The organism is Pseudomonas sp. Irchel 3A5, assembly GCF_900187575.1.
Classification (GTDB): domain Bacteria; phylum Pseudomonadota; class Gammaproteobacteria; order Pseudomonadales; family Pseudomonadaceae; genus Aquipseudomonas; species Aquipseudomonas folii.
Genome location: NZ_FYDU01000005.1, coordinates 171,424 through 402,109, shown reverse-complemented (window position 1 = coordinate 402,109; position 230,686 = coordinate 171,424). Strand labels below are relative to the sequence as shown.

Here is a 230,686-nt window from a genome sequence, read left to right as displayed (position 1 = left end):
CATCTGGCTGATGATCGAACCCACTTCCCTATCCTGTCGTCCACGGTTCAGGCCATCTTCCAGCAGCGCTGCGATAATCGGTTGGCGCTCGATCAGGCTCATCTGGCAGCCAAGGCTCGCCAGAACGAACGCATCTTTGCCCAAGCCTGCCGTCGCATCCAGCACCGAAGGTCGCACGCCGGGCTGAATGCCCACCGCTTTGGCGATCATCTGTCCGCTGCCGCCACCAAACAGCCGCCGATGGGCCACCGCCCCCTCGACGAAATCCACCCGCACCGGGCCTGGCGCATCATCACTCAACTGCTGCAATTGCAGGCCATCGTCAGTCACTTGCAGGGCAAAATCCGCGTCAACGTCCTCCAAAGGCAAGTCCAGACGTTGCGCCCACTGCGCAACCTGCTCCTGACTCTGGATACCAGGGGGGCTACCAAGGGCTTCGACCCGGATGCGACTGCCCGCTTGTTGCTCACTCATTGTGTCCACACGCTCAAAAAGTGTTAATGATCGGCAAAACCTGCCGATAAAGAAGTATCAGGCATTCTGCCAGACCTACGACGTGTAACGATCGATATGTCAGACATTCAGCAATCATCCATAGGTTATCTAACGCACGCAGGTGATTTTACCCTGCGCAACAGTCAGGCTCTGGGCGGTGTTACCCAGATCTGGTCGGATGCGTTTGCCCGTGTGATGGCTGAACAACTACGCGATACACCGGCTGAACCCATTGATCCAGCCAGCGTTGCCACTGATGTTGCCACGGGTGAGCCAGTTGCCGGTGCCCGCACATTGGGCAAGATCGTTGAGCAGCGCGCCTGCCCGGTTGAAGATGTACCACGCCTTCCTGCCGAGCCGCTGTTTCTGCCGATCGCTGAATTCGAACTGGATCTGCTGCCTGCGCCGAACGAACCATTCAGCATTGGCGAGATGATCGCGCAGCAGCGCGATCTGGAGTTCGACAGCGAGTGGGTTCGTCCAAACGTACTTAATCCTTACGATGACAGCTTGATTCCAGGCCCGGGCCCTCAGCCTCGTCCGCTGCACTTGCCAATCGCGGAATTCGAATGGGACCTGGCCGACAAGCCTGCCCTGCCACTGGATGACGACACCATGGTCGCCCAGCAACGCGCCCTGAATTACGACATGGGCTGGGCACGCCCGATCATCCTGCAAAACCTGCGCATGGCAGCTTGATTCCCATCAATTCGAGGCGATCCCTGGTGGAGCTGCCGGAAGCTGCGAATCGATTCCCATGACACACCGCCTTCGCAGCCTTCGGCAGCTCCTACAAAAAATATCTACCTCAGCGACACACCCGCCAGGCGCCCATATCCAGATGAAAATGGTTTTGATGGGCCGCGTTGTAATCCGGCCCTAATACCGTGTTGAAATTCTTGCAGGCTCCGTCGCGGACCTTACGCAAGAACCGGCCCTTGTCGCCTTCGTTTTTCCAGTCCCGCAACAGGTTGATCCGCTGCCCATCGGCGAGACGGAAACCGGCGATGTCCAAGGCATTTGCAGTCGCATGCTGACTCAGCCGCCCACTGCTTCTGCCATAGACGTTGCGACAGGCGAAACTGCCCAAATGGTCGATACGCGTCACACGCTGACCAAACACCGCCTGGGCCGCGGGTTGCAAGGTGTGAACCTCAAACAGCGCGTAGGCCACCGCCAATGGACAACTGGCGAGGAAGCTGCTGCTTAGCGCCACCTCACCGCCCTGTACTCGCAGCACGCCGTTAAGCGGGCAATCAGCGGACGCGGGGCTGTCGGCTTGACGACTGAAACGCAGGCGGGATGAGCCCAGTACCTGATCGCACAACTGCGGATCACTCTTGACGCGCGACAGCTTCCAGGAGGTCAGGAAGTTGGGTTCAGCCTGAATGTCCAATGGCGCCCAGGGATTCCATTGCGCTGGCACCTCGATCCAGCCGCGCCATACCGCAGCGACGGCGCCAGCGCAGAACAGCAGGAACACCAGAAACAGCGTCGAGCCTCGCACCCTCAGTCCTTGAACAACGCATTGAGTTGAGCAAACGGCAGCGCCTGCTCGGCGTAGGAAAAGGTCCCCTGAGTACGGATTTCCTCCGCGGCGCGATACAAACCGCCGAACGCCGCGCGTACAAGGGATGAGCCGACGCTGATGCGCTTGACCCCGCACTCGCTGAGTTCAGCGACAGTCAGCGTGACACCGCCCAGCCCCATCAACACGTTGACTGGCTTGGGCGCAACGGCACGGACCACCGCGATAACTTCTTCGCGTGTACGCAAGCCGGGCGCGTACAGCACGTCAGCTCCGGCATCGGCGTAGGCCTTCAGCCTGTTCAACGTGTCAGCAAAATCCATCCGGTCGTTGAGCAGGTTTTCCGCACGGGCAGTCAGCATGAACGGGAACGGCAAACTGCGAACAGCCAGTGCCGCCGCCCTGACCCGCGCTACCGACAACTCGAAATCGTAAATGGGCTGATCGGTCTTGCCCGTGGCGTCTTCGATAGAGCCACCCACAATGCCGGTCCGCGCCGCTGCCAACAGGTTGGCTGCGCAGTCTTCAGGGCTATCAGCGAAGCCGTTTTCAAGGTCGGCAGCGACCGGCAAGTCCGTTGCAGCAACGATTGCCCGTAGGTTTTCCAGTGATTCGGCGAAGCTCAGCGCACCTTCGGCATCAGCCCGACCCAAGGTGAAAGCCAGACCCGCGCTGGTGGTCGCCAACGCTTCGAAGCCCATGGACGCCAACAGTTTGGCCGAACCTGCGTCCCACGGATTGGGGATCACAAAAGCATGATCACGCTCGTGCAGTGCCTTGAAAGTTTGTGCGCGAAGAAGCTGTTGCGAATCCATTGCTGACTCCTGAGATCATTAATACGGCTATTGAAGCCATAGTTATCGACCTCAGAGCAAGCCCAGTTGCTGCACCGGTGGTGCGCGATCCAGTTCCACCAACGGCGGCAAACCTGGCAAGCGCTCCATCAACTGGTTATGAAATCGTCGGGCCAGAAGCGGCGCTTCGAGATTATCCGGGGTGTGCAGGAATACATAAGGCGTGCGCCCTTCTTCAATCCAGGCGGCAACTTTAGCGACCCACTGGACCAGGAACGGATCGTTGGCCTCCAGCACAGGATGACCGATGAAGCGCACCTGCGGAAATTGAGTCAGCGCCGCCGGACGGGCTGGAACCTTAGGTTTCTTCGATTGCGCATGGAGCACCGCAGGATCGCTGGACACACAACTGAACAAGGCACGGGAATCCAGACAGATGCGCTCAACGCCACGTTCCAGCAGCAGGCGGTTAAGCATGCGCTCTTCGTCACCCTTTTCGAAAAACGCCATGTTGCGCACTTCAACGGCCAACGGGCACTTCAACTCATCAATAAAAGTGACAAGCTCGGCGAGCCGCTGCGGCGTGAAACTGGCGGACAGCTGAAGCCAGAAAGGTGCAACGCGTTTGCCCAAGGGTGCCAGCAACTGGATGAACGTTTCCGCCGCCTGCAATTGGAGCCGCAGATCACCACCATGGCTGATTTCACCTGGAAACTTGGCCGTAAAGCGAAAATCATCGGGCAGCACTTCAGCCCAGCGCTGCACGGTGGACGGCGCAGGTCGAGCGTAAAAAGTGGTGTTGCCTTCAACAGCATTGAAGACCTGTGAATACAGACCTAGAAATTCATTGCTACGAGCGTCTTCGGGATAAAGTGATTCGCGCCAGGCGTTTTCACTCCATGACGGACATCCCAGAAAATAAGGCAGGCGGGAATCGTTCAAACGTGGAGATCAAGCCCTGACACTTCCAGATCCCAGTCAACGAAGCTGGCGGTTGTCAGATAGCTGGCCAGTGCGGTTGCAACGCGAGTGCTCATGGAACGCGGGAAGATGATGTCTTGCGGACGTGCAGGAACGTTGGCAGTCGAATTGGCCTGTGCATTACCACCGGAGCGAGCGCTTTGCGCTGGCTGCTGGGCAACTTCGGCGTCGTTTTCGACTTCTTCGAAGGTGCCATCAACAATCGCAGGCTGACTACGCGGCTTGCGTTTGATGGGGTATGAACGTTGTGAAGGGCCGTCTATGCGCATTAGTGCGTACTCTGCATCTTATAGTGGCAATCTAACTTCACGGGCAGACTGTTGCAATTACCCGAACGATAACTAGACCACACAAATTGAAAAAGTTTCGCAACAAGCGGGAAGTTGAGGATTTTAGGCGATGAAAGGTAGGTTTACCGGCGAGATATCACCGTAGGAGCTGCCGAAGGCTGCGAATGAATTCTCATGGCATACCCCCTTCGCAGCCTTCGGCAGCTCCTACAGGAAATGCATTTAAATCGGCACTCCGCTATCGGGCTTTGGGCGTAGCCACTTTATCCCGCAGGTAAACCGGCTGCGCCTCATCTGCAACGATGGCCTCACCGCGCTGCCAGGCGAAGGTCGCCAGGGTCAGTAAATCCTGAGCGTGGGGCAGCATACTGGCGTCGTGACCTATAACGCTGACCGGCAGACGCTCGGCATAGTCCCAGCCCGTGCCCGAACCAAACCATTCACCACTCGCATCAACGGGCAAAGCAACCTGCTCTGGCGGGAGTACGGCTTCGGCGCCAAGCAGACGCATCTCCCCCGCCACCTCGCGATAGCAACCCCAGTAAACCTCATCCATGCGCGCGTCGATGGCCGACGCAACTTGATGGGCACCGTGCTCGCGCATGGCTCGCTGGGCCAGTACTGCCAGATTGGAAACGGGGAGCACCGGACGCTCCAGACCAAAAGCCAACCCCTGCACCACGCCAATGGCGATGCGCACGCCCGTAAACGCGCCCGGACCACGGCCAAAAGCGATGGCATCCAGCGCTGAAAGGCCGATGCCCGCCTCCGCCATGATCGCTTTGATCATGGGCAGCAAACGCTGGGCGTGCAGGCGCGGGATCACCTCGTAGTGGCTCAGCACCTTGCCGTCGTGCAGCAAAGCGACCGAGCAGGCTTCAGTGGCGGTGTCCAGGGCCAGCAAGGTGGTCATCAGGGTTATCCATCGAGATCAAAAAAGGGGCGCATTATAAACGACAAAACGGCCCGCAAGCGGACCGTTTATTGACTCAACCAGCGCTGTCAGTTCAGGGCTTCAAGCACTTTTCTGGTGATATCTTCAACAGAACCGACGCCTGCAATATGGCTGCACTTAGGCTTGCCGTTTTTCGCTTCGAGTTTGCTGTAGAACTCAACCAGCGGCTTGGTCTGTTCGTGATACACCGCCAGGCGAAGGCGAACGGTTTCTTCAACGTCATCCTTGCGCTGCTTCAGTGGCTCACCGGTCACATCATCAATGCCTTCAACCTTGGGCGGATTGAAAATGGTGTGATAGATGCGGCCAGAGCCTTCGTGTACACGGCGACCGGACATGCGCTTGACGATTTCTTCGTCATCTACAGCGATTTCCAGCACGTGGTCGATTTCCAGGCCCGCCGCCAGCAGCGCTTCTGCCTGCGGAATGGTGCGGGGAAAACCGTCGAACAGCACGCCGCCGGCGCAATCAGGCTCGGACAGACGATCCTTGATCAGACCGATGATCAGGTCATCGGAAACCAGACCGCCGTTGTCCATGACGCTCTTGGCTTTAAGGCCCAGTTCAGTGCCAGCCTTGACGGCAGCGCGCAGCATATCGCCTGTGGAAATTTGCGGGATGCCGAATTTTTCGGTGATGAATTTTGCCTGAGTACCTTTACCGGCCCCGGGAGCTCCCAGCAGAATCACGCGCATCGATGTGCTCCTCAAATTTTTTATATGTAAACGTCGGATTCGCCACGCCCAGCCTATGTAAAACGTAAAACGCGGTACTGCTCGCGTACATCGTAGGTGCCCGCGATGCAGTCGTTTTCACACAGTCTGTACAGGACCAATCTCAAATAAGGTTCAAGCCGAAGAATGGCCAAAGGCTGATCAAGATACACAGCCGACACAAGTGGCACAAGCCGCCAAAAGTCGCAGTATCCACCACCCGGTCAGAGGTAGCAGAGTGCGGGATTGGTTCAGGTGGCTTGAGGCAATCAAAAGCACGCAAGTCATTGATGCCAATGGCGCACTGGGAATTGGCAGTGCGCCATTAACGGACCCGCTGATTAACCGGTGTTACGCAATCCGGCGGCAATACCCGCTACAGACACCAGCAGCGCCTGTTCCAGAGGACTGTCCAGACTTGCCTCGCGGTTGCGTGAACGGGCAAGCAACTCTGCCTGAAGCAGGTGCAGCGGATCCAGATACGTGTTGCGCAGGCTGATGAATTCAAGCGTTGCAGGGCTATGAGCCAGCAGTTGGGATTGCCCGGTCAGCCCCAGCACCACGGCGCAAGCCTGCGACAATAGGTCGCGTAAATGCGTACCCAAATGTTGCAGTCTCGGCTCCACCAGACGCTGATCGTAGAGATGGGCAATATCGTGGTCAGCTTTGGCCAGAACCATTTCCAGCATGTCGATCCGGGTGCGGAAGAATGGCCAGTGCTCACGCATCTGCCCCAGCAGCTCCCCTTCGCCGCGTTCGAGCGCCTTGTTGAGCGCCGCCTCCCAGCCAAGCCAGGCGGGTAACATCAGCCGCGTCTGGGTCCAGGCGAAAATCCATGGAATGGCCCGCAGACTCTCGACGCCGCCTTCCCTACGCTTGGCCGGACGACTGCCCAGCGGCAAACGACCCAGTTCCTGCTCCGGCGTGGCCTGACGGAAATACTCGACGAACTCCGGATGCTCGCGCACCACGGCACGGTAGGCACTGACGCCGTCCGCCGCCAGGTTGTCCATCATTTCTCGCCATGCGGGTTGCGGCGGTGGTGGCGGTTGCAAGGTGGCTTCCAGCACGGCGGCCAGATATAGATTGAGGTTCTGCTCGGCGATGTCTGGCAGGCCGAACTTGAAGCGGATCATTTCACCCTGTTCGGTGGTGCGGAAACGCCCGGCTACCGAACCCGGCGGCTGCGACAGAATCGCCGCGTGCGCTGGGCCACCGCCACGTCCGACGGTGCCACCGCGGCCGTGAAAGAGCAGCAATTCGACTTGCTGAGCACGGCAGATATCCACCAGTTTTTCCTGTGCCCGATATTGCGCCCAGGCCGAGGCCGTGGTGCCCGCATCCTTGGCGGAATCGGAATAGCCAATCATCACTTCCTGCGGGCCGTGCAGGCGTGAACGGTAGCCCGGCAGGTTCAACAATTGTTCTATGGCTGGCCCGGCGTTATCCAGATCCGCGAGGGTTTCGAACAGCGGCACGACGCGCATTGGGCGCTGCAACCCCGCCTCTTTGAGCAGCAACTGCACCGCCAGCACGTCCGAAGCGGCACCGGCCATGGAGATCACGTAAGACCCCAACGAGGCCGCAGGCGCTGAAGCGACTTCACGGCATGTCGCCAGCACCTCGGCGGTGTCAGCGCCCGGTTTGAAATGCGCAGGCAGCAACGGACGTCGACTGTTCAATTCCCGCAGCAGGAAATCAACACGGGCCTGCTCGTCCCAATCCTCATAGCGGCCAAGCCCGAGGTAGTCGGTGATTTCGGTCATGGCCGATTCATGCCGGGTGGAGTCCTGACGCACATCCAGCCGCACCAGAAACAGGCCAAACGTCACCGCACGACGCAGACAATCAAGCAGCGGACCATCGGCGATCACACCCATGCCGCACTCATGAAGCGACTGGAAGCACAGCATCAGCGGTTCAAGCAGCTCACGATTATCGTGCAGCACGTTATCCGGAGCGGGTTGCGTCACAGCCAGTGACGCCTGAGCCCAGTTGCGGGTTGCGCGCAAACGCTCGCGCAGTTGCTTCAGGACAGCACGATAGGGTTCAGCGCTGTCACCCGCGCTGGCGCGTAACGCATCACTGGCTTGCTGCATGGACAACTCGGCCGCCAGTTGATCGACGTCACGCACATACAAGTCCGCCGCCATCCAGCGGGCCAGCAACAGGACCTCCCGCGTCACCGCCGCCGTGACGTTGGGGTTACCGTCACGATCGCCGCCCATCCACGAAGCGAACCGAATCGGCGCCGCCTCCAGCGGCAGATGAAAACCGGTGGCAGCGTGCAACGCGTGATCGGCCTTGCGCAGGTAATTGGGCACCGCATGCCATAGCGAATGCTCGATAACGGCGAAGCCCCATTTCGCTTCATCCACCGGGGTCGGTCGGGTACGGCGAATCTCTTCGGTGTGCCAGGCTTCGGCGATCAGACGCTGCAGACGCTCGGTGATCTGCTCGCGCTCGGCGCTGCTCAGATCCCGATGGTCGAGGGCCGCGAGTTGTGCGGCGATGGCGTCGTATTTTTGAATCAGGGTGCGGCGTGCCACTTCAGTGGGGTGCGCAGTGAGGACCAGTTCGATTTCCAGCTTGCTCAACTGCCGGGCCAGGGCCTCAGGTTTCTGTCCTGCACGTTTGAGGCGGTCGAGCAGCTCAGGCAACACGCGAGATTCAAAAGGTTGCGGCTGGGAATCGTCACGCCGCCGGATCAGTTCGTATTGCTCGGCGATGTTGGCCAGGTTGAGAAACTGATTGAAGGCCCGCGCCACCGGCAGCAATTCATCTTCGGCCAGGCCATCAACACTGGACGTCAGTTGCTCGGCCCCCTCCGCCGAACCACGCCGACCCGCTTTGGCGCCCTTGCGAATACGTTCGATCTTGTCGAGAAACTCACTCCCGCGCTGCTCGCGAATGGTATTGCCCAACAGCTCACCCAGCAGGTGCACATCCTCGCGTAAACGCGCGTCGATATCAGCCATCGTTCCTCTCCCCCTGATTTTTGTATGGGTGCCATCAACCTCAAAGCTGCAAAGACTGAACAGGCGTGCAGAAATCTGATCTATCCCTTTTCTACCATCAGTGCAGCAAAATCAACAGCCACGCCAACACCCGGTGAATAAACCTTTTGAAATAACCGGACTAATCTCATCGGTGAGCCATGGCTGAGCACTAAACGAATCAGCACTCAAGCAGACCTGCCATCGGTGGGCAAACCAAGAGGTCCCTATGAAAATCCGTGAACTTGCCAACCATTGGGAAGAGAACGCCAAAGGACGACTGACCAGGACTCAGTATGCGATTCACCTGGACATGGAGTCCGCTGCGCGCCTGAACGCACTGACCGAGATGTACCCCAAGCATCATCCTGAAGAGTTACTGGGCGAGTTGATCGGTGCCGCGCTGGAAGAACTCGAAGCGAGCTTCCCTTACGTGCAGGGTCAGCATGTCGTGACCACTGACGAAGAAGGCGACCCGGTGTACGAAGATGTTGGCCCTACCCCGCGTTTCCTGGCGCTTTCGCGTCGGTATCTGCAGGAGCTGTCCGAAAAGCAGGACGTCGAATAACACTGCCAACACGCAATACGTATCCCGGTACAACGTGCCAATGAAGTGCCGGGATCGTTTTTTCACAGCATTCGTTCCGTAGTTTGCGCAAAGAAAATCCGGTCGAAAAAACCTGAACTATTCAAAAAGTTCATGTGTCCGAGCCCATAGCCATTACAGAAAAGCCTACGGATAGCCAACGGCGCAGCCAGACGCTACCTCGCACGCTTCAGGCCAACGACTGTCATGGAACACTCAAGATTTTCAGGAGTTAAATAATGGAGTCGAACACGATGAACACGCTTACTGCCAATACCAAATTCAAAGGCCTGCGCGGCCTGAAACTGACTGCTCTGGCACTGGGTGCCAGCTTCGTACTCGCAGGTTGTGCAGGTAATCCTCCGACCGAGCAGTACGCTGTGAGCCAATCGGCCGTTAACAGCGCCGTCAGCGCCGGTGGTACCGAGTTCTCCGCAGTAGAAATGAAATCGGCGCAAGACAAGCTCAAGAAAGCCGAACTCGCCATGCAAGAGCAGAAATACGACGAAGCACGCCGCCTGGCTGAACAAGCTGAATGGGACGCTCGCGTAGCCGAACGTAAATCCCAGGCTGCCAAGGCAGAAAGAGCTGTGCAGGACGCCCGTCAAGGCGTGAACGAACTACGTGAAGAAGGTCTGCGTCAGGTGCAACCGGCACCGGCCCAGTAACCAACGTTGCAGCCAACGTTTTTCATGCATTTCGAATTCGATTGAAAGGACGAAACTATTATGCGCAAACAAGTGATGATCCCTGCCCTGCTGGCCATGAGTGTTGCACTGGCCGCTTGCTCGACGCCGCCTAACCAGAATCTGGAACAGGCTCGCACCAATTTCTCGGCACTGCAGACCAATCCGCAGGCGACCAAAGTGGCTGCCCTTGAAACCAAGGACGCCAGCGACTGGCTGGACAAGGCTGACGCAGCCTATCGCAACAGCGAAGACGAGAAGAAAGTCGACCAACTTTCTTATCTGACCAACCAGCGCGTTGAGGTTGCCAAGCAGACTATTGCTCTGCGCACCGCTGAAGAGGAACTGAAAGGTGCCTCCGCGCAGCGCGCTCAAGCCCGTCTGGATGCCCGTGATGCACAGATCAAGGCACTGCAAAGCAGCCTGAACGCCAAGCAAACCGAGCGCGGTACTCTGGTAACTTTCGGTGACGTGCTGTTTGACTTGAACAAGGCCGAGCTGAAATCCAGCGGTCTGGTTAATGTCAACCAACTGGCAACTTACCTGCGTGATAACCCGGATCGCAAAGTGATCGTTGAAGGTTATACCGACAGCTCGGGTTCCGACGCTTACAACCTGTCCCTGTCCGAGCGCCGCGCTAACTCCGTGCGTATGGCACTGGTGAAAATGGGCGTTGATCCAGCCCGTGTCGTTTCCCAGGGTTATGGCAAGGAATACCCGGTTGCTGATAACACCAGCGCTTCGGGCCGCGCCCAGAACCGCCGTGTGGAAGTGACCGTTTCCAACGACAACCAGCCGGTAGCGCCGCGTTCGTCGATGAAGTAAATCGCTGACGCTGCAAGCCAAAAGCCCGGCCTGTGAAAACAGGCCGGGCTTTTTTGTTGTTTACATCATCCGGATCGGAGTGCGATTCCCTGTGGGAGCGGTGCTTGCCCGCGATAAGGCTAGACGCGATCTAAAGTGAACCGCATTCAGCCTTATCGCGGGCAAGCACCGCTCCCACAAGGGTCGCATTTCAACCCGGCAAATCATCTAGCCCTTGGGCAATCAACGCTGAAGTTCCTGCGGCGTCTCCTGCCCTGCGCAGCGCACGGCCTGCTTCCTGTTATTGATCAGGACACCTGACAGTCCCTTCTGCGACGTATCGAACAACACCAGCACGCCATCAATGCACTGCGCGACTTCGGCGGCGGGTGTGGCGGCGATTTTGTAGTCTTCGCCCGGCACGGTTTTGAGCATCGTGAACTCGTTCAGCAACAGCGCATCTTCAGGCTTGGCGAAGTGCAGATAGCCGTAATACCAAAGCGTACCCACCGTAACGAAGATCGTGCAGATACCCGTGATGATCAGGGGAATGGCGTTGCGCTCTTCGCTCATTTGCGGCTCTCAGGTGTTTCTTTTTCCGCTGGCTCCGGATAATTCGGCACTTCGCCCAGACGACGCAGACCATTGAAGTGCTGGGGATCTTCCAGATAGCGGATCATCACCTGTCGCCAGGTCGGGTCAGAGAACGTCTGCACATGCCCGCCACGGGTCAGTTGCAACACCCGTGGCAGCGGCGCGGCCTGATAGAGGCTGATGCCGTTGTCGAGCGGCACCAGAGTGTCGTCCATACTCTGGAATATCAACATCGGCGTCCCCTTCAATTTCGGCAGGCCATTGATGGCGCTGTCTGCGTCGGGGATCAGCCATGAAAGCGGCGTTTTAAATGGCCAGGTCAGCCATGAAGTCCCCAGCGTATAACGAGCTACTTTACGGTAGCTGGCGGGCGCACCATCGAGAATCAGCGCCTTGAGCCGCGAACGTTGCTGCGGATGCTCAGACAGGTAATGCACCCCCAACGCCCCGCCAATGCTTTGGCCGAGCACGACCAGCGGTTTGCCCTGCACTTCAGGGGCTTTGTTCAACCAGTCGAATGCCGCATCCACGTCCTGATAAATCGCAGGCAGGCTGGGCGCCCCCTGGGACAACCCATAGCCGCGATAGTCCAGGATCAAGACCTGATAACCCTGTTCCGGCAACCACCAGCTACCCCCCAGATGCCAAGCCAGATTGCCGCCATTGCCATGCAAGTGCAGAACCGTGCCTTTGACCTCGACGCCTTCTTTGGCAGGCAACCACCACGCATGCAACTGTGTGCCATCGGCAGCGGTAAGGGTGACGTCACGGTATTGCAGATGGGCCTTTTCCGGGGTGAACGGCAGACCGGGTTCCGGATAGAACAACATTGAGCTGCAGCCGTTCAGGGACAAGAGCAGCGTGAGGGTAATCAGGAATTTCAAGCGGGATTCCTTTTGTTTTCTTGATGCGGCTCTTATCGACAAAACAATTTGAATGGAAATGCACGTCCTGTAGGAGCTGCCGAAGGCTGCGATTGGATTCTAATGACACACCGCCTTCGCAGCCTTCGGCAGCTCCTACAAGAGATCTGAGGCGCTACAGAATATTGGAATAATCCGCTTCGATCCGGTCCAGGCTGAGGTGGTTCAGGAAGTTCGAGAAGCACATCCACGCCGACAGCGCGTTCATGTCACGGAACTGCTCGGGCAGGTACTTGGGCGGCACGACCAGACCTTCATCCACCAGTTGACGCAAGGTACGCATGTCCTCAAGGGTGGTTTTGCCACAGAACAGCAGCGGCACTTGTTCCAGCTTGCCCTTGCGCACGGCGAGCTGAATATAGTTGTAAACCATGATGAAACCTTTGAGGTAGGACAAGTCCTTGGTGAACGGCAAGCCATTGGGCACCGATCCGCGGAATACCCGGCTGGCATTGCCGTAGCTTTCAGACATGCCAAAACCTTGCTCACGGTAGAACTCGAACACCTGGAGGAAATCTGCGCCCTCTTCAGCCATGTGAATGGCACGCGTGCGGTTGGTCAACTTGCGCAATCGACTCGGGTAGGAGGCGAACGCAATGACCTCCATGAGGATCGCAAGGCCTTCCTGCGTCACCGTCGACGACGGCGGCCCTTTTGACAGGAAGGTACAAATCGGCTGATTCTGGCCATTCAGCGTGGTACCCACATGCACCAACCCTTCATGTACTTCCAGCGCACGGACATCGCGCTCGTTGAACATCGCGTCGGAGCGAATCTTGATGTAATCGGCGCCTGCCGCGGCATCGGCGACAATGCCGTCGGATTCGAAGACGCGAATGGTCTCCTCGGCCTCACCAAAAACCTTGTTCAGACGACTTTGCAGCAGAGACACCGCGTCTTTGGCCGTCAGGATTTTCGGCTCATCCTTGAGGTCACCGCGCCCGGCAATGTTATTGAGGTAGTCAGAAAGCATCAGCCCCAGATCAGCCAGGGTTGGATCACCGGCATGAAAAGCGTCGGACGCCGCGCCGTACAACTCCTGGGAGATCAGCCCGAAATCCGCAGTGCCTCGGGCTTCCAGCATGCGCACTACCATGCGGTATTCCTTGCACATGCGGCGCATGATCTGGCCAACCGGGTTGAACTGGCCCAACTGACGGGTAATGTCGCGCTCGATATTCTGGAACTCGAGCTTCAGTTCAGAAGAATCAAAACCCAAGGGCCGATTTTCATAGTAGGCGCGATCCACGGCGGGTAGCGCCTTGCCTTTTGCCGCAAGAAAATCCTTGCGCACCGTGTCGTCCCATTTCACCGCATCCAGAACCCGAATCGGCGTCTGGGCTGCGACGATACGATCCGACAACGTTCGAATAGTCTGCTGGTACTCGTCCACCCCATGCTCCTTGGTTACTGCGCCTTGGTTGGCCCTTGGTTGGTTGGGCGTGTGCCCTGCTCAGGCAGCCGCTGGTAACGCGCTACCTCGAGGAAAACATCAGAATTGGCCGGATCGTTCAGGTAACCGAACACTTGATCCAGAGGGCTCGTGATCAACAGCCCATCGTCTTTCCCTATTGGCATTTTTTCACCGCTGAGCGCCTTTTGCTCCACCCATTGATTGAAGCGATCCATATCCAGGTTGTAGACCACCAACTCGCCGGTTTGCGCCAGTTCAAAGCCTGCCATCACGAAATGGCCGCCATATTTTTCCGGCAACCCGGCACACAGATACCAGCGACTGCCATGCCGGGACACGGTAAAGGCGTATCCATCGCGGTGCTTGCGATCCCCCTTGCGATAGCTGACCGCCTTGTACTCGTTGCTGCCGGTCCGGCTGATTTCCAGCTCCAGCGGCTCGCCCCAGGCATTCTTGCTGCTCCAGTTACCCAGCAGTTGCGCCGGGGCTGCTTCGCGCGCAGGAATCGAATCCTTGAACGTCACAAGGCAGCCGCTCAACAGCAGGAACGACAAGGCGACAAGCAGACGCCAGGCTTTCATTAGCTACTCCCGAGAGGGGTTTTTCACTCGTCGAGGGGCTTTGTCGTGCCTAATACCAGATGCATCTGACGGGTGAGGATACCGAGGTTTTCTTTGTCCGCGTCGGGCTGCGGGCCATGTAGCAGACCTTGATACTCCATCCGACACATGACCCCCGTCAACACTTGTGCGTCCTGAAGCGGCTGAACCGAGCCCATCACCTCCAGAAGCCGGCAGGCACCATGCAGCAGAATGTCCCGATGCGCATCCACCAGACGGGCCAGTCGCGGGTTGATCAACGCCTCACAATGGAACGCATGTTCGGCAATCAGATAATCGCGGCGGGTCGACAGTTGGCGACGAATATATTCCATGGCCATGATCGCGATTTCATCGGCCAGACGTGAACGACCAACCGCGGTGCCGTCAGTACGATCCACCATTTCGCGCAAGGTGACTTCGGTACTTTCCCAGAGCTTGGCCATATAAGCGGCACTGCGCTCGACGTACTGGGAAAAAGCATCGGTGAGCAGGTCATCGATGTCCTTGAAGTAGTACGTGGTAGCCGAAAGGGGTACACCCGCCTCCGCAGCCACTGCACGGTGACGTACCGCACGCACGCCGTCACGGACCACGATGCGCATGGCGGCGTCGAGAATGTCCTGCCTGCGCTGTTCACTGCCCTGTCGACTTGCCTTGCGACCTTGATACTCGACACTTTGCACCACGGCGCTGGCAGCACCAGCAGCTCCATTTTGAGCAATCGAACGGGTCACGGTAGAAATTTCCTTTTTTTTACTTAACGACCATTTTTTAGGAGCTGCCGCAGGCTGCGAAGCGTTCATCCTGACACACCGCGATCGCAGCCTTCGGCAGCTCCTACAGGTCCAGTTAGCACTGTGTCGGGGACAAGAGCGATCTCCTACAGAAGATCTCAATTACATGTGGCCAAGATGCCATTTCCGCTGCCAATGTAAACCAACATGTCTGAACTGAAGCTTTCACGACCAGAATCGTCACGCAAAAAAAAGCCGCCCATCACAGGCGGCTCTTTTTTCACGTCACTTACGCTTGTGGGCGCATGTGCGGGAAGAGGATCACGTCGCGGATCGACGGGGCATTGGTCAGCAGCATGACCAGACGGTCGATGCCAATGCCTTCACCGGCAGTCGGCGGCATGCCGTATTCCAGCGCACGCACGAAGTCAGCGTCGTAGTGCATGGCTTCGTCATCGCCTGCGTCCTTGTCGGCCACCTGGGCCTGGAAGCGCTCGGCCTGATCTTCCGCGTCGTTCAACTCGGAGTAAGCGTTGGCAATTTCACGGCCACCGATGAACAGCTCGAAACGGTCAGTAACGTTCGGGTTTTCATCGTTGCGACGCGCCAGCGGAGACACTTCAAACGGGTACTGGGTGATGAAGTGCGGCTGCTCCAGTTTGTGCTCGACCAGCTCTTCGAAAATCATCACCTGCAGTTTGCCCAGACCTTCGAAGCCCAGCACCTTGGCGCCCGCCTTCTTGGCGATGGCGCGCGCCTTGTCGATGTCTTGCAGGTCAGCAGCGGTCAGATCCGGGTTGTACTTGAGGATCGAATCGAACACCGAGAGGCGCACGAACGGCTCACCGAAGTGGAACACCTTGTCGCCATACGGCACGTCGGTAGTGCCCAGAACCAGCTCCGCCAGTTCACGGAACAACTCTTCGGTCAGGTCCATGTTGTCTTCGTAGTCCGCGTACGCCTGATAGAACTCAAGCATGGTGAACTCTGGGTTGTGACGGGTCGAGACGCCTTCGTTACGGAAGTTGCGGTTGATCTCGAACACTTTCTCAAAGCCGCCAACCACCAGACGCTTCAAGTAAAGCTCAGGTGCGATACGCAGGAACATTTCCATGTCCAGCGCATTGTGGTGAGTCTCAAAAGGCTTGGCTGCTGCGCCGCCAGGGATGGTCTGCAGCATCGGCGTTTCGACTTCCAGGAAGTCGCGCTTCATCAGGAAGCTGCGGATGTGAGCGATGACTTGAGAACGCACACGGAAGGTATCACGCACTTCTTCATTGACGATGAGGTCAACGTAGCGCTGACGATAGCGCTGCTCGGTGTCGGTCAGGCCATGGTGCTTGTCCGGCAGCGGACGCAGGGATTTGGTCAGCAGACGCACGCTGGTCATTTCGACGTACAGGTCGCCCTTGCCCGAACGCGCCAGGGTGCCTTCGGCTGCGATGATGTCGCCCAGGTCCCAGGTTTTCACCGCGGCCAGGGTTTCTTCCGACAGAGTCTTGCGGTTGACGTAGACCTGGATGCGACCGGTCATGTCCTGAATCACCATGAACGAGCCACGGTTGAGCATGATGCGACCGGCAACCTTGACCGGGATCGCCGCTTCAGCCAGCTCTTCCTTGGTCTTGTCCACGTACTGTTTCTGCAGGTCATTGCAGTAGCTGTCGCGGCGGAAGTCGTTGGGGAAGGCCTGCCCCTTGGCGCGCTCGGCAGCAAGCTTTTCCTTGCGCAGGGCGATCAGGGTGTTTTCTTCCTGTTGCAGGGCTTGCGGGTCGAGTTGTTGGTCGCTCATGTCTTTAAATATTCCATCACAGGTTCGTTGCCCCCGCATTTGCACGGGGGTCTTGAAGATCAAGGCTGACGGGTTACAGCCCTTGTTTCAGGCTCGCGATCAGGTATTCATCGATGTCGCCATCCAGCACCTTGTCGCAGTCGCTGCGCTCGATGTTGGTCCGCAGATCCTTGATCCGCGAGGCGTCCAGCACGTAGGAACGGATCTGGTGACCCCAGCCGATATCGGACTTGGTATCTTCCAGCGCCTGGGAAGCAGCGTTGCGTTTCTGCACTTCCTGCTCATACAAGCGCGCCCGCAACATTTTCATCGCGGTGTCTTTGTTCGCGTGCTGGGAACGTTCGTTCTGGCAGCTCACCACCGTGTTGGTCGGTACGTGAGTAATCCGTACGGCCGAGTCAGTGGTGTTTACGTGCTGACCACCGGCACCGGACGAACGATAGGTATCGATACGCAGGTCCGACGGATTGATGTCGATTTCGATGTTGTCGTCGATTTCCGGAGAAACGAAGACGGCCGAGAACGAGGTGTGACGACGATTGCCGGAGTCGAACGGGCTCTTGCGCACCAGACGGTGAACGCCGATTTCGGTACGCAGCCAGCCAAAGGCGTATTCGCCCTTGATGTGCACGGTAGCGCCTTTGATACCGGCGACTTCACCCGCGGACAGCTCCATGATAGTCGCGTCGAAACCGCGTTTGTCAGCCCAGCGCAGGTACATGCGCAGCAGGATGTTGGCCCAGTCCTGTGCTTCAGTACCGCCGGAACCGGCCTGGATATCCAGGTAGGCGTTGTTAGGGTCCATCTCGCCGCTGAACATGCGACGGAATTCGAGCTTCTCCAGCGACGCACGCAGGCGCTCGACTTCGGCAGCCACGTCATCGACGGCAGCCTGGTCTTCTTCTTCGGCGGACATCAGCAACAGGTCTTTGGCATCAGCCAGACCGGAGGACATTTCATCCAGGGTTTCTACGATCTGGGCCAGCAGAGAACGCTCGCGGCCTAGTTCCTGGGCATAGCTGGGGTTGTTCCAGACATTTGGATCTTCGAGCTCACGGTTAACTTCGGTCAGACGATCATGTTTGTGATCGTAGTCAAAGATACCCCCGAATCGTTTCGGAGCGCTCGGACAGGTCCTTGATGCTGTTTAGGATCGGGTTGATTTCCATGGTGGGCAGCACTCGCAGGCGAAATTTTCAAAGCCGACGAGTATACCCGAGAGAACGAGATGAAGGCAGCCCGTTGGGCAATACTGTGGTGACCTTATCGTGGCGTAGGTATCTACTACACATCTTTTCCATGCAGGTTTTACATGCAGGATTTTTGTGTACATATCAATAACCGCGTTAATGGCTTCTATTGGTTGCGCTTTTACAGCGCCTCACTTTTGAAAGGAGCCCAAAAGTAAGCAAAAGGCTCTTGCCCCACCACTCGGCACCTCGCTAGTGCTCGGTGTACCCGCCCGCAGATCCTGAACCGTGGGCCGCCGCAATGGGCCATCCATGGCCCGGTGCGGCTAACCCGGCGTCCTGCCGGGTTGCCCACGGTTCAGAATCTGCGTTCGGCCAGCGTGGTTTAACGGGGCGCCCAAGATCAAAATCAAAAGCACGGCGGCCTGACAGCCGACCTGATGCGTGAACTTTCCGGGTTTCTGTAGGAGCTGCCGAAGGCTGCGAAGCGGTGTGTCAGATGATGTATTCGTTAGCTGTGCTGACGTCTCGCGAACAAGTTCGCTCCTACCGGTCCGGGGTGAAATCGCTGCGTTTGATCTGCTTTTGATTTTGATCTTAAGCGCCCCGTTAAACCACGCCGGCCGGAATTCGACATTGCTGTGTGGGGCAAACCGGCAGGGATGCCGGGTTAGCCGCCTCAGGCCATGGATGGCCGGTGGCGGCGGCCCCACGCAGCAATGTCGGATTACGGGTATGCCGAGCGACAGCGAGGCACCAAGTGGTGGGGCAAGAGCGTTTTGGTTACTTTTGCGCTTCTCAAAAGTGACGCGCTGTAAAAGCGCAACCAATATCAGCCATTACCGCGGTAACGGATATGTACACAGATACAGAATTTATCTAGATACCTATGCTCGCCCGCGAGGCAGTCACCACAATTCCCCCCCTACGCCACCGAAACCTGATTACGCCCATTATGCTTGGCCGCATAAAGCCCCTTGTCCGCCTCCTGAATCAACTGACGGCTGTTGCTGCCAGGCTGTGGGACGATGGTCGATACGCCAATACTGACGGTCAACGAAGCACCCGGTGTCGGCGCGATGTGCGGGATGTTCATGCCGGCGACGGTCATGCGCAATTTCTCGGCCAGCAGACGTGCACCACCCGGCGACGTGTTGGGCAGGACCAACGCGAACTCTTCCCCACCATAGCGCGCAGGCAGGTCCGAAGGGCGAGCTGAACTGGCGCGAATGGCCTTGGCCACCTGACGCAGCGCTTCGTCGCCTTCCAGATGGCCGAAGTTGTCGTTGTACGCCTTGAAGAAATCCACATCGATCATCATCAACGACAATTGGGTCTGATCGCGTGTCGCACGACGCCACTCAAGCTCCAGGTACTCATCGAAATGGCGTCGGTTGGACAAGCCCGTCAAACCGTCAGAGTTCATCAGGCGTTGCAGCACGAGGTTAGTATCGAGCAACTGCTGCTGACTCACGCGCAAGGCGCGGTAAGCTTCGTCACGTTGCAACAGGGTCATGTAAGAGCGTGAGTGGTAACGAATGCGCGCTACCAACTCGATCGTGTCCGGGAGTTTGACCAGATAATCATTGGCACCGGCAGAGAACGCCGCGCTCTTGATCATCGGGTCTTCCTTGGTCGAGAGCACGATGATCGGAATATCTTTGGTCAGCGGATTATTGCGGTACTCGCGCACCAGCGTCAGGCCGTCCAGGCCCGGCATGACCAGATCCTGCAGGATGACCGTAGGCTTTATCTGAATCGCCTGAGCAATGGCCTGATGCGGATCGGCGCAAAAATGGAAGTCGATACGCTCTTCGTTGGCCAACCCACGCCTGACCGCTTCGCCGATCATGGCCTGATCATCGACCAGGAGCACCATGGCCGAGTTTTCGTCATCTGGCTGGAGGGAGTCCAGCAGAAAATCATTCATTCAAGAACTCCTGTCCAACGCCTGATGGTGAATTCGCCTGAACACTCATTGGGCGAACACCTCTTTCAAACGCATCGAAATAGTCTCCAGCGGTTTGATCTCAACCGCCGCATCAATGGCCGCAGCCGCTTTGGGCATGCCGTACACCGCACAGGACTGTTGATCCTGAGCGATGGTCAAATAACCTTGCTGGCGCATGAGTTTGAGGCCTTGAGCCCCATCGCGTCCCATGCCCGTCAGCAAAACACCTACTGCATCTCCGGTCCAGTAACGCGCCACGCTTTCGAAAAAAACGTCGATCGATGGCCGATAGATTTCATTGACCGGCTCTGCCGTATAAGCCAGCGTGCCGTTCTTGAGTAAACGAATGTGGTGATTGGTGCCCGCCAGCAACACCGTGCCAGGACGCGGCGGTTCGCCTTCCTGAGCCAGCCGCACCGGCAGCCCTGAGGAACTGCTGAGCCATTCAGCCATTCCAGCCGCGAAGACCTGATCCACGTGCTGCACCAGCACGATGGCTGCCGGAAAATTTACCGGCAAGCCTTTCAGCAATATCTCCAGCGCTGCAGGCCCGCCTGCCGACGAACCGATGGCCACCAATTGCTGACGCTGACTACTGGCACGTAGCGGTGCCGAGACAACCGGTTCAGAGCGCTGCTCGGGGCGCATCAACCAGCCAATATTGAGGATCTTGCGCAACAGAGGCGCGGCGGCATCCCTGGGATTGCCTGCGCCGATGGCGGGCGTGTCCACGACATCCAGTGCACCATGCCCCATGGCCTCAAACACCCGGTGCATATTCTGCTGGCGGTCTACGGTGACGATCACGATGGCGCACGGCGTTGCAGCCATGATCTGCCGCGTGGCTTCAACGCCATCCATGACCGGCATGATCAGGTCCATCAGAATGACGTCCGGAACCAGTTCGGCGCATTTGCGCACCGCTTCCGCTCCATTGCCCGCCACCCACACCACTTCGTGCAAAGGCTCCAGAGCCACCGCCCGACGCAAGGCCTCGACTGCCATGGGCATGTCATTGACGATCGCGATCTTCATGCCTGAGCATCCCCAATCAATTCAGCAACGGCATCGAGTAACGCGTCGTCATGGAAACTGGCCTTGGCAAGATAGTAATCGGCCCCGGCATCCAGACCACGACGGCGATCTTCTTCGCGGTCTTTATAGGAAACGACCATTACTGGCAGGGATTGCAATCGAGTATCCCGGCGTACCAGCGTGACCAATTCGATACCGTCCATGCGGGGCATGTCGATATCTGTAATGAGCAAATCGAAATCTTCTGCGCGCAATGCATTCCAGCCATCCATACCGTCCACGGCAACGGCCACTTCGTAGCCGCGATTGACCAGTAACTTGCGCTGCAACTCACGTACCGTCAACGAATCGTCGACCACCAGCACACGTTTGCGCGATACAGCGTCAATCTGCCGGTTGCGCCGGTCGATGCGCTCCAGACGTCCGGTGTTGAGCAACTTCTCCACTGAGCGCAGCATATCCTCGACGTCGATGATCAGCACCGCCGAGCCATCGTCAAGCAAGGCACCCGCGGCGATGTCCTGGACCTTGCCCAACCGAGGATCAAGGGGCAACACAACGAGCGTGCGCTCGCCAATGAATCGCTCGACGGCAACGCCGTAAACCGCATCACGCTCGCGGATCACCACCACTTTGAGCACACCTTCGGTATTCTGGCTTGCTGGCCGATTCAGCAGCTGGCTGGCGGCGACCAGACCGACGTGCCGCTCTTCATGCCAGAAATGCTGACGCCCTTCGAGCTGGACAATATCGTCGCTGTGCACATCGCTCATGCGTTCAATGTGCGCCAACGGGAATGCATAGGCTTCGCCGCCGACCTCCACCACCAGACTGCGTACCACCGACAGGGTCAACGGCACTTCCATCACAAACCGGGTGCCTTTGTTTGCCTGTTGATCGGCAAAGACCACGCCGCGCAGTTGACGAACCATGTCATGGACAGCATCGAGGCCGACGCCACGTCCGGAAATCTCGGTGACTTTGTCTTTCAAGCTGAAACCGGGCAGAAACAGGAACGTCAGCAGTTCTTCTTCGCTCAATTGCGACGCTGTTTCAGCAGGCGACAATTGGCGTTTGATGATGTTGCTGCGTAGCCGCTCAAGATCAACGCCGCCGCCGTCATCGCTGAGCTCGACCTGCAACTGGCCCGCTTGATGGGACGCCTTGAGGCGGATCAGCCCTTCCGCTGGTTTACCTGCAGCCAGGCGCGTTTCAGGGAGCTCGATGCCGTGGTCCACGGCGTTGCGCAACAGATGGGTCAGCGGCGCTTCGAGCTTCTCCAGCACATCGCGGTCTACCTGGGTTTTTTCCCCTTCGATTTCCAGCCGGACCTGCTTGCCCAGCTCGCGCCCGAGATCACGCACCATGCGCGCCTGACCGGCGAGAACATCGGCAAACGGTCGCATCCGGCAAGCCAGCGCGGTGTCATAGAGCTCCTGCGCTCGCTGCCCCGCCACCCAGCCAAACTCGTCCAGTTCTGCGGTCTGGTTGACCAGCATTTGTTGAGCTTCGGCAAGCAGGCGACGCGCTTCGTCCAGGGCTTTTTGCGCATCCGGGCCAAGACCGGCTTCACCAAAACTGGCCTCAAGATCGTCCAGCGCGCGGCTGCTGCCGGTCTGGATACGCTTGAGCCGTTGCATATTGGCCAGGTAAGGCTTGATGCGTTGCGTCTCGACCAGCGACTTGCTGGACAGATCCAGCAAGCTGTTCAGTCGCTCGGCTGTCACCCGCAGCACGCGCTCGCCACCCTCGGATGCCCGACGGTTACGCCGCATGGCGGGCGCAGCAGGTTCAGCCGGGCCTTCGTCAACAGACGACATGGGCGCTGACACTGGCGGAGCAGTAACAACGGACGCCGGACTTTCGTCAGGAAGATTGAGTGCGAGCAGCGGATCAAGACCGGACGGCGCTGATTGCGTCAGCGCCATTGCGCTCGCCAACAAGGCATCGTCAGCGGACGGGGTTGATAATGTCGTACTACGCACCATACCGCTGCCCTGAGCCATCAGGGTATTCATGCGCTCCACATAGGCGTCGATATCGGCCTGCGCGACATTGCTCACGCCAGGCGTCGCGATGCGCATCAACAGGTCAGTGCCCTGCAGCAAGGCGTCGATATGTTCGGGCTGCAGGTACAGACGACCTTCCTGAGCGCTGACCAGGCAATCTTCCATCACATGGGCAACGCTGACACCGAAATGAACACCAACGATACGCGCCGCGCCTTTGAGGGAGTGGGCGGCACGCATGCAGGCTTCCAGGTGATCAGCCTGGGTCGGGTCTCGCTCAAGGGCCAGCAGACCGCCGCTCAGCACTTGGGTCTGGGCTTCAGCCTCAAGGGTGAACAGCTCGAACAGCGAGGCATCGCGCATTTCATCTGGCGTCATGAAAGGCTCCGGTTGATCGCCGACAACAGTTGTTCTTCATCGAGCAGGCGCAGGCTGTAATCTTTCCACTGCAAGACGCCTCGGGTAAAACGGGCGTTCGCGTGAGTCCCGGAAGTCGAAGCCGAGTCCAGCAGGTGTTCTTCGATGGCATGGATACCGTGGACCTCATCTACCGGCACCACCACCGGACCGCCTTCAGCGGCAACGATAAGCATGCGCGGCATGATCCGGCTCGATTGCGCGGGCACAACTGTAGTATCCAGACCCAACAACTCCACAAGCGAAAGACAGGCAACCAGTGCACCCCGCACATTGGCCACGCCGAGCAGTGCCCGGGAGCGCTGATGCGGCAGCGAATGAATAGCTTGCAGTGGTGCAATTTCCGCCAGGCAGCGAGTGGGGAAACCCAGCCACTCTTCCCCCAGACGGAAAACCAGAATCGAGCGCGTTTTGGTCCTGACCTGAAAATCGGCCCCTTGCACATGATCGTGATCGCCTCGGGTCAGCGCATAGCGATCCAGCAAGCTGGTGGCTGCGGCAGCGTAGACCGGGCAGTTACGGCAATGGATATGTTCGACCAGCAATGGGCACGAGCGATCGCCATGAATGCCGATGCGATTCCAGCAGTCATCAATGGCCTGGGCATCTTCGTGGATGAAGCTCGAATAGCTGTAGATTCTGTTCATCGCGGGCTACCTTGCTTGTTCACACTGCGGGCCGCACGCTCATTGAGTCTGCGTGCACCGGCGCTATCGCCCTGGGCCGCCAGCAATGCAGCAAGTTGCGCCAATGCCTCTGGGTGTTGCGGCTGCAAATAAAGCGCCTTGCGATAAAAGCCCTGAGCCTGGACATTCCCGCCTTCGACCTCACTGAGCAACCCCAGCCAGTAAAACACCTGTGCCACGGGCTCATGGCTTTTCAGAAAACGCTCGCAGGCAGCGCGTGCTTCAGCGCTTTTGCCTTCGTTGGCGAGGCTGGCGATGGTGCCGAGCAATGTCGCAATGTCGTCCTTGCCCGTTGCCGTCATGCCGCTCCCCATTGCAACGGACGGTGATCTTTGCGTAGACGCAAGCGACACGGTGGTCGGTCGCGGCGGAGTGCGCGAAACGCTTCGCGGGTTGAAACCCGGCGGGATAATTGAACTGCGCGACGAGGGTTCAGCGAACAGCGATACGGGCTCTTCCGGCGCGGTGTAATGACTGAACGCAAAAGTCTGGGGAATACCAATCGAGCGCATGCCCATGCGCGTCAACAAGCTGCCTTCGGCAGGGCCGATAAACAGAATGCCGTCATCGCGGGTCAAGCGTTTGAGCACCTCGAACACATGCTTCTGCGTGGGCTGATCAAAATAGATCAGCAAATTACGGCAGAACACAAAGTCGTAGGCCGTCTGGTTTGTCAGGGCCGGATCAAGCAAGTTGCCCGCGCGAAAAGTGATCCGTTCACGCACCCGGTCCTGCAGCTCAAAACCGTCTTCGGTCGCGTTGAAATAACGATCGCGATAGGAAATGTCATCGCCGCGAAACGAGTTTTTACCGTACACCCCACGCTGTGCGCGTTGAATCGATATCGGGCTGATATCCATTGCATCAATTGTGAACTGCGCTGCCAGCGCACCGGCATCCAGCAAGGCCATGGCGATGGAATAAGGTTCTTCACCTGTTGAGCACGGCAGGCTGAGGATACGAATTGGCCGCACGCCGTTCAGCCCGGCAATACGCGCTTTAGCGAGCTGTCCTAACGAAACGAAGGATTCCGGATAGCGAAAAAACCAGGTCTCGGGAACGATGACAGCCTCGATCAACGCCTGCTGCTCATCCGCCGACGACTGCAGAAGCTGCCAGTAAGCGTCACTGTCGATGACCTTGGTGGCCAGGTAGCGCTGACGAACCGCACGCTCGACGATCGCCTCTCCCACGGAAGCAACATCAAGGCCGATGCGGTCCTTGAGAAAACCGAAGAAGCGCGCCTCTTGACTCATAGCGCCTCCTCAATCATTTCAGATGCCGGGGGCTGCGCCGGATAGAGCAGCTCACGGACCTGATCACTGAGCAGGTCCTGAACGCGGATCCACTGCACAAGCCCTGACGCGTCTTCGCGTACCGGCCCCAGATAGGAGGCATCGGGATTGTCCAGGCCGTACTCCTTGAACTCGTCTGGCGCACAGCGCAGCATGTCGGTGGCTTGCTCGATAATCAGCCCGAGCAGGCGCTTCGGCTGCCCGGCATCAGCCTGATAATGCACCAACACCAGGCGCGTGCTGGTTCGCGACTTGGCGATCTGGCCGAAAGCCAACGCCGCAAGGTCAATCACGGGGATCATATCGCCGCGATGGGCCAACACCCCCGCAACCCACTGCGGCGCCTGGGCAATGACCTTGAGCGGCAGGCGCGGCAGCACTTCGGCGATTTGCAGCGCCTCCAGTGCATAGCGCTCATCGCCGATACGAAACAGCAGGAACAGCTTGTTTTTCGGCACCACCGAGGAGCTGCCGCGACTGACCGGTTGATCGCTCATGGTCAGTACTCAGACTTTGAAACGCGAAACGCCGCTGCGCAGACCGACCGCCACCTGACTCAACTCATCAATGGCAAAACTGGCCTGACGCAAGGACTCCACCGTCTGGCTACTGGCATCGCCCAATTGCACAAGCGCCTGATTGATCTGCTCGGCACCGGTGGCCTGGGCCTGCATGCCTTCGTTGACCATCAACACTCGAGGTGCCAACGCCTGCACCTGATGAATAATCTGCGTCAACTGTTCGCCCACCTGAGTGACTTCGAACATACCGCGGCGGACTTCCTCGGAGAACTTGTCCATGCCCATCACGCCGGCAGACACCGCCGACTGGATCTCACGGACCATCTGCTCAATGTCGTAAGTCGCCACGGCCGTCTGGTCAGCCAGACGACGCACTTCTGTCGCGACGACGGCAAAACCACGGCCGTACTCACCGGCCTTCTCCGCTTCAATAGCGGCGTTGAGCGACAGCAGGTTGGTCTGGTCAGCGACCTTGACGATGGTCACGACCACCTGATTGATGTTGCCAGCCTTCTCATTGAGGATCGCCAGTTTGGCGTTGACCAGATCCGCCGCGCCCATCACCTGGTGCATGGTGTCTTCCATACGTGCCAGGCCCTGCTGACCGGAACCGGCAAGGATCGAAGCCTGATCAGCAGCACTGGTCACTTCGGTCATGGTGCGAACCAGATCCCGGGAAGTGGCAGCAATTTCCCGGGACGTCGCGCCAATTTCAGTAGTAGTCGCGGCGGTTTCGGTAGCCGTGGCCTGCTGCTGCCGGGAAGTGGCAGCAATCTCGGTGACGGATGTCGTGACCTGTACCGAGGAGCGCTGAGCCTGGGAAACGAGGCCAGTCAGCTCGGTCATCATGTCATTGAAACCGGTTTCCACTGCGCCGAATTCGTCTTTGCGATCCAGATTGAGCCGTTTGCTCAAGTCGCCGGTGCGCATGGTTTCCAGGATGCTGACGATGCGCTGCATCGGCGACATGATCGAACGCATCAGCAACAGTCCGCATGATGTCGCAGCGATAATCGCGATGAGCAGAGAAAGCCCCATGCTGATTTTTGCGCCGGTAACAGCGACGACAATTCGGTCCGTCGCGTCATCAGCTACTTTTTTGTTGATGACGATGATGTCGTTAAGTTGCTTACGACCCAGCGTCCAGACTGGTCTGGTCTGATCGTAAAACTCGGTCTTGGCTTTTATATAGTCGCCGCGCTGGAAACTGGTATGCACGTCATTGAGCAGGCGCGTGTAAGTCTCACGCTGCCGCTCGAAGTCAGTGAAATTCGCGCGGTCGTTATCGTCAAAGATGGTTTGCTTATAGTTGTCGACCTGCTGTTGAAGGCGCGCCTCGAAATCCTTGAACTGGTCTTTTTCCGGGCCGGTCAACTCACGCCCCTCCCCTTCACCGATCAGCTCAAGAGTCCGAATGTAACTTTCACCCCAAGCGCTGCGCAGCAGGGTGCTGTAGTACACGCCTGGAAGTGCATCGAGGCGAACTTCTTCTTCACTGGACTGAATGGATAGCAGGCGGGAAAACGACACGATAACCATCATGAGCATGATGGCGATAATTACGGCGAAACTCGCCAAGATCCGTTGGCGTAAGGTCCAGTTCTTCACGGTCATCCCTCAAGAGTTCAACACCGGACTTCACGCCGGGTTCAAGAAGCGGACCGATGAGCGGCCCAACGCGGCCTGAGTATAGCCCAGGCTCTGACGAACTAAGGGGGTTGTTTCAGAGATAAATTAGGGTTATTCCCACGAAATCCAGAGAATTTTCTTACAGGCCTTGGGTATTCGGATGAGTGCAGGGGTTAGATGTGGTGTTGCAGATGGGTGGTTGGGCCAGCTTTACGCAGGAACTGTGGGAGATTCTATGTCTCCTCACAAACCCGAAGATTGATCGCAACCCCGTAGGACCGGCTTCAGCCGCGAGGGCAATAGTCCTGGGGATGGATTTTTAGCGGATGTACTGACGTCCTCCCGGCTAAAGCCGGTCCTACGAGAGCGCGCAGGAACTGTGGGAGCGAGGCTTGCCCGCGATACATGAGACGCGGCTGAAAGGCATACCGCGTTGTCATTTGCTGCGAGCAAGCACAACCGACTGCTTTTAAACCTGCGCCTGACGCACCTGTATTTCCAGCTCAGCCTTCAATGCAGGTGCCAGCTTCAGTTGACGGGCCAGTTCGTCCAGATACACACGCTCCATGAACTGTTCTTCGTCCACCATCATCACACTGGCAATATACATTTCTGCCGCCATCTCCGGCGTTTTCGCGGCACGCGCGACTTCGACCGGGTCCAGAGGCTTGTGCAGTTCGGCGTGCAGCCATTGCTGCAACTCCTGATCACCGGTCAGTTTGGTAAATTCACCTTCGATCAGCTCACGTTCACGCTCATCGACATGACCATCGGATTTGGCTGCGGCGACCAATGCGCGAAGGATTGCCTGACTGTGCTCCTCGACTTGCTCCGGTGGCAGACGGTCAATGGTCTGTGGCTCGCCCTGCCCGGCCAGGCCCTGCTTGGCCTGCCAGTTGCCATACGCCTTGTACGCAATAACACCCAGGGCGGCCAGGCCACCATAAGTCAGCACTTTGCCGCCAATTTTGCGCCCGCCCTTGCTGCCCAGCAGAAAACCCATGGCGCCGGAAGCCAGGGCACCACCGCCCGCACCTGACAACAGGCTGCTCAAACCACCGCCACCAGCACCGCCCAACAAACCACCCAGGCCGCCCGCAGCAGAGGATTTCTTGCCGCCTTGCTGATGCCCGGCACCACCGGCCTTGTTCTGCAACATCTCCTGGCCGGATTTAAGAAGTTGGTCGAGTAAGCCACGCGTGTTCATGGAAAGCCTCCACAGACTTTTTCATTCGATTGGGTACACGGCAGAGTAAAACGAAGTGTGTCATGGCTGGAGAGTCGGAGTGCTTCCGGATGTTGCAACGAAGACGTGGGACCGGCTTTAGCCGGGAAAGCGGTATGTCCACCAATACAAATGTACCGGCGGTACTGGCCCTTTCCCGGCTAAAGGCGGTCCCACGCCATCATGCTTGCGGGCAAGCACCGACGCCCATCACACACTAATCCCGCAAATCAGACTCATGGATCGGCTGATCACGATGGGTAGCACGCTGATACTGCGCAGGCCAGGTTGCCTTGCGGCCGCCGAGGTCATCATCGGCATGCAACGGCCAGTAAGGATCACGCAGCAGTTCACGGGCGAGAAGGATGATATCGGCCTGCCCGGTGCGCAGGATGTGCTCGGCCTGAGCCGGTTCGGTGATCATGCCCACGGTGCCCGTCGGCATCTCCGACTCCTTGCGAACCCGTTCGGCGAAGCGCGTCTGATAACCCGGACCCACAGGGATTTCAGCATTGGCTGAAGTGCCGCCCGACGACACGTCGATAAGGTCAACACCCAGCTCTTTCAAGCGGCGCGCCAGTTCAACGGTTTCATCCGGGTTCCAGCCATCTTCCACCCAGTCAGTGGCGGACACTCGCACAAACAAAGGCAACTCTTCAGGCCAGACCGCACGTACAGCTTGAGTCACTTCAAGCGTCAGGCGAATACGATTTTCAAATGAACCGCCGTATTTGTCCTGACGCTGATTGCTCAGCGGCGACAGGAACTGGTGCAACAGATAACCGTGGGCGGCATGGACTTCCACGACCTTGAACCCGGCCGTGAGCGCCCGCTTTGCAGAGGCCACGAAGGCTTGAATGACGTCCTGAATCTGCGCCTCGCTCAATTGCACCGGCGCCGTGTGCTTGGGATCGAAGGCAATCGGCGATGGCCCCCAAGGAGTCCAGCCGCCTTCTTCGGCTTTGATGCTGCCCGACTTGCCCAGCCACGGCCGCCAAGTGCTGGCCTTGCGTCCGGCGTGGGCGAGCTGAATCCCTGCAACCACGCCTTGAGCGTTGATGAAGCGGGTGATTCGCTGCAAGCCTTCGATCTGCTCATCGTTCCACAGGCCAAGGTCTTCAGGCGTGATTCTGCCGTCTTTGGTGACCGCAACAGCCTCGGTAAAGACAAGGCCAGCACCGCCCACTGCGCGGCTGCCAAGGTGGACCAGATGCCAGTCGTTCGTCAGGCCATCGACCGCTGAGTACTGACACATCGGGGATACCGCAATGCGGTTGCGCAAGGTTAGCTGGCGTAAGGTGTAGGGTTCTAACAACAAGCTCATGGGAACCTCTCAGGCTGTAATAGGCAGCAAGGCACGCGATAAAAAACGTGCCTGAAGCCTAGTCGACAATCCAATAGCTTTGAGGGTTCCTGCTGTGTGCGCTAGCGCGGCGCGATGTGCGCCACCATCAGTTGCACGGTTTCATTGCCACGAAACTCGTTGAGATCCAGTTTATAGGCCAGTTCGACCCAACGAATGTTCGGGTTTGGCCAGACATCACGGTCAATACCGAATGCGATGGCATCCAGCTTCACGCTGCCGCACTCACTCTTGAGCACCATCTTCAGATGACGCTCGCCCACCACCCGTTGCTCTACCAACTGGAAAACACCGTGAAACAACGGCTCGGGAAAGTGCTGCCCCCACGGACCTGCGTTGCGCAGTGCGCGCGCCAGCTCCAGGTGAAACTCTTCAACCGCCAACGCGCCGTCGGACAACAGACGGCCGGTCAGGTCCTCTTCATTCAACTGGCGCCGCACTTCTACATCGAAAGCTTCGGCAAACGCCGGGAAGTTCTCCTCCGGCAATGACAACCCCGCCGCCATGGCATGGCCGCCAAACTTGCTGATCAGCTCGGGATGCTGTGCAGCTACAGCGTCCAGTGCGTCACGAATGTGGAAACCGGGTACCGAGCGAGCCGAGCCCTTGAGCATGCCCTCGCCAGCGCTGGCGAACGCGATGGTCGGGCGGTGATAACGCTCTTTCATGCGCGACGCGAGGATGCCGATCACCCCCTGATGCCAGTCCGGTTCGAACAGACAAAGGCCGAACGGCATCGACTCCAGCGGCAAGTCCTTGAGCTGGGCCAGCGCCTCACGCTGCATGCCCTGCTCAATGGATTTGCGGTCCTGATTGAGCTCATCCAGTTGCACGGCCATTTCACGGGCCAGGGTTTCGTCCTCACAGAGCAGGCACTCGATCCCCAGACTCATGTCATCCAGACGCCCCGCCGCGTTCAAGCGCGGGCCAAGGATGAAACCCAGATCGGTGGAAGTGATGCGCTTATGATCACGACGTGCGACTTCAAGAATCGCTTTGAGGCCTGGACGCGCACGTCCTGCGCGAATACGCAGCAAGCCCTGGTGCACCAGAATGCGATTGTTGGTATCCAGCGGCACCACGTCGGCGACGCTGCCCAAGGCGACCAGATCCAGTAATTCGCCCAGGTTCGGTTGCGCACGCTGGTTAGCCTCGAACCAGCCGCTGTCTCGCAGCCGCGCACGCAACGCCATCAGCACATAGAAAATAACCCCGACGCCCGCCAGAGCCTTGCTGGGAAACGTGCAGCCGGGCTGATTGGGATTGACGATGGCGTCGGCGGCAGGCAGTTCATGACCCGGCAAGTGGTGATCGGTGACCAGCACCTGCAAACCAGCGGCCTTGGCTGCGGCAACACCTTCAACGCTGGAGATGCCGTTATCGACAGTCATCAGCAATTGCGGCTCGCGCTCCAGCGCAACGGCGACAATTTCCGGGGTCAGGCCGTAACCGTACTCGAAGCGATTGGGCACAAGATAATCGACATGTGCGGCACCCAGCAGCCTCAGCCCCAGCACGCCCACGGTGCTTGCTGTAGCGCCGTCAGCATCGAAATCGCCGACGATGAGGATCCGCTGGCGTTCGTTCAGGGCCGTGACCAACAGATCTACCGCCGCATCGATGCCCTTGAGTTGCTGATAGGGAATCAGCCGAGCCAGGCTCTTGTCGAGTTCGGCCTCTGACAGCACGCCCCGAGCGGCATACAGTCGCGTCAGCAGCGGCGGCAGATCACCGAGAAAAGGCAGGGTTTGCGGCAGGAGACGAGGTTCGATGCGCATGCGTTTTTTTTGATTCCGACCAGGTTTGGAATAACTGACTGACTTGAAATGCTTTTCTTTAGGAGCTCACGAGCACCGCGAGGCAGCGATGGCGTCCTGTCTGATATACCGCTATCGCGGCCTTGCGGCGCTCGTGTGCTCCTACAGGAAACGTCGAGACCGGAACGACCTCAGCCGCGCTCGCCGGTAAGCCATTGCAACTGGACTTCGTGCTGACCACGATCGTCCGTGACGAAAACAGTCCCTTCGCTGATCATCACGTCCCACTTGATGACCCGCGGCATGTCCTTGGCCAGTACTTCGAGTACTTCTTGCGGAACAGCGGCAACGTTGACGTTTTTCAGGTTCTTGATGGCCGGAATGACCTTCCCTTCCCAGACGCGCAGACTGCCATAGGCCAGCAGGCTGGTACGTTCGGTGCGGCGCGAACACCAGGTCAGGCGATCCGCGTCAGGCTGGCCAACTTCGATCCAGTGCAGGACACGATCATCAAGACTTTTTTCCCACAGGGCAGGCTCGTCCACGTCCGAGAGGCCACGGCCAAACGACAGCTGCTCGTTGTACCAGAAGGCATAAGCCAACAGGCGAACAGTCATGCGCTCCTCGGTTTCCGAAGGATGGCGGGCAATGGTCTGTTTGACGGTTTCGTAAACCCCACGATCAAGATCGGTAAGGTTGAGTTCGAATTTGTAGGTCGTGGACGGCTGGGCCATGTACGGGCTTCTAGATACGGGGAAAGGCGGCAAGTCTACCCGATGCAGGCTCATTGAACGACCCGACCTGTCGATCGGCCAAGATGTTTGCCCTGGTTGATGATCTGGGGGGCGTGTTTCACAGGGCCAAATACCTTAAGGGATGTCAGGCAAAGCCCGATACTCCTGGCGACGGGTTATGAGTGATACTGCACGGCACGCCCGACTTAGAGCGTCTATCCTCCTGCGTGTCATCTGACACCCATACTCCAGCCATTTCCCGGGGACGACATCCGCGATGCCTGATCGCAACTCGCATCCCGCCAGACCGGCCCTGGTCAGCTGCCTCGCCCTATTGGGTCTCATGGTTCTGCCGGGCATCAGCCATGCCAAGGACACACTGATATGGCTGCTACGGGACTTGCCCCCCTCGACGATTTTTTCCGGCCCTGCTGAAGGGAAAGGCGCTGTCGACAAGCTGATGCCATTACTCATCGCCCGGATGCCTGAATATGATCATCTGCCGATGCGAGTCAATCGAGCTCGCGGGATGCAAATGCTCAAGGACGGCGTGTTCGCGTGCGACCCCACCTTGCTCTGGACGCAGGAGCGGGCCAAAAGCATCGTATTTTCGATTCCGACCTTTGCGACATTCAGCAACGGTCTGATCGTGCGCCAACAGGACATGACCCAATTCACCCCTTATGTGGATAGCGGTGTGATTGATCTGGAGGCTGCGCTGAAAAACAAGACCGTCAAGATAGGCGTCGTTGCGGAGCGCAGCTACGGGCTGGTGATTGATCAGATTCTGAGCAAGGTTGCGGACGACGAATTAAGCATGCATTACGGTGGCGATGCGGTGGGCAGCCTGTTGCAGATGGAGCGCCTGGGACGCCTGCAAGGTCTGATCAGCTATTGGCCGGAAGCCCTGTATCAAGCACGTCAGCAAGGAATACCTGAACAGGACCTGGTGTTCTTGCCTGTAAAGGGCGTTCCCAAATACCAGTTCACGCATATTGGCTGCTCGAACACCGCCCAGGGGCGGCAAGCCATGGAAATCATCAATCGCGAGATGCGGGTGCTACGTGAGACGAAGCTGGTGGGGTTCTATGCGCAGTGGCTGCCGTCCCCCAAACGTGAGGAATATCTGGAAGACGCCAAAGCGTTCTTTGCCAGACCGGGCATGTAAAAACATAATTCAGCGCGCTTGAAAAAAGAAACCCCGAGCAGCGGGGAGACTACTCGGGGTAAACCGTGGTCCATTCGGGACCAGTACGAACAGGTTGAGCCACCGGAGCACAGTGTGCTGAACCTGCCGTAATTAGTCAGAGCGCCAATGGACCGTAAGGTTCCAGATCACTTCAAACAAAGCCGGGCGCCGGGATGAACGGACGAGCCAGGGCTGCGTTGCGCATTGCCGCAATCACACAAGGCTCGATACGCCCTTCGGCAACCATCAAATCACGACGCAAGCCATCCACTACATCCGTCAGCTGGCGTTTGTCACACAAATGCGCTGCAGTGAATGTACGTTCGATTACCACTGCACCGGCTGCATCCTTGATAGACACCAGGCGCTCACCCAGCGGTCCAACAGGCCCAAGTTCGGCCTGGTAAGGTGCCAGCGCTTCACTTAGCAGTAAGCTGATATTTTCCATCCGGATCACCACTCAACAATTTGAATGCAAAGGTGCTTATCAATGACCATCGGCATCGCTGGAAAGTTTCGATGGTTTAACGATGTCGCCGCTCGAGCATGCCTGCCGAACATGACAGAGAAAAAACCATCGGCCGGTTCTGAGCGCCACGTCGATTGAATACGCATCATGCCGCCTCGTCACCAACGTCGATCATGTCGAGAAGCGACCGGGCGGAACCTAGAGCGACTTCCACCGAGCTGGAAGGCGTCTGCCCTTTGTGCAGGGCATGCTCCAGCTCCAACTCCAGCAAGCCGACAATCACTTCCAGATTTCTGCGCATCTTATGGCCTACATCTGTCATGAAGAGGTTTTTCGCATCATTGACTGCGTTTGCTCGCTCCTTGGCTTCACACAGTTGCGTTTCCAGTTGCTTACGCTCGCTGATATCGATCCAGCCACCCAGCAACCCCTGAACCTCGCCGTCGGCGCGATAGAAAGGCACCGTCCAGTGCAAGGCATCAATCTGCTTGTCTCCCAAACGCATACTGCGGTCAGCGAAAATGGGCTGGCGCGTTTCCAGCAGCTTGATGTAATCCCCGTGCAACTGCTCAGCGGTCTCTTTAGGTATCAGCTCCACATCAATCAAGCGTCGACCATTCATCTGTTCGAAGCTGATCCCCAGACTCTCTTCATAGCTTCGATTACAGGAGATCAACCGCCCTTTCAGGTCCCTGACGTATACAGGATTGGGTATTCCATCAAACAGCGCATGCTTGAAGATCAATTGGTCGTTAAGTGCCTCCTCGGCTTTGAGACGCTGATGGATCTGAACCTTGAGACGGCTACTCCAGATCAGCGAAACCAGCCCCAGCGATAGCGCAACGCTGAGCGCCCAATACACCCAGCCGGGAATCCGACTCAACAGGCCGGGCTGCTGCGCAACAGACGACATCCACTTCGTGCGGATGGCGCGCATCTCACCGACCGGAAACTCTTCCAGCGCTTTATTGAGGATACTGAGCAGTTCGGGCTGAGACTTGATGACCGACATCCGGTCAGGGGACCACCATCCCTCCACACTTCGGCCGACTTTCAGCACGCCGCGCGGATCCAGATAAGCGCCTGCCTCGTTCTGAATCGTCGCCACAGCATCCCCGGAAGCGACGAGTTTGCGGGCTTCTTCATAGTTGGCCGTCAGGATCAAATTTATACGTGGATGTTCGCGCCTTATGATGCGTTCCAGAGCATGGCTGGCAGGCAACGCCAGGGTGCGCCCGGCCAGTTCTCGCAGTGAATGCAGAGAAGCCTCCCCTGCGCGCAACACAAATACCCAGCTGTTACCGCCAAATGAATAACTGAAATCGAGCAGCTCCCGACGCTCTGTAGTCTCTGCAAGCGTCGTATTCATCTGGGCCTGACCGCTACGCAGAAGGTTGAAAGCCTGCTCAATGCTGGAGGCTTCTTCATGCATGAACCGCAGACCGGTGATGCGTGATATTCGATTCAATATATCGACATTAAGCCCGACCCAATGCCCGTCCTTGTCACGGTAGATATAGGGCGGATGCTGCTCAGAAGCGACCGTGACCACCGGGTGTCTGCCGATCCAGCTTTTTTCGCTACGGCTTAGCGCAATGCGCTGGCTACTGGCGTCAGTGCCCAAACCGAGCGTCCAGCGTCCCAGCACTTCACGAGTAGTCGCAGACCCAAGACTGGCCAGCGCAGTATCGATCAGGGACAGTAATTGCCCCTGGTCCGAGCGCACAGCAAATGAAAAGCTGTCCTGAGGCAGCAAACTGTCGAACTGAACCTGTAATCCAAGATAGGGACGCAATGCTATGTAGGAGCGGACAATAACGTCATTACCAATGAAGGCGTCCGCCTCTCCGTGGCTGACAGCCTCCATGGCACTAAAGAGGCTGGGGGCAATGATGATTTCACTCTCAGGGTAGGCGGCTCGCAGAGCCAGAAGGTCCATGTAGCCCTCAAGGACCACAACCTTGTTACCCTTGAGCGCCTCCTCCAGACCCCGCCCTCTGCCGCGAGCGACGACGACCGAACGATCATTCATATAGCCCATCGATAACCGTAGATCGCCGAAACCGCGCTCAAAATCATTGGCAGTGGCAATGATATCGATGGTGCCTTCCCGCAGTGCTTTGATTGCGCCCTCGGGTCTGGGGAAGCCGCGCACCTGCATTCGGACATTCAACTTGCTGCCGATCAGACTCAAATAATCAGCACTGATGCCCTGATACCGGTTGCGATCGCTGGTGATGTCGACCGGCTCATAGTCGACGGTAGCAACCCCGACTCGTAGCGCGGGTCGATCATCGAGCCATTCACGATCCGAGGCAGATAACACCAGTGGATCCAGAGCGATAAATGGGGCGACAAGGCTGAACGACAGGCTCCGCTCAGCATGGCTGGGCTGAACGAACAACACAGCCAGGAATAGTGACAGCACACGTAGTGTGCTTTTGATGGGAGCGAGGTTCTTGCTTTCGAAGGCGCCCCCTTTGCTTGCAATTTTCACAGCGACTAACTCATCCGTAAGTGTCTAAAACTCCCAAAGTGTGGCATGCAGAAATGGTAAGGCCCGCTGGGGGGCGGGCCTTAAGTTGTTACACGGATATACCGTTAGAGCGGTTTACCCCGGTTTCCATGCTGACTAACGAAGGCCTGTATGGCTTTCAGGTCATTAGGCAGAACCGTGCAGCGTTCGTCCCGCTCGAACAAATCAGACAAATGTGTAGGTAGCTCTAGCGCTTTTCCTACACCAGCTTTCTCCACTGCTTCCGGAAATTTGACCGGATGGGCCGTGCCAAGGATCACCATCGGCGTATCCAGGCTGCGACGACAGGCCCTGGCGGCCTTCACACCGATCGCCGTGTGCGGGTCGAGAACCTCGCCAGTCTTCGCAAAAACATCCGCAATGGTCTCGCAGGTTTCTGCATCGCTGACGGCCAGCGAATCAAACAGCTTGCGGGTTTCGGTCCAGCGCTCTTCTTCGACGCTGAAACCACCGCCTTGCTTGAAGCTGTCCATCAGACCGGCGAGCGTGGCACCGTTGCGGCCATGCATATCGAACAGCAGACGCTCGAAGTTCGACGACACCATGATGTCCATGGATGGCGACAGGGTCGCGTGCAAGGTCTCTTTTACATACTGATTGCCGCTCATGAAGCGGTGCAGAATGTCGTTGCGGTTGGTGGCGACGATCAATTGATTGATCGGCAGCCCCATGTTGCGTGCAAGGTAACCCGCGAAAATATCGCCGAAGTTGCCGGTAGGCACCGAGAACGACACCGAACGCGCCGGGCCACCCAACTGCAGCGAAGCGTGGAAGTAGTAGACGATCTGAGCCATGATCCGCGCCCAGTTGATCGAGTTGACCGCGACCAGACGCGTGCCCTTGAGAAAGCCCTGATCAGCAAAGCTGTTCTTGACCATTTCCTGGCAGTCGTCGAAGTTGCCTTCCACGGCGATGTTATGGATGTTGTCGCCAAAGATGGTCGTCATCTGGCGGCGCTGAACGTCCGATACCCGGTTGTGCGGGTGCAGGATGAAGATGTCGACGTTATCGCACTTGCGGCAGCCTTCAATGGCCGCAGAGCCGGTATCACCAGATGTTGCACCGATGATCACAACACGCTCGCCACGCTTGGCCAGCACGTAATCCAGCAGACGACCCAGCAATTGCAGTGCGAAGTCTTTGAACGCCAGCGTCGGGCCGTGGAACAGCTCCAGCACCCACTCGTTGCCATTCAACTGACGCAATGGCGCCACTGAACTGTGGGCAAACACGCCGTAGGTTTCCTCAAGGATTTTTTTGAAATCCGCATCCGGAATGCTGCCGGTCACGAACGGACGCATCACCCTGAAGGCCAGTTCGTGATAAGGCAGGCCCGCCCAGGAAGCGATTTCTTCCTGGGTAAAGCGCGGCAGGTTTTCCGGTACGTAAAGGCCGCCGTCACTGGCCAGACCAGTCAGCAGCACGTCTTCGAAATTCAGGGCCGGCGCCTGGCCGCGGGTACTGATGTAGCGCATAAAATTCAAACCTTCGGTTTGAGCTTCAAGTTTCAAGCTGCAAGCTGCAAGTCAAAAGCAGTCCGCTTTCACTTGCAGCTTGTCGCTTATAGCTTGCCGCTCTCAATTAATTGAGATGTTCAACGCGGATCCGGACGACTGGACCAACCACGTCCTGCACCGCTTCCAGGGCCTCGATGGCGTCATTCATGCGCTGCTCCACCACACGATGGGTCAACAGAATCATCGGCACCAGGCCGTCATGTTCTTCGACTTCCTTCTGCATGATCGACTCAATGTTAATCCCGCGCTCCGACAGAATGCTCGCCACCTGGGCCAGTACGCCCGGATGATCCTTGGCCTGGATGCGCAGGTAATACGCGCTTTCGCAGGCTTCGATCGGCAGAATCGGGTGAGCAGACAACGAGTCAGGCTGGAACGCCAGATGCGGTACGCGGTTCTCCGGGTCGGAGGTCATCGCACGCACCACATCCACCAGATCGGCAACCACTGAAGAAGCAGTAGGCTCCATGCCAGCGCCAGCGCCATAGAACAGCGTCGAACCGGCAGCGTCGCCATTGACCATCACCGCGTTCATCACGCCATTGACGTTGGCAATCAGTCGGTCAGCAGGAATCAGAGTCGGGTGTACGCGCAACTCGATACCGGCAGGCGTGCTGCGCGCTACGCCAAGGTGCTTGATGCGATAACCCAGCGCTTCGGCGTAATTCACGTCTGCAGTGGTCAGTCTGGTGATGCCTTCGGTGTAGGCCTTGTCAAACTGCAACGGGATACCAAAGGCAATGGACGCCAGAATGGTCAGCTTGTGTGCAGCATCAATACCTTCGACATCGAACGTCGGATCGGCTTCGGCATACCCCAGCGCCTGGGCTTCCGCCAGAACGTCTGGGAAGGTGCGGCCTTTCTCGCGCATTTCGGTCAGGATGAAGTTACCGGTGCCATTAATGATCCCGGCAACCCAGTTGATGCGGTTGGCCGACAGACCTTCACGAATTGCCTTGATGACCGGGATACCGCCGGCGACCGCAGCTTCAAACGCTACGATCACGCCCTTCTCACGCGCCTTGGCGAAAATTTCGTTACCGTGCACGGCAATCAGCGCTTTGTTGGCAGTGACTACGTGCTTGCCGTTTTCAATGGCCTTGAGAACCAGGTCGCGGGCTACGGTATAGCCGCCGATCAGTTCAATGACGATATCGATTTCAGGGTTGGTTGCCACCGCGAAGACGTCGCTGGTGGTCGGTGTACCGGTAATCTGGCAGTTGGGGTTTGGCGAACGCAGGGCAATTTGTGCCACTTCGATTCCACGACCCGCGCGGCGGGCAATTTCCTCGGCGTTACGCTTAAGTACGTTGAAGGTACCGCCACCGACGGTACCCAGCCCACAGATGCCTACTTTGACCGGATTCACTATGAACTCCCCGTAAAAACGGCCGGCTTGGAACCGACCGTGGAAAACAGCCATGCATCACACACAGCTCTCTATTACTCAACGGTCATGGGACGCGCTGACTTATTTGGCGCCGAGCGCCAGCTTGGCCACTTGTGCAGCGGGTTGGTAACCCGGAATCAACTGGCCGTCAGCCAAAACGATGGCCGGTGTGCCGTTCACACCGATCGATTGGCCCATTTCAAATTGTTTGGTCACAGGGTTGGCGCATTTAGGCGCCTCGATGTTCTTGCCATCGACCATGCGGTCCATGGCAGCCTTGCGATCCTTGGAGCACCAGACAGCCTGCAGTTGTTCGTCGCCCGGCGAGCCCAGCCCTTGACGCGGGAAAGCAACGTAACGGACTTCGATACCCATCTTGTTCAACTGCGGCACTTCAGCGTGAAGTTTGTGGCAGTACGGGCAGGTGGTGTCGGTGAACACAGTGATGTGCGATTTGGTTTCACCAATGGCCGGATACACCACCATTTCGGCGGTCGGAATACCATTGATGGTCTTGGCGATCGCCAAACGCTCGGTCTTCTCGGTCAGGTTGACCGGCTTGCCATCCTGAATCTGGAACAGATAGCCCTGCATCACGAACTGGCCGTCCGCACTGGCATACAGTACACGGCCGCCCTTGAGCTTGACTTCGTACAGACCACTCAACGGGCTGGCCCCGATGCTTTCTACCGGCAGCTCGAGTTTGAGCGACTCCAGGGTCTTGCGAATGGCTTGGTCGGCGGGCGCATCCGCCTGGGCGAACAGGCTGAAGGTACTGGCCAACGCAACGGCTGCGGCGGCGATAATCGTGGTCACGCGCATGAAAACTCCTCGGGCGGTGGGCAGACTGGCTTGGGCAAAAAAAGCGCCCGTCAGCTTCAATCTGCGAAACCGGCAAAGACTATCACATTAGGGCCGTAAACCTTAGCCGGAACGATGCAAGACTTGCCCCTAAACCTGCAGTGACTGCGCTCAGCCGCGAGGGTGGTGTTTGGCATGCATGTCCTGCAATCTGGCGCGGGCGACATGGGTATAGATTTGTGTCGTGGACAAGTCACTGTGCCCCAACAGCATCTGCACCACTCGCAGGTCAGCGCCATGATTGAGTAAGTGGGTTGCGAAAGCGTGCCGCAATGTATGAGGCGACAGTGACTTGCTGATACCCGCAACCATGGCCTGATGCTTGATCCGGTGCCAGAAGGTCTGACGAGTCATTTGCTCGCCCCGCTGACTGGGAAACAACACATCACTGGGACGCCCCGCCAGCAGCTCATCACGAGCGCCGCGCATGTATCGCTCAATCCAGACAATGGCTTCTTCACCCATGGGCACCAGACGCTCTTTGCTGCCTTTGCCCATGACTCGCAACACACCTTGACGCAGGTTGACCTGCTCCAGGGTCAGACTGATCAGTTCGGTTACTCGCAAGCCACAGGCATAAAGTACTTCCAGCATGGCTTTATCCCGCTGTCCGATAGCTTCGCTCAGATCAGGCGCAGCCAGTAATGCGTCAACGTCCGCTTCCGACAATGATTTGGGCAGCGGTCTGCCAAGCTGGGGCATGTCCACTTGCAACGTGGGATCGATCTGGATCAGTTTTTCGCGCAGCAGATAGCGGTAAAAGCCACGTGCGCCGGAGAGAAATCGGGCTGTAGAGCGTGGCTTATAGGCCTTGTCCACTCGCCAGGCCAAGTGATCAAGAATCGCCGAGCGTCCGACATTGATCAGTTGCAGGCCTTGTTCCTGCAACCAGCCGTTGAACAGGGCAAGGTCACTGCGATAGGCATCGCGCGTGTTATCCGAAAGCCCTTTCTCCAGCCAGAGAGCATCGAGAAATCGGTCGATCAGAGGGTCATCGATGGCAGGCATAGTTATTCGCGCTTGAGCAGTGCTACATGAGGTACTGACTGAGGACAATAAAACCCCAGACACAAAAAAGCAGCCCGTAGGCTGCTTTTTTTGCATCAGAAAACTGTACTCAGGACAGTTTTTCCTTGATGCGCGCTGCTTTACCGGACAGGTCACGCAGGTAGTACAGTTTGGCTTTGCGAACGTCACCGCGACGTTTCACAGCCAGGCTGTCGATTTGCGGGCTGTAGGTCTGGAAAGTACGCTCAACGCCAACACCGTTGGAGATTTTACGAACAGTGAAAGCACTGTTCACGCCACGGTTACGCTTGGCAATTACTACGCCTTCGAACGCCTGCAGGCGAGCGCGGTCGCCTTCCTTCACTTTCACCTGAACGACAACAGTGTCGCCCGGGGCAAAGGTAGGGATCTCTTTGGTCATCTGCTCTGCTTCGAGTGCAAGGATGATTTTGTTAGTCATGCTGTGCTCCTAAGGTAAATCGTCCGATCTACCATCGATACGTTAACTATCGTCCCGTTCGCGGATGTATTCCGCGAGCAGCTTCTTCTCTTCTCCAGAAAGCGAGCGGCTTTCCAGAAGATCGGCGCGTCGTTCATAGGTCCGCCCAAGGGACTGCTGTAAACGCCAACGCCGGATATGCGCGTGATTGCCACTTAGCAACACGTCGGGAACACGCTGATCCGCATACACCTCCGGTCGGGTGTAATGCGGGCAATCCAGCAGACCATCAGTGAAGGAATCTTCCTCCGCAGAGTCCGCATGCCCTAAAGCTCCAGGCAGCAGCCGCGTAACCGCATCGATAAGCACCATTGCCGGCAGCTCGCCACCAGACAGTACATAGTCACCAATCGACCACTCTTCATCGACATAAGCATCAATAAAACGCTCGTCAATGCCTTCATAACGACCGGCGATGAGGATAATCGCTTCCTCCTGCGCCAGTTCGCGTACCGCAGACTGATTCAGTTGGCGGCCTTGTGGCGACAGGTAAATCACCTTCGCCGCATCCCCTGCTGCTTGCCTGGCCTGAACCAGAGCATCTTCCAGAGGCTTGATCTTCATCACCATGCCCGGACCACCGCCAAATGGGCGATCGTCAACAGTGTGATGTCGATCCGTGGTGTAGTCCCGCGGATTCCAACAAGTCAGCTGTAACAGCCCTTGTTTCACCGCACGGCTGGTAATGCCGTAATCGCTGATGGCGGAAAACATCTCGGGAAACAGACTGATCACTTCTATGCGCAGGCTAGCCATTGCTTAGAAGTCCGAATCCCATTCCACCTTCATCTCGCCAGCTTCCAGGTCAACCACCAACACGCATTGCTCTGTATAGGGCAACAAACGTTCGCGATCATCCAGGCTGCCAGCGCAGGGCTTGACCACCATTACATCATTCGAGCCCGTCTCCAGCAGATGATCGATCTTCCCGAGCAATTGCCCTTGATGGTCGATAACCTTGAGACCCTCCAGCTGGTACCAGTAGTACTCGCCGTCGGTCAGATCAGGGAACAGGTTGCGCGGCACACAGATTTCAAAACCGGCCAGAAGACGAGCTTCTTCACGGTCATCGAGACCTTTGAGCTTTGCGACCAGGAACTTGTTTTGCAAGCGTCCGCTGACCAGCTCTACCTGTTTAACGCTGCCTTCGCGCCGAAGCGTCCAGGTTTTGTAATCCAACAGGTTTCCAATCGGATCAGTAAAGGAAAAGACCTTCACTTCGCCGCGAACGCCATGTACCGAATAAATCTTGCCAATGACGATCAAGTCGTCGGCAGTCGTTGGCGCCGCGTTCATATTGCTCAGGCCGCGACCTTGGTCTTGGCGTGTTCTTTCAGCAACTGGGCAACGCGCTCGGATGTTTGTGCACCCACGCTCAGCCAGTAGTTAACGCGCTCTTCGTTCACGGACAAACGAACTTCCTGACCACGGGCAACCGGGTTGAAGAAGCCAATTTGTTCCTTGTGCGAACCGTCGCGCGCATTGCGGCTATCGGTAACAGTCAGGTGGTAAAACGGGCGCTTTTTGGAGCCGCCCAGGGCAAGACGAATGGTTAGCATTGAACATCGTTCCTGTAGTCGGTGCTGCAAATCTAAGATGCACAGCGGGCATAGGTGCCCGAAAGGCCGCATATTCTAAGGAATATCCGGACTTTTGCAAATGTCTTTTTCTGGCACCTGCTGTTGTGCCATCCAGATTTGCCAAGGAGCCGTCGCTTCCGACGGCTGGTGTAGACCCGCAAAGCGGGGATTTACGTAGGGGCAAGCCCCCCATGTGGGATGCGCGCAGAGGTTCCTGCGCGCGATACATCACATTTTTGGCATGCCGCCGCCGGGCAACATTCCGCCCATGCCGCGCATCATTTTGGCCATTCCGCCTTTGGCGGAGAATTTCTTCATCATCTTTTGCATCTGCTTGTGCTGCTTGATCAGACGCCCGATATCCTGCACCTGCGTACCCGAACCCATCGCGATCCGGCGCTTGCGCGAACCGCTGATCAGCTCAGGATCGCGACGCTCAGCAGGGGTCATCGAGTTGATGATGGCTTCCATCTGCTTGAACTGTTTCTCTGCCACGCCCTGGGCATTGCCCATTTGCGACAGGTTGACGCCACCGATGCTCGGCAGCTTGTCCATGAGCCCGCCAAGGCCGCCCATGTTTTTCATCTGTTGCAGCTGATCGCGGAAGTCTTCGAGGTCGAAGCCTTTACCCTTCTTCAGCTTTTTGGCCAGTTTGTCGGCCTTGTCCTTGTCGAGGGTCTGTTCGGCCTGCTCGATCAGGCTGAGCACGTCACCCATGCCGAGGATTCGCGAGGCAATACGATCCGGGTGGAACGGCTCAAGGGCGTCGCTCTTCTCGCCCATACCGATGAACTTGATCGGTTTGCCGGTGATAGCGCGTACGGACAACGCCGCACCGCCTCGGGCATCACCGTCAACCTTGGTCAGGATCACGCCAGTCAGCGGTAGCGCATCACCGAACGCCTTGGCAGTGTTGGCAGCATCCTGACCTGTCATGGCGTCCACGACAAACAGCGTCTCGGCAGGTTTGACCGCCGCGTGCAGCGCCTGGATCTCACCCATCATTTCCGCGTCGATGTGCAAACGACCCGCGGTGTCGAGAATGACGACGTCGATGAACTTGAGCTTCGCTTCCTTTATTGCCGCTTCAGCGATGTCTACCGGCTTCTGGCTGATGTCGGAAGGGAAGAAGGTAACGCCGATGTCGCCCGCGAGGGTTTCAAGCTGCTTGATGGCCGCCGGACGATATACGTCAGCCGACACAACCATGACGGTCTTCTTCTTGCGCTCTTTAAGAAACTTGGCCAGCTTGCCAGCCGTGGTGGTTTTACCAGCACCCTGCAGACCCGCCATCAGAATCACGGCAGGCGGCGTGACATTAAGGGTCAGCTCTTCATTGGCCGCCCCCATCATGTCTTCCAGCTCGGCCTGAACGATCTTCACAAAGGCCTGGCCCGGCGTCAGGCTGCGCGACACTTCGGTGCCGACAGCGCGCTCCTTGACCTTGTTGACGAAGTCTTTGACGACCGGCAAGGCAACGTCGGCTTCGAGCAAAGCCATACGCACTTCGCGCAAGGTGTCTTTGATGTTGTCCTCGGTCAGCTTGGCCTTGCCAGTTACGTGGCGCAGCGTCTGCGAGAGACGGTCTGTCAGATTTTCAAACATGCGCGATCCTTTCAGGCTCTTGGCGAACCCCGGTTGATGCGGCCCGGCCCGTTATAAAATGGCGCTCGGCGAGCCTGCGGCTTGAGCAGGTCGCGGATTATAGCGAAGACTCTGCGGCACGGACACCATGAGTCTGCATCTGTGGTCTTTCGTGAAATGACGGTTGTATGCCAAACTCAGCGCCTTTAGAGGCCCGTCCATCAGGATTTATGTTCCCTTTGCCACCCAGCCTGCTACCCAGCCTCGCCGCCGCCTGCCTTTATGCCGCTGCGACAATCTATCAAGGCATCCGCCTCAGCCAGGCGAAACGCGCCGACAAACGGCTGCTTTGCCTGCTCGGTACGTTGGCCGTTGTTGCCCACGCCTTCGGACTTTTCTCCCAGTTGATCCGCCCTGTCGGGCTTGGCCTGGACTTTTTCAGCGCCGCCAGCCTGATTGCCGCCGCGGTAATCGCCCTGACGCTGCTCGCGACCGTGCGCATCCCGGTTGAAAACCTGCTCGTCCTTTTATTCCCACTGGGGATGGTGACTGTGCTGCTCGCGCAATTCGCGCCAGCCGGCACCGTGCAACCCATCGTTGAAGAACCGGGCATTCTCAGCCACATCCTGCTGTCGATCCTGGCTTACGGCATGTTCACCATCGCAGTGGTCCAGGCTTTGCTGCTGCTGGTGCAGGATCATCAGCTCAAGCACAAGCACCCTTCCGGGCTGATCAAGAATTTCCCGCCACTGCAAACCATGGAAAGCCTGCTCTTTGGTTTTCTCTGGGCCGGATGGTCGCTGCTTACGCTGTCTCTGATTTCGGGCTGGTTGTTCGTCGAGAACCTGTTCGCACAGCATCTGGTGCACAAAACCCTGCTGGCCTGCCTGGCCTGGGTGGTGTTCAGCGTATTGCTGTGGGGTCGTAACCGTCTCGGCTGGCGTGGACACAAGGCTATCCGCTGGACCTTGGGCGGCTTCTGCCTGCTGATGCTGGCCTATTTCGGCAGCAAGCTGGTCCGCGAATTCATTCTGCACATCTGACGGTTCGCTGATTATGGATAATTTGCCAATCGCGCCGATGCTCGGTGTCGTAGCCCTGTTGATTCTCTGGGCAGCCCTGTTCACAGCTATTGAAACCGCCCACCATCACCTCAAAGTGCTGCGCAGCGGCGACCGCCAGCCCACGTCGAGCTGGCCCGAGCTGAAATTCCAGCTGGGCAGCCTGATCCTCGCCAACACCTTGATCAAAGTATTGATCACCGTCATCGTCACCTTGCTGTCGGTGAACTACTGGTATTACAACGGCCCGACACTGGCCTGGATAATCGTCACCAGCGTCACGCTGATCTTCGCCGAACTGATTCCCCGCAGGCTGGCAGCCCGTCATCCGGAAGCAATCGTGCACATGGCCAACAGCCTGTTGCGCATTCCGATGATCATCCTCTGGCCACTGGCCTGGCTGTTCAACTGCATGGCCAGAACCCTGCTCCGCCCTTTTGGCACACGTAGCAAGCAGGCAATTGCGGCCGATAAAGATGACGAACGCCAGCACGGCAATCATGACGGCGTTCACGAACACCATCCCGGACGCTCACCCGTACTGTCAGGCATCCATGCGCTGGACAGCATCACGGTCAATGACATTCTGGTGCCGCGCAGCGAAGTGGATGGCGTAAATCTCGACGACAGCATCGAACAGATCGTCGAGCGCCTGATCATTTCGCGTCACACCCGGCTGCCGGTCTATCACAATGACATCAATCAGGTTCAGGGCGTGCTCAATACCCGGCAGATCAGCCATCTGCTGCCCAAGGGCGAATTGACCAAAGAACAGATCGTCGCCGCCTGCTATGAGCCGTACTTCGTTCCGGAGAGCACTCCGCTTCAGCTGCAACTGCTGAACTTCCACAAGCAACAGCGCCGCATGGGCGTCGTGGTCGATGAGTACGGCGAAGTGCTGGGGATCGTCAGCCTCGAAGACATTCTGGAAGAAATCGTCGGCGAATTCGAAAACGAGCAGACCCTGAACAATCCGCACATTCATCCCCAGACTGACGGTCGTCTGTTGGTGGATGGTGCCGCGTCGATTCGCGATCTGAACAAGAGCCTGGGTTGGCATCTACCGTCCGATGGCCCCAAGACGCTCAATGGCCTGGTGACTGAAGCTCTGGAAACCATTCCCGAAAGCGCTGTCTGCCTGAAGATCGGGCCCTATCGCCTGGAAATTCTCGAAACTGAAGACAACCGCGTGACACAGGTCATGATGTGGCTGAAACCGGCTACTCGCTGACTCCGCAGAGACCACTCGCTGGAAGTCCCCTCTACAGGCCTCTTGTTATACGAGCGGCGCGATTCCTATAATCGAGCCGCTTACCCAGCCCGCCGATCCGTGTGCTACCCGCACCCCACCTGATCGGCCAGTCATCCAGCCTGAACGCCTCTCGCCTCCTATCCGGGCTAACCTGATCAGCGCTGTACCCACAATAATTAATGTATGCCGTTGAACATCGACATTGTTGATGATCTTCAACAGGCACTCTGACTGTCAGGAAGACCCGCATGACCACGACTTCTGCCGCCCACGAAAATGAGAGCGCACCGGTTCGCCCGGCCAACTCTGCCACACGCGTCGCAACTGCCAGTTTCATTGGCACTGCTATCGAGTTCTACGATTTCTACGTGTACGCCACCGCCGCTGCTTTGGTGATCGGCCCGGTGTTCTTCCCTCAAACGTCCGGCACCGCACAAATGCTGTCGGCATTTCTGACCTTCGGTATCGCCTTCCTTGCCCGCCCGCTTGGCTCCGCGCTGTTTGGCCATTTCGGTGATCGCATCGGACGCAAGTCGACGCTGGTCGCTTCGTTGCTGCTGATGGGCGTGTGCACCACGTTGATCGGCGTGCTGCCGGGCTACGCGACCATAGGTGCCTGGGCACCGATTCTGTTGTGCGTATTGCGTTTCGGCCAGGGATTGGGACTGGGTGGTGAATGGGGCGGCGCAGCCTTGCTCGCCACGGAGAACGCCCCAAAAGGCAAACGCGCCTGGTTCGGCATGTTCCCGCAACTGGGCCCGTCGATTGGTTTCCTCGCCGCGAACGGGCTGTTCCTGACACTGGCCATGACGCTGGATGACGAACAGTTTCGCTCATGGGGCTGGAGAATCCCGTTCCTGCTGAGCGCGGCACTGGTGATGGTTGGGCTCTATGTGCGACTGAAGCTGGAAGAAACCCCGGTCTTCACCAACGCCATCGCCCGCCACGAGCGGGTGAAGATGCCGATAGTGGAGCTGTTCAGCCAATACTGGGCGCCGGTATTGCTGGGTGCCGCATCGATGGTGGTCTGTTATGCGCTGTTCTACATCTCAACGGTGTTTTCCCTGAGCTACGGCGTATCGACTCTCGGCTATAGCCGCGAGACCTTCCTCGCCCTGCTGTGCTTCGCCGTGTTGTTCATGGCAGCAGCGACCCCGCTGGCGGCATGGGCCAGCGACCGTTATGGACGTCGTCCGGTGCTGATCATCGGCGGCGTACTGGCGATCCTTTCCGGCTTCACCATGGAGCCGCTGCTCACCCACGGCACAACATGGGCAGTGGCGCTGTTTCTGTGTATCGAGCTGTTCCTGATGGGCGTGACCTTCGCCCCGATGGGCGCGATGCTACCCGAACTGTTTCCGACCCGGGTTCGATACACCGGAGCGTCAGCGGCCTACAACCTGGGAGGCATCGTCGGTGCATCAGTCGCGCCGTTCTTCGCTCAGAAACTGGTGGCGATGGGCGGACTGAGCTGGGTCGGAGGGTATGTGTCGGCAGCAGCGTTGATCAGCGTAATTGCCGTGCTGTGCCTGAAAGAAACGCGTGAGGCGGATCTGGATAAAATCGTTTAGCTCAGAGAAGTGCCCTATAAATGCAACTACCTGATTTTTAATTCTTTTCTGTAGGAGCTCACGAGCACCGCGAGGCAGCGATGGCGTCCTGTCTGATACAACGTTATCGCGGCCTCGCGGTGCTCGTGCACTCCTACAGGTATATGTTTGCTTCGCGATAGTGCGGTGTCAGTGACACCGCACTATTCCCTGCAGGACAGCGTTACAACTGGACTTTCACAGCACGTGAAGAACGGGTCGCCTTGGCGCGCGCCGCTTCGATGGACTCGTCGCGAGCCAGGGCAACGCCCATACGGCGCTGGCCATTGACTTCAGGCTTGCCGAACAGACGCAGTGCAGTATCCGGCTCGCTCAACGCCTCACCGAGGTTGGCGAAAGTGGTATTCGTGGACTGGCCTTCCACGAGAATCACCGCCGAAGCCGATGGTCCGAACTGGCGAATCTGCGGGATTGGCAGGCCCAGAATGGCGCGAGCGTGCAAGGCAAACTGCGACAGATCCTGAGAGATCAGGGTCACCAGACCCGTATCATGCGGGCGCGGCGAGACTTCGCTGAACCAGACCTGATCACCTTTGACGAACAGCTCAACACCAAACAGACCGCGGCCACCCAAGGCTTCGGTTACAGCCTTGGCGACGCGCTCGGATTCAGCCAGCGCAATCGGGCTCATGGCCTGTGGCTGCCAGGATTCCTGATAGTCGCCCTTCTCCTGACGATGGCCCACTGGCGCGCAAAAAGTAGTACCGCCAGCGTGGCGCACGGTCAGCAGAGTGATTTCGTATTCAAAGTCGATGAAGCCTTCGATGATCACGCGACCTTTACCGGCACGACCGCCTTCCTGGGCGTAGTCCCAGGCTTTCTGCACGTCATCGGCAGTACGCAGCAAGCTCTGGCCTTTGCCCGACGAACTCATCACCGGCTTGACCACGCAAGGGAAGCCCAGGTCCTGCACAGCCTTGCTGTAATCCTCGAAGGTGTCGGCGAAGTGATACGGCGAAGTCGGCAGGTCCAGCTCTTCAGCGGCCAGACGACGGATACCTTCGCGGTTCATGGTCAATTGCGTGGCACGGGCAGTCGGGATCACCGTGAAGCCTTCGGCCTCCAGCTCAACCAGTGTTGCCGTAGCAATAGCCTCGATCTCCGGCACGATGTAGTGCGGCTTCTCGGCCTCGATCACCGCACGCAGCGCGGCACCGTCGAGCATGTTGATCACATGGCTGCGGTGGGCAACCTGCATGGCAGGCGCGTTGGCATAACGATCAACAGCGATCACTTCAACGCCCAGGCGCTGCAGTTCGATTACGACTTCCTTGCCCAGCTCGCCGCAACCGCAGAGCAATACGCGGGTCGCGACAGGCGACAGTGGAGTTCCGATTTGAGTCATCTCAGGTCCTCGTGGAGCAGATATCGAGGGCAGCCCGCGTCAGGTGCGAGCGACCGCTGTGGAGAAAGGCGCGCAATTTACCACGAAGGCCCGTAATTCTCAGCCCGCACAAGCATTCTTGCGCGCACGCCAGGCCATGATCAGCCAGACGGCCGTGACACCAGCGAACTTGGACACCAACGCCGTGATAATCACGGGCGGGGTCAGAGCATCGATCAGGCCGAAAAAGATAAAGGTATCCACCGGGATGCTCAGCGCCGAACTGAGCCACAGACGATCACGCAGTGGGCGCTTGGTAATGGTGAACACCAGCCAGTCGATGCATTCGGATACCGCAAACGCCGTGGCACTGGCCAGCGCGATAGTCGGGTCGGAAGTGACATACGACAGCACCAGAGCCGCCAGCATTGCCAGGATCGCACCGTGCCCGAAGCGGGTTTGCACCATGTCCCGCAACACAAACACCAGCCCACCCCAGGCAGACCAGATGATATCCAGGTGCGGTGCAGCGGAAAAAGCGAAATTGATCAGCACGACACTGCTGATGTAGGCGATCAGGAAGAGCATGAGGTGAGGCTTATGTGGCGGGGAAGATGAGTAATGGTATCAGCCGATGCACGCGCTGGCTGATTTGAAATGAGATTCAACCTGTGGGAGCACTGACGTGGGACCGGCTTCAGCCGGGAAGGGGCCGTGACAGACGCCGAATTTTATAGGTGCAGACATACCGCTTTCCCGGCTAAAGCCGGTCCCACGTCGTCAATCAACTTGGGGGCGACCATAGAATCTCCCAAGGGAAGAGCGAGATTCCGCGATTACATTTTCCACACAAGCCCGCTCGCCTCGGCTCGCTCATGACACAGCCGGAGCACAGCGCGGCGCTGGTCGTTGTCCATGGCGTGCCAGTCGGTGATTTCCTTCACGGTGCGCTGGCAACCCAGGCACACATCATCGTCATCCAGGGCGCAGATGCTGACGCATGGGGATGCAACGCGGCGTTCGGCTTCCATCAATCTTCCTGCGGGTTCAAGTCGCGAGCGTAGCGCTGGGCGTTGTGGACGTAATGGGAGGCGCTGGCTTCGAGCATTTTCTTCTGCACATCAGTGAGTTCACGCACTACTTTACCCGGCGAACCCATGACCAGCGAGCCATCGGGGATATTCTTGCCTTCGCCGATCAGTGAATTAGCGCCAATGATGCAGTATTTGCCGATCTTCGCGCCGTTAAGGATGACAGCATTGATGCCAATCAGGCTGTAATCGTCGACGCTGCAACCATGCAGCATCGCGTTGTGGCCGATGGTCACGCCTTTGCCGATTTCCAGCGGCGAGCCCATATCAGTGTGCATGACCGTGCCGTCCTGCACATTACTGTTCTCGCCGATATGGATCAGCTCGTTATCACCGCGCAGCACGGCGTTGAACCAGACATTGGCCCCCGCCTCCAGCCTGACCTTGCCGATCAGCACAGCATTGGGCGCCACCCAGCTTTGTGGATGGGTTTCGACGCGAAAATCACCCAGACGATATTTCATGAATTTGTACCCTCAAGGCTCTGCGGCCCGTTTGATCAGCGCTTAGATCACGGAGTGTTCTGGCGGGTGATGCAGGCTGATCTTGCTGTCATAAAGCACGTTGATCAGCTCGACGATCATGATTGCCGTCAGCCCCCAGATTTTGAACTCGCCATAACGATAGCTGGGCACGTACCAACTTTGACCTTGATAGTCGATGCGGTGGGTATGCTCACGGGTGTCCTGACGAAAGAACTCCAGCGGCACACTGAACACGGCGGCGATTTCGGCATCGTTGGGGCGGTACTCGACGAAGTCCGGAATCAACCCCACATAAGGCGTGACCTTGATACCGTGCTTGGAGATCAACGGACTGAGCGGCCCGATCACTTCAACCAGCCCCGGCGGCAGACCGATCTCTTCCTCGGCTTCGCGCAGCGCGGTGAAGATCAGGTCAGTGTCTTCCGGGTCACGTCGCCCTCCAGGAAAGGCCACTTCACCACCGTGAGTCGACAGCCCGCTGGCACGCAGCGTCAGAATCAGTTCCGGCTCGTCACTGCGGGTAATCGGCAGCAACACCGCAGCTTCGGGGAAAAGTCGATCCGTCTCAAAGGTGCTCGGCGTATGACTGCTTACGCGGCGAAGTAGCTCATCCAGCATGGGAAATCTCGATCTGTTGCCTACCCGGCATCATGCACCAAAGTGGCGAACTGCCCAAGCCCTCGCAGGACAATGTGGACAAGACTAAAGCGCAGCTTGCCGATCACCCTTGGCACACGCCAAGATAGCGACTGAATTCAGCAATTGAACCTGTCCATGAAATTCTGCAGCCAATGCGGCAAACCGGTCATACAGCGCATTCCCGAAGGCGATAGTCGCCTGCGCTTTGTCTGCGAACACTGTCAGACCATTCACTATCAGAACCCCAATATTGTTGCGGGCTGTCTGGCCGTGTGGGATGGCAAGGTCTTGCTCTGCCGTCGCGCCATCGAGCCGCGCCTGGGTTTCTGGACCTTGCCAGCCGGGTTCATGGAAAACGGTGAGACCATGGAGCAGGCGGCTCGCCGGGAAACCTACGAGGAAGCCTGTGCGACACCGGGCGAGCTGAACCTGTACATGCTGGTGGATGTGGCGCACATCAATCAGGTCCACGTGTTCTTCCGGGGAGAACTGGCCACACCGGAATTCGCCGCGGGAACTGAAAGCCTGGAAGTCGGCCTGTTCGATGAAGCGGACATACCGTGGTCGGACCTGGCTTTCATGACCGTCCGGCGTGCCCTAGAATGTTTCTTCGCTGATCGTCGTGAGCAGGCTTACCCTGTGCGTAACGAAGCCCTGCCGCCATCGCGGCCTATTCAAGACACTTAATCAGGCCAGCCCATTACAGGCGCCGCTTCAGGGATACCGTTTCGATGCGTTGGTTGCTCGCTGCTTTGTGCTTGTCTTTCATGCCGTTGTCTCAGGCCTCGTTCACCCAGACCATTGTCCCCAAAGGCAGCGAGCAAAAGATCGTCGGCGAAAAGGTGATCAACGTTGAGAACATTGCCGACAAGAAAATCGACAAGGTGCTGGTGCTCAAGTCAGCGCGGCAACTGCAACTGATCAGTGGCGGCGAACCTCTCAAGACGTATCGTATTTCCCTGGGCAAGCAACCCAAGGGCACAAAACTCAAGGAAGGCGACCAGCGCACGCCGGAAGGGTTCTACTGGCTGGACTGGCGCAAGACCAGCACCAATTACAACCTGTCGATGCACATCTCTTACCCGAACGCGGCGGACACCGAACGCTCGAAACGCGAAGGGGTAAAACCCGGCAGTATGATCATGATTCATGGCACGCCAGTGGATGAGGAATATCCGGAGTGGTACTTCCACACGCTGGACTGGACCAACGGCTGCATCGCGCTGAAGAACAACGACATGCGGGAAGTGTGGGGTCTGGTGAAGGACGGCACGATGATTGAGATCAGGCCGTAAAGAGAACACCGACACCTGTAGGAGCTGCCGAAGGCTGCGATGCGATTTATCTGATACACCGCCATCGCAGCCTTCGGCAGCTCCTACAAGGGATTACAGATCCTCTAGCCGCCAAACCTCATAGGCCGGCGTTTCATAGGGGTGGCTCTGCTTGAGAGCCGCCACTACTTGCTGAATCAACTCATCCGCAACGACAAGCTCGACTTTCCATTCCTGTACCTGCTCGACCACGCCGCCCTGCCCGATAAATGGCTGGCTACCCTCCAGCGGGCGGAACTGGCCTTGGCCGAGCACCTGCCATGAGCACTGATCGTAAGCCCCGATTCGCCCTGCACCAGCGGCGAATACGGCACTTTTGACCTGTTCCACATGACTCGGCGGTACAAAGAACGCGAGCTTGTACATTGTTTCTTAGTTCACCCAGGCACGGGCGTTGCGGAACATGCGCATCCACGCACCGTCTTCGTTCCAGTCTTCCGGACGCCACGAGTTTTGCACGGCACGGAATACACGCTCAGGGTGCGGCATCATGATGGTGACGCGACCGTCGCGAGTGGTGAGGCCACCGATGCCGCGCGGCGAACCGTTCGGGTTGGCCGGGTAGGCTTCGGTGATCTTGCCGTGGGTGTCGACGTAGCGCAGCGCAACAGTACCGGAAACATCGGCAGCGACCAGTGCTTCATCGCTGGCGAACTCGGCGTGACCCTCACCGTGAGCAATGGCGATCGGCATACGCGAACCGGCCATGCCCTGCAGGAAGATCGACGGCGACTCCTGAATCTGCACCATGGCTACCCGCGCTTCGAACTGCTCGGAGCGGTTGCGCACGAAGTGTGGCCACAACTCGCTGCCCGGAATCAGCTCATGCAGGTTGGACAACATCTGACAACCGTTGCACACGCCGAGGGTGAAGCTGTCCTGACGCTCGAAGAAGCCCTGGAACGCATCACGCGCACGGCTGTTGAACAGTGCCGACTTGGCCCAGCCTTCGCCAGCACCCAGTACGTCGCCGTAAGAGAAGCCGCCGCAAGCAACCATGCCTTTGAAGTCGTTCAGATCGACACGGCCCGCCAGGATATCGCTCATGTGTACGTCAATCGCGTTGAAACCGGCGCGGTCGAAGGCAGCTGCCATTTCGACCTGACCGTTGACGCCCTGCTCACGCAGCACAGCCACTTGCGGACGCACGCCAGTCTTGATGTAAGGCGCAGCAATGTCTTCGTTGACGTCAAAGCCCAGCTTGACGGTCAGGCCTGGATTATCCTCTTCAAGCAGCGCGTCGAACTCTTGATCGGCACACTCGGCGTTATCACGCAGGCGCTGGATCTGGTAACTGGTTTCAGCCCATTGACGCTGCAGCAGACGACGCTGGCCGCCGAACACTGGCTCGCCATTGAAGCTGATGGACACTTCGTCGTTGTTGACCGGCTGACCGATTACCGCGACGCAGTCTTCCAGACCGGCCGCGCTGAACTGAGCCAGTACGTCTGGCGTGGCGTCTTGACGGACCTGGATGACGGCACCCAGCTCTTCGTTGAACAGGATGGCTGCCAATTCAGCCGGCGTCTCAGCCAGACCATCCATGTGCAGATCCAGACCGCAGTGACCCGCGAACGCCATTTCCAGCGTGGTGACCAACAGGCCGCCATCGGAACGGTCGTGGTAAGCCAACAGGTGGCCGTCGGCGTTGAGGCCTTGAATGACGGCGAAGAACGCCTTGAGGTCTTCGGAGTCATCGACATCCGGCGCTACGCGACCGAGCTTGCCGTAAACCTGAGCCAGGATCGAAGCACCCATGCGGTTCTGGCCACGACCCAGGTCGATCAGGATCAGGTCGGTAACGCCCTTGTCCATGCGCAGTTCCGGGGTCATGGTCTTGCGGATGTCGGTCACCGGTGCAAAACCGGTCACGATCAGCGACAGCGGCGACGTCACGCTCTTCTCGACGCCCTCATCGCTCCAGCGGGTTTTCATGGACATCGAGTCCTTGCCCACCGGGATGGTGATACCCAGCGCCGGACACAGCTCCATGCCGACCGCTTTTACGGTGTCGTACAGACGAGCATCTTCGCCGGGATGACCGGCAGCGGACATCCAGTTGGCAGACATCTTGATGTCGGAAAGCTTTTCGATGCGCGAAGCAGCGATGTTGGTCAGCGTCTCGCCGATAGCCATACGGCCCGACGCAGGAGCGTCCAGCAGTGCCAGCGGAGTACGCTCGCCCATCGCCATCGCTTCACCGGTATTGACGTCGAAGCTGGTCGCGGTCACGGCGACGTCAGCGACTGGCACCTGCCATGGGCCTACCATCTGATCGCGAGCGACCAGACCGGTAATGCTGCGGTCACCAATAGTGATCAGGAAGCTTTTGCTGGAAACAGCCGGGTGGTGCAGAACGCGCTGTACGCTTTCTTCGATATCCAGCACGCTTGGGTCGAAATCATCGCCCAGCTCGTTTTCGCGGTCAGCACTGCGGTGCATGCGCGGGGCCTTGCCCAGCAGTACTTCCAGCGGCATATCAACCGGATTGTTGCCAAAGTGGCTGTCGGTCACGGTCAGTTGTGGTTCGGCAGTCGCCTCACCCACAACTGCGAACGGGCAGCGCTCACGTTCGCAGATCGCCTTGAAGCGCTCGAAGTCTTCGGCGCCAACCGCCAGGACATAACGCTCCTGGGATTCGTTGCTCCAGATTTCCAGCGGGGCCATGCCCGGCTCGTCGTTCGGTACGTTACGCAATTCGAAGCGACCACCGCGGCCGCCGTCATTGACCAGTTCCGGGAAAGCGTTGGACAAACCGCCCGCGCCGACGTCATGGATGAAGCTGATCGGGTTCTTGTCACCCAGCTGCCAGCAACGGTCGATGACTTCCTGGCAACGACGCTCCATTTCAGGGTTTTCACGCTGAACCGAAGCAAAATCCAGATCCGCAGAGCTGGTACCGGTGGCCATGGAAGATGCAGCACCGCCGCCCAGACCGATCAACATTGCCGGGCCGCCGAGCACGATCAGCTTGGAGCCAACGGTGATTTCGCCTTTCTGCACGTGTTCGGCACGGATGTTACCCATACCGCCAGCCAGCATGATTGGCTTGTGGTAACCCCGAACTTCATCGCCATGCGGCGTGCTGATGGACTGTTCGAAGGTACGGAAATAACCGGTCAGGGCCGGACGACCGAATTCGTTGTTGAACGCGGCGCCGCCCAATGGACCTTCAAGCATGATGTCCAGCGCGGTCACGATACGCTCAGGCTTGCCGTAGTTCACTTCCCACGGTTGTTCGAAGCCTGGAATCTGCAGATTGGAAACGGTGAAACCGGTCAGGCCAGCTTTAGGCTTGGCACCACGACCCGTTGCGCCTTCGTCGCGAATCTCGCCGCCGGAACCAGTCGATGCGCCCGGGAACGGGGCAATCGCAGTCGGGTGGTTGTGGGTCTCGACCTTCATCAGAATGTGCACAGGCTCCTGCACCGCGCCGTACTGGCGGGTTTCAGGGTCCGGGAAGAAACGACCCGCCACGCTGCCGACGATCACCGAAGCGTTGTCCTTATAAGCAGACAGGACGCCTTCGCTGTGCATCTGGTAGGTGTTCTTGATCATGCCGAACAGGCTTTTTTCCTGGCTTTCGCCGTCGATATCCCAACTGGCGTTGAAGATCTTGTGACGGCAGTGCTCGGAGTTCGCCTGGGCAAACATCATCAGCTCGATGTCATGAGGGTTGCGCCCCAGACCGTTGAAGCTGGTGACCAGATAATCGATTTCATCTTCAGCCAGCGCCAGGCCGAGCTCGACGTTGGCTTTTTCCAGCGCGGCACGACCGCCGCCCAGCACATCAATCGCCGTCAGCGGCTTGGGCTCGGCGTGAGTGAACAGGCCTTCGGCTTCCTGTACGGAACCCAGCACCATCTGCGTCATGCGGTCATGCAGGCAACCGGCGATGATCTGGGCTTCAGCTTCGCTGAACTGGCCTTCTACATAGAAGGTAATACCGCGTTCGATACGCTGGACCTTCGCAAGGCCGCAGTTACGGGCAATATCGCTGGCCTTGCTGGACCACGGCGAAATAGTGCCGAAACGTGGCATCACCAGGAACAACCGGCCGCTCGGCTCTTGAACCGGCACGCTCGGGCCGTATTTCAAGATGCGAACGAGAACGTCCTGTTCCTCGCCAGTCAGATCGCCAGTGACTTCGGCAAAGTGGGCAAATTCGGCATACAAGCCACTGACAGCTGAAACTTTCTGTTTCAGTTGTTCCAGTAATTTGCTGTGGCGAAAGGCAGAAAGGGCAGGAGCACCGCGCAGGATCAACATCTTCGGGACAGCCTCGGGAAGGGGGTGTGCTTTGAGGCCGTGCATTCTAGCCTAAAGCGACTGTTTGAGCACCCAAAACGGCCAGATTGACGGTGTCCGCATATCGGCGGGCCAAGTCGCGGGTCATGTTGCTGTTAACGTAGCCCTCAGGTTGCTCATAAGAAAGGCTGTGCTCTAGCAGACCCGAGCTTCGCTGTCGAGATATGGCGACGGGTGCGCTTTGCGTATACTGCTCCGATGTTTTCCCAATCAGACTTCCGCCCTCGTTGTGCCAGATGGCTCATCGCAACCGGACTCTTCCTGATGCTCGGCGCCTGTGTGGATAAACCCAACACACTGGAGCGAGTAAAGGAGGACGGCGTGCTGCGCGTGGTCACTCGCAACAGCCCCGCGACCTACTTCCAGGATCGCAACGGGGAGACGGGTTTCGAGTATGAATTGGTCAAGCGTTTCGCCGAAGATCTCGGCGTAGATCTGAAGATCGAAACCGCCGACAACCTCGATGAGTTGTTCGATCAGATCCAGAAACCGGGCGGCCCGGTGCTGGCAGCCGCTGGATTGATCGATACCGAGCAGCGTAAAAAACAGGCGCGCTTTTCTCATTCCTACCTTGATGTCACCCCGCAGGTTATTTATCGCAACGGCCAGTCGCGTCCTACTGACCCTTCAGATCTGGTGGGTAAACGCATTACTGTCCTTAAAGGCAGCAGCCACGCTGAACAGATGGCCGCACTGAAAGCGCAAAATCCTGCGATTGAGTACGAAGAATCCGACGCCGTCGAGGTAGTTGACCTGCTGCGAATGGTCGATGACGGCCAAACTGACATCACGCTGGTGGATTCCAACGAACTGGCGATGAATCAGGTTTATTTTCCCAACGTCCGCGTCGCGTTCGATCTGGGCGAAGGCAAAGGACAGCGCTGGGCCGTCGCACTCGGTGAAGACAACAGCCTGCTCAACGAAATCAACGCCTACCTCGACAAGGTCAACAAGAACGGCACCTTGCAGCGTTTGAAAGACCGCTATTACGGGCACGTTGACGTCCTGGGCTATGTGGGCGCTTATACCTTCGCCCAGCATTTGCAGGAGCGTCTGCCTAAATACGAGAAGCACTTCCAGGCGTCTGCGAAGAAAGAACAAGTGGACTGGCGTCTGCTGGCAGCCATCGGCTATCAGGAATCACTGTGGCAGCCCGGCGTTACCTCCAAGACCGGCGTGCGCGGCCTGATGATGCTGACCCAGAACACCGCCCAGGCCATGGGGGTCTCCAACCGACTGGATGCCAGACAGAGTATTCAGGGTGGTGCAAAGTATTTTGCCTACGTGAAGGATCAGCTGGACGACACGATTGCGGAGCCGGATCGTACGTGGTTCGCTCTCGCCTCCTACAACATTGGTAGCGGACATTTGGAAGATGCGCGGAAACTGGCAGAAAACGAGGGCCTGAATCCAAATAAATGGCTCGACGTTAAAAAAATGTTGCCCCGTCTTTCGCAGAAAAAGTGGTACAGCAAGACCCGATACGGTTATGCCCGAGGCGGAGAACCCGTGCATTTCGTGGCCAACATCCGCCGTTACTACGACATCCTGACCTGGGCCACTCAGCCCCAGCTGGAAGGCAGCCAGGTGGCAGAAAGCAACCTGCATGTACCGGGCGTGAACAAGACCAAGCCTGCAGAAGAAAATCCTCCGCTTTAACAAACTCCTCGTTTACCCCTCTACAACAATCTCGAAATGAAACACGGCTCCCGCAGGAATCACTGATGACGTGGGACCGGCTTCAGCCGGGAAGAGGGCGTGACAGACGCTGAAACTTCATCGGCAGAAATACCGCCTTCCCTGCTAAAGCCGGTCCCACGTCGTCAAGCAGCTTGCAGGCCAGCATAGAATCTCCCACAGGGGATCTAATTCAAATCAACCTGCTTAGCGTTAGCCCTTCGCCCTTCTCATCCTGAAAAACTCGCTCAACATCGTGCCGCACTCTTCACCCAACACCCCCCCCTCAAACAACACGCGATGATTGAGAAAGCCCTGAGTGAAAAACTGTCCCTGACTCTGGACAATGCCAGCCTTGGGCTCAAGTGCGCCATAGACCACGCGGGCGATACGCGAATGCACGATCAGCCCGGCGCACATGCTGCAAGGCTCCAGGGTCACATACAGCGTGCTGCCCGGCAGCCGATAATTGCTGACCGCCTGCGCCGCTGCCCGTATGGCAACCATCTCGGCGTGAGCGCTGGGATCACTGCCGCTGATAGGGCAATTGAAGCCGCGGCCAATGATCTCGCCGTCTTGCACCAGCACCGCGCCCACCGGCACCTCGCCCAGCGCAGCGCCTTGAGCCGCCAATGCCAACGCTTCGCGCATGAAGTCCTGATCGCGACTGCGATCAATGATTTGCGGCTGCCGCATCAAGAAACCTCTATTGCTGCCATAAGTCCGGTTTCCATGTGATCGATCACATGGCAGTGGAACATCCACACCCCGGGATTATCCGCTACCAGTGCCACCCGTGCGCGCTCGTTTCTGCCCAGCAGGAAGGTGTCGGTGAAATAGGGAATGATCTTTCTGCGGTCTGAGGCAAGGACCTTGAAGCTCATTCCGTGCAGATGAATCGGGTGTTGATATTGGGTCATGTTCTTGAGTTCGAAGATGTAGCTCTTGCCCAGCACCAATTTGGCAATCGGGCGATCGGCACAGGTTTTGTCGGTGATGTCCCAGGCTTCGCCATTGATCTGCCACAGACTCGGCGGCTTGCCATTGTCGACATTGACTGACACCGAACCCACCCACTCAAAGTTGAAATTGAGCTTCTCGGCGTTTTCCAGATCCGGCTCGGCGATCGGATTGGCAGGCAGTTCAGGCGGCCATTCGCCTGGCGCATCGTCATTGGCAACCGAACGAAAAGTCCCCAGCCGCACCGGGCCATTTCGAAATGACAGCTCCTCACCCACAGGTGGCGCTTTGATCGCCAGACACAGGCGCATTCCCGGCCCCAACCAATAATCCTTGCCCAAGGGTCGAGGCTTGATCGGATTGCCGTCCAGCGCATAAATCTGCGCCTCGGCGCCCGGCAGATTCAGGCGATAGGTCACGGTGTTATCGAGGTTCAGAATGCGCACGCGAGTGATCTGCCCGGCTGGCAATTCAATCACGCCCTGGGGAATGCCATTGATCGTAGAAAGCCGCCCCGCCGTACCCTCGCGTGCAGCCTCACGAATCACGCTGAATTCGGTAAACGCCCCTACCTCATCCACATGCCAGCTTTTCAGGCTGACCGTGCGTTCATGCTTGAAACCCGTAGGCTCGCGCTCCTCGATGATCAGCGGACCGACCAGCCCACGCCCCAGCTCTTCGCTGCTGCTGACATGGGGGTGATACCAATAGCTGCCTGCGTCGGGCACCAGAAATTTGTAATCGAAATACTCGCCCGGCTTGACCGGCAGTTGCGACACGTAGGGCACGCCATCCATCTCAAGCGGAAGGCGGATGCCGTGCCAGTGAATCGTGGTTTCAACCGGCAGGTGATTGATGAAGCGCAAACGCAGCCACTCGCCCTGCCGCACTCGCAGCTCGGTCCCCGGCGCAGATCCGCCAAAGGCCCATGCCGGAGTCTGGTGCCCCGCGACCAGTTCAACATCCAGCGGTGCGGCGATCAGCTCGAAATCATGCCCCTCACCCGGCCCACGCCGTCCCAGCCAATAACGCGAAGCCCCTCCCGCCCCAAGCCCAACCACGGCAAGACCGACAAGGCCACCGAGTATTTGTCGACGGGTAAAAGACATAAACGTGAATACCTCAGAAAACCAGACACGGGGTCGCAGTCGAGAGTCGATGCGAGGGGCGAATACGATACACCTGCATCTGGCAAAACTTAAGCGCAGTGGTGTCGCACAACGAAGATTGGACCTCAGGATCAGGTTCCACAGCCTGATTTGAATGGATGAGTTGATCTTTTCATAAATGAACCGTACTGTACGGTTTAGAGAAAACACCACCCATCGAGGTCTATGCCCATGCGTCTCAAACTCGCCCTAGCCACACTTGCAGCGCTGTCGCTTCCTATGGGATCGGCAATGGCCGACTCGTTCTGGCGCAATGTACTTACGTCCGGGGCCACCACTGGCTCCAGCTACCTGACTTCCAAGGACAACAAGCAAATCGTCGCCACCCAGGACGACGCCAGTAGCTTTATCGCCAGTGGCGGCAGTATTCGGGGACCGCATCTGGAGTCGGCGATCGCCGACGTGCGGGCTGCAAATCCTGATCTGAAGGCTTCTGACATGGAGTTGGCAACGGCGATTCTCTACCGTAACTTGCCTACTGACCGCTGATACTTGCTCACTATCTGCAGATAATGCCGGGGGAATATATCTCCCGGTGTTTTCGTATGTCTGGATAAATAAAAAACTAGCCGCGCCATTCTCATATCAAACAAACTTATCCATTAAAAAGAACTGCATTATCTGTAGGAGCGCGCTTGCCCGCGATAGCGTCAGCGCAGCCGACATATTTATCGACTGACACACTGAATCGCGGGCAAGCGCGCTCCTACAGATAAAAAGCACTTCAATCATATAGTTGATATTGTTTGGTGAGAGCGCGACTCTATTTTTCAGCCAACGTATCAACCAGACTGTCGGCCCCTCTTTCAATACCCGATTTCGCGGCAGAAAAGCGGCCATACGTCGAACTGATGTCATACACCTTCGGATATTGTCGGGAGACATAGGACTCAAGGAGGCGCATTGTTGATGCGTTGTAGATCTCGACCACGTAACTGACTGACCCGGTAAACGTGCCCTTGCGATCCCGTGCAGCCTGAACGAGATTATAAGAACCCATGCCGATGTCGAACCTCGAAAAGGTTGCCAGCACCGGCGTCGTCGTTTCCACTCCGGTCAAGGTCAGCCGAATCCGCAGCGTATTGGGTACAGGCGTGGACACGAACCGAAAGCGCTTGCCCAGCGCCTCGGAAAACTCGATGGTCATGTAATTGGCCAACTCACGCTTATCCTCCGACGTCACCCCGGAAAACTGCTCATCTGCGCCTGAATAAAGTGTCACCGGCTCCAGCATGACGTTCTTGTACCGACTCCAGTCCACATGAGATTTATAGGCATACGGAACGCGATCAGACTCATCCGTCTTGTTGGGTCGCATCTCTCGAGCCGACTCTATGCCTGCGTACGGAAAAGGCTCTTGAGATGCGCACCCGGCCAACGCCAGTGCCAACAGTAAAAACACACCCGCTCTGGGTTCTTTATCTGCGCACATATCTATTTCTCCGAAGGTAAACACCGTAAAGCGTTCAATGGCTAATGCTCGATTTACATATCGCAGACGCAAGGAGTCAGCAGATAAATTTCTCTGCAGACAACCAATAAGACCTACGTCGTCCAAGACTTCTCAATAAATGGTTGTGATCACGCCGCGCTAATAACACCAGGAAGCAATGCCAACCTTCGGCTTAATCAAAAGTAACCTTGATCAAGTCAGTGTGTATGAGCCAGCTCACTCAGCCTATAAAGACCTACGCCAATACCTCGCTCGGTACTGAAATCACAACCCTACCCGTCACGTCGCTCAAAACCGTACTAGCCTGTATACTTTTAGCCGCTTACCCGATCACCGTCAACATTAAAATGTACACAAGTGTACTCTTATGGAGAAACAATGAAGGTTCGCACCGAGAGTCGACGTACCGCCATCGTAGAAACGGCTGCCAGCGTATTCCTTGAACTGGGGTATGAAGGTGCATCAATGAAGGAGGTTTCGACCCGACTTGGAGGTTCCAAAGCCACTCTTTACGGCTACTTCGCATCCAAGGAGGCTCTCTTTGTCGCTGTCGTCCAAATGTACGCCACCTCACATCTGTACAACGCGGTGGCGGATCTGACCGCAAAATCGGAAACCAGCATTTCGCTCGAAGAAAAGCTTCTGGAATTCGGGCGTCAGATGCTGATGATCGTCACAAACGACTCAACCGCCATCAAGGTTTACCGGATGGTGCTCGCAGAATCGGGTCGCTCGGACATCGGCAAGCTGTTTTACGAATCAGGTCCCAGCCAGGGCATCGACGCGCTTGCTACGCTTATGTCTGTCGCTATCGAGAGCGGTGAATTGAGACCAGGTAATCCAAGGGTCAGGGCCAAACAGTTTCTTTCGCTGATTACTGCCGAGCCCGAAGAGCGTCTTTTCCAACAGAACCCCGCGCCCATGACCCACGATGAAATAGAAGAGATGGTGACAGCGGCCGTAGACATGTTCCTCAACGGCGCCGCACCTCACTAACCTGGCGGCGAGCACTAATAGCCCGAACCGACAGGACTACTCGAACGGTTCTTCACCTTCCAGTTTTGTGCGATGCATCATGCGCGAGCAGCCCGGGTCATAGGCCTCTGCGCGATGCATGGTGCCGGTGTTGTCCCAGATCACCAGATCCCCCACCTGCCATTCATGGCTATAACTGAAAGGCTCCGCGGTCGCCCACTCCCGAAGGCCAACCAGAACTTGCGCGCTTTGCGCAACACCAAGCCCGGTAACGTGCAATGCAGTGCAGCCGAGAATCAACGACTTGCGCCCTGAACGATGCTTCCATACCAGCGGTAATTCTTTTTCACCTATGGCCTGCATCGCCTGCAGCTTTTGCAGACTGGGTTCCGGCTCGTAATAGAGCAATGACGCCCAAGGCGCGTGAATGACCCGCATTTCCTCATAACGTTGCTTGTCAGCTTCGGACAAGGCTTCGTAAGCAGCGTAGGTATTACAGAAACCCGTGTTGCCACCCCAGGTCGCAGTCACTTTGCAGGACAGCAACGAAGCCAGAATCGGCGACTCGTTCCGTGTGCCGTCGATGTGCCAATACAGCGACCCTTTGAGAAACTCTGCACCCGCCGGGTTTTCCTTCGCATCCAGCGTGATCTTGGTGATGCCTTGACCGTCGCTGACCTCTGGAGCGAAAACCCCAAGCGTTTGTGTAAACGCTATCTGCTCGGCATCAGTGAAGTGAAGCTGCGGAAAAACCAGGACGCCGCGCTCGGCCAATAGATCGCGAATTTCACCGGCCAGTCCGCCAGACAGCAAATCATCCTTGCCATTGAGGACACGACTGCCGATTAACGGTTTGATCGGCGCGTGAGCCAGAGAAGCGCTTCTATTGGGTGCCATGATTGCTTCCTCTCTATAAGTGAACACAAATGTACGCTTATGGAAATGGCAACTCAATAGGTTTGTTCGAAGGAGACGGGGAAAGTCGTTGGTTTCAGATGAAAATGTCGCGGTCTCAAAAATGCAGAAAGCCCGCGAGGATGCGGGCTTTCTGATGCGGCGTTGAACTGCTCAGCCATGCATTCGTCGTGTGTTCAGACTTTCAATCTGACGCCATCCTCTTGGCTTGGCGGTGCCAGGTGCGTCGTACCGTCCAGGGAGCGCCTGGACCTCGAACATTATGAGACGTCAAAATCTAAAAGCTTAAGATCAAAAGCTTTATTTTTGATAATTTTCTTGTTGGATTTCAGTTTTTCTTTCATGCCATCTTTTAATATCGACGGATCACAGGCGACCGCGCAATGAATAAATGCAGCAGGATAGGAATAGTCTCTCGGCGAATATAAGACATCGTCAATAGTACGTTCTTTCGGAAATACACAGCCGACAACTAAAGGGATATAGTACTCCTCCAGCCTGTTACGGATATGCTTACATACGTCACTCGCCTGCTCAGGGCGAGGAACAGCTATATCGCCGTAAATGCTGGGACTAAATTTTTTATCTTGTCTTCCCGAGGTAATAAACGAAAAGCAAGCCTCGCTACCCAAGTTACTTTTATAAGGCATCTCTATTTTGGACAAGCGTTCAAAAATGGGGCCGCCGAACACCCACCCAAGCAGGGTAAATGAGTGTCCCTTCATTAAATACTGAAAATGCAGCTCGGCAACCAATTTCTTCTCAAAGCGAAATTTAAGGCCTCTTTTAACTGCCTTAACTACCAAGTCCTCGCACTCAATAAGTTTGAGTTCCTTTTGCAATTCGGCTTCAAAAAAAATACGATTTTCCTTGCCCATGAATCACTCCTGCATCAAGCAAATTTTTTAAAATCGTTTGCCAACGAACGTCTTGACCTAAACCTGCACGACAGATCGTTCCATTTCCAGATCATAATACGAAATCCTAGCTTGGTGCAGCCCCCAATGATTTGGCGATCTCAGGCCTCGCTCAACGGGTTCAACATGAGCGTCTACATGGAGTCCAAGCCCGGTGCTTCGCTAAGGATAATATCTCAAGCCCCTTCGAATAAATCGTATGCTTTTTCCTGAAGAGCTATTCCGATATCTTCATATCTCTTAATGTCATCCTCGCAATAAAACCCTTCGGCAACACTGAATCCAGCATATATATCTACAAAAGCAAGCGCCAGGTTCTTGGGAACCGTGTCCTGTTCTCTGTAATACCTGATTAAAAAATCAATCGCCAAGAACAGCTCATTAACTTCCTCTTCAGTGACACGGTCTCTGGTACGGATCTTAACCGGGATGGAGTGTTCTCCGAGCAACTTTGCGCAAACCAATTCAACGGCGATCTTGGCGTCCATCTGTCACACCTCCTCTAAAAATTCTGGTGACGCCCCTACGCACTGCAGAATCAACCTGTAAAATTCACTAAAACCAGAAGCAATGAAAAACAGGTTTCCGCAATCCTCTACCTCAGCGATATCAAAATGGTTGTTCGTGTTGGAATCATGCAGATGAGTGCGATCCCAGTAGTAAATACCGGCACGAACGCCCTCGCCCTCGTCGACCATCACGTAAGGATTCCCTCCGCCATCCTCTCCAATAACCACCGCGTTTTTTAGAAAACCAACCTCGCAGACGAACTCGTTATTGAACTGTATGAGATCATTACATTCATCGAGCGGCAGCAAGCCAAAAAACCTGTCAAAACTTATCGCCCCCTCATCAACAGCGGTTAAAGGTATCTGCGCGTAATCAGGCGCTGACAGATAAAAGCCGTTCATTTTCATTAAAAAATCCTTGTAATCGGCTGGCAAGGATCTATTAAGTTCTGACTCTATAAAATCCAGGTCGTTTTGCTGCAGGCCTCTTTTATAAACTACAGGCATACCTATATCCACCCTGACATATGGGATTCACTCCGCCCCATCAAAAAACTGCTCAAGATAACTGTTAACCAGCTCGTACCCGGCGACACCTAAAACATTGAAGTCCTTGTATCTGGAATGTTCTAGCATCTCTAGAAACTCATCATCGAAATATAATGCATCCGCATTTCTGAAATATTTCAATTTTGTTTTGTCGGCATTAAGCGGAATATTTCCGACGATTCTCCACTTTCCTTTTTTCAGATTTTCAACTGAGGTGAATATAATATTTTCCATGCCCCTGGAATTCTTGAAGCAAAGAAACTCTTTGTCCAGTAGATCAACCTTGCTGTCATCAGCAGTAACACCCAAAACACCAAAAGAGAACACTCTTTTGAAACGGTCCCGGAACGCGCATACTATTTGACAAACAGCAAACCCTCCAGAGCTGACGGGGATCAGAAATACATCGCCTGATTTATATTTCACCACCACGGTTCTCCGTTTATAGTAACTGATTCTGTAAAATACAGAGCCTAAGGTAACTTTGCTCTTGTTTTTGTTTTCTGCGGCATCCAGGCAAGTAAAGCCCCTGATTCTCCACAAGATTTATTCACTTCCAGCAGAGCGCTCTCAGGCACTGTCCAGCGTATCTTTCCGGAAACACTCATCAACGTACCTCGCTCCGGATTCATAGCGATCCAGTCAGATAAAGGAATACCATCTACCCTTATCGACATATGATGTTTATTTAAATAATTTACCGGATAAACCATCCGAAGCTTTGTTTTCTCATAAGTGCGTTCACCTTCATACAATCCCGGCGTATCGTGAGAAAAAGCCACTGGACTCTCAAAAGGAAATAACGTCCTCATGTTGTCGCCGCGAGCGTACCACACGGCATCCGACACCTTCTCTACGTTATAAATAATCGCGTATGTGAAATTCACCTGCTGTGCTATCTCATCGACAAAGCAGGTGAATTTATCTTGAGCAGCTTCAAAGCACTCTTCGGATTGCACATCTATACAGAAAAAGTTACCGAAATTTTCGGTTGTGTAACCGAAGGAGCTGAACCAAGGGTCACTATGCCCAGTTTCACTGTATATTCTGAAATCGGTTGCTTCCCCGGCAGTCAGCGCCGTTCTGAGCTCATCAGGTTCCACCTCTACGAGGTCTAGACTCTCTGCATCTGCTGTTCTTTGTGGGGCGATTCTTTTATGAAATGCCGCGGCCGTGACAGAATAGTTCAGCTTTTCAAAAAACCGCAGGGCCATTTCAAACACTGCAACCGGGCTGACATCATCCACCCCGTAAATAGCCAATCCTATACTCATCTATGTGCCTACAGGTTAATGTGATCGTCCAAAAAATGCTCTTCAGCATACTTCATGATTTAGAAATCATCCCATGGCGCGTACTGATAGTGCTCGTCTATCACTTTAAAGCTCAAGCCTGAAATGCTTTTTCTGACGCATTCATTACGAAAATCAGTCGAGCATACTATCTCGGCTATTTCATTAAAGTAGAAAAGGTGTGATTCCACATCACCTGACACTTCCAATTTGTCTATACGTTCGTAAACAGGATCGCTTGATTTGCTACCGTTAATCTTGGGGTTTCGATCAAGCGTGAAAACCGATTTTTCCAGATTCATTGCACTTATTCTTTCAGACGGAACAAAGAAAAAGTACGCTTCACCGCAAGCCGTTCCTTGAACATCAATATCAACAGGGCGACTTATATAAGAACAGGCAAACTGGTCGCAAACTCCCAAAAAGCGTTTAGATGCCAAAAAATGATCCGGCAACCAGTCTGCAGTTATTTTTTGGGTATCAGCCATTACGCGATAGCTCGTGCTGAGGGTACTCTCTAAGGGATTCTCACTTGGGAAGTGAAATGCTGGAAGGTCAGGAACCCATTTACTATCAAAAAAATAGGGGGCACCCTCACCGTCGGGTTCATAGCTGACTATGTATAAATCTCTCATGTCAACATCCTCATAGCAACGGCCCCATCACGCCAGCTCAAAATAGAATTCCAGGAAATCGTTAAAATTTTCCCATTGAGGCTTGACCCGCCCCTCTCTGAAGTCCAAAAGCTCATTTCCCAAAGAAACACGAAGTACCTCTCCAGTGCTCCTATTATAAAAATAGCCACTTTCACCTTCGAAGCTATCCAGTGGTATATACGCTTGTGGGAGCCCTAACGTTTCATGCGTGATCTTCAACGCAAGATCAAAGTCAGTATTTTTGGAAAACCAGCATACCTGATATATTTCCTTTCCACCCTGTATGAACGTCGGACCGTCTTCAACATGCAGATAGAACTGAGCAAAGTCTGATGACGGATCAACACTCAGCTTTTCCAGCTCTACCTTATAATCTGCGCTGGCATCGTCATACCACCAACCTTGACTCTTGAAAAAGCTTATCAACTTGCCAGATATCATTCTCTTTACCTAAGGCTGCCCGAAAGCTTGAGACTCCCAAATCCTTTATTAGTTTCTATTTGAACACGCTTTTCATGGGAGACTCATCACCATCGTCGAATACAGCCCCATTAACAGGGTGGATCGAATTTCGTGTAGAAGAATACCTACCATGGGCGTCAGGCTCTGGAGAACCGATCTATAAACTGTAAACCACGAACCTTGTTAAGCTCGCACAATTCCCGTACCCGGGCAGACACCAACACCGTCGTAAAGCTTTCCTCGGATCTGAAAACATCCACGACCAAGTCAACATCATCTCTCAGCACAATCTCAGTGTACGTTTGAGGGCCATCTGGCAGATAGCTTAAAAGTGGCCGGCTTTTAGATTTTTCCTTATCGAATACGCTATGCGTTGAAGTAACATTGAAAACTTTATAACCTTCATATTTTTTGCCCGCTATAAACACGTTTGCGTCAAGAAACTGAACGCCCGAGACTTTTTCCTTCAATAGTAGTTGATGAAATCTGGGGCTAATGAAATCAGGTCCATCACTAAAGAAAAAATCATATTTAAGAAGTCTATCAATACTGACCTTTGAGGTTAACGCAAACTCAATCACCAACTCCTCTGCTATCTCATTCCCGGTTTTCAAGGAGATCGAATCCTGACCTGTCAAAATCTTGCTTTTGAACCAATAACTTTCAGGGTACGCGTCAGATATTTTCAGAATGGAAATCTTAGCCATACACGCCACCCTCCAAAAAATAGAATAACACCAAATATAAACGACATCCAAAGCTTGACCAAACTAGAAAACAGCATCAAAAATCTCAGCCATTCCTTATGTTAACCTTTCAACCAAAGCGTTTAAGATAATCACCAAACCAAAACTCTACCGCCTCCTCATTAACCCCATACATGCCTTTCCAAAAATCTACAGGGTAGCTCCAATCTGTTGAGTGAGACTTCCTCGGTGCAAGCCCCAGATATGTCCATTTGTGAATCAAACCTTTATGGTCTGGGCTTTCCAAAACTCCAATATGACCTAACAAATCCAGCAACCCTCTGGAGAGTTCCTTATTCAACATCGACCCAGGTATATTCCTGATTTTTTTCTCCAGTGTCACAGGCTTTTCCTCAGGGTCCGACTGCCTGATAACCGTTAACATTTTTTGTAAGAACTCAATGGATTCAACTTTTTCTGAGGGAGCTTTGTTATGCTCTCTTAACGAAAAATACAACTGCTCAGGGTTTCCGTTAATAGTCGCCCCTAAACTGTGTCGACCCAGATTCCAAAGAGTAAAGTTTCTTGTTTTTTCCTTGATTGAACCGCAGATTTTACACTGAAAATGTTCAGTAGCCTGGAAGGTATGCATTGGAAAGTTAAACGCAACAGCGTAGGCCGAGATCGCAACTCTTTTTTCTGGCTGGCCTTTCTCAAGCCCCACGAGAAAAGACTCGACGACGCTTTCTTTCGTTGCTTTTTGCTTTTCCTGGAAAAGTCTTTCTATCAATTCGTCATGCTCGATTTCTTCTGCTGGAAAAATCATATTATTTTCAAGCAAGACGTCCATTGAATCAGGATACCTAAACGTTCCTGAAGAGGAGCTGCGATAGTAGTCCTTTACAGCTTTCTCCAACTTTTTATTCATGACATTCCCTAGAAAATTGTAGAGCCGATAGTGGTGTGCCTTTAAATAGTTGGCAATGATCTTCACTCACGCCTTTTCTCCAATGCAGGCTCTGTCCGTAAAGTATTATCGCAAGCGCCGCGCAGCACAAGCCAATGAGACCATCGCCGCAAAAGGTGTTACAAGCTTGTCGAATTTGCCAATCCCAAAAAGCCATAAGCCCGCAACTATGCGGGCTTATGGGCATTTTCTGCTAGACCTGCGTCCAGGTCAGTCAGGCGGCAAGGTCAAGAATGATCACCTCTTCTCAAGGCCCCGTACGCACACCGTTCTCCTGTGCTTCCTTTACAAGCCGCTCACGGTCTTCAGGAAGCAGCATCCGCGCTTCAACCAGCGAGTCTGCTGCTTTACTCACCGCAGACACATAAGCCTCCTTATTGGGGTAGCGTTCCTCCAGGGAAAGGCGAGGATCTCCGGCCGCGATTCGCTCTTCCTTCGTCGCCGCAAACGGGAGGAAGCTGCCTTGGAAGTTACAAAAGCCACCATCAAAGAACTCGGGCCGGAAGGTGTTCCAGCCCGTGTAAGTACCGATGGGAACCCCCAGATACACATCTCGAACGCCGCCCACATCAATCCCGTCTGAATCTACTTGAGGCACCAGGATGCCGTAACTACCAACACCCGATTGCGGCGGCTCGCTGGTGAGAATGCCAGAGCTATCTTCTGGACGATAATCCGAACCAAAATCAAGCACCTGCAGGCTGTTGACAGCACTGGTATAGCGGAGCGCGGGGCGCGAAACGCCACCATAATTAGTCGCGGGGATGAGCGGGAAACTAACTCTGTCCGCCGGCACGAGGGTGCCGCTTGCCACAGAAGGTTTTATCGAAGCGGGTGGCGTTGTCTCATCATGAACCCAACCAACGAGGTTGATGAACGCTGCGCGCATCGTCCAGATGTGTGGATTTGGATTTGATTGAAGCTGGCAAAGTCCAAAGGGTGGGTTAGCCGGGAGTGGCAAAGACGGCGGTGCATGCTGCGTACTTGCCATGATAAAAGTGCGGACGTTTTCCGGCTCATGGGCATCGCGCAAGCCGAGTGGATCGGTAAGACCGAGCGACTGGCGCCCCTCCCAAAGTTCAAGGGCCGTTGCCATGTGGAATATGCGAGGGCAAGTATTGTTATCGCTGCAGCGATCCAGCAAACCCTGCGAGCGCCCGGTGATTGGATCGGTTTCCCGCCCATAGGTAAACGGAAAATCGTAAGCAGGATAGTCATGATCGACCTGCTGGCCCCAGGCCCGACCTGGCTGAGCAAACCGGATGTTGAGCGGCATCAGACCGCCGCCAATATGCGGCATCGCACCATCATAGACCTGATGACCGTCCTCGCTGCGGTTGAAGCCCAGCGCGATCATGCTGCGGATGAATCGCCCGGCTTGTGATGAGCCCGTGATAATCGACTTGACCTTTTGCCCGTGCACCACAGGGTTGGGCACACCGGTATCGTCATGCTCAGCCTGCTGAAAAAACGCACCGACATCCCGTGCGATAGCAAAACCAATACCCATTACCGCAGGTTCCTTGGCCCGGTAAATCAACTCGTAAAGCTTGCCGGGCTGAAAACCAGCGGATAGGCATATCCGGGTTTCGTTCGGCGTTTTGCAATCGCCAAAACTCCAGTCACTCGCTGGAATCTCCTGCCTGGGCGCATTTGCCCGCGACCGCACCGTCAACGTGGGGCGAAAGCCATTCGCGAGCACTTTGCTGTTGTCGGTTTCAACAGTTTTGTAGCTTGTATGAGGAGGCGTGGAGGTAAACCAACCTGCGGACAGGTTAAGGCTGACGGTCGGTGAGAGCGTGGTCAATTCACTGCGCACCACACCTGTTACGGGCGACCCATCAGCATTTATGGCCGTCGGCAATTGCACCATCATGCGGTTGTCACCTGGGGCAACGTCGCCCTGCCAGGCAAACGAGATCACCGTCGTACCCAGCCGTTGTAGAAAACCGTCCCCAGCGACCTCGATGTTGTTGACCGCTGCCGGGTTACCCCGCATATCAGCATTGAACAATAACATCGCCCGCTTGGAGCCTCGATTTGGCACATCAAACAGAAGAGTGTTATTCGATTTAGCCACGTCAGCGGGACGCAGGATTGCAACGTCAGTCGTGTATTCAACCATTCCACGACTGTTGCGTGGTGCAAGTTCGATGTCTTGAATAATCTTGTTTCCGGAAGCGCCTGGGTCTAACTCACCGTAAGCGCGGGCAAAGACGCGCTCGTAAGGCCCGATATTCCCGAAGCTTTCGCCTCCGAAAGCGGGTTCGGTCCGCAGGATCTCCAATTTTGTAATACGGGCTTGGGCGGGTGCCGCAACGATCATCATGGCGCTTGCGAAGGCTGCTGCATGAAATAGGCGATTCATCTGTACCCCCAAATTCTTATTTTTCTATATCAACGTGGCAGTCATGGATCCATGCCCTTCCCTGCTAAGTCGACATGGTATCGACCGTCGAAAGTAGCGATTAGCACAGTCAATGTAGACACCATGAAATATAACATTCCAATCATGACTGATGCTTGCTCGCCTACCATCAGACACGCCTTTCAACTGGCAAGCCTCATGACTACCTCTCAACGTTCGACCAACCTAAACACAGGTCGGGCTGGTAATTCGTGCTGAAAATTCAGCTAGTATTCTGACCTAAATTTTATGCAGTGATTAAATTTTTTGAATACAACATTATGTCATACTTCATAGTAACTGCTTTTTCCATAAACATGAGACTAGAGTTATGGCATACGGATTAATAACTGACTTCATTTATGATTTGGGAGAAGGTGTCGGAGAGTTCCTGACAGATGATGAGAAGGCGCAGTTTACGCCTTTGGGCCTAGACCAAATAGTTAAGAGCTACATCGATGAACGCAACCTGCTTAATGTATTTTTCCTAAAAGCACAAATAAAGAAATATATTAAAAATCACACAACCCCGGAAGGTCTGGAATATGTAGACCCTCCGTTCGGGCAAGAAACATCTTTCATTGAAGATTATTTCGAGGGGGATCTGTATGTGTTCCTAACGAATGTTTTAAACTTGCTTAATAAAGAATACAAAGTTCGCGCACAAAACTTTTTGTCAACATTTATAAGGCAGAATTGAAAGAGTATTGCACAGTGGCATTCAGTGCTTAACCACATTTGCAGAATTAATACTCTCGACACCATGCTGGCATCACTAGTGCCGAACATGGTATCGGGGCACTTCACTGCTGATTCCTACCATGCGCACCATGAAAAACGCCATTGATGAAACATTAAAATCACTATCCAATCTTATTTTTCACAAAAATTAGATAGTTACTAAAAAACTTACTCACACTCTATTATCAATAGGCCCGCTCAGATCATTAATTTATTACTACCCGTGCGTATGCAACGCCAATCTCATCATCCGTGAGTACTTTCATTCTGGCCTTCCGTGCTTGATGATATCCAGCTACCGACAGAGCGCTGCTACCAACACAATACGGCTCTTTCAATAGCGACAGTAAGCCATTATCGCGAGCAAAAAAAACCGGCAAAAGCCGGTTTTTTCATGCAGCGCTGTAGGGGTCACTCCCACTCAATCGTCGCCGGTGGCTTGCTCGACACATCGTAGGTCACACGAGAAATGCCTTCGATCTCGTTGATGATCCGGCCGCTGACGGTTTCCAGCAGCTCGTAAGGCAGGTGCGCCCAGCGTGCAGTCATGAAGTCGATGGTTTCTACAGCGCGCAGTGCTACTACCCACGCGTAACGACGGCCATCGCCTACAACGCCAACCGATTTGACTGGCTGGAACACCACGAACGCTTGGCTGACTTTGTGGTACCAGTCGGCTTTGCGCAGTTCTTCGATGAAGATGTGGTCAGCGCGACGCAGCAGGTCGGCGTATTCCTTTTTCACTTCACCGAGGATCCGCACGCCGAGGCCTGGGCCTGGGAATGGGTGGCGGTAAACCATGTCGTACGGCAGACCCAGTTCGAGGCCGAGGCGACGCACTTCGTCCTTGAACAGTTCACGCAGTGGCTCGACCAGTTTGAGGTTCATTTCTTCCGGCAGGCCGCCCACGTTGTGGTGCGACTTGATCACGTGAGCCTTGCCGCTCTTGGCGCCAGCCGACTCGATCACGTCCGGGTAGATGGTGCCCTGAGCGAGGTACTTGATGTTGTCCAGCTTGCAGGATTCAGCATCGAACACGTCGATGAAGGTACGGCCGATGATCTTGCGCTTCTTCTCCGGGTCGCTTTCGCCCGCCAGATTGTTCAGGAACTGATCTTCAGCGTTGGCGCGGATGACTTTGACGCCCATGTTCTCGGCGAACATGGCCATGACCTGCTCGCCTTCGTGCAAGCGCAGCAAGCCGTTGTCGACGAATACGCAGGTCAACTGGTCGCCGATCGCCTTGTGCAGCAAGGCAGCCACAACAGAGGAGTCAACGCCGCCGGACAGGCCCAGCAATACGTTGTCAGTACCGACCTGAGCGCGAACCTGAGCGATAGCGTCTTCAGCGATCTTCGAAGGGGTCCACAGTGCTTCACAGCCGCAGATGTCGAGGATGAAGCGCGACAGGATGCGACCGCCCTGCTTGGTGTGGGTCACTTCCGGGTGAAACTGCACGCCGTAATAACCGCGAGCGTCGTCAGCCATACCGGCAATCGGGCAGCTTGGAGTGCTGGCCAGGATGTGGAAGTCTTCCGGCAGTTTGGTGACTTTGTCACCGTGGCTCATCCACACGTCGAGGCCGAACAAGCCGTCGGCATCGATATGGTCTTCGATGCCATCGAGCAGACGGCTTTTGCCGACTACGTCAACGCGAGCGTAGCCGAACTCGCGCAGCTCAGAACCTTCTACCTTGCCGCCCAACTGCTCGGCCATGGTCTGCATGCCGTAGCAGATACCGAAAACCGGCACACCCAGGTCAAATACCGCCTGCGGGCAGCGCGGGCTGTCGGCTTCGTGTACGGACTCGGGGCCGCCGGCGAGGATCACGCCTTTTGGAGCGAACTCACGAATGGCTTCGTCGTCCATGTCGAACGGGTGCAGTTCGCAGTAAACACCGATTTCACGTACGCGACGCGCGATCAACTGGGTGTACTGGGAACCGAAGTCGAGGATCAGGATACGGTGGGCGTGAATGTCGAGGGACATGGAAAAGGCTCTGAAGAGCAGCTGCGAGCTTCAAGCCGCAAGCTGCAAGCTAATCGGGATGTATGCGATGGCTGTGTCACCACAGCCATCGCTTGCAGCTAGAAGCTTGGAGCTTATAGCTGGTCGGCTTTAGCCGACCCTATAGTTCGGTGCTTCCTTGGTGATCTGCACGTCATGGACGTGGGATTCAGCCATACCGGCACCGGTGATACGCACGAATTCAGGCTTGGTGCGCATCTCTTCGATGTCAGCGCTGCCGGTGTAACCCATGGAAGAACGCAGGCCGCCCATCAACTGATGGATGATTGCAGCCAGCGAGCCCTTGTAGGCAACACGGCCTTCAATACCTTCCGGCACCAGCTTCTCGGCACCTTCGGAGGAATCCTGAAAGTAACGGTCGGACGAGCCCTGAGCCTGAGACATGGCACCCAGCGAACCCATACCGCGGTAAGCCTTGTAGGAGCGACCCTGGAACAGTTCGATCTCGCCTGGCGCTTCTTCAGTACCGGCAAACATGGAGCCCATCATCACGCAGGAAGCACCGGCCACGATGGCCTTGGACAGGTCACCGGAGAAGCGGATACCGCCGTCGGCGATCAGTGGAACGCCAGTGCCCTCAAGGGCCGCGCAGACGTTGGCGATTGCGCTGATCTGCGGCACGCCAACACCAGCAACGATACGGGTGGTGCAGATCGAGCCTGGGCCGATACCGACTTTAACGGCGTCAGCGCCAGCGGCAACAAGTGCCTTGGCTGCAGCGCCAGTGGCGATGTTACCGCCGATGACCTGCACTTCCGGGAAGTTCTCTTTGACCCAGCGAACGCGATCAATCACGCCTTTGGAGTGACCGTGAGCGGTGTCGACAACCACTACGTCAACGCCCGCTGCAACCAGTGCAGTCACACGCTCACCAGTGTCTTTGCCGGTACCGACAGCCGCGCCAACGCGCAGACGACCCTGGTCGTCCTTGCTGGCCAGCGGATATGCCTTGGCCTTTTCGATGTCCTTGACGGTCATCATGCCCTTGAGCGCGAAATTGGCGTCGACGATCAGGACTTTTTCCAGACGGTGCTTGTGCAGCAGTTCGCGCACTTCGTTCTTGTCAGCGCCTTCGCGAACAGTGACCAGACGCTCTTTAGGCGTCATCACTTCGCGAACAGGAACGTCCAGACGATTTTCAAAGCGTACGTCGCGGGATGTCACGATGCCGACCAGGTCGCCATTGTGCAGAACTGGTACACCGGAGATGTTGTGCAGACGGGTCAGTTCGAACAGGTCACGAACCGTGGCGTCAGCCTCGATGGTGATCGGGTCTTTCACGACACCGGCTTCGAACTTCTTGACCTTGCGGACTTCGGCAGCTTGCTGCTCGATGGTCATGTTCTTGTGGATAACACCGATACCGCCTTCCTGAGCCATGGCAATTGCCAGACGGGCTTCAGTCACGGTATCCATGGCAGCGGAGACCAGCGGAATGTTCAATTCGATGCCACGGGTCAAACGGGTTTTCAGACTGACTTCGTTAGGAAGTACCTCGGAATAACCGGGCACAAGGAGAATGTCGTCGAAAGTAAGTGCTTCTTGGCTGATACGCAGCATCGCGGGGGCTCCCGAGCGGGAAATTGGAAGCGCGCCATTATACCCAGACACCCCCTTCGGCTCAATGTAAACCTTAGGCAATTATCACAGAGGGTTATAGACGCACTTTGACGAAAGAAACCGGACGATCCAGACGTTCGGCGAAGTCATCCAGAAAGCTCTTCTTGAAGGGAGCGTCGAGCCAGTCATTAAAGATGAAGCCCAGGTTAGAAAAGCCGCACGGCTGCAGAAACAGAAAGCCGTTGATGTCGTCTTCGTGGCGGCATTCCGGGCAGATGAAGTTATCGGTGTGGCCTGGCATCCAGTCCTCAAGGCTGTCGAACAGCGCTTCACCGATTTCCTTACGGCACTCCGGGCAACCGGCTTCTTCGGCGAAATCCTTGAGCGGGGTATAAATGCAGCGTTTGGTGACGATTTCCAGACCATTGACCGGCTGACCGAATGGCAACGCGTCGGGGTTTTCGACGACTGCACGGGCGCCGGGCGCAATGGCGTAGGCCATTTTGTTGTAGGTGCGCCCGCACGTGCTCAGCTCCGGCTCGACCACGTTGAGCTTGACCAGCCAGCGCAGAATCAGACGCGCCCGAGCTTCACGACCGGGAAAACCGGAAATCTGCGGGACAATAATGCTTTGGCTGTTCATGGTGATCTTTGGCTGATGTGTTAGGGGGTTGGCAGCTTAATGCCCCGGCGGCTCAGGTCAAGTCGGTGTCAGTGATCAAGTAGCACAGGACAGCGTGACATCGAGATGGCGGTGTATCAGGTAGGCCGCCATCGCTGCCTCGCGGTGCTCGTGCGCTCCTACAGAACGGGGGAGCGCACGAGCTCCGCTAGGCCGCGATGGCGTCAGTTCAGGCAGAGATGTATTTCCCGTCGTGCGCTTGCTGTGCATTGCCTTTATCATGCCCACCATGATCAAAGACCCCTTCGCAAGACTCGGCCTCGACCGGGAAGTCCTTACTGTCAGCCAGCTCAACGGCCGTGCCCGGGTGTTGCTGGAGGACGTGTTCAGCAATATCTGGGTCGAGGGCGAAATCTCCAACCTGTCGCGCCCGGCATCCGGTCATGTGTACTTCACCTTGAAGGACTCGGGGGCTCAGGTCCGTTGCGCACTGTTCCGGCAAAGCGCAGCGCGGGTTCGTCAGGCATTGAAGGATGGCTTGCAGGTCAAGGTACGCGGCAAGGTATCGCTGTTTGAAGGTCGCGGCGACTATCAATTGATCCTCGACACTGTAGAACCTGCGGGTGACGGCGCGCTGCGGCTTGCTTTCGATGCACTGAAAGAAAAGCTCAGTGCCGAAGGCTTGTTCAGCGCCGAGCGCAAAGTCGCCCTGCCCCTTCACCCGCAGCGCATCGGGATTATCAGCTCGCCGACCGGCGCCGTGATCCGCGACATCATCAGCGTCTTCCGGCGTCGTGCGCCTCAGGTGGAACTCACGCTGATCCCGACCGCAGTTCAAGGTCGCGAAGCCATTAACCAGATTGTTCGTGCTTTAAAGCTGGCAGATGCACGCGGTTTCGATGCGTTGATCCTGGCACGCGGTGGCGGCTCGCTGGAGGACCTCTGGTGCTTCAACGAAGAAGCAGTGGCTCGCGCCATCGACGCCTGCGTTACGCCTATCGTCAGTGCCGTCGGCCATGAAACCGATGTGTCCATCAGCGACTTTGTGGCGGACGTGCGCGCACCGACGCCCTCCGCCGCCGCTGAGCTGCTGGCCCCCGACTCCAGCGACCTGCATCGCCGGGTGGACAACCTGCATCGTCGACTGGTCAGCCGCATAAAAGACAAGCTCATGCGTGAGCGCTTGCGCCTGGAAGGTGTCTCCCGTCGCTTACGACATCCAGGCGAACGCCTGCGTCAGCAAGCGCAACGTCTGGATGATCTGGACATGCGCATGCGCCGGGCCTTCGAGCAGCAAACGCATAAGCGGCAAGTCAGGCTCGCTCATCTGGAAAGCCGTCTCGCCGCACAGCATCCCGGCCGAACCCTGGCGTTTCTGCGCCAGCGTCTGGACGTGCTGGCTGAGCGTCTGCCGAAAGCCATGCGCGATACGCTGAAAACCCGCCGTCTGCAATTACAAACCCAGGTACAAACCCTGCAAGTGGTCAGCCCGCTGGCGACGCTGGGTCGGGGTTACAGCATTTTGCTCGACGAGCGCGGTCATGCGATTCGCAACGCAGCACAAACACGCACCGGCCAACGCCTGACCGCCCGACTTGGCGAAGGCGAACTGCAAGTGCGGGTCGAAGACAATCACCTGACGCCTGTCACCCTTTCTCTTCTGGATTGATTATTGATGCTGCGTTTTCTTGCCCCCGTGTTCGCTCTTTGCCTGTGCCTGCCCGCCCAGGCTGACAGTTACATCACCCGCCTGCTGAACAAGCCGGTGCCCGGAGGTGTGGCAGTGGTTGATCTGGGTGATGCCGCTCAGGCACCAACCGCCACGTATGACGGCAAACCGGTCCTGGTGGTCAAGGAACAGGGCGTTCGCTGGCTGGCGATTGTCGGCGTGCCTCTGACGGTTAAACCAGGCGCGCAGAAGTTGATAGCAAAAGATGCCAGCGGCAATCGCACCCTGAACTTTGTCGTCGGCAACAAGAAGTACCCGGAGCAACGCATCACCTTGAAAAATCAGCGTCAGGTCAATCCTAACCCGGATGACCTGAAACGCATCGATGGCGAACTGGCCGAGCAGCTGAAGGCCTATCGCAGCTTCAGCCCCGGCACGCCGAGCAACCTGGCGCTGGACAAGCCCGTAGCCGGTCCGCTCTCCAGTAAGTTCGGCGTGCGCCGGTTCTTCAACGGCGAAGAGCGCAACCCTCATTCAGGGCTGGACTTCGCGGTCCCGGCGGGAACACCGATCAAGGCGCCAGCGGCAGGCAAGGTGATCCTGACCGGGAATTACTTTTTCAACGGCAATACGGTATTTGTCGACCACGGTCAGGGCTTCATCAGCATGTTCTGCCACATGTCGAAGATCGACGTGAAAGTCGGCGATGCCGTGCCTCGCGGTGGTGTGGTGGGTCGCGTTGGCTCAACCGGACGAGCCACAGGTCCGCACATGCACTGGAACGTCAGCCTGAACGATGCCCGGGTTGATCCAGCGATATTCATTGGCGCGTTTCAGCCGTAAGAATTTTCTGTAGGAGCTGCCGCAGGCTGCGAAGCGATTTTGTCTGTCACATCGTTTCGCAGCCTGCGGCAGCTCCTACAAGGAAACGAACTTGCGCAATAAATAATTTATTCACTAAAGATTCAAGCCATTAATAACCACTAAAAACCGATTCCAGAGAACTTCTCTCAATTTTTTTCAACTGCTTGCCAACTTTCACCCTAATGGGTACGGTTGGCCTTATGAAAACCTCTCAAACCCTCATTTTGTTGCGGCAACATCGCTGTCTCAGCCTGGTCAGTGCACGACTGCCACGCTAGATCGATGTGCCTCACCCCGCCTTTCGCTTTATCGGTTGGCCGCCTTCTCCCGGCCCATACAAAATAAGTACCCCAAAGGATTCGCTCCAATGCCAATGCTCAAAGATCCCTCGAAGAAGTACCGTGCTTTCCCGACCATTGATTTGCCTGACCGCACCTGGCCTTCCAAGACCATCACTGCGGCGCCGATCTGGTGCAGCTCGGACCTTCGTGACGGCAACCAATCCCTGATCGAGCCTATGGATGCGGTGAAAAAGCTGCGTTTCTGGAAGACTCTGGTCAACGTCGGCGTCAAGGAAATCGAAGCGTCGTTCCCGGCAGCTTCGCAGACCGACTTTGACTTCGTACGTACGCTGATCGAAGACGGCCATATCCCGGACGACACCACTATTCAAGTGCTGACCCAGGGCCGTGAAGACCTGATTGCCCGCACCTTCGAATCACTGCGCGGCGCGAAGAAGGCCATCGTTCACCTGTATAACGCCACCAGCCCGTCGTTCCGCCGTATTGTCTTCAATCAGGACAAGGCAGGCGTGAAGGAAATCGCAGTCAGCGCGGCCAAGCTGTTTGTGAAATACGCAGCAGAACAGCCTGAAACCCAGTGGACCTTCGAATACTCTCCGGAGACCTTCAGCGCCACTGAGCTGGACTTCGCCAAGGAAGTCTGTGACGCGGTCATCGAAGTCTGGAATGCGACGCCTGAGAACAAGGTCATCCTCAATCTGCCTGCCACGGTTGAAGTTGCCACCCCGAACATCTACGCCGACCAGATCGAATGGTTCTGCCGCAACATCAATCGTCGTGACAGCGTGATCATCAGCCTGCACACCCACAACGACCGTGGAACTGGCATTGCCGCTACCGAGCTGGGTCTGATGGCGGGCGCAGATCGTGTTGAAGGCTGCCTGTTCGGTAACGGCGAACGTACCGGTAACGTGGATCTGGTGACCGTGGCTCTGAACATGTACACCCAGGGTCTGGACCCGCAACTGGACTTCTCCGATATCGACGGCGTGCGTAAAGTAGTTGAGGAGTGCAATCAGATTCCGGTTCACCCGCGTGCACCGTACGTAGGCGATCTGGTGCACACCGCATTCTCCGGCTCGCACCAAGATGCAATCCGCAAAGGCTTTGCCCAGCAGAAAGACGATGCGCTGTGGGAAGTGCCTTACTTGCCAATCGACCCGGCTGATATCGGCCGCAGCTATGAGGCGGTAATCCGCGTCAACAGCCAGTCCGGCAAAGGTGGCATCACCTACTTGCTGGAACAGGAATACGGCATCTCCCTGCCCCGTCGCATGCAGATCGAATTCAGCCAGGTGGTTCAGGGCGAAACCGATCGTCTGGGCCTGGAAATGAGCGCCCAGCAGATCTACGCGTTGTTCAAGCGTGAATACCTGCAGGCCAACAAGCCTTACGCGCTGATCAGCCACCGCCTGCAGGAAGAGAACAACACCAGTGCAGTGGACGCCGAAGTCAGCGTCAACGACGAAACCCAGCGCTGGAAAGGCAAAGGCAACGGCGCACTGGAAGCGCTGGTATCAAGCCTGCCGATTGGCGTGGAAATCATGGACTACAACGAGCACGCCATCGGCGCAGGCACCACGGCCAAAGCCGCTGCCTACATCGAGCTGCGTGTGAACGGTGATCGTGCGGTCCACGGTGTGGGTGTCGATGAGAACATCACCACCGCAAGCTTCAAGGCACTGTTCAGCGCACTGAACCGTTCGTTGAGTCAGGCAGAAGCGAAGGCTGCTTGATTCGCTACACCTCTTGGCGGTGACCCGTCGCCAAGAGGCAAATGCTGCTACTGATTGAGATACATCTCTGTAGGACTGGCTTCAGCCGGGAGAACTCCAGCACAGTCGATGCAAGTTCGTTGTCAGAAATAATGCCCTCTCGGCTAAAGCCGGTCCTACAAGGCCCACGCCTGCTTCCCGACGCAACAAAAAAGGCCCTGAAGTGAAAGCTTCAGGGCCTTTTTGTTTAAGCGCAAGTATCAGGCGGTCGTTTTAATATTGCCTTTCATCAATTCGAGCAGCGAAGCCTGCAAGGTTGCCAATTGCGCCGAGGTACCTGAAATCTGCTGCTGGATCGCCATGATTCGGGAAGCCTTTTCGGTCTCGGAACCTTTACTGTTCTGAGCCGCAGCCAGTTGCTGCTGTTCACGCAATAGCTGCTTCTGAACCTCTTTTATCTGCTTCTGCAAATTCGCGATGGCCTCATCGGCCGGGCTCGATGGCGCTGCGGCAGCTGCTTTGGTGTCGTCAGTCTGGTAGACATTGCCGCGCAGGTCGACGTTGATTTTGCCCGAGGCCTCATCGGCAGACTGGGTTTCACTGGCCTTGGCGTCTGCATTGCTTTTGATGGTAGCAGTCAGCGTGGCGGGGTAGAGCCCCAACGAACTGGTATTGATTGTGGTCATGGTCGACTCCTGAGCGGTTATGCGCGTTATCGGCCGCCCAAGGCAGAACTCTAGCTACTACGAGAAATTTTGTGACGCGCAGCACAAATCACCCGGAAGCAGCGAAGCCTCAAGGCGTTTTAACTCGTGTGAAAAACCACTCGATAAAAGCGGTGCCGCAATCATCAGGCCGTGGTGTCGATACCACCAGAAGTGTTCAGTTGCACCAAAGCAGCTTCTTGCGAAGCAAGTGTCGCGTTGGTGCTGGAAATCTGTGCCTGAATCGCCATGGCCTTCTGAGCTTTTTCCTCAGGGGTACCATTACTGTTTTGCGCAGCGGCCAATTGCTGTTGTTGCTCTTTCAAAAGCTTCTCGGTTTTCTCGATCTGCTCTTGCAGCTTCTTGATACTTTCCTGGGCGCTGTCGGAAGTCGAACTTCCCGCCGCACCTCCTCCCCCAGCTGCACCACTAGCAGCGACTTTGGAGCTATCTGTGCCGGCTTCATCGCCCGTCGCAGCCGTGGCGTCTGAACTGGTCGCAGCAGTCGCCGCGTCGTCTTTCTTGATAGTGACGCTGAAGGAACTTGCGTAGGTGTTGAGGGACGATGTGTTGATGGTGGTCATGTCGGTCTCCAGATAGAAACATTGAGTCATCTCTGTCTGTTATATCGACATGCTCCACCTGTGCTGAACGAATTTAGTGTATCTCGAATGTATCGGCATCGAGATGAGCCGGAAACTTTTTCCGGTAAGCCGCCAGGTCCGCGGCATTCAGCGTGACCTCGAAAACGCCATCGGCCTCCCCGGCGTTGAACAGGCTTTCACCCTGAAAATCGAGCACCTGACTGTCACCGGTATAAGCAAAGCCTTTACCGTCGGTCCCGGTCCGATTCACGGCGGCTACGTAACACAGGTTCTCGATTGCCCGTGCAGGCAGCAGACGGTTCCAGTGCATGCGTCGGGCACCCGGCCAGTTCGCGGTGTAAAGCAACAAATCGGTGTGCTGGGCATCCCGGCTCCAGACGGGAAAACGCAGGTCGTAGCAGATCAGCGGACGCACACGCCATCCCTTGAGCTCAAACTGCACCTGACGCTCGCCTGGGCTGTAATGCTCATGCTCACCCGCCATACGAAACAGATGACGCTTGTCGTAGTGCAGCAACTCACCATCCGGTCGCGCCCACAACAGCCGATTGCGATGACTGCCATCATCTGCTTTGACGATAACGCTACCGGTGATGACCGCATCCAGCAGCCTGGCCTGCTCCAGCATCCATCTGGATGTCGGACCGGCTTCCGGCTCGGCCAGGGCTTCAGAGTCCATGGAGAACCCCGTGGTGAACATTTCCGGCAGGATCACCAGATCAGCGCCCTTGACCGGCGCCAGGAGCATGGCGAAGTGCTCAAGGTTGGCCTTGCGGTCATGCCAGACCAAAGAGGTCTGCACCAGCGCTACGTTCAGGTTCGGCAGTTCACTCAGATCGCGCATAGTTTTTCCGCTGCCTGACGCAGCGTCTCCTCACGTTTGGCGAAGCACAACCGGATCAAGCGCTGACCTTCGGGTGGGTTTTGGTAAAAGACCGAAACGGGAATACTCGCTACACCATGTTCGCGGGTCATCCACAGCGACATCTCGACATCGTTGAGGTCGGGGCGGATTTGCGCGTAGTTCACAAGCTGAAAGTAGGTGCCGCCGACACGATCAAACGTAAAGCGTGAACCCTGCAATTGATCGCAAAAGAAATCACGTTTGGCCTGATAAAAAGCAGGCAACTCTTCAACGTGTTCGGGCTGCTCAGCCATGAAGTCAGCCAATGCCCATTGCAACGGCGTGACACCGCAGAAACTGACGTACTGATGGACCTTGCGCAACTCGGCACTTAGTGCGGGCGGCGCCACTACGTAGCCGGTTTTCCAGCCTGTAACGTGGTAAGTCTTGCCGAATGAACTGACTACAAAGGAGCGTTGATACAGCTCTTCATGGCTCAGGATGCTGACGTGCTGAACGCCATCGAATACCAGATGCTCATAGACCTCGTCGCTGACAAGGTAGATATCCCGGTTGGCGATCAGTGCAGCCAGTTGATCCAGTTCAGAGCGACTGATTAGTGCACCGCTCGGGTTATGCGGGCTGTTGATGATGATCATCCGGGTGCGTGGGCTCAGCGCATCGCCAAGCTTTTGCCAGTCGATGGAGAAATCATTCAAATCGAGTTGCACATGCACGCAGCGCCCACCCGCCAGCTCGACCGAGGGTTCGTAACTGTCGTAGCAAGGATCGAATACGATCACTTCGTCGCCGGACCGAATGACTGCCTGAATTGCACAGAAAATGGCCTGAGTAGCGCCCGGAGTAATGGTGATTTCGGTGTCGGCATTAACCTGACGGCCATAGCAGCGAGAGATCTTTGCCGCGACCTGTTGGCGCAGCGCAGGCAAGCCGGTCATGGGTGCATATTGGTTATGACCTTCAGCGACATGGCGAGTCAATGCATCGCGCAGCGCTTGGGGACCATCGAAATCGGGGAAACCCTGGGACAGGTTGATCGCGCCCGTCTCAGCAGCGAGCTGGGACATGACGGTAAAAATAGTGGTGCCAACATTGGGCAACTTGCTGTCAATCATGGGGCCTTGTTCCTGCTGTACGCCCGGCTCCACGGTGGCACGGGTCAGGCAGGATAGCCCATAGCGCGCGCATAAAAAAAGGCGCGATTAGCGCCTTTTATTGAGAAAGCTTTTTACCGAATGGCGGATAGCCAACTGATGAAGATCCTGTTGGAGCGAGGCTTGCCCGCGAAGAACGATGACGCCGCCGAATCTGACACACCGCAGCGTCTGGTTCGCGGGCAAGCCCGGCTCCAACAGAGTTAGATCAGCGCTTGTCTCTGCGCTTCTTGTCGGCTTTCTTGTGGTGCGACATCATTCGACGCTTCTTGTTGACCTGGCGGTCTGTCAGCGTGTTCTTGTTGCCTTCGTACGGGTTCTCGCCGCCTTTGAACTCGATACGGATCGGCGTACCGACCAGTTTCAGCACGCGGCGGTAGGTATTTTCCAGATACCGGACGTAAGACTTCGGTACTTTCTCGACCTGGTTACCGTGGATCACGATCAACGGCGGGTTAGCACCACCCAAGTGGGCGTAACGCAGCTTGATACGACGGCTGCCCACCATTGGTGGCGCATGCTCGCTGACCGCATCTTCGAGAATCTGCGTCAGGCGGCTGGTTGGCCAACGGGTCACTGCAGACTTGAAGGAGTTCTGCACCGATTGGTACAGGTTGCCCACGCCAGTGCCGTGCAGTGCCGAAATGAAGTGAATGTCAGCGAAGTCGACGAAGAACAACCGGCGCTCAAGCTCGGTCTTCACATAGTCACGCTCGCTCGGGACCATGCCGTCCCATTTGTTCAGCGCGATAACCAGTGCGCGACCTGCTTCCAGGGCGAAGCCCAGCAGGTTCAAGTCGTGGTCGACCACGCCTTCGCGAGCGTCCATGACAAAGATCACCACGTTGGCGTCCTTGATGGCTTGCAGGGTTTTCACCACCGAGAACTTTTCAACTTCCTCGTGGATCTTGCCGCGTTTACGCACACCGGCCGTATCGATCAGCGTGTACTTCTCGTCGTTACGCTCGAACGGGATATAGATACTGTCGCGGGTGGTGCCCGGCTCGTCATAAACGATAACCCGATCTTCACCCAGCATGCGGTTGACCAGTGTCGACTTGCCGACGTTAGGGCGACCAATGATGGCGATCTTGATACCGTCTTTTTCGCTAGGACCAGGGATGCGCTTGGCTTCCTGGCCTTCCGCAACCACCTCGGCTTCGCCTTCCTCATCCTCTTCCCCTTCGTCTTTCGGGAACTGGCTGAGGGCGATTTCCAGCATCTGGCTGATGCCACGACCGTGCGCACCGGCGACCGGAATGGCATCACCCATCCCCAGTGGCGCGAATTCGGCGCGGGCCATTTCCGGGTCGATGTTGTCGACCTTGTTGGCTACCACGTAGGAGCGCTTGCCACGTTTGCGCAAGTGCTCGCCGATCATCTGGTCAGCGGCAGTAAAGCCAGCCTTAGCATCAACGAGGAACAGAACGACGTCAGCTTCTTCGATGGCCAGCAGCGACTGCTCGGCCATCTTTTCGTCCATACCGTGTTCATCACCGGAGATACCGCCGGTGTCGATCAGAATGTAGGAGCGCCCCTGCCACTTGGCCTCACCGTATTGGCGATCACGGGTCAGACCGGACAGATCGCCGACGATGGCGTCGCGAGTCCTGGTCAGGCGGTTGAACAAGGTGGACTTGCCGACGTTCGGTCGACCCACCAGGGCGATTACGGGAACCATGCGGCTCTCCACTTCGTTATTTCAGAAAATACAAAAGCCGCTGCAGGGCAGCGGCCGGAGTTCGGGGCAGCACCGCAAGGCGCTGCAAACCCCGCCGAAGCGGGGTCGCTAGAGGCTCAAGCCTCAAGTCATTACTTGATCGTCAGGGCTTCCAGCTTGCCGCTGTTGCCGTAGACGTAAATCATGTCTCCCACTACCAACGGACGCGCACGCAGGCCGTCGCTGTCAATGCGCTCGCGGCCCACGAAACGACCATCCACCTGGCTCAACAGGTGCAGATAGCCTTCCATGTCGCCAACGGCTACATAGCTAGAAAACACTTCTGGCGAGCCCAGTTGACGACGGGCCAGTGCTTCGTTGCTCCACAGTGCGGAGGACGAACGCTCGTCGATACCTTCGACAGTACCGGAAGCCAGGCTGGCGTAAACGCTACCGAAGCCTTGCGCTACACCCGAGTAGCTCGAGGCGTCGCGCTGCCAGATGACACGGCCGCTTTCCAGCTCCAGACCGGCAACCCGACCCTGATAGGTAGCGACATACAACGTACCACCGGACAACAGCAGGCCGCCGTCGATATCAACGACGCGATCCAGCTCGGAGCGACCTTGCGGGACAGCGACACGCTGCTCCCAGACCGGCACACCGTTGGTGGTGTCCAGTGCAACCACTTTACCGGTCGACAGACCCGCCACCGCAAGGTGGTTGGTTACGATCGGCGCGCCAGTACCGCGCAGAGTCAGTACCGCTGGCGTGCTTTCGTAAATCCAGCGCTGGTTACCAGTAGCGGCATCAAAGCCAACTACGCGGTCATCCTGAGTCTGAACCACGACCACATCACCATTGGTTGCAGGCGGGGCCAGCACTTCACTGGTCACGCGAGCGCGCCACTTCTCTTCACCGGTGCTGGAATCCAGCACAACGATTTCGCCCTTCAGGGTACCGACCATCAGCATGCCATAACCAACGCCGACAGCGCCGGAAACAGGCAACTCAAGGTCCTTTTCCCAAATGACATTACCGTTCATGCGGTCCATCGAGACGATGTAACCTTCTACATCGCTGGCGAAGATACGGTCGCCATCGATAGCCGGAACCAACATGTTGTAGGTCTCGCCCTGCCCCTCACCAATGGAGCGGCTCCACTGCTTCTGCAGCACGACTTCTTCTTTGAAGTCGGTCAGTTCGGCCGGTGGCAATTCCTTTTTGCTGTTGCTGCTGCAACCCGCGGCCAAAATGGCCAGGGCCAGCAATGCTGCATGTTTCCAACGGATCACGTCACGCATCCCCTTTGGCCAGGTCGTCGAGCTTCATTTGTAAGCCACCTACGGCCGCTTCTTCAGACAGCGCGGATTTGGCTTTTTGGTATGCAGCATGGGCCTCGTCGGTGCGGCCCAGCTGTACCAGCAGGTCACCCTTGAGTTCTTCACGGCTGGCCAGGAATGCCTTTTCAGCATCGCCATCGAGCAGTTTCAGCGCGTCGTCAGCCTTGTTCTGTGCAGCCAGTACGCGAGCCAGACGCTGACGAGCGATTTCGCCCAGCGTATCGCTGGCCGGCTTGTCAGTCACCAGTTTCAACTCGGCTACTGCGTCATCGAGCTTGCCATTGTCGACGGCCACCTTGGCCACGAACAGGCTGCCGTACTGAGCATAGGCAGAACCGCCGAACTCGCTCTTGAGCTTGTTGGCGATATCAGCAACACGGGCCGTGTCGGCCTGGCCATTTGGCGTCAGGGCTGTTTCCAGCAATTGCTGGTAGAGCGCCGAAGCACCTTGTGACTGATTGCTTTCGTATCTGGTCCAGGCCTGCCAGCCAAGCACCACTACCAACGCCAGCAAACCACCCGTTACCAGGGGTTTACCATTGCGCTGCCACCAGTCCTTCATTGCCGCCAGTTCATCATCTTCAGTACCTGACACCCCAATACTCCTATTCGCTAAATCGGCTGTAAATCAGCTTCAACCCTGCACAACGCAGGAGGCCAGGTGCTCGGACAGAGCATCCCAGGCAATATTTTGTTGTTCACCCTGACCACGCAGGGGTTTGACACCGATGATCTGCTGCGCCAGCTCCTCTTCCCCAAGGATCAACGCAAACAATGCACCACTCTTGTCGGCTTTCTTGAACTGGCTTTTGAAACTGCCAGCTCCGGCATTCACCTGCAAGCGCAGGTTTGGCAACTCGTCACGGACACGCTCGGTCAGTGCCAGTGCAGCCAGTTCGGCAGCTTCGCCGAAGGCACACAGATACACGTCAACCTGACGGGAAATTTCTTCTGGAACCTGCTCGAGTGTTTCAAGCAACAAAACCAGACGCTCGATACCCATGGCAAATCCAACGCCACTGGTAGGCTTGCCGCCCATTTGCTCGACCAGACCGTCGTAACGGCCACCCGCGCAGACTGTACCTTGAGCGCCCAGTTGATCGGTCACCCACTCGAAAACGGTTTTGCTGTAGTAATCCAGGCCACGAACCAGCTTGGGATTGATCACATACGGAATGCCCGCAGCATCCAGACGCGCCTTCAGACCTTCGAAGTGAGTGCGAGACTCGTCGTCCAGATAGTCCGCCAGCTTCGGCGCATCAACCAGCAGCGCCTGAGTGTCTGCGTTCTTGGTATCCAGTACCCGCAGCGGGTTGGTTTTCAGGCGACGCTGGCTGTCTTCGTCCAGCTCGCTGAGGCGTGCCGAAAGGAACTCCACCAGCGCATCGCGATAGCGCGCACGCGCTTCACTGGTGCCCAGGCTGTTGAGTTCGAGCTTGACCGCGTCGCGAATGCCCAGCAGGCCCCACAGACGCCAGGTCAGCACGATCAGTTCTGCGTCGATGTCCGGACCGTCGAGATTGAAGACCTCGACGCCGATCTGGTGAAACTGACGATAACGGCCTTTCTGCGGGCGCTCATGGCGGAACATCGGGCCGATGTACCACAATTTCTGAACCTGACCGCCACCGGTAATGCCGTGTTCAAGCACTGCGCGCACGCAGGCTGCAGTGCCTTCAGGACGCAGGGTCAGGGAGTCACCGTTGCGATCAGCAAAGGTATACATCTCTTTTTCGACGATATCGGTTACTTCACCGATGGAACGCTTGAACAGATCGGTGAATTCCACGATAGGCATGCGAATCTGCCGGTAACCGTAGTTATCCAGCAAACGCGAGACAGTGCCTTCGAAATGACGCCACAGTGGGGTCTGATCGGGCAGGATGTCGTTCATGCCACGAATGGCTTGCAGAGACTTACTCACAAAAAATCCTTAGCAATTCTGGTTAGCCGCGCGCGATAAGGGCTGCGTCAGCTTCGACCTTTTCGGCCGCTTTCTGGCGAATCAAGCGTTCCAGCTCATCCACCAGATTGTCATTGGTCAGCTTCTGGGCTGGCTTGCCATCGATGTAAATCAGATTTGGCGTGCCACCGGTCAGGCCTACATGCGCCTCTTTGGCTTCACCCGGTCCGTTAACCACGCAACCGATGACCGCAACATCCAGCGGCACCAGCAAATCCTCAAGCCGCCCTTCCAGTTCATTCATGGTCTTGACCACATCGAAGTTCTGCCGCGAGCAACTCGGGCAGGCAATGAAGTTGATCCCACGAGAACGAAGGCGCAGCGATTTAAGGATGTCGTAGCCGACTTTAACCTCTTCAACCGGATCAGCCGCCAGCGAGATGCGGATAGTATCCCCAATTCCTTCGGCGAGCAGCATACCTAGGCCAACGGCCGATTTCACTGTGCCTGAACGCAATCCGCCTGCTTCGGTAATACCCAGGTGGAGCGGCTGGACAATTTCCCTGGCCAGCAAGCGGTAGGCTTCGACGGCCATGAACACATCGGAAGCTTTCACACTGACCTTGAAGTCCTTGAAGTTCAGGCGTTCCAGATGTTCAACGTGGCGCAGCGCTGACTCTACAAGCGCCGCTGGCGTCGGCTCGCCGTATTTCTTTTGCAGGTCTTTTTCCAGCGAACCAGCGTTAACGCCGATACGGATAGGAATACCGCGATCACGGGCAGCATCAACCACAGCCCTTACCCGATCTTCACGGCCGATGTTGCCCGGGTTGATACGCAGGCAATCGACGCCCAGCTCAGCAACGCGCAAGGCAATCCGGTAATCAAAGTGAATGTCGGCAACCAGCGGCACTTTCACCAACTGTTTGATACGGCCAAAAGCTTCTGCCGCGTCCATGTCCGGGACGGAAACCCGAACGATATCCACACCGGCAGCTTCAAGCCGGTTGATTTGCGCAACGGTAGCCGCGACATCATTGGTATCGCTGTTGGTCATGCTCTGTACCGCGATGGGAGCATCGCCCCCTACCGGAACCGAGCCCACCCAGATTTTTCTGGATTCGCGACGCTTGATCGGAGATTCACCGTGCATGAGTTATTGCCCCAGTTTCAGGCGAGCGGTAGCGCCGCTGGTGAACGGAGCTACATCGACAGGCATGCCGTTGTAGCTGACCTGAGCACCGGCTGCAGCACCCAGACGGACGTTGAGCGGCGGCTTGCCACTCACATCCAGGCTATCGCCTTTGTGTTTGATGCCCATGTACAAAACTTTACCGGTGCTGTCAGTAACCTGCGTCCAGCAATCGGCAGTAAACGAGATGCTCACCTGACCCGCACCGGCAACAGCTGCCTCAGGTGCAGCGGCGGGTGCAGATTGCGCAGGCGCAACAGCGGGAGCTGACGGGGCAGTTGCAGGCGCACTGCTCGTCGGCGCAGTCGCCGTTGGGCTGGCAGGTGGTGTGGTCGACGACGGAGCAGTCGCTGTCTGAGCGGGCACCTGTGTAGCCGGGGTGGCTGGATTTGCAGGATTTGCTGGATTCAACGCAAGCGGCGCCGAGTCTGAGGTTTGCGCTTCGGCAACCGCCTGATCTTCAGGCTCGTCCAGCGGATGAATCTGGGTGGTGCCATCGGCGCTCTCGACTTCAACGTGCTCAAGGCTCAGCCCTGAATCCTTGCCACGCAAGGACGTCTGATCCTGCCACCAGAAGAAACCGCCGCCGACCAGAACAACCAGCAACAGCAGACTGACGATTCGCAGAATATTGTGCGACAGGCGTACCGGCTCTTCGATACGACCCAACGCATGCACCGAGCTGCCTGCGCTGTCTGTGCCGGTGTACTGGTCAAATTGTGTCACCAGTGCAGTCTGGTCAAGATCCAGGACTTTGGCGTAAGCACGAACATAGCCGCGGGCGAAAGTATGACCCGGCAGCTTGTCAAAGTGGCCAGCCTCGAGGTTACTCAACGAAGTGACGGTGAGATTGAGCCTCTGGGCGACGTCTGGCAGCGACCAGTTTTTACTCTCGCGAGCCTGACGCAAGGTTTCGCCAGGATTGACGCGAGTGGCTGCTACGACTTCGGGTTGCACCGCTTTCATCATTGCTCCGACAGGTATTGCTGATATTCCGGCGTGCCGGGATAGAGTCTTTTGAGTTGCAGGCCAAAACTGGCTGCCTTGTTGCGATCATCGTAGATTTTTGCCAATCGCGTACCGAGCAATAGACTACGTGCATTTTGCTCGCTGAGCTGGCTAAAACGGTCGTAATAATCACGCGAGGGCACATAATGCCTGTCTTCGTAAGACAACTCAGCCATTTCCAGCAATGCGCGTGGCAACATACGGTCCATGCGCAGGGCTTTGGTGAAATGCGCCGTCGCCGCTTCGCGATCACCGAGCATCACCGCAGTCATGCCAAGATTCTCGAAAACCCGCGAGCGCTCAGGATAAAGGTTATCGGCGGCGGCCTGTTCAAAACGCTCATAAGCTTCCTTGTAGCGTTTTTGCTCGTAAAGAAAGCTGCCGTAGTTATTGAGGATGCGCGCGTCTCCTCGACGAGAAGACAGGGCCTTTTGAAAGTGCTGGTCGGCCAGCTCCGGTTCCATCTCGACCTGGAACACCAACGCGAGTGCTGCGTTGGCATCAGCGTCGGAACCGTCCAGCTCAAGCGCCTTCTTCAGCGGAACCTTGGCACGTTCGGTCTGCCCCTGCTGCAAATAGCCAATCCCCAACTGCACATAGGCCTCGCGTGCGGCGTCACGACCTTTGCTGGTGCTCATCGGATCGACATTGCCCGACGTCACACACCCAGCCAGCGCGATCATAAAGCAGAGCAGCAGGGCGGCACGCACGGACATTAAGGTTCTCTCGGCCAGGTTCGCGATCAGGTTCGAGTCGCGGCGCTTTGAGCCACACTCGCCTCGCTACTCAATTCGCGTACAGCAATGTAACGCTCGCTGCGGCGAGTACGGTCCATGACCTGCCCCACCAGTTGACCACAGGCTGCATCGATATCTTCCCCACGGGTGGTACGCACCGTGACGTTATATCCAGCCTGATGGAGTTGGTCCTGGAAGCGACGAATCGCGTTGTTGCTCGGACGCTCGTAACCAGAATGCGGGAACGGGTTGAACGGAATCAGGTTGATCTTGCAAGGCGTATCCTTGAGCAGCTCGATCATTTCAATAGCATGTTCGACCTGATCATTGACGTCCTTGAGTAACGTGTACTCAATAGTCAATACGCGCTTCTCACCCAGAGTCGCCATGTAGCGACGGCAGGACTCAAGCAACATTTTCAGCGGGTATTTCTTGTTGATCGGTACCAGTTGATTGCGCAGCGCATCGTTTGGCGCGTGCAGCGACAACGCCAGCGAGACATCAATGTGCTCAGCCAGCACGTCGATCATCGGTACCACGCCGGAGGTGGACAAAGTCACCCGACGTTTGGAAATGCCATACCCCAGGTCATCCATCATCAGATGCATGGCGGCAATGACATTATCGAAGTTCAGCAGCGGCTCACCCATGCCCATCATCACCACGTTGGTGATGGCACGGTCGACGGTAGCCGGGACGCTGCCAAAGGATTTGTTGGCAATCCACACCTGACCGATCACTTCGGCGGCGGTGAGGTTGCTGTTGAAGCCTTGTTTGCCGGTAGAGCAGAAACTGCAATCCAGCGCACAGCCCGCCTGGGACGAAACACACAATGTGCCGCGCTTGCCCTGGGGGATATAAACGGTCTCGACGCAGCTGCCGGACGCCACACGCACCACCCACTTACGGGTGCCATCGGTGGAGATGTCCTCGCTGACGACTTCAGGACCACGAACTTCAGCACAAGCCTTGAGCTTTTCACGCAAGGCTTTGCTGACGTTTGTCATGGCGTCGAAATCATCGACGCCAAAGTGGTGAATCCACTTCATGACCTGACCGGCACGGAAGCGCTTCTCCCCGATGGAATCGAAGAATTTTTCCATTTCCAGCTGGGTCAGACCCAACAGGTTTGTTTTGCCAGTCGTTGCAATCATGAATTCACCCTTCACTCGTTAGTCCAGGACTTAGCGAGCGGTTACCTCTGTAGCTGCGAAGAAGTACGAGATTTCGCGAGCAGCGGCTGCTTCGGAATCGGAGCCGTGAACAGCGTTGGCGTCGATGGAATCAGCGAAGTCAGCACGGATAGTGCCGGCAGCAGCTTCTTTAGGGTTGGTAGCGCCCATCAGCTCGCGGTTCAGAGCGATGGCGTTTTCGCCTTCCAGAACCTGAACAACAACAGGACCGGAGATCATGAACGCAACCAGGTCGCCGAAGAAGCCACGAGCGCTGTGCTCAGCGTAGAAACCTTCAGCTTCAGCCTTGGACAGTTGCTTCAGTTTCGAAGCAACGACGCGCAGACCGGCTTTTTCAAAACGAGTGGTGATCTCGCCGATAACGTTTTTAGCAACGGCGTCAGGCTTGATGATGGAGAAAGTACGTTGAACAGCCATGGTGTAACTCCAGAAACGATGATTAAAGCGAAAAATTAAACCCGCGAATTATACGCGGGTTTGAGGTTATTGCCTAACGTGCAAATTGGATCAGCCGATTTCGTCGGCCCAAAGCGTCTGAACCGCTTCGAGCACTTTCTCGCCGACGCGGCCAGAGGTGTCGTCGAAATCCGGCAACTGCTTGATCATCAGTTGCAGCCTGGTGAACCCCACCGAGTAAGGATCGACGCCGGGATGAGTCTCGGCCAGTTCCTCAGCGATTCGTTGTACGTCATTCCAACCGTAACTCATGACAGCTTCTCGATCAGTGCGGCGCTTCGGCCGCATGGTTAAGCGAATACTTCGGAATTTCAACGGTCAGGTCTTCATTTCCGACGACCGCCTGACAGGACAGACGAGACTGAGGTTCCAGCCCCCAGGCCTTGTCCAGCATGTCTTCTTCTAGCTCATCCGCTTCATTCAACGAGGCAAAACCCTCGCGAATGACGCAGTGGCATGTGGTGCAGGCACAAACACCACCACACGCACTTTCAATCTCGATGTGATGCTCGTGAGCAATTTCGAGAATAGACGTGCCGGGCTCGACCTCAACAACCAGCCCATCCGGACACAGCACGGCATGGGGCAGAAAAATCAGCTGCGGCATCAGTTATTCCTCAATGTCATTCAGATTGCGCCCCGCCAGAGCGGCTTTTACCGTCATATTCATGCGGCGGGCTGCAAATGCATCGGTCACCTGCGAGAGAAGCTTGGTCTGCTGCTCGATGGCAGGGCCATCGGTGCCTTGCATCAATTCACGTAATTCCTGCAACTGCAGGTCGATCACCATGCGTTCTTCAGCATCCAGCAAGCGCTCGCCATCAACTTCCAGTGCGGCCTCGACAGCCTCGACGAGGCGCTGGGCATCAACCTGCTGCTCGCGCAATACGCGGGCGACCTTGTCATCGCTGGCGTAAGCAAAGGAATCCTTGAGCATCCGGGCAATTTCGCCATCGGTCAGCCCATAGGACGGCTTGACCTGAATGCTCGACTCAACACCAGAGCCCAGCTCGCGGGCCGAGACACTGAGCAGACCGTCGGCATCGACCTGGAACGTCACACGAATCTTGGCCGCACCCGCCACCATGGCCGGAATGCCGCGCAACTCGAAACGAGCCAGGGAGCGGCAGTCACTGATCAACTCACGCTCGCCTTGCAGCACATGAATCATCATTGCCGACTGGCCGTCTTTGTAGGTGGTGAACTCTTGGGCACGCGCGACCGGGATCGTGGTGTTACGTGGAATCACCTTCTCCATCAGGCCGCCCATGGTTTCCAGTCCCAACGAGAGTGGAATCACGTCGAGCAGCAGCAACTCGCCACCGTCACGCTTATTGCCAGCCAGGGTATCCGCCTGGATCGCCGCACCAATGGCGACCACTTGATCCGGGTCGATATCCGTCAATGGCTGGCGACCGAACAGTTCAGCCACAGCGCCCCGCACCCGCGGGACACGCGTAGAACCGCCAACCATGACCACCGCTTCCACTTCGTCCAGCTCAATACCGGCATCACGCACGGCACGACGGCAAGACTTGAGGCTGCGCACAACCATTGGCTCGATGAGGGTTTCGAAAGCTTGCCGCGTCAGCGTGCCATTCCAGTCGCCATACTCGACGTCGACTGAAGCTTCGCTGGTCAGCGCTTCTTTAGCCTTGCAAGCCGTCTGCAACAGGCTGCGCTGAGCAGACGGGTCGATGTCGGCAGACAAGCCTGCCTCACTGACAATCCAGCCCGCAACCGCATGATCGAAGTCATCGCCGCCCAGCGCGGTGTCGCCGCCGGTTGCCAGGACTTCGAACACGCCGCCAGTGAGACGCAGAATAGAGATGTCGAACGTACCGCCGCCCAGATCATAAATCGCGACAACGCCCTGAGCGCTTTGATCCAGGCCATAAGCCACGGCCGCAGCGGTCGGCTCATTGAGAAGGCGGAGCACGTTAAGACCTGCCAACTTGGCGGCATCTTTGGTGGCCTGACGCTGAGCGTCATCGAAATAAGCCGGAACAGTGATCACCGCCCCGACCAAGTCACCACCCAACGCCTGCTCGGCACGCTGACGCAGTACCTTGAGGATATCGGCAGAGACTTCTACCGGGCTTTTCGGCCCCTGAACCGTCTCGATGAACGGCATGTGCGACTCACCGCCAACAAAGCGGTAAGGCAACTGCTCGCCCAATTGCTTGACGTCGGACAGACCACGACCCATCAAGCGCTTGACCGACAGCACGGTGTTGAACGGATCGGTCGAAGCGGCAGCTTTGGCAGCCTGCCCCACTTCAACGCGATCGGCGTGGTAGCGCACGGCAGACGGCAGAATGACTTGCCCTTCTGCGTCGGCCAGCGGTTCGGAAAGGCCACTGCGCAGTGCAGCGACCAGCGAATTGGTAGTCCCCAGGTCAATACCCACCGCCAGACGACGCTGATGAGGTTGGGGACTTTGACCGGGTTCGGCGATCTGCAGTAGAGCCATGCTTTATCAGAATTTCACAGGCGTGCGGCCAGAAGCAGCACGGAGTTAATCGTCGAGGCGCTCTTCAAGCTGGCGCACTTCGTAGGAGAGCTTGTCGAGGAACTGCATGCGCCGCATCAGGCGTTCGGCCTGTTCGCGTTGCGCAGCATCATCCCAACAGGCAGCGAAGCTTTCGTTCAGTTCGTCCTGAGCAGTCTTGAGGCGACGCTTGAAAACCGCGACACCGGCCAGATCGGCCTCATCCTGCAGATCCTCAAGCTCTTCGCGCCATTGCATCTGTTGCAGGAGAAAGTCGGGGTCATGCACGGTGACTTCAAGCGGCACTTCGCCGCGCATCGCTAACAGATAACGCGCCCGTTTCGGAGCACTCTTGAGTGTCTGATAGGCGTCGTTAAGACTGGCGGAGCGCTCAAGCGCCAACCGTTGCTCACGCTCTGAGGCGTCCGCAAAACGGTCGGGATGAACCCCACGAGCAAGCTCACGGTAGCGCGTCGCCAACTGATCGAGGTCGAGGCGAAAGCTCGGCTGAAGCTCGAATAGAGCGAAATGACAAGGAGTACCCACAATAAGCCTCAGACGTTGAAGCTTTCGCCGCAGCCACATTCACCGCGCGAGTTGGGATTGTTGAACTTGAAGCCTTCGTTCAACCCTTCCTTGACGAAATCAAGCTCGGTGCCATCGAGGTAGACCAGGCTTTTCGGGTCAATGATCACCTTGACGCCGTGTAGTTCGAACACGCTGTCTTCGCTTTGCGCCTCATCGACGAACTCAAGCACATAGGCGAGACCTGAACAGCCTGTGGTGCGCACACCCAGACGAACGCCATCACCTTTGCCACGCCCGTCAAGGGAGCGTCGTACGTGATTTGCGGCAGCTTCTGTCATGCTGATAGCCATCGGAACTCCTTATTACTTCACACCAGCTTCTTTAGAAAACGCTGCTATTACAGCAGGCCTTTCTTCTGCTTGTAATCGCGAACAGCCGCCTTGATAGCGTCTTCAGCGAGTACCGAACAGTGAATTTTCACCGGAGGCAAAGCCAGTTCTTCGGCCAGCTGAGTGTTCTTGATGGTCTCTGCTTCATCCAGAGTCTTGCCCTTCATCCACTCGGTAGCCAGAGAGCTGGAGGCGATAGCCGAACCGCAACCATAAGTCTTGAACTTGGCATCTTCGATGACGCCCTGCTCGTTGACCTTGATTTGCAGACGCATGACGTCGCCGCAAGCAGGAGCGCCGACCATGCCGGTGCCAACATCTGGATCTTCCGCGTTCATCTTGCCGACGTTGCGCGGATTTTCGTAGTGGTCAATGACCTTTTCGCTGTAAGCCATGATGCTATTCCTCTATCAGGGAGCCGCTCTGCAAGCCACGTAACAACGGGTGGAACATGGCCTGTCTGTAAGGCGGCTTTTAATTAGTGCGCCGCCCACTCGATCTTGGAAATGTCGACGCCGTCTTTGTACATGTCCCATAGCGGCGAAAGTGCACGCAGCTTGGTGACCGCTTCGCAGACTTTCTGCGCGGCGTAGTCCATTTCTTCTTCGGTACTGAAACGACCAAAGGTGAAGCGTATCGAGCTATGCGCCAGTTCGTCATTACGACCAAGGGCGCGTAGCACATAGGACGGCTCAAGCGACGCAGAAGTACAGGCGGAACCGGAAGAAACGGCCAGATCCTTGAGCGCCATGATCAGCGACTCGCCTTCGACATAGTTGAAGCTCAGATTCAGGTTGTGCGGCACACGAGCAGTCATGCTGCCGTTGACGTACAACTCTTCGAGATGCTCGACCTGCTTGTAGAAGCGATCACTCAGGGCTTTGACTCGCACGTTTTCTGCGGCCATTTCTTCCTTGGCGATACGGAATGCTTCACCCATGCCGACGATCTGATGCGTCGCCAGAGTACCGGAACGCATGCCACGTTCGTGACCACCGCCGTGCATGGCCGCTTCAAGGCGAACACGCGGCTTGCGGCTGACGTACAGCGCGCCGATACCTTTAGGGCCGTAGGTCTTGTGGGCAGAGAACGACATCAGGTCAACCTTGAGGCTGGCCAGATCGATCTCGACCTTACCGGTGGACTGCGCAGCATCGACATGGAACAGCACGCCACGGGAGCGGGTCAGCTCGCCAATCGCAGCGATGTCGTTGATGGTGCCGATCTCGTTGTTCACGTGCATGATCGAAACCAGAATGGTGTCGTCACGCAGAGCGGCTTCAACCATCGAAGGCGTGATCAGACCATCTTCACCCGGCTCGATGTAGGTGACTTCAAAACCTTCACGCTCAAGCTGACGCGTGGTGTCGAGCACAGCCTTGTGCTCGATCTTGTTGGTGATGATGTGCTTGCCCTTGCTGGCGTAGAAATGCGCGACGCCCTTGATGGCAAGGTTATCGGACTCGGTAGCACCAGAGGTCCAGACAATTTCGCGCGGATCGGCGTTGACCAGATCAGCGACCTGGCGGCGGGCGTTCTCGACCGACTCTTCAGCTTTCCAGCCGAAGACGTGGGAGCGCGATGCCGGGTTACCGAAGTTTCCGTCAGCGGTCAGGCACTCAATCATTTTCTGAGCGACACGCGGATCGACCGGGGTCGTCGCGGAGTAATCAAGGTAAATCGGCAACTTCATTGAATCTCTCCTATCAGGCAGGCGCACCGCTGATTCATCTACGCTCATTCAACGGCGGACGTTTCAATCTTATCCAGGTACTGGGTCTTGGCGCTGGTACGGCGCATATCCTGGCGCTGGGCAACTTCTTGTACCTCACGGCGAGTGACAAGGTCGGCCAGACTGATACCGCTTAGAAATTCGTGAATCTGCTCACTGAGGTCACACCACAAATGGTGAGTCAGGCAGGTATCGCCGGCGTGGCAATCACCCAAACCCTGGCAACGCGTGGCATCGACAGATTCGTTGACCGCATCGACCACCTGGGCAACCTTGATGCCATGCATGTCACGGGACAACTGGTAACCACCACCGGGACCACGCACGCTGGAGACCAGATTGCCACGGCGCAATTTGGCGAACAGTTGCTCAAGGTAGGACAGGGAAATGCCCTGACGCTCGGAAATGTCGGCCAGAGACACTGGCCCGTTCTGCGCATGTAACGCCAGATCAAGCATGGCAGTTACAGCGTATCGGCCTTTAGTAGTCAGTCGCATGGCGTATACCGCAGAGGTTCGGAATGAGAGCGAGTATGCTATTCCCGAGTATTTAAGTCAACTATAAGACCTAGCAAAACAGTCGGGATTGAGCGCAAAACCGCGGCCGCATCATAGCAAACACCGGGGCGCATGGCACGCCCCGGGTGTAGCGCCATCAGCCGACCTTGCTCTCGCTCTTGTCCTTCACGCAATCAAACACTTCGTCACGCAGCTCGGGCAGCTCCTTGGCGCAGTAATCGCTGCCAAGCCCTTTAAGGGCCTCGCACATCCCTTCCAGGCGACCGTCTACCGCCTGCAAGTGATCCAGCAATTGACCAATCGCACGCGCGACCGGATCCGGCATGTCTTCACTGACGCCGTAAGCATCAAAACCCAGCTTCTCGGCGATGGCCTTGCGCTTGGCTTCCACGTCATCACTGGACTTGATAATGATCCGCCCCGGAATCCCCACCGCCGTGGCACCTGCGGGAACAGCCTTGGTGACGACCGCGTTGGAACCGATCTTGGCGCCAGCACCAACAGTGAATGGCCCAAGAACCTTGGCACCCGCGCCCACCACAACACCATCTTCCAGGGTCGGGTGGCGCTTGCCGGCATTCCAGCTGGTGCCCCCAAGGGTTACGCCCTGATAGAGCGTCACGTCATTGCCGATTTCAGCCGTCTCACCGATCACAATCCCCATGCCGTGATCGATAAAGAAACGACGCCCGACCTTGGCGCCCGGATGGATTTCGATCCCGGTCATCCAGCGACCGAAATTCGAAACCACCCGCGCAGGCCACTTCCAGCCATTGGTCCACAGAATGTGCGCCAACCGATGCAGCCAGATGGCGTGCATACCGGGGTAGCAGGTCAGCACCTCAAACGAGTTACGGGCAGCAGGATCGCGATGAAACACGCTTTGAATATCTTCACGCAGACGCTCGAACATCATTGTTCCTTTCGTTTGTACGGTTCACCACGTGCAGCCTTCTGGGTTTCGGTAAGGATGCCGCGCAAAATACTGATCTCGGAGCGATTCACCTCGCTACGGCCATACAGGCGACGCAGCCGGGCCATCAAGTGGCGAGGTTTTTCCGGATCGAGAAAGCCGATAGCCACCAGAGTTGCTTCAAGATGGCCATAGAAGCCTTCCATCTCGTCCATGGTCGCCAGGTCAGCGCTGCGTACCGAGGTCACCTCAACTTTTTCGACCTTGGTAGGCTGGCCCTGGGTAGCCAGCCACGACATGCGCACCTCATAACTGAGGACCTGAACCGCCGCGGCGAGATTCAGAGAGCTGAACTCTGGATCGGACGGGATATGTACGTGGTAATGACATCGCTGCAACTCCTCGTTGGTCAGGCCGGCGTATTCACGACCGAACACCAACGCCACTTCCGCACCCTGCCCTGCCTGCTCGGCCGCCATCACGCCCGACTCACGCGGATCGAGCAGCGGCCACGGAATGCGACGGTCGCGAGCGCTGGTGCCCATGACCAGATTGCATCCCACTAAAGCGTCTTCAAGGGTCGCGACGACCTGGGCTTTCTCAAGGATATCGCCAGCACCCGAAGCGCGGGCATCAGCCTCGTGGTGAGGGAAAAACTGCGGATCAACGAGCACCAGGCGCGAAAGCCCCATGTTTTTCATGGCACGAGCAGCCCCACCGATATTACCGGGGTGACTGGTACCGACCAGGACAACACGAATGTTTTGCAGCAAGGCGAGTGCTCACAGATAAGTAGAGGGGGTGAAATCTTACAGAACCGCCGGGATGAACGCTATGAACGGTTGCGGCTGGCTAGAGACACCCACAAGTCGCGTAATCTCGTGGGACCTGCTTTAGCCGGGAAGGCGACATTTCTGCAGATAAATATCCAACGCCTTTCCCGACCTCTTCCCGGCTAAAGCCGGTCCCACGACATCACTCATTCCTTTGTTAGTCGACCCGCGTTCGAATGAATCAGGCGCAGCGGTATGGTAGAGAGATCGCGTTATTGTTCATCGCGAGCAAGCTCGGCTCCCACAGGCTCCACGGTCGTAGGACTGGCTTCGGCCGGGAGGGGGGGGGGGGTATATCTGGGGGGGTATATCTGGCGAAGAAAATTTAGCGACCATTCCGACGCGCTCCCGGCTAAAGCCGGTCCTACAAGATCAAACGCGGGATTGCAGACAAACATGGAATCGCCCACAAGTCGCGTAATCTCGTGGGACCGGCTTTAGCCGGGAAGGCGACATTTCTGCAGATGAAGATCCAGCGCCTGTCCCAGCCTCTTCGAGGTTGGAGCCGATCCTGCGACATCGGCATCCAGTTAACCACTGGAAAAGTTCCGCCACAGCCAATACAATGTTCGGCTTTCTTTAACGACCTAGGTGAAACGTCCATGCAGCCCATGCTGAATATCGCGCTGCGCGCCGCCCGCAGCGCCAGCGAATTGATCTTCCGCTCCATCGAGCGCCTGGATACCATCAAGGTCGATGAAAAAGGTGCGAAGGATTACGTCAGCGAAATTGACCGCGCTGCCGAGCAACTGATCATCACCGCCCTGCGCAAGGCCTACCCGACTCACGGCATCCTCGGCGAAGAAACCGGCATGCATGAGGGCAGCGGCGAAGGCGCTGACTACCTGTGGATCATCGACCCACTGGACGGCACGACCAACTTCGTTCGCGGCATCCCGCACTTCGCCGTCAGCATTGCCTGCAAACATAAAGGCCGTCTGGCTCACGCAGTGGTTCTGGACCCGGTTCGCCAGGAAGAATTCACTGCCAGCGCTGGTAACGGCGCGCAACTCAACGGTCGCCGCATGCGCGTCAGCCCGCGCACCAGTCTTGACGGCGCCCTGCTCGGCACCGGCTTCCCGTTCCGCGACGACCAGATGGACAACCTGGAAAACTACCTGGGTATGTTCCGCAGCCTGGTAGGCCAGACCGCAGGCATCCGTCGCGCAGGCGCTGCCAGCCTGGACCTGGCTTATGTAGCAGCGGGTCGCTTCGACGCCTTCTGGGAATCGGGCCTGTCCGAGTGGGACATGGCTGCAGGCGCGCTGCTGATCCAGGAAGCAGGCGGTCTGGTCAGCGACTTCACAGGCGGTCACGACTTCCTGGAAAAAGGCCACATTGTTGCCGGTAACACCAAGTGCTTCAAAGCTGTTCTGACCTCCATCGCACCGCACCTGCCGGCCACGATGAAGCGTTAAGATTCAGCCCCCCTAAAAAAACCGGCCAAGCGCCGGTTTTTTTTGTGCCTGCCACCTTCCGCCACACAGAAAAAGAAAAAGCACCCGAAGGCGCTTTTTCTGATCAACGCAGGCTCAAGCTTATTGCTGGTTTTGACCCAGAATCAGCTGGCCTTCCTTGTTGACTGGAATCTGACCGCCCGGATCACGATCCATGCGCACCTGACCCACCTTGTCATTCAGCTTGTACTTCACGTCATAACCCACGACCTTGTCGCTGATGTCATTAACCGTGTTGCAGCGAGTTTCGGTGGTGGTGTAAGTGTCGCGGTTCTGCATACCTTCCTGAACCTTGTTACCGGCATATCCGCCGCCGACAGCGCCTGCTACGGTGGCGATCTTCTTGCCATTGCCGCCGCCTACCTGGTTACCCAGCAAGCCACCTGCAACGGCGCCGATCACGCTACCAACGATCTGGTGCTCATCCTTGACCGGAGCACGCTTGGTTACGGTTACATCTTTGCAAACTTCACGCGGCGTTTTTATTTGCTGTTTAACCGGCTCGACTGCCAGTACATCCGCATATTCCGGGCCGCTTTTAACGAGGCTGTAGGTGGCAACAGCACCGCCAGCCGTAACAACGGCAGCGCCCAGCACAGCACCAACAAGCAACGATTTGTTCACGTGAACCTCCTGACCATCTCAAACGTAGTTTCCTACGCAGTACTTGGGTCGTTACCGTTCCAGCGTGAGCTTCGGCAATCCACGAACCCAAGCCTTGGAGCATAAAAAAGGGCATGAGTTCAATACTCATGCCCTTTTGGCATCACACCCGGATAGAGCTGCGATCAGGGTAGATCGTCAGCCTTATCGACGACCACAGGAGGAATAAGGTCCTCGGTGGTCAGGTTCAGCCAGATCAGCACCACGTTCGCGATGTAGATGGAGGAGTAAGTACCCGCCACAACACCCACGAACAGCGCGATGGAGAAACCTTCGAGGTTGTCACCGCCAAATACCCACAGCGCAGCAATGGCCAGCAAGGTCGAAACCGACGTTGCGACAGTACGCAGCAGCGTCTGAGTGGTAGAGATGTTGATGTTCTCGATCAACGACGCCTTGCGCAGCAAACGGAAGTTTTCCCGCACACGGTCGAATACGACGATGGTGTCGTTCAGCGAGTAACCGATGATCGCCAGCACGGCCGCCAACACTGTCAGGTCGAAAGTGATCTGGAAGAACGACAGGATACCCATGGTCACGACAACGTCGTGGATCAGGGAGATGATTGCGCCCACCGCGAACTTCCACTGGAAGCGGAACGCCAGGTAGATCAAAACACCGCCCAGAGCCAGCAACATGCCCAGACCGCCCTGGTCGCGCAGCTCTTCACCCACTTGCGGGCCCACGAACTCGACACGCTTCACGGTAGCCGGGTTGTCGCCGCCTGCTTTACGCAGCGCATCGGCAACCTGAGAACCCAACTGCGGATCTTCACCGGGCATACGCACCAGCAGATCGGTAGTGGCGCCGAAGCTCTGCACCACCGCATCGTGATAACCAGAGCTGACCAGCTCTTCACGAACCTTGCCCAGATCGGCAGGACGCTCGTAAGTCAGCTCGATCAGCGTACCGCCGGTAAAGTCCAGACCATAGTTGAGGCCCTTATGGAACCAGCTGAACAACGCCAGAGCAGTAAGGAGCATCGTAACGGCGAACGCAATATTGCGAACGCCCATGAAGTTAATGGTACGTAACATGGCAGCCCCTTAAATCCACAACTTCTTGAAGTCACGCCCGCCATAGATCAGGTTGACCATTGCGCGGGTCACCATGATGGCCGTGAACATCGAGGTAAAGATCCCGAGCGACATGGTCACCGCAAAACCCTTCACCGGGCCCGTGCCCATTGCGAAGAGAATGCCGCCGACCAGCAACGTCGTCAGGTTGGCGTCGAGGATCGCGGTATAGGCGCGGTCGAAACCTTCATGAATCGCACGCTGGACGGTCATGCCATTGGCGATTTCCTCGCGTATCCGCGAGAAGATCAGCACGTTGGCATCCACCGCCATACCCATCGTCAAGACGATACCGGCAATACCCGGCAGGGTCAGCGTTGCACTCAGCAGTGACATCAACGCCAGCAGCATGACCATGTTCAGCGCCAGAGCGACTGTCGCGATCAAGCCGAAGAAGCGATAGATCGCCATGATGAACAGCGACACGAACAGCATGCCCCACAGGGAAGCATCGATACCTTTGGTGATGTTGTCAGCACCCAGGCTCGGGCCAATGGTGCGCTCTTCAGCGAAGTACATCGGCGCAGCCAGACCACCGGCACGCAGCAACAGCGCCAGTTCGGAAGACTCACCCTGACCGTTCAGACCGGTAATCCGGAACTGAGCACCCAGCGGCGACTGAATGGTCGCCAGGCTGATGATTTTCTTCTCTTCCTTGAAGGTCTGAACAGGCACGTCTTTCTCGACGCCGTCGACCATCTGCTTGGTGTAAGTAGTGGTTGGCTTCTGCTCGATGAAGATCACCGCCATGCTGCGGCCCACATTGCTGCGGGTTGCACGGCTCATCAAATCGCCACCGTGACCGTCCAGCGTGATGTTCACCTGTGGACGACCATGCTCGTCGAAGCTGGCCTTGGCGTCAGTCACCTGATCACCGGTGATGATCAGACCACGTTCAACCGGAGCAGCCGGACGACCGCCTTCGCGGAACTCGAACATTTCGGTAGTGGCTTTGGAGTCATCCGGACCTGCGCCCAGACGAAATTCCAGGTTGGCTGTCTTGCCCAGAATACGCTTGGCTTCAGCGGTATCCTGTACGCCCGGCAACTCGACCACGATGCGGTTGGCACCCTGACGCTGAACCAGAGGCTCGGCAACACCCAGCTCGTTGACCCGGTTACGCACCGTGGTCAGGTTCTGCTTGATGGAGTAGTCGCGGATCTCGTTGATCTTCGCCGGCGTCATCGCCAGACGCAGAACAGCGATCCCGTTCAGCTCAGCCGGCGTGATTTCGAAATCGGTGAAATTCTTGCGAACCAGTACGCGGGCTTCTTCACGGGCAGCGTCATCGCTGAAACCCAGTTGAATAGCGCCACCCACTTGCGGCAGGCTGCGATAACGCACTTTTTCCTTGCGCAGCAGGCTTTTGACTTCGCCTTCATAAACTTTCAGACGCGCATCCAGCGCCTTGTCCATGTCAACTTCCAACAGGAAGTGCACACCACCGGACAAGTCCAGACCCATCTTCATCGGGGTTGCGCCTAAATTGCGCAACCATGTCGGCGTAGTCCGGGCCAGGTTAAGTGCGACGACATAGTCATCACCCAACACCTTGCGCACAACATCCTTGGCCGGCAGTTGGTCTTCCTGTTTGGTCAGACGCAACAAACCGCCTTTGCCATTCTCGGCCAGGGAAGAGGCCTTGACCGCGATTCCGGAATCAACAAGCGCTTTGCTCGCACGCTCCAGATCAGCCTGACCCACCTGCAACGCAGTGCTTGCGCCGCTGATCTGGATCGCTGGATCGTCAGGGTAGAGATTGGGTGCGGAATAAATAAAACCGATCACCAGCACCGCCAGGATCAGTACGTATTTCCACAGAGGGTATTTGTTCAGCATCACGCCGCCCGCTTATAACGCGGGGCGCCTTGCGCGCCCCGTCGATTGGTAAAAGTCTGAATCTTAAATCGCTTTCAGGGTGCCCTTTGGCAGCGTGGCAGCAATAGCGCCCTTCTGCATTTTCAGCTCAACAGTGTCGGAAACTTCGATAACCACGTAGCCGTCACTCACTTTAGTGATCTTGCCAGCGATACCGCCGGTAGTAACCACTTCGTCGCCCTTCTGCAAGTTGCTCAGCAGATTCTTCTGCTCTTTGGCGCGCTTGGCCTGTGGACGCCAGATCATCAGATAGAAGATGACCAGAAAGCCGACCAGGAAAATCCATTCAAAACCGCCACCCATAGGGCCGGCAGCAGGTGCAGCAGCATCCGCGAAAGCGGGAGAGATGAAAAAGCTCATTTAGCACTCCAGTTGCATAATTAAGTAGAAAGCAGAAAAACTTGTTTTGACTCAGTCCATCGGCGGCGTTGGAATCCCGCGCTTGGCATAGAAGGCATCGACAAAGGCGGCCAATGTACCTTGTTGAATAGCCTCGCGCAAACCAGCCATAAGGCGCTGGTAATGCCGCAAATTGTGGATCGTATTAAGCATGCTTCCCAGCATTTCGCCGCACTTGTCCAGGTGGTGCAGATAAGCGCGCGAGAAGTTCTGACAGGTGTAGCAATCGCAGGTCGGATCCAGCGGCGAATCATCATGACGATGGAACGCGTTACGGATCTTCAATACACCTGTATCAATGAACAAATGACCGTTGCGGGCATTGCGGGTCGGCATCACGCAATCGAACATGTCGATTCCGCGGCGCACACCCTCAACCAGATCTTCAGGCTTGCCTACCCCCATAAGGTAACGAGGTTTTTCAGGGGGCATCAGGCCTGGCAGGTAATCCAGCACCTTGATCATTTCGTGCTTGGGTTCGCCCACCGACAGACCGCCGATGGCCAGGCCATCAAAGCCGATCTGATCCAGACCTTCCAGCGAGCGTTTGCGCAGGCTTTCATGCATGCCGCCCTGAACGATACCGAACAGCGCGGCCGTGCTTTCACCGTGCGCAACTTTCGAACGCTTGGCCCAGCGCAGCGAGAGTTCCATAGAGACGCGAGCGACATCTTCGTCAGCCGGGTAAGGCGTGCATTCGTCGAAGATCATCACGATGTCCGAGCCCAGATCACGCTGAACCTGCATCGACTCTTCCGGGCCCATGAACACCTTCGCGCCATCAACAGGCGAGGCGAAGGTCACGCCCTCCTCCTTGATCTTGCGCATCGCGCCCAGGCTGAACACCTGAAAACCACCGGAGTCGGTCAGAATCGGGCCTTTCCACTGCATGAAATCGTGCAGGTCGCCGTGGGCCTTGATGACCTCAGTGCCCGGACGCAGCCACAAGTGGAACGTGTTGCCCAGAATGATCTGCGCACCGGTGGCCTCGATATCACGCGGCAGCATGCCCTTGACCGTACCGTAAGTGCCCACCGGCATGAACGCCGGGGTTTCCACCACGCCCCGCGGGAAGGTCAATCGACCACGACGCGCCTTGCCGTCAGTGGCCAACAACTCGAAAGACATACGACTGGTGCGGCTCATGCGTGATCCTCTGGGCCCGATGCCTTGGGAGCGGTCGGCGCGGGATTGCGGGTGATGAACATCGCATCACCGTAACTAAAGAAGCGGTAACCGTTCTCCACCGCCGCCGCGTAGGCAGCCATGGTCTCGGGATAACCGGCGAATGCCGAAACCAGCATCAACAGCGTGGACTCCGGCAAATGAAAGTTGGTCACCAGGGCGTCGACCACATGGAAGGGACGCCCCGGAAAAATAAAGATATCGGTGTCGCCACTGAACGGCTTCAACACACCGTCACGCGCGGCGCTTTCCAGCGAACGCACGCTGGTCGTACCGACCGCAATCACCCGACCGCCGCGCTCACGACAGGCCGCCACCGCATCCACCACATCCTGGCCGACTTCCAGCCATTCGCTGTGCATGTGGTGGTCTTCAAGCTTCTCGACCCGCACCGGCTGGAACGTGCCCGCGCCGACGTGCAGGGTGACAAACGCCATCTCCACGCCTTTGGCCTTCATGGCATCCAGCAGCGGCTGATCGAAATGCAGACCCGCGGTCGGTGCAGCCACCGCACCGGCACGCTGGGCATAGACCGTCTGATATCGCTCGCGGTCGGCGCTGTCATCGGGTCTGTCTATATAAGGAGGCAACGGCATATGCCCGACGCGTTCCAACAACGGCAAGACCGGCTCGTTAAAGCGCAACTCGAACAACGTGTCGTGACGCACCACCATCTCGGCTTCGCCACCGCCATCGATAACAATCATCGACCCCGGCTTGGGCGACTTGCTCGACCGCACGTGGGCCAGCACGCTGTGCGTGTCCAGCACCCGCTCCACCAGAATTTCCAGCTTGCCGCCGGACGCCTTCTGGCCGAACAAGCGCGCCGGGATCACTCGGGTGTTGTTAAACACCATCAAGTCACCGGGGCGTACATGCTCCAGCAAATCGGAAAAATGCTCGTGCCCCAGCGCGCCCGTCACCCCGTCCAGGGTCAACAGACGACTGCTGCGGCGCTCGGCCAAAGGGTGGCGAGCGATCAGGGAATCAGGGAGTTCGAAAGTAAAGTCAGCAACGCGCATGATCGAGTTCGTCTAGCAGGGCCGCGAAGTTTAGCGGAAAGAGACAAAATTGACCATGAAAGGTGATTGACCAACGGTAATACCGTCTGTAGACTTCGCCGCCATTGAGCCCTGATGGCGGAATTGGTAGACGCGGCGGATTCAAAATCCGTTTTCGAAAGAAGTGGGAGTTCGATTCTCCCTCGGGGCACCACGACACACTTCAAGCTGCTGCTCAAGGCAGTTTGAATACAAAGAAACCGGCCATTGCGCCGGTTTTTTTGTGCCTGATTATCGACCAGCCTGTTAACCGACCTTATCTCTTCCCCACTCCCCCTCCCTCCGCATACACAGCAACAATTCAGACTGCAGCACTGCGATTTACAGTTATCCGTGGGCTCACATCGGTCCGGGGCGACTTCACTACTGAGGTGTCTGCCCCCCCCCCCTAACATATGAATCCCACCAGCGAGGAGAATCCGGCAGAAGTCGGGGGCCCCTGAGAACCTCAGCTCCACGCGAGGTCGGAAACCCGCCGGATTTCGCTAGTGCCTGGACTCCAAGTTAGCTGACTGGTTTACCGAGTTGACCAAGCCAATCGTTCACTATCCTGAACGAAACCCTTGACCGTTACAGATACGGTAAGGATGGCCTTTTCGCTTCAAGATCCTTTCAAATTCAACGTTGAAATTTCAGTAAGCTGGCGGGCCTCCCACTAATACGATCCGGCGGGTTTCCGACCCCGTGTTATGCAAGATCGCCCAGGGTCCCCGGCGGTTTTTCCAGTAGGGTGAAGAACCGGGGAGTCAGCGCAACTCAATCATTCCTCCTTTTGCTGGGATCATTACCAACCGACAGTGGACAGCAAGATTTCAAAACAGTAGCGTCGCGCCACCACCCTCCCCATGTAAAGGAATACGTCATGCTTGTATCTGTCGTTCGCTTTGCTGCATTTGCCAGTCTGCTATCAACGCTTGTCGGGTGCTCCGCCGTAGGCGTTGTGGCCAGTTCAGATCCGCATCAAAAGCTAGCCGATGCCGATGCTTTGGTCGATCAGAATAGACCGTTACCTGCAGAGCGGCTCATTGTCGAAACGTTGACGATCTGCCAAACCACGGCGGATCAACTCTGCTTTGCCGATGCGTACCGTGTTTATGGCTTGTTTTTCATGTCGCCGACATTGGGTGGCCAATGGGCAACTCATTACAGTACCAACGGCTTTCTTGATCGGACGGCGATCTATAGTGCTCGGTACGAAAAGGCCAACGAGTACTTCGAAAAGTCGCGGGCGATTTACGCGCAGGCAGGCAAGCTCGATGTCGTGACCAATATCAATCTTAACCGTGGTTTCGCTTATGAGCTGGCGGCGAACAAGCGGTCCGCTTGCAGTGCCTACAACGACAGCCTGGCGGCCAGTCACGAAAATCTCCGGTTACGGCCGGGAGCCGTTATTCGAGTACCAGAAAAATACGGCACGTTTGAAAATTACATTGCCTTGCAGAAGAAACGCGTGGGATGCGATAGCCAAGGATGAGCCGCGCTGAGCTCGTCAGAGAACGATCTTCAGATCCCCCTCAAGCGCGAGGAGCTGCGGATGAAGCAGCTCCAGCGACAGCCCCTGCCTGAGATTGGTTAACCAATCCCGCAGCACACGCCCAATAGTTTCTAGATTCGCCCGTCAGCTCTAATAGTCATCAATATCTGTTGCATGGTCTCGACATCGCCTCGATTTTAGCGACAGTGGATTAGGGACGGCTTATGGCCTGATCCAGTATTGTGCGACCATAGGCGCAAGCAAGCTGTATCCCTAAACAAGTAATCTGGCTGTACGCCACGAATTATATGGGAGATTCAAGTCCCCCTCGGGGGACCACGACACACTTCAAGCTGCTGCTCAATGCAGCTTGGATACAAAGAAACCGGCCATTGTGCCGTTTTTTTGTGGGTGGAATTCGGGATCTTCCGATGATAAAAAGCGGTGACCTGCCAAGGACGCCCTCATTCTTAAACACTGAAAACGCCCAGCAGATTTAGCACGTAACAAGCCCCTCAAACAGCATCCGTCCAAGGCCAGCGGGCACCCTGAGCCCCAAAAGCACCGGTTTGGCGATAGCCACGAAAACTGAGCGCCGCAGGGTGTGTACACACATGACTGTCACGTACACTACACACGAAAAAATTTTCCGACGCATACCTGAAGTGCGCAAGAAGTGTAAGTGAGAATTCGTTGATCGCATTTCCAACCCACACTCATGGATGGGCCAATCGTTTGCCTACCGCATCATCAATCGGCGCGGGTTACCCCTCATGTCACCGTTAGTGTGCGTCGTGACGTTCCAGGTCGTGGCTGGAATGATAGGCTTGGTGGTCGTAGTCCCGAATCCAACGCTTTCACGAGCCTCCAGGAATATCGACCATCCCTCCCAGGCGTGGCGAATCTTCTTTCGGATCATGGCTGTCTGTATGTGCTACATGTTCTCGTCGCTGGCGACAATTATCGTACTGACCAATGTATTGGAGAATTACGATCTACATGGCCTGTCAGAAATCAAACGCGCGATGGTAGTAGCGGCTCAGCCCATACCCTTGCTCATCGTGTTTTATTGGTTGCTTGCCAAGGGCGTGCGCAAGGTGGAGCAGGACAGGCTGAAAGCTGGCCATTAATCTGGTTCGCTGCATTCGCGTTTTAGCATTGGCACGCAGGGTCGCCGGAGCCGATCAGAAACTCATTGAGGCTCGGTACTCTTCACCTTCGATTACAACTGAACCCATGAATAAGACCGACCGCCAAACCCTTGTAGTCAGCGTTAAAAAGTATCTCACGATCGTCTTTATGCTCTGTTTTGTAGGCGCTTGCATCTACACATACCTGTACAAACCGGAATTTCCTTCTGAGATAGTCCTGAAGCAAGACTTCATTCCAGGACAGCGGATCTATATCGTTCAGGATGCCAGGGATTCAGATGAGCCTAAAAGTCTGCGTTTCTACGTCAACAACGGCGGCAGCAGGAATGATGAGGCGATGAAGGTGCGCCTCGGTAAGACCCCGCCCTTCCTGGTCTCGGACACTGACTTGAAAGACGTGATAATCCAACGTGTCCCCAACGGCCTGCACATCAAACTCAAAGGCGCAGTCTCGAATTACCAGAGCGACCTTTACCTGGAAGACGGCGACACTTACACCACCTACCGCGTAAGCCTTGAGCAAGTTGAAACGAGACCGCCCTTGCCGAGCGGTCGGTGAGCTTGTTTCAGCAAGGTCGGCCACCACGAAATTGGAATGAACAACACCTCCAGGGTCGCAAAGCGATAAAAGCCAACGCTCATCAAGGCAGCGGTTTCAGGCTATTAACTACCCGATCCCAAAATCTCAACGCTTCTTCATCGGATTTAAAATCGCTGCCTTTCTCGTGCGTACCGAGTTCAAGCGCAATATAAGGCCGTGTGTTGGACTCTACTGTGCCTTTGTACTCTAGCTGGAAAGCATAAAACTGTTTGCCATCTACGCGGGCGCTAACCGCAACTTCCTCAGCCTGAATTCCGTTTACCAGGCGAGGCCTTTTCCTGAGGGTCTTGATACTGCCGGAATTAGCAAGCTCTCCTATCGACACGTCGTACTGACGTTTTTCAAATCGCTCTATCAAGCTGTCTTCCTGAGTAAAAATTGCCTTTGTGAGAAAGCTGATATAGGTACCTGGATGTCCCGCAATTTGCGCGCCCATGTAAACAGACTCCAAGAACTTTTCGCTACCAAGCGTCGTGTAGCCCGCCTCTATTGCAAAACCACCCTGCGGAGGAGCCTGGTGTGGCGGTCGGGAGTAAATGGAATTACTTAACAGGCGCATTTTCTCGATGCCACCCTCCAGGCCCTGTTCAGATATGTTTGCTGCCATCATGTGGTAAAGCGTATTTTTGGCAGTGAGCAGGTATACGTTAAAGGTATAAAACTTGTTAAGTCGCGAAACGAGCAATACGCTTCCATTGTCAAGAGGGACCGTTTTCTCGTAAACACTGAAAGTGCCGACCGCTATGCCTTTTTTCAAGTCTTCTACTTTCTGGTCCACAGCTTGATTTATACGGGAGTCTCCCTCGTTGCTGACCCACTCTATTTTTTCGTCAAAGTTTTTATAGTCTGCGGCGACTTCCGATCCGCGCGGCAGTGCGATTTCAAATCTGCCAAAGTAGTGAGTATTCAAGAGGCTTTCGCTTTTGCTGTCTTCATAGGAGCTAGCCAGCACGCTGGTTGCATTAAAGCCTGCTGACACGAGCATGCATAATAAGAATCTGGTCACTGCGTGCAATGTTTCACCCTCATGTCACTTTCTGATATTGGCGGATGGCTTGGCGGTATCGGTGGGAGTCTACCCTTTCGACGGCCAGACAAGCTTGTAAATCCCTCCATGAGTAGCCATGCAAGTTTGATCGGTTTCCATCACACAGAGACTCGCGCTTGCTTTCGCGAACCCGATGAACCCAAGCGCGAGAGCACGAGACAGTTCCTCCAGCAGTTCGAAACCGATCAACGCAGCCCTCACCCGGCATTAATGCCCCATCAGCGTATCAACCCCATCCGGCTTGTCGTGCACACCGAAGCGATCCACTAGCGTGGCCGTCGCCCGATTCATGCCGATGACATCGACCACGGCGCCAGTCTTGCGCAGTTTCAGCACCACCTTGTCCAGAGCGGCCACTGCTGTGATGTCCCAGAAATGCGCGTCACGCAAGTCGATGGTCAATGTTTCCAGTGTTTCCTTGAGATCGAAGGCGTTGGTGAAGCGATCTGCAGAGCCGAAGAACACTTGCCCGGTCACGTAGTACGTACGGTGACTATGTTGCGGATCACGCCGTGAAGTGACGTCCAGAAAGTAGGCAATCTTGTTGGCAAAGAACATTGCCGCCAGGAGCGTCCCGGCAATGACACCGTAAGCCAGGTTGTGAGTCGCGACGACCGCTACGACGGTAACGACCATGACGATGTTGGTCGAAAGTGGATATTGTTTGAGGTTGCGGATGGACGCCCAACTGAAGGTGCTGATCGACACCATGATCATCACGGCAACCAGTGCAGCCATGGGAATACGGGCCAGCCAATCACCCAGAAACAGCATCATGATCAGCAGTAACACGCCAGCGCTGAGTGTCGACAAACGAGTCCGGCCGCCCGACTTCACGTTGATCATGGACTGTCCAATCATCGCGCAGCCTGCCATGCCGCCGATAAGTCCCGTCGCGACGTTGGCAATGCCCTGCCCTTTGCACTCGCGGTTCTTGTCGCTGGTGGTGTCCGTCAGGTCATCGACGATTGTCGCCGTCATCATGGATTCCAGCAGTCCGACAACGGCCAGTGCGGCTGAGTAAGGCAGGATGATCAGCAACGTATCGAAGTTCAGCGGCACCTCAGGCCACATGAAGATGGGCAGACTGTCGGGCAGAGCCCCCATATCTCCCACGGTGCGAACGTTAAGACCGAGATAGACCGCAATAGCCGTCAACACGATGATGCAGACCAGTGGCGAGGGCAACAGCCGCCCCACCAAGGGTACGCGCGGGAAAAGATAGATGATCGCCAGACCACCAGCGGTCATCGCGTACACCGGCCAGGTGACGTCGGTCAGTTCAGGCAACTGAGCCATGAATATCAGGATGGCCAGCGCGTTGACGAACCCGGTGACCACGGAGCGCGATACGAAGCGCATCAGCTCTCCCAGCTTTAGAAAACCCGCGAGGATCTGGATCAACCCGCACAGCAACGTGGCGGCCAGCAAGTATTGAAGACCGTGATCCTTGACCAGATTCACCATGAGCAAAGCCATGGCGCCTGTTGCAGCAGAAATCATGGCGGGACGACCGCCCACGAAGGCGATCACGGTACAGATACAGAACGATGCGTACAGACCCACTTTGGGGTCGACGCCGGAAATGATGGAAAAAGCGATGGCCTCAGGAATGAGCGCCAACGCAACGACGAGACCCGCGAGCACATCTGCCCGCACGTTACATAGCCAGTCGGCTTTGATTTTTTCAAACATAGATTTACCCATGGCAAACGCAGCACTACGCAAAGCGCGGACGGCGCTGTGCAAGGCAGGTGCGTCTGTTTCAGTAGAGTTGTGGTGTTGCCACGGCCAATAAAGACGCGCAGCAGAAGGCAACCGCAGCTAGAAGGCGGTCAGGGTATTGCGAGGGGGGCGAAGCGCTAAGGCGGCGTAGGCAGCCAGTTCGAACGGAGCACTGTATTTTCCATTGGTGGTCGGATTGCGACGTCGGAATGATAGCGAATCAAGGAAGGGGTTTTCAATTTGAGGGCTGGTCCATCCGACGGACGCGAGGTAGCTGTGTGGATTTCGACATACGACTGAACGGTAAACAGTCTCCAAACGCAAAGGTGCAAGGAAGACGCAGCGCCAAATGGGATCACACCTCCAATCAAGCCGCTGACACCTACGATACAGTCACTCGCAGAACAAACTAACGGCGAGCATCAAGGCATCTCTACATAATGCCCGAGGTAAAACGTCGATTAAGTTAACATTCACTTTGCACCTCATGCACGGAAAGACGGGTAAAAGACATTGCTCCGCTAAGGTTTGAGCTTGTACATCCCTACGCCTTACTGATTTCGAGCGCCTCATTCAGGACTTTATTGCAGGCCAAATAGGTAACGGCAAACACACGTAAACATCCGATTGAATACTCATACACCACACGAACAACTCGACTGAGTTGCTTGCATTTTAAATTATATATTTCTGAAGAAAACTTGATTTGCCACATGGAATTTTCACATCGTGCGGCGCATAGTGCCAATACGCCATATTCCTGCCCAGACTATACCCCCCTAGAATAAATAAAAGGAGCATCACCATGTTAAATTCCTTGTCGGTAAGGACAAAATTAGTATCAAGTTTCGGCTTATTGGTATTGATTCTATTTCTGGTCTCTGCGTTATCAGTCATTAGCTTAAATGAATCTAACCTGCGCTTCTCGAGCTACGTAGACGGCCTGAGCAAGCGTATGGGCGTCGTGAATAACTTGCTGCTTGCTGCGCAGCAACGTGCTATTTCAGCACGCAATCTTGTCCTGGTCACCTCTGCAACTGAGCGCCAGTCTGAGGCCGACACCATAAACACCGAGCATCAGAAAGTTAAAAGCCTTTTGTCAGACCTGGTAGCAGGTGTAAAAGCACTGCCTCCCACCGCTGGGGGTGATGAAGCGCGGCGTTCGGTTGCCGAAATTGAAAGTATTGAGGAAGTCTACGGTCCTGTCGCTTTGGAGATTACGCGGCTGGCCATGAGTGGCGATAACAGTGCAGCCATTATTATGATGAATGGCGAATGCTTGCCACTCCTGAAAAAGCTGGTAGCGAGCGTCAATCGATACAAGCAGCTTAACTCAGAGGCTGCACAAGTTAGTGTCAGTAGTTCGCAGTCAGACTATCAAAACAGTCGCAACTTACTGATAATTTTCTGCGCAATAGCAATTGCCATAGGGGTGGCGCTGACTATTTTAATAGTTCGTGGATTATCACGTGCTCTGGGTGCAGAACCCACTGTCCTGTCTACAATTGCTCAGCGTGTTGCCAGCGGCGACCTACGGCCGATTCTAGAAGCGAAAATGTCAGCGGACGGCAGTGTACTGTCCTCCTTGAGTGAAATGCAGTCACGCTTGAGCTTGCTCATTGGTCAGGTTAATAGCTCATCGACAGTGATCTCTACGGCGGCGGTGGATCTTTCAGCCGCGACAGAGCAGACGCGCATCGGCGTAGAAAACCAGAGAATTGAAATCGACCAGGTCGCTACCGCGATCCACGAAATGGTGGCAACCACGCTTGAAGTTGCGCGCAACTCCGAAGAAGCAGCCCATGCGGCACTCAGCGCTAACCTTCAAGCGCAGACCGGCGGCACCATGGCAAAAGATGCAATCACCCAAATAAAACGCCTGGCGGCTGAGGTGTCAAAATCTGCCTCCGCCATGGCACAACTCAAGAAAGAGAGTTTGAATATAGGTAGCATGTTGCAAGTCATCACGTCAGTCGCTGATCAAACCAACTTGTTGGCGCTAAACGCCGCTATCGAAGCTGCCAGAGCGGGCGATGCGGGTCGAGGATTTGCGGTGGTAGCAGATGAGGTGAGGACGCTTGCCAAACGGACTCAGGGCGCAACGCTGGAGATTGGGACGTTGACTGCCAATCTGCAAAAAATAGCTGAAGAAGCGGCCGACATGATGGAAGTCTGTCACGGCCTGACAGATGAAACCGTCATACAGGTTTCAAACACCGGAAGTTCGGTTGAAACCATCGTGGAGATGATTGCCAACATCCAGCAAATGGTAAGGCAAATCGCAACGGCGGGTGAAGAACAAAGTTGTGTAGCCGAGGAAATCAACCGCAGTGTTGCTTCGGTGCGTAGTATTGCGGACAGCTCGGCCTTGTCTTGCGAGAGAACAGCCAGCTCAAGTAATGACTTGGCAACCCTGGGGGACGTCCTGCAGCAGCAGATAGGCCATTTTAAGGTTTAACGAATTTATCCTGGCCGTCAGAACACTTTCGCTACCCACAACAGGCAACGGCTAGCGACTCCAGTCTCCAACCCTCTCAGTCGAAAGATCATGGACGAATCAATTACTGCCGCCAGGGGCGCGATCCCTTGTGGGCGATTTGTTGGCCTGCAAGCTGAATTACGACGTGGGACCGGCTTTAGCCGGGAAGGCGATATTCCTGACAATACAAACATGTCGGCTTTACCGGCCTCTTCCCGGCTAAAGCCGGTCCCACGACACCGCTCCCACATGGATACTGGGACCTTGGCCGGGCGAGGCTTCAACCGGGCTGACGCAGCGCTGCAAAGATGCGTGGGACGTTCCGCTGCATGCACTTTCAGACCTGATGATCGCGACCTTTCTTAATCAGCGTGTGGCTGTGCCAGAGGTGCTTAAGGAGGCGCGACGTCGTCAGGAATGCCAAGAGCCTGATGACACTGAGTACTATGATGGGCAGCGTCTTGAAGCAATGACGCATGCAGAAAAGCTCATCATTTAAGACTCAAATTTTACCGACATACGCCCTACTGGCTTTGAGCAGCTCCATAGCCCCAGTGCTCGTTGGCCGATAACGCTCAACATTAGCTGTTTTCGCTGCAAAAAACCTTATCGTCTGCTCCGCTATACACCCATCTGATCCGTATTTTTCTTCCCCATCTGAATCTGTATTGCAAACACCCTCGCCCCGATAATAAAGCTACCCGGCAGCCGAAAGCTCTTAGCTGATCGGTTCGTTCTCAACGTGATTCCGGACGTGCTGCATCACCCATCATCGGGAGGCCTTATGGGCAAGCTAACGATCTACATGGCGATTTTTTTATTGGTAGCAATCGGCGTGGGTGTGCTGGGTACTATTCCTCCGGGTTGAGGAAGCCTGGTGTCGGCGTGATGAAGAGGACGTGGGGTTGATACGGGCGATCATTTCTGATGACAACGCTTAGTGATTGCCACGGCCCACTCCCGGCTAAAGCCGGTCCTACGGGATTGCGGGCAATCAGGGAAAGCATTTTAGCTCAAGCGTCGTGGTGATCCTGGACAACAAACCAAGCCCGGTTTAACCCAGGCTTAGCTGATCAATCAACCCGAAACCTGATTCGCAAACTGCCCCACTGCGTTCACAACCTGCTGGGCCCCATCCTGAATTTCGATGATGACTTTGCCCGCCTGACCTGACAGTTCCAGGCCTTGTTCAGCCTGTTTTTTGCCGTGCTCGATGACGCCTACTGCTTGCTCGGCGAGTGCCTGGTTTTTCTGCACAACGTCGACGATTTCGGCGGTGGCTTTGCTGGTGCGGGAGGCGAGTTGGCGGACTTCGTCGGCGACGACGGCGAAGCCTCGACCTTGCTCACCGGCGCGGGCGGCTTCGATGGCGGCGTTGAGGGCCAACAGATTGGTCTGATCGGCAATGCTGCTGATCGCGGTGATGATCGAGCCGATGATTTGCGATTGCTTGTCGAGTGCGCCGATGCCATCTACCGCCAGCTCCATTTGAGAAGCCAGGGCGCGCATGACCTCGACGGTTTCCTTGACCACGACGCTGCCTTTACGCGCAGTTTCGTCGGTGTGCTTCGAAATCGTGAAGGCAATTCTTGCAGCTTCGGAGACAGCCTCCTCTCGCTCGACTTGCTCGGTGATGACAGTGGCGAATTTCACAACTTTGTAGAGACGACGGTGAGCATCTGTGATCGGGTTGTAGGACGCCTCCAGCCAGACGGAATGGCCGCGGCTGTCAATACGTTTGAAGCGATCGACCACAAACTCGCCACGGCGCAGTTTGTCCCAGAACACCTGGTACTGCGGGGAGCTGGCTTCCTGCGCTTCGCAGAAAATACTGTGGTGCTTGCCGACCACTTGCGACAGCGAGTAGCCCATGGAATCCAGAAAGCGCTGGTTGGCGGCGAGCACGTTACCGTCCAGATCGAACTCAATCACGGCGGTGGAGCGCTGCAACGCTTCGATCAGGTTTTCATGCTCGCGGGAGGCCTCAATCGTGCGCGTCAGGTCACTGGCGTACACAGAGAATTGCGTGACCTTGCCACTGCTGTTGATCACCGGCTGAACAATCACCCGCAACCAGGCTTCCCTCTGGTCACCACGGAAAATCTGCAGCGCCCCAGCCCAATGCTTGCCTTGCTGAATCGCTTTGCTCATGCGCGAAAAGTGGTCAGTGCTCTGAGCGTATTTGGGCACCATTTCCAGCAGCGAGCGGCCGACCAACTCGCTGCTGGTGTAGCCCATTTCCTGTTCGAATTTGCGGTTGACCGACTCGATCTTGCCGCGCTCATCAAGGTTGATGGACAGCATTTCAATTTCAAGACTGTCGCGTACCTGCTCCATGGACGAAAGCTTTTCGCTTATCGTTAACAACTCCTGCTTCAATCGTTTGTTGAAAATCATAAAGCAGTAACTCCGCACACGTTTTTTATCAGAGGCAGGCAAGCAGCAATCGATATTGATTACGCGTAAATGTCTACGTTTGATAACGGCTGACAGCGCGAAGACTTGAGGCTCTAGAACGAGGTTTCCAGCAAAATAAACTCGTTTGCCGATAGCTGGCTGTATAAGTCTGAATTAACTATAAAAAAAGAAAACTGGATCCAGTGTGGCTGTTTTTTTGTGGGCTGAACGGGGCTAATCACGGCTTTTGAATACGGGTTTCATCAAGCGTCTGGACGTATGTCGGGTTACTGACGAGTCATGTCCAGCGCTTTGCGCCACCATGGCTTTTCCCATGCTTGAGGTGCGGGCAGCACGTCCGGCATGTCGCGCAGTTTGATCCACTGTTCGTTTTCCCATTGCAGCAGACACAGACTTTTGCCGGGCCACTGCATCATGCTGAGGCTGGGTTGTTGGGTGTGTGGAGCCTCACGCAGGAGGGGCATGACTTCGTGGGTCAGCCAGCGGCGCAAGGCACGGTTTTCCGGCACATAGTGGTGAACCAGCATGGCGTAGGCACCGGATTCGCTGATCAGTATCTGTTTGCTCCATTGAGCGCTGGCCAGCAGCCAGGCATTACGGTACTGGTCCGGGTCGAGTTTGTAAGTGGAACGTTGGTCCAGTGCTTTGCCCATGAGGCGTGCGAGATCCTGCAGACAGAACCAGCCCTGCCCTTCGAGCATCAGCGCGCGAAGCATGCGCTGATGGCGGACGAACAGCAGCGGTTCGAAACAATCGGTTGAGCGAGTTGGCTGGGGTTGAAGCGCTTGCATCCGTTGAACTCCGTTCGGTCATGGCTTGCCATCCTTTACCCGCTGAACGGAGTAAAGGTGGCAGTTGTGCGAGGGTTAGCGAACCGGCCTCAACAAAACATAAACGCACCGGCAGACCCGAAGGTCTCCGACGCACAACCGCCATAACGTATGTTTCAAGCGTAGATGAACACCTGAAAAATTCCGCAGGAGATATGTTTTATTGAGATTCGGATCGCTAAATCCGGTCGCTTGTTTTGAGCAACGGAGCGGAGACTAGCTACATGCTTTTCACCTCGCAAGTGCTTATAAGGTAAGGTTTTAAAAGAAAAATATAGCAATAAGACAGTACCTCAAATGGCGTAAGAAGTTTCCGCAATAGAACCAATCAATATGTAGGCGTTAGCGTAGGCTTCGATAAATGGCCTAAATGCAAAATCTATCGTCGCCACCAAGGTTCCTGCGCCCGTTCATCGCCGTGGGACCGGCTTTAGCCGGGAATAGGCCAGTACAGTCGACACATTTTCATCGTCAGCAACGCAGCCTTCCCGGCTAAAGCCGGTCCCACGTCGACTGGGTTCAGTCTGTGCCTTGTAAGTACTTACAGCATGGCTAATAGCTACTCAACAAAGACCAACCATCCAAAACAGTGCATTTATACGACGATACACACTCAGTCGAGTCTATCAACTTGCAAGTTCTAAAATTTTAATACCGCTGGTCAACTTTCTGGAACGGTACTTCTTTTCAATTGCTCTCTTTCCTGTGGCCACAAAGATGACCACACAGCCGTTTTGGCCAAGATAAAGTTGAGGAATCATTCCATGTTTTTACATAACCGACGTTTGCAATACACCGTGCGCGTGGCAAGACCAAACCCAGGCTTGGCGAATCTTTTGCTGGAGCAATTTGGCGGGGCTCAGGGTGAATTGGCCGCAGCAGCGCGCTACTTCACTCAAGCCCTGGCTGAAGAAGATCCAGGCCGTAAAGACTTGTTGATGGACATCGCCACCGAAGAGCTGAGCCACCTGGAAATCATTGGCTCGATTATCTGCATGCTTAACCGTGGCGGCAAAGGTCAATTGGCTGAAGGCGTACAAGAAGAAGGCGAGCTTTATCGGGCTATCAATGGCGCCGGTAACGATTCGCACATCACCAGCCTGTTGTATGGCGGCGGTGCTCCACTGACCAACTCGGCCGGCGTGCCATGGACTGCCGCTTATGTCGACACCATCGGCGAACCGACGGCAGACTTCCGTTCCAACATCGCTGCGGAAGCACGGGCCAAGATTGTCTATGAGCGCCTGATGAATGTGACTGACGATCCAGGTGTCAAAGAAGCCCTGGGCTTCCTGATGACCCGGGAAATTGCTCACCAGAAATCGTTCGAAAAAGCGCTGCACTCCATCCAGCCAAACTTCCCGCAAGGCAAGTTGCCTGGCATGCCTGAGTTCACCAATGTGTACTTCAACTTGTCCACTGGCGGGCCTGATGTGCGCGGTCCATGGAATGAGGGTGAAGATTGGGAATACGTTGAATCGCCAGAGCCTGCGGTTGATGGTGGCGACGGTAGCGCATCGGTCGTGTTGTCAGATGAAGATGAAGACGTGCTGCTGAATATGAAAACCCGAACCATGTCCGATCCGGAGTCCAACCCGATAACTGCAGCGGATCTGGGCTCAGGTTTTGTACAAGGCAAAGACGCTTGATCGTTTGAACAAACGCTGACGCAAACCCCGAACTGAAAAGGAGGTAACCATGGCTTTAACTGGACATTCGCACCGACAGGATCTGGAGTCACTTGAGGCTGCACCCGCCGTATTTGACTCAACGCTAAAACGTTTTGATCAGCAGGCAGTAATTCTCAAACGTGGCTTTCAGGTGAACCAGACCTTGAAGAGTCTGCGAACTCTTGGGCAACTGACCCGAGAACTTCAGTCGCATTCAACCAGTAGTTATGCGGCAATCAGCTATCGGTCAGATAAATAGCCAGAGTAGCTACCCAGAGTAACTACCCCCAGAGTAACAACCAGTGAAACACCGCGAAAAAAAGAGCAGGCCCCTCACCAGGGCTTGCTCTTGTTTTTTCTGCCTCCCGAAAAGGGCATTACGCGGTATAACGATGCGGCCGATGATTCACCGCGATGATCAGGTTGAGCACGATGGCACCGGCGATGGATGCCAGCAGTATCGGCAGGCTGACAAGGTACAGCGAGCCCAGCACCACGAGTACGTCCACTACCATCTGCAACTTGCCCGCGCGCAGACCGATGCGGTCTTGCAGGTACAGCGCAAGAATATTGATACCGCCCAAGCTCGCCTTGTGCCGGAACAGAACGATGAACCCCAGGCCCATCATGATATTGCCGAACAGCGCCGCGTAGATCGGCTGCAATTGGTCGATGTGGATGAACCGCGCGTGCAGCTCGGAGAAGATCGACACCAGCGCTACCGAGCAGAAGGTCTTGATGGTGAAAGCCCAGCCCATGCGGCGGATGGCCAGATAATAAAACGGCAGGTTGATCAGGAAAAAGGCCACCCCGAATGACAAGTGGGTCGCGTAGCTGATCAGAAAGGCGATCCCGGCACTGCTACCAGTCACACCGCCGACCTGACGCAGCATCATCACCCCAAAGGACACCATCAACGTGCCAATGACGATCGCAAATATGTCTTCGAAAACGGAATGCTTGACGGTTTGAGTGGCGGCGATTTGGGTCATGACGAACTCTTTGAAGATGTGCGGATGAATGATTGGCAGGCTGAGCAGCGCCAGCCAAAGCGCGCACAGATTACCCAATAAAGGATCGATGTGCGCGTTAAATAGATGAATATGCGTATATCACGCACGCATAATCAGAGAATGCACTGTTTATGCGCCAGATTGCACTGAGCTGGTGCGTCGTGAACCGCAAGACAGGAACCACCGCGTCAAATCCTCTCGGCAACAAGTTACCTCCTACCCGACACCGCGCCGCACGGTAGGAGCGAACTTGTTCGCGAGAGGCGTCAGAGCAAGACCAACACGGCATCGCGCCACACGGTAGGAGCGAACTTGTTCGCGAGAGGCGTCTGAGCAGGACCAACACGGCACCGCGCCGCACGGTAGGAGCGAACTTGTTCGCGAGAGGCGTCTGAGCAGGACCAACACGGCATCGCGCCACACGGTAGGAGCGAACTTGTTCGCGAGAGGCGTCTGAGCAGGACCAACACGGCATCGCGCCACACGGTAGAAGCGAACTTGTTCGCGAGAGACGTCTGAGCAGGACCACCGCGGCAAACTCTCGGCAACAAGTTACCTCCTACCCGGCATCGCGAACGATGGCATCGCTGAACATTGTCAGGCAGGATTACGGCCGCCTCATTACTTAAATTTTCGAGTTCTGCCCGTCATGAATAATAAGAAACTTTACCTCTCCACTACCCTGTTGCTCGGTTTCTCCAGTCTCGCCCTGGCACAGGAATCAGGCTCGCATCTGGACAAGGTTTTGCAGTCAGGTGAGCTGGCTGTCTGCACCACGGGGGATTACAAGCCCTATACCTTCCTGCGCGAGGATGGCGAATATGAAGGGATCGACATTGAAATGGCCCGTTCGCTGGCGCAAAGCCTTGGGGTGAAGGTGCAGTGGGTGCCGACGACCTGGAAAACTCTGATGCCGGACATGCTGGCCGGTAAATGCGACGTGACCATGGGTGGCGTTTCGGTGACTCTGGAACGCCAGAAGAAGGCGTTCTTCAGCAACACGCTGGACGTTGACGGCAAGATCCCGTTGACCCGCTGTGAGGATCAGGCGCTGTATCAAACCATCGAGCAGATCAACAAGCCCTCCGTGCGCCTGATCGAGCCAGCCGGTGGCACCAATGAAGCGTTTGTGCGCGCCCATCTGCCTGCGGCGCAACTGGCGTTTCACGACAACAAGACGATTTTCCAGCAGCTGCTGGATAAGAAAGCCGACGTGATGATCACCGATTCTTCCGAGGCGCTGTATCAACAGAAACGCATGCCGGGGCTCTGTGCGATCAACCCGACGCGCTACATGCAATACGGCGAGAAGGCCTATCTGCTGCCACGGGACGACACCACCTGGAAGGCTTATGTCGATCAATGGCTGCACCTGAGCAAGGCAACCGGGACGTATCAGACCGTGGTCAGTCATTGGCTGGCGGTGCCGGGGCAGTAATTCCCGCGCTTTTTTGTAGGAGCTCACGAGCACCGCGAGGCAGCGATGGCGGTGTATCAGGTAAACCGCTATCGCTGCCTCGCGGTGCTCGTGAGCTCCTACAGGGTCTTGGCTTGTAAGCTTTAGCATGAACTGGCTCCGTTCTTGCTTCGTCCGCAGCATCACTCCAACCCTCGAGCTTCTCCTCCTATGAAAAACATGAAACACAGCGCTACCGCCGCCCTGCTTTTCGGGCTGTCGGGTTTTGCCCAGGCACAGGAACTGCCGTCGCATCTGGACAAGGTGTTGCAAGAGGGACAACTGGCGGTATGCACCACCGGTTATTACAAACCGTATTCTTTCCTGCGCGAAGACGGCGAGTACGAGGGCATTGATATCGAGCTGGCCCGCTCACTGGCGCAAAGCCTTGGGGTGAAGGTGCAATGGGTGCCGAGCACCTGGAAGACGCTGGTGCCAGACATGGTCGCCGAGAAGTGCGACATCGCCGTGGGTGGGATTTCCGTGACACTGGAGCGCCAGAAGAAGGTGTTCTTCAGCAGCACGCTGGACGTCGACGGCAAGATTCCACTGGCCCGGTGCGAGGATGTAGCGCTGTATCAAACCATCGAGCAGATCAACAAGCCTTCCGTGCGCGTGATCGAACCAGCCGGTGGCACCAACGAGGCCTTCGCCCGTGCCTTCTTGCCCAATGCGCAGTTGGCGTTCCATGACAACAAAACCATCTTCCAGGAGCTGCTGGATAAAAAAGCTGATGTGATGATTACCGAAGCGTCAGAAGCGCTCTACCAACAGAAACGCCTGCCGGGTTTGTGTGCGATCAACCCGACCCAGTCTCTGCAATACGGTGAGAAAGCCTATCTGCTGCCTCGCGGCGACATGGCCTGGAAAAGTTATGTCGATCAGTGGCTGCATCTGAGCAAGGCCAATGGCGCGTATCAGAAGGCAGTGGGTAACTGGCTGGCAGTGCCGGGGCAGTAAAACCCGAAAAACCGGTAGGAGCGAACTTGTTCGCGAGAGGCTTGACGCGGTATATCAGACACGCTGCCTCGCCTACAAGTTGGCTCCTACCGGTTTGGTGTCTATTGCAGGACACCGTTATGTCAAAGACACTACGACGTGCTTCTGACCTGTCGGGCCTGCCAGATGAAAACCAACAAAACCATCACTCGTGCGTTCTGTGTCGAGCTTCAGGAGGAGTTGTCGATCAGCTCTGCGCGACGGGAATACTTTTCTCAGGAAGAACCTCGGCAGCGCTTTGAGTTTCTCTGTTCGACCGAGCCCTGCCGCAGACTCGGGGCGAAGATTACCGGCGTACGTTACGACGTGAAGCCGCAGGACAATCCGACATTTGTGTCCGCTCACTTTCGCGCCAATCCGCACTCCGATCATCATCCCGATTGCGAGTGGATCGATGAGCAGGTTGAAGAAAACCAGTCGCCCGCTGATAACGAAGAAACCGAACCGCAGACGCGCATCCGCAAGGCCAAACGCAAGCTGGATGACTATATCGATGTCTTTGATCCCGCCATAAAGACGCCGGGCGCAGCAAAAACCAGAGAAGCCAAACCTGCTGCTGTTGCCGTGGAGGTAGCAGACGAGCCCACACCCGTTAAGGCTCCAGCAGCGAAGCCTCCTCGCGACAGTGAAACCCGCACCAACAACCTCGAACGTCTCGTCGACAGCTATCGCCAGGCTAAAGCGCAATTATCCGCCGATGACTTCAAGCTGCTGACCCTGAAGGTGCCTGGCCAGGGCGAACTGACGCTGCGCTCCTACTTTCGGCATATCAAGTACGCGAAGTTGGGCGATAACGGTCGGGTGCTGTACGGCGGCGGTCTGGTAGAGCGCTACGGACTGGGGTTCAAGTTCAAGTTCTTCGACCGGCTTGAGGGCAAACTGGTGACGCTGTATGTGTCGCCTGCGCAGATGAAAGCTTACCGCTCCAGCCGATACATCAGCGAACTGCTGAGCCATGCCGAAGAGGTGAAGTTCTTTACGGTGTATGCGCTGGGTGAAGTGAGCGAGAGCCCATCGGGCAAGAGCATCGGTTTGAGTGTGGAAGACTTGCGGCACCTGGTGATTGTATTGGGGCCGGCGAAGGAGACAGATTCCACGACGTAACGGAGATCTGTAGGAGCTGCCGAAGGCTGCGAAAGCGGTCTGTCTGACACAGCCTCGTTCGCAGCCTTCGGCAGCTCCTACAGGTTTACATCAAACCTTGACGATCCAGCCTGCTGGCGCTTCAACGTCGCCGGACTGTACGCCGGTCAGCTCAGCGTAGAGCTTGCGGGTCACAGGGCCGACTTCGGTTTCGCTGTAGAACACGTGCAGCTTGTCCTTGTAGGAAATCCCGCCGATTGGCGTGATCACCGCAGCGGTGCCACAGGCGCCGGCTTCTTTGAAGTCGGCGATCTTGTCGATGAACACGTCACCTTCAACCACTTTCAGGCCCAGACGGCTCTGCGCCAGTTCGATCAGCGACAGACGGGTGATGCCCGGCAGCACGGAAGGCGACTTGGGCGTCACGAACACATCGTCGTGAGTGATCGCGAAAAAGTTGGCCGAGCCGACTTCTTCAATCTTGGTGTGGGTTTGCGGATCCAGATAAATGGCATCAGCGAAGCTCAGTTTCTTGGCTTCCGAACCTGGCATCAGGCTGGCGGCGTAGTTACCGCCGACCTTGGCTGCGCCTGTGCCTTGTGGCGCTGCGCGGTCGTAGCCGGAAATGACGAAGTTGTTCGGCTTCAGGCCACCTTTGAAGTAGGCGCCGACCGGAATGCAGAAGATCGAGAAAATAAACTCGGGCGCAGTACGCACGCCGATGTTGTCACCCACGCCAATGACGAAGGGACGCAGGTACAGCGCGCCGCCAGAACCGTAAGGCGGGATGAAACGTTCGTTGGCGGCGACGACTTTTTTGCAGGCCTCGATGAATACGTCAGTCGGCACTTGCGGCATCAACAGGCGACCACAGCTGCGCTGCATGCGCAGGGCGTTCTGGTCAGGGCGGAACAGGTTGATCGAGCCGTCCTTGCAACGATAAGCCTTGAGGCCTTCGAAACACTGCTGGCCGTAGTGCAGCGCGGTGGAGCCTTCGCTGATGTGCAGCACGTTGTCTTCGGTCAGCGTGCCTTCGTCCCATGCGCCATCGCGCCAGTGAGAGAGGTAGCGCATATCAGTTTTGATGTAGTCGAAACCCAGAGTGTCCCAATTGATGCTGTCGTGACTCATAACGCCCTCTTTCATTTAGCGGCTGCCTGGACGAATCAGGCCATGACCTTATTCTGCCAGATCATCCGCGGCTTGCGGCCTGAAATACGCATAAACCTTGATACACCTTCAATCAGATGAAGTCTCTCCAGCGGCGTCAGGCGCCAGGCAATCGGTAAACAGCTTGTGCAGCGGCAGATCGCGCTGGCTGCGGCGCATCATCAACACCACTTCGCGATGAAACGTCAGATCACCCAGGCTGATGACTCGCACTCTGGCGTCGCGCTCCAGCCAGAGTCCGGCCTGAGGTATCAGGGAAATACCCAGGCCGCTTTCGACGAACTTGACGATGGCGTCCAGCTCGTCCAGTTCCAGCGCGACATGCACCTCGATCTGCTGCTCACGCAAAAACCGGGTGACCTGACGTCCACCGAACGAAGCGCGGTCATAGCGCACATGCGGCTGCCCGGCCAACAGTTTGAGTGGATCGGACTCATCGACATCCAGCGGCACAATCAACACAAAGGGTTCGGTCTCCAATACCTGCACATGCAGCTCTTTGGGTAATTCGAAAGGCGGTTTGATCAGGATGGCCACGTCCAGCTCACCCGCGTCCAGTTGACTCAGCAGGTTGAGCGACACGCCGGGCACCAGTTTGGCTTCGACGGCCGGTGCGCGACGTCTCAGCCTTAACAACGCCTGGGGCATGAACCCGGTTTGTGCGCTGGCAATCGCACCGATCTTCATCTCGCCGCGGTACTCGTCCGGGTTCACCGGCGTCGACATGCGGTTGAACAGCTCGAACATTTCCTGCGCCAGGGGCAGTGCGCGAACACCGGCGGCATTGAGAATCGCCTGACGCCCGGTGCGGTCAAACAAACGCACGCCCAGTGCCTGTTCGAGATTCTTGATCTGCGAGCTGACGGCTGACTGCGTCAACCCGATATGCATGCCCGCGGCGGCGAAGGTGCCATAGCGGGCAACGGCAATAAAGGTCTTCAGTTCACGCAGCATTGGCCGTCCGATTGATCGATTTTATTTGAGCTGAGCAGTCAATATATCCGCTTTGTATAAATTTATTCTTATCTAAAATAAATCATCTTCTCAAACCTTTGCTTCATAAAAAAAGGATGACCACCGTGAGCCTCGCCCCTTTCCATCTCGCTATTCCCGTCCACGACCTGGCCGCCGCCCGCCATTTCTACACTCATATTTTCGGCTTCACCGAAGGCCGCTCCAGCGATCATTGGGTCGATTACGATTTCTATGGTCATCAACTGGTGATTCACGAGCACCCGAAAACTGCCTCGCAAGAATCGGCAGGCACTAACGTCGTGGACGGCCACGACGTGCCCGTACCGCATTTTGGCGTGGTGTTGAGCTGGGAAGACTGGGAGATCCTGGCCGAGCGCCTGCGTTCGCAGAGCATCAAGTTTGTGATCGAACCTTACGTGCGCTTCAAAGGCGAAGTCGGTGAGCAAGCCACCATGTTCTTCTTCGACCCGTGCGGCAACGCGCTGGAGTTCAAGGCCTTCAAGGACATCGGTCAGTTGTTCGCCAAGTAACCGGATTGATGACGCTGGCTGTCGGTCGCACGCGTACCAGCAGCCTCGTCATACCTCAAGTTGTTATTTTGACGCGTGATAAACACCTCATCGAACAGGACGCGATTGAGGCCATTAATTTGACATCAAGTGGCGCTGGGTTAGGCTGAGCCTGTGTAAGACAAACAGGACTCCTTCGCCTTCTTTGATGAGCAGATCGCCATGGATACAGGCATCAACGCAGCAACCTGCTCTATCGCAAAAACCCATGATCGCCGCCTGATGTTGTTGCTGTTTTGTCTCCCGGTCACGCTGCTAGTGCTGGCCGTACTGGTCATCAACGGCGGCACGTTGATGTATACCCTGGACGATCCGTATATCCATATCGATCTGGCCAGGCGCATCTTCAGCGGTCATTACGGCATCAACCCCGGCGAATACTCCGCTCCGTCGTCGAGCATCCTCTGGCCATTTCTACTGGCGCCGTTTACCCCTCTCGGCGGCTTGATGCTGTGGGTGCCGCTGCTCCTGAACATTGGCTTCTCTTTTCTGACCTGCTCGCTTTTCAACCGACTGCTGCCGGACGCAAGCTTCGCCCATCGGTTTTTCATTCTGGGCGGCTGGTTTCTCGCGACCAACTTCTACGGGTTGATTTTCAACGGCATGGAACACTGCCTGCAGATTTATCTGGTGGCGTTGATTGCAGTGGGCGTGCTGCAAAAAGAGTTTTATGGCGAACAGGTCACGAGCAATGGCGTCTATCTGGCCATCCTGCTATTGCCATTGGTGCGTTACGAAGGGCTGGCGGTATCTCTTCCGGTGTTGCTCTATTTGCTGTGCAAGGGTGAGCGTCTGAGGCCGCTGGTCTGGGGGGTGGCACTGGTGAGCGCCGTGGCGCTGTTCTCTCTGTTTCTGGCGCGCTTGGGCGTTGGCTACCTGCCCTCCTCGGTCATCGCCAAATCGGACACGACCGGGCTGTCGTCCATCGTCATGAATGCCATTGGCCAGTTTGAAAAGTATGGCTGGATCATTCTCGCAATGCTGGTCATGTGTGCCTTCATGCCGAACCGCAAACTGCTGGTCATGCTGCTGATTACAGTAACCGCGCTGCACACGCTGTTTGGCAAGAATGGCTGGTTCGGACGCTATGAAATCTATTGGCTGACATTCCTCGGGGTGTTTTTCCTGCACCTGTGCCTGACCCATCTCAAGGCGCGCACTACTGCGATCATCTTCGGCTTGCTGCCACTGGCGTTCGCGCAACTGGTGTACACCACTCTGAGCACACCGCTGGCGTCAGCAGCGGTCTATAACCAGCAATATCCAATGTCACAGATCGCCCAGCGGCTCAACGCGCCCGTTGCCGTCAACGACCTTGGGCTGGTGGCGCTGAACTCCAGGCAATACGTGCTGGACCTTTGGGGCCTTGGCAACCTTGAAGCGCTGAAGCTGCGCAAATCCGAAAGCGGTCCGCAATGGATCAAGGATTTGATGGATCGCAAGAACGTCCACTATGCATTCGTTTACGAAGAGTGGTTCCCCGAGCGCCCGGACAACTGGATCAAGGTCGGCGAACTGCAGATGCACATCCCCAAGATCGCTACTGCGTTCAACCACGTTGCGTTTTACGCGACCGACGAGCCATCGGCGCGAACGCTCAGGGAGGTGATGCAGGCTTATGCGCTGGAGCAGCCAACGGGGAAGTATGAGTTTTGGTTTGAGAATTGAGTGAGAGGTGAAACGCCAGAAATAAAAAACCCCGCTGCTCAAACGAGCAACGGGGTTTTCTGTTTTCAGACTAACTGTGGATCAGAAGGCGTAAGTCACCAGCAGATCTTTGGTTACCTGAAAGTCCACCGACATCATGAAGCTCAAAGCGCTGATGGTGAAGATGGAGAACACGAACAGCTTGCGGGCCCAGACAGTGTCATCGACTGCCTTGTAGCCTTTCCAGGCCATATACAGCCAGTACATGCCCATGCCCGCTGCAACCGCCAGATAGTTGAGTCCGGCGTAACCGCCGAAGGTCAACATCAAGGTGGTCACCAGGAACGCCAGGATGTAGAGCAGGATATGCCGCTTGGCGACCTTGATACCGCGCTCAACCGGTAGAACCGGAATCTTCGCAGCCAGGTAGTCATTGAAACGGAAAATCGCGATGGCATAGGAATGCGGCATCTGCCAGAGGCTGAACATCACCAGCAGGGTCAATGCCGCAAAGTCGAAGCTGTTGCTCACTGCGCAGTAACCGATTACCGGAGGCATGGCCCCCGACAAGCTACCGATCAGTGTGCCGTGTACCGACTTGCGTTTGAAATACAGGCTGTAGAAGCCGACGTAAATCACGAAGCCGATCACTGCGAGCATCGCTGCGAGCGGGTTGGTCTTGGTGTACAGCAAACCAACCCCGCCGACACCGAGAATCGTCGCGTAGAGCAAGGCCAGTCTCAGAGAGACCAGGCCTTGTACCAGCACACGGTTCTTGGTGCGCTCCATCTTCTGGTCAATGTCACGATCGATGCAGTTGTTGAATACACAACCGGATGCCACGACCAATGAGGTGCCTATGACTGCGGCCAGGAACATGCCGAAGTCAATTTGCCCTTTGGAGGCCAGAAAAAAGCCACCTGCCACCGAAAGCACGTTACCGAAAATGATCCCCGGCTTGGTGATTTGGATAAAGTGCTTAAGGGACATCAGGGTTACCTCATTTAGCCATCATGACGGTGTGGATGCTGAACATGATCCACAACGAGAGGCCGACCAGCAGCACGATGACCATCGTAGTGAACGCGAAGGCGAACACGTTATTGCGCTGAGCAACCGAACGATCAAGGTGCAGGAAGTAACGCAGGTGAACCAGAACCTGCACCACAGCAAACAACAGGATCGTTATCAGCGTCGCTGACTTGGACATGACCGGGTACATCACAATGCCGAACGGAATCGCGGTGAGGATCACGGACAGAACGAAGCCAATCACATAGTCCTTCACACCATGGCTATGGTCGTCAGCAGAGGTATGCGCGTGTGCGTTAGCCATTTACAAAGTCCCCATCAGATAAACAACGGTGAAGACGCAAATCCACACCACGTCCAGGAAGTGCCAGAACAGACTCAGGCAGCTCAGACGGGTAGCGTTGGTCGACGTCAGGCCACGAGTCTTGACCTGATACATCATGATGCCCATCCAGATCAGGCCGCTGGTCACGTGCAGACCGTGCAGGCCTACCAGTGCGAAGAAGCCAGACAGGAAGCCGCTGCGGCTAGGGCCGTAGCCTTCGACGATCAGGTGATGGAATTCGTAGATTTCCATCGCGATGAAGCCAGCACCGAACAGGAAGGTCAGGGCCAACCAGCCCAGGACCTGACTCTGCTTGCCCTTGTGAACGGCCAGCATCGCGAAGCCGTAGGTAATACTACTGAACAACAGGAACGCGGTTTCGACGGCCACGAATGGCAGTTCGAAAATGTCGTGTCCCGAAGGACCGCCTGCAACGTTGTTTACCAACACCGCGTAGATCGCGAAGAAGGATGCGAACAACACGCAGTCGGTCATCAGGTAGAGCCAGAAACCGTAGACGGTCATTGGCCCCGCATCGTGGTGATCATGCCCATGGTCGTCGTGACCGTGGGCGTCTCCTGGATTCAATACTAAGTTCGACATGTTTAAACCTGTTCCAGTGTGGATTTGCCAGGCGTGTATGCACCCTGAGCCACGAGGACCTTGTGCTGCTCACCTTCGATACGCGCCACTTCTTCAGCGGGCACCATATAGCCTTGATCGTCACGTGCAGCGTGGATGACGAACGACACGACGGTCGCCGCCAGGCTGGCGATAGCCAACCACCAGATGTGCCAGATCATGGCAAAACCGAACACTGTCAACAGCAGACCCATTACCAGGCCAGTCGCAGTGTTGTTCGGCATGTGAATCGCCGAATAGTGAGCAGGTACTTTGTAAGCCGTGCCGTCACGCTTGGCCGCGGTGAATGCATCCAGCTCGTCGGCTTTAGGCAGTTCAGCGAAGTTGTAGAACGGTGGCGGCGAAGACGTCGACCATTCCAGCGTGTGGCCATTCCATGGGTCGCCAGTCAGATCAAGATTCTCTGGCTTGTTGCGGTCACGGATACTTACGAAGATCTGGATCAGCTGGCATGCGATACCAACGGCAATCAGCATTGCACCGAACCAGGCGATGTCCAGGTACAGGTTCCAGGCCGGGTTATCAGTAGCGTTCAGACGACGAGTCATACCCAGGAAGCCCAGGAAGTACAGCGGCATGAACGCGACGAAGAAACCGACGAACCAGAAGTAGAACGCAGCCTTGCCCCACTTCTCGTTCAGCTTGAAGCCGAACGCTTTAGGGAACCAGAACGCGAAGCCAGCGATGTAACCGAATACCGCACCGCCGATGATGACGTTGTGGAAGTGAGCGATTACGAACAGGCTGTTGTGCAGCACGAAGTCAGCACCCGGGATCGCCAACAGAACGCCGGTCATACCGCCGATCGAGAAGGTGATCATGAAGCCCAGGGTCCAGAGCACTGGCGCGGTGAAGCGCAGACGGCCCTGGTAAATGGTGAACAGCCAGTTGAACAGCTTCACACCCGTCGGCAGCGCAATCAGCATCGTTGCCAGACCGAAGAAGGCGTTGACGCTGGCGCCAGAACCCATGGTGAAGAAGTGGTGCAGCCAGACCATGAAGCCGAGGACGGTGATACCGCCGCTGGCGTAGATCATGGACTTGTGGCCGAACAGGCGCTTGCCGGTAAAGGTAGAGATGACTTCGGAGAACACACCGAAGGCAGGCAATACCAGAATGTACACTTCAGGGTGACCCCAGGCCCAGAACAGGTTCACGTACATCATTGGGTTACCACCCAACTCGTTCGTGAAAATGTGGAAGTCCAGGTAACGGTCCAGAGTCAGGGCGGCCAGTGTGGCGGTCAGGATCGGGAACGAAGCAACGATCAGGATGTTAGCGAAGGTGCAGGTCCAGGTGAAGATCGGCATCTCCATCAACTTCATGCCAGGCGCGCGCATTTTCAGCACGGTGACAAGGAAGTTGACCCCCGTTAACGTCGTCCCGAGTCCCGATAGCTGTAGCGCCCAGATGTAGTAGTCGACCCCCACTCCAGGACTGTAAGCAAGCCCGGACAATGGCGGGTAAGCAACCCAACCGGTTTTGGCGAACTCGCCGACACCCAGGGAGATGTTGACCAACAGTACGCCGGACACCAGGAGCCAGAAGCTCAGGGAGTTCAGGAACGGGAAGGCAACGTCACGGGCACCGATCTGCAACGGCACGACGATGTTCATCAGGCCGGTGAAGAATGGCATCGCCATGAAGATGATCATGATCACACCGTGAGCGGTGAAGATCTGGTCATAGTGCTCAGGCGGCAGATAGCCTTCGGCACCATTCTGGGCCAAAGCCAGCTGGGTACGCATCATCACGGCGTCGGCGAAACCGCGCAACAGCATGACCATGGCAACGATGATGTACATGACACCGATTTTCTTGTGGTCGACTGACGTCAGCCATTCACTCCACAAGTAGGTCCACTTCTTGAAGTAGCTGATCGCCGCGACCAACGCAATGCCACCCAGCGCGATCATCGCGAGGGTGATCATGACAATTGGCTCGTGATACGGGATCGCGTCCAGACTTAATTTACCAAACATCGTTTACTCCTCTGCCCCAGCAGCTGAATGCTTACCCTTACCCATGTCCATCACTTTCTCACCCACATTGGCGTCCGACTCGCGAGCAGTACCTTCCTGCTCGTGAGGGTTCACCTTGCCTGGTTTCATACCTTCATATTTATCGATGATGGCATTGAACAGGTTCGGAGTGACCGAGGAGAAGAGTTCGACCGGGTTACGCTCGCTCGGCTTGAGCAATGCAGCGTATTCAGACGTCTCAAGCTTTTTAGGTGAACTCTTGACTTCGGCGACCCAGGCGTCGAAATCAGCCTTGGACGTTGCAATTGCCTTGAACTTCATGCCGGTAAAACCTGCGCCGCTGTAGTTGGCGGAGATACCGTCGTATTCGTGATTTTCGTTAGAGATCAAGTGTAGCTTGGTCAGCATGCCAGCCATGGCATAAACCTGGCCGCCCAGACCCGGAATGAAGAACGAGTTCATCACCGAATCAGAGGTAATCTTGAAATTGACCGGAGTATTGGCTGGGAAAACGATCTTGTTGACCGTTGCGATGCCTTGTTCCGGGTAGATGAACACCCACTTCCAGTCCAGCGAAACCACCTCGATGGTAATCGGCGGCACATCGGACTCGATTGGACGATACGGGTCCAATGCGTGGGTAGACTTGTAAGTGATGTAGCCCAGAAACACCAACAGGACCAGCGGAATGCCCCAGACTGCGGCCTCGATCTTGGTGGAGTGCGACCATTCAGGCGTGTAAGTGGCACCCTTGTTGGTGGCACGATATTTCCAGGCGAAGATGATTGTCAGGAAAATGACAGGAATCACCACGATCAACATCAACAGCGTTGCGGTGATAATCAGGTTGCGCTGGTCGAGCCCTATTTGCCCTTTAGGATCGAGCAGAGGCACGCCCTCGCAACCACTGAGCAAAAGCATGCTGAAAAGGGCCAAGAAGCCAAAAAACCTGGGGTACCTTTTTTTACTCATCTCACGACCTCTAAAAGCAAAAGCAGCTTGCGGGTGCAATTGGTTTTCGACCGCCAACACCGAAACCTGCCTGTGTTGGCATATTTTTTGGATTGAACAAAGCCTGTCACGACGCTTGCATAGCGTAACGACAAATCCATATTTATCTTTAATTTCTTGTTTGAATGCGTGGCATCACGCCCGGAATACGGGCCAACTCCCTTTGGTGCGGGCATTCATGGTACTTCAGAGTCCGACTGGCACTACGGCACAGCCTGCGCAAAAGGCGCTTTTTGACCTCGAAAATGCTCAGCGCCAGGTAAGCCAACGCGGCAAGTGCGGGGATTGTAGATATCTAGAAATTTAATGACTATGTTTTTTTTAGCAACAGTTTGTATCAGGATCTGTAAAAGTCGGCAAACAGCTCACGAATTTTTCACAAAAAATGCCCCTTTCCGAAGGGGCATTTTTTCCTTACAGGCCCTGTAGCCCGCGGTATTTCCGACGGTTACGAATGATGCCGATCGGCACCAGTACGACGGTCAAAACGAACGCCACCAGAGCCCACTGCGCGAGGGACAATCCGAGGACTGGCGGATAAGGGGTCGTGCAGAACCCGCCGACCTGGAATCCGATCGGGAACATCGAGGCCAGTGGCAGGCCGTCGACAATCGGTTGCAGGACGTCGATGCCACAACTCTCGGTAGGATGCGAAAGGATGTAGACATGGCGGCCCGCCGCAATAATCCCGCCTATTGCGCTCAGCACTACCAGCGTTTCCATTGCCGTGATGCTACGGCGGCCCGGCATGGCCGCGCCGATGAAGGCGAAGATGGCGATGAACAGGAGCGCATAGCGTTGCAGGATGCACAGCGGGCAAGGCGCCTCGCCCAATACGATCTGCATGTACAGCGCCCCGCCGATCAGCGCCAGGCAGATAACACCCAGCAGAACCAGAAAGCGCTTCTCGCGTTTTAGGTACAACATGTTGTCGCTCATTCACTTACCTTTCGAAAGGGTGTCCATTAGGACCGTTCGATCAATGCCGCAGGACTTGAAACCAGCACCCAAAGGGCAGACACCGGATTGTAAAGGCACAACGCCCTGATCGCTCGCGATAATCGTGGTCCCTGCAGGACAACTCAAGCCTGTACCCGCCATATGGGCATATTTGGCCGCCCGATGGTGTTGGCTGCACCCGTTCAGTGCATGAGTAACTGCATTGCGCAGGACGAACCATATCCTTCTATATATAGAAGGATGCGGCTATTTGTCGCAGCAGGTAGCATCGGGCCATCCCTGCAGGAGCTACCGTAGGCTGCGATAGCGGTGTGTCAGGCAGTACGCTATCCCAGCCTTCGGCAGCTCCTACAGAAAACGGATCTCCATTCAAGGACCAAATCGGGAGAAACCGCATCCTTCTATATATAGAAAGATGCGGCTATTTGTCGCAGCAGGTAGCATCGAGCCATCCCCGTAGGAGCTGCCGAAGGCTGCGATAGCGGTGTGTCAGGCAGTACGCTATCGCAGCCTTCGGCAGCTCCTACAGAAACAAACGGAGCACATTTTGCCTATCGGTCGCAGCCATGCTTGAGGAAACGCATTCCACGGGAGCCCCTCTTCTATATATAGAAGAGCGCGACTATTTGTCGCACCTCATTCCAAGGCAGAAGCCGGACCAAAAAATTCGAAGCGGCTTTGCTTCTCCGGCACGCCGGCGATTTTGAGCTGGCGCTTGATGACTCTCATAAAAGCCTTGGGCCCGAGGAAGTACGCATCCACATCTCGCGCCTTGGGTAACCATTGCTCAAGGCGCGACTGATCAAGCAGGCCAAGGGCGTCTCCCGCCGGGCTGACCCCGTCGTCTTCGGCATAGCAGTAGAAACGTTTGAGCTGCGGATGCCGCGCCGCCAGTCCGTCAACCCAGTCACGGAAGGCATGCACACTGCCGTTGCGGGCGCAGTGAATGAAATGCACCGGGCGTGATGTGGCGAGTGCAGCTTCGAGCATCGCCAGGGTTGGCGTGATACCCACTCCGCCGCTGATCAAGACCAGCGGCTTGTCACTGGCCGTAAGGGTAAACTCACCCGATGGCGGGAACAGTTGCAGGCTGTCGCCCACTTGCAGCTGATCGTGGAGATAGTTGGAAACCTTGCCGTGAGGCTCGCGTTTGACGCTGATCCGATATTGGCCATCACTCGCCACCGCTGACAGCGAATAGTTACGGCGCACCTCCTCGTCGGCAATCTTCAACTGCAGACCGATGTACTGTCCCGGCGCGAAGTCCAGCAACTGACCACCGTCTGCGGGCCGAAGATAGAACGAAGTGATTTCCGAGCTTTCAGTCACCTTGGCTGTCAGCGTGAATTCACGCGTGCCGCGCCAGCCGCCAGTGGCCTGCGCCTTTTCTTCATAGATCGCGTGCTCGGCACCTATCAGCACATCCGCGAGTTGTTGATAAGCACAGCCCCAGGCCTGCAGCACTTCTGCAGTAGCGACTTCATCACCCAACACTTCTCGGATAGCGCTCAGCAAGCAACGACCGACAATCGGGTAGTGCTCCGGCAGGATTTGCAGGGCGACGTGTTTGTTGATTATTTTCGTCAGCAAGTCACCCAACTGGTCCAGCTCATCAATGTGCCGGGCGTACATCAGCAAACCATTGGCCAGTGCTCTGGGTTGATCGCCACTGGCCTGGTGCGCCGGATTGAACAACGGCCTTACTTGCGGGTACTCATCGAGCATTTTTTTGTAGAAGTGAGTCGTTAACGTCTCGCCCCCGCTTTCCAGCAGTGGCACGGTGGCTTTAACGATGGCACGATCCGGGGCGCTTAACATGAGGTACTCCAGCCACACAGGCTTTGAAAAATGTACTCATGCATCATCAGAAACCATGCCAGAATTTACAGCCTTTAAAATCAATCAGTTAGCGATAAATAGTCAAATAGACACCGTGAATAAAGCAGTCATTTTGACTGCACGGAGTCTTAATGACTCATTGCTGCGGATTTCATCCAGCCTCCTGTCGACAGGTTGGCTGGATCAGAGAAACTCCGGACTTCGCACAAAAAAAACCTAAAGCGTGCCTGTGCCGGGTCGATAACCTCTCCAGAGAAGGCTGTTTGCTGCTTACTGCGGCAAAACAATTATTGCCAGAAGGTTCATATGTCCACCAAGAACGTCCGAGCAGATTCACTTTCGCTGCTGCTGTTCACGTTACGCAGCGGCAAGTTGATGGCGATCAACCTGCTGAAAGTCAGCGAAATCATCCCCTGCCCTGCCCTGACACGACTTCCCGAATCGCACCCGCACGTCAAAGGCGTTGCCACGCTGCGAGGTGCCTCGTTGTCCGTGATCGACCTGAGCCGGGCCATTGGTGAAAAGCCATTGGTCGACCCGGATGGCGGTTGCCTGATCGTTACCGACGTCAGCCGTTCGAAGCAGGGCCTGCATGTTCAGGCCGTCAGCAAAATCGTGCATTGCCTGACGACTGATATCCGCCCGCCGCCATTCGGTGCCAACGGCAGATCGTTCATCACCGGTGTCACTCAAGTTGACGGTACGCTGGTGCAGGTACTGGATATCGAAAAAGTCATCCACGGTATTGCCCCGGCGCAGATCGTTGCACAGCCGGATGAGCTGACCATGGAGGAAGCTGAACTGCTGGCTGCCACGCGGATTCTGGTGGTCGATGACAGCCAGGTGGCATTGCAGCAATCGTTGCTCACGCTGCGCAATCTGGGTATCGATTGCCACACGGCCCGCAGCGCCAAGGAGGCTATTGACGTTTTGCTTGAGCTGCAGGGTTCGCCAGCGCAGATCAACGTGCTGGTCTCGGACATCGAAATGTCCGAGATGGACGGCTATGCCTTGACCCGGACACTGCGTGAAACGCCTGACTATCAAGACCTGTATATCCTGCTACACACGTCGCTCGACAGCGCCATGAACAGTGAAAAAGCCAGGCTTGCAGGGGCCAATGCGGTGTTGACCAAGTTTTCCTCACCAGAGTTGACCCGCTGCCTGATCGTCGCTGCACGCGCGGTCAAGGCTCAAGGCGCATGAGTGTGATGGACCGCCTCGGCGGTTCTGACCGGCATTGCTGGCTGATGCGTCGCGATCTTGTAAATCTCGCCGCGACAAACGCATGGCCCGCTCATATCCACGTCACGCCGTTCACCCTCGAAGACGCGCCGCAAGCTCACGCCCTGTTGTTGCAAGGGCATGCGGATGATATCCGGATGCCTGAGTATCACGACTGGGTGAACGACTGGCGAACTGATCCTGAATACGATCCGACGTTGTGCTTTGCCCTTCGGGATGAGCTGGGCATGGTCGGGTTGATCCAGGGATGGACCAGCGCTTTCATCAAGGATTTGGTGATACACCCCCGCGCCAGAAATCAGGGCCTGGCGCTGCAGTTGCTCAACCATGTCTTCAACATTTTTCGGCAGCGAGGCGAAGCCTGGGTGGACCTCAAGGTCATGGAGAATAATCTGGCCGCCCGCTGCCTGTATGAGAAGGCGGGCATGCGTTACGTCCAGCGGCTGGAAACCGATCAGGTCTGATCTGGCATACTCCATCATCAATCGATGTTCATGGAGAACGACAATGAGAGCGTCCACCTTCCTGCTGATAGCCTCGGCAACACTCGCCAGCCAGGCCAACGCTTCCAGCCCTGATGCCTGGAAAGCACTGGACAAGGCGGTTACCGACAGCTGCATGAAAGCCAGCCAGCTCAAAGAAGTGCGTGCTGTCGGCAAAGCCGGGTTTGACGACAATGTCGGTTACGAAGCGCTCATGCTCAGAGGCCGTTACCCACAGCCGCATATGAAAAATCAGCCCGGAGCCGAGCTGTGCCTCTACAACCGGCAGAGTAAGAAAGCCACGGTCACTGAGTGGACCGAGTTGCCAGCCACTGTGAAACAGTAAGCGTTGCGTTTGCTGGCTCACAACTTGCTTTGAACACCGTCTCAGTCGCACCGGCAGCTTGGCCTCTGTCGCGTTCGACGTCTGTCATGACGGACTTTTATCGCAATGAATACCCGATTTTCCTGCGTCGGATGCGGCCGCTGCTGCAACGACCATCACGTGCCTCTCACCCTCGGGGAAGCCCTGCAATGGGCGGCTGACGGCGGATCGCTGATCATCCTCACCGAGGCATTTCTGAGCGATGGCTACGGGTTGCCGGAGGGTCAATTGGCGCACGCCACACGCCGCTCGACGCTGGTACAGAGCGGTGTGACCCAGGCGCAGGTTGCGATCACTTTCGCGGCCTACAACGTCGGACCTTGCCGGAATCTTGACGCAGACAAGCTCTGTCGTATCTATGATCGCCGACCGTTGGTATGTCGGATCTATCCGATGGAAATCAATCCTCACATTCCGTTGCGCCCTGGAGCCAAGGACTGTCCGCCTGAATCCTGGGAACAAGGACCGGATCTGATCGTCGGCGGCCAACTGGTGGATACCGAACTCAGCCGCCTGATCGAGCAGTCTCGTCAGGCTGACCGGGAAGATATCGGCGCCAAAGAGGCGATCTGCCAGCGCTTGGGGATTCGTGCCACAGCGTTGAAGGGCAATGGCTTCGTTGCGTACTTGCCGGATATGGATGCCTTTGCCACTGCCGTCATGGACCTGGCAGACGGTATTGATGCTGCGCCGGTAAACGACGGCTGGACCTTTCACGTAGCGGGCGAAGCCGTGGTCGACACACTCAGCGTGGCCGGGGCCAAGCTGACGACAGGCGAGCCTGCGGGCTATATGTTCATACCGTTGCAGGCGGGTTGATTGCCCAGGCGATGAACACCGATGAGGGATTGAATGCTTCCGTGGAACCGGCTTTAGCCGGGAAGGCGGCATGTCTGACGATGAAAATGCAGTGCTTTTACTGGCCTCTTCCCGGCTAAAGCCGGTCCCACGACATCGCGCCAATATTGAGATCACACCAGTGGGAGCCTGTGGGCTATATGTTCATACCGTTGCAGGCGGGTTGATTATCCGGACAGATGAATACTGGCGAGGGATTGAATGCTTCCGTGGGACCGGCTTTAGCCGGAAAGGCGGCATATCTGACGATGAAAATGCAGTGCTTGTACTGGCCTCTTCCCGGCTAAAGCCGGTCCCACGACATCGCTCCAATATTGAGATCACACCTGTGGAAGCCTGCGGGCTATATGTTCATACCGTTGCAGGCGGGTTGATTGCCCAGGCGGATGAACACTGGTGAGGGATTGAATGCTTCCGTGGAACCGGCTTCAGCCGGGAAGGCGGCATGTCTGACGATGAAAATGCAGTGCTTGTAATGGCCTCTTCCCGGCTAAAGCCGGTCCCACGACATCGCGCCAATATTGAGATCACACCTGTGGGAGCCTGCGGGCTATATCCTCACACCGTTGCAAGCGGGTTGATTGCCCAGGCGATGAACACTGGTGAGGGATTGAATGCTTCCGTGGGACCGGCTTTAGCCGGGAAGGCGGCATGTCTGACGATGAAAATGCAGTGCTTGTACTGGCCTCTTCCCGGCTAAAGCCGGTCCCACGACATCGCGCCAATATTGAGATCACACCTGTGGGAGCCTGTGGGCTATATGTTCATACCGTTGCAGGCGGGTTGATTATCCGGACAGATGAATACTGGCGAGGGATTGAATGCTTCCGTGGGACCGGCTTTAGCCGGGAAGGCGGCATGTCTGACGATGAAAATGCAGTGCTTGTACTGGCCTCTTCCCGGCTAAAGCCGGTCCCACGACAGCGCGCCAATATTGAGATCACACCTGCGGGCTATATGTTCATACCGTTGCAGGCGGGTTGATTATCCGGACAGATGAATACTGGTGAGGGATTGAATGCTTTCGTGGAACCGGCTTTAGCCGGGAAGGCGGCATGTCTGACGATGAAAATGCAGTGCTTTTACTGGCCTCTTCCCGGCTAAAGCCGGTCCCACGACATCGCGCCAATATTGAGATCACACCTGTGGGAGATTTTGTGTTTGCCCACAAGTGAACTGCACCCCACAAGGGATGCATTTCACCTGAGTGATTTAACGCTTGCCCATCGACTTGCGAGTGCCGTGAGGAGCGGCGCCGGGGATTTTGTTGTGCCCGTGCTTGTTCGACTTCTGATACCAAGGCTCGTCTTTTTTCGACTGCGCGAAGTCAGCGGGTTTGAAAGGGAAGCTGAACGCAGGGATCGGTGCTTTTTTATCCGCAGCCGAATCCTCGGCGACGACGGTTTCAGGAGCCGGTGTTGAGTCAGTAGAAGTCATGAAAAGCTCCAGAAATTGGCAATCAGTCGTCGAAAGGTCGCGCAGCATACCTGAATCGTTTGCCCGCTGCCTGCACTGCCCCAAACCTCTCATCGGCTGAGACTACTTGTAGAACAGGTCGATCATCACTTCGGCCTCGAATGGCCCGGTTTTAGGGGTGTTCGTCTGCCATACCAGCTCGGCATTGAAGTCGACACTGGCCGCTTGGGTATCGTTGAGCAAATCGACCAGATGAAAGGGTTCGTTGTAGCTCAACACCGAGTCATCACGGGCGTTCAAAATGCGGATACCGACACTGTCGTTCGCGGCCGGGATCAGGTAGCTCCCTGATAAGCTGCCACTGACCGGTTTGAAGCGCGCGCCCAGGCTGAACGGCGAATCACAAGTGCGGCGAGCGACAAGCGAAAACGCTCGGCGCTCAATGACGTTGCCCACCGCCACCTGCTGAATGCCGATATTTCCAAAATCCATGGCTTCAGGCACGACCTGTAACTGCGCATCACACGCCACGAAGCGCAGCCCACTCAGATTATTGATGCGGTAACTGAGACTGTGATCCGGCAAAGGATCAAGCCCCTTGCCGCTGTCGAGCTGGAACACCCGGTAATCAAGCAAATCACTGGCAATGCCGGAGTGTGGGGTCGGCCCGAACTTCTGAATAAACACGGAAAACGCAAGATTGAATCGGGCGTCGGGGCAAGCAACGATGTCCCCTGCCCCTTGGGGACAAGCAGGCAGGTATTGACCGGTACTGATTCGCCCGCTGTTTTGGGAATGATCGACTCCCGTCAAGGTGAGACCGGCGCGGATGCCCTGGCCAATTTTCAGGTTGTCCGGGTTGAGGTAAAGGAAAATTTCTTCCTGAACTGAGAGCTCGCCGTCCTTGATGCATTCGACCTGAAGATCCATCCGTTCAGAACGCCAGACTATATCTCCGTCGGGCGCGCTGGCCGGAATCGCCACGCTGCTGTCGAGATCGGCACGAACCACCGTTTCCCCTGCGCCCTGGGTTTTGCAGATCATGGCGAAACCGGTGGCTGGGGTCAGTAACAGAGCCAGCAGAAGCAAGACTCTGCAGGAGCTGCCCAGTCGCCAAAGCGCCCCGCTGTCGCTCCGCGAACTCGGCTTCATGTGAGAGGCAGCGCTGCGTCCCTGACACAGCGCTGTCGCGAGGCAGGCGCGGGATCTGTAGGCGCGCACGAGCACCGCGAGGCCGCGATGGCGGTGTATCAGACAGGACGCCATCGCGGCCTCGCGTTGCTCGTGCGCTCCTACAGAAACGTATTCCAAATCAGATAGTCGTAATTTTGTTTGATGAGAGCGCACTTCTAAAGGCAAGGCGCTTGAGCTCAGAAAATTGCGCGAAGTCTGGAAACAGGTATTCATCATTCAGCAGTCCTTTTGCCGGTGTTCAGTGTTATCAAAGCCGTCGCTCTTGCCCGCCGCGCAATAAACATCCGCGCCGCCATAATCGTTCAGCGCCTTGAACGACAGGCTCCGAATCCCGCTTGCCGCAGGAACAGACATTTCATGGCTGGCACCTGGCGCCAGCAGCAGGTAATCGCTGGCAGCCACCCCGCCCAGCCGCACATCCTGTAAAGCGGCATGGTAAGCAGTCGGATTACTCACCCGTAACGAGGTGGAAGCCAGGGTCCAGCGCAGACGGTAGGCGGTTGCGGCAGGATCTTCGGTAAGCCCGGCAGGACGATAGAACAGGTTGATGCGCTGGCGGATGGCAATGCTCAACGCGTTAGTGAATTCAGCGCGCCGCGGTATTTCCAGCACATACAGGTGCAGCAAGGACTCCTCGTTGAGGGGCATGCCCTGGCCCTGATACAAAACCCTGAGCGTCTGCTTGCCGCGAGCTTCCAGATGCGCCAATTGCGGGCTAAGCACGAATGGAAGCTCGGCAGTGGCGTCTTCAAGATGGCCGTCGATACTGGCCGGATCACTCAACCAGGCCTGAATCAACACTTCACGATCACTGCGATTGGCGACTTCGAGACTCGCTTCGGGGAAGCGGCCATCAAAGACCAGACGAGTCCCGCTCAGCGACACGGCAGCCTGCAGATTAAAACTCCACAACAAGGCGGCGAGGCCCAGATAGATGAGCTTTGTCATTGGCAGATCACCCGAATGCGTTCGTAGGCACGCAGCGGATCCCGGGCTGGCAGGGCGAACGGTGCACGACAGCTTTGAGTGGCCCAACTGACCCGCAACTCGCCGCGGTCCTGCTCGCTAAGGACTAGCGCCCGACTTGTCGGGTCAACCACCGCCAGGGCCTTGCCGTTGAGGTCTTCGACACTCGCACCCAAGGGGATTTTGCTGCCGTCGGCCTGAACCAGCTCAAACTGTACGCGGCGCCCGGTTGAAGCCTTGAAGCGCACCACCGGCATCGCGCCACGACGCGGCACAATCTGGTTGACCGCGTTATCCAGCTCAACGTCCGCGCCGAGTTGACGCGTATCCAGGCTGACCCAGTTGCTTCGATAGGGCTGCGCGTACGGCAGCACGGCGTATCCATTGGCAGCGGTTTCGACATTACTGAAACTGGTCAGTCTGGCACCGCCGACCTTCGGCACCTCTACCAGCGCAAAGGTTTCCCCCAGTGACTGCCCAAGGTTTATGCCGCCGCCATGAACCAGCACGGAGCCAGAAGCCCCCAGGCTCAAAGCATCGTAATCACGGCCCTGGCTGTAGCCTGCCTCGAAGCGGCCATAGGGCTGAGTAGTATTGAGTTTTCCTGAGCCAAAACTTCCGGAACTGCTGTCGTGCCCGGCCTGCACCGAATAGAACGCATGACGCTGATCGAGCACCTGGCCACTGAGGCCGGCCTGAGCGTTGTATTCGCCCGCGCTGTCTCGTACGCCGTTGAAGGACAAGCGCGACGAACTGGAGTTTTCACCCAGTGGCAAAGTCAGGCTGACTGCAAGCCGGTTGTCATTTTCAGCCTGTCCGTCACGACCAAATTGGCGATTGTTTTCCAGCGACAGGCTGTAGCTGAGCGACCGCCAGGCAGCGTTATATGCCAGGTAAAACTGTCGAGTCTTGCTGCCAAGGCTCCAGTAACGCTGTTCTGAGGCGGTCAGACTGAGGCTGCCGAAATGCTCCGGCAAGGTCTGCGTAACGGTCAGCTCCATGCGGTCTTTGGGACGGCCAATCATTGCCCGACGGAACCGCGTGCGTGCCGATTCCACATGTTCATTGAGAGACAGATAACGTTCGGTCGAATACCGGTAACCCGCCACTGCGAAGGTAGTGTCGGTGGCATTCAGGGTATTGGCGTATCGCAGGCGAACACTCTGCCCGGTTTGACTCTGATCACGGGCTTCACTGATAGAGTGGGTCATGTCGGCGGACAGTGCGCCGTACCCGGTATTGAGGCCGGCGCCGACATTGGTTGCCTGATAATCCTCAGCCCATTGCAAACCGCCAAAGCTCGTGATGCGTTCGGACGCACCGTATATCAGGCCGAGACTGGTAAACGCCGGAGTCGCTGTGTCATCACTGCCGCTGTCGACCTGCCCTGCCGCAACGCTGTAACGAAATGCACCCTCGGGCACCATGATCGGCAGCGAAGCATAGGCTTGAGTGAAAGAACGCCGACGACCGTCAGCTTCAATGATGGTGACTTGCAGATCACCATTGGAACCGCTCGGGTAGATGTCGCTGATTTCGAACGGCCCCGGTGAAACGTTCCCGCTGTAGAGCAAAAAGCCATTTTGACGAACCTCCACCGACGCGTTGGTTTCGGCGGTGCCGCGAATCACTGGCGCATAATTACGCTCGCTGTCAGGCAACATGGCGTCGTCGGAACTCACTCCCACCCCCAGAAAACGCACACTGTCGAAGATTTGTGAATCGGTGAATGTCTCGCCGACGGTCAGTTGACTGCGCAGTGTGCTCAGATCCCGTTGCAGATAAGTCCGGTTACTACTGAAGCGATAAGACTGATCGTCGCCATAAACCAATGAGGACTCGTTCCTTAGCCGCCATGCGCCCAGGTTGAGGCCATTGCGCAGCCCCAGGTAATACTGGTCGGTCTGCTCCCGCTGATTACTGCGTCGAACAGCATTGAATGAGTAACTGGCAAAGCCGACGGACTCGCCTCCATCCCACAACTCCGGTGGTACATAACCCCTGGCGCTGCGTTGCATGACCGCTTGTGGCACGCTGATATTGAGGCGCAACGTGTTGGGTTGATACTCAACGCGGGCGAACTCGACATGTGCGGGCAAATCAAAACATTCCTGTGCACTTTGCGCTGTCGACTCAACGGACAAGCGATCGAGATCAAGCCCGAAAGCCTGAAGCATCTCCAGCGTCAGACAGGGTTCGATACGGCCAGATGACGGGTTGCTGGCAAAAACGATATCGCGCCGACCGCTCAGTGCGCGGTTGACGTAAATGTCCACCCGATACGTACCCGGCAACAGCGTATTGGCCTGCAGGAATTCAGTGAGTTCTGGAGGCTGATCGCTGCCCTGAATGAATGCGGTGTTGAACTTTACCGGGGCAACCGGCGTACTTTCGAGCGCCCAGCCTTGTGCTGTAAATACATGCATGACGACCAGAACCATACCGGCGGTTACCGACTTGAGTTGGAACCCTTTTGCCAACCGCAGGATGGATCCCGGAGTTGATTCCCCAATGTTTTTGTAAAGCCATTCCATTAGCTGTTTCCACTCGATCTGGAAGTTCTGAGCCATGCCCGAATCCCTTTCAGGCAGACACACCACTACTGAGCCATTGCGCGTGACGCGGCTTGAAATTGGGTAAGTAACGAAGTGACGAAAAACTACCTCACCGCTATTGAGGTTCCACCTTGACGGCCTGTGTAATCTCGCCTGCTTTCAGTGCGGCGCGGTATGCAACCTGACCACCAAAATCATTGATGCTAATGAAGTTCAACGTTGCTCCATCGCCTGTCGCACTCAACGGCAGTTGAAGTTGCTGCCTGGGGGCTATCATCTGGCTGTCCTGGCTCAGCAACTTGTTGCCAGCACGCTGTGCGGTAATCATGACCATTGAAACGTGAAACGGCCCCGGATTCTCAACGTGCAATGTATTATCTGCCGCCAGCTTCCAGCGCAGCTGCTCTGGCGCTTTGGCGACATCACCCACCAGCCCTTTGGGTCGGAAGAACAGTTTCATGCGTTGCCGAATGGCGATCTGCAATGTGTTTTGCGCGGCCACCTGAGGAACTTCCTGAACGTTGAGCCAGAGGACTGACTCGCGATCCTGCGGCATGTCCGTGCCCGCATAAATAATCCGCACCAGTTGCCTGCTATCACTGGCCAGGCGTGCGATCGCAGGGGTTATCACAAACGGTAGATTATTCGGGTCGGTATATTCGGCGTTTGGCTCCAGCCAACTTTGCACGAGGATTTCCTTAGCCCCGGCGTTATGTACGCCGAAACTGACCTCCTTGTCTGAAGCGGAATAAATGATACGCGTGGTGTTTATTACAATGCTGGCCTGCGCCTGGGTGCATACCAGCAATAACCACAAAGCCGTTTTAGCCAACAGGGCCATACGACGGTAAAGAAACAGAAACATGCTGGCGCTCGCCTTTTTACTCGGTATGAAATCCCACAGTGTCTTGACTAGACACGGTTCGCAGGGCCGGGCTCAAACCGCGCGCGGCTTAAGCCGGCCCTGCGAACGTCCATACCCTTCAATGTTCGATGGAGTATGTAACCCGAGATGGAGCGAGCAGTGCTCGCTCCCTACGGCGTATTACTCGTAATCCAGCGTAAATGGCAGGTCGCCCATGGCGGTACCAGGCCGGGTTTCGGTGCCATTGAGCATGTAAACCCCGGCCAGGTTGAGCTCAGCAGTGGCGCCACCAGCGCTGTCCTTGATCAGTGGTTTGTCTATGGTTCCAGTTCCGGACAGATCCATGAGCTGATTCGAAGCGTTAAGCACACCGATGGCAACACCACCCGCCGAGCCGGTTACGCGAAGCAACTTGCTGTCATTGTCATCTGTGCCGTGGCCCATCCCGGCCTTAAAGCGCATCTTCACCAGATTGTATTGTTCGGCACCCGCTGTGCAGTTGACCAAGAGCTGAATAGGCGTCGCGGTCTCCAGTTTGTTTTGGCCAGAGGTGCCAATTTCAGAGAACGAAACGTTGCCCAGATCAACCGCAATATCCCCAGGCTGGGTACCAGGACCGGTGCCTGCGCCTGGCGCAACGCTGCAGGAAATATTGGTCAGAGTGCCGGAAAACTTCAGCACGCCATTGTTAGCAGCATTGGCCGTGTTAGTCAGACCCAAAGCAAAGGCGCCACTAATGGCGAGCGCGAGAGTGATATTTTTCATATTAACGACATTCCTTGTGTTATTTCGTGTATGCCCTGAATCGGACGCCACGCACTATAAGGTTCGATCTCTGGTATCGATGTCGGCTTTATTACTTTAATCAGATGGATTAAGCCTCAGAACTTGCAGGAACTTTCCGTAGGAATAACCGCAACTCTTTTGCAGCCCGCATAAACCATGGCGTTGCGATAATACCCGATAAAAAAGGTCAGGCAATAGTTCACATAAAGTTGACGGTAGTACTACAACCCTCAACTTTATTTGAAACCAGGCTTGTCACTCACTCGATTGAGTAACAGGTTAGCGGATGGACTCTGGCAAAGGAGCCAAGCGTTCGTGCTGTAAACATATGAGCTGAGCTCACGAGCACGGTAATCGCAACCTCGCGGTGCTCGTGCGCGCTCATCAAACAACAAAATACTGTTTGAAACGCATTTTCTGTAAACGCTGCCGAAGACCGCGAAGCATTTCTCCTGGTGTACCGCGATCGCAGCCTTCGGCAGCTCCTGCAGGTTCTGCTTTTGACGCGAAGCAGCGCCATGCGGTGGCCACCCAGACAGAGCCTATTGATAAGTCAGGGTCAGAACCCCGGCACCCGATGGGTTGCTCTTAGATAATGATACTGGCAGCGCCTGATACTGCGTCGAGAACGGGATCACCGATGCGGTGCAGGCGTTTTGCGCCGTATCAACCACGATTGACATGTGTCCCGAAACGTTGACCCGTTGAGTGTTGACCCCTCCTGCCGAGCTCGTCGATAGCACTGCGCAGCTGGCATTGGTGATATACCCGCTGAAACTCAGCCGCCCGTCAGCGGCCGACGCGGCAAACGCAGTCAGGCATAAAGAACCCACAATCAGAAGGGAGGCCACCTTGCGCGCCTCATGAATGACTTCGAACCAACGGTTCTTGCTTGAGACGCTGCGTTTCATGGGCTTGCTCCGACTTAGTACGTTTTGATCAACGCAAAAAAAACCAAAGGGAACAAGCAGGAGGATTTTCCGCGAATTCCTTTCTATACATATCGTCTCGGGCCCGGGTTTCTTGATAACGTTCGTGGGCGCTGCGCCTTTCTTGCTGACAATTCTGACAGGTGGCCGTCACCCTGCTGACCGGGTTGACCGGCTATAAGAGAAGCGCCATCCACCATGACCTTCCTTCTTCCGACTTTCCGGCGTCTCTCGAATGCGTAAACAGACCAGAACCGTCCTTGCCGTTGCTGTCATCGTGGGCTTGATCGGTGTATCCAGCTGGACCCTGACTCGTCCGGCGGCGGCTAAAGTCAGCGCACCGACGGCAGTGCCGGTCAAAGTCGTCAAAGTGACCGAGGAGGATGTGCCCCGTTTCGTAACGGGTATTGGTTCAGTGCTGTCTTTGCACAGCGTGATCATTCGCCCGCAAGTGGATGGCATCCTCACCAAAGTGCTGGTCAAGGAAGGGCAAACGGTCAAAACCGGAGATTTGCTGGCGACGATTGACGACCGGGCCATTCGCGCCTCGCTGGAGCAAGCCAGGGCGCAACTGGCGCAAAGCAAAGCACAGCTGGACATGGCTCAGGTCGATCTGAAGCGCTACCGGCTGCTCAGTGAAGACAATGGCATCTCGAAACAGACCTTTGATCAGCAGCAAGCCACGGTTCATCAGCTCAAAGCCACTGCCATGGGCAACGAGGCTGCGATCAACGCCGCTCAAGTGCAGCTGTCGTACACCCAGATCCGCTCGCCGGTGACCGGCAGGGTCGGGATTCGCAATGTCGATGAAGGCAACTTCCTGCGCGTCAGCGATGCTCAGGGCTTGTTTTCGGTCACCCAGATTGATCCCGTCTCGGTGGAGTTCTCACTGCCGCAACAAATGCTGCCGACGCTGCAAGGCCTGATCGCCTCAAATACGCCTGCGGGTGTAAAAGCGTTCCTCGGCGATGGCGACAACGGCACGCTGCTGGGCGACGGCAAGCTGACCCTGATCGATAACCAGGTCTCGGCCACTACCGGAACCATTCGCGCCAAAGCCGAATTCAATAATCCGAAACAGCTGTTGTGGCCAGGGCAACTGGTCACGGTAAAAATCCAGACCACCATCGACCGCGATGCCTTGCGAGTGCCGCCGCAGGTGGTGCAACGCGGCATCGATCAGCACTTCGCATTCCGGGTCAATGGCGACAAGGTCGAGGTGGTTCCGGTGCAGGTGCTGTATCAGGACAGCAGCCTGATGCTGATCTCCGGTCCCAAGGCTGGCGACGTGCTGGTCAGTGACGGTCAGTCACGACTCAAGGCAGGATCGAAAATCGAAGTGCTGCGTAACACGACAGAGACTAGCCAGACGGCAGAGCTGGACGGCACACGATGAAGGGCCGCGGATCGATTTCAGCCTGGTGCGTAGACCATCCGGTCGCCACGTTATTACTGACGTTTGCCATGGTTCTGCTGGGGGCGATTGCGTTCCCGCGCCTGCCTGTCGCGCCACTGCCTGAGGCCGAGTTCCCGACGATTCAGGTCACCGCGCAATTACCCGGCGCCAGCCCGGAAACCATGGCCTCATCAGTCGCGACGCCGCTGGAGGTGCAATTCAGTGCCATCCCTGGCATGACGCAAATGACCTCCAGCAGCGCCTTGGGCTCCACCAACCTGACCCTGCAATTTACCCTCAACAAAAGCATCGACACCGCCGCTCAGGAAGTTCAGGCCGCGATCAATACCGCGGCAGGCCGCCTTCCAGCCGATATGCCCAACCTGCCGACCTGGCGCAAGGTCAACCCGGCGGACAGCCCGGTGCTGATTCTCAGCGTCAGCTCCAATCTGATGCCGCCTACCGAACTGAGCGACGTGACGGAGTCGTTGTTGGCGCGGCAACTGAGCCAGATTGACGGCGTCGGACAGGTGTTCATCACCGGCCAGCAGCGACCCGCGATTCGCGTGCAAGCAGCACCGGAGAAGCTTGCCGCACTGGGCCTGACCCTTGCCGATATCCGTGTCGCGGTGCAACAGACCAGTCTCAACCTCGCCAAAGGCGCGTTGTACGGCAAGGACAGCGTGTCCACCATCGCCTCCAACGATCAGCTGTTTCGGCCCCAGGATTACGCACAACTGATCGTTTCCTACAAGGACGGCGCCCCTGTTCATCTGAAGGACGTGGCGCGGGTCATCAACGGTTCGGAAAACGCGTACGTGCAGGCCTGGTCGGGTGATCAGCAAGGCGTCAACGTGACGATCTTCCGCCAGCCCGGTGCCAATATCGTGGAAACTGTGGACCGCATTCAGCGCGAGATGCCTCGTCTGCTGGAAATGCTTCCGGCCTCGGTCGACGTCTCGGTGCTCAATGACCGGACGCGAACCATTCGTGCCTCGCTTCACGAGGTGGAAATGACGTTGGTGATCGCGATCCTGCTGGTGGTTGCGGTCATGGCGCTTTTCCTGCGCCAGCTGTCGGCCACGCTGATTGTCAGCGCTGTGCTGGGCGTCTCGCTGGTCGCCAGCTTCGCGATGATGTACGTGTTTGGTTTCAGCCTGAACAACCTGACGCTGGTGGCCATTGTGGTGGCAGTCGGGTTCGTGGTGGACGACGCCATTGTCGTGGTGGAGAACATCCATCGACACCTTGAAGCCGGTGACGGCATGCGCGAAGCGGCGATCAAGGGTTCCGGGGAAATCGGCTTCACAGTGGTGTCTATCAGCTTCTCCCTGGTGGCGGCGTTTATTCCGTTGCTGTTCATGGGCGGCGTGGTCGGGCGGCTGTTCAAGGAGTTTGCACTCACCGCCACCGCCACCATTCTGATTTCGGTGGTCGTTTCACTGACGCTGGCACCCACGCTGGCGGCGCTGTTCATGCGCGCGCCGAAACATGATCCGCATGCAAAGCCTGGTTTCAGCGAACGCCTGCTGGCACTTTATGAGCGAGGATTGAACAAGGCCCTGGCCCATCAACGGATCATGCTCGGGGTTTTCGGACTGACATTTGTGCTGGCAGGCGTTGGCTACGTCCTGATCCCGAAAGGGTTTTTCCCTGTGCAGGACACGGCGTTCGCCCTTGGCACCAGCGAGGCTGCGGCCGATATCTCCTACCCCGACATGGTGGAAAAACACCTGCAACTGGCAAAAATCGTTGGTGCCGATCCGGCAGTCCAGGCGTTCTCCCATTCGGTGGGCGTCAGCGGCAGCAACCAGACCATCGCCAACGGGCGATTCTGGATATCGCTCAAACCCCGGGGTGAGCGCGACGTTTCGGTGAGTGAGTTCATTGACCGGATACGTCCGAAGCTGGCGAAGATTCCCGGCATCGTTCTGTACCTGCGCGCCGGACAAGACATCAACCTGAGCCCCGGTCCGAGTCGCAGTCAGTATCAATATGTACTCAAGAGCAACGACGGTCCGCTGCTCAATACCTGGACCCAGCGCCTGACGGAAAAACTGCGCACCAACCCGGCATTCCGTGACTTGTCGAACGACTTGCAGCTGGGCGGTAGCGTCACTCATATCAATATTGACCGCAGTGCTGCAGCGCGCTTCGGGCTGACCACCAATGATGTCGATCAGGCGCTGTACGACGCGTTCGGCCAGCGGCAGATCAGCGAATTCCAGACCGAAATCAACCAGTACAAAGTGATTCTGGAGCTGGACGCCAAACAGCGCGGCAAGGCCGAAAGCCTGGCGTATTTCTATCTGCGCTCGCCACTGACCAACGAAATGGTCCCCCTGTCGGCGCTGGCTAAAGTGGGCGCGCCAACCATGGGGCCATTGTCCATCGCCCATGACGGCATGTTTCCCGCCGCCAACCTGTCGTTCAATCTGTCGCCAGGCGTAGCATTGGGCGATGCGGTGCGCATGCTCGATCAGGCCAAAAACGAAATCGGCATGCCGGCGTCGATCATCGGTAACTTCCAGGGCGCAGCCCAGGCTTTTCAGAGTTCGCTGGCCAACCAGCCTTGGCTGATTCTTGCGGCGCTGGTGGCGGTGTACATCATTTTGGGTGTGCTTTATGAAAGCTTTGTCCACCCGCTGACGATCATTTCCACCCTGCCCTCGGCAGGTATCGGAGCGCTGTTACTGCTGTGGTTGATGGGGAAGGACTTTTCGATCATGGCCCTGATTGGTGTGGTCCTGCTGATCGGTATCGTCAAGAAGAACGGTATTTTGCTGGTGGACTTCGCCCTGGAGGCGCAACGTGATCGCGGCATGAGCCCACTGGACGCGATTCACGAAGCCTGCCTGACGCGTTTCCGTCCCATCATCATGACGACCCTGGCGGCATTGCTTGGCGCCCTGCCCTTGATGCTCGGTTATGGTGTCGGCGCCGAACTGCGCCAACCGCTGGGGATCGCGGTGGTCGGCGGGTTGCTGGTCAGCCAGATGCTGACGCTGTTTACGACGCCGGTGATCTATTTGCAGCTGGAGCGGGTGTTTCATAAGCCAAAAGGATCTCAACCTGTGGGAGCGGCCGGGGTGGCGCTCCACCTTGCCCGCGATAAGAACACCGCGATCTAAAGTGAACCGCGTCCAGCCTTATCGCGGGCAAGCACCGCTCCCACAGGAATGTATTCCAGCTCAAAAACTGTGTATTTTTTTTGCACCAAGAGACCCTGCCCCATGCGTGTCCTGATCATCGAAGACGAAGAGAAGACCGCCGATTACCTGCGTCGCGGTCTGACCGAGCAAGGCTTTACCGTGGACCTCGCCCGCGACGGTATCGAGGGCCTGCACCTGGCGCTGGAAAGCGATTACGACGTGATCATTCTCGACGTGATGCTTCCCGGTCTGGATGGTTTTGGCGTGTTGCGCGCCTTGCGGGCCCGCAAACAGACGCCCGTGATCATGCTCACCGCCCGTGAGCAAGTGGATGACCGTATCCGAGGCTTGCGTGAAGGCGCCGATGACTACCTGGGCAAGCCGTTCTCGTTCCTTGAGCTGGTCGCTCGCCTGCAAGCGCTAACGCGACGCAGCAGCGGTCACGAGCCCATGCAAATCAGCATTGCCGATCTGTGGATTGACCTGATCAGCCGTAAGGCAACCCGCGCCGGGCTGCGTCTGGACCTGACGGCCAAGGAGTTCTCGCTGCTCAGCGTGCTGGCGCGCCGCCAAGGGGAAATTCTCTCCAAGACGTCCATCGCCGAGATGGTCTGGGACATCAATTTCGACAGCGACGCCAACGTCGTCGAAGTCGCGATCAAACGACTACGCGCCAAACTCGACGGCCCCTTCGAACAGAAATTACTGCACACCATTCGCGGCATGGGCTACGTGCTTGAAAGTCGCGTCGGAGCGCCGCAGTGAAGACTGACTCCATCGCCCTGCGCCTGAGCGGTTTGTTCGCGCTGGTGGCGTTGCTGGTTTTTACCCTGATCGGCTGGGCGTTATATCTGCAGGTTGATAAAAGCATGGCGCTGCTGCCGGAAGCGGAGGCAGAGGCGCGCTACAGCGTGCTGGAATCCGCGGTCAATCGCCACAGCGATGTCGAACACTGGGGCCGTATCAAAAGCAAACTCAAGCTGCTCAGCGAAGAAGACAAGCGTCTGCGGTTCTGGGTGGTCAGCGACAATCCGGTCTATGAGTTCGGCAACCCGGATGCCCACATTCGTCGTTTCGCCAATGGCCCCCTGGGCATGCGTGACCTGCAGATTGCAGGGCATGAATATCCGTTCAAAGTGTTGGTCAGCCAGTTCGAGGCCAAGGAACAACGCCCGCCGCTACGTTTCCTGATTGCCGTCGATACCGAAACATTCCTGCAAACCCAGCACTCGCTGATGATCGCCCTGATCGGCTTCGCGGCGCTCGGCATCCTGCTGGCGTCAGTGCTGGGCTATTGGGTCGCGCGTATCGGGCTGCGGCCGTTGACCAGTCTTTCCCTGGAGGCGCAAAAACTCACACCTCCCAGACTCTCCGGACGCCTGCAGATGACGCCGCTGCCACCGGAACTGAACCAGTTTGTGACCTCGTTCAACTCGACACTCGAGCGAGTCGAGCAGGCCTATGCGCGGCTCGAATCCTTCAATGCGGATGTCGCCCATGAACTGCGCTCGCCCCTGACCAACCTCATAGGCCAGACTCAGGTTGCCTTGACCCGAGGGCGTTCGGCGGAACACTACTTCGAGGTGCTGCAATCGAATCTGGAAGAACTGGAACGACTGCGCTCGATCATCAACGACATGCTCTTCCTCGCCAGTGCCGATCAGGGCAGCAAGGTAACGGAGCTGACTTGCGCCTCTCTGGCTCAGGAAGTGGCGACCACGCTGGATTATCTGGACTTCATTCTTGAGGATGCGCAGGTACAGGTCGAAGTCCACGGTGATGCCCGTGTGCCCATGGAAAAGGCGCACTTGCGTCGGGCCCTGATCAACTTGCTGCACAATGCCGTGCAACACACTGAGGCTGGGCGAACGATTCGCGTGGACATTGCCGAGCAGACCGATCACGTCAGTGTGAGCGTCGCCAACCCCGGCACGCAGATCGCCAGCGAACACCTGCCCAAGCTGTTCGAACGCTTTTACCGGGTGGACGCCTCCCGCGCCAACAGCGGCGCCAACCATGGCCTGGGGCTGGCCATTGTCAAAGCCATTGCGCTGATGCATGGCGGCAACGTGTTCGTGCATAGCCGCGAGGGTATCAATACCTTCGGGATCAATTTGCCGTTGTGATGCATCACGGTTGGTTGCGGACCTCAAGACGTGGGACCGACTTCAGCCGGGAAGAGGCCAGTACAACTGGCAAATGTGCGTTGGCAGGAATGCAGCTTTCCCGGCTGAAGCCGGTCCCACGTCGGACATTAGCTTGCTGGCCACTATCGAACCTCCAACAAGAAGCCCGCCCTTACATGCATGACAATACCGCGTCACTGAGACAGTAAGATGGCTCAGCAAATAAAGCGCATTCACAAGCACAATAAATCACTTCTGTTTCAACGCGTCCCACATGGGTTATAAATAACGGGTCGCTATTGACTTCAAATGCATAAAAATTCTTTAACTCTTTAAAAACAAAGCGTTGGGGAAGCGTTAATCATTTACCGAGTTTATCCCGCGCAATGATTGTTCAACACGCCATGCAGGCACCGTATAAAAAATGGACTCGACCAGAAATTTTCCTGGTATGCGGCAGTGTGCTGGCAATCGCCGCCATTGCGATCATTGTTATCTCGTTATTGATCCGCGAACGAAAGGATGCCAATCAAGCGGCATCGCGGGCGTCTTCCAATATCGTGAGTCTGATTGATGCCGATGTATTGCGTAATGCGGAGCTCTACGACACCTCGTTGCAAGGCATGATCAGCGCGTGGCAGATGCCCGAACTGCACAATATTGCGCCGAATCTGCGTCATCTGGTTCTGTTTGATCGCTCCACCGCGGCACGCTACAAAGGCGACCTGCTGTTACTGGACAAGAACGGTCGTATTCTTGCCGACTCCACATCACTGCAGCCCCGCCCTTTCAATCTCGCCGATCGCGCGCACTTTCAGGAGCACATGCGTAACCCATCACTTGAGATGAAAGTCGGTGCGCCTTTCAAGTCGCGCGGAGGTTTCAAGGACTGGTGCATCACCTTCAGTCGGCGAATATCCGGCGAGGATGGCTCGTTTCAAGGCATCGCCAGTGCGGCCATGCGTCTGGTGTATTTCAAGCAGTTGTTTCGCACGCTGGACATTGGTCCGGACAGCAATGTCACGCTACTCAATACCGACGGCGCCCTGCTCGCTCGCCATCCGGAAATTCCCGGCAGGGACCTCATCGCCACCAGCTTTGCCAGCAGCCCGAACTTCAAACGGATTATTGAGGAAGGTAATGGCAGTTTTTCCGGGACGTCATCCATCGACGGCAAAGAGCGCCTGTATACGTTTTCCCATGTCGGCGATTTGCCGTTGATTGTCGTGGTAGGCCAGTCTGTAAAAGAGGTCTACGCCCTCTGGCACCGCAATGTGCTGCTGGTCGGCATCGCTACCACCGTATTGTGTTTAGGTATTTTGTGGCTGAGCCTGCTGCTGCGCCGTGAATTAGGCCTGCGGCATCAGGCTGAAGCCGAACTCAGAACCCGTGCGTCCACCGATGCGCTGACCGGGCTGGCCAATCGACGTCGGCTCGATGAAGTAATTAAAAGCGAATGGATGCGCAGCATCCGTTCAGGCAAACCCGTTTCACTGCTGGTGATTGATGTGGATCACTTCAAAGCCTTCAACGATCGTCACGGCCATCATGGCGGGGATGAGGCGTTACGCAATGTGGCAACGACCATCGCCAGCAACATCAGAAGGCCGGGTGATTTTGTAGCCCGGTACGGCGGCGAAGAGTTTGTTGTGGTGCTGGGGGAAACCGATATGGACGGTGCCAGGGCCATCGCAGAGATCATCAGGCAAGCCGTGCAGGATATTGCACCCTATGCGGGGGATAACCAGCCAATTACCGTCAGCATTGGTATCGCCTGTACAGAGGCGAATGCTGGCGCCCCTGTTGATACGCTGTTCAGCACTGCCGACAAGGCGCTGTATGTTGCCAAGAGCAACGGGCGTAATCGGGTTGAGCCGGCTTAGTTTCGAGGGGGATGTTTAGCCAGAAGGCAGGGCTCAGCCAGTTAATTAGCCTGCGTTAACATTGGCCGCTTCGCGAATAAATTCGCTCCCACAGGTGCGCGTCTGGCCACACCTATCGCTGAATTAAAGCCATAAAAAAACGCCAGGCTGGCTGGCGTTTTTTCAGACAATCAAGTCTTAGTGTGCAGCTTTCTCGGCACGAGCAGCATTACGCAGGTCACGGACTTTATCGTGGTTAGCTTGTACGCCAACCAGTTGCTTGTCGATCAACGAGGTAACAGAAGCTGGCAGGTTCTTCTCAACCGCTTTCTGACGGGCTTCTTTGTAAGCCTTCAGCGCTACGTCTTCGCCGCGCTCTACTTCTTCCAGGATTGCTTTGTCGTCTTTACCGGTCAGTACCGACTTCAGGTCAACCCATGCACGGTGCAGGGTGCCGCTAACGCTGGAAGAAGTTTCTGGATCGCCGCCCAGTGAACGTACTTCAGCCTGCAGCTCAGCGACCGAAGTTTTGATTTCTGCAGAACGGCTCAGGAAGTAAGCCTTGATTGCAGGGTTTTTGATATCTTCTGCGCTGGTCTGAAAACCCTTTTCGCCATCTTTGCTGGTTTCGATCAGGTCGTTCAGAAGGGAGATCGATTCTTTATTGATGTCAGTCATTTTCAAGTTCCTTATGGGCAGGTTTATACAAAATGATTTGCATGCTTAGGTAATTGCAGGGGGCATGCCAGCTTTTTGAATAAACCTAATCCTTTAAAATCAATGACTTATATTAAACACCATACAGACGAGTCGTGATTTCTGCATGAACTGTCCTTTGGCCTGCATGCAGAATGCACGTATCGTCAGGGTGTTTTGAAATCAGGTAACGCGAAGCTCATGGATCCGGAAAAACTTTTGCTGCTGGTCACCCGCGAGATGCCTTTTGGCAAATACAAAGGCCGCCTGCTTGCGGACTTGCCGGGCCAATATTTGAACTGGTTTGCAAGGGAAGGCTTCCCCAAGGGAGAGCTGGGCAGCCTGTTGGCGTTGATGCAGGAGATTGACCACAACGGCCTGTCGGAGCTGCTTGATCCGCTGCGTACGCGACCGCGGAAGAAGTACAGCGACCGCTAATCGCAACAGATTCTGGAGCTTGTATGCAAGTTGACCCTGTAGGAGCTCACCGAGGTTACGAGGCCAGCGATAGCGGTTTGTCTGGTACACCGTCATCGCTGGCCTCGTAACCTCGGTGAGTTCCTACAGGATTGGGTTCACAGTGCCTCGTAAAAAAGTGTCATTCAGTCAGAGAGAGGATGCAATGCTCCAGCAACAGGCAAGGGATGAACAGTTCTGGCAGGCCATCGCCGGGCGTTACGACGTCGAGCCAGGGCCGATCAATCTGGAGAACGGCTACTTCGGGCGCATGACGCGTGAAGTCATGGAAGACTATCGTCGTAATATCGATTACGTGAACCGTAGCAACTCGGTGTATGTGCGCCGTCAATTCGATACCCACGACAGCGCCATGATCCACGGCCAACTGGCGCAACTGCTGCAGGTCAGCGCGCAAGAAATTGCCATCACCCGCTGCGCGTCGGAATCGTTACAGTCGCTGATCCGCAATTACAACCAGTTGCAACCTGGCGATCAGGTACTGATCTGTGATCTGGATTACATCAGCGTGCAGTCCGCCATGCGCTGGCTGGCCAAAAGTCGTGGTGTCGAAGTCATCGAGATTTCCCACGTCCATCCCGCGACCTACGAAGACCTGTTGAACAGCTATCAGCAAGCTTTCGAGCAGTATCCCCGGCTCAAGCTGATGGCGCTGACGCATGTCACCCACCGCACAGGGCTGGTGATGCCGGTCCAGGCCATTGCCGGTCTGGCGAAAGAGCACGGCGTGGATGTCATCCTTGACGGTGCCCACGCCCTGGGCCAACTGGACTTCAAACTCGACGAGCTGGGCGTGGCATTCGCTGGCTACAACCTGCAGAAATGGATTGGCGCGCCGTTGAGCTTGGGTTTTATCTACGTGGCACGGGACAGGATTTCTGCTATCGACCCGGACATGGGCGACACACGCTATGCCAGCGACGACATTCTGTCGCTGGTGCCCTACGGAACACCGAATATTCCGGCCTGGATGACCTTGCCCAAGGTGTTCGAAGAACATGCGGCGATGGGTGGCTCAGCCAGCAAAGGCGCACGTCTGAATTACATGCGCGACCTGTGGGTCAAGCCTTCAAGAGCGCTGGAGCATATCGAGATTCTGACTCCAGACGATCCGCGGCTGTATTGCGGGATCACCGCGCTGCGCTTCACCCGTCATATGGATCAGCAGAAGATGGTTGAGCGCTTGCTGGAGGACTACAACCTGTTCACCGTCGCCCGGGAAGGCGCAGCGTGTGGGCCGTGTATCCGGATTACGCCGGGGTTCAGTACCTCGGCAGCGGATATGGGGGTGTTGGTGGAGGCGTTGCAGCAGTTGGGTTGATGGGATTTCAAACTGTGAAACTCTATGTGGGAGCAGAGCTTGCTCGCGATAAGGCTGGACGCGGTTCACGTTAGATCGCGTCCAGCCTTATCGCGAGCAAGCTCTGCTCCCACAAGAATCAACAGCGGATTAATCAGTCGAACAACGCCATTGCCTGTGCGGTGGCTTCCTGGATGCGGCCCCAGTCGCCATTCTTGACCCAGGCGTTGTCGATCATCCACGTACCGCCGACGCACATGACGTTAGGCTGCGCCATGTAGCTCTTGAGGTTGTCGGCGTTGACGCCGCCAGTTGGGCAGAAACGCACTTCATTGAAGGGACCGCCAAGGGCTTTGATCGCTGCAACACCGCCGCTGATTTCAGCCGGGAACAGCTTGAAGCGGCGATAGCCCATCGCATAACCAATCATGATCTCCGACGCACTGCTGATGCCGGGCAACAGCGGCAGCGGGCTGTCGAGTGCGGCTTGCAGCAAGTCCTGCGTGCTGCCTGGCGTGACAATGAACTGCGAACCGGCTGCTTCGGCGTCGGCCAGCATGTGCCGGTCGAGAATAGTGCCAGCGCCAACGCAAAGCTCAGGGCGCTGCTCACGAAGAATCCGGATTGCGCTCAGGCCAAAGGCCGAGCGCAAGGTGACTTCCAGCGCCGTCATGCCTCCGGCGGCCAAGGCGTCTGCCAGCGGCAGGACGTCCTCGTCACGCAGGATGGTGATGACCGGCAAGATTTTCGCCTTGGCGCAGAGTTCGTCAATCTGCTTGATCTTGTTCGCCATGCTGTTCAGCGGCTGAGTGGTATCGACGGTGTTCATGGCGGCGGATCCTTTTGTTATGGGCACCAGTAAATCTCAAGTGAAGAGTCAAGGAAGGCTCGAATTGGCATTTCAGCGAGATCATCGCCTGCCAATGCGGCCCGCAGGGTGTCGAGTTTGGCCTGACCGGAAACCGACAGAATCGGCAGGCGCGCCGAAGCCAGCAGTTGACGGGTCATGGTCAAGCGTTGATGGGGAACAGCAGGCGCCAGCATTGGCAGGCAGCGGCGTGTACTGTCCAACTGCAACGCTTCGTTCAGGTTCGGGCTGTTCGGGAACAGCGAGGCGGTGTGTCCGTCATCACCCATGCCCAGAATCAGCACATCGATCGGCGGCAGCTCAGCCAGCGCCTGATCAGCCGCTACGGCGGCTTCTTCGAGGCTCGGCGCGACGGTGTACAAACCGAAGAAACGCGCTTTGGCCGCCGGACCTTGCAACAGGAAACGCTGCAGCAGGCCGGCATTGCTGTCGGCGTGCTCAACGGGCACCCAGCGTTCATCAGCCAGGCTGATGACCACTTTCGACCAGTCCAGCGGCTGTTGCGCCAAGCTCTGGAAGAACGCCACCGGGCTACGCCCACCGGAGACAACCAGCGTCGCCACGCCCTTGGCGTTGATTGCAGCGTTGAGCTGTTCAGCTACGTTGGCAGCCAGTGTCTCGGCCAACTGCTGCGGACTGTCAAAATCCCGAGCCACAAGGCCTTGCGGGAATTCAAGTTCACATATCGCCATACCACGATCTCCCATCACGAGTAATCAGGGCAATGGAGCTCATGGGCCCCCACGATCCGGCGGCATAAGGCTTGGGCGCATCGCCCGCCTTTTTCCAACCGGCGATCAACTGATCGCACCACTGCCAGGCGTACTCAATTTCATCTTTGCGAACAAACAGGTTCTGATTGCCGCGCATGACTTCCAGCAGCAAACGCTCATAGGCATCAGGGACGCGTGCGCTGCGGTAAGTGTCGGAAAAATTCAGTTGCAACGGGCCGCTGCGCAGCTGCATGCCCTTGTCCAGGCCTTGATCCTTAGTCATGACCTGCAAGGAAATGCCTTCGTCCGGCTGCAGGCGAATGATCAGACGGTTGCTGATCTGCATGCGTTGCTCGGGGGCGAAGATGTAGTGCGGCGGCTCTTTGAAATGGATCACGATCTGCGACAGCTTCTGCGGCATACGTTTGCCGGTACGCAGATAGAACGGTGTACCTGACCAGCGCCAGTTACGAATATCGGCACGCAGGGCGACGAAGGTTTCGGTGTCGCTCTGGGTGTTGGAGTTCTCTTCTTCCAGATAACCCGGCACGGCTTTGCCTTCGCTGTAACCCGCGGTGTATTGACCACGAACCACCTGAGTGGCGAGGCGCTCCGGCGTGAACGGTGCGAGAGCCTTGAGCACCTTGACCTTCTCGTCACGAATACTGTCGGCGGACAGATCACTCGGCGGGTCCATGGCGATCAGACACAGCAGTTGCAGCAAGTGGTTCTGGATCATGTCGCGCAGTTGCCCGGCCTGATCGAAGTAACCCCAACGGCCTTCGATACCGACCTTTTCCGCAACAGTAATTTCCACATGGGAAATGTGATTCTGGTTCCACTGGGTTTCAAACAGGCTGTTGGCAAATCGCAGGGCAATCAGGTTCTGAACGGTGTCTTTGCCCAGATAGTGGTCGATGCGGTAGACGCGGCTTTCCGGCAGGAACTGCGCCACGGCGTCGTTGACCCGACGCGAGGAAGCAAGGTCATGACCGATGGGCTTTTCCAGCACGGCGCGGGTGCGGTCGGTCAGGTTGACCGACGCCAGGTTTTCACAAATCGCGCCATACACCGAAGCAGGTGTCGCGAAGTAAGCGATCAGGGTTTCGGCATCGCCCACCCGCTCGGCCAGCGCGACGTAATCCTCGGCCTTGAGAAAGTCGACGTGCAGGTAACTCAGGCGCGCCTGAAAACGCTCAACGTGTTCTGTTTCAAGTTGTGCTTCGGGAACGAAGCGGCGCAACGATTCTTCGATGTGTGCCAAATGCTGCTGTTCGTCGCCAGCCTCACGCGCCAATGCGAGAATTCGCGTGTCGGCATGCAGCAATCCAGCGCGGTCGAGCTGATAAAGCGCCGGGAACAGCTTGCGCACTGCCAGGTCGCCCAAGGCGCCAAACAAGGCAAAAGTGCACGGTTCAACCGTAATCGAGAGCATAATGTTGGTTCTTTTATCAAGTTAAGCTACAAATACCTTTTTTAAAGGCGTTACTCAAGGCCATATGTAGTAATAACCACAACATTCCATCTAGAAGCATATTCCAGTGGTGATCAACACAGGCCCTGAGTACGATAGGCCACCTTTGCTACAGGCTAAAGGGCCTATGTGCCTGCCCTCAAAAAAACCTGAGCAAATCTGCCTGATTAGGACTTTGAATGGACCACTCAAGAAATCTTCTGGAGCAGATCCAGAGCCGCCTCGAAGAGCTCAACAAAGCTGAGCGCAAGGTAGCTGAAGCGATTCTTCTTAACCCACAACAAGCAACTCGGTTCAGTATCGCGGCATTGGCCCAGGCTGCAAAAGTCAGCGAGCCGACCGTCAATCGCTTCTGCCGCTCCTTTGCTGTCAGCGGTTATCCAGAACTCAAATTACAGTTGGCGCAAAGTCTGGCCAGTGGCGCGGCGTACGTCAGTCGTGCAGTTGAAGCCGACGATGATCCCGAGGCCTATACCAAAAAAATTTTCGGCAGCGCGATTGCCTCGCTGGACAGCGCCGTTCAGCAACTGGACCCGGCGCTGATCAGCAAGTCTGTGGACATGTTGATTCAGGCGCGGCAGATCCACTTCTTCGGGCTGGGTGCTTCGGCCCCTGTGGCGCTGGACGCCCAGCACAAGTTCTTCCGTTTCAATCTGGCGGTGACCGCCCATGCCGACGTGCTCATGCAGCGCATGATTGCCTCGGTGGCACACACCGGTGAGTTGTTCGTGATCATTTCCTACACAGGCCGTACGCGGGAGCTGGTGGAAGTGGCGCGCATCGCACGGGCCAATGGCGCGTCGGTGCTGGGTCTGACCGCAGCCGGCTCACCCCTGGCACAGGCCAGTACGGTGAGCCTGAATATCCCGCTGCCGGAGGACACCGATATCTATATGCCGATGACCTCGCGGATCATCCAGCTCACCGTGCTCGATGTGCTGGCTACAGGCATGACCCTACGCCGCGGCGTGGACTTCCAGCCGCATCTGCGCAAGATCAAGGAAAGTTTGAATGACAGCCGGTATCCGGTTGAGGATCAGGGGTAGCGCTTAAAGCTTTCTGTAGGAGCTGCCGAAGGCTGCGATCGCGGCGTATCAGGATAAATGCTTCGCAGCCTTCGGCAGCTCCTACAGAAAATGAGTTCAACTTAGCCATCAATGCAGCAAACACGCCTGCAAACTCAACTCCACCTGCTCACCCGGTGCCAGGCTCAGGCTTTCATCGTTACCTGACGCCGCTTCAACGCAGACAAAGCCGGATGCTTCATCGCCAGCCACGCCAAGCAGCGGCCTGTTACCCGGATGCCAGACGACGGTTCGGGCGTTGTCGCAACTGTTGATGCCCAAACGACGCTGCCAGGTTTGATCTTCCAGTTGCAGCGAGCCGGTGTGTTCGAACACCCGCTGACAGCCGCCAGCGACGCGTAGCTCGCCTTCCTGCCGACAGGCCCGCCGATTCAGTTGATCATAGCCCTGAGCGCCTTCCAGCCCTTGCAACGCAATGTCTTCTACATCACTGATGCGCCAGTAAGCATGCAAAGCGTGGCCAAACTGGCAAGGCTCGCTGTCCTCGTGACAGGTGCTGAGTCGCAACTCCATGCCCTGCCCCAGTTCGGCATATAAGTCAGCCTGCCAGTCACACAATTGCAATCGCCAGTGCAGGCTGACGCCGGACTCGCTTTCGTGGCTCTCGATCAGCTTCCAATCCAGCAATCGACCCCAGCCATGCGCAGGCCAGCCAGGTTCATTCGGGTGCCGCCCATGCCAGGGCCAACACACCGGCACTCCGCCGCGGATCGCGCCCACTTGCGGCCAGCGAGATGCGCACCAGAGCCAGGGCTTCTGCCCCGTGGGCTGGAAATGCAGCAGTTGCGCCCCCTGACGACTGAAAGCGGCCTGGCACAAAGGATGATTGATCAGCAGCACATCGCGGTGCTGATGACGCTCCCATTCAAAAGTCGGCCGGGCGCGTCGGGATGTGAAGAAACGCTGTAGGGGGTGTTCGGACGTTTGTGGGTGTTTGGTGGTCATTGCTTTTTGAATCACCTGCATGTGTAGGAGCTGCCGAAGGCTGCGATGCGGTAGATCTGACACACCGCGATCGCAGCCTTCGGCAGCTCCTACAGAAAATGGCGTTCCATCACTCAAAAAAAACGGGCAGCCAGGCTGCCCGTAAAGCACACACGACCCTTGAGCTTTTAGAACTTGGTCTGCAACTTAATACCTGCGACCAGCGCATCATCAACCTGATCAACACCACCTGGGTGCTTGATGTACTGCAGGTTAGGACGGACAGTCAGCCAGTCGGTTACGTGTACACCGTAGTAAATCTCGGAGTTGTACTCGCTCTTCTGGATAGGCAGGTAAGCCGGGTTGTCGTAATCATCAACACCGTTGACGGCGTTGATCTGACGGGCACGATCGGAGACGTTATCGTTGACGTGGATACGCGAAACACCAATACCGATGTCATCCTTCGGACGCGCATCGAACGGCCCTTTGAAGACCATGCCGACTTGCAGGAAGTTGTCGACGAAGTTGGTGTCCTTGTCATGCACGGTAGCGTTGGCAAACAGAGTCAGGCCGCGGGACGGATCGCCACTGAAGGTACTGACCTGTTGTTGCGCCACGACCCACCAGCCAGTCTTTTCGTTACGCGACTTGAACGCCGCGCCGGTCAGACCCTGAGGCTGGCCATTGACGTCCTCATAGCGGTCGTCGGCGCTCGGGCTGCTGAAGTAGTAACCCAGACGGTATTCGCCAGGCAGCGAATTGACGGTCGGTGACCACACCACTTCGACCGGGACCAGCGTACCCTTGGAACCACTGCCGCTCAGCTTGAAGCCATTACCGGTTTCCAGATAAGACGGGTTCTGCTCGTAAACGCCGATCTGCGCGTATACCTCAGGTGTGATGTTGTATTTCACACGCAGAGCCCATTGGCTGACCGGCCAGTTGTACCAGGTGTCCACGTAGTTCGCCGCCTGGGTGCCGCAGAACGTCAGGTTCTGGAAGTCGCAAGGGAAGCTGCCGAAGTCCTCACCCTCCCCCATGCGACCAGCCTTGATGTCGAGTTTGCCGTCGAAGAATTTCTGCTTGACCCACATCTGCGTCAGACGCCAGGTCTGGCCCCGACCCCAGACTTCCTGAGAGGAACTCAGGGTGCCGACACGTGGATCGCCGAGACGGTCATTGGAAATGTTCTTGCCGCTACGTTCGGTGATTGCCAGTTTGAACTCGGCATCGTTCCAGCCGAACGCTTTTTGCAGGTCAATGTTGACGCCCAGTGCGAACTGATCGCTGTAGCGCGCGGTTTTGTCAGTGTTGTAGCCGCCGTGAACGTTGGACCCCATCTCACCAACATATTCGAGCGAGAAATCGTAGCCCTTGTCATACAGTTCCTTGCGCAAGCCACCCCAGTCTCCGGTCATATGCCCGTTGGGGTTGTAGGGCTCGATGGCGTAAGCCGCGCTGGAAAAAATCAGCGCACTCAATACAGACAAACCACCGACTAGCTGGAACTGATTAAGCGATTTATTACGTAGCTTCTTCATCCCTTGGATCCTCATTTTATTTTTATTAGCTTTTACGGCATTGACAACGACTACTTCGTGTGTGCCGGCAGGACGCTCTTATGGCAGTGAGCGTCCGGCTGGCAGTGCCCGGTCAGTTACGGTTGATCTGGGTGACATTCGCTGCACGCTCGACAGGCGGCTGGCTGGCAAGCACCCCAAGGCGCTCGCCAGTGGCGGCATCAAAAAGCAGCACTTTGGCGGGGTCGAATTGCAGCGTGAGGCTTTCGCCTACCTGCGGCGCGACATCCGGCGCCAGGCGGCAGCAGACTTTGCTCTGATTGAGTGTGACGAATACCAGGGTGTCCGGCCCGGTGGGCTCAGTGACCTGAACCTCAGCGCGGATGGTCGGCAAACCATTGGCTTCCGACGGCGCGAGCACGATCTGTTCAGGGCGCAGACCAAGGATCACTTCGCGATCTTCCAGACCGGCATCGGTCATGCCCAACGGCAACTCGCAGCGCGCCTGACCGCTATCAAGCAACGCGAGCAGACGTCCTTCCTTGCGCTGCAAACGCAGAGGAATGAAGTTCATCGGCGGCGAACCGATGAAGCTCGCCACGAACAGATTGGCCGGATCGTTGTAGATCTGCTTGGGCGTGCCGAACTGTTGAATGATGCCGTCCTTCATGACCGCCACTTTGTCGCCCAGGGTCATCGCTTCGATCTGATCGTGGGTCACGTAAACAGTGGTGGTTTTCAGACGTTGGTGCATCAGCTTCATTTCGGTACGCATCTCGACCCGCAGCTTGGCGTCGAGGTTGGACAGAGGCTCATCGAACAGGTAAATCTTCGGCCGCCGCGCCAGCGCTCGTCCCATCGCCACACGCTGTTGCTGCCCGCCGGACAACTGCCCCGGCTTGCGATTGAGCAGGTGCTCGATCTGCAACAGCTTGGCAACGCGATTGACTTCTTCGTCAATGGCCGCCGCGCTCATCTTGCGGATCTTGAGACCGAACTCGATGTTCTCCCGCACGCTCATGGTCGGGTACAGCGCGTAGGACTGAAAGACCATGGCGATGTCGCGGTCCTTGGGGCTCATGCCGCTGACATCGGCGTCGTCGATCAGGATCGAACCGGCGCTGATGTTTTCCAGCCCCGCGATGCAGTTCATCAGGGTCGATTTACCACAGCCGGACGGACCGACCAGAATCAGGAATTCGCCGTCCTTGATCTGCAGTTCGATGTTCTTCAGCGTGTCCGGAAGGCCCGCGCCGTAGGTCTTGTTTACGTTACGTAATTCGAGCGTTGCCATGTTTACCCCTTGACTGCGCCGGCCGTTAGCCCGCGCACGAAATACTTGCCGGCGACGATGTAGACCAGCAGAGTCGGCAGCCCGGCGATCATCGCGGCCGCCATATCAACGTTGTATTCCTTGGCACCGGTACTGGTGTTCACGAGGTTGTTCAGCGCCACGGTGATGGGCTGCGACTCACCACTGGAGAACACCACACCGAAGAGGAAGTCGTTCCAGATCTGAGTGAATTGCCAGATCAGGCAAACCATGATGATCGGCGTCGACATCGGCAAAATGATCTTGCCAAAAATCGTAAAGAAGCCCGCGCCATCCAGCCGTGCAGCCTTGACCAGCGCGTCAGGGATGCTCACGTAATAGTTACGGAAGAACAGCGTGGTGAAAGCCAAACCGTAAACTACGTGCACGAACACCAGACCGGTGGTGGTGCTGGCCAGCCCCATCTTGCCCAGCGTGAAAGACGCTGGCAGCAATACCGTTTGAAACGGCAGGAAGCAGCCAAACAGCAACAGGCCGAAGAACAGTTGCGAGCCGCGAAAGCGCCACATCGACAACACGTAACCGTTAAGAGCACCGATGGCCGTGGAAATCAGAACGGCAGGCACGGTGATCTTGATCGAGTTCCAGAAGTAGCCGTCCAGCGTTCCCCAGGCTTTGACCCAGCCAATGCCGGTGACCACGGAGGGCCAGCTCAGCAGGTTGCCGGTGCCAATGTCTTCAGGTGTTTTGAAGCTGGTGAGGAGCATGACCACCAGCGGTACGAGATACAGGAAACAAGCGAGGATCAATACCGCGTAAATAGCGATACGACCGAAGCTGAGGGCCGGTTTGCCGACATGACTAGTCATTGCGCTTGGTCCTCAGCTCGGAATACAGGTAAGGCACCAGAATCGCCAGGATCGCGCCGAGCATCAGAATCGCACTGGCCGAACCCATGCCCATCTGGCCACGGCTGAAGGTGAAGGAGTACATGAACATGGCAGGCAGATCCGAGGAGTAACCCGGTCCCCCAGCTGTCATCGCCGCCACCAGGTCGAAACTCTTGATTGCGATGTGGGCGAGGATCATTACCGAACTGAAGAACACTGGACGCAGGCTTGGCAGCACCACTTTCCAGTAGATTTTCGGCATGCTCGCGCCGTCGATTTGTGCCGCACGGATGATCGACTGATCAACACCACGCAGCCCCGCAAGAAACATCGCCATGATGAACCCCGACGACTGCCAGACAGCGGCGATCACCAGGCAGTAAACCACGCGATCCGGATCTACCAGCCAGTCCAGGCGGAAACCTTCCCAGCCCCAGTCCCGGAGCATTTTGTCCAGCCCCATGCCAGGGTTGAGCAACCACTTCCAGGCGGTGCCGGTAACGATCATCGACAGCGCCATCGGGTACAGATAAATCGTGCGGATAAAGCCTTCGCGACGGATACGCTGGTCGAGGAACACGGCCAGCAACACGCCAATCGCCAGACTGATCGCGATGAACATGCCACCGAAGACCATCAGGTTCTTGCTGGCCACCCACCAGCGATCGCTCTCGTACAGGCGCACGTATTGCGACAGCCCGGCCCACTTGTAGCTGGGCAGAAAAGTCGAGGTGGTGAACGACAGGACGAACGTCCAGAGGATGTAACCGTAAAAACCGACCAGCACGATGAACATGCTCGGCGCCAGCACCAACTTGGGCAGCCAGCGTTGCAGCGCATCAAGCGGCGAGGCTTTGCTGAGGGCAGCGACAGAGCTCATCGAATCACTCACATTGAACAGATCATTTCCAGTCCGCAGACGTGCCTGACACCGGAATACGATGTCATCAGCACGAACCGCGGCCGGGGTTGGTTAGCGACCAGACAAACGAATTACTTGGCTGACTTGACCGCCGTACCAAGTTTCTTCGCAGCGTCTGCCGGGTCAGCTTTCGGGTCGTTGATGTAATTGGTGATGACATCAAAGAATGCGCCCTGGACTGCCAGCGTAGTCGCCATGTTGTGCGCCATGCTTGGTTGCAAACCGCCGGTTTTGGCATCAGCCAGGAAATCCTTGGCAGCGGTTTGCGCGCAGGAGTCGAAGCCGTACTTGCCCATGTCGCTGAGCATGTCGTTACGAACCGGGATCGAGCCCTTATTGATGCTGAAGACTTTCTGGAAGTTTTCACCCAACACGACTTTGGCGATGTCCTGCTGACCAGCCGCCGTACCGGCGTCTTTCTGCTTGAATACGGCCAGTGAGTCGATGTTGTAGGTGAAGGCTTTTTCGGTACCAGGGAACGCTACGCACTCGTAGTCTTTGCCAGCGACTTTCTTGGCGGCGGTCCATTCGCTCTTGGCCCAGTCACCCATGATCTGCATGCCGGCTTTGCCATTGATGACTTTGCCTGCTTCCAGGTTCCAGTCCTGACCTTTGCCGTCGACATCCATGTAAGTCGCGACTTTCTTCAGCTCGGTCAGGGCCTTGACCATTTCCGGGCCAGTCAGCGCGCCGTTGTCCAGATCTACCAGTGCTTTCTTGTAGCCGTCTGCGCCCATCACCGACAGCACGACCGCTTCAAATACGGTGCTGTCCTGCCATGGTTGACCACCGTGGGCCAGCGGGATGAAGCCGGCTTTTTTCAGCTTGTCGCCCGCTGCGTAGAATTCTTCGAGGGTTGTAGGGTTTTTCTCAATACCGGCTTTCTTGAAGACTTCCGGGTTGATCCACAGCCAGTTGACGCGGTGAATGTTGACCGGCACGGCCACATAATCGCCGTCGTACTTGACGGTGTCGGAGACTTTCTTGTCCAGCAGGCTGTCCCACTTCTCTTCTTTGGCGACGTCCTTGAGAACGTCGGTGTCCAGCAAGCCAGTGGACGCCCACTCCTGAATATCAGGACCTTTGATCTGCGCTACACCGGGCGGGTTACCTGCTACGGCACGGCTCTTGAGCACCGTCATCGCCGTAGCGCCACCACCACCGGCGACTGCGCCGTCCTTCCATGTGAAGCCGTCTTTCTCGACCTGAGCCTTGAGCACATCCACAGCTGCTTTTTCACCACCGGAAGTCCACCAGTGGACGACTTCCACGGTGCCTTTCGAATCGGCGGCAAGAGCACTCAGAGGGAACAACGAGGCAACAGAGATGACAGCTGCGAGGCGGGAGATTGAATTCATCGATTTAACCTTTCTTGTTGTTATGCATGAGCAAGTCTGTGCTTGCGCTGCATGGAGTCTAACCAAGGGTTTTGAAAGAACAGTAACGAAGGGACGCGCATTGGTCACAGGATGGTTACATTGGCGGAGTGCGGTCTACGCGATGGTGTCGTGGGACCGGCTTTAGCCGGGAAGAGGTCAGTACAGTCGCTACATCTTCATCGCCTGGAATGCCGCCTTCCCGGCTAAAGCCGGTCCCACGTCTTGAAATGATCAATCCGTTCTAGGCAAATACAACGTCACCCGCAGTCCGCCGCCGCGCAGGTTCTGCAGGCTGACCTCACCGCCATGGCTGTGTGCGATGTTACGGGCGATGCCCAGGCCGAGGCCATAACCTTGCTGTTGATTGCCCGCGAGCCGGAAGTGCGGTTCGAACACTCGCTCAAGGCGCTGCTCCGGTACGCCCGGCCCTTCATCGTCCACGTGCAGGACGAAGGCCTGGAGGTTGTCCTCGATCTTGAGGTGAGCTTTGGTGCCGTATTTGAGAGCGTTGTCGATCAGATTGCCGATGCAGCGCTTGAGGGCCAGCGGTTTGCCAGGATAAGGCCCCAGCGCCTTGCCCTCCTGCGTGGCGTTGCCATTGCCATGAGGCGCCAGGTAAGGCTCAACCAGGCAATCGAGCACATGGTTAAGGTCAACAGCCTCGATGTTCTCGTGAATGTCAGTGTCCTTCACGCATTGCAGCGCGCCTTTGACCAACAGCTCCAGCTCATCGAGGTCGCGGGTGAATTTGGCTTGCAGGGCTTCGTCCTCAAGCAACTCGACGCGCAGTCGCAAGCGAGTGATCGGTGTGCGCAGGTCATGGGAGATCGCGCTGAACAATTGACCACGCTCGGTCAGGTAACGGCTGATGCGAGTACGCATGGCGCTGAACGCCCTGCTGACCTCCACTACCTCACTGGCACCGCCTTCGACATCCGGCTCGACATCCGCCCCCAGCGACATGTCGCGCGCAGCCCGTGCCAGACGTTTGAGCGGCCGACTCTGCCAATGCACCAGCAACCCAATGAACAACAGCAGAAAACCGCTGGTAAGCAGGATGAACCAGACCTGTTGCAGCGGCAGGTCCTGTTCTTCAAGAGTGGTGTAAGGCTCAGGCAGCAGCGACGCGATGTACAACCACTCCCCTGCCGCCAGCTCGATTTGCGTCACCAGCACGGGCGGGTTAACAGGTTCCAGGGTGAGTGCGTAATGCGCCCAGGAGCGCGGCAGTTCATCCAGAGTCAGACCGCTATTGAAAATGCGCAAGTCTTCAGGCCGTACGAACCACACTGCAATGGCCGGATCATTGCCCAGATGCTGACGCAGCACGTCGTCGACGGCGGTCAGCACCGCCTGTTTACGCGGCGTGGCATCCAGCACTTTCATGTCCAGCGGACGATCATTGAGGGACACCACAAAGCGCGTGCCGCCCATACTGCGCAGCTGGTCAAGCACCAACGGGCGATAGGCCAACGGCAAGGACCGGAAGTAACTCACGCTGGCCGCCATGGAGTGAGCAAGACTGCGCGCACTGGTGACCAGACCTTCCATTTGCGTAGCACGCAGTTGCGACAGCCAGATCACACTCGATAGCGCCTGAGCCAGCAACACTGCCAGCAAGGTCAACAGCAACATGCGCCCAAGCAACGAGCGTGGCAGCGGCAAACAGCGCCGTGGTGCATCGTTGATCAGCACTCAGTAACCACTGCTGGCTTGGCAGATCACATTGGCAGCCAACAGATAACCACTGCCACGCACGGTCCGGATCAAGCGCGGCGACTTGCCGGTATCACGTAGACGCTGGCGAAGACGGCTGACCGCCATATCGACGATACGCTCCAGGGGCATCAGTTCTCGGCCACGGGTGGCGTTGCCGATGGTGTCACGGTCGAGAATCTGTTGCGGGTTATCGAGGAACAGCTTGAGCAGCGCAAAGTCAGCGCCGGACAGGATGACCTCCTCACCGTCACTGTGGAACAGCCGGTGGCTGACCATGTCCAGCCGCCACTCATCAAAGGTCAGCACGTCACCGCCCACGCGCTCTTGTCCGAACTGCGCACGCCGCAACAGGGCTTTGATACGCGCAACCAGCTCTCGCGGGCTGAAAGGTTTGCCGAGGTAGTCATCCGCTCCCAGCTCCAGACCGATCACACGGTCTGCTTCATCGGAGCTGGCGGTGAGCATGATGATGGGCACATGGGGATGGCGAACATGTTGGCGCACCCAACGGCAGAGGCTGAAGCCGTCTTCGTCGGGCAGCATCACGTCGAGGATCAGCAGGTCGCCGGGTTCGTCATTGAACGCCTGACGAAAGCCCGCACCATCGCCGACGGCACGCACCTGAAAGCCGGAGCGGCTCAGGTAGGTTTGCAGCAACTCACGAATCTCCTGGTCGTCATCGACCAGCAGGATCGATTTACTGACTGAGCTCACTGGGATCGTCCTTGTTGCTATGGATCGTTATTGTTAGGGGTGGAACTGAAATCTTACTCACATCCTGAATTGTGGGAGCGGTGCTTGCCCGCGATGAGGGCGCCATGATCTTGAATCGCGCGGACCTTATCGCGGGCAAGCACCGCTCCCACACGGGATTGCATTCCAAATTTTAGAAATCTGGTGCCCGATTGAATTTCAAAACTACAGCTCTACCGCGCGCTCTTCACCAAACGCCTGCTGCAACGCCACACCGGCCCCCATCAAACCTGGATACTCGGCCGTCACCAGCCAGACCGGGATGCCTTTGAAGTAATCGCTCATCACCCCCTTCTCGGCAAAAGCGCGCTTGAAACCGCTGTTCATGAAGAATTCGGTAAAACGCGGCACCACGCCGCCAACGATGTACACGCCACCACGACCGCCGACGGTGAGCACATTGTTACCTGCCACGCGCCCGAGGAACACACAGAATTGCTCCAGCACGGCGGCGGCAACAGGATCGCCCGCGACGGCTGCCGAGGTAATGGCTGCCGGAGATTTGAGCACCGGTTCGATATCGTCCAGCGCGCAGCTGACCTGGTAGAGCAGCAACAGCCCGGCACCACTGAGTACGGTTTCAGCGCTGACGTGTTCATGCTCCGCCATCAGGCGCATCCACAGCATGGCTTCGCGCGCATTGCCGATGGGCAGATCGATATGCCCCCCCTCGCCCGGCAAGGCCATCCAGTGATTGACGCCGACACTGAGCAAGGTGCCAACGCCGAGCCCGGTTCCTGGTCCCACCACCACACGCGGGCGATCCGGCTCGCCGATACCGTGACAGACCGTCAGGTATTCATCGTCAGCCAGGCGCGTCATACCCAGCGCCATGGCACTGAAGTCGTTGATCAACAGCAGATCATCAATTTTCAGATTCGCGGAGAACGCCGATTTGCTGAGCTTCCAATGGCTGTTGGTAAACTCGAATTCGTCGCCATCCACAGGCCCGGCAACCGCCAGACAGACTGAACCTACGTCGCCTCTTTGCAGCTCCAGATCCTGAAGATAGACCTCAACGGCCTTCTCCGGGCTGGCATAGTCGATGGTCGGGAATACCCGGATCGAATGCAGCTTGTCGTCTTCCCAAATGGCAAAACGTGCATTGGTACCGCCAATATCACCGACCAGGGCCAACTTCACTTAAGCGTCTCCAGACTCGAGGTAAAGGCGCTGGCGCCCTGCTCAGCGGAGCTGAAGGCCATGCGCATGAAACCGAACAGTTCGCGACCGCAGCCGACCGCATTGTCCAGATGGCCCACAGCGGGTTCTCTGGCGGCCAATTCTGCCGGTTCGATCAGAACTTGCAAGGTCCCTTTTACGCCATCCACACGGATAATGTCGCCATCCTGCACGAGGGCCAAAGGGCCACCACTGTAGGCTTCAGGGCAGACGTGAATGGCTGCCGGGATCTTGCCCGATGCGCCTGACATGCGTCCGTCGGTGACCAGCGCAACCTTGAAACCCCGGTCCTGCAGGACACCCAGAAATGGTGTCATTTTGTGTAGCTCAGGCATGCCGTTGGAGCGCGGCCCCTGAAAGCGCATGACAGCCACGAAATCACATTCCAGCTCGCCAGCCTTGAACGCATCCGCCAGGTCCTGCTGATCGTGAAAGACTTTTGCCGGGGCCTGAACAATTTGATGCTCCGGGGCGACGGCCGAAACCTTCATCACACCGCGTCCCAGATTGCCTTCCATCACCCGCAGGCCACCTTCAGGTGAGAACGCTTTGGCGACCGGACGCAGGATGTTTTCATCGAGGCTTTCGATCGGGCCTTCGCGCCATACCAGCTTGCCGTCTTCCAGGAATGGCTCCTGCGTATAGCGGCTCAGACCACGGCCCAGCACGGTGTTGACGTCCTCATGGAGCAGACCGGCTTCCAGCAACTCGCGAATCAGGAACGACATGCCGCCAGCAGCCTGGAAGTGGTTGATATCGGCTTTGCCGTTTGGATAGACATGAGTCAGGGTCGGCACGACTTCAGACAAGTCAGCCATGTCCTGCCAGGTCAGTTGAATACCCGCGGCTTGAGCGATGGCTGGCATGTGCAAGGTATGGTTGGTGGAGCCGCCCGTGGCGTGCAGCGCGACAATCGAATTGACCAGCGAACGCTCGTCGACGATTTCGCCGATGGGCATGAAGTTGCCGCTCTGCATGGTCATGCGCGTCACTTGCTGTGCGGCCTCGACCGTCAGGGCATCACGCAGCGGAGTGTACGGATTGACGAATGACGAGCCGGGCAAATGCAGGCCCATGACTTCCATCAGCAATTGGTTGGTGTTGGCGGTGCCGTAGAAAGTGCAGGTGCCTGGGCCGTGGTAAGACTTCATCTCGGAGTCCAGCAACTCTTCACGGGTGGCCTTGCCTTCGGCATAACGCTGGCGGACATCGGCTTTTTCCTTGTTGGAAATACCGGAAACCATCGGCCCGCCCGGAATAAAAATCATCGGCAGATGGCCGAAGCGCAGCGCCCCCATCATCAGGCCCGGCACGATCTTGTCGCAGACGCCCAGCATCAATGCGGCGTCGAACATGTTGTGAGAAAGCGCTACGGCAGTAGACATGGCGATGACTTCACGGCTCGCGATGCCAATCTCCATGCCTGGCTCGCCCTGGGTTACACCGTCGCACATGGCCGGTACACCACCGGCAAACTGACCGACCGAACCAATGTCACGTAAAGCCTGTTTGATCTGGTTGGGGAAGTGCTCGTAAGGCTGATGCGCCGAGAGCATGTCATTGTAGGAGGACACGATGGCAACGTTAGCCGCGTTCATCATGCGCAAAGTGTTTTTGTCTTCAGGACCACAGGCTGCGACGCCATGAGCGAAGTTGGCGCACTGCAGCTTGCCGCGCATCGGGCCGTCGCTGGCGGCGCCTCGAATCAGTTGCAGATAGCGCTGCCGGGTTTCGCGACTACGGGCTATCAGCCGCTCGGTTACTTCAAGGATGCGGGGATGCATGTGCTGAACTCCAGGCTAACGTATGTGGTCACCCGTTTCAGACCTTGCAGATTTCGAGGCACAGGCCTTATCTGTAAAAGCTTGATCTCGATCAACTGTTTTGGCCTTACAGGCTTCTCGTTGTAGATAAAACAAAATATTGCCACTAAAAAGGCTTGTTTTCTATTTCTATGCGAATAATCTTGTAATTCCAACAACAAATTCAGAAAGGACGGCTGTATGACTCTTCGTATCGCAATCAATGGTTTTGGCCGCATCGGCCGCAACGTCCTACGCGCACTGTATACCCAAGGCTACCGCCAAGACCTGCAGGTCGTCGCCATCAATGATTTGGGCGACAGTGAGATGAACGCTCACCTGCTCCGTTTCGACACCGTTCACGGGCCTTTTTCCGGCACGGTCGAGTGTGACAGCGAGAGCCTGACGGTCAATGGTGACCGTATTGCGGTCAGCGCCATTCGCAACCCTGCCGAGTTGCCGTGGAAAGCACAGGACATCGACGTGGTGTTCGAATGCACCGGTCTGTTCACCAGCCGCGACAAAGCCGCTGCGCACCTGACTGCCGGTGCTCGCAAGGTGATTATCTCGGCCCCGGCTCAAGGTGCCGACGCGACCATCGTCTATGGCGTTAACCACGACACGCTGCGTAAATCGCATCAAATCATTTCCAGCGCATCCTGCACGACTAACTGCCTGGCTCCGGTCGCACAAGTGCTGCACCGTGAACTGGGTATCGAAAGCGGCTTGATGACCACTATTCATGCCTACACCAACGATCAGAATCTGATCGATGTCTATCACACCGACCCGTACCGTGCGCGCTCGGCCACTCAGTCGATGATCCCGAGCAAGACCGGCGCGGCCGAAGCGGTAGGCCTGGTACTGCCGGAACTGGCGGGCAAACTGACGGGCATGGCAGTTCGCGTTCCGGTGATCAATGTGTCGCTGGTGGACCTGACCGTACAACTGACTCGCGACACCACGGCTGCGGACGTCAATGCGCTGATGAAAGAAGCCAGCCAGCATTCGAAGGTTTTGGGATACAACACGTTGCCGCTGGTTTCTCACGATTTCAATCACAATCCGCTGTCGTCGATTTTCGATGCCAATCACACCAAGGTCAGCGGCAAACTGCTAAAAGTTCTAGCGTGGTACGACAACGAATGGGCGTTCTCCAACCGCATGCTGGATAACTGCCTGGCGCTGCATAACGCGGAGTAAAACTGGCGGAGTGCTTGCACCTTGTAGGAGCTGCCGAAGGCTGCGATAGCTTTTTTCCTGAGACACCGCTATCGCAGCCTTCGGCAGCTCCTACAGATTTATCCGAGATATCGCCTCCCTACAGACAACAACAGCGACACCCCCTTGACCGAACAATCGGATGAGAAGCATTATCATCCGCTGCTTTTCTCGGTCGAGTACTCCCCCGGTGAGTCAATCGCGTTTAAACGAAGTATTCGTCTCTCACAGACCTATTCTGCTGCGCACCCTGCAGCGGATTGTCAGCAATCACAGCACCGCAGAAGACCTGCTTCAGGAAACCTATCTGCGTGTGACCGGCGCATTGAGCAATCGCGCCATCGAGCATCTGGAACCGTTCATTTTTCAGACCGCCCGCAACCTGGCACTGGACCACTTGCGCACCCGGCGCGTGCGGGAACGCTTGCTGGCCGAGGACGCAACGACGGCCGACATGGAAAACGTCAGTGCGTCGACGACGTCGCTGGAAGACGCCATCCACGCCAGACGGATGGTCGAAGTGCTCAGCAAAAGCATCGCGACCCTGACACCCCGCCAACAGCAGATTTTCAGCCTCAGCCGCATCCGGGGTCTCAGTTACGTGGAAATTGCCGAGCAACTCGGCGTGTCCGCGAGCACCGTGCAGAAGGAGCTGAAATTGATCATGGCGATCTGTGTGGCTGTTGCAACAAGGCTTGACCACCCTTGAACGTTGCAGCAGTCTGCGGCAAATACGGCTTCGGCCGACACGAACAAGAACGACCGAGGACTTCCCGTGAAGGACCCTGAATTCCATCGCGCACGCGCCATCGCTGAAGAAGTGTTGAGCGACAGTGTGATGGATCAAGCTTTGACCTGGCTGATCGAGCTTGATGACAGTGACGAGCAACAGCAAGCCCGCTTTCGGGATTGGCTGGCGGCCGCCCCTGTCCATCGAGAGGCATTTGCCAAGGTTCAGGCAATCTGGCACTCACAACCGGTTGCTCTGACGGCAGTCGAGTTGAACGCCAGCCAGCCATCACGCTGGCGCCGTCTGCGTTCCCGATGGATACCTGTGGCGACTGCCGCCATGCTGCTGATCGGCGTATTCAGCTTCAGTAATCTGGGCCTTCGCATGCAGGCTGATCACTTGACGGTGGTCGGTGAACGTCAGCGCCTGCAGCTTGATGACGGCTCCAAAGTGTTGCTCAACACCAACTCAGCATTTTCCAGTGAGGTAACTGACAAGAGCCGGGTCGCCAAACTGTTGCAAGGCGAAGCCTTCTTCGAAGTACCGGTCAGCCAGGGTCAGCCACTGGAGGTACAGGCGGGCGCGGTGAGCATGCGCACCAATGACAGCGCCTTTGCCGTGCGCTACCTGGATGGCATTGCGCAAATTCAGGTGCAACGCGGGGCTCTTGACGTCCGAGCACCGCAGGGCGACGACGCTGTGAAGCTCGCAGGAGGTGACAGCATTCGGGTGGGCCCTGAAGGTTTCAGCCATCGCCAGAAGCTTGATCCGGGAAAGGATCTAGCCTGGATTCAAGGCCGTCTGGTGTTCGACAACTGCCCGATGGGTGAAGTCCTCGCCGAATTGCGACGCTATTACCCCGGCTGGATCGTCAACACCAACAGCAAACTGGATAGCGTTGCGGTAACCGGAAATTACCGCCTGGACAATCCAATGGATGTGGTCCGATCGCTGGCACATATCACCTCTTCCCAGCTGCATGAACTGCCTGCACTGGTCATTCTCAACTGAGCCGATTTATTTTTACTCGATAGTCATCCGTCGCGCGTCTCGTCTTAGCCAATGCAACTGATTCGTATTAACGACAGTTACAAAAAACTAAAAAGACTGCACAACGGAGCCCTATCGACAATGCGTAATCCCGTCACGCCCCATGCCTCCCGCACCGCCGGGCTGCACAAATCCGCCCTCTCGCTGTTGACCCTGGCGGTTCTGTCCGCCGCTGGCTGGTCCGGCGTTTTGCACGCAGCCAGCGCCAGCGACGCCGAGGGAACAGCGGCATCGACCCGGACTGCCGGTCTTTACGCATTCGACATATCCCAGCAACCACTGGCTTCTGCGCTTAACGAGTTCAGCCGCATCACTGGCTGGCAGGTCGGGGTTTCTTCTGACCTGGCCAACAACGTCACCTCCCCCGGCGCACGCGGTTCGCTTTCACCCGCCAATGCGCTGGAAAGCTTGTTGGCCGGTTCACACCTGAGCTATCGCGTGATGGGAAACAACACGGTCGTGCTGGAAAAACGCAGCGACGGAGTTGTTGCTCTGGGCCAGATCACGGTCAGCGCGACGCGTCAGGCCCAGGATATTGCGTCGGTTCCCAGCTCGGTTTCGGTCCATGAGCGAGGGGAACTGGATCGACAGAATGTGAACACCATTCGCGACCTTGTACGTTATGAACCGGGGGTTTCCGTCGGCGGTGCCGGTCAGCGTTCGGGCACGACCGGCTATAACATCCGCGGCATCGACGGCAACCGGATCCTGACTCAGGTCGACGGTGTCGAAGTGCCTGACAACTATTTCTCCGGGCCGTACGCCAACACTCATCGCAATTACGTCGACCCGGAAATCGTCAAACGCGTCGAGATTCTGCGTGGCCCGGCGTCGGCGCTTTACGGCAGCAGCGCCATCGGCGGCGCGGTCAGCTATTACACCCTCGATGCCGACGACATCATCAAGGAAGGCAAGGACGTCGGCGCTCGCCTGAAAACAGGTTACAGCTCGGCCGATGACAGCTGGCTCACCTCTGGAACACTCGCCGCACGCCAGGGCGACTTTGATGGCCTCCTGCACCTGAGCCAGCGCAACGGCCACGAGGCCGAGTCCTATGGCAGCACCGGCGGTACCGGACTGGAGCGTACACAAGCCAACCCCGAAGATGCACGCACCACCAACATTCTGGCCAAGCTGGGCTGGAACTATGGCGAAGGCTCACGCCTGGGTCTGACCTACGAAAAGTACAAGGATGACCGTGACACTGACCAACAGAGCGCTGTCGGCGGGCTGTTCACTGGCGGCGTAGGCACCGGCCTGAACTTTTACCGTGGGCGCACCGGGAACGACACCATCAGCCGTGAGCGGTTTGGGCTGGAAAACAGCTTCGAGCTCAACAGCCTGTTGGCGGATAACGTCAAATGGAGTCTGAACTATCAGATTGCCAAGACCGATCAGACAACACTCGAGCGCTACTTCCCGATCACCCGGGATGTGTGGCGCTCGCGAGAAACCACTTACAAAGAACGTCAGTGGATTCTCGATGCTCAACTGGACAAGGCGTTCAGTATTGGCGATACCGAGCACCTTCTGACCTACGGCACCACCCTCAAGCAGCAGAAAGTCACCGGCCTTCGTACTGGTGGTGAAGTCTGTGCGTCGACAGCAGGCTTTGGTACTTGCAGGGCAGTCGGGCAGGCACTGCCTCAAAACACACTGGCCCCGTCCAGTGACTTCCCGGACCCCACCATCAATACCTACAGCCTGTTCGCGCAGGACGAAATCCGCTGGAACGACTGGACCTTCCTGCCTGGCGTCCGCTATGACTACACCCGTCTGGATCCGCACATCACTCAGGAGTTTCTCAATACAGTGGGTGAGGATCGGGACAGCGTCAGTGACGAAAGCCAGAAATGGCATCGCGTGTCGCCCAAGCTGGGCGTGACTTATGCGTTCAATGATCAGTACACGTGGTACGGCCAATATGCGGAAGGCTTCCGCACGCCGAGCGCCAAAGCGCTTTACGGACGTTTCGAAAACCTGCAAAGCGGTTACACCGTCGAGCCTAATCCTGATCTCGAACCGGAAAAGAGCAAGAGCTATGAAACCGGCCTGCGGGGCCGCTTTGAGGCAGGCACCTTCGACGTTGCGGTGTTTTACAACAAATACCGCGACTTCATCGACGAAGACCAGATTCAGCCCGGCACTGCAACCGGAGCGACTTTCCGGGCGAACAACATCGCTCACGCGACCATCAAGGGCGTTGAACTCAAAGGCCGCCTGAATCTGGATAAGTTTGGCGCCCCCAAAGGTCTCTATACCCAAAGCGCTATTACCTACTTGTATGGCCGTAACAACGACAGTGGCGAGCCGCTCAATAGCGTCAACCCACTGACAGGCGTGTTCGGTCTGGGCTACGACCAGGATAACTATGGCGGGCTGCTCAGCTGGACGCTGGTCAAACGCAAGGATCGTGTGAGTGAACTTGAATTCAACGAGCCAGACGGTTCATCGAGCCCGTTCAAGACTCCAGGTTTCGGTGTTCTTGATCTCAGCGGGTATTACAAGGTCACCAACGATGTAACCGTGAATGCGGGCCTGTACAACCTCACCGACAAAAAATACTGGCTATGGGACGACGTGCGCGGCTATGACAGCGCTGGAGAAGCGGCCGTCACCGCTCCGGCCAACCTTGACCGCCTGACTCAGCCCGGCCGCAACTTCAGCGTCAACGTGGTCTGGGATATCTGATTAAGCCCCCCCCGCGGACTGTACGTCGTGGGACCGGCTTCAGCCGGAAAGAGGCCCTTACAGTCACAGAAAATGATTCGTCGGGTATACCGCTTTCCCGGCTATAGCCGGTCCCACGATTTTTACGCTTCAAGGGTGGGTCATTCGTCTATTTAACATCCTCTCCATTTTTACCAGGGAAGAACCCAATGACCTCCGAGCACAATCGCCCTGCCCTGCGTTCCCAGCGCCTGAATCAGATTACCCACGCGCCGCACGAGCAACTCGACAAGGCAGTAAAAGCCAATGCGCCTTTTGAAACGCTGGAAAGCTACAAGCGCTTCGTCGTCGCTCAGTATCTTTTTCAGGCAGAGCTGCAGCGGCTGTACAACGACCCCGAGCTGAAGAAAATCGTCCCTGACCTGCCTGCACGGTGCCGTGCAGAACAGGCCAAAGCCGATCTTGCCGACCTGAACACTGACACTCCCCCCGCCATCGCCGGTGCGGTACACAACCCGAGCAAGGCCCAGGCCATGGGCTGGCTCTTCGTGTCGGAGGGCTCCAAACTGGGCGCGGCCTTTTTGATCAAGCGCGCCGCTGCGCTGAACCTGAGTGAAAGCTTCGGGGCCCGGCATCTGGGCGAGCCGGCAGGTGGTAGGGCCGAAGGCTGGAAAAGCTTTATCAGAACTCTGGACGGGCTGGATTTCACCGAGCAGGAAGAGGCTCAGGTGGATCAAGGCGCCATCGCCGCGTTCGAACGCTTCAATGTGCTGCTGCAACACGCCTACGCCTATGCGCCAAAGGTCGAGTCGGTTCAAGCATGAAAAAGCGCCCGGTGCTGTTAAGCTGGCCGGGCTTTCTGAACCTGCCTGTAGTGACCATGACCTCCAAACCACCCGGTACCAGACTCTCTCGCCTTCTGTTCGGCATCCTCGCCTACGTCAGTCTGGGCATAGGGATTGTCGCCATTTTTATTCCGGGCCTGCCGACGACCGAGTTCATTCTTCTCGCGGCATGGGCAGCGACCAAAAGCTCGCCGCGCCTGAGCGCGTGGCTGGAGAATCACAAGCTGTTTGGCCCGATCCTGAGTAACTGGCGCAATGGTCGGCGGGTGACTCGCAATGCCAAGATCAGCGCGACTATCAGCATGCTGCTCTGTGCGGGGTTGATGCTTTATCTGATGCACGGTTGGCCGGTGTATGCCGCCGTTGGCGGCATGCTGCTAGGTAACCTGTGGATATGGTCGCGGCCAGAGCCAGTCAGCAGCAAGTCCTGAGCACTGATCCTCGTCACGCCACTGTCACTCGACATGGCCTAAGGTTGAATCTTCACATTCCCTGAACGTCAACGGACCTTACCGGGTCTACCGTGACACTCATCGACCAGCCAAGGGGCAATGACATGTTCGAACCAGGCCATCTGCATATCACTCGCGCGCCGCTGCAAGCATCGGATTTCGGCTACGACATTCATATCCGTTACGAAGTCAGCGAGCATCCTGAGGAAGGCAAGTGCATGCATTTCACGATGCAGGGCGAAGTCGCAGGCAACACGTTCGAGGATGAATTCGAACTGCCCAAGGATCTGGCCTGCAACTTTGCTCATCACGCCAATCAGATCGCAGTCAAACACGGCATGCCGCACACGGCCCTGGTGCCGCTGGCGATGCATGAAGAATATGATCGTATGTTCAAGGACGTTCACGACAAGCTGGGCATTGAACCGGGTGAGCCGGTGAAGCCTGAGCATTTGGTTTGAAGGCGGCGGATATCTCATCCGGGATTTTTACGTGGGACCGGCTTCAGCCGGGAAGAGGCCGGGACAGACACTGAGTCTTCGTCTGCAGCAACACCGCCTTCCCGGCTAAAGCCGGTCCCACGACAACAAACTATTCCCACATAAGCAGCATCCGGTCAGTCCCCAAATCGACTGCCCTGTCTCTAATCCACAGCGCGCTTTTACTGGCATAATCGCCCCCCTCTTCGCCCAGAGCCTTTAGCGCCCCATGCGTATCCACGTCAGTTTCATCGACCGCGTCGGCATCACTCAGGAAGTCCTGGCCATTCTGGGTGGGCGCAATCTGAATCTGGATGCGGTGGAAATGGTGCCGCCCAACGTTTACATCGACGCACCAACCCTCAGCCATGAGGTGCTTGAAGAACTCAAGGACGCGCTGTTCCGGGTACGTGGCGTTGAAGCCATTACGGTCGTTGATATTCTTCCCGGCCAGCGTCGCCACTTGCAGCTGGATGCATTGCTGGCGGCCATGACCGATCCGGTGTTGGCGCTGGACAGTGCCGGGCATGTGTTACTGGCCAACCCGGCACTGATCGCGTTGATCGGGCGCGAGCCTGCCGGTGAACCGGTGGCCGAGCTGTTTGCCGATCCGGGTCTGCACAGTGCGTTGCTGGAAAACGGCTTTCGCCTGCCTTTACGTGAGGTCACGCTCAACGGTGAAGCGCTGTTGCTGGACGCCACGCCGATTACCGATGCGGGTGCGCTGCTCACCCTCTACCAGCCGAGCCGTATCGGCGAGCGTCTGTCGGCGTTGCATCACGACCATGCAGAAGGCTTCGATGCCCTGCTGGGCGAGTCAACAGCTATCCGCACCTTGAAGGCCCGCGCGCAGCGGGTGGCAGCCCTGGATGCGCCGCTGTTGATCCAGGGTGAAACCGGCACCGGCAAAGAGCTGGTGGCTCGCGCCTGCCACGCGACCAGCGCCCGACACAGCGCGCCCTTTCTGGCGCTCAACTGTGCCGCCCTGCCGGAAAATCTCGCCGAGAGCGAGTTGTTCGGCTACGCCCCTGGCGCATTCACCGGCGCGCAACGAGGTGGCAAGCCGGGGCTGATGGAGCTGGCGAATCAGGGCACCGTTTTTCTCGATGAAATCGGCGAAATGTCGCCGTACCTGCAAGCCAAGCTGTTGCGCTTCCTCAACGACGGCAGCTTCAGGCGCGTCGGCGGGGATAAGGAAGTAAAGGTCAACGTGCGCATTCTCAGCGCGACTCATCGCAACCTGGAAAAAATGGTCAGCGAAGGCACCTTCCGCGAAGACTTGTTCTACCGCCTGAACGTGCTCAATCTGGAAGTCCCGCCCTTGCGTGATCGCGGACAGGACATTCTGTTGCTGGCGCGCTATTTCATGGAACAGGCTTGCGCACAGATTCAACGCCCGGTCTGTCGCCTCGCGACCGGTACCTATCCGGCGTTACTGGGCAACCGCTGGCCGGGCAACGTGCGTCAATTGCAGAACGTGATTTTCCGCGCGGCAGCCATCAGTGACAGCAATCTGGTAGACATCGGTGATCTGGATATCGCCGGCACGGCCGTTGCCGGTGAAATAGATGGCGAAGTCGGCAGCCTGGAACAGGCCGTCGATACCTTTGAAAAAGCTTTGCTGGAAAAGCTCTACGCTGACTATCCGTCGACCCGACAACTGGCGGCGCGCCTGCAGACCTCACACACCGCCATTGCCCATCGCTTGCGTAAATACGGGATTCCCGGGAAAGCCTGATCCAAATCAGGCTTCGGCGAGCCTGCCCCGATAGATCGGCAGGATGGTGTCCCGCGTCAGCGGTGCCAGATTAAGATCCGGGTGACTGTCGGCGCTGATCCAGACGACTTCTTCGATTTCCGCAGCGGGAACGACCTCGACATTGATGCGCACTTCGAACAGCTCGCAGCGCACCTCGAACCCTGGCTCGTTAGCGGCAGGTGCCGAGAACGAGCCGAGATAACCCGCGTTGGCCGGATCGATCCGCAACCCAAGCTCTTCCTCAAGCTCTCGTGCCAGCGCTTCGGCAGCAGACTCACCGGCGTCGATCTTGCCACCCGGCTGCATGAACGCCTGCGTGCCGCGCTTGCGTACCAGCAAGGTCCGTCCGTCCGGCCCGATCAACAACGCTGCAGCGATATGAATCAGCTTCATGAAAATATCTCGGTCTTGAGTTGCCGCGCCTCGTCGGCACGCTCCAGTGCCAGCGCGATCAGACGATCAATCAGACCGGCGTAGGACAAGTCCGTGGCCTGCCACAGCTTGGGGTACATGCTGATCGAGGTGAAACCGGGAATCGTGTTCACTTCATTGATGATGATGTCCCGCGCCTCGGTGACGAAGAAGTCCACCCGCGCCAGACCGGCACAGCCCAGTACTTGATACGCACGCAGTGCAACCTCACGCACCTCGTCGCTGACATCGGAGGCCAGCTCAGCGGGGATCGCGATGCGTGCCTGATCACCGTTCAAGTATTTGGTGTCGTAGGCATAGAACTCGTCATTGGCGATCACCTCACCGCAAACACTGACTTGCGGCTGACGGTTGCCGAGCACCGCACATTCAACTTCGCGGCCAACAATGCCTGTTTCGATCAGCACCTTGTGGTCGTACTCGAAGGCCAGTCTCAAGGCCGCGCTGTAACCGGCTTCATCGGTGACTTTGCTGACACCCACCGAAGATCCCTGACTCGCTGGCTTGACGAACATCGGCAAACCAAGCTGTGCGACGACTGCGGCGTACTCCGCCGACTCTCCATGACTGACCACCACAAACGGCGCCACGGCAATACCGGCGTCGCGCAGCAGGCGCTTGGTCACGTCTTTGTCCATGCAGGCCGCCGAGGCGAGAACATCCGGACCCACACAAGGAATCGCCAGCAAGCGCAACAGGCCCTGCAAAGACCCGTCTTCGCCGAACGCGCCATGAATCAGCGGGAATACGACGTCTATGCGCGGCAGCTCTACACCCGACTCTACATCTACAAATTGCCCGCCAAGACTGCCCGGCAGCAACGCCAGGCGTTTGCCCGCAGCACTGAGACTGATTCTTGCCGGATCGTTGGCGTTGCGCAGGTAATCGCTTTCATCGAAGCGCAGCCAGCGACCCGACTTGTCGATGCCAATCAACGTCAGATCATGAGTACTGCGATCAATCGCGTTGATCACATTCCTGGCTGACTGCAGCGAGACTTCGTGCTCGCTGGATTGTCCTCCGAAGAGGATAGCGACTGATTTTTTCAAAGCGATAACTCCCGATTTTCAGGCCGCAGAGTCAAAAGCAAATTCGCGCTTTAGTCCAGTGGCGATGCGTGCAGGTGGTCGTCGGAGTCAAAAAAAAGGCAAAAAAAACTCACGAAACGGAGGATCAGGTTCTGATCGTCCATCCCGTGAGAGCAAACCGCGTCATTCAGCGTCGGCGCTGTCTTTTTTCGTGCCAGAGCCAAAGGTGGCGAAGCGCTTGTTGAAGCCCGCAATTCGGCCTTCAGTGGTGGTTTTACGTTGTTGCCCGGTGTAGATCGGGTGTGAAGCGCTCGACACATCGAGGGCTACGTAAGGATAGGTTTCGCCGTCACTGTGTTTTTGCGTGCGATCTGTATCAACGGTCGAACCGATGAGGAAGAACGCATCAGCCGCCGTGTCATGGAACAGCACTGGACGGTAAGCAGGGTGGATATCAGGTTTCATGATGTCTCCGGATCGCTGGGTAGATTTGAGTTACAACATAACATATCGACCATTCCAGACCAAAATCGATTGTCGTGACTTGCATCATTCGTGAACTTGATTAGGCGGACACTAGCCGCTAAGGTTCGCCCCGCCGTTGCTGGATCAACGGTCCGGGACTGGTCTCCTGGCGCACCGGCCGGATGGAAGCAAGCCATGTCTGAACCCGATCATTATCAAATCTCTCCCCACGCCTATAATCGCCTGATCGAAGCAAGGGATTCGCTGCGTTTGCTTGACGGCTATGTCAACAAGACCGACGTGCTGTGCAACCCGTCGATGCTGATCGGCTATGTCTCGATGCTACAAAACGCGTTGCAGGAAGTGATCACTGCCAGTACACCCTCGCAACCTCGCGATGCGTTCATGCGCAAGGCCGATGAACTGGGTTTCGTCGCGCTGAACCCCAAGGAAGAGGCGCTGATCAAACATCTGCGCTGGACCAGCCATGAAGGCCGAGAAGATATCTACGAAATGGCCGAGCGCCTGCGCCATATCAAGCCCTGGATTCTGACGGACTGAATTCGCCGCCTGCCCAACCCGATCCCTATAGTTCAACTATCCTCGATTCTGCCGATAGTCTTCAGAAGACTATTGCTCCCTGACTCCCGACCTGCTGAACGACTGCAGCGCCAGTCGCCGCAGGAACAGCGCCGAGCCAGAACCACACAAAAATCAGATCGAAAAACCACCGTCCTTAGCCCCAGGAAACCGTATGAGTCTGTCGATTCTCAGTCGTTACGCCTTCTTCGTTGGTTGTGTGCTTTTTACCCTGCTCAGCTTGCCATTCTGGCATCACGAATGGTTGTGGCCTTTCACACTGCTGACTGCCTTGCTATCGCTCGTAGGGATTATCGATTTGCTGCAGTCGCCTCATTCGGTACGGCGCAACTACCCGATTCTCGGCAACATTCGCTACGCCGTAGAAGCCATCCGCCCGGAGATCCGTCAGTACTTGCTGGAGTCCGACAGCGACGCTCTGCCCTTCTCACGGGCACAACGCTCGCTGGTGTATTCCCGAGCCAAGAACGAATCAGCGGACAAGCCTTTCGGCACGTTGATCGATGTCTACCAGACCGGCTTCGAGTTCATCAGCCACTCCATGCGCCCAGCCCCGCTGAGCGATCCGAACGCGTTCCGTGTCATCGTCGGCGGCCCGCAATGCACGCAGCCGTACTCGGCCTCCATATTCAATATTTCGGCGATGAGCTTTGGTTCGCTGAGTGCCAATGCCATTCGTGCGCTAAACAAAGGCGCCAAGCTTGGCAATTTTGCCCATGACACCGGCGAAGGCAGCATCAGCCCTTATCACCGGGAATACGGCGGTGATCTCACCTGGGAGTTGGGCAGTGGCTATTTCGGTTGCAGGACGGCAGATGGCCGTTTCGATCCGCAGCGCTTCGCCGCGCAAGCACAGGATCCGCAAGTCCGGATGATAGAAATCAAGTTGAGCCAGGGTGCCAAGCCGGGCCACGGCGGCATCTTGCCGAAACATAAGGTCACCAAGGAAATCGCCGAAACACGTGGCATCCTGATGGGCGAAGACTGCGTCTCGCCGTCACGTCACAGCGCGTTCTCGACCCCCTTTGAACTGATGCAGTTCATCGCACAATTGCGTGAGCTGTCGGGAGGCAAACCCGTCGGCTTCAAGTTCTGTCTGGGTCATCCGTGGGAATTCATGGGCATCGCCAAAGCCATGCTGGATACCGGCATCCTCCCGGATTTTATTGTGGTTGATGGTACCGAAGGCGGAACGGGTGCCGCGCCGGTGGAGTTCACCGACCATATGGGCGTCCCGATGCGCGAAGGCTTGTTGTTCGTGCACAACACCCTGGTGGGCCTTAACCTGCGAGACAAGATCAAACTGGGTGCCAGCGGCAAGATCGTCAGCGCCTTCGATATCGCCAGCGTATTGGCCATCGGCGCAGACTGGGCCAACTCCGCACGAGGCTTCATGTTCGCCATCGGCTGCATTCAGTCGCAAAGCTGCCACACCAACAAATGCCCCACCGGAGTCGCGACTCAAGATGCGCTGCGCCAGCGCGCACTGGTGGTACCGGACAAAGCCGAGCGGGTGTTCAACTTCCATCGCAATACGCTCAAAGGTCTGGCCGAAATGCTCGCAGCCGCTGGTCTGGATCACCCTTCGCAGTTAGAGGCTAAGCATCTGGTGCGCCGCATGTCGGCCACCGAAATCAAACTGTTTTCACAGTCTCATGTGTTCCTTGAGCCGGGGCAATTGTTGACTGGAGAGGTGGACGGCAGTTTCTATTCAACGATGTGGCAGATGGCGCGGGCTGATAGTTTTGAGCCTAATGCGATTCCCTGACGACCTCGATTTTGCTGCTGAGACTTAGCGAGGCGACACGGGTTCAAGTGAATATAGCCATAGCTGAGTATCACCAAAAGCAACATGACTGATGGAACGCCAATGGGCAGGAACATCGAGTTTGTGTCGATTGGTTTCATAGACAAGCCAAACGCGTTGCGTATCAACGGGGATCAATGCGTAGCTATCGATGTATAAAGCGTCAGCGTCCTGGCTCCAAAGGGAGCCTGGCCCCCGCTTGTCAGGGCGTCCTTCCAAGGCTTGGCCGGGTGTGTAAAGCAACAGTGTGGTGGGTGTCCGGTTGTAATAGGTAGCCCCTAAATAGAGGTACCGACCATACACCAGGACCCTATCGCCCGAGGCCCAATGCTCGTTCAGATAATTCATGACCTTATCAGTGCCGGCCTCCTCGGATTGATAGGGATTATTAAGCCTGTGTACACCCGTATAGACACTGTAAAGACCACATGCTTCTACCATGACAAGCGTAATCAGGCAGACAATTCCGAGCCGAAAATAGCGCTCCATCAACTTATCGAGCACAAGTGCTATCAACAAAGGCAACCCCATCGCGGAAAACACAAAATAACGCGTCCAGAACAGTGGTAATTTTAGTGACACCAAGGCCATCAGCAAGATGGGAGTAAATGTGTACAGAACCATTAGAAGATTAAACCTGTGGTCGCGGAGGTCTGATTTCAGCAGCGTCACCGTTGTGACGGTGGCGATGAGCGGCGCACCTACATAGGCCACAAACGGTCGGCTCGGACCGGATTCAAGCGCTAGGAATTCCCAGATCATTGAAATAACGGAGGAGAAACTGACCTGCGGAATCCAGCCAATCGCGTTGGTATGGCCCAATTGTGCAATCAACGAAGGGATCCACGGGAGGTAAAGCACCGCGATCGCAAGATTACTCATCCACCATGCTTGCTTCCTGACAAACAGCTGACCGTTATCGTGAATGAACAACAGATATACCCAATGGGCAAACAGGCAAGGCCCCGCAAAATAATGCGTGTAAAAACCTGCCGCCATGAGCAGCGTATAGACGAATAAATACCGGTGATGCGTTGGGTTTTTTACCCAGTAGACCAGTGCCAACGTCGCGGCTACACAGCACAGAGCCAGCAACGCATACATCCGCGCCTCTTGACTGTATCTAACAGCAATCGGTAATAAAGCCGATAGAAATCCTGCAAGAATGGCAGCTCGCCTGGAAGCAATCATCCCCACAAGCCACACACTGATAGGAACTGTCAGAGTACCAATCAACGCACTCATCACGCGAACTGAGAATACGCTATCGCCAAAAAATCTCATCCAGAAGTGAAGTAAAAAATAGTAAAGGGGAGGATGAACATCTTGCGCACTATGAAACCAGATCAAGGAGGGCGTCGTTTCACTTACCAACACACTGTAAGCTTCATCAAACCAAATAGATGAATTGATGATACCGTATGAACGAACTGCAGCTGCAAGCACTACAATGGGCAGAATTTGATAAGTCTGAATGATAGTGCCTAGCAAGGCTAAGCGAGAAGCAGGTTGCATAGTGCTCTCCTTTTGTTGGACAGTGCCTTTAAAGCTATATCCATTCTTCTCCATCAAAACGGTGCGTTATCATTTTCCAGAAACTCATTATCTCAAGGTACTCTTGACTGTCTTCACGAATCGCCAAGTAAATTTGACTGAATCCCCACGGTGCTTCCCACCACATAACGCGGCCTGTGTTTGGCCTCCATGTATATGCGTCCCACATACTCACCTAAAACACCAATTCCGATAAGTTGAATACCACTGAAAAACAGCAGCGCCGCCATCAGCGGTGAATAGTCCGGGATATCGTGACCCATCACCAACCGGTCCACCGTACGAAAAATCCCGTAGCACACCGCAAACAGCGAAAGCGAGCAGCCTATATAAGTCCAGATTCGTAGCGGTACGGTGCTGAAAGAAGTAATGCCATCCAATGCCAAATGCCAAAGCTTTCGGGTGTTGAATTTGGTCTGCCCGGCGACCCTACTGGCTCGATCGTAGTCCACAATCACGGTATGAAAACCCGCCCAGGAGAGTAATCCCTTCATAAACAATTCATGCTCTGGCAGTGCTTTTATAACGTCCACGACTTTGCGATCCATCAAACGGAAGTCACCCACGTTTGCTTCGATCCGTGTACTGCCAATGACATTCATGACCCGATAAAAAAAAGCGGCTGCGTATCGTTTCAAACGGCTGTCAACCGAGCGGTCCTGGCGTCGGGCCAAGACCACATCAGCGCCTTTTTGCCACTCACTGATCATCCGTGGAATGACACTAATCGGGTCTTGCAAATCGACATCAATCGGAATGACTGCATCACCACTGGAGTACTCCAGCCCCGCCAACAAAGCAGCCTCCTTGCCAAAGTTGCGGGACAGATTAATCAGCAGCACCTCGTTGTCATCAGCAATGAGCCCCCGAACCACCTGCTCAGTTTGATCAGTGCTGCCATCATTGATAAAAACAATCTGCAGAACACTCCCCTGCAATAAAGGCTCCTGCCTGACTGCCTGGTAAAACAGCGGAATAGCCAGCGCTTCGTTAAAAACCGGCGCTATCAAAGAGATTTTCAAGAGGGCCTCCTGAAAATCAAATACCTGGAACAGCAATAGCCAAGGCTCAGGCTAAGCGCTGAAGAAACAACAAGCGTCACCAGCAGAGGTGTCTCTTGCCCATCCGATATATGGCCAACGATAAAACTCATCGCCCCCATGAAGGACATGAAAAGCAGATAGCCCGACCATGACAGTCGTGCGCTGAAGGTATAAATAGCATTGGCGTAAAACGAGAAAGAAGCAGCTACAACAAAGCCGACCAGATTGCCCAAAGATTGAGGGGCGAACCAACCCAGGCACAAGATAAGAAACACCGTCCAATGGATGACAGTGTTGCAGATGCCTATCAACAGATAGCGTGAAAATCCTCTTAGATCAGGTGTCATGCGGGCATCACCCTGGCTTCACATCATGTACCGGCTTCCCTGCCAACCGACAGCACACCTGGATGACACCCTAAGTAAAGGACACGCTCTTGAATAGCGTATGACCAATAGTCGGAGACCCCAACGAAATCGCCCGAGCGTGTCGAGACATTCTGTAATTAGCCTGCCTTTGCATTTGCCTTGAAAATCCTCCACCCTGCCGCGCCGCCAAACCTGCCAGAACACCCTGATTGACCGGCGGCGCGGAACCTAGAGCCCTTGCGGCTGATCTTTATCCCTTATGACATTAAAGAGCCTACCGTTATGGCTAACGGACGCGACCTGCGCATCGACTTCTTTCGGGGCCTGGCGCTGATCTTCATTTTCTGGGATCACGTGCCTGACAACCCCCTTGCTCAACTGACCGTACGCAACTTCGGCTTCAGTGACGCTGCGGAAATTTTCGTCTTCCTGGCGGGTTACGCGGCTATCCTTGCCTACGGCCGTATTGCCCGGCGGGACGGCTTTGTTGTTTCTACCGTACGAATTCTGCGTCGCACCTGGGTGCTTTATGTGGTGCATATCTTTTTGCTGACGCTGTTGATGGGCATCGTTTTCGTTGCCAATAATTACGTAGAAACCCGCGACATGATTCAGGAAATGGGCCTGCAACATTTTGTCGCTGACCCGCAGCAGGCTCTGGCCGATCAATTGCTGCTGCGCTTCAAACCCAATCTGACCGACCCGCTACCGCTGTACATCCTGTTGTTATTGGCATTGCCGCTGATCCTGCCAATGATGCTGCGCAACCTGACCCTGACGGTAGGCTTGTCGATTGGGCTGTATCTGATGGTGCCGCTGCTGGGCTGGAATATTTCGGCTTATGAAGGCGGTGGTGTCTGGTACTTCAACCCAGTGGCCTGGCAGTTACTGTTCGTACTTGGCGGTGCCTGCGCACTGACTTCCGAAGCGAAACCCTCGACCGATATCGAACCGCGGCCTCTGACCAGACAACCCCTGTTCATGATCTCTGCGATGTATCTGTTAGTTGCAGCAGTCATGGCGTTCTCGTGGAAATTCCCGTTACTACACCCGGCTCTGATGCCGCAGTTCGTTGCCGATGGGCTTTACCCGATCAACAAGACCGATCTGGGTCCGCTGCGTTTGCTGCACTTTCTGGCCTTGGCGTATTGCGTCGCCAAACTGTTACCCGCACACAACACATGGGTGCAGAGCTGGCCTGCGCGACAAGCATGCCGAATGGGTCGCTACTCGCTGGAAATCTTCTGCCTGGGCGTGCTGTTAGCGCCAATGGCCGACATGGTCAACGCGCTGGCTGGTGACACCTGGCCAATGCAAGTCTGCACCGCACTCCTCGGCTTGGTGCTAATGATGCTCATGGCCGCCTGGCTCGACCTCAACAAACGCCTCGGCCGACCAAAACCCGCAAATGCGGTCGCGGTTTGAGACCAGCGTCACAATAAGACCTCCTCTCAGAAGTTTCCTACGACCTTATCAGGCCAAGTTTTTCCTTCATTGGCCGCTAAGAAAGAGGTAGGGAAACTCAAGAGGAAGTCATTTTGGAAATCAATTCTGCAGTCAAAGTCAGCAACCTTTATTCGGTGGTGCCTGGCAAGGTCAAGGCTATTGAAAAGCCCACCACAGAAGTGGACACCCTGGTGGCGGGCAAGACCGATAGCGTGGAGAAATCCGTCTTGGCCACAGGCGTAAAAGCGCCCGAGAAGGTTGAAGAAATTGAGCATTACGTCTATGAAGAAGCGCCTTGGCTAAAGCTCAGCTTTGATGATCCACTGATGGAAATGTCTAAAAAATCATTATATCTAATCGATATAACACTGGAATCCATTGGACAAACCGAAAAAATAAACTCTGCATTCAAAGAATTCTCCGAGCGCCTCAAAAACCTCCGGCCCGATATTGCTTCAACAAACTACAGCTTCACCCTGGACGAAAACGCGAACATAAAGATACTTGACGGACAACAGCCATTAAGTGACGCGAACAAAGTCTGGCTGACCGACGAAATCAATAAATTCAAAAATTTTAGAAATACTGTTCACGCCCACTCTAAAACACTGATGGCGCTCGTAGATCACACAAAAGATTTTGGTGGAAAATACAATTTGAACAGATATAACTTTCAATCAGTCATTGACTACAAGGACATTCTTAACACGTCCCACCATGACTTCTATGAAAGATCTTTAAGTATGGTGCAGAGCCATGCACCGATAAGATCAGAACCGCGGATCAATACGTACGCATAGCGTAAAAGGCTACCCGCCGGGTAAAGCTTGAGGCCGGCGCTTTTTCTGACAATAAAAAGTGCAACTCTCAGGAAGCGGCACCACAAACAAAAACTCATTTATGAGAACGGCGTATCAAAATAATCTACTCCGGAAATTTCCTACAAACTAATCAGGGCAAGTTTCTACTCCCTTTGTCGTTAAAGAAAGGGTAAGACAATTGAGAGGAAGCAATCGTGAATATTAATTCTGCAGGGATCGTCAGCAACCTTTGTTCATGGGTGCCAGGCAAAGTCAAAGAAATGAGGCCCACCACACAAGTGGACACCCTGGTGGAAGGCAAGACCAATAGCGTAGAGAAAGCCGTCTTGGCCCCAGGCGAAAAAGCCCCCGAGAAGGTTGAAGACATTGAGCATTACGTCTATGAGGAAGCCCCATGGCTAAAGCTCAGCTTTGACGACCCGATTATGGAAATGTGTAAGGATGGAATCTATTTACTTGGCATAGTCTCTGAATCATCCGGAAAACTAACCAAAATAAACTCTGCATTCGAAGAATTCTCCGAACACATCAAAGACCTACGGCCCGATATTGCCTCGTCAAACTACAGCTTCACCCTCGACGAAAACGCGAACATAAAGATACTTGACGGACGACAGCCATTGAGTGAAGCGGACAAACTGTGGTTAACCGACGAAATCAACAAATTCAAAGACTTCAGGAATACCGTTCACGCTCACTCCAAAGCGCTGATGGCGGTAGTGGATCACACCAAGAACTTTGGTGGCAAGTACAACCTGAACAGGCACAATTTCCAATCGGTCATTGATTACAAAGACATCCTCAATATATCTCAACATGATTTTTATAAAAGAGCCTTAGATTTGGTAAAGAGCCATGCTCCGATGAGGTCAGAACCGCGAATCAATACGTACGCATAGCGAAACTAAGCTGCCCGCCGTCTGGTGGGACGGGAGTTTTTCTCTCAACAGTTTTGCAGTCTATATGTCGCTATCGATGGGCTGGAGGCAAGGTCAATCTGAGAACAGCTTCTCACTGTAACCCCCTCCAAGAAGTTTCCTACAACCTTCTCAGTCCAGGTTTTTACTCACTTGGCCGTTAAAGAAAGGTAAAACTACTGAAAGGACGCATTCGTGAATATCAACTCCGCAATGAGACTCAACCATCTTCAACCACCCGCTTCGATCATCAACGCGCAAGAACACTCCGCCAGGCACATGAAAAACACAGCGCAGAGCAAAGTCATAGATCACCAAAAATATAAGGCAGAGCCTCTGCAAACCGAAAATTTACTTGAGCACGTCTCGACGGAGTGCAAAGATGATTTTTTAGAACTGGTTTGCTTGATCCTTGACGCTTCACTCGGACTACTCGACATTCGCCGACAGTACGCTGAGTTTAACGAACGCCTTAAAGACCTGCGCCCTGACATCGCTTCAGCAGGATTCGGATTCACGCTGGATGAGAACTCGAAAATAAAAATATTGGACTCAGGGAAATTGGGCGAAGCTGATAAATCCTGGCTAACTGAGGAAATCAATACATTCAAGGACATCAAGCACCACGTCTACAAGCATTCCAAACTATTGATCCAACTGGTAGAAAAAGATACCCAAAGATTTGGTGGGAGATTTAACCTTAACAGTGAGAACTTTCAGAACACTATCGATTATGGAGATATCCTTAATAAAAAATGGGGAAGCATGGGGACATCTCTCGATAGTTTCTTTACTAGGCAGATTTTAGAGAACGCGGAAAAACGCGCAGCCCCCTTGCTCGACACCTATGCATAGCTGAGAAAAACGGCCTGCCAGGATACATGACAGGCCGCTTTACCTTAGACTCAGGATCGTTTACTGCTAATCAGACGCTGATGACAGATATGTCCAAATTTATATTTTTCGGAAGCGGATTCCCCCGCCTGCCAATTCTGAAAAACATAATGACCAATTTGGTAATGAGTCCTCCATGTATTATTGTAGCCCTGACTGTAATTCACAAAATCTCTAGCTTGAGTCCCGCCTTGGCATAGCCCAATCTGCAAGAGCCCCATCGCTTTGCCTTCGCTATCTGACATCAGGGTTCCCTTTATATTTTCTCTGTAGCCACCGTCAAGCTTGAGCCCAAAGCTAACAATGCCTCCTTCCAACGGCGCACCCGTTGTATCAGTAAACTGGGCGACTACTGTGGCCTCCTTGTGCGCTTGACCGGGCAGCCATGCAGGGTCGCTATAACCATATGGAATCCGTAACACATTCTCCTCGGGCTTTAGATCAAAATCCTTCAACACCGGATAGGAGCCGAATATCAGGGAATATTGCCCACCATTAAAAGCCGCAGCCTGATTATGTGTCACCCTGATGATGATCTCTTCACCCGGCTTCAGGTTTTTGAGGACACTGATACCTTTAACGGTGATCAACGTCCATGCCCCATCTACATGCCGTTCGACCTTGATATGTTGCTGACTCTGCAGGTTCAGTATTACATCCTGACCTCTCACAGCGGTAAAACCGTAGTAGTGCTCGGAGACAGCGCTGTTTAAGCGCGTGCCAAGAGTGTGAACCTTATCCGTCAACACATTGAATACCGGCTCTTCCATTACCGGCGCGGTGGCGGTTTGTGTCGCACTGCCCTCTGGGACGGTTTGTGCCCAAGCAGAATGAGGCCCCGCCGAAATAACAGCGGACACAACCATACCCAAAAGCAGCTTTTTATTTTTACGCATCTGAAACTCCTAAATAGACTCAATAGTTTTAATTCGTTATGCCAGTGGTCTAAGCACTGACAAACCGGACGTAATCACTGCTTTAAATACGAGTCAACAAGTCTGTTTAAAAATCAGACGCTTCCTACTTTTAATTTAATTTGTAATACATCCCCTACAAATAACACGTATCATTTCTTACGCCGAACACCAGAGAACTCATGACTTACTCAACGCTTTCGCGTCGACCGACCAAAACTTAAAAATACGGTCGCGAGTTGAGAACAGCATCTCAAAAAGAGACCCTCTCGGAAGTTTCCCACAACATTATCAGGCCAATTTTTTTCGGACATGGCCGTTACACCGAGGGTGACCTACAACACGGAGAGGGAATACTCGTGAACATCAATTCTATTGTGTCGACCCCTTTGAAGCTTTCAGCAATTGATCAGCCTAAGGTGGAGCAAGTCCTGGCAACATCTGCGATTAGTTATACAAGATTAATATCCTCCGACGAAAGCGAGAACACCACACTGAAGATATTGAATTGCAACCCGTTTATGGTGGGGCCTATATTTAGAGATATCGTATTTACACGAGAAACAGACCCACTCGACAGAGGATGGGCTCCCCTTAAGAAGGATGAGTGCTGCTGGGGATGTCGCAGTGACCAAATGGATATATTAGCTTCTAATGCCAGCAGCCTGATAGAGAACATCAGCGTTGAACTGCAAAACTTCAGACAGAAAATTGCCAAAGACTTCCCGGCGCTATCAGCTACACCCTTTGACTTCACAGTCGATGCAAGTGGAAAGGTCAAGGTTTTAAATTCTGACTTATTAAGTGACCTCGAAACTGCATACCTGACAGAGGCCATGCAGGACTATGAACCACTCAGAGAGCTCATCATGGCTCACGCCGAGACGATCATTAGCTATGTAAGCTTTTTAAAACGTCCTGAAGAAGAGGAACCCTTCTCCTACAAACATTTCAGCGCTTTGGTAAATTACGCCGCGCTGCTCGCAGACACCACGGGAAAGCTTAATATTTTCGGACAACCAAAGGAAAATGATCGCGCCCATACAAATAATCGAAACAGGATCGACGTAGAAGTCTGATGCGAAAAAAAGGGGCAGATGTACTATCTGCCCCTCACAGCTTGAAATAGTTAGATTCTACCTCTGTTCAGAGTCTGGGTGCAGATATGAGCAAATCCGGCCATCTTGTTCATTTCAATTTTTTTACTCTCTGTGCCAATAAGCTTGTCGAATACAAACCAACGTCCGACATTGTATGTAGACACCCAATGATGGGTTCCACCAGCATCATTGCGCTGAGCGGCCAGTTCTCCGCCGTAACATTTGTTAAGCGTGAATGTCGCGGTGGCGATTCCACGCTCGTCGGACAGCGCGGACTGCGTCAGTTCTGGGTCTTTAGACTTCAGGTTTAGATAAATCGGCAAACTGGCTGACGCGCCTTTCAATGGAATCCCTGTGGTATCAGTAAATGTTGCTTCCAACGTTAACGTACCATGAGTTTGCAAACCAGCTACCCATCCAGAGTCGGCGACAGGAACACGGTTCCTGACAGGTGGAGCGTTCAGTGAAGAATCCTTGAGGACCGGGTATGATCCAAAGGCCACTTTGTATTCCGTCCGCTGGTAAGGTTTGTCTTGTTTGTAGGAAACCCTCATGACTACTTGATCTCCAGGCTTCAAACCAGGTAGATCGAGCGCACTCGTGTTATTTTTTGTCTTCCACACACCATCATAATATTCGACCTGCCAAGACGGTTCAGGCTCCTCAGCTATAGCTGCAAGCAAAACTTTCTGCCCACGAATTGAAGTAAAAACATAGCAACGGACGTCGGATTTGCTTTCAAGAAAGCCCTTTGGTTCGTTAATCTGATCTAGCGTGCTCTGACAACTGGATGTATCAGGTTCTGTCAACGACACGGCCGCCATCGCCGTCTCAACTTGGGCTACATTTTGCTCAACACCATTAATTTCGGCCCGAGCATAAAATCCTAGCGAAGACATCACAAATAAAGGCACGCACAACTGCGCCACCCCCAACCTTTTATTCTTGTTCATCTCTGACATCCTGATAATTATTAAAAGTTTTAGCCAGACGCTTATGCAACTGACAAACCGGACGTAATCACCGTTTAAAATACGAGTCAATATTCAACTACCAAAATCAGAACCGTCCTACTTGACTCTTATACTTGAGGGCTTTTCCTACATAAAACATCGACTCAACTTACAAATCCAACTGATTATCGACGCATTAAACGTTTTAGGATGAGCACACACGGGCGCTTCGAAAATTCATGGCGCTCGGGGTTTATCAAATCCCTGGTCTTGCCGATACACCTGTTGAGCCGCTGATGGACCTGCGGCCTGAGCACGCCATGGATTGGTAAGCAGCCCGCCGCTGCTCAGGAAGCGTCCTACAGCCCTAGACAATTTTTCCCGCAATCCCGGTCAGCGACTAAGCTTGAGTCAGGTGCGATTAACAGGTTTAACCGGGCCAATCGAAATGGGCGTTTTAAGGCATGCAGATACCAAAGAGACTGTGATTACCGCAGACAGTCGCGACCGAGCACCCATGCCAAAACCCCCACGCCGCAAAAGCTATGTGTGGCGCGTGATCTGGGTTTTGCTGCTCCTGGGGATTGGCGCGCTGGCCGTGGCGATGGTGATCGAGTCACGCAGTTCGCGCTTGCAGGCGCTTGAGTTCAGCCGCTTTGCGGCGAATCTGAGCTATTCGATGCATACAGGTCCCAGCGATTCGATGCTCTACCCCGGCGAAGGCCCCTTCGACAAGCGCCTGGGCTACTCATCACTGAATGAATTTTTGCCGCGCCTGCTCAAACGCGACTATTTGGTTACCGAACAGGTACGGTTTTCCCCCGACTTGCTGGACTACGCCAAACGTGGCTTCTTCGTACCTTATGAAGAGAAAATCCAGGCTGGACTGTCGATCACTGATTGCCGTGGTGTCGACGTCTATCAATTCCGTTACCCGCAGCAATTCTACCCAAGCTTTGCCGCGATCCCGCCACTGCTGGTGCACAGCCTGCTGTTCATCGAGAACCGCGATCTGCTTGATCCACAACAGCCAATGGCAAACCCGGCAGTGGACTGGCCGCGTTTTGCCAAAGCGGCGTTTTCTCAAGTAGCGAAGCTGCTCGGCTTGCCGGGGCAATCGGCAGGGGGCAGTACGCTGGCCACCCAACTTGAAAAGTATCGGCACTCCCCTGACGGCCTCACGCTGTCGGGTTCGGAAAAGCTTCGGCAGATGATTTCCGCCAGCGTGCGCGCCTATCAACCTGGCCAGCAAACGCTTGAAGCACGTCAACGCGTCGTTCGTGATTACCTGAACAGTGTGCCGCTGTCGGCTGTGCCGGGGCATGGTGAAGTGCACGGTATGGCTGAAGGGTTGCGAGTCTGGTACGGCGCTGATTTCGTGAAGACCAATCAGTTGCTGGCGTCCCCTGCCAGTGACCCGCAAAGCATTGCCGCTCAGGGACTGGCATTACGAGAAGTGCTGTCGCTGGTCATCGCCCAACGTCGACCTTCGCACTATCTGGCGAAAGGTCGTGCGGAACTGGCGGAGCTGACTGACAGCCACATTCGCCTGCTGGCACAAAATCAGGTGATCAGTAGCGCGTTGGCCGATGCCGCGCTGGAAGCGACGTTGAGTTACCGCAACTGGGCGGAGCAGCCGACCATCCAGCCCATCGAGACCAATAAAGGCATCAGTGTTGCCCGCAGTCGATTGTCGGCGCTGCTAAATCGTCCGCTGTACGACCTTGATCGCCTTGATCTTTCGGCCACCAGCACCCTGCAAAGCGAACTGCAAAACAGCGTCAGTGAGTACCTGAAAAATCTGGCGGACCCGGCTTTTGCTGCGCAAGTCGGGCTGCTGGGAGAGCGATTGCTAACCCCCGCCAGTACCACCCAGGTGCGCTACAGTTTCACGTTGTTCGAGCGCGGCCCGGATGGATCACGGGTAAGGGTGCAGACGGACAGTACCGATCAGCCTTTCGATATCAATGAAGGCAGTAAGCTGGAACTGGGCTCCACCGCAAAAATGCGGGTGATGACGACCTACCTGGAGATCATTGCCGAACTGCATGATCGTTACGCCGCGCAAAGCGTCAGCGCACTGGGCAAGGAGCCGGTGGCAGATCAGGACCGCCTGACCCGCTGGGCGCTGGATTACCTGATACAGAATAAGGATCGGGACCTGTCCAGAATGCTCTCGGCGGCGCTGGACCGGCGCTACTCGGCCAGCCCGGCAGAAAGCTTTTTCACCGGTGGTGGCATGCACCACTTCAACAACTTCCGCAAAGAAGACGACAGTCGCTTGCCAACCCTGCGTGAATCGCTGCGCGAGTCGATCAACCTGCCTTTCATTCGACTGATGCGTGATGTCGTGCGTTACAGCACTTATCAAGGGCCAAACAATAGCGCCGAGCTGCTCAAGGATGACGATGACCCACGCCGTCAGGAATACCTGAGTCGCTTCGCTGACCGTGAAGGGTCGGTATTCCTGCTGCGGTTCTGGAAACGTTACAAGGACAAAACCACCCAGGAGCGACTCGATACATTCCTGGACGGCATCAATGCCACGCCGATCAGGCTGGCGGCGGTGCATCGTTATCTGTTGCCGGGTGCCAATCAGGCCAACTTCAACACCTTCATCCGTGCGCACATGGCCGAAGACAAGGTTGGACCGAAGCTGACCGAGAAGCGACTGGCCGATCTCTATGAAAGCTACGGGCCGGGCAAGTACAACCTGCCGGATCAGGGCTATATCGCCAAGGCGCATCCGCTGGATCTGTGGTTAGTGGGTTACTTGCTGCAACACCCGGATGCGCAGTTCAAGGACGCTGTTGCTGCCAGCCGGCATGAGCGTCAGGAAGTGTACGGCTGGCTGTTCAAAAGTCGCCACAAGAGTGCACGGGACAGCCGGATCCGGACAATGATGGAGGTCGAGGCGTTTCTTGATATTCATCAGCGCTGGCAACGTGTCGGCTATCCGTTTGATCATCTGGTGCCGTCGCTGGCCACCGCCATCGGCAGTTCCGGAGACCGCCCCGCCGCGCTAGCCGAGTTGATCGGCATCATCCAGAACGACGGCATCCGGTTACCCACTTTGCGCATCGACAGCCTGCATTTTGCTGCCGATACGCCCTATGAAACCCGACTCGCCAATAACCCGGAACTGGGCCAGCGCGTGTTGCCTTCCGAAGTTGCCGCCGCCATGCGCGATGCGCTGTCGCAAGTGGTCGACGGGGGAACCGCCAAGCGGGTGCATGGCAGTTTCAAATTGCAGGACGGCGCTATCCTCGCCATGGGCGGCAAGACCGGCACCGGCGACAACCGTATCGAAAGTATCGGTGCGGGCGGACGCGTCCTGAGTTCACGAGCGATCAACCGGACAGCCACTTTCGTGTTCTATCTGGGCGATAACCACTTCGGCACCCTGACCGCATTCGTGCCGGGCCGGGCAGCAGAAGGATTCCGCTTCACGTCAGCGCTGCCCGTGCAAGTGCTAAAGGGCATGGCGCCGATTCTGAACCCGTATCTGGAGCCTGGTGGTCATACGCTCTGCCAGCCGACCATCAGAACGCAACTGTAGCGAACTTGTTCGCGAGGGGCGTCAAACCGGCACCACCGCGTTTAACCCTCTCGGCAACAAGTTACCTCCTACCCAACGCGTGCCACACGGTAGGAGCGAACTTGCTCTCGAGGGGCGTCAGGCCGGCACCACCGCGTTTAACCCTCTCGGCAACAAGTTACCTCCTACCCAGCCCGCGCCACACGGTAGGAGCGAACTTGTTCGCGAGAGGCGTCAAACCGGCACCACCGCATCAAATCCTCTCGGCAACAAGTTACCTCCTACCCAGCCCGCGCCACACGGTAGGAGCGAACTTGTTCGCGAGGGGCGTCAGAGCAGGACCATCGCGCCAAACCCTATTGGCAAAAAGTTACCTCCTACCCAGCACCGCGTTGCTCGTTGCTCCTACAACCATTTTGATAAATTTTCTCAAACCACAAACGAGAACCGTTCGTCTTTATCCCTTGCGCAATCATTAAGATATATCTTAAGGTATATCTAACTTGTAACGGGAGATGAAGAGATGCGTGATGACCCTCACGACAACGACCACCGTCCTTCGCATCGCGAGCATGGCGATGGACGAGATGGTTTTGAGAAACGACCTGGCCGGGAACGCGGTGGACGCGGACCTCGGGTGTTCGCGCCGGGCGATCTGAAACTGCTGCTGCTGGCATTGATTGCCGAGCAGCCCTGCCATGGCTATGACCTGATCCGTCAGATTGAAGGCATGTTTGACGGTGCCTATAGCCCAAGCCCCGGGGTGATCTACCCGACCCTGACCTTCCTCGAAGAAAGCGAGCTGATCGAAGGCGATGCCCAGGGCGGTAAAAAACATTACGCCGTCACCGGTGCCGGTCGCGCCTCATTGGCTGAACAAAAAGTCGCCCTGGATGGCGTGAAGATGCGTATCGACGTCAGCAAGCGCTCGTTGCGCGGTCATGATCGTCCTGCGGAAATCCATGAGGCCGTGCACAACCTTCGCCACGCCTTGCAACTGCACCACGGTCGCTGGAGCCCCGAAGAAATCCTCCGGGTTCGCGACCTGCTCAACAACACCGCCAAAGCCATCGTTGATGGCCCCCCTATCCAATCGGAGAAGCCGGTATGAATTCACAGCAATCCATTCATCGCGTCAGCCATGAGATCAAACGCCGCAGGCTTGAAGTGCTGCGAGTGACGGACATTACCCCTAAAATGCGCCGGATTACCTTGCATGGCCCTGACCTGACCGGCTTCATCAGCCTGGGACCCGATGACCATGTGAAATTGATGTTCGCCACCACACCTGAAGAACAGGCAGCGCTGGATAACTTCGTTCCGGGCTCCCCAAGCGACGGACCAAAACCGGTGATGCGTGATTACACACCGCGCCGTTACGATGCGATCAGTGGCGAACTGGATATCGATTTCGTACTGCACGGCGAAGGGCCCGCAGCAACCTGGGCAGCGCAAGCTCAACCGGGTCAGTTCCTGAATATCGCAGGGCCGCGCGGTTCGATGATCGTGCCGGATATCTTTGACAGTTATCTGCTCATCGGTGATGAAACCGCTCTGCCTGCTATCGCCCGACGCCTTGAAGAGTTACCGGCCAATCGCAGCGCGCTGGTCGTTGTCGAGGTTGCAGACCCAGGCGAGCAGCAGGTTTTTCAAAGTCAGGCTCAGGTTGACGTGATCTGGATCGTCCGTGGCGAACAGGATCTGGTGGATGTCGTCCGCCGCCTGGAAATGCCTGAAGGCAAGCTGTACGCCTGGATCGCAACCGAATCGATGCTGTCACGCAAACTGCGCCGGGTATTGCTCGGTGAGTTCGGACTGGAAGAAGAGTTTGTGAAGGCTGCGGGGTACTGGCGGCTGGACGGGAGTGATGAGGGCTGATCAGTACTTAGCTCTCATCGAACAAATTACAGCTATCTGATTTGGAATCCTTTTTCTGTAGAAGCTGCCGAAGGCTGCGAAGCATTTCTGCTGATAAACCGCGATCGCAGCCTTCGGCAGCTCCTACAAGTCCTGTGTTTGCCGCGAAACTGTGCGGTGCAATAGAAACCGGGCCAGCTCCTGCAGACTCAGCGTCTGGCGCTGAATCTGTCCACTCCAAGCAGCACCAGGGCAATCACGATAAAACCGATCAACACCCCTCCCGCATTAGTGAACGCCTGCACATAACCGATGTTGCCGACATTGATGAACGGGTACATGTAATCGCCAATCGAGCTGCCACGCAGCAACACGTAGGAAAAGTAGATGACTGGATAAAGAATCCACAGCAGTACATGCTCAAGCCGCAAGAGGCCCTTGGGTACGTACAGCCACCAATAGAGCAGGAACGCCAGCGGCATGACGTCATGCAGTAATTCGTCAGCAACAAACTGCCAACCTTCCGGGTGCCAGAGATGGCGAAGCAATACGTTGTAAGCGAGTCCGACCAGAACAATGCTGGCTGCAATCCCGCTGCACACCACCGGGTGCTGGAAGAAGCGATGCGCGGCCGAGGTTCTGTTACTCAACGCGCAGGTCAGTACGACTGCTACCAGCGTATTGCTCCACACGGTAAAAAAACTGAAGAACCGCACCAGCCCACCTATCAGGCTGGCGTCATCGGCCCAGCGTGCAATGAAAACAAGGTAAAGCTGAATGGCCAGTCCTGACCACCCGAGGCAGGCGGCAATCATCGTGTAACAGCGCTGTCCTTGCGCACTTTTCATGTATTGGAAGTACATCGTTTTTCCTTGAAGCCCAGCCTTGGAACCGGGCGAAATTACCAGCCTTTGCTGCGGTGCAACTTCACGTACAACGCCTCGACCTTCTCCCTGGCCCAAGGCGTCTTGCGCAGAAACGTCAGACTGGACTTGATGCTTGGGTCGCTCTTGAAGCAGCGAATATCAATGCGCTCAGCCAGGCCTGACCACTCGTAATGCTCAACCAGTGCGTTGAGGATCTGTTCGAGCGTTACGCCGTGCAAAGGGTTGGAGTGGGGTGTAGTCATGCAAAACCTTCAAGCTGAATGGATAGGGGCACTTCCCGGAAGCTGCGCACCTTAGCCGAGCCTTCAGACAGCGGGAAGAGCTTAGCGTGCGAAGTCTTTGTTTTGGCAGTCAGCTTAAGCCTACCGAGAGTGTAGGACGCTTCCGAAAAGCTCCGCTATTTGTCCGAAACACAGCGCCAATAGGGGAATGACGCAGAACCTGTTGGAGCGAGGCTTGCCCGCGAATGGATTGCCTCGATGTTACCGAGATGCCGCGTGAGGGGTTCTTCGCGGGCAAGCCACGCTCCAACAGACCGCCCTCAACGCACTATTGCAATCTCCGCAATGATCCATGTCAATTTTATCGCTGTTCACTAACTCGTTAGCCCCCTATCATTACGGACTGCCAGCTGAACCGATTTTGCAACTGCTTTCGCATTGCAAAACCGCGGCATAGCGCCGCATGCCTTTCCTGAATAATTCAAAAGAACGATACCTATGTCTGTCGACCCGAGACGTTTTTTGGCTTTTGCCCTGCCCTTCCCTTCACGCCTTAACTTTGCCGCAAGGCTCTGTGGAATTGCCGTCGCTGGTCTGGCCAGTTGTGCACAGGCTGCACCTGCATTTGACAGTGATTCGCCATGGATGCTGGGAGACTGGGCAGGCAAGCGGACCGAGCTGTCGCAACAGGGCTATGATTTCAAACTCGATTACACCGCAGAGATGGGGTCCAACCTGCACGGCGGTTACAGCCACGACAATGCGGTGCGCTACAGCGATCAATACGCCCTCGGCGCTCATCTCGATCTGCAGAAGATCCTCGGCTGGCAGGATGCCGAATTCCAGTTGACGGTGAACAATCGCAACGGCGACAACATCAGCAATGACCGCGTCAGCGATCCGCGCACTGGCACGCTGTCTTCCTCCCAGGAAGTCTGGGGCCGTGGCAGCGTGACTCGCCTGACACAGCTGTGGTACCAGCAGAAATTCTTTGATCAGGCCTTGAGCGTCAAGCTCGGTCGATTCAATCAGGGCGAGGATTTCGGCAGCTTCCCCTGCGACTTCCAGAATCTCTCGCTCTGCGGCTCCCAGGTCGGCAACTGGGATGGCGGTACGGTGTACAACTGGCCCATCAGCCAGTGGGCAATGCGCATCAAATACCAGATTACTCCGGAGTTTTTCGCCCAGATCGGCGCGTTCGAGCAAAACCCGTCGAATCTGGAAAACGACAACGGCTTCAAACTCAGCGGCAGCGGCACCCAGGGGGCGGTCTTGCCCGTAGAGCTGGTCTGGTCGCCCAAAGTCGATGGTCTGCCGGGTGAATATCGCGCCGGTTATTACTACAGCACCGCCGACAGCCAGGACGTTTACAAAAGCAGTAATGGTCAGTCGGCAGCGCTCACCGACGGCACGTATCGCAGTGCTTCAAGCAAGCACGGCATGTGGTTGAACCTCCTGCAGCAGGTTAGCAGCCGCGACGGCGATCAAAGCCGCGGTTTGAGCGTGTTCGCCAATGGAACGATGCATGACAAGAAGACCAACAAGGTCGACAACTACGTCGCCGTCGGTGCGTTCTACAAAGGCCCGTTCGATGCCCGTCCCAAAGACGATATCGGCCTTGCTGTCTCACGCATTCACGTCAACCCGGCCTACCGCAAGAACGCCGCCGCACTTAATCAGGCCGCAGCTGTTTACGACTACAACGATCCAGCCTTCACGCCCCTGCAGGACACCGAATACAACGCCGAGCTGTATTACGGCGTGCACCTGACCAACTGGCTCACGGTGCGGCCAAATCTGCAGTTCGTGCGCCACCCCGGTGGCGTGGACGAAGTGGACGACGCACTGGTGGCGGGCCTGAAAATTCAGTCGTCGTTCTGACCGACGGCTGATTTCTGCTGTCATTAGTTCGTATCAACAACTAGTTTCAAAGTATTGCAGGATTTTCTTCAACGAGTCCTGCGCGAATAACAAAGCTTCATCACTTAAATCTGTCCTTGGAGATTCACACTATGAGCACTGACGGTGCTTTGAGTAAAAATCGCCTGCTACCGACATTGCTCGGGCTGGTGATACTGCTGATGGGCCTTGCCCTGTTGGCCTTAGGCGTCCAGCTGCTGCAAGTAGACGGTTCGCCGTATTACGTACTGGCAGGCATTGGCTTCGCGGTGACAGGTGTTTTGCTTGTCACTGGACGCCGTGCGGCTTTCGGCTTGTACGCGCTGATTCTGTTTGCCAGCACCGTCTGGGCATTGTGGGAAGTGGGTCTGGACTGGTGGCAACTCGTGCCGCGTCTGGCACTGTGGTTTGCCCTCGGCATCGTGATGTTGCTGCCATGGTTCCGCCGCCCGGTCCTGCGGGGTCAGCCTGGCGGTAAAGGCATCGCCGCACTGACCGCTGCGGTAGTGCTGGCAGGCCTTACGGCCCTGGCAAGCCAGTTCACCAACCCTGGTGAGCTCAAAGGCCAGCTGGACCGTGAAACTGCAGGCACCACCAGCGCCGCACCCGCCATGCCTGACGGCGACTGGCAGTCCTACGGCCGCACTGCATTCGGTGATCGCTACTCGCCACTGGCGCAGATCACTCCGGCTAACGCCAGCAAGCTGGTGCCTGCCTGGACTTATCGCACTGGCGATATCCCAGGCCCGAACGATCCGGGCGAAACCACGGCCGAGAACACGCCGCTCAAAGTCAACGGCATGCTTTACGTCTGTACGCCGCATAGCCAGGTGATTGCGCTTGATCCGGACACCGGCAAGGAAATCTGGCGCTACGATCCGAAGATCAGCACTCAGAATGCTGCCAACTTCAAAGGCTGGGCACACATGACCTGCCGTGGCGTGTCCTATCACGATGACGCCGCCTATGCCGCAGCGCCAGCGCAAAGCCCGGCAACACCAGCTGTCGCTTCCGCCGGGAGCAATGTTTGCCCGCGTCGCATCTTCCTGCCGACTGCTGACACCCGCCTGATCGCGCTGAACGCCGACACCGGCAAAGTCTGCGAGGATTTCGGCAACAAAGGCGCGGTCGACCTGAGCGCCAACATCGGCACTTTCGCAGCGGGCGGTTACTACTCCACGTCGCCACCTGCTGTGACCAAGGACCTTGTAGTGATCGGCGGCCACGTGACCGACAACGTTTCCACCGACGAGCCGTCGGGCGTGATCCGTGCGTATGACGTTCACACGGGCCGTCTGGTGTGGAACTGGGACAGCGGCAACCCGGATGACACCACGCCTTTGGCTGAAGGCAAGTCCTACACGCGTAATTCGCCCAACATGTGGTCGATGTTCGCCGTCGATGAAAAACTCGGCATGCTTTACCTGCCTATGGGCAACCAGACTCCGGATCAGTGGGGCGGTGACCGTACTCCAGAGTCCGAGCAATTCAGCGCCAGCATCGTGGCTCTGGATATCGCTTCCGGCAAAGTACGCTGGAGCATGCAGCTGACTCACCATGACCTGTGGGACATGGATGTCGGTGGCCAGCCGACGCTGATGGACATGAAAACTGCTGAGGGCATCAAGCCGGCCGTACTGGTTTCGACCAAGCAGGGCAGCATCTATGTGCTGGATCGCAGCACCGGCAAGCCGATCGTACCGATTAATGAAGTACCGGTCCCGGGCGGTGCGGTAGCGGGCGATCACACTTCGCCAACTCAACCTAAATCCGACCTGAACTTCATGCCGCCACCGCTCAAAGAACGCGACATGTGGGGTGTAACGCCATTCGATCAGGCGCTGTGCCGGATCGACTTCAAGTCCTTGCGTTACGATGGCCCGTTCACCCCGCCATCGCTGCAAGGCTCGATTGTTTACCCAGGTAACTTTGGCGTGTTCGATTGGGGCGGCATCTCGGTTGATCCAGTACGCCAGATCGCCTTCGTCAACCCGAGCTACATGGCGTTCCGGTCCAAACTTGTACCTGCCGCAGAGGTTGAAGGCGGTCCTGGCCGCAAGAGCGAAACCGAAGGCGTACAGCCGAACAAAGGCGCGCCCTACGGCGTGATCCTGGAAGCGTTGCTGTCGCCACTGGGTCTGCCTTGCCAGGCACCGGCGTGGGGTTATGTGGCTGCAGTGGATCTGACCAATCATCAGACCATCTGGAAGCACAAAAACGGCACCGTGCGTGACAGCTCGCCGGTTCCGATCCCGTTGAGCATGGGCGTTCCAAGCCTGGGCGGTACGTTCACCACCGCCGGTGGCGTCGCCTTCCTCAGCGGTACGCTTGATCAATACCTGCGTGCTTACGATGTTCGCAACGGCAAGCAACTGTGGGAAGGCCGCCTGCCAGCAGGCGCGCAAACCACACCGATGACCTACACCGGCAAGGACGGCAAGCAATACGTGCTCGTCGTTGCTGGCGGTCACGGCTCGCTGGGCACCAAGCAAGGCGACTACGTGATGGCGTTCAAACTGCCGGATTGATGTTTAGCTGATGCAATAAAAAGGCGGCCATCGAAAGATGGCCGCCTTTTTTGTGTCAGATTTTCGACCTTGCCTGAAAATGTTGCCCGGCTTAATCCCACAGAGGTTTGGCAGTTAGACCGCGTTATCGTTCTTCGCGGGCAAGCCCGGCTCCTACAAAGGAATGCAGTACCCGTTGGAGCGAGGCTTGCCCGCGAATCTGGCGCCGTGGTGGGGCAGATGGACCACGTTACCGTTCTTCGCGGGCAAGCCCGGCTCCTACAAGCACCTCGTTCGAGCAAAGAATCAAGATCCCTGTAGTTACCGCGACTTAACGCCAGCCTTGCTCCCTGCCCGCAAGATATCGCTCCAGCGCCTGACCAGATAATTGTGCTCATCCATCACCGAGTTCCACACCGCAATATGGCCCATGCGCTGTTCATAGGAGCCGCCATCACGTACTTCTCCGGCGTCAATCAAAGGCAGGCCGTCGCTGCCGAGCAGTTGCTCACGGGCAGGCAGGCCCTCGTACCAGTAATCCCATTCTGCCGCGCTCAGGTGATCGCGGCTGCGTGCCGGGTTGCCGATGTAGTAACCCTGGCGTGCCATGACTGCGCCCGGCCAGCCGGACAGCCACCAGTTGAGGTACGCGTAGGCGGCATCGAGTACCGGACCTTTGGCATGACGCGACAGCGACAAACCACCGAACCAGCCGCGATAGCCTTCACGGGGCACCGCAACGCGGTACTTCACGCCAGCTCGATGCAGCCGCACCAGGGTGGGCGACCAAAGGCTTTGGATATCGATGGTCGGGCTGAGCATCAACTCCGCGGCCTCTTCATCATCGGACCAGAACGCGCCGAAATGCCCTTCCTGCTGTTTGCGCACCAAGACATCGGCAAGTACGTCGATTTCCTCAATGCTCATGTTGCCGATGTCTTTGAACTGCGCCAGGCCTGCGCCCTGCACCGCCAGTGCTGCATCCAGCGCACCAATGGCCGCATCGCTTTGCAGGGCGATACGCCCACCCCAGGCTGGATCAAGTAGCCAGCCCCAGCTTTCATGGTCACTGTCCAGCCCGGCGGGCACGCGCTCCGGGCGATAGGCAAAACTATCGGCATTGTGTGTTAGCGGCAGCATACTGATGCGCTCGCTCACCGCACTGCCCAGCGTGCCATCATGCTGCACGAACAGACGCTCGCTGGGGACGCTGCCACTGCCGAGCCGATCCGAGGGCCGCAACCGGCCGCGCTTGGGCAAGTCATTGATCTCATGCCAGAGAGCGATGCGCCGGGTATCGATGGGCTGGATGGCACGCGCCGGCCACACAAAGTCGACGTTGTGGAACCACTGATCGTAAAGGTCATAACTGTCGGGCTGCATCACCGCAATGCGTTGCGCGGTCTGCACGTCGTGCACCTGATACACCAGGCAGATACCCAGTTCCTGCTCGGCACGCTCGCGGATTGATTCAAGCAACGTGACCGATGTACCCAGGACGCGCAGCGTGATGGTCATGCTGCCGTCTCGCTGATGGCCGGAGCGAAGCAGCGGGCAAAGACATCAAACGAACGGCGCAACAGCTCAGGGTCAAGGCCGCGCAGGATAAACACCAGCCGCGAGCTGTGATCGTCCCCCGGCCAGGCCGACAGGTGCACGGGTGCATGCAGACAATGCTGCACACCATGAATCACGATAGGCGCTTGGCTGGCATTCACGTTGAGCAGTCCTTTGACTCGAAGGATTCGTTCACCGTGGCATCGTAACATCATCGACAGCCAGACCCCGAAGCCGACCCAGTCCAGTGGCTGCTCGAACCTCAAGCAGCACACTTGCGCATCACCATGCTTTGACGCGGTGGATTGCACGCGATGCAACTGCCAGCGCGCCACCTCCTGGGCTGGTTCTGCATCGAGGACTCCTTCGCCCAGCAATAACTGATCGCCGCTGTGGACCTGCGCGGTATCCATCATGAGCGCAGAGAAATTCAGGGCTTGCAGGTGTGCTCGCAACTGAGTCTGCGTTGGCTCATCCACCAGATCAGTCTTGCTCAGTAACAAACGATCCGCCGCTGCCACTTGCGCCAGCCACTCCGGGTGCAAACGCTCCTGCAAGGTGGCGTGACAGGCATCTACCAGGGTCACAATCAGCCCCACATGAAAACGCCCGCGCAGTTGCGGATCGTTGCTCAGGGTCGCGAGGATCGGTGCCGGGTTCGCCAGGCCAGTGGTTTCCAGAATCACGCGACGAAACGCCGGGATCTCGCCCTTGGCGCGCCGGGCAAGCAGGCCCAGCAACGCGTCCTTCAGTTCGCCGCGAATGGAGCAACAGACACAGCCACTGGGCAGCAATACGGTGTCCGGCGCGACTTCCTCCACCAGCAGATGATCGATACCTACGTCGCCGAACTCATTGATCAGCAATGCTGTATCACCGAGGTTTTCGTCCTGCAGCAGTCGCTTGAGCAAGGTGGTCTTGCCGCTGCCGAGGAAGCCGGTAATCACGTTCAGCGCAATACTCATGATGACCTCTGCAAATGATCCAGCACGAGGGGGTCAAGCGGGTCCAGCTGTCGACCGATCAGCAGTTCGGCCTTCTCCAATAGCTGATTGAGGCCTGATGCCAGCTCCTGCTTGCCGGTGGCACCAAGCAACAGGTAAGACGAGCCCTGAAAGTCCTCAACCTTGAGGCGAAACGGCGCCACCACTTTATTGATCGCCGCGATACGCCGCAGGCGTTCACGCCGCCGGGGCAATTCACCGCCCAGCGGGTCGCTCCAGTGCACGTCTTCGCCCAGCAGGCCGCACAGTCCACACATCAGGTGATCCTCATTTGCTCACTACGGCATCACATCGCCAGAATTCGGCCCCAGCGTCTGGCCGACAAACAGATTGCCGCCTGGCTCACTGGCCAGAAGCACCGCTACCGGCGCGACTTCTTCGGCCAGACCGAAACGTCCCAGGGGCAACTCGGCAGCCTTGGCGATTTTCCAGGCGCTGCTGATCCCCGACACCAATGGCGTTTCAATCGGACCAGGCGCGATGGCGTTGACCAGCACGTTGTCCTTGGCCACTTCCAGCGCCAGCGACTTGGTAAAGCCGATCACCCCGGCTTTAGCCGCAGCGTAGTGAGTGAGTTCGGCGCCGCCCTTGATACCCAGTTGCGAAGCAACGTTGATGATGCGCCCCCACCCTTGGGCCAGCATGTGCGGCAGTGCTCGCTGACTCGCCACGAAGACACTGGTCAGGTCTACACGCAACATGTCGTTCCACATCTCGATGCTCAAATCGACACAGCGCGCCTGGGTGAGCATGCCTGCGTTATTGACCAGAATGTCGATGCCACCGAAGTGCTCGACGCAGGCGTCGACACTGGCTCGCGCGCCTTCGACACTGCCCACATCGGCCACGCACTCGCGCACCTGCGCGCCCAATTGACGGCACTCCTGAGCGACTTTCGCCAGGCTCAGCGGATCGCGATCGCCCAACAGCAATTGTGCGCCTTCGACTGCATAGGCGCGGGCGATGGCAGCACCAATCCCGCTGCCTGCGCCCGTGACGACAGCGCGTTTGTTGATCAGTTGTTGCATACACGGGTTCCTTTTTGAAGTGACGCGTCACCCTGTGGGACCGGATTTATCCGGGAAGAGCCCAGCCCGGCCGGCATAAAACCCACGGTGTGACCAAAATCGCCTTCGCGAATGAATTCCCACAGAACCTACGCAGTCCCGTAGGACAGGCCGGACGGCGCTCCGTTTTAGCCGGGAGGAAGTCGGGGTGTTCGCTAAATTTTCTTTGGCGACATACCGCTCTCCCGGCTAAAGCCGGTCCTACAAGATCAAGAGCACGCTTGCAGGCCAACGTAGAATCTCCCATACCTCATCTGCGCAGCGTCATTACTCAGGCCAGCGCACCGTCAGCCCTCCGTCAATCACAATGCTTTGTCCGGTCAGGTAACTGGCCTCGTCGCTGCACAGGAAACGCACCAGTGAGGCGACTTCATCGGCCCGCCCCACTCGGCCAAGCGGGATAGCTTTGGCTGCCTGAGCGAGACCTTCCGGGCCCAGGGAGTTTTTGCTGTCCAGGGATTGCGGCGTCTCGATCAATCCGGGAATCACCGCATTGCAGCGAATACCCCGGCCAGCCAACTCCACCGCCAATGAACGGCACAGTCCGGGCACGCCGGCCTTGGCGGCGGCGTAGTGAGCATGGTCCTGCCAGCCGTAAACCCCGCCGGCAATAGACGAAATCGCCACCAGCGCGCCGCCCTCGCTCATGTGCCTGACCGCGGCGCGGAAGGTGCGCATCACGCCGGTCAGATCCACATCGAGCATCTCGTTCCAGAGCTCGTCTGTCATTTCCAACAGAGGCGCACGGCGCAGCAGGCCTGCGTTGGCCACGGCGTAATCGATTCGGCCGAAGGCCTTGAACGCCTGATCGGCCAACGCATCCACCGATTGCGTGCGGGTGACGTCCAGTGCCGCCATCAGGCACTCGCCCCCCACTGCTTCCACCAAACGAATGGTTTCCTGAGGATCGTGAGGATCGGCGGGATAAAAACCGCCCATCACTGCCACGCCCTTTTGCGCAAAAGCGACGGCTAGCGCCTGCCCGATGCCGCTGGCGGCACCGGTGATCACTGCAACTTTACGGGTCATGTGCAATTCCTTATTTCACGGTTTCCGGACGTACATGTCGGGCGGCAAACATCAGCGCACCGGAGAGGAAGCAAGGCAGCGCGCCAAAGTACAAGGCGGAGGTCTGCCAGTCGCCACCAGCGCTCAGTACAGACGTGGCGCCGAAACCGGCAATGACCGCGCCGATAGGCCCCATGGCGTGGATGATTGCGCCGCCAGTAGCGCGGATGCTGGTGGGAAAGCTTTCGCTGATGAAGAACAAGGCCGCCGAATAAGGGCCGATCAGGAAAAACAGACCCAGACTGTAAAGGCCGATCACCGTAGGCATGTTGCTTGGGCCGTAGAGCATCGCGGCGAAGGACAGCCCGCCGAGCATCCAGCCCAGACCGATGACGTTGCGGCGACCAATCTTGTCGCCCATCCAGCCGTGGCTCAGGTAACCGCAGTAACCCACCAGGTTGGACAACACCAGAATGATCAGCGAGTTCTCGAAGGAGACGTGATGCACACTGACGATCACTGACGTACCGAGCACGCTGAACACTTGAATCGCTGCCCAGTTGAGCAGGATGGCCGCACCAATCACCAGGGTTGCGCGGCGCGATGTGCCACGAAACGCCGCGGCGAGACCAGCAGTGCGGTGCTCTTCGTAATCCACGCCGTAAGTCAGCGCCACGGCTTGAGCCTGGCTCACATCACCAGCTTTACGCAGTTGGGTAATACGCTGATGGATCTGGAACTGCGGACTCTCCTTGAGTTTGCGCGCCAGAATCGCGATGACGATGGCCGGGATCGCCGCAAAAACGAAGCAGCCCTGCCAGCCGATGATAGGCAACAGCACCGCAGTCAATCCCGCAGCAATCAATGCCCCGACCGGCCAGCCACCCTGCACCAGGCTGTAAATAAAGCCGCGACGTTTAGCCAGACGCGGGTCATCGGAGGCCGCGTAGATTTCACTCAGGTAAGTCGCGTTGACCGTTTCTTCGGCATAGCCAAGACCACCCAGTGAACGGATCAGAATCAACGGTGATTTCCCCCACGAACCACCGATCGCCGTCAGCGCCGAACAGATTGCCGAACCGCTGACTGTGAAAATAATGCCCATGCGTCGGCCCAAGCGATCTACCAACGGCCCGATGGCCAGGGCGACCACTGCAGTCCCCACTGCCACCCAAGTGGCAATCTCGGCCTGCTCGACTTCGCTCCAGGCAAAATGCCGACCGATTTCCGGCAACAACGTGCCGAACAGAATGAAGTCGTACACCGCAAAGACCCACGCGAAGAACGCGATCCAGGTAGCGAATCGCACTTCGTCTGGAGTCAGTTGCTGGGGTTTCCAGCCAGTCAGGTCAAGCTTGTTGTAAATAGACATGAGTGACGCCTCGGACAGGCCAATGAATCAGCGGTTACGTGGGTTACGGCGGATAAAGTCGTCGGCGATTTCGTCGAAGGTGACGAACTTGACGCCCTCATGGCTCTGAATGTGTTCGATCAATCGCTCCAGCATCAACAGCACCTGCGGGCGACCGGAGACGTCCGGGTGGATAGTCATGGTGAACACCGCGTGCTCATGTTCGCGATAGACCCAGTCGAACTGGTCGCGCCACATTTCTTCCAGATGGCGAGGGTTGACGAAGCCATGGCTGTTGGGGGCTTTCTTGATGAACATCATGGGCGGCAGGTCATCGAGGTACCAGTTGGCCGGGATCTCCACCAGATCGGTTTCTTCACCGCGCACCAAGGGTTTCATCCAGGTGTCGGGATGCTGGCTGTAATCGATCCTGGTCCACTTGTCGCCAACCCGGACGTAGTACGGATGGAAATCGTTGTGCATCAGGCTGTGGTCGTACTTGATGCCTTTTTTGAGCAGCAATTCGTTGGTGACGTTGCTGAATTCCCACCAGGGCGCGACGTAACCGGTCGGACGCTTGCCAGTCATTTGCGTGATCAGGTCGATGGACTTGTCGAGGACGATCTCTTCCTGCTCCGGCGTCATCGCAATCGGGTTTTCGTGGCTGTAACCGTGCACACCGACTTCATGACCGGCATCGACCACAGCCTTCATTTGCTCTGGGAAGGTTTCCATGGAGTGGCCTGGAATGAACCAGGTGGTGCGCAAGCCGTAACGCTCGAACAGCTTGAGCAGACGCGGCGCACCCACTTCACCCGCGAACAGGCCACGGGAGATGTCATCCGGAGAATCCTCACCGCCGTAGGAACCCAGCCAACCCGCTACCGCATCAACATCGACGCCAAATGCACACAAGATTTCTTTAGCCATTTTGCTACTCCTGCTTGTTGATCAGACCGGCGCTAACGCATTCAGTACTGGCTGCCGGGGTTCCAGTGCTTTGCTGTTCGAGGTCAATCAGGCCTTGGCCATTGCCGCTTCGACGGCCAGCGCGGCGCGCAACAAACGCGCGTCTTCCCCCGCTGGCGCGCTGAGCAACAGCCCTGTTGGCAACCCGCGCTCATCATGGCCGCTGGGCAAGGAAATACCTGGCATGTTCAGCAGGCTGCCGGGCATGGTCAGGCGCAAGGTGGCCAGATTGGTCTGGAAAAACAGCTCGTCGTCCGCCAGCAAAGGCGCCAGCGGCGGGGCCACATGGGCCACGCTCGGGGTCAGCAGAAATGCGCCGTCGAGCTCCAGGCTGATTTGTTCCTGTAATTGCTCACGGGCGCTATAAAGCTTGAGTAGCTGACTGGCGGGCATGTGCCGGGCCGTCTCCAGGCGCATGCGCACCCGAGGATCGAGCTGGCTGGCCGCATCGCTGTCGAGCAGGTTCTGGTGCAAAGCGAACGCCTCAGCAGCGCCCAGCCAGCCTTGCTGTTGAATCAGCTGCAAGGTGGCCTGGAAGGCTGCGCACGGCCGCATCTCGACCAGCGCACCGGCTTCATGCAACCGCGCAACCGCCTGCGTCAGGTTGTTGCGCACGGCAGGCTCGACACGTTCGTCCTGCAAAACCACCTCATCGACCCAGAAGCGCTGCCCGACCAGGCTGCGCGGTACCTGCGAAGTCGGCTTGTTACGGGCGCGAAGTACATCATCGATAACGATGACGTCACGTACGCTGCGGACCAGCGGACCGACGCTGTCCAGGGTATGGGCCAGGGGAAAAACACCCTCCCGACTGTAACGTCGAGTGGTGCTGCGAAACCCTACCAGGCCATTGAAAGCGGCCGGAATGCGGATCGAGCCCGCGGTGTCGGTTCCCATGGCGATAGGCACAATGCCCGCAGCGACGGCGACCGCCGAACCGGAAGACGATCCACCAGCAATGCGAGGTTGATCATCGCTGCAAGGATTGATCGGCGTCCCGAAATGTGGGTTGAGGCCCAACCCCGAATAGGCAAACTCACTGAGGTTGGTTTTCCCCAGACTGACCATGCCCGCCCGCGCCAGAAGGCCAGCGGTGGGTGCATCCAGCAGCGCAGCCCCAAGGTTGTGACGCACCGCAGCACCGGCGCTGGTGACGGTGCCAGCGACATCAAACAAGTCTTTCCAGGCAACGGGTATTCCATCGAAGGGGCTTAGAGGCTGCCCCGCCTGCCAACGCGCCGCAGATGCCTGGGCTTCACGGCGAGCACGCTCGACGCTCAGGGAGATAAATACGTGATCAGCGCCCTGGGCCTGTTGCAAGGCCAGTTCGAGTGCCTGCACCGGATCATTGCGACCCGAAGCATATTCTTCGGCCATTGCACTGGCATCCATCGCCCTGCCTTGGCTAGCACTGTTGATCATCGGCATGTCAGACCCATAAAATGTACTAATTAATAAAATGTACATTTAAATGAGGCAGAATCCATGCCAAACATGAGTCAGCTTTCCAGCATTGGCAGGGTCAAAACTTCCCAATCCAACGCAAACGACTACGCCAGAGCTCTTGCAATGCTATGGATGACTGAATCTTTGAGCGAGCACTTCGACAAAACGTATCTTCATCGCAAAAAATGTACTTTTTATAAAAGATACGTTTAGGTGCACATTGGTAACAGTGAGCCCCATGAATGTGCATCGCACGTAGCCCGAGGTGACAAATGGACTTATGTGCGAGAATCCGCCGTCGATCATTTAGAGAAACTCAGGAAACCGATGTCAGGAGACGATTCGCGCACGGCTTCACGCTATGCCACGATCCGGCAGGTGTTACGCGACGCCATTGTCAGCGGGGCGGCGAGCACAGGCCTGGTACTGCTTGAAGCACCGCTTGCCGACCTTTTCGGCACCAGCCGAGTGCCGGTGCGCAAGGCGCTCAACCTGCTGCATGACGAGGGGCTGATCTGTCGGTTTGATGGCCGCGGGTATCTGGTCAATCCGGAAGGCAGGGAGGTTGAGCCACTGCGCCTGACCCTCAGTCATAAACAGTTTGGCCTGGATAGCAGTGAAGAGCTGGTGGATACCCGCCCGCTGGGCGAACGCATTTACGATGAAATCAGCGCGGCGCTTTCAAGCTGCATGGCCTTCGGGCATTACCGGCTGGACGAAAAAAGCGCCGCGCAGCATTACGGCGTCAGCCGCGCCGTGGTGCGTGAGGCGCTGATGCGTTTGCGTGATCGCGGGCTGGTGGAAAAGGAACCCTACTCGCAATGGCTGGCCGGCCCGCTGACAGCGCGCGAAGTGACTGAAGACTACGAGTTGCGTGCCTGCCTGGAGCCAGAGGCCTTGCGCCAGACAGCTCCGGGCCTGAGCCGCGAAACGCTGGAAGCCATGCTTGAGCGGGTCGTCCAGGCGCAAAACGCCGAACACTGCAGCCTTGAAGATATCGAGCGCATAGAGGAAGACCTGCACCAGCATTGCCTGGCCGACCTGCAGAATCGCAAGATTGCCACGCTGATTCGCCAAGGGCAAAGTCCGATGATTATCAGCCGGATCTTCTACCGACTACTGGGCATCGGTGCCGACGAGGCGATGCTGGCTGAACATCGCCTTATTATCGAACTGCTGCTGCACGGTGCGTTCGACGCCGCCGCACTGAACCTGAAGGAGCACTTGCTACGCGCACGGCAGCGCATGCTGCAACGCCTGAAAGTACTGTCGGTATTGCCGGAACAGGAAATGCCCGGGTATTTGACGCGGTTGAGTTGAGTTCAGTAAGCCGAGCGCTGACCCCTGGTGGGAGGTTTTACGTTTGCCTGCAAGCTTGATCTTGATCACGTAGGACCGGCTTTAGCCGGGAGAGCGGTATTTCTGCCGAAAGATATCCTGCGAATGTTCTTACGCCCTCCCGGCTAAAGCCGGTTCTACGGGGTTGCGTAGACCCTGTCGAAGCGGGGCTCGAAACTCCTGCACTACTTCTCGATCACTTCCCCGCGCATCGGCGCAAGCCGGGCTATCAAGCGATTCTGGTTTGGCACCGAAATACCTTCGGCGTCCATGGCCTTGATCAGATCTTCAACCAGCGCATTGAAATCACTGCGTGTCAGGTTCTGGCCCTTGTGGGACTCGGCCATGGTGTCACCGGTGTACTTACACGGGCCACCCGCTTCAACACACAACTGCTCAACCAGCTTGTCGCGCAGACGTACGATATCGATTTTCTTGAAGTGCTCGCCGATGCGCTCATCTTTTACTGCAATGATGAGCATGCCTTCAACAATGCGCTGAATCCCGGCGCGCTGTCCAAGGCCCTGATAGAGGCTGTCGTCTTTAGGCGGTTGTTGGGCACAACCGACCAGCAAAACAATCAGAAAAAAGCTGAGCAGACGCATATTCAGAAACTCCCCTGAATGGACAGATAAGCCCCGTTCTGGTTTTCCAGCGTCGCGATTTCTCCCAGCTTCGCGTAAGCAAGCACCACGGAGAGATGTTTGTTAGGGAAATAACCCACGAACAGATCAGCCCAATCACTCTCACCGGCGAACGACAGGTTGTCCGGTTTCTCACGATATTCCACACCAACAGCCCAGCGCGGGTTGAGCAGCACGGCGACCGAACCTTCCTTGAGCACGCTGCGTGTATCGCGACGATCACCGCCGAAACCCAGCAGGCCGGTTTCGTTGGCGCGGCTGTAACGTACGCCACCGTTGACCACCAGGTTGTAGCCGAACGCAGCCCCCATGAACAAGCGGCTGGCGGTCAGGTAGCCCTCGACATCCGCATCGCGTTTCGCGCCGATGAGGTTGGGGATCAGAAAATCATTCTGGTGTTTGTATTCAATCCCAAGGGAGACCTGCGGCAGGGTGTCGTAGATCAGGTCGCCGAACAGGCGCACTTTCAGGCCGAAGATGTCCTGAGTCAGGTTGTCTTCCGGCAAGCTCAGATCCTTCTGCAACGTGCCCAGGTCGAAGCGCTGGTGAGCGTAGGACAGTTCGACGCGGTTGCCGTAAGCGACCGACATGCCAGCTACATCGAGGGTGTAGTCCGGCAGGTCGACATGGGTTGCAAAAACGCTGGAGCCCCACTCGCCCTGCTCGCCATAGCCGGTCAGCACGGCCCACGGAATAATCCCGCCGCCTGCTGCACCCTCAATGCTCGATGCCCCGCCCGTGGCGATCAAACGTCCATTGTCAGCCTCTGCCAATTGCGTAAAGGCGCACAACGCACATCCCAGAAAAATCGAAAACTTATTATTCATAGCTCAATTAACCATCAGGCCAGGTGAGGACAGAGACTTGGCCATCCAGGCTTCGAAGGCGACTGCAGGCAACGGACGGCTGATCAGGTAGCCCTGAGCCGTGTCGCAGTGCCAACGCTCCAGTAACTTGAGACTGTGTTCGTATTCGACGCCCTCAGCGACCACCTTGAGCCCCAGGTTGTGGCTCATCTCGATAGTGGAACGCACGATCACCGCGTCCTCACTGGTTTCATCCAGGTTGCGAACGAATGACTGGTCGATTTTCAGCTCTTGCACAGGCATACGCTTCAGATGTGCCAGCGATGAATAGCCAGTTCCGAAATCATCCACCGACAGGCTGATACCAAGAGCGCGCAAGCGGTTAAGGACAACCAGTGCCTGAGTTGGCTCGCGCATGATGGCGCTTTCGGTAATTTCGAAAATGAGTTGTTCCGCTGGCACGCCGTATAACTTGAGCAGTTTCACGACTCGGTCCACGAGTTGGTCACCGTGCAGGTCATCGGCAGAGATATTGACCGACACCTGCAAGTGCAGGCCTCGCCTGCTCCATTCTGCCAACTGGCGCATGCACTCTTCGATGACCCAGTTGGTCAGCAACTGAATGCTACCCGTGCGCTCGGCCAGCACGATGAACTCGGCAGGCGAAACATTACCGAAATGCGGATGTGTCCAGCGCAACAAGGCTTCTGCCTGATGCACTGTCCCTTGGCGAATGTCCAGCTTGGGCTGGTAATGCAGCAACAGTTCGCCTTTCTTGGCGGCATGACGCAGGTCACGAATCAGGCTGATCTGACGCTGGTGGGCAAGATCACGACCGTCCTGATAGACCTGCAAGCGGCCTGGCAGATTCGCGGCATCCTGACGTGCGATCGCGGCGCGTTTAAGCAGTTCTTCAGAAGAATCGCCATGCTCGGGATAGCTGGCAATACCGATACTGCACTCCAGCGTTACGTCATGGTTATCCACATGCTGAGGCTGGCCCAGCAAGCGTTGCAGCTGGTCTGCTCGCCCCACTGCGCCATCACTGCCGGTCTGGTCCAGCAACAGCAGAAATTCATTGGCAGTCAGCCGCGCAAGGGTGTCGCCCGGCTGCAAGGTCTCCTGCAAGCGCTTGCCAATCTGCTGGAGCAGTTGATCAACACCGGCAGAACCACACGCGTCACTGATCTCCAGATAGTTATCGATACTCAAATACAGCAAGGTCATGGCACGTTGCGCGGCGATGGAGCTGCTCAGGCGCTCCATGGCAAGTGCCCGATTGGGCAAACCGGTCAACGGGTCATGCAGCGCATTGTGTGCCAGTTGATCTTCTCGAACCGCGATGCCTTGCTGCATCGTGTTGATAGCAACGGCCAACTGACCCAGCTCATCGCTGCGCGCCAGTGTTACGGGTGTCTTGTAATCACCCTCGCCAATACGTTTGGCTGCCTCGGCCAACGCCTGCACCGGCTGTGAAACACTGCGCGCCAGGCCCAGGGTGCCGATCAGCGAAGCCAGCAGCGCGACAATGGAAATCCAGAAGATTTTTTCGTCCAGCGGCGCGAACGCCAGCATGGCTTTATCCATCGGGCTTTGCAGCAGCGCGAACACTTGCTCCTGAGTCCCGTCGATGCTGTCCAGTACCATCGTCTGACTCAGGAAACTCAGGCCACTATGCTCGGTGGTGTGCATACGGTCTTCAGCAGGGTTGAGCATCAGCGCTATCAGGCTGTCATCCAGCTCTGCCGGTTGCGTGCTGATCAAGTGTCCAGGCTTCCCGTTCTCAACGGTAAGGAACGAAACTTCCAGGCCACTGAGCGAGCGCAGAGACTGGGCAAGCTCGGCGTCCATGCTGAACCCCATGACCACCCGGCCGATGGGCAGTGGCGCAAGGACAGTGCTTTCAACCAGGAGATGCGGCACCCCGCCGCCCGGGACTATCACCGTTGACTGACCTTTACGACGAGCATCGCGCAAGGTCTGGTCGAACGGGAATTTGCTGCCCTCAACAATTCCCGGCATGGTGCTAGCTACGACAGTGCCGTCCATGCCCAGCAGAAACATGTCGTTGGCATTGATCCGGCTGCCGTGATTGAGCAACACGGAGCGAATAGTCGATGCATCAGAACTGGCGACCGCATCGCGAAAGCCGAAGTCAGCCGAGACCAGTTGCACGCCGTCACGCAGACGCTTGCCACGCATGTCCATGACATCGGCAAACACACGCGTACCCACTTCCAGCTGAGTCTGGGCCTGGGATCTGACAGCATCCCCCGTCGCCGCCTTGACGGCGAGAAACACCGCGACGACTACAACCAGCAGCAATGCGATAAGTACGCAGGCAATTCGCGCCTGAAAGCTAGTGCGCAGGTTCATGGGTGAGCAGCTTTATGGAAGGCATCACCAAAGGCGTCAGGGGCAGCCCCGGCGGGTTTATCGTCAGCACTGGGCTCTACTTCCAGCTTGAAATCCTTGCTCAGCCCCGCCGCAGGAACATCAAACTCGCCACCGCTTGAGGGCTGCATATCGGGGGTCTTCGGGTGCCACACCGTTGCCGAATAATGCCCGGCGGGCATGTCGTCGAATTTGATCACGCCGTTGGCGTCGCTGACCGCGAACCAGGGTTGGTCGGTGACGAAGATATAACCCACCATCCAGTCATGAATGTTGCAGCCCAATACCACTACGCCTGGCTTGTCGAACAACAGCGGCTCGGACGGCGTGCCACCGTAAAGACGCAGTTCAAAACGCTTGGCCGGAGAAAAGGAATAAACCTGATGACGGATGTTGTCGCTGTTGGGGAATTTGACTTCAGTGTTGCTGTGCACGGCCAGGACACGCGGCACAAACTCCTGATCACGCTGGTCCATGTCGGCCTTGAGCACAACAGCACTCTTGCCCGGTGGCCCTTGCAGGGTCAGGACAGCGTTTGACAGGGGCTTGCCATCTTGATCGACTACACGAGCAGTCAGCGTGGCCGCCGAAGCAGCCACTGCGAAAGCCCAACAGCCGATCAAGACAAACAACGAAGCAAATTTATTCATAAGCTGAATCCACATCGGCAAAGCCGGATAAAACAACGCCAGCCTTGGCAATGAAGGGTCTCACTCGCAGAGTAGCTGCGGTCAGACAGAAGATCACGTATCGACAACAGGCATTTTGCCATCATCGATTTAATAATCGACGAAAGGTAGTTACGGTGCCCTGAATGGCTTGTTTTTCCTTCCTCTCAATAGGCTATCGACAGAACCCATTGAAACCTGAGCGCGACTGCCCCATCTAAGCACCATGTTCAATTGTGCAGGTGCCCCATGAGCGACCAGCAAGCAGACTCACAAGATTTGCCAGACGACGTAGAAGCAGCGCTGGAAGGAACGCTTAATTCAAGCGGCACGACGCTCGCTTTGCCTGGGCAGAACCTGCCGGACAAGGTCTATATCATCCCGATTCACAACCGCCCTTTCTTCCCGGCGCAGGTGTTGCCGGTGATCGTCAACGAAGAGCCCTGGGCTGAAACCCTGGAGCTGGTCAGCAAGTCCGACCACCACTCCCTGGCGCTGTTCTTCATGGACACGCCTCCTGAAGACCCCCGGCATTTCAACACCGGTGCCTTGCCGGAGTACGGCACACTGGTCAAGGTCCACCACGCCAGCCGTGAAAACGGCAAACTGCAATTCGTCGCCCAGGGCCTGAGCCGGGTCCGGATCAAGACCTGGCTAAAGCATCATCGCCCGCCGTACCTGGTGGAAGTCGAATACCCGCATCAGCCCAATGAGCCGACCGACGAGGTCAAGGCTTACGGCATGGCCTTGATCAACGCCATCAAGGAGTTGCTGCCGCTCAACCCGCTGTACAGCGAAGAGCTGAAAAACTACCTCAACCGCTTCAGCCCCAACGATCCGTCCCCGCTGACTGACTTCGCCGCAGCCCTGACTTCAGCGACCGGTGTCGAGTTGCAGCAGGTCCTCGACTGCGTGCCGATGCTTAAACGCATGGAAAAAGTCTTGCCCATGCTGCGCAAGGAAGTCGAAGTCGCGCGTCTGCAAAAGGAAATCTCCGCTGAGGTAAACCGCAAGATCGGTGAGCACCAGCGCGAGTTCTTCCTCAAGGAGCAGCTCAAGGTCATCCAGCAGGAGCTGGGCCTGAGTAAAGACGACCGCAGCGCCGACATCGAACAGTTCGAAGCCCGTCTGGAAGGCAAAACCTTGCCCGCACAGGCGCGCAAGCGTTTCGATGAAGAAATTAACAAACTGAAAGTGCTGGAAACCG

Annotated in this window: 208 protein-coding genes, 1 tRNA gene and 6 pseudogenes (2 of these 215 running past the window's edge); 66 read left to right on the top strand and 149 right to left on the bottom strand. The window is 56.4% G+C overall.

Going from position 1 to position 230,686, the window contains the following annotated elements; all coding sequences use genetic code 11:
* Positions 1 to 474: the 5' portion of a class I SAM-dependent methyltransferase gene (locus CKW31_RS10900; RefSeq protein WP_095094420.1), read on the bottom strand. Its footprint begins 324 nt before the window's first position; the window shows 474 of its 798 coding nt (coding positions 1-474); the start codon lies at positions 472 to 474; the stop codon falls past the left edge of the window.
* A gap of 96 nt (positions 475 to 570) precedes the next feature.
* Here CKW31_RS10900 and CKW31_RS10895 point away from each other — a divergent pair, with 96 nt between their 5' ends.
* Complete coding sequence (locus CKW31_RS10895) at positions 571 to 1,194, top strand: energy transducer TonB (RefSeq protein WP_095094418.1); 624 nt, start codon at positions 571 to 573, stop codon at positions 1,192 to 1,194.
* A 109-nt stretch (positions 1,195 to 1,303) separates the two neighbouring features.
* Here the strand turns inward: CKW31_RS10895 and CKW31_RS10890 are convergent, their stop codons facing one another.
* The 7 genes from CKW31_RS10890 to ppc all read right to left on the bottom strand — a co-directional run bounded on the left by CKW31_RS10890 (position 1,304) and on the right by ppc (position 8,734).
* Positions 1,304 to 2,002 carry an extensin family protein gene (locus tag CKW31_RS10890; protein WP_176469852.1) on the bottom strand — a complete coding sequence of 233 codons (699 nt, stop codon included), beginning with the start codon at positions 2,000 to 2,002 and terminating at the stop codon, positions 1,304 to 1,306.
* A 2-nt stretch (positions 2,003 to 2,004) separates the two neighbouring features.
* Complete coding sequence (locus CKW31_RS10885; protein ID WP_095094416.1) at positions 2,005 to 2,838, bottom strand: oxaloacetate decarboxylase; 834 nt, start codon at positions 2,836 to 2,838, stop codon at positions 2,005 to 2,007.
* A 51-nt stretch (positions 2,839 to 2,889) separates the two neighbouring features.
* Complete coding sequence (locus CKW31_RS10880) at positions 2,890 to 3,759, bottom strand: DUF72 domain-containing protein (RefSeq protein WP_095094415.1); 870 nt, start codon at positions 3,757 to 3,759, stop codon at positions 2,890 to 2,892.
* Complete coding sequence (locus tag CKW31_RS10875) at positions 3,756 to 4,067, bottom strand: hypothetical protein (protein WP_095094413.1); 312 nt, start codon at positions 4,065 to 4,067, stop codon at positions 3,756 to 3,758. Before CKW31_RS10875 ends, CKW31_RS10880 begins: the two co-directional genes overlap by 4 nt.
* 259 nt (positions 4,068 to 4,326) lie before the next feature.
* Entirely contained in the window at positions 4,327 to 5,001 is a 675-nt protein-coding gene (gene tsaB, locus CKW31_RS10870) for a tRNA (adenosine(37)-N6)-threonylcarbamoyltransferase complex dimerization subunit type 1 TsaB (RefSeq protein ID WP_095094411.1), read from the bottom strand.
* An 89-nt stretch (positions 5,002 to 5,090) separates the two neighbouring features.
* Positions 5,091 to 5,738, bottom strand: coding sequence for an adenylate kinase (gene adk, locus CKW31_RS10865; RefSeq protein WP_095094409.1), 648 nt, complete (start codon positions 5,736 to 5,738; stop codon positions 5,091 to 5,093).
* A 359-nt stretch (positions 5,739 to 6,097) separates the two neighbouring features.
* A complete protein-coding gene (ppc, locus tag CKW31_RS10860; RefSeq protein WP_095094408.1) occupies positions 6,098 to 8,734 on the bottom strand; it encodes a phosphoenolpyruvate carboxylase in 2,637 nt (878 codons plus the stop codon).
* Positions 8,735 to 8,981: 247 nt separating this feature from the next.
* On the opposite strand from ppc, the gene CKW31_RS10855 reads away from it, so the two are divergent.
* From CKW31_RS10855 to CKW31_RS10845, 3 genes are all read left to right on the top strand, one after another.
* Positions 8,982 to 9,320, top strand: a complete 339-nt coding sequence (locus CKW31_RS10855; protein ID WP_095094406.1) for a pilin assembly protein — start codon at positions 8,982 to 8,984, stop codon at positions 9,318 to 9,320.
* A 257-nt stretch (positions 9,321 to 9,577) separates the two neighbouring features.
* On the top strand, positions 9,578 to 10,006 hold the full coding sequence (locus CKW31_RS10850) for a DUF4398 domain-containing protein (protein ID WP_095094404.1): 429 nt from the start codon (positions 9,578 to 9,580) through the stop codon (positions 10,004 to 10,006).
* Between the two features lie 60 nt (positions 10,007 to 10,066).
* Positions 10,067 to 10,849 carry an OmpA family protein gene (locus CKW31_RS10845; protein WP_095094402.1) on the top strand — a complete coding sequence of 261 codons (783 nt, stop codon included), beginning with the start codon at positions 10,067 to 10,069 and terminating at the stop codon, positions 10,847 to 10,849.
* A gap of 222 nt (positions 10,850 to 11,071) precedes the next feature.
* On the opposite strand, the gene CKW31_RS10840 is transcribed toward CKW31_RS10845, so the two are convergent.
* The 19 genes and pseudogenes from CKW31_RS10840 to CKW31_RS10755 all read right to left on the bottom strand — a co-directional run bounded on the left by CKW31_RS10840 (position 11,072) and on the right by CKW31_RS10755 (position 32,699).
* Complete coding sequence (locus CKW31_RS10840) at positions 11,072 to 11,401, bottom strand: hypothetical protein (RefSeq protein ID WP_095094400.1); 330 nt, start codon at positions 11,399 to 11,401, stop codon at positions 11,072 to 11,074.
* Entirely contained in the window at positions 11,398 to 12,252 is an 855-nt protein-coding gene (locus CKW31_RS10835) for an alpha/beta hydrolase (RefSeq protein ID WP_176469858.1), read from the bottom strand. Before CKW31_RS10835 ends, CKW31_RS10840 begins: the two co-directional genes overlap by 4 nt.
* Positions 12,253 to 12,460: 208 nt before the next feature.
* Positions 12,461 to 13,738, bottom strand: coding sequence for a flavohemoglobin expression-modulating QEGLA motif protein (locus CKW31_RS10830; protein ID WP_027897880.1), 1,278 nt, complete (start codon positions 13,736 to 13,738; stop codon positions 12,461 to 12,463).
* 14 nt (positions 13,739 to 13,752) lie between these two features.
* Positions 13,753 to 14,340, bottom strand: a complete 588-nt coding sequence (locus CKW31_RS10825; RefSeq protein ID WP_095094396.1) for a hypothetical protein — start codon at positions 14,338 to 14,340, stop codon at positions 13,753 to 13,755.
* 23 nt (positions 14,341 to 14,363) lie between these two features.
* The gene (locus tag CKW31_RS10820) at positions 14,364 to 15,095 is read right to left on the bottom strand and encodes a TetR family transcriptional regulator (protein WP_187521530.1); all 732 of its coding nucleotides are present in this window, start codon (positions 15,093 to 15,095) and stop codon (positions 14,364 to 14,366) included.
* Positions 15,096 to 15,384: 289 nt separating this feature from the next.
* Complete coding sequence (gene lysS / locus CKW31_RS10815; protein WP_095094393.1) at positions 15,385 to 16,887, bottom strand: lysine--tRNA ligase; 1,503 nt, start codon at positions 16,885 to 16,887, stop codon at positions 15,385 to 15,387.
* Positions 16,888 to 16,960: 73 nt separating this feature from the next.
* Positions 16,961 to 18,056, bottom strand: a protein-coding gene (gene prfB, locus CKW31_RS10810; RefSeq protein ID WP_122396168.1) for a peptide chain release factor 2 whose coding sequence is annotated in 2 segments (ribosomal slippage) — positions 16,961 to 17,983 and positions 17,985 to 18,056 — 1,095 coding nt in all. Because the reading frame shifts where the segments join, the coding sequence is not laid out codon by codon here.
* A gap of 946 nt (positions 18,057 to 19,002) precedes the next feature.
* A complete protein-coding gene (locus CKW31_RS10805; protein WP_095094389.1) occupies positions 19,003 to 20,007 on the bottom strand; it encodes a PleD family two-component system response regulator in 1,005 nt (334 codons plus the stop codon).
* A 45-nt stretch (positions 20,008 to 20,052) separates the two neighbouring features.
* The gene (locus CKW31_RS10800) at positions 20,053 to 21,063 is read right to left on the bottom strand and encodes a chemotaxis response regulator protein-glutamate methylesterase (protein ID WP_095094387.1); all 1,011 of its coding nucleotides are present in this window, start codon (positions 21,061 to 21,063) and stop codon (positions 20,053 to 20,055) included.
* Positions 21,060 to 23,450 carry a hybrid sensor histidine kinase/response regulator gene (locus CKW31_RS10795; protein ID WP_095094384.1) on the bottom strand — a complete coding sequence of 797 codons (2,391 nt, stop codon included), beginning with the start codon at positions 23,448 to 23,450 and terminating at the stop codon, positions 21,060 to 21,062. Before CKW31_RS10795 ends, CKW31_RS10800 begins: the two co-directional genes overlap by 4 nt.
* Positions 23,447 to 24,136: a chemotaxis protein CheW gene (locus tag CKW31_RS10790; RefSeq protein WP_095094382.1), complete on the bottom strand. Its 690-nt coding sequence runs from the start codon at positions 24,134 to 24,136 to the stop codon at positions 23,447 to 23,449. The genes CKW31_RS10795 and CKW31_RS10790 overlap by 4 nt, the downstream gene beginning before the upstream one ends.
* Positions 24,133 to 24,444: pseudogene (locus CKW31_RS30340) on the bottom strand (tetratricopeptide repeat protein); the annotation flags it as partial. The pseudogene CKW31_RS30340 and the gene CKW31_RS10790, both read right to left, overlap by 4 nt.
* A 182-nt stretch (positions 24,445 to 24,626) precedes the next feature.
* Positions 24,627 to 25,431, bottom strand: a pseudogene (locus tag CKW31_RS30335) (protein-glutamate O-methyltransferase CheR); the annotation flags it as partial.
* Complete coding sequence (locus CKW31_RS10780) at positions 25,428 to 25,967, bottom strand: chemotaxis protein CheW (RefSeq protein WP_095094378.1); 540 nt, start codon at positions 25,965 to 25,967, stop codon at positions 25,428 to 25,430. The pseudogene CKW31_RS30335 and the gene CKW31_RS10780, both read right to left, overlap by 4 nt.
* A 9-nt stretch (positions 25,968 to 25,976) precedes the next feature.
* On the bottom strand, positions 25,977 to 27,599 hold the full coding sequence (locus CKW31_RS10775) for a methyl-accepting chemotaxis protein (protein WP_095094493.1): 1,623 nt from the start codon (positions 27,597 to 27,599) through the stop codon (positions 25,977 to 25,979).
* A 490-nt stretch (positions 27,600 to 28,089) separates the two neighbouring features.
* Positions 28,090 to 28,827: a tellurite resistance TerB family protein gene (locus CKW31_RS10770; RefSeq protein WP_095094376.1), complete on the bottom strand. Its 738-nt coding sequence runs from the start codon at positions 28,825 to 28,827 to the stop codon at positions 28,090 to 28,092.
* A 235-nt stretch (positions 28,828 to 29,062) separates the two neighbouring features.
* On the bottom strand, positions 29,063 to 30,169 hold the full coding sequence (locus CKW31_RS10765) for an NADH:flavin oxidoreductase/NADH oxidase (RefSeq protein WP_095094374.1): 1,107 nt from the start codon (positions 30,167 to 30,169) through the stop codon (positions 29,063 to 29,065).
* A 101-nt stretch (positions 30,170 to 30,270) separates the two neighbouring features.
* On the bottom strand, positions 30,271 to 31,986 hold the full coding sequence (gene recJ, locus CKW31_RS10760; RefSeq protein ID WP_095094372.1) for a single-stranded-DNA-specific exonuclease RecJ: 1,716 nt from the start codon (positions 31,984 to 31,986) through the stop codon (positions 30,271 to 30,273).
* Between the two features lie 170 nt (positions 31,987 to 32,156).
* The gene (locus CKW31_RS10755; protein WP_095094370.1) at positions 32,157 to 32,699 is read right to left on the bottom strand and encodes a YaeQ family protein; all 543 of its coding nucleotides are present in this window, start codon (positions 32,697 to 32,699) and stop codon (positions 32,157 to 32,159) included.
* A gap of 277 nt (positions 32,700 to 32,976) precedes the next feature.
* Between CKW31_RS10755 and CKW31_RS10750 the strand changes: the two genes are divergently transcribed.
* Entirely contained in the window at positions 32,977 to 33,867 is an 891-nt protein-coding gene (locus CKW31_RS10750; RefSeq protein ID WP_371856718.1) for a TIGR02285 family protein, read from the top strand.
* A 172-nt stretch (positions 33,868 to 34,039) separates the two neighbouring features.
* Here CKW31_RS10750 and CKW31_RS10745 read toward each other — a convergent pair whose 3' ends face one another.
* The 11 genes and pseudogenes from CKW31_RS10745 to ffh form a co-directional block, all read right to left on the bottom strand.
* On the bottom strand, positions 34,040 to 34,336 hold the full coding sequence (locus CKW31_RS10745; protein ID WP_095094368.1) for a DUF3509 domain-containing protein: 297 nt from the start codon (positions 34,334 to 34,336) through the stop codon (positions 34,040 to 34,042).
* A gap of 190 nt (positions 34,337 to 34,526) precedes the next feature.
* Positions 34,527 to 36,785: pseudogene (locus CKW31_RS10740) on the bottom strand (transporter substrate-binding domain-containing protein); the annotation flags it as partial.
* A gap of 173 nt (positions 36,786 to 36,958) precedes the next feature.
* Positions 36,959 to 38,368: a threonine synthase gene (gene thrC, locus CKW31_RS10735; protein ID WP_095094366.1), complete on the bottom strand. Its 1,410-nt coding sequence runs from the start codon at positions 38,366 to 38,368 to the stop codon at positions 36,959 to 36,961.
* Positions 38,369 to 38,474: 106 nt separating this feature from the next.
* Positions 38,475 to 39,779 (bottom strand): homoserine dehydrogenase, encoded by a 1,305-nt coding sequence (locus CKW31_RS10730; protein WP_095094487.1) that lies wholly within the window; start codon positions 39,777 to 39,779, stop codon positions 38,475 to 38,477.
* Between the two features lie 102 nt (positions 39,780 to 39,881).
* A complete protein-coding gene (locus CKW31_RS10725) occupies positions 39,882 to 40,622 on the bottom strand; it encodes a DsbC family protein (protein WP_095094364.1) in 741 nt (246 codons plus the stop codon).
* A gap of 150 nt (positions 40,623 to 40,772) precedes the next feature.
* Positions 40,773 to 41,669, bottom strand: a complete 897-nt coding sequence (xerD, locus tag CKW31_RS10720) for a site-specific tyrosine recombinase XerD (RefSeq protein WP_087264524.1) — start codon at positions 41,667 to 41,669, stop codon at positions 40,773 to 40,775.
* A 109-nt stretch (positions 41,670 to 41,778) separates the two neighbouring features.
* Positions 41,779 to 42,129, bottom strand: a complete 351-nt coding sequence (rplS, locus tag CKW31_RS10715) for a 50S ribosomal protein L19 (RefSeq protein WP_027902605.1) — start codon at positions 42,127 to 42,129, stop codon at positions 41,779 to 41,781.
* A gap of 42 nt (positions 42,130 to 42,171) precedes the next feature.
* Positions 42,172 to 42,924: a tRNA (guanosine(37)-N1)-methyltransferase TrmD gene (gene trmD / locus CKW31_RS10710; RefSeq protein WP_095094362.1), complete on the bottom strand. Its 753-nt coding sequence runs from the start codon at positions 42,922 to 42,924 to the stop codon at positions 42,172 to 42,174.
* A gap of 3 nt (positions 42,925 to 42,927) precedes the next feature.
* Positions 42,928 to 43,464, bottom strand: a complete 537-nt coding sequence (gene rimM / locus CKW31_RS10705) for a ribosome maturation factor RimM (protein WP_095094360.1) — start codon at positions 43,462 to 43,464, stop codon at positions 42,928 to 42,930.
* A 5-nt stretch (positions 43,465 to 43,469) separates the two neighbouring features.
* Positions 43,470 to 43,727, bottom strand: a complete 258-nt coding sequence (gene rpsP, locus CKW31_RS10700) for a 30S ribosomal protein S16 (protein ID WP_027902602.1) — start codon at positions 43,725 to 43,727, stop codon at positions 43,470 to 43,472.
* 249 nt (positions 43,728 to 43,976) lie between these two features.
* Positions 43,977 to 45,353: a signal recognition particle protein gene (gene ffh / locus CKW31_RS10695; RefSeq protein ID WP_027902601.1), complete on the bottom strand. Its 1,377-nt coding sequence runs from the start codon at positions 45,351 to 45,353 to the stop codon at positions 43,977 to 43,979.
* Positions 45,354 to 45,562: 209 nt separating this feature from the next.
* Between ffh and CKW31_RS10690 the strand changes: the two genes are divergently transcribed.
* The 3 genes from CKW31_RS10690 (at position 45,563) to CKW31_RS10680 (ending at position 49,216) form a co-directional block, all read left to right on the top strand.
* A complete protein-coding gene (locus CKW31_RS10690) occupies positions 45,563 to 46,375 on the top strand; it encodes an inner membrane protein YpjD (protein WP_095094358.1) in 813 nt (270 codons plus the stop codon).
* 13 nt (positions 46,376 to 46,388) lie between these two features.
* On the top strand, positions 46,389 to 47,624 hold the full coding sequence (locus tag CKW31_RS10685) for an HlyC/CorC family transporter (protein ID WP_095094356.1): 1,236 nt from the start codon (positions 46,389 to 46,391) through the stop codon (positions 47,622 to 47,624).
* A 269-nt stretch (positions 47,625 to 47,893) separates the two neighbouring features.
* Positions 47,894 to 49,216 carry an MFS transporter gene (locus CKW31_RS10680; protein ID WP_095094354.1) on the top strand — a complete coding sequence of 441 codons (1,323 nt, stop codon included), beginning with the start codon at positions 47,894 to 47,896 and terminating at the stop codon, positions 49,214 to 49,216.
* A 202-nt stretch (positions 49,217 to 49,418) separates the two neighbouring features.
* Here the strand turns inward: CKW31_RS10680 and purT are convergent, their stop codons facing one another.
* The 5 genes from purT to CKW31_RS10655 all read right to left on the bottom strand — a co-directional run bounded on the left by purT (position 49,419) and on the right by CKW31_RS10655 (position 52,773).
* Positions 49,419 to 50,600 carry a formate-dependent phosphoribosylglycinamide formyltransferase gene (gene purT, locus CKW31_RS10675; RefSeq protein WP_095094352.1) on the bottom strand — a complete coding sequence of 394 codons (1,182 nt, stop codon included), beginning with the start codon at positions 50,598 to 50,600 and terminating at the stop codon, positions 49,419 to 49,421.
* Positions 50,601 to 50,699: 99 nt separating this feature from the next.
* Positions 50,700 to 51,167, bottom strand: coding sequence for a VUT family protein (locus CKW31_RS10670; RefSeq protein WP_095094350.1), 468 nt, complete (start codon positions 51,165 to 51,167; stop codon positions 50,700 to 50,702).
* A 248-nt stretch (positions 51,168 to 51,415) separates the two neighbouring features.
* Positions 51,416 to 51,610, bottom strand: a complete 195-nt coding sequence (locus tag CKW31_RS10665; RefSeq protein WP_371856717.1) for a DUF1289 domain-containing protein — start codon at positions 51,608 to 51,610, stop codon at positions 51,416 to 51,418.
* Entirely contained in the window at positions 51,610 to 52,134 is a 525-nt protein-coding gene (locus CKW31_RS10660; RefSeq protein ID WP_095094348.1) for a gamma carbonic anhydrase family protein, read from the bottom strand. Before CKW31_RS10660 ends, CKW31_RS10665 begins: the two co-directional genes overlap by 1 nt.
* A 42-nt stretch (positions 52,135 to 52,176) precedes the next feature.
* Positions 52,177 to 52,773 carry a CoA pyrophosphatase gene (locus CKW31_RS10655; RefSeq protein WP_095094346.1) on the bottom strand — a complete coding sequence of 199 codons (597 nt, stop codon included), beginning with the start codon at positions 52,771 to 52,773 and terminating at the stop codon, positions 52,177 to 52,179.
* 156 nt (positions 52,774 to 52,929) lie between these two features.
* On the opposite strand from CKW31_RS10655, the gene CKW31_RS10650 reads away from it, so the two are divergent.
* Both CKW31_RS10650 and CKW31_RS10645 read left to right on the top strand, forming a co-directional pair.
* The gene (locus tag CKW31_RS10650; protein ID WP_095094344.1) at positions 52,930 to 53,481 is read left to right on the top strand and encodes an NUDIX hydrolase; all 552 of its coding nucleotides are present in this window, start codon (positions 52,930 to 52,932) and stop codon (positions 53,479 to 53,481) included.
* A gap of 188 nt (positions 53,482 to 53,669) precedes the next feature.
* Positions 53,670 to 54,089 (top strand): annotated as a pseudogene (locus CKW31_RS10645) (murein L,D-transpeptidase family protein); the annotation flags it as partial.
* Between the two features lie 93 nt (positions 54,090 to 54,182).
* Here CKW31_RS10645 and CKW31_RS10640 read toward each other — a convergent pair.
* Together CKW31_RS10640 and purL are read right to left on the bottom strand one after the other, a co-directional pair.
* A complete protein-coding gene (locus CKW31_RS10640; RefSeq protein ID WP_095094340.1) occupies positions 54,183 to 54,494 on the bottom strand; it encodes a YqfO family protein in 312 nt (103 codons plus the stop codon).
* 6 nt (positions 54,495 to 54,500) lie between these two features.
* Positions 54,501 to 58,397 carry a phosphoribosylformylglycinamidine synthase gene (gene purL / locus CKW31_RS10635; RefSeq protein ID WP_095094338.1) on the bottom strand — a complete coding sequence of 1,299 codons (3,897 nt, stop codon included), beginning with the start codon at positions 58,395 to 58,397 and terminating at the stop codon, positions 54,501 to 54,503.
* A 237-nt stretch (positions 58,398 to 58,634) separates the two neighbouring features.
* Between purL and mltF the strand changes: the two genes are divergently transcribed.
* A complete protein-coding gene (mltF, locus tag CKW31_RS10630; RefSeq protein ID WP_095094336.1) occupies positions 58,635 to 60,095 on the top strand; it encodes a membrane-bound lytic murein transglycosylase MltF in 1,461 nt (486 codons plus the stop codon).
* A gap of 231 nt (positions 60,096 to 60,326) precedes the next feature.
* Here the strand turns inward: mltF and tadA are convergent, their stop codons facing one another.
* On the bottom strand, positions 60,327 to 60,809 hold the full coding sequence (gene tadA, locus CKW31_RS10625; RefSeq protein ID WP_095094334.1) for a tRNA adenosine(34) deaminase TadA: 483 nt from the start codon (positions 60,807 to 60,809) through the stop codon (positions 60,327 to 60,329).
* Entirely contained in the window at positions 60,809 to 62,182 is a 1,374-nt protein-coding gene (locus CKW31_RS10620; protein ID WP_095094332.1) for a multicopper oxidase family protein, read from the bottom strand. The genes tadA and CKW31_RS10620 overlap by 1 nt, the downstream gene beginning before the upstream one ends.
* A 231-nt stretch (positions 62,183 to 62,413) precedes the next feature.
* On the opposite strand from CKW31_RS10620, the gene CKW31_RS10615 reads away from it, so the two are divergent.
* A complete protein-coding gene (locus CKW31_RS10615) occupies positions 62,414 to 62,731 on the top strand; it encodes a DUF2388 domain-containing protein (protein WP_095094485.1) in 318 nt (105 codons plus the stop codon).
* A gap of 274 nt (positions 62,732 to 63,005) precedes the next feature.
* Here CKW31_RS10615 and CKW31_RS10610 read toward each other — a convergent pair whose 3' ends face one another.
* Positions 63,006 to 63,674: a DUF3313 domain-containing protein gene (locus CKW31_RS10610; protein ID WP_095094330.1), complete on the bottom strand. Its 669-nt coding sequence runs from the start codon at positions 63,672 to 63,674 to the stop codon at positions 63,006 to 63,008.
* A gap of 399 nt (positions 63,675 to 64,073) precedes the next feature.
* Between CKW31_RS10610 and CKW31_RS10605 the strand changes: the two genes are divergently transcribed.
* A complete protein-coding gene (locus CKW31_RS10605; protein WP_095094328.1) occupies positions 64,074 to 64,691 on the top strand; it encodes a TetR/AcrR family transcriptional regulator in 618 nt (205 codons plus the stop codon).
* 36 nt (positions 64,692 to 64,727) lie between these two features.
* Here CKW31_RS10605 and CKW31_RS10600 read toward each other — a convergent pair whose 3' ends face one another.
* The 11 genes from CKW31_RS10600 to CKW31_RS10550 all read right to left on the bottom strand — a co-directional run bounded on the left by CKW31_RS10600 (position 64,728) and on the right by CKW31_RS10550 (position 73,991).
* A complete protein-coding gene (locus tag CKW31_RS10600; RefSeq protein ID WP_095094326.1) occupies positions 64,728 to 65,567 on the bottom strand; it encodes a TauD/TfdA family dioxygenase in 840 nt (279 codons plus the stop codon).
* Between the two features lie 278 nt (positions 65,568 to 65,845).
* Positions 65,846 to 66,463 carry a hypothetical protein gene (locus tag CKW31_RS10595; RefSeq protein WP_095094324.1) on the bottom strand — a complete coding sequence of 206 codons (618 nt, stop codon included), beginning with the start codon at positions 66,461 to 66,463 and terminating at the stop codon, positions 65,846 to 65,848.
* Between the two features lie 215 nt (positions 66,464 to 66,678).
* Entirely contained in the window at positions 66,679 to 66,990 is a 312-nt protein-coding gene (locus tag CKW31_RS10590; protein ID WP_095094322.1) for a hypothetical protein, read from the bottom strand.
* Between the two features lie 3 nt (positions 66,991 to 66,993).
* Positions 66,994 to 67,518, bottom strand: coding sequence for an SMI1/KNR4 family protein (locus CKW31_RS10585; protein ID WP_095094320.1), 525 nt, complete (start codon positions 67,516 to 67,518; stop codon positions 66,994 to 66,996).
* Between the two features lie 27 nt (positions 67,519 to 67,545).
* Positions 67,546 to 67,989 (bottom strand): Imm26 family immunity protein, encoded by a 444-nt coding sequence (locus CKW31_RS10580; protein ID WP_218192145.1) that lies wholly within the window; start codon positions 67,987 to 67,989, stop codon positions 67,546 to 67,548.
* Positions 67,990 to 68,033: 44 nt separating this feature from the next.
* Positions 68,034 to 68,834, bottom strand: a complete 801-nt coding sequence (locus CKW31_RS10575) for a hypothetical protein (protein ID WP_095094318.1) — start codon at positions 68,832 to 68,834, stop codon at positions 68,034 to 68,036.
* 59 nt (positions 68,835 to 68,893) lie between these two features.
* Complete coding sequence (locus CKW31_RS10570; RefSeq protein ID WP_095094317.1) at positions 68,894 to 69,487, bottom strand: imm11 family protein; 594 nt, start codon at positions 69,485 to 69,487, stop codon at positions 68,894 to 68,896.
* 27 nt (positions 69,488 to 69,514) lie between these two features.
* Positions 69,515 to 69,949 carry a hypothetical protein gene (locus CKW31_RS10565; protein WP_095094316.1) on the bottom strand — a complete coding sequence of 145 codons (435 nt, stop codon included), beginning with the start codon at positions 69,947 to 69,949 and terminating at the stop codon, positions 69,515 to 69,517.
* A gap of 158 nt (positions 69,950 to 70,107) precedes the next feature.
* The gene (locus tag CKW31_RS29820; protein WP_176469851.1) at positions 70,108 to 70,677 is read right to left on the bottom strand and encodes an imm11 family protein; all 570 of its coding nucleotides are present in this window, start codon (positions 70,675 to 70,677) and stop codon (positions 70,108 to 70,110) included.
* Between the two features lie 109 nt (positions 70,678 to 70,786).
* Entirely contained in the window at positions 70,787 to 71,584 is a 798-nt protein-coding gene (locus CKW31_RS10555) for a hypothetical protein (protein WP_095094483.1), read from the bottom strand.
* Between the two features lie 286 nt (positions 71,585 to 71,870).
* Positions 71,871 to 73,991 carry an alpha/beta hydrolase domain-containing protein gene (locus CKW31_RS10550; RefSeq protein WP_095094315.1) on the bottom strand — a complete coding sequence of 707 codons (2,121 nt, stop codon included), beginning with the start codon at positions 73,989 to 73,991 and terminating at the stop codon, positions 71,871 to 71,873.
* A gap of 370 nt (positions 73,992 to 74,361) precedes the next feature.
* Here CKW31_RS10550 and CKW31_RS10545 point away from each other — a divergent pair, with 370 nt between their 5' ends.
* A complete protein-coding gene (locus CKW31_RS10545; RefSeq protein ID WP_095094313.1) occupies positions 74,362 to 74,730 on the top strand; it encodes a hypothetical protein in 369 nt (122 codons plus the stop codon).
* Positions 74,731 to 75,182: 452 nt separating this feature from the next.
* Here CKW31_RS10545 and guaA read toward each other — a convergent pair whose 3' ends face one another.
* The 3 genes from guaA to CKW31_RS10530 all read right to left on the bottom strand — a co-directional run bounded on the left by guaA (position 75,183) and on the right by CKW31_RS10530 (position 79,002).
* Complete coding sequence (gene guaA, locus CKW31_RS10540) at positions 75,183 to 76,760, bottom strand: glutamine-hydrolyzing GMP synthase (protein ID WP_095094311.1); 1,578 nt, start codon at positions 76,758 to 76,760, stop codon at positions 75,183 to 75,185.
* Between the two features lie 129 nt (positions 76,761 to 76,889).
* Positions 76,890 to 78,359 carry an IMP dehydrogenase gene (gene guaB, locus CKW31_RS10535; protein WP_095094309.1) on the bottom strand — a complete coding sequence of 490 codons (1,470 nt, stop codon included), beginning with the start codon at positions 78,357 to 78,359 and terminating at the stop codon, positions 76,890 to 76,892.
* Between the two features lie 94 nt (positions 78,360 to 78,453).
* The gene (locus CKW31_RS10530; protein WP_095094307.1) at positions 78,454 to 79,002 is read right to left on the bottom strand and encodes a sugar ABC transporter ATPase; all 549 of its coding nucleotides are present in this window, start codon (positions 79,000 to 79,002) and stop codon (positions 78,454 to 78,456) included.
* 268 nt (positions 79,003 to 79,270) lie between these two features.
* Between CKW31_RS10530 and xseA the strand changes: the two genes are divergently transcribed.
* The 3 genes from xseA (at position 79,271) to leuA (ending at position 83,552) form a co-directional block, all read left to right on the top strand.
* Positions 79,271 to 80,650 (top strand): exodeoxyribonuclease VII large subunit, encoded by a 1,380-nt coding sequence (gene xseA, locus CKW31_RS10525; protein ID WP_176469857.1) that lies wholly within the window; start codon positions 79,271 to 79,273, stop codon positions 80,648 to 80,650.
* Positions 80,651 to 80,656: 6 nt separating this feature from the next.
* Entirely contained in the window at positions 80,657 to 81,493 is an 837-nt protein-coding gene (locus tag CKW31_RS10520; RefSeq protein WP_095094305.1) for a peptidoglycan DD-metalloendopeptidase family protein, read from the top strand.
* 388 nt (positions 81,494 to 81,881) lie between these two features.
* Positions 81,882 to 83,552, top strand: a complete 1,671-nt coding sequence (leuA, locus tag CKW31_RS10510; RefSeq protein ID WP_095094301.1) for a 2-isopropylmalate synthase — start codon at positions 81,882 to 81,884, stop codon at positions 83,550 to 83,552.
* Positions 83,553 to 83,791: 239 nt separating this feature from the next.
* Here the strand turns inward: leuA and CKW31_RS10505 are convergent, their stop codons facing one another.
* From CKW31_RS10505 to trmJ, 23 genes are all read right to left on the bottom strand, one after another.
* Positions 83,792 to 84,217, bottom strand: coding sequence for a FlxA-like family protein (locus CKW31_RS10505; RefSeq protein WP_095094299.1), 426 nt, complete (start codon positions 84,215 to 84,217; stop codon positions 83,792 to 83,794).
* Positions 84,218 to 84,381: 164 nt separating this feature from the next.
* Positions 84,382 to 84,819 (bottom strand): hypothetical protein, encoded by a 438-nt coding sequence (locus CKW31_RS10500; protein ID WP_095094297.1) that lies wholly within the window; start codon positions 84,817 to 84,819, stop codon positions 84,382 to 84,384.
* Between the two features lie 73 nt (positions 84,820 to 84,892).
* The gene (locus CKW31_RS10495) at positions 84,893 to 85,684 is read right to left on the bottom strand and encodes an amidohydrolase (protein ID WP_095094294.1); all 792 of its coding nucleotides are present in this window, start codon (positions 85,682 to 85,684) and stop codon (positions 84,893 to 84,895) included.
* Positions 85,672 to 86,820, bottom strand: a complete 1,149-nt coding sequence (locus tag CKW31_RS10490) for a pyridoxal phosphate-dependent aminotransferase (protein ID WP_095094291.1) — start codon at positions 86,818 to 86,820, stop codon at positions 85,672 to 85,674. The genes CKW31_RS10495 and CKW31_RS10490 overlap by 13 nt, the downstream gene beginning before the upstream one ends.
* Before the next feature lie 247 nt (positions 86,821 to 87,067).
* A complete protein-coding gene (der, locus tag CKW31_RS10485) occupies positions 87,068 to 88,540 on the bottom strand; it encodes a ribosome biogenesis GTPase Der (protein WP_027902635.1) in 1,473 nt (490 codons plus the stop codon).
* A gap of 131 nt (positions 88,541 to 88,671) precedes the next feature.
* The gene (gene bamB / locus CKW31_RS10480) at positions 88,672 to 89,823 is read right to left on the bottom strand and encodes an outer membrane protein assembly factor BamB (protein ID WP_095094289.1); all 1,152 of its coding nucleotides are present in this window, start codon (positions 89,821 to 89,823) and stop codon (positions 88,672 to 88,674) included.
* Positions 89,816 to 90,457 carry a YfgM family protein gene (locus CKW31_RS10475; protein ID WP_095094287.1) on the bottom strand — a complete coding sequence of 214 codons (642 nt, stop codon included), beginning with the start codon at positions 90,455 to 90,457 and terminating at the stop codon, positions 89,816 to 89,818. Before CKW31_RS10475 ends, bamB begins: the two co-directional genes overlap by 8 nt.
* Before the next feature lie 39 nt (positions 90,458 to 90,496).
* Positions 90,497 to 91,786 carry a histidine--tRNA ligase gene (hisS, locus tag CKW31_RS10470; RefSeq protein ID WP_095094285.1) on the bottom strand — a complete coding sequence of 430 codons (1,290 nt, stop codon included), beginning with the start codon at positions 91,784 to 91,786 and terminating at the stop codon, positions 90,497 to 90,499.
* Positions 91,787 to 91,808: 22 nt separating this feature from the next.
* Entirely contained in the window at positions 91,809 to 92,918 is a 1,110-nt protein-coding gene (gene ispG, locus CKW31_RS10465; RefSeq protein WP_095094284.1) for a flavodoxin-dependent (E)-4-hydroxy-3-methylbut-2-enyl-diphosphate synthase, read from the bottom strand.
* A gap of 3 nt (positions 92,919 to 92,921) precedes the next feature.
* A complete protein-coding gene (locus tag CKW31_RS10460) occupies positions 92,922 to 93,923 on the bottom strand; it encodes a RodZ family helix-turn-helix domain-containing protein (protein ID WP_095094282.1) in 1,002 nt (333 codons plus the stop codon).
* On the bottom strand, positions 93,923 to 94,681 hold the full coding sequence (pilW, locus tag CKW31_RS10455; protein WP_095094278.1) for a type IV pilus biogenesis/stability protein PilW: 759 nt from the start codon (positions 94,679 to 94,681) through the stop codon (positions 93,923 to 93,925). The genes CKW31_RS10460 and pilW overlap by 1 nt, the downstream gene beginning before the upstream one ends.
* Before the next feature lie 26 nt (positions 94,682 to 94,707).
* Positions 94,708 to 95,856 (bottom strand): 23S rRNA (adenine(2503)-C(2))-methyltransferase RlmN, encoded by a 1,149-nt coding sequence (gene rlmN / locus CKW31_RS10450; protein ID WP_095094479.1) that lies wholly within the window; start codon positions 95,854 to 95,856, stop codon positions 94,708 to 94,710.
* A 30-nt stretch (positions 95,857 to 95,886) separates the two neighbouring features.
* The gene (ndk, locus tag CKW31_RS10445; protein ID WP_002552482.1) at positions 95,887 to 96,312 is read right to left on the bottom strand and encodes a nucleoside-diphosphate kinase; all 426 of its coding nucleotides are present in this window, start codon (positions 96,310 to 96,312) and stop codon (positions 95,887 to 95,889) included.
* 90 nt (positions 96,313 to 96,402) lie between these two features.
* Positions 96,403 to 96,603: a Fe-S cluster assembly protein IscX gene (gene iscX / locus CKW31_RS10440; RefSeq protein ID WP_095094276.1), complete on the bottom strand. Its 201-nt coding sequence runs from the start codon at positions 96,601 to 96,603 to the stop codon at positions 96,403 to 96,405.
* Between the two features lie 13 nt (positions 96,604 to 96,616).
* On the bottom strand, positions 96,617 to 96,958 hold the full coding sequence (gene fdx / locus CKW31_RS10435) for an ISC system 2Fe-2S type ferredoxin (protein ID WP_095094274.1): 342 nt from the start codon (positions 96,956 to 96,958) through the stop codon (positions 96,617 to 96,619).
* A 3-nt stretch (positions 96,959 to 96,961) separates the two neighbouring features.
* Positions 96,962 to 98,824, bottom strand: coding sequence for a Fe-S protein assembly chaperone HscA (gene hscA, locus CKW31_RS10430; protein WP_095094272.1), 1,863 nt, complete (start codon positions 98,822 to 98,824; stop codon positions 96,962 to 96,964).
* A 45-nt stretch (positions 98,825 to 98,869) separates the two neighbouring features.
* On the bottom strand, positions 98,870 to 99,388 hold the full coding sequence (hscB, locus tag CKW31_RS10425; protein WP_095094270.1) for a co-chaperone HscB: 519 nt from the start codon (positions 99,386 to 99,388) through the stop codon (positions 98,870 to 98,872).
* 8 nt (positions 99,389 to 99,396) lie between these two features.
* Complete coding sequence (iscA, locus tag CKW31_RS10420) at positions 99,397 to 99,720, bottom strand: iron-sulfur cluster assembly protein IscA (RefSeq protein WP_087264568.1); 324 nt, start codon at positions 99,718 to 99,720, stop codon at positions 99,397 to 99,399.
* Between the two features lie 47 nt (positions 99,721 to 99,767).
* Positions 99,768 to 100,154: a Fe-S cluster assembly scaffold IscU gene (gene iscU, locus CKW31_RS10415; protein WP_002552476.1), complete on the bottom strand. Its 387-nt coding sequence runs from the start codon at positions 100,152 to 100,154 to the stop codon at positions 99,768 to 99,770.
* 83 nt (positions 100,155 to 100,237) lie between these two features.
* Positions 100,238 to 101,452, bottom strand: coding sequence for an IscS subfamily cysteine desulfurase (locus CKW31_RS10410; RefSeq protein WP_027902649.1), 1,215 nt, complete (start codon positions 101,450 to 101,452; stop codon positions 100,238 to 100,240).
* A 44-nt stretch (positions 101,453 to 101,496) separates the two neighbouring features.
* A complete protein-coding gene (gene iscR / locus CKW31_RS10405; RefSeq protein ID WP_027902650.1) occupies positions 101,497 to 101,988 on the bottom strand; it encodes a Fe-S cluster assembly transcriptional regulator IscR in 492 nt (163 codons plus the stop codon).
* Between the two features lie 157 nt (positions 101,989 to 102,145).
* On the bottom strand, positions 102,146 to 102,922 hold the full coding sequence (gene cysE / locus CKW31_RS10400) for a serine O-acetyltransferase (protein WP_027902651.1): 777 nt from the start codon (positions 102,920 to 102,922) through the stop codon (positions 102,146 to 102,148).
* Positions 102,922 to 103,695, bottom strand: coding sequence for a tRNA (cytosine(32)/uridine(32)-2'-O)-methyltransferase TrmJ (trmJ, locus tag CKW31_RS10395; protein WP_095094268.1), 774 nt, complete (start codon positions 103,693 to 103,695; stop codon positions 102,922 to 102,924). Before trmJ ends, cysE begins: the two co-directional genes overlap by 1 nt.
* Positions 103,696 to 104,357: 662 nt before the next feature.
* Between trmJ and suhB the strand changes: the two genes are divergently transcribed.
* On the top strand, positions 104,358 to 105,173 hold the full coding sequence (gene suhB, locus CKW31_RS10390; RefSeq protein ID WP_027899882.1) for an inositol-phosphate phosphatase: 816 nt from the start codon (positions 104,358 to 104,360) through the stop codon (positions 105,171 to 105,173).
* 120 nt (positions 105,174 to 105,293) lie between these two features.
* Here the strand turns inward: suhB and CKW31_RS10385 are convergent, their stop codons facing one another.
* The 6 genes from CKW31_RS10385 to queA form a co-directional block, all read right to left on the bottom strand.
* Entirely contained in the window at positions 105,294 to 105,836 is a 543-nt protein-coding gene (locus CKW31_RS10385) for a glycine zipper 2TM domain-containing protein (protein WP_027899883.1), read from the bottom strand.
* Between the two features lie 164 nt (positions 105,837 to 106,000).
* Positions 106,001 to 106,912, bottom strand: a complete 912-nt coding sequence (gene secF, locus CKW31_RS10380) for a protein translocase subunit SecF (RefSeq protein ID WP_095094266.1) — start codon at positions 106,910 to 106,912, stop codon at positions 106,001 to 106,003.
* A 9-nt stretch (positions 106,913 to 106,921) separates the two neighbouring features.
* Positions 106,922 to 108,790, bottom strand: a complete 1,869-nt coding sequence (gene secD / locus CKW31_RS10375) for a protein translocase subunit SecD (RefSeq protein WP_095094264.1) — start codon at positions 108,788 to 108,790, stop codon at positions 106,922 to 106,924.
* 63 nt (positions 108,791 to 108,853) lie between these two features.
* Positions 108,854 to 109,189 carry a preprotein translocase subunit YajC gene (gene yajC / locus CKW31_RS10370; protein ID WP_095094262.1) on the bottom strand — a complete coding sequence of 112 codons (336 nt, stop codon included), beginning with the start codon at positions 109,187 to 109,189 and terminating at the stop codon, positions 108,854 to 108,856.
* A 51-nt stretch (positions 109,190 to 109,240) separates the two neighbouring features.
* On the bottom strand, positions 109,241 to 110,356 hold the full coding sequence (gene tgt / locus CKW31_RS10365; RefSeq protein ID WP_095094477.1) for a tRNA guanosine(34) transglycosylase Tgt: 1,116 nt from the start codon (positions 110,354 to 110,356) through the stop codon (positions 109,241 to 109,243).
* Between the two features lie 14 nt (positions 110,357 to 110,370).
* Complete coding sequence (queA, locus tag CKW31_RS10360) at positions 110,371 to 111,435, bottom strand: tRNA preQ1(34) S-adenosylmethionine ribosyltransferase-isomerase QueA (RefSeq protein WP_095094260.1); 1,065 nt, start codon at positions 111,433 to 111,435, stop codon at positions 110,371 to 110,373.
* Positions 111,436 to 111,543: 108 nt separating this feature from the next.
* On the opposite strand from queA, the gene CKW31_RS10355 reads away from it, so the two are divergent.
* The 4 genes from CKW31_RS10355 to CKW31_RS10340 all read left to right on the top strand — a co-directional run bounded on the left by CKW31_RS10355 (position 111,544) and on the right by CKW31_RS10340 (position 114,658).
* Positions 111,544 to 111,628: transfer RNA gene (locus CKW31_RS10355), tRNA-Leu, on the top strand.
* A gap of 708 nt (positions 111,629 to 112,336) precedes the next feature.
* The gene (locus tag CKW31_RS10350) at positions 112,337 to 112,948 is read left to right on the top strand and encodes a hypothetical protein (protein WP_095094258.1); all 612 of its coding nucleotides are present in this window, start codon (positions 112,337 to 112,339) and stop codon (positions 112,946 to 112,948) included.
* A gap of 773 nt (positions 112,949 to 113,721) precedes the next feature.
* A complete protein-coding gene (locus CKW31_RS10345) occupies positions 113,722 to 114,078 on the top strand; it encodes a hypothetical protein (protein ID WP_141230141.1) in 357 nt (118 codons plus the stop codon).
* A 106-nt stretch (positions 114,079 to 114,184) separates the two neighbouring features.
* A complete protein-coding gene (locus CKW31_RS10340) occupies positions 114,185 to 114,658 on the top strand; it encodes a hypothetical protein (RefSeq protein WP_095094254.1) in 474 nt (157 codons plus the stop codon).
* Positions 114,659 to 114,740: 82 nt separating this feature from the next.
* Here CKW31_RS10340 and CKW31_RS10335 read toward each other — a convergent pair whose 3' ends face one another.
* Together CKW31_RS10335 and CKW31_RS10330 are read right to left on the bottom strand one after the other, a co-directional pair.
* Positions 114,741 to 115,685 (bottom strand): T6SS immunity protein Tli4 family protein, encoded by a 945-nt coding sequence (locus CKW31_RS10335; RefSeq protein WP_176469850.1) that lies wholly within the window; start codon positions 115,683 to 115,685, stop codon positions 114,741 to 114,743.
* Between the two features lie 270 nt (positions 115,686 to 115,955).
* Positions 115,956 to 117,443: a SulP family inorganic anion transporter gene (locus CKW31_RS10330; RefSeq protein ID WP_095094252.1), complete on the bottom strand. Its 1,488-nt coding sequence runs from the start codon at positions 117,441 to 117,443 to the stop codon at positions 115,956 to 115,958.
* Positions 117,444 to 118,278: 835 nt separating this feature from the next.
* Between CKW31_RS10330 and CKW31_RS10325 the strand changes: the two genes are divergently transcribed.
* On the top strand, positions 118,279 to 119,931 hold the full coding sequence (locus CKW31_RS10325; protein ID WP_095094250.1) for a methyl-accepting chemotaxis protein: 1,653 nt from the start codon (positions 118,279 to 118,281) through the stop codon (positions 119,929 to 119,931).
* 1,098 nt (positions 119,932 to 121,029) lie between these two features.
* Here the strand turns inward: CKW31_RS10325 and CKW31_RS30330 are convergent.
* The 3 genes and pseudogenes from CKW31_RS30330 to CKW31_RS10315 all read right to left on the bottom strand — a co-directional run.
* A pseudogene (locus CKW31_RS30330) lies at positions 121,030 to 121,464 on the bottom strand (methyl-accepting chemotaxis protein); the annotation flags it as partial.
* 105 nt (positions 121,465 to 121,569) lie between these two features.
* Positions 121,570 to 122,256: pseudogene (locus tag CKW31_RS30325) on the bottom strand (PAS domain-containing protein); the annotation flags it as partial.
* Between the two features lie 380 nt (positions 122,257 to 122,636).
* A complete protein-coding gene (locus tag CKW31_RS10315; RefSeq protein ID WP_095094248.1) occupies positions 122,637 to 123,161 on the bottom strand; it encodes a Bro-N domain-containing protein in 525 nt (174 codons plus the stop codon).
* An 803-nt stretch (positions 123,162 to 123,964) separates the two neighbouring features.
* Between CKW31_RS10315 and CKW31_RS10310 the strand changes: the two genes are divergently transcribed.
* Both CKW31_RS10310 and CKW31_RS29535 read left to right on the top strand, forming a co-directional pair.
* Positions 123,965 to 124,849 (top strand): manganese catalase family protein, encoded by an 885-nt coding sequence (locus tag CKW31_RS10310; RefSeq protein ID WP_095094246.1) that lies wholly within the window; start codon positions 123,965 to 123,967, stop codon positions 124,847 to 124,849.
* Positions 124,850 to 124,898: 49 nt separating this feature from the next.
* Positions 124,899 to 125,129, top strand: a complete 231-nt coding sequence (locus CKW31_RS29535; protein ID WP_141230139.1) for a hypothetical protein — start codon at positions 124,899 to 124,901, stop codon at positions 125,127 to 125,129.
* Between the two features lie 118 nt (positions 125,130 to 125,247).
* On the opposite strand, the gene CKW31_RS10305 is transcribed toward CKW31_RS29535, so the two are convergent.
* Positions 125,248 to 125,940, bottom strand: coding sequence for a YitT family protein (locus CKW31_RS10305; protein WP_256582557.1), 693 nt, complete (start codon positions 125,938 to 125,940; stop codon positions 125,248 to 125,250).
* A 592-nt stretch (positions 125,941 to 126,532) separates the two neighbouring features.
* Here CKW31_RS10305 and CKW31_RS10300 point away from each other — a divergent pair.
* The 3 genes from CKW31_RS10300 (at position 126,533) to CKW31_RS10290 (ending at position 129,442) form a co-directional block, all read left to right on the top strand.
* The gene (locus tag CKW31_RS10300) at positions 126,533 to 127,321 is read left to right on the top strand and encodes a transporter substrate-binding domain-containing protein (RefSeq protein ID WP_095094244.1); all 789 of its coding nucleotides are present in this window, start codon (positions 126,533 to 126,535) and stop codon (positions 127,319 to 127,321) included.
* Positions 127,322 to 127,510: 189 nt separating this feature from the next.
* Entirely contained in the window at positions 127,511 to 128,299 is a 789-nt protein-coding gene (locus CKW31_RS10295; protein ID WP_095094242.1) for a transporter substrate-binding domain-containing protein, read from the top strand.
* A gap of 165 nt (positions 128,300 to 128,464) precedes the next feature.
* Entirely contained in the window at positions 128,465 to 129,442 is a 978-nt protein-coding gene (locus tag CKW31_RS10290) for an ATPase (protein ID WP_095094240.1), read from the top strand.
* Positions 129,443 to 129,532: 90 nt separating this feature from the next.
* Here the strand turns inward: CKW31_RS10290 and CKW31_RS10285 are convergent, their stop codons facing one another.
* A complete protein-coding gene (locus tag CKW31_RS10285; RefSeq protein WP_087264605.1) occupies positions 129,533 to 130,552 on the bottom strand; it encodes a branched-chain amino acid aminotransferase in 1,020 nt (339 codons plus the stop codon).
* A 108-nt stretch (positions 130,553 to 130,660) separates the two neighbouring features.
* The gene (locus CKW31_RS10280; RefSeq protein WP_095094238.1) at positions 130,661 to 131,545 is read right to left on the bottom strand and encodes a LysR family transcriptional regulator; all 885 of its coding nucleotides are present in this window, start codon (positions 131,543 to 131,545) and stop codon (positions 130,661 to 130,663) included.
* Positions 131,546 to 131,670: 125 nt separating this feature from the next.
* Here CKW31_RS10280 and CKW31_RS10275 point away from each other — a divergent pair, with 125 nt between their 5' ends.
* Together CKW31_RS10275 and CKW31_RS10270 are read left to right on the top strand one after the other, a co-directional pair.
* On the top strand, positions 131,671 to 132,096 hold the full coding sequence (locus tag CKW31_RS10275; RefSeq protein WP_095094236.1) for a VOC family protein: 426 nt from the start codon (positions 131,671 to 131,673) through the stop codon (positions 132,094 to 132,096).
* Positions 132,097 to 132,297: 201 nt separating this feature from the next.
* The gene (locus tag CKW31_RS10270; protein WP_095094234.1) at positions 132,298 to 133,803 is read left to right on the top strand and encodes a hypothetical protein; all 1,506 of its coding nucleotides are present in this window, start codon (positions 132,298 to 132,300) and stop codon (positions 133,801 to 133,803) included.
* An 81-nt stretch (positions 133,804 to 133,884) separates the two neighbouring features.
* On the opposite strand, the gene cyoE is transcribed toward CKW31_RS10270, so the two are convergent.
* The 7 genes from cyoE to hmpA all read right to left on the bottom strand — a co-directional run bounded on the left by cyoE (position 133,885) and on the right by hmpA (position 141,552).
* Positions 133,885 to 134,772 (bottom strand): heme o synthase, encoded by an 888-nt coding sequence (gene cyoE, locus CKW31_RS10265; RefSeq protein WP_027901026.1) that lies wholly within the window; start codon positions 134,770 to 134,772, stop codon positions 133,885 to 133,887.
* 10 nt (positions 134,773 to 134,782) lie between these two features.
* Entirely contained in the window at positions 134,783 to 135,118 is a 336-nt protein-coding gene (cyoD, locus tag CKW31_RS10260) for a cytochrome o ubiquinol oxidase subunit IV (RefSeq protein ID WP_095094232.1), read from the bottom strand.
* On the bottom strand, positions 135,119 to 135,742 hold the full coding sequence (locus CKW31_RS10255) for a cytochrome o ubiquinol oxidase subunit III (RefSeq protein WP_087264611.1): 624 nt from the start codon (positions 135,740 to 135,742) through the stop codon (positions 135,119 to 135,121).
* 2 nt (positions 135,743 to 135,744) lie between these two features.
* Positions 135,745 to 137,763 carry a cytochrome o ubiquinol oxidase subunit I gene (gene cyoB / locus CKW31_RS10250; protein WP_095094231.1) on the bottom strand — a complete coding sequence of 673 codons (2,019 nt, stop codon included), beginning with the start codon at positions 137,761 to 137,763 and terminating at the stop codon, positions 135,745 to 135,747.
* A gap of 3 nt (positions 137,764 to 137,766) precedes the next feature.
* The gene (gene cyoA / locus CKW31_RS10245) at positions 137,767 to 138,735 is read right to left on the bottom strand and encodes a ubiquinol oxidase subunit II (protein WP_095094469.1); all 969 of its coding nucleotides are present in this window, start codon (positions 138,733 to 138,735) and stop codon (positions 137,767 to 137,769) included.
* 453 nt (positions 138,736 to 139,188) lie between these two features.
* Positions 139,189 to 139,713 (bottom strand): disulfide bond formation protein B, encoded by a 525-nt coding sequence (locus tag CKW31_RS10240; protein WP_095094230.1) that lies wholly within the window; start codon positions 139,711 to 139,713, stop codon positions 139,189 to 139,191.
* A gap of 657 nt (positions 139,714 to 140,370) precedes the next feature.
* The gene (hmpA, locus tag CKW31_RS10235; RefSeq protein WP_095094228.1) at positions 140,371 to 141,552 is read right to left on the bottom strand and encodes an NO-inducible flavohemoprotein; all 1,182 of its coding nucleotides are present in this window, start codon (positions 141,550 to 141,552) and stop codon (positions 140,371 to 140,373) included.
* A gap of 327 nt (positions 141,553 to 141,879) precedes the next feature.
* Here hmpA and CKW31_RS10230 point away from each other — a divergent pair, with 327 nt between their 5' ends.
* From CKW31_RS10230 to CKW31_RS10210, 6 genes are all read left to right on the top strand, one after another.
* On the top strand, positions 141,880 to 142,779 hold the full coding sequence (locus CKW31_RS10230; protein WP_095094226.1) for a chemotaxis protein: 900 nt from the start codon (positions 141,880 to 141,882) through the stop codon (positions 142,777 to 142,779).
* Positions 142,776 to 143,282, top strand: a complete 507-nt coding sequence (locus tag CKW31_RS10225) for an N-acetyltransferase (protein WP_256582556.1) — start codon at positions 142,776 to 142,778, stop codon at positions 143,280 to 143,282. Before CKW31_RS10230 ends, CKW31_RS10225 begins: the two co-directional genes overlap by 4 nt.
* A gap of 43 nt (positions 143,283 to 143,325) precedes the next feature.
* Positions 143,326 to 143,646, top strand: a complete 321-nt coding sequence (locus tag CKW31_RS10220) for a hypothetical protein (protein ID WP_095094221.1) — start codon at positions 143,326 to 143,328, stop codon at positions 143,644 to 143,646.
* 105 nt (positions 143,647 to 143,751) lie between these two features.
* Positions 143,752 to 144,504 carry a YkgJ family cysteine cluster protein gene (locus CKW31_RS10215; protein ID WP_095094219.1) on the top strand — a complete coding sequence of 251 codons (753 nt, stop codon included), beginning with the start codon at positions 143,752 to 143,754 and terminating at the stop codon, positions 144,502 to 144,504.
* Between the two features lie 70 nt (positions 144,505 to 144,574).
* Positions 144,575 to 144,943: a hypothetical protein gene (locus tag CKW31_RS29530; RefSeq protein WP_141230138.1), complete on the top strand. Its 369-nt coding sequence runs from the start codon at positions 144,575 to 144,577 to the stop codon at positions 144,941 to 144,943.
* Positions 144,944 to 145,194: 251 nt separating this feature from the next.
* Positions 145,195 to 145,527, top strand: a complete 333-nt coding sequence (locus CKW31_RS10210) for a hypothetical protein (protein ID WP_095094217.1) — start codon at positions 145,195 to 145,197, stop codon at positions 145,525 to 145,527.
* A gap of 228 nt (positions 145,528 to 145,755) precedes the next feature.
* On the opposite strand, the gene CKW31_RS10205 is transcribed toward CKW31_RS10210, so the two are convergent.
* From CKW31_RS10205 to CKW31_RS10175, 7 genes are all read right to left on the bottom strand, one after another.
* Positions 145,756 to 145,980 carry a hypothetical protein gene (locus tag CKW31_RS10205; protein WP_095094465.1) on the bottom strand — a complete coding sequence of 75 codons (225 nt, stop codon included), beginning with the start codon at positions 145,978 to 145,980 and terminating at the stop codon, positions 145,756 to 145,758.
* Between the two features lie 102 nt (positions 145,981 to 146,082).
* Positions 146,083 to 147,111: a fimbrial protein gene (locus tag CKW31_RS10200; protein WP_095094209.1), complete on the bottom strand. Its 1,029-nt coding sequence runs from the start codon at positions 147,109 to 147,111 to the stop codon at positions 146,083 to 146,085.
* A 258-nt stretch (positions 147,112 to 147,369) separates the two neighbouring features.
* Positions 147,370 to 148,101: a molecular chaperone gene (locus CKW31_RS10195; protein WP_095094205.1), complete on the bottom strand. Its 732-nt coding sequence runs from the start codon at positions 148,099 to 148,101 to the stop codon at positions 147,370 to 147,372.
* A complete protein-coding gene (locus tag CKW31_RS10190) occupies positions 148,098 to 150,545 on the bottom strand; it encodes a fimbria/pilus outer membrane usher protein (protein ID WP_256582561.1) in 2,448 nt (815 codons plus the stop codon). The genes CKW31_RS10195 and CKW31_RS10190 overlap by 4 nt, the downstream gene beginning before the upstream one ends.
* Before the next feature lie 244 nt (positions 150,546 to 150,789).
* Positions 150,790 to 151,515 carry a molecular chaperone gene (locus tag CKW31_RS10185; protein WP_095094461.1) on the bottom strand — a complete coding sequence of 242 codons (726 nt, stop codon included), beginning with the start codon at positions 151,513 to 151,515 and terminating at the stop codon, positions 150,790 to 150,792.
* Between the two features lie 204 nt (positions 151,516 to 151,719).
* The gene (locus tag CKW31_RS10180) at positions 151,720 to 152,304 is read right to left on the bottom strand and encodes a fimbrial protein (protein WP_095094203.1); all 585 of its coding nucleotides are present in this window, start codon (positions 152,302 to 152,304) and stop codon (positions 151,720 to 151,722) included.
* Between the two features lie 563 nt (positions 152,305 to 152,867).
* Positions 152,868 to 153,236, bottom strand: coding sequence for a type 1 fimbrial protein (locus CKW31_RS10175; RefSeq protein ID WP_095094201.1), 369 nt, complete (start codon positions 153,234 to 153,236; stop codon positions 152,868 to 152,870).
* A gap of 253 nt (positions 153,237 to 153,489) precedes the next feature.
* On the opposite strand from CKW31_RS10175, the gene CKW31_RS10170 reads away from it, so the two are divergent.
* The 5 genes from CKW31_RS10170 (at position 153,490) to CKW31_RS10150 (ending at position 161,811) form a co-directional block, all read left to right on the top strand.
* Positions 153,490 to 154,650, top strand: a complete 1,161-nt coding sequence (locus CKW31_RS10170; RefSeq protein WP_095094200.1) for an efflux RND transporter periplasmic adaptor subunit — start codon at positions 153,490 to 153,492, stop codon at positions 154,648 to 154,650.
* The gene (locus CKW31_RS10165) at positions 154,647 to 157,781 is read left to right on the top strand and encodes a multidrug efflux RND transporter permease subunit (protein ID WP_256582554.1); all 3,135 of its coding nucleotides are present in this window, start codon (positions 154,647 to 154,649) and stop codon (positions 157,779 to 157,781) included. Before CKW31_RS10170 ends, CKW31_RS10165 begins: the two co-directional genes overlap by 4 nt.
* Before the next feature lie 102 nt (positions 157,782 to 157,883).
* Entirely contained in the window at positions 157,884 to 158,567 is a 684-nt protein-coding gene (locus CKW31_RS10160; protein ID WP_095094199.1) for a heavy metal response regulator transcription factor, read from the top strand.
* Positions 158,564 to 159,928 carry a heavy metal sensor histidine kinase gene (locus tag CKW31_RS10155; RefSeq protein ID WP_095094198.1) on the top strand — a complete coding sequence of 455 codons (1,365 nt, stop codon included), beginning with the start codon at positions 158,564 to 158,566 and terminating at the stop codon, positions 159,926 to 159,928. Before CKW31_RS10160 ends, CKW31_RS10155 begins: the two co-directional genes overlap by 4 nt.
* Before the next feature lie 386 nt (positions 159,929 to 160,314).
* A complete protein-coding gene (locus CKW31_RS10150) occupies positions 160,315 to 161,811 on the top strand; it encodes a sensor domain-containing diguanylate cyclase (protein WP_095094197.1) in 1,497 nt (498 codons plus the stop codon).
* A gap of 177 nt (positions 161,812 to 161,988) precedes the next feature.
* Here CKW31_RS10150 and CKW31_RS10145 read toward each other — a convergent pair whose 3' ends face one another.
* Positions 161,989 to 162,468: a PA2169 family four-helix-bundle protein gene (locus CKW31_RS10145; protein WP_027901048.1), complete on the bottom strand. Its 480-nt coding sequence runs from the start codon at positions 162,466 to 162,468 to the stop codon at positions 161,989 to 161,991.
* A 219-nt stretch (positions 162,469 to 162,687) separates the two neighbouring features.
* Between CKW31_RS10145 and CKW31_RS10140 the strand changes: the two genes are divergently transcribed.
* Both CKW31_RS10140 and CKW31_RS10135 read left to right on the top strand, forming a co-directional pair.
* Positions 162,688 to 162,924, top strand: a complete 237-nt coding sequence (locus tag CKW31_RS10140) for a DUF3820 family protein (protein WP_095094196.1) — start codon at positions 162,688 to 162,690, stop codon at positions 162,922 to 162,924.
* 184 nt (positions 162,925 to 163,108) lie between these two features.
* Positions 163,109 to 164,284, top strand: coding sequence for an aminotransferase class V-fold PLP-dependent enzyme (locus CKW31_RS10135; RefSeq protein ID WP_095094195.1), 1,176 nt, complete (start codon positions 163,109 to 163,111; stop codon positions 164,282 to 164,284).
* 133 nt (positions 164,285 to 164,417) lie between these two features.
* On the opposite strand, the gene CKW31_RS10130 is transcribed toward CKW31_RS10135, so the two are convergent.
* The 3 genes from CKW31_RS10130 to zwf are packed head-to-tail and all read right to left on the bottom strand — an operon-like array spanning position 164,418 to position 167,279.
* Positions 164,418 to 165,092 (bottom strand): bifunctional 4-hydroxy-2-oxoglutarate aldolase/2-dehydro-3-deoxy-phosphogluconate aldolase, encoded by a 675-nt coding sequence (locus tag CKW31_RS10130; RefSeq protein WP_027901051.1) that lies wholly within the window; start codon positions 165,090 to 165,092, stop codon positions 164,418 to 164,420.
* Positions 165,093 to 165,109: 17 nt separating this feature from the next.
* Positions 165,110 to 165,823 (bottom strand): 6-phosphogluconolactonase, encoded by a 714-nt coding sequence (gene pgl, locus CKW31_RS10125; protein ID WP_095094194.1) that lies wholly within the window; start codon positions 165,821 to 165,823, stop codon positions 165,110 to 165,112.
* Positions 165,810 to 167,279 carry a glucose-6-phosphate dehydrogenase gene (zwf, locus tag CKW31_RS10120; RefSeq protein ID WP_095094193.1) on the bottom strand — a complete coding sequence of 490 codons (1,470 nt, stop codon included), beginning with the start codon at positions 167,277 to 167,279 and terminating at the stop codon, positions 165,810 to 165,812. The genes pgl and zwf overlap by 14 nt, the downstream gene beginning before the upstream one ends.
* A 218-nt stretch (positions 167,280 to 167,497) precedes the next feature.
* Between zwf and CKW31_RS10115 the strand changes: the two genes are divergently transcribed.
* Complete coding sequence (locus tag CKW31_RS10115; RefSeq protein WP_027901054.1) at positions 167,498 to 168,364, top strand: MurR/RpiR family transcriptional regulator; 867 nt, start codon at positions 167,498 to 167,500, stop codon at positions 168,362 to 168,364.
* 108 nt (positions 168,365 to 168,472) lie between these two features.
* Here the strand turns inward: CKW31_RS10115 and CKW31_RS10110 are convergent, their stop codons facing one another.
* From CKW31_RS10110 to edd, 10 genes are all read right to left on the bottom strand, one after another.
* Positions 168,473 to 169,348 (bottom strand): D-hexose-6-phosphate mutarotase, encoded by an 876-nt coding sequence (locus CKW31_RS10110; protein ID WP_095094459.1) that lies wholly within the window; start codon positions 169,346 to 169,348, stop codon positions 168,473 to 168,475.
* A 167-nt stretch (positions 169,349 to 169,515) separates the two neighbouring features.
* The gene (locus CKW31_RS10105; protein WP_095094192.1) at positions 169,516 to 170,871 is read right to left on the bottom strand and encodes a carbohydrate porin; all 1,356 of its coding nucleotides are present in this window, start codon (positions 170,869 to 170,871) and stop codon (positions 169,516 to 169,518) included.
* 112 nt (positions 170,872 to 170,983) lie between these two features.
* On the bottom strand, positions 170,984 to 172,144 hold the full coding sequence (locus CKW31_RS10100; protein WP_095094191.1) for an ABC transporter ATP-binding protein: 1,161 nt from the start codon (positions 172,142 to 172,144) through the stop codon (positions 170,984 to 170,986).
* Positions 172,145 to 172,146: 2 nt separating this feature from the next.
* Complete coding sequence (locus tag CKW31_RS10095) at positions 172,147 to 172,992, bottom strand: carbohydrate ABC transporter permease (RefSeq protein ID WP_095094190.1); 846 nt, start codon at positions 172,990 to 172,992, stop codon at positions 172,147 to 172,149.
* A complete protein-coding gene (locus CKW31_RS10090) occupies positions 172,985 to 173,893 on the bottom strand; it encodes a carbohydrate ABC transporter permease (protein ID WP_027898725.1) in 909 nt (302 codons plus the stop codon). Before CKW31_RS10090 ends, CKW31_RS10095 begins: the two co-directional genes overlap by 8 nt.
* Before the next feature lie 113 nt (positions 173,894 to 174,006).
* A complete protein-coding gene (locus tag CKW31_RS10085; RefSeq protein ID WP_095094189.1) occupies positions 174,007 to 175,293 on the bottom strand; it encodes an ABC transporter substrate-binding protein in 1,287 nt (428 codons plus the stop codon).
* A gap of 252 nt (positions 175,294 to 175,545) precedes the next feature.
* Entirely contained in the window at positions 175,546 to 176,949 is a 1,404-nt protein-coding gene (locus CKW31_RS10080) for an ATP-binding protein (protein ID WP_095094457.1), read from the bottom strand.
* A gap of 60 nt (positions 176,950 to 177,009) precedes the next feature.
* Positions 177,010 to 177,747, bottom strand: coding sequence for a response regulator (locus tag CKW31_RS10075; RefSeq protein ID WP_095094188.1), 738 nt, complete (start codon positions 177,745 to 177,747; stop codon positions 177,010 to 177,012).
* A 204-nt stretch (positions 177,748 to 177,951) separates the two neighbouring features.
* The gene (locus tag CKW31_RS10070; protein WP_095094187.1) at positions 177,952 to 178,929 is read right to left on the bottom strand and encodes a glucokinase; all 978 of its coding nucleotides are present in this window, start codon (positions 178,927 to 178,929) and stop codon (positions 177,952 to 177,954) included.
* The gene (edd, locus tag CKW31_RS10065; protein ID WP_095094186.1) at positions 178,926 to 180,752 is read right to left on the bottom strand and encodes a phosphogluconate dehydratase; all 1,827 of its coding nucleotides are present in this window, start codon (positions 180,750 to 180,752) and stop codon (positions 178,926 to 178,928) included. Before edd ends, CKW31_RS10070 begins: the two co-directional genes overlap by 4 nt.
* 219 nt (positions 180,753 to 180,971) lie before the next feature.
* Between edd and gap the strand changes: the two genes are divergently transcribed.
* The 8 genes from gap to CKW31_RS10025 all read left to right on the top strand — a co-directional run bounded on the left by gap (position 180,972) and on the right by CKW31_RS10025 (position 189,955).
* Positions 180,972 to 181,973: a type I glyceraldehyde-3-phosphate dehydrogenase gene (gene gap / locus CKW31_RS10060; protein ID WP_027898731.1), complete on the top strand. Its 1,002-nt coding sequence runs from the start codon at positions 180,972 to 180,974 to the stop codon at positions 181,971 to 181,973.
* A 208-nt stretch (positions 181,974 to 182,181) separates the two neighbouring features.
* Positions 182,182 to 182,700: an RNA polymerase sigma factor gene (locus tag CKW31_RS10055; RefSeq protein WP_095094185.1), complete on the top strand. Its 519-nt coding sequence runs from the start codon at positions 182,182 to 182,184 to the stop codon at positions 182,698 to 182,700.
* 66 nt (positions 182,701 to 182,766) lie between these two features.
* Positions 182,767 to 183,732: a FecR domain-containing protein gene (locus CKW31_RS10050; RefSeq protein WP_371856713.1), complete on the top strand. Its 966-nt coding sequence runs from the start codon at positions 182,767 to 182,769 to the stop codon at positions 183,730 to 183,732.
* Between the two features lie 120 nt (positions 183,733 to 183,852).
* The gene (locus CKW31_RS10045; protein WP_095094184.1) at positions 183,853 to 186,462 is read left to right on the top strand and encodes a TonB-dependent receptor; all 2,610 of its coding nucleotides are present in this window, start codon (positions 183,853 to 183,855) and stop codon (positions 186,460 to 186,462) included.
* A gap of 188 nt (positions 186,463 to 186,650) precedes the next feature.
* Entirely contained in the window at positions 186,651 to 187,265 is a 615-nt protein-coding gene (locus tag CKW31_RS10040; RefSeq protein WP_095094183.1) for a biliverdin-producing heme oxygenase, read from the top strand.
* Complete coding sequence (locus CKW31_RS10035; protein WP_095094182.1) at positions 187,262 to 187,717, top strand: YbaN family protein; 456 nt, start codon at positions 187,262 to 187,264, stop codon at positions 187,715 to 187,717. Before CKW31_RS10040 ends, CKW31_RS10035 begins: the two co-directional genes overlap by 4 nt.
* Before the next feature lie 125 nt (positions 187,718 to 187,842).
* Entirely contained in the window at positions 187,843 to 188,199 is a 357-nt protein-coding gene (locus CKW31_RS10030) for a DUF5064 family protein (RefSeq protein ID WP_095094181.1), read from the top strand.
* Positions 188,200 to 188,446: 247 nt separating this feature from the next.
* Positions 188,447 to 189,955 carry a sigma-54-dependent transcriptional regulator gene (locus tag CKW31_RS10025; RefSeq protein ID WP_095094180.1) on the top strand — a complete coding sequence of 503 codons (1,509 nt, stop codon included), beginning with the start codon at positions 188,447 to 188,449 and terminating at the stop codon, positions 189,953 to 189,955.
* A 6-nt stretch (positions 189,956 to 189,961) separates the two neighbouring features.
* On the opposite strand, the gene CKW31_RS10020 is transcribed toward CKW31_RS10025, so the two are convergent.
* From CKW31_RS10020 to CKW31_RS10010, 3 genes are all read right to left on the bottom strand, one after another.
* A complete protein-coding gene (locus CKW31_RS10020; protein WP_095094179.1) occupies positions 189,962 to 190,369 on the bottom strand; it encodes an NUDIX domain-containing protein in 408 nt (135 codons plus the stop codon).
* Entirely contained in the window at positions 190,366 to 191,457 is a 1,092-nt protein-coding gene (gene ddlA / locus CKW31_RS10015; RefSeq protein ID WP_095094178.1) for a D-alanine--D-alanine ligase, read from the bottom strand. Before ddlA ends, CKW31_RS10020 begins: the two co-directional genes overlap by 4 nt.
* A 162-nt stretch (positions 191,458 to 191,619) precedes the next feature.
* On the bottom strand, positions 191,620 to 191,901 hold the full coding sequence (locus CKW31_RS10010) for a type B 50S ribosomal protein L31 (RefSeq protein ID WP_095094177.1): 282 nt from the start codon (positions 191,899 to 191,901) through the stop codon (positions 191,620 to 191,622).
* 195 nt (positions 191,902 to 192,096) lie between these two features.
* On the opposite strand from CKW31_RS10010, the gene CKW31_RS10005 reads away from it, so the two are divergent.
* Positions 192,097 to 192,462, top strand: a complete 366-nt coding sequence (locus CKW31_RS10005; RefSeq protein WP_095094176.1) for a hypothetical protein — start codon at positions 192,097 to 192,099, stop codon at positions 192,460 to 192,462.
* Positions 192,463 to 192,655: 193 nt separating this feature from the next.
* A complete protein-coding gene (locus CKW31_RS10000; protein ID WP_095094175.1) occupies positions 192,656 to 194,269 on the top strand; it encodes an FMN-binding glutamate synthase family protein in 1,614 nt (537 codons plus the stop codon).
* 24 nt (positions 194,270 to 194,293) lie between these two features.
* On the opposite strand, the gene CKW31_RS09995 is transcribed toward CKW31_RS10000, so the two are convergent.
* The 3 genes from CKW31_RS09995 to CKW31_RS09985 all read right to left on the bottom strand — a co-directional run bounded on the left by CKW31_RS09995 (position 194,294) and on the right by CKW31_RS09985 (position 197,252).
* Positions 194,294 to 195,823: a glycosyltransferase family 39 protein gene (locus CKW31_RS09995; protein WP_176469849.1), complete on the bottom strand. Its 1,530-nt coding sequence runs from the start codon at positions 195,821 to 195,823 to the stop codon at positions 194,294 to 194,296.
* A gap of 113 nt (positions 195,824 to 195,936) precedes the next feature.
* A complete protein-coding gene (locus CKW31_RS09990) occupies positions 195,937 to 196,884 on the bottom strand; it encodes a glycosyltransferase family 2 protein (RefSeq protein ID WP_095094173.1) in 948 nt (315 codons plus the stop codon).
* Complete coding sequence (locus CKW31_RS09985) at positions 196,881 to 197,252, bottom strand: GtrA family protein (RefSeq protein ID WP_095094172.1); 372 nt, start codon at positions 197,250 to 197,252, stop codon at positions 196,881 to 196,883. The genes CKW31_RS09990 and CKW31_RS09985 overlap by 4 nt, the downstream gene beginning before the upstream one ends.
* Before the next feature lie 303 nt (positions 197,253 to 197,555).
* On the opposite strand from CKW31_RS09985, the gene CKW31_RS09980 reads away from it, so the two are divergent.
* From CKW31_RS09980 to CKW31_RS09965, 4 genes are all read left to right on the top strand, one after another.
* Positions 197,556 to 198,698: an OpgC domain-containing protein gene (locus tag CKW31_RS09980; RefSeq protein ID WP_095094171.1), complete on the top strand. Its 1,143-nt coding sequence runs from the start codon at positions 197,556 to 197,558 to the stop codon at positions 198,696 to 198,698.
* Positions 198,699 to 198,811: 113 nt separating this feature from the next.
* Positions 198,812 to 199,519, top strand: coding sequence for a hypothetical protein (locus tag CKW31_RS09975; protein WP_095094170.1), 708 nt, complete (start codon positions 198,812 to 198,814; stop codon positions 199,517 to 199,519).
* 215 nt (positions 199,520 to 199,734) lie between these two features.
* Complete coding sequence (locus CKW31_RS09970; protein WP_141230137.1) at positions 199,735 to 200,439, top strand: hypothetical protein; 705 nt, start codon at positions 199,735 to 199,737, stop codon at positions 200,437 to 200,439.
* A 213-nt stretch (positions 200,440 to 200,652) separates the two neighbouring features.
* Positions 200,653 to 201,312 (top strand): hypothetical protein, encoded by a 660-nt coding sequence (locus tag CKW31_RS09965; RefSeq protein WP_095094168.1) that lies wholly within the window; start codon positions 200,653 to 200,655, stop codon positions 201,310 to 201,312.
* A 50-nt stretch (positions 201,313 to 201,362) separates the two neighbouring features.
* On the opposite strand, the gene CKW31_RS09960 is transcribed toward CKW31_RS09965, so the two are convergent.
* Entirely contained in the window at positions 201,363 to 202,247 is an 885-nt protein-coding gene (locus tag CKW31_RS09960; protein ID WP_095094167.1) for a hypothetical protein, read from the bottom strand.
* A 377-nt stretch (positions 202,248 to 202,624) separates the two neighbouring features.
* Between CKW31_RS09960 and CKW31_RS09955 the strand changes: the two genes are divergently transcribed.
* Positions 202,625 to 203,344, top strand: a complete 720-nt coding sequence (locus CKW31_RS09955) for a hypothetical protein (protein WP_095094166.1) — start codon at positions 202,625 to 202,627, stop codon at positions 203,342 to 203,344.
* A 50-nt stretch (positions 203,345 to 203,394) separates the two neighbouring features.
* Here CKW31_RS09955 and CKW31_RS09950 read toward each other — a convergent pair whose 3' ends face one another.
* Entirely contained in the window at positions 203,395 to 204,318 is a 924-nt protein-coding gene (locus CKW31_RS09950; protein ID WP_095094165.1) for a hypothetical protein, read from the bottom strand.
* 448 nt (positions 204,319 to 204,766) lie between these two features.
* Here CKW31_RS09950 and CKW31_RS09945 point away from each other — a divergent pair, with 448 nt between their 5' ends.
* The 3 genes from CKW31_RS09945 to CKW31_RS09935 all read left to right on the top strand — a co-directional run bounded on the left by CKW31_RS09945 (position 204,767) and on the right by CKW31_RS09935 (position 209,734).
* Positions 204,767 to 207,877, top strand: coding sequence for a biosynthetic peptidoglycan transglycosylase (locus CKW31_RS09945; RefSeq protein ID WP_095094164.1), 3,111 nt, complete (start codon positions 204,767 to 204,769; stop codon positions 207,875 to 207,877).
* Between the two features lie 502 nt (positions 207,878 to 208,379).
* On the top strand, positions 208,380 to 208,967 hold the full coding sequence (locus CKW31_RS09940) for a PadR family transcriptional regulator (protein ID WP_095094163.1): 588 nt from the start codon (positions 208,380 to 208,382) through the stop codon (positions 208,965 to 208,967).
* Entirely contained in the window at positions 208,964 to 209,734 is a 771-nt protein-coding gene (locus CKW31_RS09935; protein WP_095094162.1) for a siderophore-interacting protein, read from the top strand. Before CKW31_RS09940 ends, CKW31_RS09935 begins: the two co-directional genes overlap by 4 nt.
* Positions 209,735 to 209,922: 188 nt before the next feature.
* Here CKW31_RS09935 and CKW31_RS09930 read toward each other — a convergent pair whose 3' ends face one another.
* Both CKW31_RS09930 and CKW31_RS09925 read right to left on the bottom strand, forming a co-directional pair.
* The gene (locus CKW31_RS09930; RefSeq protein ID WP_095094161.1) at positions 209,923 to 210,576 is read right to left on the bottom strand and encodes a Pr6Pr family membrane protein; all 654 of its coding nucleotides are present in this window, start codon (positions 210,574 to 210,576) and stop codon (positions 209,923 to 209,925) included.
* Between the two features lie 38 nt (positions 210,577 to 210,614).
* Complete coding sequence (locus CKW31_RS09925) at positions 210,615 to 210,842, bottom strand: VF530 family DNA-binding protein (RefSeq protein ID WP_087264664.1); 228 nt, start codon at positions 210,840 to 210,842, stop codon at positions 210,615 to 210,617.
* 477 nt (positions 210,843 to 211,319) lie between these two features.
* Between CKW31_RS09925 and CKW31_RS09920 the strand changes: the two genes are divergently transcribed.
* Positions 211,320 to 212,702, top strand: coding sequence for a carbohydrate porin (locus CKW31_RS09920; protein ID WP_095094160.1), 1,383 nt, complete (start codon positions 211,320 to 211,322; stop codon positions 212,700 to 212,702).
* A gap of 131 nt (positions 212,703 to 212,833) precedes the next feature.
* Positions 212,834 to 215,248, top strand: a complete 2,415-nt coding sequence (locus tag CKW31_RS09915; protein ID WP_095094159.1) for a glucose/quinate/shikimate family membrane-bound PQQ-dependent dehydrogenase — start codon at positions 212,834 to 212,836, stop codon at positions 215,246 to 215,248.
* A 300-nt stretch (positions 215,249 to 215,548) separates the two neighbouring features.
* Here CKW31_RS09915 and CKW31_RS09910 read toward each other — a convergent pair whose 3' ends face one another.
* The 8 genes from CKW31_RS09910 to CKW31_RS09875 form a co-directional block, all read right to left on the bottom strand.
* On the bottom strand, positions 215,549 to 216,745 hold the full coding sequence (locus CKW31_RS09910) for a PotD/PotF family extracellular solute-binding protein (RefSeq protein ID WP_095094158.1): 1,197 nt from the start codon (positions 216,743 to 216,745) through the stop codon (positions 215,549 to 215,551).
* Positions 216,742 to 217,749: a GTP-binding protein gene (locus CKW31_RS09905; RefSeq protein WP_095094157.1), complete on the bottom strand. Its 1,008-nt coding sequence runs from the start codon at positions 217,747 to 217,749 to the stop codon at positions 216,742 to 216,744. Before CKW31_RS09905 ends, CKW31_RS09910 begins: the two co-directional genes overlap by 4 nt.
* A complete protein-coding gene (locus CKW31_RS09900; RefSeq protein WP_095094156.1) occupies positions 217,746 to 218,045 on the bottom strand; it encodes a hypothetical protein in 300 nt (99 codons plus the stop codon). Before CKW31_RS09900 ends, CKW31_RS09905 begins: the two co-directional genes overlap by 4 nt.
* Positions 218,046 to 218,066: 21 nt before the next feature.
* Positions 218,067 to 218,816, bottom strand: a complete 750-nt coding sequence (locus CKW31_RS09895) for an SDR family NAD(P)-dependent oxidoreductase (RefSeq protein ID WP_095094155.1) — start codon at positions 218,814 to 218,816, stop codon at positions 218,067 to 218,069.
* A 306-nt stretch (positions 218,817 to 219,122) separates the two neighbouring features.
* On the bottom strand, positions 219,123 to 219,884 hold the full coding sequence (locus tag CKW31_RS09890) for an SDR family NAD(P)-dependent oxidoreductase (RefSeq protein WP_095094154.1): 762 nt from the start codon (positions 219,882 to 219,884) through the stop codon (positions 219,123 to 219,125).
* A gap of 10 nt (positions 219,885 to 219,894) precedes the next feature.
* The gene (locus CKW31_RS09885; protein ID WP_087264673.1) at positions 219,895 to 221,235 is read right to left on the bottom strand and encodes an MFS transporter; all 1,341 of its coding nucleotides are present in this window, start codon (positions 221,233 to 221,235) and stop codon (positions 219,895 to 219,897) included.
* Between the two features lie 27 nt (positions 221,236 to 221,262).
* Complete coding sequence (locus CKW31_RS09880; protein WP_095094153.1) at positions 221,263 to 222,144, bottom strand: polysaccharide deacetylase; 882 nt, start codon at positions 222,142 to 222,144, stop codon at positions 221,263 to 221,265.
* A gap of 87 nt (positions 222,145 to 222,231) precedes the next feature.
* Positions 222,232 to 223,605 carry an amidase gene (locus CKW31_RS09875; RefSeq protein WP_095094453.1) on the bottom strand — a complete coding sequence of 458 codons (1,374 nt, stop codon included), beginning with the start codon at positions 223,603 to 223,605 and terminating at the stop codon, positions 222,232 to 222,234.
* Positions 223,606 to 223,956: 351 nt separating this feature from the next.
* On the opposite strand from CKW31_RS09875, the gene CKW31_RS09870 reads away from it, so the two are divergent.
* The gene (locus CKW31_RS09870) at positions 223,957 to 224,949 is read left to right on the top strand and encodes a GntR family transcriptional regulator (RefSeq protein ID WP_095094152.1); all 993 of its coding nucleotides are present in this window, start codon (positions 223,957 to 223,959) and stop codon (positions 224,947 to 224,949) included.
* Positions 224,950 to 225,152: 203 nt separating this feature from the next.
* Here the strand turns inward: CKW31_RS09870 and CKW31_RS09865 are convergent, their stop codons facing one another.
* The 4 genes from CKW31_RS09865 to CKW31_RS09850 are packed head-to-tail and all read right to left on the bottom strand — an operon-like array spanning position 225,153 to position 229,461.
* Entirely contained in the window at positions 225,153 to 225,572 is a 420-nt protein-coding gene (locus CKW31_RS09865) for a group 1 truncated hemoglobin (protein ID WP_095094151.1), read from the bottom strand.
* 2 nt (positions 225,573 to 225,574) lie between these two features.
* Positions 225,575 to 226,438: a DUF3034 family protein gene (locus CKW31_RS09860; protein WP_095094150.1), complete on the bottom strand. Its 864-nt coding sequence runs from the start codon at positions 226,436 to 226,438 to the stop codon at positions 225,575 to 225,577.
* 3 nt (positions 226,439 to 226,441) lie between these two features.
* The gene (locus CKW31_RS09855; protein WP_095094149.1) at positions 226,442 to 228,793 is read right to left on the bottom strand and encodes an EAL domain-containing protein; all 2,352 of its coding nucleotides are present in this window, start codon (positions 228,791 to 228,793) and stop codon (positions 226,442 to 226,444) included.
* Positions 228,790 to 229,461, bottom strand: a complete 672-nt coding sequence (locus CKW31_RS09850) for a methylamine utilization protein (protein ID WP_095094148.1) — start codon at positions 229,459 to 229,461, stop codon at positions 228,790 to 228,792. Before CKW31_RS09850 ends, CKW31_RS09855 begins: the two co-directional genes overlap by 4 nt.
* Before the next feature lie 267 nt (positions 229,462 to 229,728).
* Between CKW31_RS09850 and lon the strand changes: the two genes are divergently transcribed.
* Positions 229,729 to 230,686, top strand: partial view of an endopeptidase La gene (gene lon, locus CKW31_RS09845; RefSeq protein WP_095094147.1) — the beginning only. Its footprint extends 1,463 nt past the window's final position; 958 of the gene's 2,421 nt are visible here — the first part of the coding sequence; the start codon lies at positions 229,729 to 229,731; the stop codon falls past the right edge of the window.

Coding starts and splice junctions, on each gene's coding strand:
- CKW31_RS09950 (WP_095094165.1), bottom strand. CDS start 204,318: ATGAACAAGAATAAAAGGTTGGGGGTGGCGCAGTTGTGCGTGCCTTTA.
- CKW31_RS10020 (WP_095094179.1), bottom strand. CDS start 190,369: ATGAAGCTGATTCATATCGCTGCAGCGTTGTTGATCGGGCCGGACGGA.
- pilW (WP_095094278.1), bottom strand. CDS start 94,681: ATGTCCGTGCGTGCCGCCCTGCTGCTCTGCTTTATGATCGCGCTGGCT.
- leuA (WP_095094301.1), top strand. CDS start 81,882: ATGCCAATGCTCAAAGATCCCTCGAAGAAGTACCGTGCTTTCCCGACC.
- CKW31_RS10520 (WP_095094305.1), top strand. CDS start 80,657: ATGCTGCGTTTTCTTGCCCCCGTGTTCGCTCTTTGCCTGTGCCTGCCC.
- CKW31_RS10755 (WP_095094370.1), bottom strand. CDS start 32,699: ATGGCCCAGCCGTCCACGACCTACAAATTCGAACTCAACCTTACCGAT.
- CKW31_RS10845 (WP_095094402.1), top strand. CDS start 10,067: ATGCGCAAACAAGTGATGATCCCTGCCCTGCTGGCCATGAGTGTTGCA.
- CKW31_RS29530 (WP_141230138.1), top strand. CDS start 144,575: ATGTCTGACGATGAAAATGCAGTGCTTTTACTGGCCTCTTCCCGGCTA.
- CKW31_RS10895 (WP_095094418.1), top strand. CDS start 571: ATGTCAGACATTCAGCAATCATCCATAGGTTATCTAACGCACGCAGGT.
- CKW31_RS10685 (WP_095094356.1), top strand. CDS start 46,389: ATGGATAATTTGCCAATCGCGCCGATGCTCGGTGTCGTAGCCCTGTTG.
- CKW31_RS10025 (WP_095094180.1), top strand. CDS start 188,447: ATGCGTATCCACGTCAGTTTCATCGACCGCGTCGGCATCACTCAGGAA.
- purL (WP_095094338.1), bottom strand. CDS start 58,397: ATGTTGATCCTGCGCGGTGCTCCTGCCCTTTCTGCCTTTCGCCACAGC.
- guaA (WP_095094311.1), bottom strand. CDS start 76,760: ATGTCCCTCGACATTCACGCCCACCGTATCCTGATCCTCGACTTCGGT.
- CKW31_RS10665 (WP_371856717.1), bottom strand. CDS start 51,610: ATGGAAGCCGAACGCCGCGTTGCATCCCCATGCGTCAGCATCTGCGCC.
- CKW31_RS10745 (WP_095094368.1), bottom strand. CDS start 34,336: ATGGAAAATATCAGCTTACTGCTAAGTGAAGCGCTGGCACCTTACCAG.
- CKW31_RS10185 (WP_095094461.1), bottom strand. CDS start 151,515: ATGGCCCTGTTGGCTAAAACGGCTTTGTGGTTATTGCTGGTATGCACC.
- CKW31_RS10310 (WP_095094246.1), top strand. CDS start 123,965: ATGTTTTTACATAACCGACGTTTGCAATACACCGTGCGCGTGGCAAGA.
- CKW31_RS10615 (WP_095094485.1), top strand. CDS start 62,414: ATGCGTCTCAAACTCGCCCTAGCCACACTTGCAGCGCTGTCGCTTCCT.
- CKW31_RS10855 (WP_095094406.1), top strand. CDS start 8,982: ATGAAAATCCGTGAACTTGCCAACCATTGGGAAGAGAACGCCAAAGGA.
- guaB (WP_095094309.1), bottom strand. CDS start 78,359: ATGCTGCGTATCAGCCAAGAAGCACTTACTTTCGACGACATTCTCCTT.
- thrC (WP_095094366.1), bottom strand. CDS start 38,368: ATGCGCTACATCAGTACCCGCGGCCAGGCGCCGGCCCTGAATTTCGAA.
- CKW31_RS10270 (WP_095094234.1), top strand. CDS start 132,298: ATGGATACAGGCATCAACGCAGCAACCTGCTCTATCGCAAAAACCCAT.
- CKW31_RS10290 (WP_095094240.1), top strand. CDS start 128,465: ATGAAAACCAACAAAACCATCACTCGTGCGTTCTGTGTCGAGCTTCAG.
- CKW31_RS09870 (WP_095094152.1), top strand. CDS start 223,957: ATGTCAGGAGACGATTCGCGCACGGCTTCACGCTATGCCACGATCCGG.
- CKW31_RS10300 (WP_095094244.1), top strand. CDS start 126,533: ATGAATAATAAGAAACTTTACCTCTCCACTACCCTGTTGCTCGGTTTC.
- CKW31_RS10765 (WP_095094374.1), bottom strand. CDS start 30,169: ATGAGCTTGTTGTTAGAACCCTACACCTTACGCCAGCTAACCTTGCGC.
- ffh (WP_027902601.1), bottom strand. CDS start 45,353: ATGTTTGAAAATCTGACAGACCGTCTCTCGCAGACGCTGCGCCACGTA.
- CKW31_RS10575 (WP_095094318.1), bottom strand. CDS start 68,834: ATGAGTATAGGATTGGCTATTTACGGGGTGGATGATGTCAGCCCGGTT.
- CKW31_RS10800 (WP_095094387.1), bottom strand. CDS start 21,063: ATGAAGATCGCGATCGTCAATGACATGCCCATGGCAGTCGAGGCCTTG.
- iscX (WP_095094276.1), bottom strand. CDS start 96,603: ATGAGTTACGGTTGGAATGACGTACAACGAATCGCTGAGGAACTGGCC.
- CKW31_RS09895 (WP_095094155.1), bottom strand. CDS start 218,816: ATGCAACAACTGATCAACAAACGCGCTGTCGTCACGGGCGCAGGCAGC.
- CKW31_RS09905 (WP_095094157.1), bottom strand. CDS start 217,749: ATGAGTATTGCGCTGAACGTGATTACCGGCTTCCTCGGCAGCGGCAAG.
- rpsP (WP_027902602.1), bottom strand. CDS start 43,727: ATGCTAACCATTCGTCTTGCCCTGGGCGGCTCCAAAAAGCGCCCGTTT.
- CKW31_RS09910 (WP_095094158.1), bottom strand. CDS start 216,745: ATGACCATCACGCTGCGCGTCCTGGGTACATCGGTCACGTTGCTTGAA.
- hmpA (WP_095094228.1), bottom strand. CDS start 141,552: ATGTTAAGCGCCCCGGATCGTGCCATCGTTAAAGCCACCGTGCCACTG.
- fdx (WP_095094274.1), bottom strand. CDS start 96,958: ATGCCGCAGCTGATTTTTCTGCCCCATGCCGTGCTGTGTCCGGATGGG.
- CKW31_RS09930 (WP_095094161.1), bottom strand. CDS start 210,576: ATGTACTTCCAATACATGAAAAGTGCGCAAGGACAGCGCTGTTACACG.
- CKW31_RS10825 (WP_095094396.1), bottom strand. CDS start 14,340: ATGAAAGCCTGGCGTCTGCTTGTCGCCTTGTCGTTCCTGCTGTTGAGC.
- ispG (WP_095094284.1), bottom strand. CDS start 92,918: ATGCACGGTGAATCTCCGATCAAGCGTCGCGAATCCAGAAAAATCTGG.
- CKW31_RS10130 (WP_027901051.1), bottom strand. CDS start 165,092: ATGAACACCGTCGATACCACTCAGCCGCTGAACAGCATGGCGAACAAG.
- CKW31_RS10585 (WP_095094320.1), bottom strand. CDS start 67,518: ATGCCTGTAGTTTATAAAAGAGGCCTGCAGCAAAACGACCTGGATTTT.
- CKW31_RS10655 (WP_095094346.1), bottom strand. CDS start 52,773: ATGCTGGATGAGCTACTTCGCCGCGTAAGCAGTCATACGCCGAGCACC.
- CKW31_RS10680 (WP_095094354.1), top strand. CDS start 47,894: ATGACCACGACTTCTGCCGCCCACGAAAATGAGAGCGCACCGGTTCGC.
- rimM (WP_095094360.1), bottom strand. CDS start 43,464: ATGAACGCGGCGCCAACGACTGCCGACGACTTGATCGTCATTGGCAAG.
- CKW31_RS09945 (WP_095094164.1), top strand. CDS start 204,767: ATGGGCGTTTTAAGGCATGCAGATACCAAAGAGACTGTGATTACCGCA.
- CKW31_RS10105 (WP_095094192.1), bottom strand. CDS start 170,871: ATGAAGAAGCTACGTAATAAATCGCTTAATCAGTTCCAGCTAGTCGGT.
- CKW31_RS09925 (WP_087264664.1), bottom strand. CDS start 210,842: ATGACTACACCCCACTCCAACCCTTTGCACGGCGTAACGCTCGAACAG.
- CKW31_RS10650 (WP_095094344.1), top strand. CDS start 52,930: ATGAAATTCTGCAGCCAATGCGGCAAACCGGTCATACAGCGCATTCCC.
- xerD (WP_087264524.1), bottom strand. CDS start 41,669: ATGCCTGCCATCGATGACCCTCTGATCGACCGATTTCTCGATGCTCTC.
- CKW31_RS10295 (WP_095094242.1), top strand. CDS start 127,511: ATGAAAAACATGAAACACAGCGCTACCGCCGCCCTGCTTTTCGGGCTG.
- CKW31_RS10315 (WP_095094248.1), bottom strand. CDS start 123,161: ATGCAAGCGCTTCAACCCCAGCCAACTCGCTCAACCGATTGTTTCGAA.
- CKW31_RS10545 (WP_095094313.1), top strand. CDS start 74,362: ATGGCATACGGATTAATAACTGACTTCATTTATGATTTGGGAGAAGGT.
- queA (WP_095094260.1), bottom strand. CDS start 111,435: ATGCGCGTTGCTGACTTTACTTTCGAACTCCCTGATTCCCTGATCGCT.
- CKW31_RS10160 (WP_095094199.1), top strand. CDS start 157,884: ATGCGTGTCCTGATCATCGAAGACGAAGAGAAGACCGCCGATTACCTG.
- CKW31_RS10610 (WP_095094330.1), bottom strand. CDS start 63,674: ATGTGCGCAGATAAAGAACCCAGAGCGGGTGTGTTTTTACTGTTGGCA.
- CKW31_RS10835 (WP_176469858.1), bottom strand. CDS start 12,252: ATGTTGTTCTATCCGGAACCCGGTCTGCCGTTCACCCCGGAAAAGGCC.
- gap (WP_027898731.1), top strand. CDS start 180,972: ATGACTCTTCGTATCGCAATCAATGGTTTTGGCCGCATCGGCCGCAAC.
- CKW31_RS10530 (WP_095094307.1), bottom strand. CDS start 79,002: ATGAACAGCCAAAGCATTATTGTCCCGCAGATTTCCGGTTTTCCCGGT.
- CKW31_RS09850 (WP_095094148.1), bottom strand. CDS start 229,461: ATGAATAAATTTGCTTCGTTGTTTGTCTTGATCGGCTGTTGGGCTTTC.
- CKW31_RS09890 (WP_095094154.1), bottom strand. CDS start 219,884: ATGACCCGTAAAGTTGCAGTGATCACCGGTGCCGCCAGCGGCATCGGG.
- CKW31_RS10170 (WP_095094200.1), top strand. CDS start 153,490: ATGCGTAAACAGACCAGAACCGTCCTTGCCGTTGCTGTCATCGTGGGC.
- CKW31_RS10100 (WP_095094191.1), bottom strand. CDS start 172,144: ATGGCAACGCTCGAATTACGTAACGTAAACAAGACCTACGGCGCGGGC.
- iscA (WP_087264568.1), bottom strand. CDS start 99,720: ATGGCTATCAGCATGACAGAAGCTGCCGCAAATCACGTACGACGCTCC.
- CKW31_RS10345 (WP_141230141.1), top strand. CDS start 113,722: ATGTCACCGTTAGTGTGCGTCGTGACGTTCCAGGTCGTGGCTGGAATG.
- CKW31_RS10725 (WP_095094364.1), bottom strand. CDS start 40,622: ATGCGCGTGACCACGATTATCGCCGCCGCAGCCGTTGCGTTGGCCAGT.
- CKW31_RS10750 (WP_371856718.1), top strand. CDS start 32,977: ATGCCTGATCGCAACTCGCATCCCGCCAGACCGGCCCTGGTCAGCTGC.
- recJ (WP_095094372.1), bottom strand. CDS start 31,986: ATGCGCATCGAACCTCGTCTCCTGCCGCAAACCCTGCCTTTTCTCGGT.
- CKW31_RS09935 (WP_095094162.1), top strand. CDS start 208,964: ATGAATTCACAGCAATCCATTCATCGCGTCAGCCATGAGATCAAACGC.
- secD (WP_095094264.1), bottom strand. CDS start 108,790: ATGCTGAACAAATACCCTCTGTGGAAATACGTACTGATCCTGGCGGTG.
- CKW31_RS10885 (WP_095094416.1), bottom strand. CDS start 2,838: ATGGATTCGCAACAGCTTCTTCGCGCACAAACTTTCAAGGCACTGCAC.
- CKW31_RS09880 (WP_095094153.1), bottom strand. CDS start 222,144: ATGGCTAAAGAAATCTTGTGTGCATTTGGCGTCGATGTTGATGCGGTA.
- yajC (WP_095094262.1), bottom strand. CDS start 109,189: ATGAGCTTTTTCATCTCTCCCGCTTTCGCGGATGCTGCTGCACCTGCT.
- CKW31_RS09995 (WP_176469849.1), bottom strand. CDS start 195,823: ATGCAACCTGCTTCTCGCTTAGCCTTGCTAGGCACTATCATTCAGACT.
- CKW31_RS10090 (WP_027898725.1), bottom strand. CDS start 173,893: ATGAGCTCTGTCGCTGCCCTCAGCAAAGCCTCGCCGCTTGATGCGCTG.
- CKW31_RS10190 (WP_256582561.1), bottom strand. CDS start 150,545: ATGCATGTATTTACAGCACAAGGCTGGGCGCTCGAAAGTACGCCGGTT.
- CKW31_RS10340 (WP_095094254.1), top strand. CDS start 114,185: ATGAATAAGACCGACCGCCAAACCCTTGTAGTCAGCGTTAAAAAGTAT.
- CKW31_RS10135 (WP_095094195.1), top strand. CDS start 163,109: ATGCTCCAGCAACAGGCAAGGGATGAACAGTTCTGGCAGGCCATCGCC.
- CKW31_RS10795 (WP_095094384.1), bottom strand. CDS start 23,450: ATGACGCCAGATGAAATGCGCGATGCCTCGCTGTTCGAGCTGTTCACC.
- CKW31_RS10255 (WP_087264611.1), bottom strand. CDS start 135,742: ATGTCGAACTTAGTATTGAATCCAGGAGACGCCCACGGTCACGACGAC.
- CKW31_RS10035 (WP_095094182.1), top strand. CDS start 187,262: ATGAAAAAGCGCCCGGTGCTGTTAAGCTGGCCGGGCTTTCTGAACCTG.
- cysE (WP_027902651.1), bottom strand. CDS start 102,922: ATGTTCGAGCGTCTGCGTGAAGATATTCAAAGCGTGTTTCATCGCGAT.
- CKW31_RS09860 (WP_095094150.1), bottom strand. CDS start 226,438: ATGAATAATAAGTTTTCGATTTTTCTGGGATGTGCGTTGTGCGCCTTT.
- iscR (WP_027902650.1), bottom strand. CDS start 101,988: ATGCGACTGACTACTAAAGGCCGATACGCTGTAACTGCCATGCTTGAT.
- CKW31_RS09920 (WP_095094160.1), top strand. CDS start 211,320: ATGTCTGTCGACCCGAGACGTTTTTTGGCTTTTGCCCTGCCCTTCCCT.
- CKW31_RS10790 (WP_095094382.1), bottom strand. CDS start 24,136: ATGAACAGAATCTACAGCTATTCGAGCTTCATCCACGAAGATGCCCAG.
- CKW31_RS10620 (WP_095094332.1), bottom strand. CDS start 62,182: ATGTCTTTTACCCGTCGACAAATACTCGGTGGCCTTGTCGGTCTTGCC.
- CKW31_RS10660 (WP_095094348.1), bottom strand. CDS start 52,134: ATGAAATATCGTCTGGGTGATTTTCGCGTCGAAACCCATCCACAAAGC.
- CKW31_RS10460 (WP_095094282.1), bottom strand. CDS start 93,923: ATGAAAGCGGTGCAACCCGAAGTCGTAGCAGCCACTCGCGTCAATCCT.
- CKW31_RS10220 (WP_095094221.1), top strand. CDS start 143,326: ATGAGAGCGTCCACCTTCCTGCTGATAGCCTCGGCAACACTCGCCAGC.
- CKW31_RS10805 (WP_095094389.1), bottom strand. CDS start 20,007: ATGAATGATTTTCTGCTGGACTCCCTCCAGCCAGATGACGAAAACTCG.
- xseA (WP_176469857.1), top strand. CDS start 79,271: ATGATCAAAGACCCCTTCGCAAGACTCGGCCTCGACCGGGAAGTCCTT.
- CKW31_RS10595 (WP_095094324.1), bottom strand. CDS start 66,463: ATGGGCAAGGAAAATCGTATTTTTTTTGAAGCCGAATTGCAAAAGGAA.
- CKW31_RS10490 (WP_095094291.1), bottom strand. CDS start 86,820: ATGATTGACAGCAAGTTGCCCAATGTTGGCACCACTATTTTTACCGTC.
- CKW31_RS09985 (WP_095094172.1), bottom strand. CDS start 197,252: ATGACACCTGATCTAAGAGGATTTTCACGCTATCTGTTGATAGGCATC.
- CKW31_RS09940 (WP_095094163.1), top strand. CDS start 208,380: ATGCGTGATGACCCTCACGACAACGACCACCGTCCTTCGCATCGCGAG.
- pgl (WP_095094194.1), bottom strand. CDS start 165,823: ATGGCGATATGTGAACTTGAATTCCCGCAAGGCCTTGTGGCTCGGGAT.
- CKW31_RS09980 (WP_095094171.1), top strand. CDS start 197,556: ATGGCTAACGGACGCGACCTGCGCATCGACTTCTTTCGGGGCCTGGCG.
- ndk (WP_002552482.1), bottom strand. CDS start 96,312: ATGGCTGTTCAACGTACTTTCTCCATCATCAAGCCTGACGCCGTTGCT.
- bamB (WP_095094289.1), bottom strand. CDS start 89,823: ATGCGTGACGTGATCCGTTGGAAACATGCAGCATTGCTGGCCCTGGCC.
- suhB (WP_027899882.1), top strand. CDS start 104,358: ATGCAGCCCATGCTGAATATCGCGCTGCGCGCCGCCCGCAGCGCCAGC.
- CKW31_RS10850 (WP_095094404.1), top strand. CDS start 9,578: ATGGAGTCGAACACGATGAACACGCTTACTGCCAATACCAAATTCAAA.
- CKW31_RS09885 (WP_087264673.1), bottom strand. CDS start 221,235: ATGTCTATTTACAACAAGCTTGACCTGACTGGCTGGAAACCCCAGCAA.
- CKW31_RS10205 (WP_095094465.1), bottom strand. CDS start 145,980: ATGACTTCTACTGACTCAACACCGGCTCCTGAAACCGTCGTCGCCGAG.
- CKW31_RS10040 (WP_095094183.1), top strand. CDS start 186,651: ATGACCTCCGAGCACAATCGCCCTGCCCTGCGTTCCCAGCGCCTGAAT.
- CKW31_RS09900 (WP_095094156.1), bottom strand. CDS start 218,045: ATGTGTGGACTGTGCGGCCTGCTGGGCGAAGACGTGCACTGGAGCGAC.
- CKW31_RS10005 (WP_095094176.1), top strand. CDS start 192,097: ATGTCTGAACCCGATCATTATCAAATCTCTCCCCACGCCTATAATCGC.
- CKW31_RS10550 (WP_095094315.1), bottom strand. CDS start 73,991: ATGAATCGCCTATTTCATGCAGCAGCCTTCGCAAGCGCCATGATGATC.
- CKW31_RS10210 (WP_095094217.1), top strand. CDS start 145,195: ATGTCTGACGATGAAAATGCAGTGCTTGTACTGGCCTCTTCCCGGCTA.
- zwf (WP_095094193.1), bottom strand. CDS start 167,279: ATGCTCTCGATTACGGTTGAACCGTGCACTTTTGCCTTGTTTGGCGCC.
- CKW31_RS10495 (WP_095094294.1), bottom strand. CDS start 85,684: ATGCGCGATCTGAGTGAACTGCCGAACCTGAACGTAGCGCTGGTGCAG.
- CKW31_RS10555 (WP_095094483.1), bottom strand. CDS start 71,584: ATGAATAAAAAGTTGGAGAAAGCTGTAAAGGACTACTATCGCAGCTCC.
- lysS (WP_095094393.1), bottom strand. CDS start 16,887: ATGAGCGACCAACAACTCGACCCGCAAGCCCTGCAACAGGAAGAAAAC.
- CKW31_RS09865 (WP_095094151.1), bottom strand. CDS start 225,572: ATGCGTCTGCTCAGCTTTTTTCTGATTGTTTTGCTGGTCGGTTGTGCC.
- CKW31_RS09960 (WP_095094167.1), bottom strand. CDS start 202,247: ATGCGTAAAAATAAAAAGCTGCTTTTGGGTATGGTTGTGTCCGCTGTT.
- CKW31_RS10770 (WP_095094376.1), bottom strand. CDS start 28,827: ATGAACACGCGTGGCTTACTCGACCAACTTCTTAAATCCGGCCAGGAG.
- CKW31_RS10325 (WP_095094250.1), top strand. CDS start 118,279: ATGTTAAATTCCTTGTCGGTAAGGACAAAATTAGTATCAAGTTTCGGC.
- rlmN (WP_095094479.1), bottom strand. CDS start 95,856: ATGATTGCAACGACTGGCAAAACAAACCTGTTGGGTCTGACCCAGCTG.
- CKW31_RS10215 (WP_095094219.1), top strand. CDS start 143,752: ATGAATACCCGATTTTCCTGCGTCGGATGCGGCCGCTGCTGCAACGAC.
- CKW31_RS09855 (WP_095094149.1), bottom strand. CDS start 228,793: ATGAACCTGCGCACTAGCTTTCAGGCGCGAATTGCCTGCGTACTTATC.
- CKW31_RS10150 (WP_095094197.1), top strand. CDS start 160,315: ATGATTGTTCAACACGCCATGCAGGCACCGTATAAAAAATGGACTCGA.
- CKW31_RS10195 (WP_095094205.1), bottom strand. CDS start 148,101: ATGACAAAGCTCATCTATCTGGGCCTCGCCGCCTTGTTGTGGAGTTTT.
- cyoD (WP_095094232.1), bottom strand. CDS start 135,118: ATGGCTAACGCACACGCGCATACCTCTGCTGACGACCATAGCCATGGT.
- CKW31_RS10330 (WP_095094252.1), bottom strand. CDS start 117,443: ATGTTTGAAAAAATCAAAGCCGACTGGCTATGTAACGTGCGGGCAGAT.
- CKW31_RS10110 (WP_095094459.1), bottom strand. CDS start 169,348: ATGACCACCAAACACCCACAAACGTCCGAACACCCCCTACAGCGTTTC.
- CKW31_RS10285 (WP_087264605.1), bottom strand. CDS start 130,552: ATGAGTCACGACAGCATCAATTGGGACACTCTGGGTTTCGACTACATC.
- CKW31_RS10165 (WP_256582554.1), top strand. CDS start 154,647: ATGAAGGGCCGCGGATCGATTTCAGCCTGGTGCGTAGACCATCCGGTC.
- CKW31_RS10840 (WP_095094400.1), bottom strand. CDS start 11,401: ATGAGCGAAGAGCGCAACGCCATTCCCCTGATCATCACGGGTATCTGC.
- CKW31_RS10080 (WP_095094457.1), bottom strand. CDS start 176,949: ATGTTGCTGTTGACCTTGCTGGCAGTGTTGCTGGCTCAGGCGCTATCG.
- CKW31_RS10225 (WP_256582556.1), top strand. CDS start 142,776: ATGAGTGTGATGGACCGCCTCGGCGGTTCTGACCGGCATTGCTGGCTG.
- CKW31_RS10640 (WP_095094340.1), bottom strand. CDS start 54,494: ATGTACAAGCTCGCGTTCTTTGTACCGCCGAGTCATGTGGAACAGGTC.
- CKW31_RS29535 (WP_141230139.1), top strand. CDS start 124,899: ATGGCTTTAACTGGACATTCGCACCGACAGGATCTGGAGTCACTTGAG.
- CKW31_RS10145 (WP_027901048.1), bottom strand. CDS start 162,468: ATGACTGACATCAATAAAGAATCGATCTCCCTTCTGAACGACCTGATC.
- CKW31_RS10085 (WP_095094189.1), bottom strand. CDS start 175,293: ATGAATTCAATCTCCCGCCTCGCAGCTGTCATCTCTGTTGCCTCGTTG.
- CKW31_RS10335 (WP_176469850.1), bottom strand. CDS start 115,685: ATGCTCGTGTCAGCAGGCTTTAATGCAACCAGCGTGCTGGCTAGCTCC.
- CKW31_RS10000 (WP_095094175.1), top strand. CDS start 192,656: ATGAGTCTGTCGATTCTCAGTCGTTACGCCTTCTTCGTTGGTTGTGTG.
- iscU (WP_002552476.1), bottom strand. CDS start 100,154: ATGGCTTACAGCGAAAAGGTCATTGACCACTACGAAAATCCGCGCAAC.
- CKW31_RS10505 (WP_095094299.1), bottom strand. CDS start 84,217: ATGACCACAATCAATACCAGTTCGTTGGGGCTCTACCCCGCCACGCTG.
- CKW31_RS10350 (WP_095094258.1), top strand. CDS start 112,337: ATGCTTGTATCTGTCGTTCGCTTTGCTGCATTTGCCAGTCTGCTATCA.
- mltF (WP_095094336.1), top strand. CDS start 58,635: ATGTTTTCCCAATCAGACTTCCGCCCTCGTTGTGCCAGATGGCTCATC.
- CKW31_RS10590 (WP_095094322.1), bottom strand. CDS start 66,990: ATGGACGCCAAGATCGCCGTTGAATTGGTTTGCGCAAAGTTGCTCGGA.
- CKW31_RS10030 (WP_095094181.1), top strand. CDS start 187,843: ATGTTCGAACCAGGCCATCTGCATATCACTCGCGCGCCGCTGCAAGCA.
- CKW31_RS10230 (WP_095094226.1), top strand. CDS start 141,880: ATGTCCACCAAGAACGTCCGAGCAGATTCACTTTCGCTGCTGCTGTTC.
- CKW31_RS10410 (WP_027902649.1), bottom strand. CDS start 101,452: ATGAAGTTGCCGATTTACCTTGATTACTCCGCGACGACCCCGGTCGAT.
- CKW31_RS10045 (WP_095094184.1), top strand. CDS start 183,853: ATGCGTAATCCCGTCACGCCCCATGCCTCCCGCACCGCCGGGCTGCAC.
- CKW31_RS09915 (WP_095094159.1), top strand. CDS start 212,834: ATGAGCACTGACGGTGCTTTGAGTAAAAATCGCCTGCTACCGACATTG.
- purT (WP_095094352.1), bottom strand. CDS start 50,600: ATGACTCAAATCGGAACTCCACTGTCGCCTGTCGCGACCCGCGTATTG.
- CKW31_RS10780 (WP_095094378.1), bottom strand. CDS start 25,967: ATGAGCGATCAACCGGTCAGTCGCGGCAGCTCCTCGGTGGTGCCGAAA.
- CKW31_RS10690 (WP_095094358.1), top strand. CDS start 45,563: ATGTTCCCTTTGCCACCCAGCCTGCTACCCAGCCTCGCCGCCGCCTGC.
- CKW31_RS29820 (WP_176469851.1), bottom strand. CDS start 70,677: ATGGCTAAGATTTCCATTCTGAAAATATCTGACGCGTACCCTGAAAGT.
- CKW31_RS10670 (WP_095094350.1), bottom strand. CDS start 51,167: ATGCTCTTCCTGATCGCCTACATCAGCAGTGTCGTGCTGATCAATTTC.
- ppc (WP_095094408.1), bottom strand. CDS start 8,734: ATGGCTGATATCGACGCGCGTTTACGCGAGGATGTGCACCTGCTGGGT.
- hscA (WP_095094272.1), bottom strand. CDS start 98,824: ATGGCTCTACTGCAGATCGCCGAACCCGGTCAAAGTCCCCAACCTCAT.
- trmD (WP_095094362.1), bottom strand. CDS start 42,924: ATGGCTAGCCTGCGCATAGAAGTGATCAGTCTGTTTCCCGAGATGTTT.
- CKW31_RS09875 (WP_095094453.1), bottom strand. CDS start 223,605: ATGATCAACAGTGCTAGCCAAGGCAGGGCGATGGATGCCAGTGCAATG.
- CKW31_RS10605 (WP_095094328.1), top strand. CDS start 64,074: ATGAAGGTTCGCACCGAGAGTCGACGTACCGCCATCGTAGAAACGGCT.
- CKW31_RS10180 (WP_095094203.1), bottom strand. CDS start 152,304: ATGAAAAATATCACTCTCGCGCTCGCCATTAGTGGCGCCTTTGCTTTG.
- CKW31_RS10565 (WP_095094316.1), bottom strand. CDS start 69,949: ATGATATCTGGCAAGTTGATAAGCTTTTTCAAGAGTCAAGGTTGGTGG.
- CKW31_RS10115 (WP_027901054.1), top strand. CDS start 167,498: ATGGACCACTCAAGAAATCTTCTGGAGCAGATCCAGAGCCGCCTCGAA.
- CKW31_RS10500 (WP_095094297.1), bottom strand. CDS start 84,819: ATGACCACCATCAACACATCGTCCCTCAACACCTACGCAAGTTCCTTC.
- CKW31_RS10010 (WP_095094177.1), bottom strand. CDS start 191,901: ATGAAACCTGATATCCACCCTGCTTACCGTCCAGTGCTGTTCCATGAC.
- cyoE (WP_027901026.1), bottom strand. CDS start 134,772: ATGTCCCTTAAGCACTTTATCCAAATCACCAAGCCGGGGATCATTTTC.
- der (WP_027902635.1), bottom strand. CDS start 88,540: ATGGTTCCCGTAATCGCCCTGGTGGGTCGACCGAACGTCGGCAAGTCC.
- cyoB (WP_095094231.1), bottom strand. CDS start 137,763: ATGTTTGGTAAATTAAGTCTGGACGCGATCCCGTATCACGAGCCAATT.
- tadA (WP_095094334.1), bottom strand. CDS start 60,809: ATGCGGCAGCCGCAAATCATTGATCGCAGTCGCGATCAGGACTTCATG.
- cyoA (WP_095094469.1), bottom strand. CDS start 138,735: ATGAGTAAAAAAAGGTACCCCAGGTTTTTTGGCTTCTTGGCCCTTTTC.
- CKW31_RS10240 (WP_095094230.1), bottom strand. CDS start 139,713: ATGAGCGACAACATGTTGTACCTAAAACGCGAGAAGCGCTTTCTGGTT.
- tgt (WP_095094477.1), bottom strand. CDS start 110,356: ATGTCTTTCGAGTTGTTGGCCACTGACGGCAAGGCGCGTCGTGGTCGA.
- CKW31_RS10140 (WP_095094196.1), top strand. CDS start 162,688: ATGGATCCGGAAAAACTTTTGCTGCTGGTCACCCGCGAGATGCCTTTT.
- CKW31_RS10280 (WP_095094238.1), bottom strand. CDS start 131,545: ATGCTGCGTGAACTGAAGACCTTTATTGCCGTTGCCCGCTATGGCACC.
- rplS (WP_027902605.1), bottom strand. CDS start 42,129: ATGACTAACAAAATCATCCTTGCACTCGAAGCAGAGCAGATGACCAAA.
- CKW31_RS10600 (WP_095094326.1), bottom strand. CDS start 65,567: ATGGCACCCAATAGAAGCGCTTCTCTGGCTCACGCGCCGATCAAACCG.
- CKW31_RS10175 (WP_095094201.1), bottom strand. CDS start 153,236: ATGAAACGCAGCGTCTCAAGCAAGAACCGTTGGTTCGAAGTCATTCAT.
- adk (WP_095094409.1), bottom strand. CDS start 5,738: ATGCGCGTGATTCTGCTGGGAGCTCCCGGGGCCGGTAAAGGTACTCAG.
- tsaB (WP_095094411.1), bottom strand. CDS start 5,001: ATGACCACCTTGCTGGCCCTGGACACCGCCACTGAAGCCTGCTCGGTC.
- CKW31_RS10095 (WP_095094190.1), bottom strand. CDS start 172,992: ATGACTAGTCATGTCGGCAAACCGGCCCTCAGCTTCGGTCGTATCGCT.
- CKW31_RS10570 (WP_095094317.1), bottom strand. CDS start 69,487: ATGAGAGATTTATACATAGTCAGCTATGAACCCGACGGTGAGGGTGCC.
- CKW31_RS10200 (WP_095094209.1), bottom strand. CDS start 147,111: ATGAAGCCGAGTTCGCGGAGCGACAGCGGGGCGCTTTGGCGACTGGGC.
- edd (WP_095094186.1), bottom strand. CDS start 180,752: ATGCATCCCCGCATCCTTGAAGTAACCGAGCGGCTGATAGCCCGTAGT.
- secF (WP_095094266.1), bottom strand. CDS start 106,912: ATGTTACGTACCATTAACTTCATGGGCGTTCGCAATATTGCGTTCGCC.
- CKW31_RS10875 (WP_095094413.1), bottom strand. CDS start 4,067: ATGCGCATAGACGGCCCTTCACAACGTTCATACCCCATCAAACGCAAG.